General features: G+C 73.3%; 211 protein-coding genes, 1 tRNA gene and 3 rRNA genes (2 of these 215 only partly in view). 82 read left to right on the forward strand and 133 right to left on the reverse strand.

Annotated features, from left to right (window positions below):
* Positions 1–250, reverse strand: the 5' portion of a protein-coding gene (locus tag NP064_RS08705) for an APC family permease (RefSeq protein ID WP_227569257.1). It extends 1,754 nt beyond the left edge of the window; 250 of the gene's 2,004 nt are visible here — the first part of the coding sequence; its start codon is at positions 248–250; the stop codon falls past the left edge of the window.
* Positions 251–414: 164 nt separating this feature from the next.
* Between NP064_RS08705 and NP064_RS08710 the strand changes: the two genes are divergently transcribed.
* Both NP064_RS08710 and NP064_RS08715 read left to right on the forward strand, forming a co-directional pair.
* Positions 415–1,065, forward strand: coding sequence for a potassium channel family protein (locus NP064_RS08710; protein WP_255623804.1), 651 nt, complete (start codon positions 415–417; stop codon positions 1,063–1,065).
* On the forward strand, positions 1,062–1,736 hold the full coding sequence (locus NP064_RS08715) for a potassium channel family protein (RefSeq protein WP_227569259.1): 675 nt from the start codon (positions 1,062–1,064) through the stop codon (positions 1,734–1,736). The genes NP064_RS08710 and NP064_RS08715 overlap by 4 nt, the downstream gene beginning before the upstream one ends.
* On the opposite strand, the gene NP064_RS08720 is transcribed toward NP064_RS08715, so the two are convergent.
* The 4 genes from NP064_RS08720 to dut form a co-directional block, all read right to left on the reverse strand.
* Positions 1,669–2,418, reverse strand: coding sequence for a DUF3159 domain-containing protein (locus NP064_RS08720; RefSeq protein ID WP_227569260.1), 750 nt, complete (start codon positions 2,416–2,418; stop codon positions 1,669–1,671). The genes NP064_RS08715 and NP064_RS08720 overlap by 68 nt on opposite strands.
* Positions 2,411–2,779 (reverse strand): OB-fold nucleic acid binding domain-containing protein, encoded by a 369-nt coding sequence (locus tag NP064_RS08725; protein WP_227569261.1) that lies wholly within the window; start codon positions 2,777–2,779, stop codon positions 2,411–2,413. Before NP064_RS08725 ends, NP064_RS08720 begins: the two co-directional genes overlap by 8 nt.
* A complete protein-coding gene (locus tag NP064_RS08730) occupies positions 2,776–3,495 on the reverse strand; it encodes a DUF3710 domain-containing protein (RefSeq protein WP_372456365.1) in 720 nt (239 codons plus the stop codon). Before NP064_RS08730 ends, NP064_RS08725 begins: the two co-directional genes overlap by 4 nt.
* 95 nt (positions 3,496–3,590) lie before the next feature.
* The gene (gene dut, locus NP064_RS08735) at positions 3,591–4,067 is read right to left on the reverse strand and encodes a dUTP diphosphatase (RefSeq protein ID WP_227569263.1); all 477 of its coding nucleotides are present in this window, start codon (positions 4,065–4,067) and stop codon (positions 3,591–3,593) included.
* Positions 4,068–4,136: 69 nt separating this feature from the next.
* Here dut and NP064_RS08740 point away from each other — a divergent pair, with 69 nt between their 5' ends.
* A complete protein-coding gene (locus tag NP064_RS08740; RefSeq protein WP_227569264.1) occupies positions 4,137–4,604 on the forward strand; it encodes a DUF3093 domain-containing protein in 468 nt (155 codons plus the stop codon).
* Positions 4,605–4,706: 102 nt separating this feature from the next.
* On the opposite strand, the gene NP064_RS08745 is transcribed toward NP064_RS08740, so the two are convergent.
* The 3 genes from NP064_RS08745 to NP064_RS08755 form a co-directional block, all read right to left on the reverse strand.
* Entirely contained in the window at positions 4,707–5,006 is a 300-nt protein-coding gene (locus NP064_RS08745; protein ID WP_227569402.1) for a DUF4193 domain-containing protein, read from the reverse strand.
* 160 nt (positions 5,007–5,166) lie between these two features.
* On the reverse strand, positions 5,167–6,006 hold the full coding sequence (locus NP064_RS08750; protein WP_227569403.1) for an inositol monophosphatase family protein: 840 nt from the start codon (positions 6,004–6,006) through the stop codon (positions 5,167–5,169).
* A gap of 112 nt (positions 6,007–6,118) precedes the next feature.
* A complete protein-coding gene (locus NP064_RS08755; protein WP_227569265.1) occupies positions 6,119–6,757 on the reverse strand; it encodes a trimeric intracellular cation channel family protein in 639 nt (212 codons plus the stop codon).
* Positions 6,758–6,869: 112 nt separating this feature from the next.
* On the opposite strand from NP064_RS08755, the gene sepH reads away from it, so the two are divergent.
* Positions 6,870–7,979, forward strand: a complete 1,110-nt coding sequence (gene sepH / locus NP064_RS08760; RefSeq protein ID WP_227569266.1) for a septation protein SepH — start codon at positions 6,870–6,872, stop codon at positions 7,977–7,979.
* A gap of 32 nt (positions 7,980–8,011) precedes the next feature.
* On the opposite strand, the gene NP064_RS08765 is transcribed toward sepH, so the two are convergent.
* The 4 genes from NP064_RS08765 to NP064_RS08780 are packed head-to-tail and all read right to left on the reverse strand — an operon-like array spanning position 8,012 to position 13,246.
* Entirely contained in the window at positions 8,012–8,686 is a 675-nt protein-coding gene (locus NP064_RS08765; RefSeq protein ID WP_227569267.1) for a thymidine kinase, read from the reverse strand.
* Positions 8,687–8,703: 17 nt separating this feature from the next.
* Positions 8,704–9,921, reverse strand: coding sequence for an alkaline phosphatase family protein (locus NP064_RS08770; protein WP_227569268.1), 1,218 nt, complete (start codon positions 9,919–9,921; stop codon positions 8,704–8,706).
* Complete coding sequence (locus NP064_RS08775) at positions 9,918–10,493, reverse strand: DUF5998 family protein (protein WP_227569269.1); 576 nt, start codon at positions 10,491–10,493, stop codon at positions 9,918–9,920. The genes NP064_RS08770 and NP064_RS08775 overlap by 4 nt, the downstream gene beginning before the upstream one ends.
* Before the next feature lie 29 nt (positions 10,494–10,522).
* The gene (locus NP064_RS08780; protein ID WP_227569270.1) at positions 10,523–13,246 is read right to left on the reverse strand and encodes a GNAT family N-acetyltransferase; all 2,724 of its coding nucleotides are present in this window, start codon (positions 13,244–13,246) and stop codon (positions 10,523–10,525) included.
* 178 nt (positions 13,247–13,424) lie between these two features.
* Here NP064_RS08780 and NP064_RS08785 point away from each other — a divergent pair, with 178 nt between their 5' ends.
* Positions 13,425–15,890, forward strand: coding sequence for a DNA gyrase/topoisomerase IV subunit A (locus NP064_RS08785; RefSeq protein WP_227569271.1), 2,466 nt, complete (start codon positions 13,425–13,427; stop codon positions 15,888–15,890).
* Between the two features lie 93 nt (positions 15,891–15,983).
* Here the strand turns inward: NP064_RS08785 and NP064_RS08790 are convergent, their stop codons facing one another.
* The 3 genes from NP064_RS08790 to NP064_RS08800 all read right to left on the reverse strand — a co-directional run bounded on the left by NP064_RS08790 (position 15,984) and on the right by NP064_RS08800 (position 20,090).
* Positions 15,984–16,700: a lysoplasmalogenase family protein gene (locus tag NP064_RS08790; RefSeq protein WP_227569272.1), complete on the reverse strand. Its 717-nt coding sequence runs from the start codon at positions 16,698–16,700 to the stop codon at positions 15,984–15,986.
* 173 nt (positions 16,701–16,873) lie between these two features.
* Positions 16,874–17,902, reverse strand: coding sequence for a GNAT family N-acetyltransferase (locus tag NP064_RS08795; RefSeq protein ID WP_227569273.1), 1,029 nt, complete (start codon positions 17,900–17,902; stop codon positions 16,874–16,876).
* A 61-nt stretch (positions 17,903–17,963) separates the two neighbouring features.
* Positions 17,964–20,090: a DNA gyrase/topoisomerase IV subunit B gene (locus tag NP064_RS08800; protein ID WP_227569274.1), complete on the reverse strand. Its 2,127-nt coding sequence runs from the start codon at positions 20,088–20,090 to the stop codon at positions 17,964–17,966.
* A 176-nt stretch (positions 20,091–20,266) separates the two neighbouring features.
* Between NP064_RS08800 and NP064_RS08805 the strand changes: the two genes are divergently transcribed.
* Positions 20,267–20,488 (forward strand): DUF7455 domain-containing protein, encoded by a 222-nt coding sequence (locus NP064_RS08805; RefSeq protein ID WP_227569275.1) that lies wholly within the window; start codon positions 20,267–20,269, stop codon positions 20,486–20,488.
* A gap of 94 nt (positions 20,489–20,582) precedes the next feature.
* Here the strand turns inward: NP064_RS08805 and NP064_RS08810 are convergent, their stop codons facing one another.
* The 4 genes from NP064_RS08810 to NP064_RS08825 all read right to left on the reverse strand — a co-directional run bounded on the left by NP064_RS08810 (position 20,583) and on the right by NP064_RS08825 (position 24,473).
* Positions 20,583–20,930 carry a hypothetical protein gene (locus NP064_RS08810; RefSeq protein WP_227569276.1) on the reverse strand — a complete coding sequence of 116 codons (348 nt, stop codon included), beginning with the start codon at positions 20,928–20,930 and terminating at the stop codon, positions 20,583–20,585.
* Positions 20,931–21,127: 197 nt separating this feature from the next.
* Positions 21,128–22,642 (reverse strand): RNA polymerase sigma factor, encoded by a 1,515-nt coding sequence (locus NP064_RS08815; protein WP_227569277.1) that lies wholly within the window; start codon positions 22,640–22,642, stop codon positions 21,128–21,130.
* Between the two features lie 203 nt (positions 22,643–22,845).
* Positions 22,846–23,244, reverse strand: coding sequence for a universal stress protein (locus tag NP064_RS08820; protein ID WP_227569278.1), 399 nt, complete (start codon positions 23,242–23,244; stop codon positions 22,846–22,848).
* A gap of 95 nt (positions 23,245–23,339) precedes the next feature.
* Complete coding sequence (locus NP064_RS08825; RefSeq protein WP_227569279.1) at positions 23,340–24,473, reverse strand: DUF4192 domain-containing protein; 1,134 nt, start codon at positions 24,471–24,473, stop codon at positions 23,340–23,342.
* A gap of 138 nt (positions 24,474–24,611) precedes the next feature.
* Between NP064_RS08825 and NP064_RS08830 the strand changes: the two genes are divergently transcribed.
* Both NP064_RS08830 and NP064_RS08835 read left to right on the forward strand, forming a co-directional pair.
* A complete protein-coding gene (locus tag NP064_RS08830) occupies positions 24,612–25,172 on the forward strand; it encodes a hypothetical protein (RefSeq protein ID WP_227569280.1) in 561 nt (186 codons plus the stop codon).
* Between the two features lie 24 nt (positions 25,173–25,196).
* Positions 25,197–26,312, forward strand: a complete 1,116-nt coding sequence (locus tag NP064_RS08835) for a polyprenyl synthetase family protein (RefSeq protein ID WP_227569281.1) — start codon at positions 25,197–25,199, stop codon at positions 26,310–26,312.
* A 59-nt stretch (positions 26,313–26,371) separates the two neighbouring features.
* On the opposite strand, the gene NP064_RS08840 is transcribed toward NP064_RS08835, so the two are convergent.
* Positions 26,372–26,791 (reverse strand): Rv2175c family DNA-binding protein, encoded by a 420-nt coding sequence (locus NP064_RS08840; RefSeq protein WP_227569282.1) that lies wholly within the window; start codon positions 26,789–26,791, stop codon positions 26,372–26,374.
* A 164-nt stretch (positions 26,792–26,955) separates the two neighbouring features.
* On the opposite strand from NP064_RS08840, the gene NP064_RS08845 reads away from it, so the two are divergent.
* Entirely contained in the window at positions 26,956–28,173 is a 1,218-nt protein-coding gene (locus tag NP064_RS08845) for a LysM peptidoglycan-binding domain-containing protein (protein WP_227569283.1), read from the forward strand.
* A 47-nt stretch (positions 28,174–28,220) separates the two neighbouring features.
* On the forward strand, positions 28,221–30,170 hold the full coding sequence (gene pknB / locus NP064_RS08850) for a Stk1 family PASTA domain-containing Ser/Thr kinase (protein ID WP_227569284.1): 1,950 nt from the start codon (positions 28,221–28,223) through the stop codon (positions 30,168–30,170).
* Between the two features lie 91 nt (positions 30,171–30,261).
* On the opposite strand, the gene NP064_RS08855 is transcribed toward pknB, so the two are convergent.
* The 3 genes from NP064_RS08855 to NP064_RS08865 form a co-directional block, all read right to left on the reverse strand.
* A complete protein-coding gene (locus NP064_RS08855; protein ID WP_227569285.1) occupies positions 30,262–31,614 on the reverse strand; it encodes a class II 3-deoxy-7-phosphoheptulonate synthase in 1,353 nt (450 codons plus the stop codon).
* On the reverse strand, positions 31,611–32,831 hold the full coding sequence (locus NP064_RS08860) for a pyrophosphate--fructose-6-phosphate 1-phosphotransferase (RefSeq protein ID WP_227569286.1): 1,221 nt from the start codon (positions 32,829–32,831) through the stop codon (positions 31,611–31,613). The genes NP064_RS08855 and NP064_RS08860 overlap by 4 nt, the downstream gene beginning before the upstream one ends.
* Before the next feature lie 114 nt (positions 32,832–32,945).
* The gene (locus NP064_RS08865) at positions 32,946–33,746 is read right to left on the reverse strand and encodes a lysophospholipid acyltransferase family protein (RefSeq protein WP_227569287.1); all 801 of its coding nucleotides are present in this window, start codon (positions 33,744–33,746) and stop codon (positions 32,946–32,948) included.
* A gap of 77 nt (positions 33,747–33,823) precedes the next feature.
* Here NP064_RS08865 and NP064_RS08870 point away from each other — a divergent pair, with 77 nt between their 5' ends.
* Positions 33,824–34,372 (forward strand): hypothetical protein, encoded by a 549-nt coding sequence (locus NP064_RS08870; RefSeq protein WP_227569288.1) that lies wholly within the window; start codon positions 33,824–33,826, stop codon positions 34,370–34,372.
* 19 nt (positions 34,373–34,391) lie between these two features.
* Here the strand turns inward: NP064_RS08870 and NP064_RS08875 are convergent, their stop codons facing one another.
* Positions 34,392–35,336, reverse strand: coding sequence for an ROK family glucokinase (locus tag NP064_RS08875; RefSeq protein ID WP_227569289.1), 945 nt, complete (start codon positions 35,334–35,336; stop codon positions 34,392–34,394).
* 237 nt (positions 35,337–35,573) lie between these two features.
* On the opposite strand from NP064_RS08875, the gene NP064_RS08880 reads away from it, so the two are divergent.
* A complete protein-coding gene (locus NP064_RS08880; RefSeq protein WP_227569290.1) occupies positions 35,574–37,397 on the forward strand; it encodes an AMP-dependent synthetase/ligase in 1,824 nt (607 codons plus the stop codon).
* Positions 37,398–37,466: 69 nt separating this feature from the next.
* Here NP064_RS08880 and NP064_RS08885 read toward each other — a convergent pair whose 3' ends face one another.
* The gene (locus NP064_RS08885) at positions 37,467–38,849 is read right to left on the reverse strand and encodes an NYN domain-containing protein (RefSeq protein ID WP_227569291.1); all 1,383 of its coding nucleotides are present in this window, start codon (positions 38,847–38,849) and stop codon (positions 37,467–37,469) included.
* Positions 38,850–38,999: 150 nt separating this feature from the next.
* Here NP064_RS08885 and NP064_RS08890 point away from each other — a divergent pair, with 150 nt between their 5' ends.
* Together NP064_RS08890 and NP064_RS08895 are read left to right on the forward strand one after the other, a co-directional pair.
* Positions 39,000–40,919, forward strand: a complete 1,920-nt coding sequence (locus NP064_RS08890) for a DEDD exonuclease domain-containing protein (protein ID WP_227569292.1) — start codon at positions 39,000–39,002, stop codon at positions 40,917–40,919.
* 7 nt (positions 40,920–40,926) lie between these two features.
* A complete protein-coding gene (locus NP064_RS08895) occupies positions 40,927–41,208 on the forward strand; it encodes an Lrp/AsnC family transcriptional regulator (RefSeq protein ID WP_227569293.1) in 282 nt (93 codons plus the stop codon).
* A 70-nt stretch (positions 41,209–41,278) separates the two neighbouring features.
* Here NP064_RS08895 and trpD read toward each other — a convergent pair whose 3' ends face one another.
* Positions 41,279–42,328, reverse strand: a complete 1,050-nt coding sequence (gene trpD, locus NP064_RS08900) for an anthranilate phosphoribosyltransferase (protein WP_227569294.1) — start codon at positions 42,326–42,328, stop codon at positions 41,279–41,281.
* Positions 42,325–42,765: a response regulator gene (locus NP064_RS08905; protein WP_227569295.1), complete on the reverse strand. Its 441-nt coding sequence runs from the start codon at positions 42,763–42,765 to the stop codon at positions 42,325–42,327. Before NP064_RS08905 ends, trpD begins: the two co-directional genes overlap by 4 nt.
* A gap of 172 nt (positions 42,766–42,937) precedes the next feature.
* Here NP064_RS08905 and ctaE point away from each other — a divergent pair, with 172 nt between their 5' ends.
* The 5 genes from ctaE to NP064_RS08930 all read left to right on the forward strand — a co-directional run bounded on the left by ctaE (position 42,938) and on the right by NP064_RS08930 (position 47,926).
* Positions 42,938–43,585 carry an aa3-type cytochrome oxidase subunit III gene (gene ctaE, locus NP064_RS08910; protein ID WP_227569296.1) on the forward strand — a complete coding sequence of 216 codons (648 nt, stop codon included), beginning with the start codon at positions 42,938–42,940 and terminating at the stop codon, positions 43,583–43,585.
* A gap of 62 nt (positions 43,586–43,647) precedes the next feature.
* On the forward strand, positions 43,648–44,430 hold the full coding sequence (gene qcrC / locus NP064_RS08915) for a cytochrome bc1 complex diheme cytochrome c subunit (RefSeq protein ID WP_227569297.1): 783 nt from the start codon (positions 43,648–43,650) through the stop codon (positions 44,428–44,430).
* The gene (gene qcrA, locus NP064_RS08920; RefSeq protein WP_372456363.1) at positions 44,427–45,467 is read left to right on the forward strand and encodes a cytochrome bc1 complex Rieske iron-sulfur subunit; all 1,041 of its coding nucleotides are present in this window, start codon (positions 44,427–44,429) and stop codon (positions 45,465–45,467) included. The genes qcrC and qcrA overlap by 4 nt, the downstream gene beginning before the upstream one ends.
* Entirely contained in the window at positions 45,464–47,176 is a 1,713-nt protein-coding gene (qcrB, locus tag NP064_RS08925) for a cytochrome bc1 complex cytochrome b subunit (protein WP_227569298.1), read from the forward strand. Before qcrA ends, qcrB begins: the two co-directional genes overlap by 4 nt.
* Before the next feature lie 123 nt (positions 47,177–47,299).
* Positions 47,300–47,926, forward strand: coding sequence for a superoxide dismutase (locus NP064_RS08930; RefSeq protein WP_227569299.1), 627 nt, complete (start codon positions 47,300–47,302; stop codon positions 47,924–47,926).
* Between the two features lie 75 nt (positions 47,927–48,001).
* Here NP064_RS08930 and NP064_RS08935 read toward each other — a convergent pair whose 3' ends face one another.
* Positions 48,002–50,680 carry a helix-turn-helix transcriptional regulator gene (locus tag NP064_RS08935; RefSeq protein ID WP_227569300.1) on the reverse strand — a complete coding sequence of 893 codons (2,679 nt, stop codon included), beginning with the start codon at positions 50,678–50,680 and terminating at the stop codon, positions 48,002–48,004.
* Positions 50,681–50,902: 222 nt separating this feature from the next.
* Here NP064_RS08935 and NP064_RS08940 point away from each other — a divergent pair, with 222 nt between their 5' ends.
* The 12 genes from NP064_RS08940 (at position 50,903) to NP064_RS09000 (ending at position 62,784) form a co-directional block, all read left to right on the forward strand.
* Entirely contained in the window at positions 50,903–52,471 is a 1,569-nt protein-coding gene (locus NP064_RS08940) for a phage tail sheath family protein (RefSeq protein ID WP_227569301.1), read from the forward strand.
* A 62-nt stretch (positions 52,472–52,533) separates the two neighbouring features.
* Positions 52,534–53,013 (forward strand): phage tail protein, encoded by a 480-nt coding sequence (locus NP064_RS08945; RefSeq protein WP_227569302.1) that lies wholly within the window; start codon positions 52,534–52,536, stop codon positions 53,011–53,013.
* 2 nt (positions 53,014–53,015) lie between these two features.
* Positions 53,016–53,516, forward strand: coding sequence for a hypothetical protein (locus NP064_RS08950; protein ID WP_227569405.1), 501 nt, complete (start codon positions 53,016–53,018; stop codon positions 53,514–53,516).
* A gap of 3 nt (positions 53,517–53,519) precedes the next feature.
* The gene (locus tag NP064_RS08955; RefSeq protein ID WP_066589098.1) at positions 53,520–53,699 is read left to right on the forward strand and encodes a DUF6760 family protein; all 180 of its coding nucleotides are present in this window, start codon (positions 53,520–53,522) and stop codon (positions 53,697–53,699) included.
* A complete protein-coding gene (locus NP064_RS08960; RefSeq protein ID WP_227569303.1) occupies positions 53,686–54,153 on the forward strand; it encodes a phage tail protein in 468 nt (155 codons plus the stop codon). Before NP064_RS08955 ends, NP064_RS08960 begins: the two co-directional genes overlap by 14 nt.
* Complete coding sequence (locus NP064_RS08965; RefSeq protein WP_227569304.1) at positions 54,150–56,855, forward strand: hypothetical protein; 2,706 nt, start codon at positions 54,150–54,152, stop codon at positions 56,853–56,855. The genes NP064_RS08960 and NP064_RS08965 overlap by 4 nt, the downstream gene beginning before the upstream one ends.
* Entirely contained in the window at positions 56,855–57,511 is a 657-nt protein-coding gene (locus NP064_RS08970; RefSeq protein ID WP_284439662.1) for a CIS tube protein, read from the forward strand. Before NP064_RS08965 ends, NP064_RS08970 begins: the two co-directional genes overlap by 1 nt.
* Positions 57,508–59,319 (forward strand): phage baseplate assembly protein V, encoded by a 1,812-nt coding sequence (locus tag NP064_RS08980; protein ID WP_227569305.1) that lies wholly within the window; start codon positions 57,508–57,510, stop codon positions 59,317–59,319. The genes NP064_RS08970 and NP064_RS08980 overlap by 4 nt, the downstream gene beginning before the upstream one ends.
* On the forward strand, positions 59,319–59,756 hold the full coding sequence (locus tag NP064_RS08985) for a GPW/gp25 family protein (RefSeq protein ID WP_227569306.1): 438 nt from the start codon (positions 59,319–59,321) through the stop codon (positions 59,754–59,756). Before NP064_RS08980 ends, NP064_RS08985 begins: the two co-directional genes overlap by 1 nt.
* Entirely contained in the window at positions 59,756–61,702 is a 1,947-nt protein-coding gene (locus NP064_RS08990) for a putative baseplate assembly protein (protein ID WP_227569307.1), read from the forward strand. The genes NP064_RS08985 and NP064_RS08990 overlap by 1 nt, the downstream gene beginning before the upstream one ends.
* Before the next feature lie 6 nt (positions 61,703–61,708).
* Positions 61,709–62,278, forward strand: a complete 570-nt coding sequence (locus NP064_RS08995) for a phage tail protein (RefSeq protein ID WP_227569308.1) — start codon at positions 61,709–61,711, stop codon at positions 62,276–62,278.
* Positions 62,275–62,784: a hypothetical protein gene (locus NP064_RS09000; RefSeq protein ID WP_227569309.1), complete on the forward strand. Its 510-nt coding sequence runs from the start codon at positions 62,275–62,277 to the stop codon at positions 62,782–62,784. Before NP064_RS08995 ends, NP064_RS09000 begins: the two co-directional genes overlap by 4 nt.
* A gap of 18 nt (positions 62,785–62,802) precedes the next feature.
* Here the strand turns inward: NP064_RS09000 and NP064_RS09005 are convergent, their stop codons facing one another.
* From NP064_RS09005 to ctaC, 9 genes are all read right to left on the reverse strand, one after another.
* Entirely contained in the window at positions 62,803–68,763 is a 5,961-nt protein-coding gene (locus NP064_RS09005) for a carboxypeptidase regulatory-like domain-containing protein (RefSeq protein ID WP_284439663.1), read from the reverse strand.
* A 9-nt stretch (positions 68,764–68,772) separates the two neighbouring features.
* Positions 68,773–71,337: a carboxypeptidase-like regulatory domain-containing protein gene (locus NP064_RS09010; protein ID WP_227569310.1), complete on the reverse strand. Its 2,565-nt coding sequence runs from the start codon at positions 71,335–71,337 to the stop codon at positions 68,773–68,775.
* 10 nt (positions 71,338–71,347) lie between these two features.
* Positions 71,348–73,537: a carboxypeptidase regulatory-like domain-containing protein gene (locus NP064_RS09015; RefSeq protein WP_227569311.1), complete on the reverse strand. Its 2,190-nt coding sequence runs from the start codon at positions 73,535–73,537 to the stop codon at positions 71,348–71,350.
* A 7-nt stretch (positions 73,538–73,544) separates the two neighbouring features.
* Complete coding sequence (locus NP064_RS09020) at positions 73,545–74,201, reverse strand: Pvc16 family protein (protein ID WP_227569312.1); 657 nt, start codon at positions 74,199–74,201, stop codon at positions 73,545–73,547.
* 146 nt (positions 74,202–74,347) lie between these two features.
* Positions 74,348–74,734 carry a DUF4280 domain-containing protein gene (locus NP064_RS09025; RefSeq protein ID WP_227569313.1) on the reverse strand — a complete coding sequence of 129 codons (387 nt, stop codon included), beginning with the start codon at positions 74,732–74,734 and terminating at the stop codon, positions 74,348–74,350.
* A 10-nt stretch (positions 74,735–74,744) separates the two neighbouring features.
* Positions 74,745–75,257, reverse strand: coding sequence for a septum formation family protein (locus NP064_RS09030; RefSeq protein WP_227569314.1), 513 nt, complete (start codon positions 75,255–75,257; stop codon positions 74,745–74,747).
* A gap of 65 nt (positions 75,258–75,322) precedes the next feature.
* The gene (locus tag NP064_RS09035) at positions 75,323–75,721 is read right to left on the reverse strand and encodes a cytochrome c oxidase subunit 4 (protein WP_227569315.1); all 399 of its coding nucleotides are present in this window, start codon (positions 75,719–75,721) and stop codon (positions 75,323–75,325) included.
* Entirely contained in the window at positions 75,718–77,529 is a 1,812-nt protein-coding gene (gene ctaD, locus NP064_RS09040; protein ID WP_227569316.1) for an aa3-type cytochrome oxidase subunit I, read from the reverse strand. Before ctaD ends, NP064_RS09035 begins: the two co-directional genes overlap by 4 nt.
* Complete coding sequence (gene ctaC, locus NP064_RS09045; protein WP_227569317.1) at positions 77,529–78,440, reverse strand: aa3-type cytochrome oxidase subunit II; 912 nt, start codon at positions 78,438–78,440, stop codon at positions 77,529–77,531. The genes ctaD and ctaC overlap by 1 nt, the downstream gene beginning before the upstream one ends.
* A 258-nt stretch (positions 78,441–78,698) precedes the next feature.
* On the opposite strand from ctaC, the gene NP064_RS09050 reads away from it, so the two are divergent.
* Together NP064_RS09050 and NP064_RS09055 are read left to right on the forward strand one after the other, a co-directional pair.
* On the forward strand, positions 78,699–79,871 hold the full coding sequence (locus tag NP064_RS09050) for an aminotransferase class V-fold PLP-dependent enzyme (protein ID WP_227569318.1): 1,173 nt from the start codon (positions 78,699–78,701) through the stop codon (positions 79,869–79,871).
* A gap of 41 nt (positions 79,872–79,912) precedes the next feature.
* Positions 79,913–80,128 (forward strand): sulfurtransferase TusA family protein, encoded by a 216-nt coding sequence (locus tag NP064_RS09055; RefSeq protein WP_372456366.1) that lies wholly within the window; start codon positions 79,913–79,915, stop codon positions 80,126–80,128.
* Positions 80,129–80,188: 60 nt separating this feature from the next.
* On the opposite strand, the gene erpA is transcribed toward NP064_RS09055, so the two are convergent.
* The gene (erpA, locus tag NP064_RS09060; RefSeq protein ID WP_066589160.1) at positions 80,189–80,539 is read right to left on the reverse strand and encodes an iron-sulfur cluster insertion protein ErpA; all 351 of its coding nucleotides are present in this window, start codon (positions 80,537–80,539) and stop codon (positions 80,189–80,191) included.
* A 170-nt stretch (positions 80,540–80,709) separates the two neighbouring features.
* Positions 80,710–81,888 (reverse strand): glycerate kinase family protein, encoded by a 1,179-nt coding sequence (locus NP064_RS09065; protein WP_227569320.1) that lies wholly within the window; start codon positions 81,886–81,888, stop codon positions 80,710–80,712.
* A gap of 77 nt (positions 81,889–81,965) precedes the next feature.
* On the opposite strand from NP064_RS09065, the gene nadA reads away from it, so the two are divergent.
* From nadA to NP064_RS09080, 3 genes are all read left to right on the forward strand, one after another.
* The gene (gene nadA / locus NP064_RS09070; RefSeq protein ID WP_227569321.1) at positions 81,966–83,171 is read left to right on the forward strand and encodes a quinolinate synthase NadA; all 1,206 of its coding nucleotides are present in this window, start codon (positions 81,966–81,968) and stop codon (positions 83,169–83,171) included.
* Positions 83,172–83,202: 31 nt separating this feature from the next.
* Positions 83,203–83,802 carry a DJ-1/PfpI family protein gene (locus NP064_RS09075; protein ID WP_227569322.1) on the forward strand — a complete coding sequence of 200 codons (600 nt, stop codon included), beginning with the start codon at positions 83,203–83,205 and terminating at the stop codon, positions 83,800–83,802.
* 143 nt (positions 83,803–83,945) lie between these two features.
* A complete protein-coding gene (locus tag NP064_RS09080) occupies positions 83,946–84,578 on the forward strand; it encodes an acyl-CoA thioesterase (protein WP_256813525.1) in 633 nt (210 codons plus the stop codon).
* A 45-nt stretch (positions 84,579–84,623) separates the two neighbouring features.
* On the opposite strand, the gene NP064_RS09085 is transcribed toward NP064_RS09080, so the two are convergent.
* On the reverse strand, positions 84,624–86,006 hold the full coding sequence (locus NP064_RS09085; RefSeq protein ID WP_227569324.1) for a dipeptidase: 1,383 nt from the start codon (positions 86,004–86,006) through the stop codon (positions 84,624–84,626).
* A 34-nt stretch (positions 86,007–86,040) separates the two neighbouring features.
* Here NP064_RS09085 and NP064_RS09090 point away from each other — a divergent pair, with 34 nt between their 5' ends.
* Both NP064_RS09090 and NP064_RS09095 read left to right on the forward strand, forming a co-directional pair.
* Positions 86,041–86,646: a DUF3043 domain-containing protein gene (locus NP064_RS09090; protein ID WP_227569325.1), complete on the forward strand. Its 606-nt coding sequence runs from the start codon at positions 86,041–86,043 to the stop codon at positions 86,644–86,646.
* Between the two features lie 20 nt (positions 86,647–86,666).
* Positions 86,667–87,677, forward strand: coding sequence for an aldo/keto reductase family protein (locus tag NP064_RS09095; protein ID WP_227569326.1), 1,011 nt, complete (start codon positions 86,667–86,669; stop codon positions 87,675–87,677).
* Between the two features lie 54 nt (positions 87,678–87,731).
* Here NP064_RS09095 and yczE read toward each other — a convergent pair whose 3' ends face one another.
* Genes yczE through NP064_RS09110 form a run of 3 tightly spaced genes read right to left on the reverse strand, consistent with a single transcriptional unit; the run spans position 87,732 to position 89,707 of the window.
* A complete protein-coding gene (yczE, locus tag NP064_RS09100; protein WP_308015930.1) occupies positions 87,732–88,436 on the reverse strand; it encodes a membrane protein YczE in 705 nt (234 codons plus the stop codon).
* Positions 88,433–88,645, reverse strand: coding sequence for a hypothetical protein (locus NP064_RS09105; protein WP_227569327.1), 213 nt, complete (start codon positions 88,643–88,645; stop codon positions 88,433–88,435). The genes yczE and NP064_RS09105 overlap by 4 nt, the downstream gene beginning before the upstream one ends.
* 3 nt (positions 88,646–88,648) lie before the next feature.
* Positions 88,649–89,707 carry a quinone-dependent dihydroorotate dehydrogenase gene (locus tag NP064_RS09110; RefSeq protein ID WP_227569328.1) on the reverse strand — a complete coding sequence of 353 codons (1,059 nt, stop codon included), beginning with the start codon at positions 89,705–89,707 and terminating at the stop codon, positions 88,649–88,651.
* 150 nt (positions 89,708–89,857) lie between these two features.
* On the opposite strand from NP064_RS09110, the gene manD reads away from it, so the two are divergent.
* From manD to NP064_RS09125, 3 genes are all read left to right on the forward strand, one after another.
* Positions 89,858–91,093 carry a D-mannonate dehydratase ManD gene (gene manD / locus NP064_RS09115; protein WP_227569329.1) on the forward strand — a complete coding sequence of 412 codons (1,236 nt, stop codon included), beginning with the start codon at positions 89,858–89,860 and terminating at the stop codon, positions 91,091–91,093.
* Positions 91,094–91,196: 103 nt separating this feature from the next.
* Positions 91,197–92,237: a LacI family DNA-binding transcriptional regulator gene (locus NP064_RS09120; protein ID WP_227569330.1), complete on the forward strand. Its 1,041-nt coding sequence runs from the start codon at positions 91,197–91,199 to the stop codon at positions 92,235–92,237.
* A gap of 152 nt (positions 92,238–92,389) precedes the next feature.
* Positions 92,390–92,821, forward strand: a complete 432-nt coding sequence (locus NP064_RS09125) for a VOC family protein (RefSeq protein ID WP_227569331.1) — start codon at positions 92,390–92,392, stop codon at positions 92,819–92,821.
* A gap of 39 nt (positions 92,822–92,860) precedes the next feature.
* Here NP064_RS09125 and NP064_RS09130 read toward each other — a convergent pair whose 3' ends face one another.
* Positions 92,861–94,177, reverse strand: coding sequence for a hemolysin family protein (locus NP064_RS09130; protein ID WP_227569332.1), 1,317 nt, complete (start codon positions 94,175–94,177; stop codon positions 92,861–92,863).
* Between the two features lie 221 nt (positions 94,178–94,398).
* On the opposite strand from NP064_RS09130, the gene NP064_RS09135 reads away from it, so the two are divergent.
* Complete coding sequence (locus NP064_RS09135) at positions 94,399–95,301, forward strand: LLM class flavin-dependent oxidoreductase (RefSeq protein WP_227569333.1); 903 nt, start codon at positions 94,399–94,401, stop codon at positions 95,299–95,301.
* Between the two features lie 41 nt (positions 95,302–95,342).
* On the opposite strand, the gene NP064_RS09140 is transcribed toward NP064_RS09135, so the two are convergent.
* From NP064_RS09140 to NP064_RS09150, 3 genes are all read right to left on the reverse strand, one after another.
* Complete coding sequence (locus tag NP064_RS09140; RefSeq protein WP_227569334.1) at positions 95,343–95,891, reverse strand: methylated-DNA--[protein]-cysteine S-methyltransferase; 549 nt, start codon at positions 95,889–95,891, stop codon at positions 95,343–95,345.
* Complete coding sequence (locus NP064_RS09145; protein WP_227569335.1) at positions 95,888–97,540, reverse strand: AlkA N-terminal domain-containing protein; 1,653 nt, start codon at positions 97,538–97,540, stop codon at positions 95,888–95,890. Before NP064_RS09145 ends, NP064_RS09140 begins: the two co-directional genes overlap by 4 nt.
* Positions 97,541–97,625: 85 nt before the next feature.
* A complete protein-coding gene (locus NP064_RS09150; protein ID WP_256813526.1) occupies positions 97,626–98,264 on the reverse strand; it encodes a hypothetical protein in 639 nt (212 codons plus the stop codon).
* Positions 98,265–99,059: 795 nt separating this feature from the next.
* On the opposite strand from NP064_RS09150, the gene NP064_RS09155 reads away from it, so the two are divergent.
* From NP064_RS09155 to NP064_RS09165, 3 genes are read left to right on the forward strand one after another with little or no spacing between them, the layout of a single operon-like run.
* On the forward strand, positions 99,060–99,860 hold the full coding sequence (locus NP064_RS09155; protein WP_227569337.1) for a peptidoglycan-binding domain-containing protein: 801 nt from the start codon (positions 99,060–99,062) through the stop codon (positions 99,858–99,860).
* The gene (locus tag NP064_RS09160) at positions 99,851–100,507 is read left to right on the forward strand and encodes an ABC transporter ATP-binding protein (RefSeq protein WP_227569338.1); all 657 of its coding nucleotides are present in this window, start codon (positions 99,851–99,853) and stop codon (positions 100,505–100,507) included. The genes NP064_RS09155 and NP064_RS09160 overlap by 10 nt, the downstream gene beginning before the upstream one ends.
* Positions 100,504–101,595: a hypothetical protein gene (locus tag NP064_RS09165; RefSeq protein ID WP_227569339.1), complete on the forward strand. Its 1,092-nt coding sequence runs from the start codon at positions 100,504–100,506 to the stop codon at positions 101,593–101,595. The genes NP064_RS09160 and NP064_RS09165 overlap by 4 nt, the downstream gene beginning before the upstream one ends.
* 191 nt (positions 101,596–101,786) lie before the next feature.
* On the opposite strand, the gene NP064_RS09170 is transcribed toward NP064_RS09165, so the two are convergent.
* The gene (locus tag NP064_RS09170) at positions 101,787–103,340 is read right to left on the reverse strand and encodes a pectate lyase family protein (protein ID WP_227569340.1); all 1,554 of its coding nucleotides are present in this window, start codon (positions 103,338–103,340) and stop codon (positions 101,787–101,789) included.
* A 318-nt stretch (positions 103,341–103,658) separates the two neighbouring features.
* Here NP064_RS09170 and NP064_RS09175 point away from each other — a divergent pair, with 318 nt between their 5' ends.
* The gene (locus NP064_RS09175; RefSeq protein ID WP_227569341.1) at positions 103,659–103,952 is read left to right on the forward strand and encodes a DUF4287 domain-containing protein; all 294 of its coding nucleotides are present in this window, start codon (positions 103,659–103,661) and stop codon (positions 103,950–103,952) included.
* 83 nt (positions 103,953–104,035) lie between these two features.
* On the opposite strand, the gene NP064_RS09180 is transcribed toward NP064_RS09175, so the two are convergent.
* From NP064_RS09180 to NP064_RS09190, 3 genes are all read right to left on the reverse strand, one after another.
* Positions 104,036–104,170: a carboxymuconolactone decarboxylase family protein gene (locus NP064_RS09180; RefSeq protein ID WP_227569342.1), complete on the reverse strand. Its 135-nt coding sequence runs from the start codon at positions 104,168–104,170 to the stop codon at positions 104,036–104,038.
* On the reverse strand, positions 104,167–104,589 hold the full coding sequence (locus tag NP064_RS09185) for a GNAT family N-acetyltransferase (RefSeq protein WP_227569343.1): 423 nt from the start codon (positions 104,587–104,589) through the stop codon (positions 104,167–104,169). Before NP064_RS09185 ends, NP064_RS09180 begins: the two co-directional genes overlap by 4 nt.
* Positions 104,590–104,681: 92 nt before the next feature.
* Positions 104,682–105,584 carry an SDR family NAD(P)-dependent oxidoreductase gene (locus NP064_RS09190; protein ID WP_227569344.1) on the reverse strand — a complete coding sequence of 301 codons (903 nt, stop codon included), beginning with the start codon at positions 105,582–105,584 and terminating at the stop codon, positions 104,682–104,684.
* A gap of 97 nt (positions 105,585–105,681) precedes the next feature.
* On the opposite strand from NP064_RS09190, the gene NP064_RS09195 reads away from it, so the two are divergent.
* The gene (locus NP064_RS09195; protein ID WP_227569345.1) at positions 105,682–106,347 is read left to right on the forward strand and encodes a TetR/AcrR family transcriptional regulator; all 666 of its coding nucleotides are present in this window, start codon (positions 105,682–105,684) and stop codon (positions 106,345–106,347) included.
* A 125-nt stretch (positions 106,348–106,472) separates the two neighbouring features.
* On the opposite strand, the gene NP064_RS09200 is transcribed toward NP064_RS09195, so the two are convergent.
* Positions 106,473–106,555: transfer RNA gene (locus NP064_RS09200), tRNA-Leu, on the reverse strand.
* A 337-nt stretch (positions 106,556–106,892) separates the two neighbouring features.
* Between NP064_RS09200 and NP064_RS09205 the strand changes: the two genes are divergently transcribed.
* Entirely contained in the window at positions 106,893–107,957 is a 1,065-nt protein-coding gene (locus NP064_RS09205; RefSeq protein ID WP_256813528.1) for an AI-2E family transporter, read from the forward strand.
* A 53-nt stretch (positions 107,958–108,010) separates the two neighbouring features.
* On the opposite strand, the gene NP064_RS09210 is transcribed toward NP064_RS09205, so the two are convergent.
* The 5 genes from NP064_RS09210 to NP064_RS09230 all read right to left on the reverse strand — a co-directional run bounded on the left by NP064_RS09210 (position 108,011) and on the right by NP064_RS09230 (position 116,595).
* Complete coding sequence (locus NP064_RS09210; protein WP_227569347.1) at positions 108,011–108,904, reverse strand: dihydrodipicolinate synthase family protein; 894 nt, start codon at positions 108,902–108,904, stop codon at positions 108,011–108,013.
* A gap of 61 nt (positions 108,905–108,965) precedes the next feature.
* Positions 108,966–112,484: a DNA polymerase III subunit alpha gene (gene dnaE / locus NP064_RS09215; RefSeq protein WP_227569348.1), complete on the reverse strand. Its 3,519-nt coding sequence runs from the start codon at positions 112,482–112,484 to the stop codon at positions 108,966–108,968.
* Positions 112,485–112,645: 161 nt separating this feature from the next.
* The gene (locus tag NP064_RS09220) at positions 112,646–113,893 is read right to left on the reverse strand and encodes an endo-1,4-beta-xylanase (RefSeq protein ID WP_227569408.1); all 1,248 of its coding nucleotides are present in this window, start codon (positions 113,891–113,893) and stop codon (positions 112,646–112,648) included.
* 181 nt (positions 113,894–114,074) lie between these two features.
* Complete coding sequence (locus NP064_RS09225) at positions 114,075–115,679, reverse strand: DNA polymerase Y family protein (protein ID WP_227569349.1); 1,605 nt, start codon at positions 115,677–115,679, stop codon at positions 114,075–114,077.
* Between the two features lie 10 nt (positions 115,680–115,689).
* Positions 115,690–116,595, reverse strand: a complete 906-nt coding sequence (locus NP064_RS09230; protein WP_227569350.1) for a hypothetical protein — start codon at positions 116,593–116,595, stop codon at positions 115,690–115,692.
* A gap of 164 nt (positions 116,596–116,759) precedes the next feature.
* Here NP064_RS09230 and NP064_RS09235 point away from each other — a divergent pair, with 164 nt between their 5' ends.
* From NP064_RS09235 to map, 6 genes are all read left to right on the forward strand, one after another.
* On the forward strand, positions 116,760–117,119 hold the full coding sequence (locus NP064_RS09235; RefSeq protein WP_227569351.1) for an ArsR/SmtB family transcription factor: 360 nt from the start codon (positions 116,760–116,762) through the stop codon (positions 117,117–117,119).
* The gene (locus NP064_RS09240; RefSeq protein WP_227569352.1) at positions 117,116–118,861 is read left to right on the forward strand and encodes a SulP family inorganic anion transporter; all 1,746 of its coding nucleotides are present in this window, start codon (positions 117,116–117,118) and stop codon (positions 118,859–118,861) included. Before NP064_RS09235 ends, NP064_RS09240 begins: the two co-directional genes overlap by 4 nt.
* 51 nt (positions 118,862–118,912) lie before the next feature.
* On the forward strand, positions 118,913–119,452 hold the full coding sequence (locus tag NP064_RS09245; RefSeq protein WP_227569353.1) for a YbhB/YbcL family Raf kinase inhibitor-like protein: 540 nt from the start codon (positions 118,913–118,915) through the stop codon (positions 119,450–119,452).
* Between the two features lie 53 nt (positions 119,453–119,505).
* Complete coding sequence (locus tag NP064_RS09250) at positions 119,506–120,078, forward strand: YbaK/EbsC family protein (RefSeq protein ID WP_227569354.1); 573 nt, start codon at positions 119,506–119,508, stop codon at positions 120,076–120,078.
* A gap of 161 nt (positions 120,079–120,239) precedes the next feature.
* Entirely contained in the window at positions 120,240–121,271 is a 1,032-nt protein-coding gene (locus NP064_RS16655) for a hypothetical protein (protein ID WP_284439664.1), read from the forward strand.
* A gap of 13 nt (positions 121,272–121,284) precedes the next feature.
* A complete protein-coding gene (gene map, locus NP064_RS09260; RefSeq protein WP_227569355.1) occupies positions 121,285–122,055 on the forward strand; it encodes a type I methionyl aminopeptidase in 771 nt (256 codons plus the stop codon).
* 174 nt (positions 122,056–122,229) lie between these two features.
* Here the strand turns inward: map and NP064_RS09265 are convergent, their stop codons facing one another.
* From NP064_RS09265 to NP064_RS09295, 7 genes are all read right to left on the reverse strand, one after another.
* The gene (locus NP064_RS09265; RefSeq protein ID WP_372456364.1) at positions 122,230–123,087 is read right to left on the reverse strand and encodes a TrmH family RNA methyltransferase; all 858 of its coding nucleotides are present in this window, start codon (positions 123,085–123,087) and stop codon (positions 122,230–122,232) included.
* A 67-nt stretch (positions 123,088–123,154) separates the two neighbouring features.
* Positions 123,155–125,173, reverse strand: coding sequence for an ABC transporter ATP-binding protein (locus tag NP064_RS09270; RefSeq protein WP_431355865.1), 2,019 nt, complete (start codon positions 125,171–125,173; stop codon positions 123,155–123,157).
* The gene (locus NP064_RS09275; protein ID WP_227569357.1) at positions 125,170–126,909 is read right to left on the reverse strand and encodes an ABC transporter ATP-binding protein; all 1,740 of its coding nucleotides are present in this window, start codon (positions 126,907–126,909) and stop codon (positions 125,170–125,172) included. The genes NP064_RS09270 and NP064_RS09275 overlap by 4 nt, the downstream gene beginning before the upstream one ends.
* A complete protein-coding gene (locus tag NP064_RS09280; protein ID WP_227569358.1) occupies positions 126,909–127,550 on the reverse strand; it encodes a TetR/AcrR family transcriptional regulator in 642 nt (213 codons plus the stop codon). Before NP064_RS09280 ends, NP064_RS09275 begins: the two co-directional genes overlap by 1 nt.
* Before the next feature lie 104 nt (positions 127,551–127,654).
* Positions 127,655–128,899 (reverse strand): SPFH domain-containing protein, encoded by a 1,245-nt coding sequence (locus NP064_RS09285; RefSeq protein WP_227569359.1) that lies wholly within the window; start codon positions 128,897–128,899, stop codon positions 127,655–127,657.
* Between the two features lie 54 nt (positions 128,900–128,953).
* Positions 128,954–129,406 (reverse strand): NfeD family protein, encoded by a 453-nt coding sequence (locus NP064_RS09290; RefSeq protein WP_227569360.1) that lies wholly within the window; start codon positions 129,404–129,406, stop codon positions 128,954–128,956.
* 29 nt (positions 129,407–129,435) lie between these two features.
* Positions 129,436–130,107, reverse strand: a complete 672-nt coding sequence (locus NP064_RS09295; protein WP_227569361.1) for a TetR/AcrR family transcriptional regulator — start codon at positions 130,105–130,107, stop codon at positions 129,436–129,438.
* 190 nt (positions 130,108–130,297) lie between these two features.
* Here NP064_RS09295 and NP064_RS09300 point away from each other — a divergent pair, with 190 nt between their 5' ends.
* A complete protein-coding gene (locus NP064_RS09300; RefSeq protein WP_227569362.1) occupies positions 130,298–130,495 on the forward strand; it encodes a hypothetical protein in 198 nt (65 codons plus the stop codon).
* A gap of 19 nt (positions 130,496–130,514) precedes the next feature.
* Here the strand turns inward: NP064_RS09300 and NP064_RS09305 are convergent, their stop codons facing one another.
* Positions 130,515–131,297 (reverse strand): ABC transporter ATP-binding protein, encoded by a 783-nt coding sequence (locus NP064_RS09305; protein ID WP_227569363.1) that lies wholly within the window; start codon positions 131,295–131,297, stop codon positions 130,515–130,517.
* A gap of 64 nt (positions 131,298–131,361) precedes the next feature.
* On the opposite strand from NP064_RS09305, the gene NP064_RS09310 reads away from it, so the two are divergent.
* Entirely contained in the window at positions 131,362–132,150 is a 789-nt protein-coding gene (locus NP064_RS09310; RefSeq protein ID WP_227569364.1) for a hypothetical protein, read from the forward strand.
* Between the two features lie 10 nt (positions 132,151–132,160).
* On the opposite strand, the gene glgA is transcribed toward NP064_RS09310, so the two are convergent.
* Positions 132,161–133,408 carry a glycogen synthase gene (gene glgA, locus NP064_RS09315; protein ID WP_227569365.1) on the reverse strand — a complete coding sequence of 416 codons (1,248 nt, stop codon included), beginning with the start codon at positions 133,406–133,408 and terminating at the stop codon, positions 132,161–132,163.
* 111 nt (positions 133,409–133,519) lie between these two features.
* On the opposite strand from glgA, the gene NP064_RS09320 reads away from it, so the two are divergent.
* Together NP064_RS09320 and serB are read left to right on the forward strand one after the other, a co-directional pair.
* The gene (locus NP064_RS09320) at positions 133,520–134,761 is read left to right on the forward strand and encodes a glucose-1-phosphate adenylyltransferase (protein WP_227569366.1); all 1,242 of its coding nucleotides are present in this window, start codon (positions 133,520–133,522) and stop codon (positions 134,759–134,761) included.
* Positions 134,762–134,860: 99 nt separating this feature from the next.
* Positions 134,861–135,535, forward strand: coding sequence for a phosphoserine phosphatase SerB (gene serB / locus NP064_RS09325; RefSeq protein ID WP_255623831.1), 675 nt, complete (start codon positions 134,861–134,863; stop codon positions 135,533–135,535).
* Between the two features lie 15 nt (positions 135,536–135,550).
* On the opposite strand, the gene NP064_RS09330 is transcribed toward serB, so the two are convergent.
* The 3 genes from NP064_RS09330 to fabG form a co-directional block, all read right to left on the reverse strand.
* Entirely contained in the window at positions 135,551–136,069 is a 519-nt protein-coding gene (locus NP064_RS09330) for a SixA phosphatase family protein (protein ID WP_227569367.1), read from the reverse strand.
* A 4-nt stretch (positions 136,070–136,073) separates the two neighbouring features.
* Entirely contained in the window at positions 136,074–136,841 is a 768-nt protein-coding gene (gene fabI, locus NP064_RS09335; protein WP_227569368.1) for an enoyl-ACP reductase FabI, read from the reverse strand.
* Between the two features lie 64 nt (positions 136,842–136,905).
* Positions 136,906–137,637 carry a 3-oxoacyl-ACP reductase FabG gene (gene fabG / locus NP064_RS09340; protein WP_227569369.1) on the reverse strand — a complete coding sequence of 244 codons (732 nt, stop codon included), beginning with the start codon at positions 137,635–137,637 and terminating at the stop codon, positions 136,906–136,908.
* A gap of 154 nt (positions 137,638–137,791) precedes the next feature.
* Here fabG and NP064_RS09345 point away from each other — a divergent pair, with 154 nt between their 5' ends.
* The 3 genes from NP064_RS09345 to NP064_RS09355 are packed head-to-tail and all read left to right on the forward strand — an operon-like array spanning position 137,792 to position 139,229.
* A complete protein-coding gene (locus tag NP064_RS09345; RefSeq protein WP_227569370.1) occupies positions 137,792–138,127 on the forward strand; it encodes a DUF3099 domain-containing protein in 336 nt (111 codons plus the stop codon).
* Positions 138,124–138,366: a hypothetical protein gene (locus tag NP064_RS09350; protein ID WP_227569371.1), complete on the forward strand. Its 243-nt coding sequence runs from the start codon at positions 138,124–138,126 to the stop codon at positions 138,364–138,366. Before NP064_RS09345 ends, NP064_RS09350 begins: the two co-directional genes overlap by 4 nt.
* Positions 138,363–139,229, forward strand: coding sequence for an SURF1 family cytochrome oxidase biogenesis protein (locus tag NP064_RS09355; RefSeq protein WP_227569372.1), 867 nt, complete (start codon positions 138,363–138,365; stop codon positions 139,227–139,229). The genes NP064_RS09350 and NP064_RS09355 overlap by 4 nt, the downstream gene beginning before the upstream one ends.
* Positions 139,230–139,256: 27 nt before the next feature.
* On the opposite strand, the gene NP064_RS09360 is transcribed toward NP064_RS09355, so the two are convergent.
* On the reverse strand, positions 139,257–140,855 hold the full coding sequence (locus tag NP064_RS09360; protein ID WP_227569373.1) for an ABC-F family ATP-binding cassette domain-containing protein: 1,599 nt from the start codon (positions 140,853–140,855) through the stop codon (positions 139,257–139,259).
* A 173-nt stretch (positions 140,856–141,028) separates the two neighbouring features.
* On the opposite strand from NP064_RS09360, the gene NP064_RS09365 reads away from it, so the two are divergent.
* From NP064_RS09365 to ypfJ, 4 genes are all read left to right on the forward strand, one after another.
* Positions 141,029–141,739, forward strand: coding sequence for a biotin transporter BioY (locus tag NP064_RS09365; RefSeq protein ID WP_227569374.1), 711 nt, complete (start codon positions 141,029–141,031; stop codon positions 141,737–141,739).
* 14 nt (positions 141,740–141,753) lie between these two features.
* Complete coding sequence (locus tag NP064_RS09370) at positions 141,754–142,500, forward strand: energy-coupling factor ABC transporter ATP-binding protein (RefSeq protein ID WP_227569375.1); 747 nt, start codon at positions 141,754–141,756, stop codon at positions 142,498–142,500.
* Entirely contained in the window at positions 142,497–143,135 is a 639-nt protein-coding gene (locus tag NP064_RS09375) for a CbiQ family ECF transporter T component (protein WP_227569376.1), read from the forward strand. The genes NP064_RS09370 and NP064_RS09375 overlap by 4 nt, the downstream gene beginning before the upstream one ends.
* Before the next feature lie 102 nt (positions 143,136–143,237).
* Positions 143,238–144,116 (forward strand): KPN_02809 family neutral zinc metallopeptidase, encoded by an 879-nt coding sequence (gene ypfJ, locus NP064_RS09380; protein ID WP_227569377.1) that lies wholly within the window; start codon positions 143,238–143,240, stop codon positions 144,114–144,116.
* A gap of 94 nt (positions 144,117–144,210) precedes the next feature.
* Here ypfJ and NP064_RS09385 read toward each other — a convergent pair whose 3' ends face one another.
* The 8 genes from NP064_RS09385 to NP064_RS09420 form a co-directional block, all read right to left on the reverse strand.
* Positions 144,211–144,543, reverse strand: coding sequence for a metal-sulfur cluster assembly factor (locus NP064_RS09385; protein ID WP_227569378.1), 333 nt, complete (start codon positions 144,541–144,543; stop codon positions 144,211–144,213).
* Positions 144,540–145,031 (reverse strand): Fe-S cluster assembly sulfur transfer protein SufU, encoded by a 492-nt coding sequence (gene sufU, locus NP064_RS09390; protein ID WP_227569379.1) that lies wholly within the window; start codon positions 145,029–145,031, stop codon positions 144,540–144,542. The genes NP064_RS09385 and sufU overlap by 4 nt, the downstream gene beginning before the upstream one ends.
* Before the next feature lie 10 nt (positions 145,032–145,041).
* Complete coding sequence (locus NP064_RS09395; RefSeq protein ID WP_227569411.1) at positions 145,042–146,340, reverse strand: cysteine desulfurase; 1,299 nt, start codon at positions 146,338–146,340, stop codon at positions 145,042–145,044.
* A gap of 69 nt (positions 146,341–146,409) precedes the next feature.
* Positions 146,410–147,177, reverse strand: a complete 768-nt coding sequence (sufC, locus tag NP064_RS09400) for a Fe-S cluster assembly ATPase SufC (protein WP_227569380.1) — start codon at positions 147,175–147,177, stop codon at positions 146,410–146,412.
* 20 nt (positions 147,178–147,197) lie between these two features.
* Positions 147,198–147,530: a non-heme iron oxygenase ferredoxin subunit gene (locus NP064_RS09405; RefSeq protein ID WP_227569381.1), complete on the reverse strand. Its 333-nt coding sequence runs from the start codon at positions 147,528–147,530 to the stop codon at positions 147,198–147,200.
* Positions 147,527–148,819 carry a Fe-S cluster assembly protein SufD gene (gene sufD, locus NP064_RS09410; protein ID WP_227569382.1) on the reverse strand — a complete coding sequence of 431 codons (1,293 nt, stop codon included), beginning with the start codon at positions 148,817–148,819 and terminating at the stop codon, positions 147,527–147,529. Before sufD ends, NP064_RS09405 begins: the two co-directional genes overlap by 4 nt.
* Complete coding sequence (sufB, locus tag NP064_RS09415; protein ID WP_227569383.1) at positions 148,819–150,261, reverse strand: Fe-S cluster assembly protein SufB; 1,443 nt, start codon at positions 150,259–150,261, stop codon at positions 148,819–148,821. The genes sufD and sufB overlap by 1 nt, the downstream gene beginning before the upstream one ends.
* A gap of 1 nt (position 150,262) precedes the next feature.
* A complete protein-coding gene (locus NP064_RS09420; RefSeq protein WP_227569384.1) occupies positions 150,263–151,036 on the reverse strand; it encodes a helix-turn-helix transcriptional regulator in 774 nt (257 codons plus the stop codon).
* Positions 151,037–151,188: 152 nt separating this feature from the next.
* Between NP064_RS09420 and NP064_RS09425 the strand changes: the two genes are divergently transcribed.
* The 5 genes from NP064_RS09425 to NP064_RS09445 all read left to right on the forward strand — a co-directional run bounded on the left by NP064_RS09425 (position 151,189) and on the right by NP064_RS09445 (position 155,813).
* Positions 151,189–152,142 carry an ABC transporter ATP-binding protein gene (locus NP064_RS09425; RefSeq protein ID WP_227569385.1) on the forward strand — a complete coding sequence of 318 codons (954 nt, stop codon included), beginning with the start codon at positions 151,189–151,191 and terminating at the stop codon, positions 152,140–152,142.
* Positions 152,139–152,915, forward strand: coding sequence for an ABC transporter permease (locus NP064_RS09430; RefSeq protein ID WP_227569386.1), 777 nt, complete (start codon positions 152,139–152,141; stop codon positions 152,913–152,915). Before NP064_RS09425 ends, NP064_RS09430 begins: the two co-directional genes overlap by 4 nt.
* 88 nt (positions 152,916–153,003) lie before the next feature.
* Positions 153,004–153,978: an ATP-binding cassette domain-containing protein gene (locus tag NP064_RS09435; protein ID WP_227569387.1), complete on the forward strand. Its 975-nt coding sequence runs from the start codon at positions 153,004–153,006 to the stop codon at positions 153,976–153,978.
* Entirely contained in the window at positions 153,975–154,778 is an 804-nt protein-coding gene (locus tag NP064_RS09440) for an ABC transporter permease (RefSeq protein WP_227569388.1), read from the forward strand. The genes NP064_RS09435 and NP064_RS09440 overlap by 4 nt, the downstream gene beginning before the upstream one ends.
* 63 nt (positions 154,779–154,841) lie before the next feature.
* Entirely contained in the window at positions 154,842–155,813 is a 972-nt protein-coding gene (locus NP064_RS09445) for a COX15/CtaA family protein (protein WP_308015275.1), read from the forward strand.
* A gap of 86 nt (positions 155,814–155,899) precedes the next feature.
* Here the strand turns inward: NP064_RS09445 and NP064_RS09450 are convergent, their stop codons facing one another.
* The 27 genes from NP064_RS09450 to argC all read right to left on the reverse strand — a co-directional run bounded on the left by NP064_RS09450 (position 155,900) and on the right by argC (position 189,183).
* On the reverse strand, positions 155,900–156,523 hold the full coding sequence (locus NP064_RS09450; RefSeq protein ID WP_372456367.1) for an NUDIX domain-containing protein: 624 nt from the start codon (positions 156,521–156,523) through the stop codon (positions 155,900–155,902).
* Positions 156,524–156,569: 46 nt separating this feature from the next.
* Complete coding sequence (gene pyrG, locus NP064_RS09455; protein WP_227569389.1) at positions 156,570–158,255, reverse strand: CTP synthase; 1,686 nt, start codon at positions 158,253–158,255, stop codon at positions 156,570–156,572.
* A 124-nt stretch (positions 158,256–158,379) separates the two neighbouring features.
* A complete protein-coding gene (locus tag NP064_RS09460; RefSeq protein WP_227569390.1) occupies positions 158,380–159,492 on the reverse strand; it encodes a glycosyltransferase family 4 protein in 1,113 nt (370 codons plus the stop codon).
* Positions 159,489–161,141 carry a murein biosynthesis integral membrane protein MurJ gene (gene murJ / locus NP064_RS09465; protein ID WP_227569414.1) on the reverse strand — a complete coding sequence of 551 codons (1,653 nt, stop codon included), beginning with the start codon at positions 161,139–161,141 and terminating at the stop codon, positions 159,489–159,491. Before murJ ends, NP064_RS09460 begins: the two co-directional genes overlap by 4 nt.
* 2 nt (positions 161,142–161,143) lie before the next feature.
* Positions 161,144–162,058, reverse strand: coding sequence for a hypothetical protein (locus NP064_RS09470; RefSeq protein ID WP_227569391.1), 915 nt, complete (start codon positions 162,056–162,058; stop codon positions 161,144–161,146).
* Positions 162,055–163,098, reverse strand: a complete 1,044-nt coding sequence (locus NP064_RS09475; RefSeq protein WP_227569392.1) for a copper transporter — start codon at positions 163,096–163,098, stop codon at positions 162,055–162,057. Before NP064_RS09475 ends, NP064_RS09470 begins: the two co-directional genes overlap by 4 nt.
* Before the next feature lie 52 nt (positions 163,099–163,150).
* Positions 163,151–164,338, reverse strand: coding sequence for a putative cytokinetic ring protein SteA (gene steA / locus NP064_RS09480; protein ID WP_227569393.1), 1,188 nt, complete (start codon positions 164,336–164,338; stop codon positions 163,151–163,153).
* A gap of 6 nt (positions 164,339–164,344) precedes the next feature.
* On the reverse strand, positions 164,345–166,087 hold the full coding sequence (gene recN / locus NP064_RS09485; RefSeq protein WP_227569394.1) for a DNA repair protein RecN: 1,743 nt from the start codon (positions 166,085–166,087) through the stop codon (positions 164,345–164,347).
* 2 nt (positions 166,088–166,089) lie between these two features.
* A complete protein-coding gene (locus NP064_RS09490; RefSeq protein ID WP_227569395.1) occupies positions 166,090–166,983 on the reverse strand; it encodes an NAD kinase in 894 nt (297 codons plus the stop codon).
* Positions 166,980–167,807: a TlyA family RNA methyltransferase gene (locus NP064_RS09495; protein ID WP_227569396.1), complete on the reverse strand. Its 828-nt coding sequence runs from the start codon at positions 167,805–167,807 to the stop codon at positions 166,980–166,982. Before NP064_RS09495 ends, NP064_RS09490 begins: the two co-directional genes overlap by 4 nt.
* 6 nt (positions 167,808–167,813) lie before the next feature.
* Complete coding sequence (locus tag NP064_RS09500; RefSeq protein WP_227569397.1) at positions 167,814–168,014, reverse strand: hypothetical protein; 201 nt, start codon at positions 168,012–168,014, stop codon at positions 167,814–167,816.
* An 83-nt stretch (positions 168,015–168,097) separates the two neighbouring features.
* Positions 168,098–169,159 (reverse strand): HAD-IIA family hydrolase, encoded by a 1,062-nt coding sequence (locus NP064_RS09505; RefSeq protein WP_227569398.1) that lies wholly within the window; start codon positions 169,157–169,159, stop codon positions 168,098–168,100.
* Positions 169,156–170,019, reverse strand: a complete 864-nt coding sequence (locus tag NP064_RS09510) for a hypothetical protein (RefSeq protein WP_227569399.1) — start codon at positions 170,017–170,019, stop codon at positions 169,156–169,158. Before NP064_RS09510 ends, NP064_RS09505 begins: the two co-directional genes overlap by 4 nt.
* 1,820 nt (positions 170,020–171,839) lie before the next feature.
* Positions 171,840–171,956, reverse strand: a 5S ribosomal RNA gene (gene rrf, locus NP064_RS09515).
* Between the two features lie 78 nt (positions 171,957–172,034).
* Positions 172,035–175,145, reverse strand: a 23S ribosomal RNA gene (locus NP064_RS09520).
* Between the two features lie 397 nt (positions 175,146–175,542).
* Positions 175,543–177,066 (reverse strand): 16S ribosomal RNA (locus NP064_RS09525).
* The 16S, 23S and 5S rRNA genes sit together here, the layout of an rRNA operon.
* A gap of 662 nt (positions 177,067–177,728) precedes the next feature.
* Positions 177,729–178,991 (reverse strand): tyrosine--tRNA ligase, encoded by a 1,263-nt coding sequence (gene tyrS, locus NP064_RS09530; RefSeq protein ID WP_227570870.1) that lies wholly within the window; start codon positions 178,989–178,991, stop codon positions 177,729–177,731.
* Positions 178,992–179,054: 63 nt separating this feature from the next.
* Positions 179,055–179,765 (reverse strand): DNA-3-methyladenine glycosylase, encoded by a 711-nt coding sequence (locus NP064_RS09535; protein ID WP_227570918.1) that lies wholly within the window; start codon positions 179,763–179,765, stop codon positions 179,055–179,057.
* A gap of 47 nt (positions 179,766–179,812) precedes the next feature.
* Complete coding sequence (locus tag NP064_RS09540; RefSeq protein ID WP_308015951.1) at positions 179,813–180,457, reverse strand: uridine kinase family protein; 645 nt, start codon at positions 180,455–180,457, stop codon at positions 179,813–179,815.
* A 2-nt stretch (positions 180,458–180,459) separates the two neighbouring features.
* Entirely contained in the window at positions 180,460–181,884 is a 1,425-nt protein-coding gene (gene argH, locus NP064_RS09545) for an argininosuccinate lyase (RefSeq protein WP_227570871.1), read from the reverse strand.
* Entirely contained in the window at positions 181,877–183,118 is a 1,242-nt protein-coding gene (locus tag NP064_RS09550; RefSeq protein WP_227570872.1) for an argininosuccinate synthase, read from the reverse strand. Before NP064_RS09550 ends, argH begins: the two co-directional genes overlap by 8 nt.
* A gap of 71 nt (positions 183,119–183,189) precedes the next feature.
* Positions 183,190–183,735 carry an arginine repressor gene (locus NP064_RS09555; RefSeq protein ID WP_227570873.1) on the reverse strand — a complete coding sequence of 182 codons (546 nt, stop codon included), beginning with the start codon at positions 183,733–183,735 and terminating at the stop codon, positions 183,190–183,192.
* Complete coding sequence (argF, locus tag NP064_RS09560) at positions 183,732–184,664, reverse strand: ornithine carbamoyltransferase (protein WP_227570874.1); 933 nt, start codon at positions 184,662–184,664, stop codon at positions 183,732–183,734. The genes NP064_RS09555 and argF overlap by 4 nt, the downstream gene beginning before the upstream one ends.
* A 1-nt stretch (position 184,665) precedes the next feature.
* The gene (locus tag NP064_RS09565; RefSeq protein WP_372456425.1) at positions 184,666–185,928 is read right to left on the reverse strand and encodes an acetylornithine transaminase; all 1,263 of its coding nucleotides are present in this window, start codon (positions 185,926–185,928) and stop codon (positions 184,666–184,668) included.
* Positions 185,925–186,956, reverse strand: coding sequence for an acetylglutamate kinase (argB, locus tag NP064_RS09570; RefSeq protein ID WP_227570875.1), 1,032 nt, complete (start codon positions 186,954–186,956; stop codon positions 185,925–185,927). Before argB ends, NP064_RS09565 begins: the two co-directional genes overlap by 4 nt.
* On the reverse strand, positions 186,953–188,116 hold the full coding sequence (argJ, locus tag NP064_RS09575; protein WP_227570876.1) for a bifunctional glutamate N-acetyltransferase/amino-acid acetyltransferase ArgJ: 1,164 nt from the start codon (positions 188,114–188,116) through the stop codon (positions 186,953–186,955). The genes argB and argJ overlap by 4 nt, the downstream gene beginning before the upstream one ends.
* Entirely contained in the window at positions 188,113–189,183 is a 1,071-nt protein-coding gene (gene argC / locus NP064_RS09580; RefSeq protein WP_227570877.1) for an N-acetyl-gamma-glutamyl-phosphate reductase, read from the reverse strand. Before argC ends, argJ begins: the two co-directional genes overlap by 4 nt.
* Positions 189,184–189,343: 160 nt before the next feature.
* Here argC and NP064_RS09585 point away from each other — a divergent pair, with 160 nt between their 5' ends.
* Together NP064_RS09585 and NP064_RS09590 are read left to right on the forward strand one after the other, a co-directional pair.
* Positions 189,344–190,327: a quinone oxidoreductase family protein gene (locus NP064_RS09585; RefSeq protein WP_227570921.1), complete on the forward strand. Its 984-nt coding sequence runs from the start codon at positions 189,344–189,346 to the stop codon at positions 190,325–190,327.
* A gap of 88 nt (positions 190,328–190,415) precedes the next feature.
* The gene (locus NP064_RS09590; protein ID WP_227570878.1) at positions 190,416–190,640 is read left to right on the forward strand and encodes a hypothetical protein; all 225 of its coding nucleotides are present in this window, start codon (positions 190,416–190,418) and stop codon (positions 190,638–190,640) included.
* A gap of 99 nt (positions 190,641–190,739) precedes the next feature.
* On the opposite strand, the gene pheT is transcribed toward NP064_RS09590, so the two are convergent.
* The 8 genes from pheT to infC form a co-directional block, all read right to left on the reverse strand.
* A complete protein-coding gene (pheT, locus tag NP064_RS09595; protein WP_227570879.1) occupies positions 190,740–193,316 on the reverse strand; it encodes a phenylalanine--tRNA ligase subunit beta in 2,577 nt (858 codons plus the stop codon).
* Positions 193,316–194,380 (reverse strand): phenylalanine--tRNA ligase subunit alpha, encoded by a 1,065-nt coding sequence (gene pheS / locus NP064_RS09600; RefSeq protein WP_227570880.1) that lies wholly within the window; start codon positions 194,378–194,380, stop codon positions 193,316–193,318. Before pheS ends, pheT begins: the two co-directional genes overlap by 1 nt.
* A gap of 239 nt (positions 194,381–194,619) precedes the next feature.
* The gene (locus tag NP064_RS09605; protein WP_227570881.1) at positions 194,620–195,156 is read right to left on the reverse strand and encodes a GNAT family N-acetyltransferase; all 537 of its coding nucleotides are present in this window, start codon (positions 195,154–195,156) and stop codon (positions 194,620–194,622) included.
* A 128-nt stretch (positions 195,157–195,284) separates the two neighbouring features.
* Entirely contained in the window at positions 195,285–195,896 is a 612-nt protein-coding gene (thpR, locus tag NP064_RS09610; RefSeq protein WP_227570882.1) for an RNA 2',3'-cyclic phosphodiesterase, read from the reverse strand.
* A gap of 49 nt (positions 195,897–195,945) precedes the next feature.
* Positions 195,946–196,773 (reverse strand): TrmH family RNA methyltransferase, encoded by an 828-nt coding sequence (locus tag NP064_RS09615; protein ID WP_227570883.1) that lies wholly within the window; start codon positions 196,771–196,773, stop codon positions 195,946–195,948.
* Between the two features lie 34 nt (positions 196,774–196,807).
* A complete protein-coding gene (rplT, locus tag NP064_RS09620; protein ID WP_227570884.1) occupies positions 196,808–197,191 on the reverse strand; it encodes a 50S ribosomal protein L20 in 384 nt (127 codons plus the stop codon).
* Positions 197,192–197,252: 61 nt separating this feature from the next.
* Positions 197,253–197,447 carry a 50S ribosomal protein L35 gene (rpmI, locus tag NP064_RS09625; protein ID WP_227570885.1) on the reverse strand — a complete coding sequence of 65 codons (195 nt, stop codon included), beginning with the start codon at positions 197,445–197,447 and terminating at the stop codon, positions 197,253–197,255.
* 91 nt (positions 197,448–197,538) lie between these two features.
* Entirely contained in the window at positions 197,539–198,570 is a 1,032-nt protein-coding gene (gene infC, locus NP064_RS09630) for a translation initiation factor IF-3 (protein WP_227570886.1), read from the reverse strand.
* A 370-nt stretch (positions 198,571–198,940) separates the two neighbouring features.
* On the opposite strand from infC, the gene NP064_RS09635 reads away from it, so the two are divergent.
* From NP064_RS09635 to NP064_RS09660, 6 genes are all read left to right on the forward strand, one after another.
* Complete coding sequence (locus NP064_RS09635) at positions 198,941–199,357, forward strand: Fur family transcriptional regulator (protein ID WP_227570887.1); 417 nt, start codon at positions 198,941–198,943, stop codon at positions 199,355–199,357.
* Between the two features lie 83 nt (positions 199,358–199,440).
* Positions 199,441–200,946, forward strand: a complete 1,506-nt coding sequence (locus NP064_RS09640; protein WP_227570888.1) for a catalase — start codon at positions 199,441–199,443, stop codon at positions 200,944–200,946.
* Between the two features lie 76 nt (positions 200,947–201,022).
* Complete coding sequence (locus NP064_RS09645) at positions 201,023–201,442, forward strand: DUF1844 domain-containing protein (protein ID WP_227570889.1); 420 nt, start codon at positions 201,023–201,025, stop codon at positions 201,440–201,442.
* Between the two features lie 106 nt (positions 201,443–201,548).
* Entirely contained in the window at positions 201,549–202,508 is a 960-nt protein-coding gene (locus NP064_RS09650; RefSeq protein WP_227570890.1) for a hypothetical protein, read from the forward strand.
* On the forward strand, positions 202,505–203,254 hold the full coding sequence (locus NP064_RS09655; RefSeq protein WP_227570891.1) for a S1C family serine protease: 750 nt from the start codon (positions 202,505–202,507) through the stop codon (positions 203,252–203,254). The genes NP064_RS09650 and NP064_RS09655 overlap by 4 nt, the downstream gene beginning before the upstream one ends.
* Before the next feature lie 30 nt (positions 203,255–203,284).
* Positions 203,285–203,686, forward strand: a complete 402-nt coding sequence (locus NP064_RS09660) for a spore germination protein GerW family protein (RefSeq protein ID WP_227570892.1) — start codon at positions 203,285–203,287, stop codon at positions 203,684–203,686.
* Here the strand turns inward: NP064_RS09660 and NP064_RS09665 are convergent, their stop codons facing one another.
* The 6 genes from NP064_RS09665 to NP064_RS09690 all read right to left on the reverse strand — a co-directional run bounded on the left by NP064_RS09665 (position 203,687) and on the right by NP064_RS09690 (position 208,248).
* The gene (locus tag NP064_RS09665) at positions 203,687–204,430 is read right to left on the reverse strand and encodes an SseB family protein (RefSeq protein ID WP_227570922.1); all 744 of its coding nucleotides are present in this window, start codon (positions 204,428–204,430) and stop codon (positions 203,687–203,689) included.
* A 2-nt stretch (positions 204,431–204,432) separates the two neighbouring features.
* Positions 204,433–205,173 carry a bifunctional 1-(5-phosphoribosyl)-5-((5-phosphoribosylamino)methylideneamino)imidazole-4-carboxamide isomerase/phosphoribosylanthranilate isomerase PriA gene (priA, locus tag NP064_RS09670; RefSeq protein ID WP_227570893.1) on the reverse strand — a complete coding sequence of 247 codons (741 nt, stop codon included), beginning with the start codon at positions 205,171–205,173 and terminating at the stop codon, positions 204,433–204,435.
* Positions 205,174–205,254: 81 nt separating this feature from the next.
* Complete coding sequence (hisH, locus tag NP064_RS09675) at positions 205,255–205,902, reverse strand: imidazole glycerol phosphate synthase subunit HisH (RefSeq protein ID WP_227570894.1); 648 nt, start codon at positions 205,900–205,902, stop codon at positions 205,255–205,257.
* 59 nt (positions 205,903–205,961) lie between these two features.
* Entirely contained in the window at positions 205,962–206,519 is a 558-nt protein-coding gene (locus tag NP064_RS09680; protein WP_227570895.1) for a hypothetical protein, read from the reverse strand.
* The gene (hisB, locus tag NP064_RS09685; protein WP_227570896.1) at positions 206,516–207,136 is read right to left on the reverse strand and encodes an imidazoleglycerol-phosphate dehydratase HisB; all 621 of its coding nucleotides are present in this window, start codon (positions 207,134–207,136) and stop codon (positions 206,516–206,518) included. The genes NP064_RS09680 and hisB overlap by 4 nt, the downstream gene beginning before the upstream one ends.
* Complete coding sequence (locus NP064_RS09690; RefSeq protein WP_227570897.1) at positions 207,133–208,248, reverse strand: histidinol-phosphate transaminase; 1,116 nt, start codon at positions 208,246–208,248, stop codon at positions 207,133–207,135. Before NP064_RS09690 ends, hisB begins: the two co-directional genes overlap by 4 nt.
* Positions 208,249–208,566: 318 nt before the next feature.
* Here NP064_RS09690 and NP064_RS09695 point away from each other — a divergent pair, with 318 nt between their 5' ends.
* The 3 genes from NP064_RS09695 (at position 208,567) to NP064_RS09705 (ending at position 212,477) form a co-directional block, all read left to right on the forward strand.
* Positions 208,567–209,202: a DUF6318 family protein gene (locus tag NP064_RS09695; protein WP_227570898.1), complete on the forward strand. Its 636-nt coding sequence runs from the start codon at positions 208,567–208,569 to the stop codon at positions 209,200–209,202.
* Positions 209,203–209,269: 67 nt separating this feature from the next.
* A complete protein-coding gene (locus tag NP064_RS09700; RefSeq protein WP_227570899.1) occupies positions 209,270–210,130 on the forward strand; it encodes a PKD domain-containing protein in 861 nt (286 codons plus the stop codon).
* A gap of 103 nt (positions 210,131–210,233) precedes the next feature.
* Positions 210,234–212,477 carry a DEAD/DEAH box helicase gene (locus tag NP064_RS09705; RefSeq protein ID WP_227570900.1) on the forward strand — a complete coding sequence of 748 codons (2,244 nt, stop codon included), beginning with the start codon at positions 210,234–210,236 and terminating at the stop codon, positions 212,475–212,477.
* A gap of 9 nt (positions 212,478–212,486) precedes the next feature.
* Here the strand turns inward: NP064_RS09705 and hisD are convergent, their stop codons facing one another.
* Positions 212,487–213,809 (reverse strand): histidinol dehydrogenase, encoded by a 1,323-nt coding sequence (hisD, locus tag NP064_RS09710; RefSeq protein WP_227570901.1) that lies wholly within the window; start codon positions 213,807–213,809, stop codon positions 212,487–212,489.
* Positions 213,810–213,899: 90 nt separating this feature from the next.
* On the opposite strand from hisD, the gene NP064_RS09715 reads away from it, so the two are divergent.
* Positions 213,900–214,145 carry an RNA-binding S4 domain-containing protein gene (locus NP064_RS09715; RefSeq protein ID WP_227570902.1) on the forward strand — a complete coding sequence of 82 codons (246 nt, stop codon included), beginning with the start codon at positions 213,900–213,902 and terminating at the stop codon, positions 214,143–214,145.
* 6 nt (positions 214,146–214,151) lie between these two features.
* Here NP064_RS09715 and NP064_RS09720 read toward each other — a convergent pair whose 3' ends face one another.
* The 13 genes from NP064_RS09720 to ftsW all read right to left on the reverse strand — a co-directional run.
* On the reverse strand, positions 214,152–214,550 hold the full coding sequence (locus NP064_RS09720) for a pyridoxamine 5'-phosphate oxidase family protein (RefSeq protein ID WP_227570903.1): 399 nt from the start codon (positions 214,548–214,550) through the stop codon (positions 214,152–214,154).
* On the reverse strand, positions 214,547–218,077 hold the full coding sequence (dnaE, locus tag NP064_RS09725) for a DNA polymerase III subunit alpha (protein WP_227570904.1): 3,531 nt from the start codon (positions 218,075–218,077) through the stop codon (positions 214,547–214,549). The genes NP064_RS09720 and dnaE (NP064_RS09725) overlap by 4 nt, the downstream gene beginning before the upstream one ends.
* 41 nt (positions 218,078–218,118) lie before the next feature.
* Positions 218,119–219,060, reverse strand: a complete 942-nt coding sequence (locus NP064_RS09730) for an RluA family pseudouridine synthase (RefSeq protein WP_227570905.1) — start codon at positions 219,058–219,060, stop codon at positions 218,119–218,121.
* Positions 219,053–219,742, reverse strand: a complete 690-nt coding sequence (locus NP064_RS09735) for a signal peptidase II (protein ID WP_308015350.1) — start codon at positions 219,740–219,742, stop codon at positions 219,053–219,055. Before NP064_RS09735 ends, NP064_RS09730 begins: the two co-directional genes overlap by 8 nt.
* 21 nt (positions 219,743–219,763) lie before the next feature.
* Positions 219,764–220,219, reverse strand: a complete 456-nt coding sequence (locus NP064_RS09740; protein WP_372456426.1) for a TraR/DksA family transcriptional regulator — start codon at positions 220,217–220,219, stop codon at positions 219,764–219,766.
* Positions 220,220–220,335: 116 nt separating this feature from the next.
* Positions 220,336–221,004 carry a DivIVA domain-containing protein gene (locus NP064_RS09745; RefSeq protein WP_227570907.1) on the reverse strand — a complete coding sequence of 223 codons (669 nt, stop codon included), beginning with the start codon at positions 221,002–221,004 and terminating at the stop codon, positions 220,336–220,338.
* A 178-nt stretch (positions 221,005–221,182) separates the two neighbouring features.
* Entirely contained in the window at positions 221,183–221,467 is a 285-nt protein-coding gene (locus tag NP064_RS09750) for a YggT family protein (RefSeq protein ID WP_227570908.1), read from the reverse strand.
* A 3-nt stretch (positions 221,468–221,470) separates the two neighbouring features.
* On the reverse strand, positions 221,471–221,938 hold the full coding sequence (locus NP064_RS09755; protein WP_227570909.1) for a cell division protein SepF: 468 nt from the start codon (positions 221,936–221,938) through the stop codon (positions 221,471–221,473).
* A gap of 109 nt (positions 221,939–222,047) precedes the next feature.
* Positions 222,048–222,794, reverse strand: a complete 747-nt coding sequence (gene pgeF, locus NP064_RS09760; RefSeq protein WP_227570910.1) for a peptidoglycan editing factor PgeF — start codon at positions 222,792–222,794, stop codon at positions 222,048–222,050.
* A gap of 9 nt (positions 222,795–222,803) precedes the next feature.
* Positions 222,804–224,063, reverse strand: coding sequence for a cell division protein FtsZ (gene ftsZ, locus NP064_RS09765; protein WP_227570911.1), 1,260 nt, complete (start codon positions 224,061–224,063; stop codon positions 222,804–222,806).
* 211 nt (positions 224,064–224,274) lie between these two features.
* Entirely contained in the window at positions 224,275–225,240 is a 966-nt protein-coding gene (locus NP064_RS09770; RefSeq protein ID WP_227570912.1) for a cell division protein FtsQ/DivIB, read from the reverse strand.
* A 101-nt stretch (positions 225,241–225,341) separates the two neighbouring features.
* Positions 225,342–228,023, reverse strand: a complete 2,682-nt coding sequence (gene murC / locus NP064_RS16720) for a UDP-N-acetylmuramate--L-alanine ligase (RefSeq protein WP_308015952.1) — start codon at positions 228,021–228,023, stop codon at positions 225,342–225,344.
* 52 nt (positions 228,024–228,075) lie between these two features.
* On the reverse strand, positions 228,076–229,329 hold the 3' portion of the coding sequence (gene ftsW, locus NP064_RS09785) for a putative lipid II flippase FtsW (protein ID WP_227570913.1). The gene runs 9 nt beyond the window's last position; the window shows 1,254 of its 1,263 coding nt (coding positions 10–1,263); the start codon falls outside the window, past its right edge; it ends in the stop codon at positions 228,076–228,078.

A 229,329-nucleotide genomic window follows, 5' to 3' on the forward strand; every position in this document is an offset into this window, starting at 1 on the left:
AGGACGCGATGACGGTGAGCATGACCACCACGACGGCCAGGCCCACCCACGGGGAGATGACCGTGGCGGCCAGTCCAGCGGCGGCGAGGGTCAGCAGCACCTCGTCGGGGGCGTAGGCGACCGAGGAGAGGGCGTCCGAGGCGAAGACCGGCAGTGCGATCCGCTTGGGGAGGAGGGTGTGGCCGAGCCGGTCGCTGCGGACGGGACGTCCGAGGACCAGGCGTTTGGCGGCATCCGCGATGTCCGACACGAGAGCCCATGCTAGGCCTGTCGGATGCCCCCACACACCGGAAGGGCCCGGCCGCCTCGACGGCCTCCTCGCGCGGGCCTGACGGCGCCCTGGGCGGCCTGACCCGGCGCCGCGACGCCGTGCTCCCCGGGGGTATAGCGTGGCCGGTTGTGCACTTCGTGATCATGGGCTGCGGCCGGGTCGGGGCGACCCTCGCCCAGTCCCTCGAGAACCACGGCCACTCGGTGGCCGTCATCGACCAGAACCCCGACGCGTTCCGGCGCCTCGACGCGGACTTCGGCGGCAAGAAGGTGACCGGCCTGGGGTTCGACCGCGACACCCTCGCCCAGGCGGGCATCGATGACGCCTACGGCTTCGCGGCGGTCTCCGACGGAGACAACTCCAACATCCTCGCCGCGCGCGTCGTGCGCGAGACGTACGGCGTCGGGACGGTCGTGGCGCGCATCTACGACCCGCACCGCGCCGAGATCTACCAGCGCCTCGGCATCCCCACGGTCGCCACCGTGCGGTGGACGTCGGACCAGGTGCTGCGCAGGCTGCTGCCGATGGGGGCCACCAGCGAGTACCACGACGCCTCCGGGCAGATCGTGCTCGCCGAGGTCGACGTCCACCCGGGCTGGGTGGGGCGCCCGGTCCGCGCCCTGGAGCACGCCACCGGCGCCCGCGTCGCCTACCTCACCCGGTACGGAGACGGCGTCCTGCCCGTGGGCGACAGCGTGGTCCAGGAGGACGACACCGTGCACATGCTCGCCCGCACCGACGAGCTCGCCGAGGTCGAGCGCACGCTCACCTCCGCCCCCCGGGAGTCAGCATGAGGGTCGTCATCGCCGGCGCGGGGTCGGTCGGCCGCTCGATCGCCCGCGAGCTCCTGGGCCACGGCCACGAGGTGACGCTCGTCGACCGCCAGCCCTCCGCGATGCGGGTGGCGCAGGTCTCCGAGGCGGACTGGCTGCTCGCGGACGCGTGCGAGCTGTCCACGCTCACCGAGGCCAAGGTCGACGAGTGCGACGTGGTCGTGGCCGCCACCGGCGACGACAAGGCGAACCTGGTCATCTCCCTGCTCAGCAAGACCGAGTACGGGGTCCCGCGCACCGTCGCCCGGGTCAACAACCCGAAGAACGAGTGGATGTTCGACGAGGCATGGGGAGTGGACGTCGCCGTCTCGACGCCCCGCATCATGACGGCCATGGTCGAGGAGGCGGTCGCCGTCGGGGACCTGGTGAGGATCTTCACCTTCCACCAGTCGGGCGCCGGCATTCTCGGCCTCACCCTGCCGACGGACTCCCCTCTCGTGGGCAAGCGCGTCGGTCAGGTCGTCTGGCCCACTGACATCGTGCTGGCCTGCATCGTGCGCGACGACCGGCCCATCACGCCCAGTCCGGACGACACGATCGAGGGCCGCGACGAGCTGCTGTTCGTCACGAGTCGTGACGCGGACGAGCAGGCGCTCGAGCAGATCCTGAACCGCGGACCAGCAGCCAGCTGAACCACAGCACCAGCGCGGTGAGCGGAATGCCCATCGCGAGCTTCGCGGTGCCCAGCCACGCCACCTGGCCGGCGAGGTAGAGCGGGACCTGCACGGCGAGCCGCGCGGCGAACATGGCCACCCACGCCCACGTCGCCCAGCTGTAGCGGCGGCGCAGCGCGCGGTCGGAGCGCCAGGCCCCCACCTTCGACCAGGGGCCACCCCCCAGCGGCCCGTCCGAGCTGAGCATGCCCACCACGACGCCGACCACGGGCCAGCCCGCGACCACCGAGGCGAGGCAGCCGACCAGGTACGCGGCGTTGGTCAGGATCCCGTACACGAAGTAGTCCTCGGCCTGCCCCGAGCGCCATGCCCAGAACACGCCGATCGCGACGCCGAGCAGCCCGGAGAACGCCTGTGTGGCGGGAGTGCGCTGCGCCAGGCGCACGACCACGGCCACCAGGGCCGCCCCGGCGGCGGCGATCAGCGCAGGCGCCAGCTGCTGCCCGGCGACCAGGTAGACCACGACGAACAGCAGGCCGGGCGCGACGGACTCGACGAGCCCTCGCACGCCGCCCACGGCCTCGGAGAGCGAGAACTGCTCGGCGGTGATGGCCCGCAGGCCGCGGGCGCCCGCCTCCTCCGGCTGGGCCAGGCCGTCCAGCGCGGCGATCTCGTCCGCCGGCTCGCGCGCGTCACTCACCGGAGCGCGGCCGCAGCTCGTAGCGGGGGTTGTAGATCGTTGGGCGCCCCTCGAGCGAGCAGACCAGCCCTTCGGCCCGCAACCGCCGGCCGGGCTCGACCCCGCCGATGGAGCGCCGGCCGAGCCACACCAGGTCCACCGTGCCGCTGCCGTCGTACAGCTCGGCCTCCAAGGCGGGGACGCCCTCTCGCGGCCGCAGCGTCACGGACCGCAGCACCCCGGACACGCTCGCACGACGACGGTCGGCTACCGAGGACACCGGCACGCATCCGGCGGAGCGCAGCGCATGGGCGCGCTCCTCGTCCGCCTCCAGCTCGGCCTGCGAGGCCACAGCCTTGTGCAGGGTGTCCCGCAAACTCATCGGATCTCCGTGATCTCGGGGCCTCGGGCCGGCGGCTCGAACTTCGGCGCCTGCGGCGCCGGGGCGTTCGGCCCCTGGCCGGGCAGCCGCAGCGCGAGCAGGTCGCGCGGCGGGCGCGCGTCGTCGCCGCGGACGACCACGATGGCGGCGAAGACCTGCTCGAGGGCCTGGGCCGCCTCCGGGTCGACGGCGGCCTTGCCGGTCAGCACCCCGCGCAGGAACCACCGAGGGCCGTCGGCGCCGATGAACCGCGCCGGACGGTGCCCTGTGCGCCCCTCCGCGGTGCGGACGGGGAGCCGGGCGAGCAGCTCACGGCCGAACGGGCCTGGCAGGTCGTCGGCCGAGCCGCCCTGCTTCGTCACCGACTCGGCGATCTCCGCGCGGATCTCGTCCCAGATGCCCTCGGTGCGCGGCGCCGCGAACGCCTGGACCTGCAAGGACGAGCCCTCGAGGTTGACCTGGGCGGCCGAGACGACCGACGTCGCCTTGTCGATCTCCATCCGCAGCTCCATGCCGGGGACGCCGGGCAGCAGGATCGCGCCGAGGTCGACCCGCGGGGCCCCCTCGGGCGCGTCGGCGGCGTCCCAGGGCCCGTGCTCGCGCTGGGGCGCGCCCTCGGCCGACACCTCGTCGACGACGTCGGGGGTCGACGTCACGTCGTCTGCCACCGTGTCCTCGGTGTCGCTCGTGCGTGCGTCACGCCGGAAAAGGCCCACCGGAACTTCCCTTCTCATCGGAGGCCACCATGAGGCCTCCACATCGACACTAATCCGCCAGCGGCGTCCGACCTAGCGCCGCCGCGCGCCCACGGTCACGCAGGGGGGTTGGCCGCCGCGAGCCAGCCGCCGCTGGACCCGAACCCGCCCTCGCCGCGGTCGGACCCTGGCAGGGCCTCGACCTCGACGAACCGGGCGCGCTCGACGCGCTGGATGACCAGCTGCGCGATGCGGTCGCCGCGCCGCAGCGCGACGGGGGTCTCCACATCGGTGTTGAGCAGGGTGACGGCGATCTCGCCCCGGTACCCCGCGTCGACGGTGCCGGGCGCGTTGACGATCGTCAGGCCGTGCCGGGCGGCGAGCCCTGAGCGGGGGTGCACGAACGCCGCGTACCCGTCCGGGAGCGCGATCGCGACGCCGGTGGGCACGGTGACACGCCCTTGCGGGGGGATCGTCACGTCCTGCCTGGCCACGAGGTCGGCCCCCGCGTCACCAGGGTGCGCGTAGGCCGGGGCGGGCAGCGCGTCGTCGAGCCGGAGGAGCAGGACCTCGAGGGTGGTGTCAGCGGTCACGGAGGCAGACCCTACCGCCACCAGATGGGACCGTGACCCGGCGCCACGCGCGGATGGGATGCTGGTGCCATGCCCGACGACCTCGCCCGCCCTGCCACCGTCATGTACTCCGAGCGCGTGCTGCCGAGCCCTCTCGGCTGGCTCCTCGCGCCCGCGGCCGCGGGAGTGATGGCCGCCGTCTTCTACCCTGTCGACACGACCCTCGCCGTGGTGGTGGGCGCCGTGACCCTCGTCGCCGCAGTGGCCTTCGGCCTGCGGACCTCTCCCCTGGTGGAGGTCGCCGGTGGCGAGCTGCGGGTCGGCGACGCGCACATCCCGCTCGACCTGCTCACCGCGCCCCGCGCCCTGGACCGCGAGCAGACCCGACATGAGCTCGGCCAGGGCTTCGACCCCCGCGCCCACGTGGTGCTGCGCGCGTGGGCGAGGACGGCGGTGCGGGTCGAGGTGGACGACCCGCTCGACCCGACCCCGTACTGGCTCGTGTCGACCCGGCGACCGGCGGAGCTCGCCGCGGCGATCGCGACCGGGGTCCGATAAGCCGGTGCCCCCGCCCGGGGCATGGCAGAGGCCGTTGTGCCCAGGCTCTCCCTGGGCCCAGCGGCCTCCGTCAGCGCAGCGCCGTGCGGCGTTGGGCGTGGGTCAGGCGGCGCACTCCGAGCAGACCGGCTGGCCGTTCTTCTCGAACGCCAGCTGGCTGCGGTGGTGCACGAGGAAGCAGTGGGTGCACGTGAACTCGTCCGCCTGCCGCGGGAGCACGCGCACCGAGAGCTCCTCAGAGGAGAGGTCGGCGCCGGGGAGCTCGAATCCCTCCGCGGCCTCCGTCTCGTCCTCGTCCACCACGCCCGAGTTCTTGTCGGAGCGCCGAGCCTGGAGCTCCTGCAGCGAGTCTTCGCTGAGGTCCTCCTCGGTCTTGCGCGGGGCGTCGTAGTCGGTTGCCATGAGCTGGGTCACACTCCGTGTCGTCGGCGGATCATCGTATGCGGGCTCAATGCGTCAGCCTCGACGTTTGTTCCCGTAGCGCTGCGGATTCTGCACTATTTCGCTGGGCCCTGCACACACGGACAAATGACCAACATGGTGCACATGGTGGTAGACGCTTTCATTCGTCACTCGCGGCGCCGAGCCGTTCCAAGATCTCCACGAGCTCCGCCACTGTCCCCGCAGGCCCGGCCACCGTCATCTCCGTGTCCGCCTTGCGCCCGTCCAGGCCAGTCACGACTGCGCCAGCCTCCTGCGCGACCAGGCCTCCCGCGGCCAGATCCCAGGGATTCAACCCCCGCTCGTAGTAGAGGTCCAGCCCACCCGACGCGATCGAGCAGAGGTCGAGGGCGGCTGAGCCGATGCGACGAATATCACGCACTAGGGGAAGTACTTCTGCGACGATACGCGCCTGTGCGCGGCGCCGCTGGGCGACGTATCCGAATCCTGTGCCGAGCAACGACGTCGCCAGATCGGGCGCCGCATTGACGCGCAGGACCCGTCCGTCCAGCCGCGCCCCGAGCCCTCGGCCAGCGGTGTAGGTGCGCCCGTCGGCGACCGAGTGCACGCATCCAGCCACCGCTGTCCAGCGCTGCGGGTCGGGCTCCCCGGCCACCACGGCCACCGAGATCGCGTAGGCGGGGATCCCGTAGAGGTAGTTCACGGTGCCGTCGATGGGGTCCAGCACCCACGTCAGGCCCGTCGTCCCCGGGACGTACCCCTCCTCCTCCCCCAGCACCCCGTCGTCGGGCCGGTGCTCGGCGAGCATGGCCCGCAGCAGGGCCTCCGAGGCCAGGTCCATCTCCGTGACGACGTCGATGGGGCTGGACTTGGTGGCCGCGACGGCGACGCGGTCGGGGCGGCCGTCGTGCACGAGCCGGCCCGCGGCGCGCGCGAGCGTCTCGGCGAGCGCGACGAGGTCGCGGGTCAGGGCCGCGTCGGGCAGGGCCGCATCCGGCACGGTGGCATCGGGCACGGTGGCGTCGGGCACGGTGGCGTCGGGCAGGTGTTCCGGGGTCGAGTTCACCTGCCCATCGTGCCCGACCACGGCGCCGCGGCGGGGGCTGAGCCGCTCAACGCCGCTTGCGCCTGCCCTGCCACGGCCCGGGCGCACTGAGGTGGAACCGCATCGCCGCGAGTCGCAGCGCGAAGACGAGGACCACGACCAGGGCCGTCGTGGCGTTCGTGAGCAGGCCCGTCTCCCACAGGAGCGCGGTCAAGGCCGCCCCCGCCAGCGCGGGCACGGCGTACAGCTCGCGATGGTGGAGCACCGCGGGGACTTCCGCGGTCAGCAGGTCGCGCAGCACCCCGCCCCCGACCCCCGTGATCGTGCCGACGAACACCGCGGCGACAAGGCCCGAGTCGTACTGCAGCCCTTTGATCGTCCCGACCACGGCGAACAGCGCGAGCGACCCCGCGTCCAGGACCGCGATCGTGCGCCGCGCGCGGACCAGCCGCGGGTGGAAGAAGTACATCGCCAGGCCGCCCGCGAGGGCGGTGACGATGAACAGCCAGTTCGCGATCGCGACCGGCGGGATCGCGCCGATCAGGACGTCCCGCATCAGGCCGCCGCCCAGGCCCGCGGCCCACGCCAGCACCAGCACGCCGAACACGTCGAACGTCTTGCGCACGGCCGCGAGCCCGCCCGACAGCGCGCCGACGAAGATCCCCGCCAGCTCCATGGCGGGCCCGAACGGCACCTCTGGGACCATCCAGCGATCATCGCAGCGTCGCCATGGTCATCGCCTCGCGGCACACCGGGCCGCCTACCGCCGAACGGGCGATAACGGTGGGAGGCTCTTCCGAGGGCTACAGGGAGGTCTAATGGGTGAGCTCGAGCTGGTGGGCCTGCACGACGACGGCGAGCACCTGGTGCTCGCCGCGGCTGACGGGCAGCGCTTCCGCCTGCGCATCGACGAGCCGCTGCGCGCTGCCGTGCGCCGGGACCGGCCGCAGCTGGAGCAGTTGCGCTCCGCGCAAGCGGGGGTGCTGAGCCCTCGAGAGATCCAGTCGAGCATCCGCGCCGGCCGCACCGCGCAGGAGGTCGCCGACGAGGCTGACCTCCCGGTCGAGCAGGTGCGCCGCTACGAGGGCCCCGTCCTGGCCGAGCGCGCCTTCATCGCCGACCAGGCGCGGGCCACCCGGGTGGGCCGCGACGCAGGCGCCCCGGAGCTCGGGGACCTGGTCACCGACCGTCTCGCCGCCCGTGGAGTGGCCCTCGCCACGCTCGCCTGGGACGCGCACCGCGGCCAGTCCGGCCCGTGGATCGTCGTCGCCCGCTTCACGGTGGGCGACGGCCCACGAGAGGCGCGGTGGACCTTCGACCCCGCCAAGCGCGTGGTCCAGGCCGACGAGGACGAGGCGCGGTGGCTGTCGGAGACCGAGATCGCCGACGAGCCCGTGCCGCGCCGCCACCTCGCAGCCGTGCGGGACGTGGTGTTCGACGTGGAGGCCGACGGGACCTTGCGCCCGGCGTCCCCCGGGGCGACGGCCCTGGACGCCGTCGATCCCGAGCACGAGGACACGACCGCCGCCCTGCTCGACGACCTGACCTCACGCCGTGGAGTGCGCCAGCAGCTGGAGCTGGACGAGGACGACGAGTGGGAGGGGTTCGGCCCCGCGCACGCGTTCGACTTCGAGGCGAGCGTTCCTGGCGCGCACCCCGTCGACACGGACCCGGAGGCCGAGGCGAAGGTGCTCGCCCCGCCCGCGACCCCCGCCGGTGACGTGCCGGCCCTGCCTGCGCTCGCCCCCGCGCTCGCCCCTGCCTCCGCGCGGGACGGCCACCCCGCGGGCGGCAAGCGGCCCGGGCCCGAGGCAGTCGCCGCTCCCCCGGCCGACGAGGCGCCGGCCGCCGAGCGGCCCAAGGCCCGCAAGGGCCGGGCCAAGGTCCCGAGCTGGGACGAGATCGTGTTCGGCGCCAAGCCCGAGTAGGCGATGCGGCCCGGCCGGGCCGCGTCGTCATCTCAGGCGGCAGGCGCGGGGCCTGGAACCTCGGGCAGCATGCCCAGCGTCTGAGGCGACGGCGCGGCGGCCCGCATGCTGCGCGCCGTCTGACGGCGCACGTGGTGGCGCCGGCACAGCACCTCGTAGCCGACCTCGTCCGACGTCGCGTCCACGTCGCCGACCACCACCTGCTCGCCCTCGACGACCATCACCCCGCCCACGGTCCGGGCATTGTGCGTCGCGCGGGCCCCGCACCAGCACAAGGCCTGGACCTGCAGCACCTCGACGCGGTCGGCCAGCGCCAGAAGACGGGCCGACCCGGGGAACAGCCGGGTGCGGAAGTCGGTCGTGATGCCGAACGCGAAGACGTCGGCGCCGAGGTCGTCCACGACACGGCCCAGTTGGTCGACCTGCTCCGCCGTGTAGAACTGGGCCTCGTCGCAGATCAGGTAGTCCACGGCCCGGCCGTGCGTCCGCCGCTCGACGACCTCGGACCAGAAGTCTGTGGCCGGTGTGACCTCGAACGCGGGCACGCTCAGGCCGAGGCGCGAAGACAGGCGGTCCTCCCCCGAGCGGTCGTGCGAGGTGAACAGCAGCCCGTCGCGGCCGCGCGCCGCGTGGTTGTGGTGCATCTGCAGGGCCAGGGTCGACTTGCCGCAGTCCATGGTGCCCGAGAAGAAGGCCAGCTCAGCCATGAAGGTCCTCCGGTGCCTCAGGCGTGGACGGTCAAGAACGGGACGGCCATCTCGGCGGGGGTCAACGAGCCGTGCACGCCCACCAGGTCCATCGACCCCTTGCTCTGAGTGCGCGAGTCGACCACCGTCGCGCGTCCCCGCATCGCGACGACCACGTCGCCGATGAGCGGCCGGACGTGCTCGGCCACGTCGCCGAACCACCCCGCCTCGACGGCGTGGTCCCCGAGCGCGACCAGCGCCGCGTCGCCCAGGGTCTCGCGCCAGCGCAGCGCGACCTCCTCGGAGCGCTCGCGCACGTCGTCGCCCGCGGGCACGTGCACGTGGACGGCGCGCGGCTCTCCCGCCACCAGCTGCACCCCCTCCGAGAGCGCGGGAGTCCGCGCCACGTCCCACCGCTGCGAGCGGTCGACGTCCACCATCCCGTGGTCGGCGGTCACGATCAGGCTCGTGCCGGTCGGCAAGGACCGGGCCAGCCGGCCGAGCTCGCGGTCCAGCGCGGACAGCGCGTCGCCCCACTGCCGCGAGCCCCAGCCGTGGTGGTGCCCGATCTTGTCGACGTCGCCCCAGTAGAGGTAGACCAGCGCCGGTCCCATGAGCTCGAACAGGGCCACGTCGACGCGGTCCGCGAGAGGCTCCGCCGCCCGGTACGACCCTCCGCGCAGCGCGGCCTCGGTGAGGCCCGAGCCCGCGAACCGGGCCGGGCCCACGCTCGTCACCGGCACCCCGGCGGCGGTGACCCTCTCGAAGACCGTCGTCTCCCGCTGCCACTCGCGTGCGGGCCCGGCGCCGTCCCACGAGACGAGGTTCGCGAGCCCGCCCGTGCGCGGGTTGCGCGCCGTGTAGCCCACCATCCCGGTGCGGCCCGGCTCGGCGCCGGTCCCGAAGGAGCCGAGCGACGCCGCGGTCGTCGAGGGGTAGCCGGCGCTGAGCGGCGCGGAGGCCGCGAGCAGGGAGCGCAGGAACGGCGCGTGGCCCGCGCGCTCGGCGAGGTTGTGCTGGCCGAGGCCGTCGACGAGCACCACGCAGGCCCGCTGGGCGCGCGGCAGGCCGAGCCGGGCGCGCGCGGCGGCCCCGCCGGGCACGTCCGGGACGCCGAGCGCGTCGGCGACCGCGGGCAGCACCCCGCCGAGGTGCCGTCCGGCGTAGTCGGGGGCGACAAGTCCCGCCGCCGCGAGGTCGGCGCCGGTGGGCGTCGTCATGGCGGTGCGGGCGGGCGTCAGCGGGTCGGTGCTCATCGTCCGCGAGCGCTCGCGGCGGAGAGCTGGCGGGCGAACGCGGCGGCTGCGCGCACGGCGTCCTGGCCCTCGGCGACGGCGCTGACCCGCACGACGACGTCGTCGGGCGTGAGGGTGCCGGTGAGGCCGTGGTCGGCGTCGCAGTTCGGGTCGGCGCATGAGGCCGGCTCGAGGTCGACGCGGGAGACGGCGCCCCAACCGATGGCCAGGGTGAGCTCGGCGGCGAGGTCGCCGGCCCTGTGCTGCTCGGGGGTGGCCATGACGTGGGTGAGGGCCACCGAGCGGAGCTCGGCGAGCGGCACGGACTCGGTCGTCGCGGCGGCGCTGGCGGACGGGTTCTCGCTGTCCGCGGGGTGGTCGTCGACGTGTGCGACGACCAGCCGGGTCGGTGTCAGCACCAAGACGGTCACGTGGCGGCGCACCTCGGCGGCGTCGAACGTGGTCTCGGGGTGGACGAGGTGGGCGACGACCGGCTCGTCCGCGACAGCGATGTCAAGGACGTCCGCGACGAGCTCGGGGTAGTAGCCCGCCCGGTGGAGGTCCTGGCGGAGGTCGGTGAAAGCAGGGGGCACGCCTCCATCCTCCCACTTCCCGAGGGGTCTCAGGTCGGCAGGGCCCGGCGTGCCCTGTCGGCGCGGTCTGCCGTCGCGACGTGGGCCCGGGCTCCGAGCACCATGGCGCCGCGCTCGGAGACGACGATGGGATTGAGCTCGAGGCTGCGCAGCTCGGGCAGGTCGTCGGCGAGCACGGAGACGCGGGCGATGACGTCTTCGAGGGCGGGCACGTCGAGCGGCGGCAGCCCGCGGTAGCCGAACAGCCGGGGGGCGGCGCGCGCCGCACGGACGAGCTCGGCGACGTCGACGCCGGTCAGGGGCGGCACGCCGTAGCTCACATCGCCCAGGAGGTCGGAGGCGTCCCCGGAGAGCCCGAAACTGATCACCGGCCCGAAGAGCGGGTCCTCCACCGACCGCACGACGCAGGCGGCGCCGCGCGGGACCATGGCCTGCACCTCGAGCGGGGCGCGCCCAGGCTCGAGGTGGTGGTGGGCGGCGAGCTCGAGGACCTGGTCGACGTCGGCCCGCAGCTCGGCCTCGTCGTGCACGTCGAGCCGGACGCCGCCCAGGTCGGAGCGGTGCCGGAGCGTCGGCACGGTGGTCTTGAGCGCGACGGGCCACCCGATGCGGCGCGCGGCGTCGACGGCCTCCTGGGGCGTCGAGACGGGCGCCGACTCGACGACGTCGATGCCGACGCAGGCGAGCAGCGCGGTGGTGCGCTCCTGGTCGAGGACGAGGCCGGCGCCGGGGACGCTGTCGGCCAGCCAGCCGGTGACGAGCCGCCGGGCCGCGCGGGTGTCGGCGCCCACGGGGTGCACCGGCGTGCCGCGCTCAGCCGCGCGCCAGGCGGCGTACCGGGCTGCTTGCCCGAGCGCCAGGACGGCGTCCTCGGGCGTCGTGTACGCGGGGACCGTCCAGGCGCGCCCCTCGGCGTCGGGGGCGGTGAGGTCGGCGGTGGCGCCGTGCATGCCCGCGACGCAGGCGACGGTCGCGCGGCCTGATCCGGCGGCGGCGCGGGCCACGGCCCGGGCGAGGCGGGCCTCGGAGCTGCCGACGATGGGCACGTGCACGACGATCACGACGTCGGTGTCGGGGTCGGCGTACAGGTCGCCGAGGGCGCGGTCGATGGTGGCGTCGTCGGCGTCCTCCCCGAGGATGACGGCCTGTCCCCCGACGGCGAGCCCGGCGGCGGCCCCGGCCTCGGCCACCAGGGCGGCCATGGGCGCGCTGCTGGCCACGATCGCCGCGCGCCGCCCGGCGGGAAGCGGCTGCAGGGCCAGGAGCTGGGCCACCTCGAGGAGCTGGTGGGTGTTCTCGACGCGGATCACCCCGGACTGGCGCATGACCTCCTCGAGGGTGCGGCGCGGGGCGTGCGTGGCGCGCACGGCGTGCCCTGGGGGGACGACCTGGCCCGACCGCCCGGCAGTGACCACGACCACGGGCTTGACCGCGGCGAGTCGGCGCGCGACACGGGAGAACTTGCGGGGGTTGCCGATGGACTCCAGGTACAGGCACGCGACCTGGGTCGTCTCGTCGTCGTGCCAGAACTGCATGAGGTCGTTGCCGGAGACGTCGGCGCGGTGCCCGGCCGAGACGAAGCAGGACAGCCCCAGGTCACGGCGGCGCACCGACCCCAGGAGCGCGACGGCCATCGGCGCTGACTGGCAGAAGAGGCCGATCGCGCCCGCGGCGGGCGGCTCGGCGGCCAAGGTGGCGTTGAGCGTGCGCCCCTCGATGTGGGACAGGACCCCGTAGGAGCCGGGGCCGACCACGCGCATGCCCGCGGCGTGGGCGGTGCGCAGCAGGGCCCGCTGCAGCGCGAGGCCAGCCGGGCCCGTCTCGGCGTAGCCGGCGGAGAGCACCACCACGCCCCGGACGCCGAGCGGGGCGAGGGCGCGCACGGCTGCCACGGACTCGGCCGCGGGGACAGTGAGCACCGCGAGGTCGATCGGCCCGGGGACGGCCGCCAGGTCCTCCCACGCGCGGATGCCCGTGGGGAGCCCCGCGCCGAGCTGGCCCACGCCCACGGCGTGCGCCTCGACGCCCTCCGACCCGGCCAGGTCGAGGAGCACCCGCCGGGTCAGCAACTCCTCCAGCGAGCCCGAGGCCGCGTTCGGGGAGGCGACGACGATCACGGACCGCGCCGACAGCAGACCACGCACGCTCTGCGCCTCCGCGCGGTGCTCCCGGTCCGCCATGACCGCCAGGGAGCGGTCGGTCGGGTCCAGGTCGAACGCGACGGTCACCACGCCGTCCTCCATCGACTGCCGCACGGCGTAGCCCGCCTCGCGGAACACGCCGATCATCTTGCCGTTCTGGGGCAGCACGTCGGCGGTGAAGCGGCGCACCCCCCGTTCGCGGGCCGCCGCGGCCAGGTGCTCGAGCAGCACCGAGCCCAGCCCGCGGCCGTGGTGCGCGTCGGCGACGTTGAAGGCCACCTCGGCCTCGTCGGCGCCCACCCGGTCGTAACGGGCCACGCCGATGATCTGCTCGTCGGCCGTCACCGCGACCAGGGCGACGCGGTCGTCGTGGTCGACCCGGGTGAACCGCTCGAGGTCGCGGTCGGGCAGCCGTGTCAGGGTCGCGAAGAACCGCAGGTACGTCGAGCGCTCGGACTGTGCCACGTGGAAGGCCTGCAGCGCGTCGGCGTCGGACGGCTGGATCGGCCGCACGTGCGTGGTCGACCCGTCGCGCAGGACGACGTCCGCCTCCCAGCCGGCCGGATACGCGGCGGGCTGCTCCTGCGGGGCGTCGTCGATGACCTCGGGCATGTGGCCAAGGCTAGTGTGCCGCCGTCCAGACGCCGGACTGCGGCCCGGGTCGGGCGACGAGCCCGCGCGCCGTGCACAGGCAATCGGCTGGGCACGCGACAATGACCCTGCACGGAAGCCCGTGCAGCCCAGAACCCGTGCTTCGCATGGGCAGCATCACCGAGGAGCCGCATCCCCCATGGCGCGCCGCACCGCGACCCCAGACGTCCCGCCCGAGGACGTCGTCGAGCGCATCGTCGACATCGACGTCGCGACCGAGATGGAGGGCTCGTTCCTCGAGTACGCCTACTCGGTCATCTACTCGCGCGCCCTGCCGGACGCCCGTGACGGGCTCAAGCCCGTGCAGCGGCGCATCCTGTTCCAGATGTCGGAGATGGGCCTGCGCCCCGACCGCCCGCACGTGAAGTCCTCGCGCGTGGTCGGCGACGTGATGGGCAAGCTGCACCCGCACGGCGACACGGCCATCTACGACGCGATGGTGCGCATGGCCCAGCCGTTCGCGCTGCGCCTGCCCATGGTGGACGGGCACGGCAACTTCGGCTCACTGGACGACGGTCCCGCCGCCCCCCGGTACACCGAGGCCCGCCAGGCGCCGGCCGCCGCGCAGATGACCGCCGGGCTCGACGAGGACGTCGTCGACTTCGTGCCGAACTACGACAACAAGCTGACCCAGCCCGAGGTGCTGCCCGCGGCGATCCCGAACCTCCTCGTGAACGGGGCCACCGGGATCGCGGTCGGCATGGCCACCAACATGGCCCCGCACAACCTCGTCGAGGTCGTCGCCGCCGCACGCCACCTCGTGGCGCATCCCGACGCGACGCTCGAGGACCTGATGCGCTTCGTGCCCGGGCCCGACCTGCCCACCGGCGGGAAGATCGTCGGCCTCGACGGGGTGCGCGACGCCTACCGCACCGGCCGCGGCGCCTTCCGCACCCGGGCCACGACCCGCATCGAGAACGTCACCGCCCGGCGCAAGGGCATCGTCGTCACCGAGCTGCCCTACGGCGTGGGGCCGGAGAAGGTCATCGAGAAGATCAAGGAGGGCGTGCAGAACAAGAAGCTCGCCGGCATCTCCAACGCCGTCGACCTCACCGACCGGTCGCACGGCCTGCAGCTGGTCATCGAGATCAAGACGGGCTTCAACCCCGAGGCGGTGCTCGAGCAGCTCTACCGGTACACGCCGCTCGAGGACTCGTTCTCGATCAACAACGTCGCGCTCGTCGAGGGGCAGCCGCGCACACTGGGCCTGCGCGAGCTGCTCCGGGTGTGGGTCGACCACCGCATCGACGTGGTGCGGCGCCGCACCCGGCACCGGCTCGCGAAGCGCCTCGAGCGCCTGCACCTCGTCCAGGGGCTGCTCATCGCCATCCTCGACATCGACGAGGTCATCCAGGTGATCCGCACCTCGGACGACTCCGAGGCCGCCCGGGCGCGCCTGCGCACCGTCTTCGACCTGTCCGAGCCGCAGGCCGAGTACATCCTCGAGCTCCGCCTGCGCCGCCTGACGAAGTTCTCCCGGATCGAGCTCGAGAAGGAGCAGCAGCAGCTCGAGCTCGAGATCGCCGAGCTGCAGGGCATTTTGGCCGACGAGTCCCTGCTGCGCCTGGTCGTGTCCGACGAGATGGCGGAGGTCGCCGCCACCTACGGGACCCCGCGGCGCACCATCCTGCTCGAGTCGTCCGGCGGCGCGAGCGTCACCGGCGCCGCCGCCTCGGCCCGCTCCGCCACGCCGCTCGAGATCCAGGACACCCCCTGCTGGGCCCTGATGTCGGTCACCGGCCTCCTCGCGCGCACCGCCGGCGAGGAGGAGCCGCCCCGCCCGGACGAGCGCCGGGCCAAGCACGACGTGTTGCAGGGCGCCGTGTCGACCACCGCACGCGGCGAGGTGGGGGTCGTCACCTCGCACGGGCGCATGGTGCGGGTCTCGGTGCTGGATCTGCCGTCCCTGCCCCCGACCGACGGCGCCCCGGCGCTCTCCGGCGGGGTCCCGCTCAGCGAGGTCGTCGGCCTGGCGCCGGGCGAGCGGGCCGTCGGCCTCGCCTCCCTGGAGCCGGATGCGCCGCCCCTCGCCCTCGGCGCGGCGAGCGGGACGGTCAAGCGCGTCGCCCCCGGCGACGTCCCCGGCAACAAGGACGCCTGGGAGGTCATCTCCCTCAAGGCCGGCGACGAGATCGTCGGCTGCGCGCCCGCGCGGGACGGCGACGAGGTCGTCTTCGTGAGCTCCGACGCGTCGCTGCTGCACTTCTCCGCCTCAGCCGTCCGGCCGCAGGGCCGCACCGCCGGCGGCATGGCCGGCATCAAGCTCGCCGCGGGCCAGCGCGCCGTGTGGTTCGGCGTGGTCCCTGCGGGGGTGGAGGCGGCCGTCGTGACGGTGGCGGGGTCGTCCACGGCCCTCCCCGGCACCCAGGCCGGCTCGGCGAAGACCACCCCGTTCGAGCTGTACCCGGGCAAGGGCCGCGCGACCGGCGGGGTGCGCGCCCACCGGTTCCTGCGCGGCGAGGACACCCTGATCCTCGCGTGGGTGGGCGCCGCCCCGCCGCACGCCAGCGGCTCCGCCGGGCAGCCCGTCGACCTGCCGGCTCCCGACCCGCGGCGGGACGGCTCCGGGGTCGCGCTCTCCGCGCCGGTGCTCGCGATCGGCTGACCGCGCGATCGGCTGACCGGCCGACGCGCGGCGGACGCGTCGGCCGGGCGTCGGCGGCGGGTCCGCCCGTCCGTCAGGCGGGCTGGCCGCCCGTCAGGCGGGCTGGCCGCCGCCGGGCAGGCCGCGGGCCGTCGGCGGCGCGTCGGCGACCCGGGCGGCGGGGTCGTGCTGGCCGGAGCCCTCGCGGCGCGCGGCCGCGACGCCGACGACCAGGAGCACCTGCGCGGCGATGTACGTCGCCATGACCCACAGCCCCTGGCGCGGCAGCTCGAGCCCTGCCAGGTGGTCGAGCGCGATCAGCGCGTCCGAGACGAAGAAGAAGGCGCCCCCCAGGCCGGTCGCCCGGTTGACCCCGGTCGACAGCACGGCCATGGACACGAGCAGCAGCCCGTAGACGACCACCGGCGCCAGCAGCGCGCCCGCGCCCGGGGCGCAGGCGGCGACCAGGCTCACGAAGAGCACCACGTACGGGGTGAGCAGCCACGGCCTGCCCAGCAGCGGCGAGCGGCGCCAGTCGGGCGCGAACGCCGCGATGTACGCCGCCTGGGCGAGCATGAAGAACGCGACCATGACCAGGAACGCCGTGGAGCCCTCGGCCAGGTCGGGCGCGGTGTCCCCCAGCCACGAGAAGCCGAGGCCCACGAGCACGAGCCGGGCACGACGACCCCGGGGCGCCGGCACGAGGGCCAGCAGCACCGCCACGAGGCTCGGCGCCAGCAGCCACTGCGTCACGTCGGCCGCCTTCTCGGCGCCGAGCACCTGGCAGGCGAGGTGCGCCGCCACCACCACACCGCACACAAGCACGGCCACTCCGGCCCGCCCGCGCTGGCGGTCCTGCGTCGTCCTCGTCGGCGCCTGGGACACCCGTCACCCGCTCTCGCCCGGCCCGGGCTCCATCGCCCGAGGTCACAGCGATGCTAGTGGCCCCGCCACCGTCGGGCACGCCGCGGCTGCGAGGGCGCGCGCCGCCCGACCGACCGCGGTCAGATCTCGATCGTGTACATGACCGAGCCGTGGTCGACCTCGTACCCCAGCGAGCTGTACAGCCCGTGCGCCCCGGACGGGTTCGCCGTGTCGACACCCAGCCGCGCGAACTCCATGCCGTCCTGGCGGTAGGCGGCCATCGCCGACGCCAGCAACGCCACCGCGATCCCGCGCCCACGCCACGGCCGGCGGACCCCGAGGACGCTGGTGTACCCGAAGGTGTACCCGGCGACCGGCCAGTCCTGCTCATAGCGGGCGGAGAGGAGGTACCCGGCGACCTCCCCGGTCGCGTCATCCACCGCGACGCGGCTCCAGGACGGCGCGTGGGTCCTGGAGCGCAGAGCCCACGCCTCGACGGTGAGCGGCTCGCTCCCCCAGTGGTCGGCGAAGGCCTCGTTGTGCGCGCGGCGCACGGCGTCGTCGAGCTCGGGCGTCCACGGCGCCACGGTGACGCCCTCCACCGGGGTCGCCGTGGGCAGGTCGGCCAACGGCCGGCGCATGTCGGTGTAGTAACGCGCGGGCGTGAACCCGGCCGCGGCGAATAGCGCCCGGGCGCCCTCGTGCGCGTCCTCGAGATAGACGACCAGCCGGGCGGGCAGCTCCTTGCCGGAGGACGCCAGCAGCTGTCGCGCACGCCCGTCCATCCACGCGACCAGTGCGCGGCCCACCCCGCGGCCACGCGCGTCGGGACGCACACCCCCGTCGAGGAAGACCCGCACCGCGCCGGCGTCACCGGGGTTGGTCGTCACCTGGGCGTAGGCGGCCATGCGGCCCTCCGCGTCGAACCCAGCGAGGGTGTCGAGCGCAGGCTGCTTCCAGTCGCCCTCGAACCGCTCCAGCGTCTCGTCGAGCGTGGTCCGGTAGGGCGCGTCGTCTGCCGCCTCGATCGAGGCGCAGAGCTCGGCCAGGGCCGGGGCGTCAGCGGCCGTCAGGGCGCGCCAGGACAGGCCCAGCGACTCCGGCGGGAGCGGCGGGACCTGCGGCGGCGCGGCGCGCTCGGCGATGGGGCGCAGAAGCTCGTTCGTCATCTGCCCACCGTCTCCCACCCCGTCAGGCGCCGTCGAGCGGATTTCCGCGCGCCGCCCGGCGTCACGCGTCGATGCGGCTGCGGTCCAGCGCGTCCGCGCCAGCGATGATGAAGTCCTTGCGCGGCGCGACGTCCGAGCCCATGAGCAGCTCGAAGATCTCCTCGGCGCGCTGCGCCCCCTCGACCGTGACCCGGCGCAGCGTGCGGTGACGGGGGTCCATGGTCGTCTCCGCGAGCTGGTCGGCGTCCATCTCGCCGAGGCCCTTGTAGCGCTGGATGTCGTCCTTGTAGCGCTTGCCGGCCTTGTCGAGCTTCTTGAGCGTCGCGATGAGCTCCGCCTCGGAGTACGTGTACACGTACTCGTTCTTGCGGCTCCCCGCGCCGATCACCTCGATGCGGTGCAGCGGCGGCACGGCGGCGAACACACGGCCCGCCTCGACCATGGGGCGCATGTACCGGAAGAACAGCGTGAGCAGCAGCGTGCGGATGTGCGCGCCGTCCACATCGGCGTCCGTCATCAGCACGATCTTCCCGTAGCGGGCTGCCTCGAGGTCGAACGTGCGGCCCGAGCCCGCGCCGAGGACCTGGATGATCGCGGCGCACTCGACGTTCTTCAGCATGTCCGTGATGGACGCCTTCTGGACGTTGAGGATCTTGCCGCGGATCGGCAGCAGCGCCTGGAAGTCCGAGGAGCGCGCCAGCTTGGCGGTGCCGAGGGCCGAGTCGCCCTCCACGATGAACAGCTCGCTGCGGGCCACGTCGTCGCTACGGCAGTCGGCGAGCTTGGCGGGCAGCGTCGAGTTCTCCAGGGCGTTCTTGCGCCGGGAGATCTCCTTCTGCTTGCGGGCGGACAGCCGCGCGCGCATCTCGCCGACCACCTTGTCGAGCAGCAGGGCCGACTGGGCCTTGTGCTCGCGCTTGGCCGAGTTGAGGATCGCGGCCAGCTCGGTGTCGACGACCTTGGCGACGATCCCGCGGACGGGGGCCGTGCCGAGCACCTCCTTGGTCTGGCCCTCGAACTGCGGCTCGGCGAGGCGGACGGTGAGCACCGCGGTGAGCCCCGCAAGCACGTCCTCCTTCTCGATGCGCTCGCCGGAGTCCTTCGAGGAGATCTTGAGCCGCCGGGCGTTGGCCTCGACGGCCTTGCGCAGCGTGCGCAGCAGCGCCGCCTCGAAGCCGGCCAGGTGGGAGCCGCCCTTGGGCGTGGCGATGATGTTGACGAAGGTGCGGACCTCGGTGTCGTACCCGGTCCCCCAGCGCAGCGCGATGTCGACCTCGCACTCCCGCTCGACCTCCTGCGGCTCGAGGTGCCCGCGGGCGTCCAGCACCGGGACCGTCTCGGTGAACGTTCCCGTGCCCGTGAGCTTCCAGGTGTCGGTCACCGCGGGGTCGGGCGCCAGGTGGTCGACGAAGTCGAGCGTGCCGCCCTCGTGGAGGAACGTCTCCTCGTGCGGGCCGTCGGCGCCCGGGGTGCCGGGGATGCCTCGCTCGTCGCGCACCGTGATGGCCAGGCCGGGCACCAGGAAACTGGTCTGCCGGGCACGGGTCACGAGCTCGTCGTAGGAGAAGACCGCCGTCTTCGGGAAGACCTGGCGGTCGGCCCAGTACCGCACGCGCGAGCCGGTGCGGCCGCGCGCGACCTTGCCGACGACGGCGAGCTCCGAGTTGTCGATGAACGGGGTGAACGGCGAGTCCGGGCCCCGCACCGCGCTGTCGTCGAAGACGCCGGGCTCGCCGCGGTGGAACGTCATGCGGTAGGTCTTGCCACCGCGGTCCACCTCGACGTCCAGGCGCGCCGAGAGCGCGTTGACCACCGAGGCGCCCACGCCGTGCAGGCCGCCGGACGCGGCGTACGAGCCGCCGCCGAACTTGCCGCCGGCGTGCAGCTTGGTGAAGACGACTTCGACGCCCGTCAGGCCGGTCTTCGGCTCGACGTCCACCGGGATGCCGCGCCCGTTGTCGCGGACCTCGACCGAGGAGTCGGCGTGCAGGATGATCTCGATCCGGTTGCCGTGGCCGCCCAGCGCCTCGTCGACGGAGTTGTCGATGATCTCCCACATGCAGTGCATGAGCCCACGGGAGTCCGTGGAGCCGATGTACATGCCAGGGCGCTTGCGGACGGCTTCCAGGCCCTCCAGCACCGAGAGGTGCCGGGCGGTGTAGCTGGACTCTGCTGATGCTGTCGACACGAGGCCTGAGCGTAATCGCTCCCGCCGACCGCTCCGCGCAGGACGCCCCGGGCCACTGCCGGGATTCTCCCGGCCTGTCGTGCGGCGCCGGCCCTGCCGGGTGGCTTCGGTACGCGCGGAGCGAACCTCGGCCTCCTGAGGGCAGTGTTCTCAGACTCCGATGGTTTGATGACAGTGTGACTGGGACGACGACAGAACCACTGACCGCAGCCGACCGGTGCGACCGTTGCAACGCGCAGGCCTACGTGCGCGTGCTCCTGCCTGTGGGCGAGCTCCTCTTCTGCGCCCACCACGCTCGTGAGCATGGCCCGAAGTTCTCCAAGATGGCGACACACGTCCAGGACGAGACCGACCGCCTCCTCGCCGAGCACGGAGCAGGAGCGGGCGCCGCTCGCTGACCCACGACTCCCACGTGCCGATCACCTGCTGGTGGTCGGCACGTGGCGTCTCTAGGGGCGGCCGTCGCGCCCCTTCCGTCTTCCGGGGGACGACTCAGGCCCGCGGCCGGGTGCTGAACCCCAGGGCGCTCCGCAGGGCGAAGACCAGCTCCCGGGTGGCCGCTGTTGCGCTGGGGGGCGCCGTCCGGGCGTCGAACTGGGCGGTCAGCCGGGAGAAGGCCTCGGCCGCGTCCAGCTCGGAGGCCAGGCGCAGCACTGCCGACTCCGCGTCCGGCGCCTGGGCGATTGTGCGGCGCAGGTCCATGACGAGCCGCCTGACGGTGTCGGAGACGTCCCCCATGGACGAGTTGACCCGGTCCAGCACGCCGACGGCCCGAGAGGCGAAGTCGAGCTCGTCCTCCACGCGCGCGAGCGCTGCCCGCGCCGCCGCCTCGCCCATCATCGACCTCGTCCATCCTCTCGCCTCGTGGCCCGCCGCGGTGGCGCCGCCGTCGCGCGCCGAGGCTAGGGCGTCCGCCTGGGAGCCACGCGGCGCCTCACCGCACTGGAGGGCCCGGACACGACACCGCCCGGCCGTCGGATGACGACCGGGCGGTGTGGTTCGTGCGTGGCGGGCGGGCCGCCCATGGGCGGGGGTGCTCAGTCCAGGTAGTCGCGGAGCACCTGGGACCGCGACGGGTGCCGCAGCTTCGACATCGTCTTGGACTCGATCTGACGGATGCGCTCACGCGTCACGCCGTAGACCTTGCCGATCTCGTCGAGCGTCTTCGGCTGGCCGTCGGTGAGCCCGAAGCGCATGGACACGACGCCGGCCTCCCGCTCGGAGAGCGTGTCGAGCACCTGGTGGAGCTGCTCCTGCAGGAGCGTGAAGCTCACCGCGTCGGCCGGCACGACAGCCTCGGAGTCCTCGATGAGGTCGCCGAACTCGCTGTCGCCGTCCTCGCCGAGGGGGGTGTGCAGCGAGATGGGCTCGCGACCGTACTTCTGGACCTCGACGACCTTCTCGGGGGTCATGTCGAGCTCCTTGGCGAGCTCCTCGGGCGTGGGCTCACGGCCCAGGTCCTGGAGCATCTGCCGCTGGACGCGCGCGAGCTTGTTGATGACCTCGACCATGTGCACCGGGATGCGGATGGTGCGGGCCTGGTCGGCCATGGCGCGCGTGATCGCCTGGCGGATCCACCACGTGGCGTACGTCGAGAACTTGTAGCCCTTGGTGTAGTCGAACTTCTCGACCGCGCGGATCAGGCCGAGGTTGCCCTCCTGGATCAGGTCCAGGAACAGCATCCCGCGCCCCGTGTAGCGCTTGGCCAAGGAGACGACCAGGCGCAGGTTGGCCTCGAGCAGGTGGTTCTTGGCGCGCCGGCCGTCGCCGGCGATCCACTCGAGCTCGCGGCGGGCCTTCGGCTCCATCGCGACGCCGGAGTTGAGCCGCTCCTCGGCGAACAGGCCGGCCTCGATCCGCTTCGCGAGCTCGACCTCCTGCTCGGCGTTGAGGAGCGCGACCTTGCCGATCTGCTTGAGGTAGTCCTTGACCGGGTCGGCCGTGGCGCCCGCGGTGACGACCTGCTGGGCGGGGGCGTCGTCGTCGTCGGCGTCGGAGTAGACGAAGCCGACGCTCTCCTCGGCCTCCTCCTCCTTGCCTTCCTTCTTCACGGCGTCGGCGCCCTCGGCGGGCTCCACGACGGCGTCGTCGTCGACGACGATGTCCTCGATCTCGACCTCTTCGAGCTCGACGGCCTCGTCGCCCGCGGCGGCGGCCTTCGCGGCCTTCGCCTGGGCGGCCTTGGACAGCGGCTTGGCAGCAGCGGCCTTGGCGGGCGCCTTGGCCTTGGCCGCGGCGCGGGGCGCGCGTGCCGGCTTCTCGGCGGCCTCGTCCGCACCGACCACCGCCTTCGACGCGGGACGCGTCTTGGCGCGGGTCGCGGCGACGGCGCGGACCGGCGTGGCGGGCTGCTCGACCGTGATGCCGGCGGTGGCCAGGCCGCGCACGACGGCCTTCAGACGCTTGGCGTCCTGCACGTCGGCCTGCTCACAAGCGTTGCGCAGGGCAACTGCGTTGACACTGCCGTGGGTCCGGCCATGAATGACGAGCTCCTGCAGGGCAGGGTGCTCGAACTCACGCGGGAGCGCGGGGTGCGAAGACTGGGACGACACAAACGACCTTTCGGCAGCGAGAGACCCGGATGATGCACGGGTAGATCCATATTGTACCGGCCTGTTTCCCGGTTGGACCGTGATCGGCGCCCAGCGCGACGTCGACACCCTGGGCGAGCGGGCGCCCGACGGCGACGCCCACCGAGGTTGAACGACCGGGGGACGCAGAAGATTCCCGTTCCCGGCGCCCCCCGGCGCAGGCGTCAGGAGACGTTCGGCTTGACCGCCATCACGGGGCACGGCGCGTCGAGCAGGATGCGCTGGGCGTTCGCCCCGAGGATCAACTTGCCGACAGGGCTGCGTCGGCGCAACCCGATCACGATGAGGCTGGCGCCGATCTCCTCGGCGGTGCCGATGAGGTCCTCGGCGACGTCGCGCCCCCGGGTGAGCAGGCGGACCTCGTAGGGCACGCCGCGTTCATCCAAGTCCTTCCGGACCTCGTCGAGCGCCGCCTCGAGGTCGTGGCGCGTCTCCTCGGCCTCGTCGCCGCGGTCGCTGACCACCACCACCAGCCGCTCCGCGCGCGCCTGCGCCTCCGCCGCCGCCGCCTCGAGCGCGACGCGCCCCTCGGGTGTCGCGAGATAGCCCACCACTATGCCCATCGGGACTCCTTCTGCGTGCTGTCGCTGACGTCGCGCAGTGACGCTACCGGAGCAGGCTCAGGGCGGCACCCTCCGAAGGGCCTAAGGCGCGCAGGTCAGGACGCCGAAGCCCAACCGGGCGGCATGCCAGCGGTGAGGACGTCGTCGAGGAGCCGCGCCAACCGGTGGCCCGGATCGTCGCTGAGGGCGCGCTCCAACAGCACGCTGGCCCGGGCGCCGTCTCCCGACCACCACGCGAGCAGCGCGAGGAGTGTGAGCGCGGGCGCCTGTGCGCCATGCCGACCGTGCGCGACCACTCGCTCCAAGGCGTGCGCGTGCGTCGACAGAGGCCCTGGAGGCGGGCTCACCGCCCGTTCGGGGTCGATGATGGCGCCGATCGCGGCGGCCATCTCCGCCCCGGTGACGGCCGCGTCCTCGCGGAGGGACCGCTCGGGCAGGTCCTCGACCCCGGGCACCAGGGAGACGAGCACCGCGTCGCGGACCCTGCGGTCGGAGAGCCCGGCCTCGAGCCGGCCCAGAAGAGCCGATGGCGGGTCGGCCCGCGCGATCGGGTCGCGCACCGCCTCGACGCAGCGCGCCCACGCCTCGAGCGACTGGGCGCGCCACGCCGCCAAGGCCTCCAGGCCGTCGCGCTCGGCGTCGGATCCCCGCCGCAGCCACCGCTGGGCGGCCCGTGCCGCTGATCTCCGTGCGGGCGCCGCCGCCCGGTCGATGCGGGCGACCGCCTCCCGGGACGACGCCACGCACGACCCGGCCAGGACCATGTGCGCGCCCACCACCGTGGAGTCGAGGTCTCGCGAGGGACGCCCCTGGGCCGGGCAGCACGCAGGCTCGTCGCAGTCCAGGCGGAGATAGCCGGTCGAGGTGACGACCCAGACGGCGACATCGCCGAAGGGCGGCGTCGCGGCGTCCCGGAAGTGCCGTGCCGCGGCGCGGGCCACGGCGCCTGCCGGGTCGATCCCACGCGGATCGCTCGCGGTGTAGAGCACGAGCACGGCGCCACAGGCCCGGTTCGCGCCCAGGTGCGCGACGAGGCCGCGCGCCACCTGCGGCCCCGTCTCGGAGTGGCCCAGGTCCGCCAGGTCGACCCGTGCGACGAGGCCGACGCGCCCGCGGGGCGCGCGCAGGCTCACCGCGACCGCGCTCTCCCGGGGCGCGAACCCGAGCTGGTGGGGAAGGTAGGCGAGGAGCTCGCGCGGGTCGTTCACGCGCACAGTGGTGGTGTCCATGGCGACAGGCCACCCCGAAGCGCCGGTTCGCGCGTCCGGGCGCGGGCAATCTGTGGAGCCTCGACGCTCGCCCTGCCCTGTGGGCGGATGTCGCGGACGCTTCCCCAGACGGCGACGGGGTCGCGTTACCGTGGTCGCGTGCCATCCCCCGTCCTGAACCTCGCGCGCAGTGGGCCGCGCCGCCGCGGCGCCCGCCGCGGACTGATGCTGACACCTCTGGTGGCCCTGGCCGTCACCACCGCGCTGACGGGGTGCACCAGCTCGGCGCCCTCGCCGGAGCCCACCACGGCCGCCGGCTCGACGGCGACCGCCCCCCAGCCGACGGAGACCCTGCTCGAGGACACGGCAGACCAGCACTCAGCCGTCGGCGCCGTGCCCGAGGGCTTCCCGCACGATCTGCTGCCCACGCCCGAGGACGCCGAGATCCTGGTCTCGACGATGCAGCCCGTCGAGGGCGCCGACCTGACGACCATCAGCCTCAACCTCCGCTCGGCGCAGGACGCGGCGGCGCTCGTCGACGGGCTTCGGCAGCCGCTGCTGGCATCCGGCTTCGCCGAGGCGACGCCCGCCCAGGCCGAGCCCGGCCTCGCGGCGCAGACGACCTTCGTCCGCGGTGACGGCGAGATGCTCCTGGTGGGGGTCCTTGACCGAGACGGCGTCCGAACCCTCACCCTGGGCGGCAGGCTCCGCCTGGGCTAGTGATCCGCCACGTAGGCTGATCGCGTGAGCGCCACCCCACTCGTCGATGTCGAGAACGTCCGCACGAGGGTCGACGCCGTCCTGGCGGACCACGTGGAGGCCCTGCGCGCGCGCCTGGCCCAGACCAGCCCCGACGCGGCGCCGCTCGCCGACGCCGTCGAGCAGATGCTCTCCGGCGGCAAGCGGCTGCGCGCCGCGTTCTGCTACTGGGCGTGGCGGGCCCACGGCGGCGAGCCCGCCTCCCCCGCCGCCGAGACGGTCGTGCGGGTCGGCGCGGCGCTCGAGCTGTTCCAGGCCGCGGCGCTGTTCCACGACGACGTGATGGACGACTCCGACACCCGTCGCGGGCTGCCCGCCGCCCACCGGGCGTTCGCGACCCGGCACGAGGCCGAGGGCTGGGCGGGCGACCCCCGCCGCTTCGGCGACTCGGCGGCCATCCTGCTCGGCGACCTGGCCCTCGTGGTGAGCGAGGAGGCGTTTGCCGCGGCCATTGCCGGCGAGGCGCCCGGCCTGGCGGCGCGTGCCCGCGCCGTGTTCGACCTGATGCGCGCCGAGGTCACCGTCGGGCAGTACCTCGACGTCCTCGCCCAGGCGCTTCCCTGGGGCGAGGACCCCGCCGCCGACGAGGCGCGGGCGCGCGAGGTCGTCCGAGCCAAGTCGGCCCGGTACAGCGTGGAGCACCCGCTCGCCCTCGGGACCACGCTCGCCGGCGCCCGGCCGGACCAGGTCGCGGCCGTCCGCGCGATCGGGCTCCCGCTGGGCGAGGCGTTCCAGCTGCGCGACGACCTGCTCGGCGTCTTCGGCGACCCGGGCGCCACCGGCAAGCCCGCTGGAGACGATTTGCTCGAGGGCAAGCGCACCGTGCTCGTCGCGCGCGCCGTGGCGCGCGCCCGAGCGGCCGGCGACGACGCGATCGTGGCAGTGGTGCGCGATCAACTGGGGCGGCGGGACCTGCCGGCCGAGGCCGTGCAGGCGTTAGCGGACGCGATCGAGTCGACCGGCGCCCCGCAGGACGTCGAGACCCTCATCACCGCGCTCAGCGACCAGGCGTTCGCAGGCCTCGAAGCCTTGGACGTGACCGAGCAGGGACGCCAGATGCTCGTCGCGCTGGGGCACGCTGCGGTCGACCGGCGCGCCTGAAGGCGCCCCAGGCGCCCACCCGAGGGCGGGCGCCGTCCGGAGCGGTCAGCCGGGCAGGCTCAGAGCAGCGCCTGCGCGACCCGCCGGACCGCGGTCTTGCCGCCGCTGCGGAGGGCGTCGATGGGCCGCGCCGCCAACGACTCGTCCTCGGTGAAGAGCCACTGGATCATCTCCGCCTCGTCGAACCCGGCGTCGCCGAGCACCGTGAAGGTGCCCTGCAGCGACGCGAGCACCGTCCAGGCGGGCCCGTCCCCGTCACTGTCCGGACGGGTGGGCGCGGAAGGGTTGGCCAGGTGGGCCGGCACGAGGAACGCCTCGGGGACGGACAGCACGCGCGGCTCGCCGCGGCGCACCCCGGCCAGGCGGCCCTCCTGAATCATGCGCCGCACTTTGCCCACGTCGAGCCCCAGGCGCTCGGCCACGTCCGGCAGCGTGAGCCACGAGTCGACGATCTTGTCCAGGTCTGCACTGTCAGTCACGACGTCCAGCCTACGCACCGGCAGAGATCACCCGTTCGCCAGCACGGCACATCGGGCAAATACCCCCGCTGCGCTTTCGCATCGGCTAGGCCTCGGATACGTTCACATTCTGTCACTTGAGTCACTCCGGCACCATTCATCACTTCAGCATCACGAGGTATGACATGACGCAGTCCGCCACCGGTCAGCAGTGCGCACCGACCGCCGCGCCCACCCAGGCCGAGCCGGGCCGCGCCCTGCGCCGAGGAACCAGCGCCGGAGCCACCCTGGCCCTCGCGGCTGTCGCCGCCGTGTCCTCCGCGGGCGCCGCGCACGCCGACGAGGCCTACACCGTCCGCCAGGGCGACACCGTGAGCCACATCGCGACACGGGCGGGGGTCACCGTCCAGGCCATCGCGCGTGCCAACTCCCTCGCCGACGCCAGCCGGATCCGCGTCGGGCAGCAGCTCGTCATCCCGTCGTCCGCGACGACGTCCGCGCCGACCGCCGCAGCACCTGCTCCCGCGGTAGCCGCCGGGGCGACGCACACCGTCGTCGCCGGTGACACGGTGTCGGCCCTCGCCAAGCGCCACGGCACGACGGTGGCCGCGATCGTCAGCGCCAACAACCTGGACTCGCGCGCCCTGATCCGCATCGGCCAGACGCTGTCCATCCCGAACTCGGCCGCTCCAGCTGCCGCGTCTCCCACGGCGAGCACGCCCACCAGCGCGAGCGCGCCCGCGAGCACGGGGACGCACACCGTGGTCGCCGGGGACACCGTCTCGGCGATCGCCACCCGGTATGGCACCACCGTGGCGGCCATCGTGAGCGCCAACAACCTGGACGCGCGCGCCCTCATCCGCATCGGCCAGACGCTCACCGTCCCCGGCCAGGCGGCGTCGGCGCCCACCACGCAGCTCGTCGGCAACACCTTCGCCGGCCGCACCTACGCCGACACCGTGGTCGCCGCGGCGAACGCCAACAAGGCGACGCTGCTGGCCACCGGGGTCCCCTCGAAGGCCGACATGCAGGCGAAGGTCGCCGCGACCGCCCGGGAGATGGGCGTGGACCCAGCCCTCGCCCTGGCCGTGGCATTCCAGGAGTCCGGCTTCAACCACACGGCCGTCTCCCCCGCGAACGCCATCGGCACGATGCAGGTCATCCCGAGCTCCGGCGAGTGGGCGGCGCAGCTCGTGGGACGCCCGATCAACTTGCTCGACCCGAACGACAACGTCGTGGCGGGCGTCGCGATCCTCCGCTCGCTCGTCAAGAACGCGAACGACCTGCCCACGGCGATCGCCGGTTACTACCAGGGCGCGAGCTCGGTCAAGCGCAACGGCATGTTCGCGGACACCCGCCGGTACGTCGCGAACATCCAGACGCACATGGAGCGGTTCCGCTGACGTCGCGCCTGACGGGCCCAGCCCTCTCGCGACCGTAGACTGCCGCCGTGGGAGCAACCGTCACAGATCCGCTGGTGGGCCGCCTGGTCGACGGGCGGTACGAGGTCGTCTCACGTATCGCGCGCGGTGGCATGGCCACGGTCTACCTCGCGATCGACCGCCGTCTCGACCGCGACGTCGCGCTCAAGGTCATGCACGCCCACCTGGCCGAGGGCGCCAGCGGCGCGGCGTTCATCGCCCGCTTCCGCCGCGAGGCCCGTGCCGCGGCACGGCTGACCCACCCCGGGCTCGTCGCGGTCCTCGACCAGGGCGTCGACGGCGACATGAGCTACCTGACCATGGAGCACATCGACGGCTCTACCCTCCGTCGCCACCTCGAGGAGCAAGGCTCGCTCACCGTCGGTGAGTCGCTGCGCATGCTCGAGCAGGTGCTCGACGCGCTGGCCGCGGCCCACCGGGCGGACCTGGTGCACCGCGACATCAAGCCGGAGAACGTGCTCATCGCCTCCGACGACCGCGTGAAGGTCGCCGACTTCGGCCTCGCGCGAGCGGTCACCGAGGTGACGTCGGCCACCACGGGCACGGTGCTCGGCACCGTCGCCTACCTCGCGCCCGAGCTCATCTCGCGGGGCGTGAGCGACACCCGAACCGACGTGTACGCGTGCGGGATCCTGCTGTACGAGATGCTCACCGGGCGCCAGCCGTTCACCGGCGAGACGCCTATCCAGGTGGCTTTCCAGCACGTCAACACCGATGTGCCGGCCCCCTCGTCACAGGTCGCCTGGCTCCCGGCCGAGGTCGACGAGCTGGTCACCGCCCTGGCGGCCCGCGATCCCGAGGACCGGCCCGTGCACGCGGCGGCCGCCCTCGCGTTGACCCGCCGCACCCGGGAGAGCCTGGACGAGGCGACCTTGGCCCGTAGGGCCGACGTCTCCCCCGCGCCGCCTCCCGCCCAGGACGACGTCGACGAGGACGCCTCCGAGCACGCCATCGGCGCCGACGGGTCGATGACCGCCCGGATCGAGCCCGTCCCCGCGGGCGGCACCGTGGCGCTCCCCATCGGCGCGGGAGTCCGGCAGGGCTCCGCGTCGCAGCCCACGGCGCGCCCACGGTGGCTGCGCTGGGGCATCCCGGCCGCCGTCGCCGTGCTGCTCGCCACTCTGGGCACGTGGTGGTTCCTCACCATGGGCCCTGGCGCCTACACGACGGTGCCCGCCCTGCTCGGCGTGACGTCCGAGGAGGCCGCCGCCATCCTCGACGAGGCAGGCCTCGGCGCCGACCCGTCCGAGGACTTCTCCGACGACGCCGCTGTGGGGACAGTCTTCGCGAGCGACCCCGGCCCCGGTGAGAAGGTGCGCAAGGACGGCACGGTGGCCTTCACCGTCTCCCTCGGCCCCGACCTCGTGGTCGTTCCTGAAGGGCTCGTCGGCGCGATGCAGGCGGACGCCGCGGCGGCGCTGGAGGCTGCCGACCTGGTCGCCGAGTACGCCGAGGGAGACCACTACTCCGACGACGCGCCCGCCGGGATGGTGCTCGAGGCATCCGCCGAGCCCTCCACCCAGGTCAAGCGCGGATCGGCGGTGCGGCTGACGATCTCGGACGGGCCTGCGCCGGTGAGCGTCTTCTCCGTCGTCGGGCTCGCCCTCGACGCCGCGACCACCGAGCTCGAGGCGGCCGGCCTGGCCGTGGCCACCGAGCCTGCGTTCTCCGACACCGTCGCCAAGGGCCGCGTCATCTCCCAGAGCCCTGAGGGCGGGGCGGCAGGGCACCGCGGGGACACCGTGACCCTCACCGTCTCCGAGGGCCCCGAGCTCGTCGAGGTGCCCGACCTCTTCGGCGTGCAGTACGACAAGGCGAAGGAGACTCTCGAGGCGGCAGGGTTCCGCGTCGCGCGTGAGAACGTCCTCGGCGGGCTCTTCGGGACTGTCCGAGAGCAGAGCGTCGCGAAGGGGCAGAAGGCGCCGAAGGGCACCGAGATCACGCTCAAGGTGGTCTGACGCGTAGGGGGCCCGCGGCACGCCGCAGGCTCAGCACGGGCATGACAGTGGCCGGCGCCCCTCGGGTCGCCGGCCACTGTCATAACGGGTCTCAGGACTTGCGGAGCAGCTCCACGACCTGGAACGCCATCTCGAGCGACTGCTGGTGGTTCAGGCGCGGGTCGACCAGCGTCTCGTACCGCTTGGCGAGCCCTGCGTCGTCGATCTCCTCAGAGCCGCCCAGCACCTCGGTGACGTCGTCTCCGGTGAGCTCGATGTGCAGCCCGCCGGGAACGGTGCCGAGCGCGCGGTGCACCTCGAAGAACCCGGCGACCTCGTCCATCACGTCGGAGAAGCGGCGTGTCTTGTAGCCGCTCGCCGAGGTGATGCCGTTGCCGTGCATCGGGTCGCAGACCCACGTCACGGGCCGGCCGTCCGCCGCCACCTTCTCCACGATCGCGGGGAGCTTCTCGCGGATCTTGCCGGCCCCCATGCGGGTGATGAACGTGATGCGTCCGGGCTCGGCGTTCGGGTTGAGCTTGTCGATGAGCGCGAGCGCGTCGTCCCCGGTGGTCGTCGGGCCCAGCTTGACGCCCAGCGGGTTCTGCACGCGCGCGAAGTAGTCCACGTGCGCGCCGCCGAGCTGGCGGGTCCGCTCCCCGATCCACAGGAAGTGTGCCGAGCAGTCGTACGCGAGGCCGTTGCGCGAGTCGATGCGCGTCAGCGGCCGCTCGTAGTCGAGCAGGAGGCCCTCGTGGCTCGAGAAGAACTCCACCGTGCGGAGCGCGTCGAAATCGGCGCCGCACGCCGCCATGAAGCGGATCGCGCGGTCGATCTCCGAGGCGATCTCGTCGTAGCGCGAGTACGCCGGGTTCGCCATGAACCCGCGGTTCCACTCGTGCGCCCGCAGCAGCGACGCGAAGCCGCCGGTGGTGAACGCGCGGATGAGGTTCAGCGTCGACGCGGACGTGTGGTACGCCTCGAGGAGCCGCTCCGGGTCGGGCTGCCGGGCCTCGGCGGTGAACTCGAAGCCGTTGATGATGTCGCCGCGGAATGCGGGCAGCGTCACGTCGCCGCGCGTCTCGGTGTCCGAGCTGCGGGGCTTGGCGTACTGCCCGGCCATGCGGCCCATCTTGATGACCGGCAGGCTCGCGCCATACGTCAGCACGACAGCCATCTGCAGGATCGTCTTGATCTTGTTGCGGATGTTGTCCGCCGTGGCAGTCGCGAAGGTCTCCGCGCAGTCCCCGCCCTGGAGCAGGAAGGCCTCGCCCCGACCCGCCGCCGCGAGGCGGGCGCGCAACGCGTCCGCCTCGCCGGCGAAGACCAGTGGCGGCAGCCCGGCGAGCCGTCGCGTGACGCGCTCGAGCTCGGCCGGGTCAGGCCAGCTCGGCTGCTGCGCCGGGTTGAGCGAGCGCCAGTTGTCGAGGCCGTGAAGGATCGCCGGATCCGCCTCGAACGTCATGAGTGGTCTGCCGGGACGAGCTCCTGGCCGATGTCCGCGAGCATCGCCTTGAACCACGGCTGCTGGACGTCGAACGCCTTGCCGCCGGCGATGCGCGGGAACGCGATGGCCTTGAGCCGGTCGCCGTCCTCCTCGTCGTGGCCGATGACGCCGGCCTCGCCCTTGAGCGAGCACTCGACGGCCAGGTCGGTCATCGACTTGATGAGGCGCAGGTCCTCCGGGTTCGCGGCGGCGGCACGCGAGTAGTACCCGGACTTCTGCACCATGGTCTTCTCGGCGCCGAGCTTCTCGGCGAACTGCTTCGCGAACCAGGCGCCCGGGTTGATCGTGTCGAGCTTCACGTGGCCGAACGGGTCGCGCGGCACCTCGGCGCCGGACGCCTCGAGCTGCTCGACGATCTCGTGCATGCCAGCGCCCTCGGACAGGAAGATGTTGACGTTGCCGATCTCGTCCATGATTCCGCGCAGGCGGGCGGCCTCGGCGTCGATGTCGAGCGCGAGCTCGGGCACGAACACCGCGTGGATGTCCCAGCGCTCGCGCGTCTCGCCGATGCCCGGGACCCACTCGCGGCCGTCGAGCCGCTTGCGGTAGTCGGCGGCGGCGGCGGCGGTGAGCCACCCGCAGTGCCGGCCCATGACCTCGTGCACGATCAGCATGCGCGGGCCCGAGCGGTGCTCGCCGATGATGTTCTCCGCGAACTTCGCGGTCTCCTCGGCGGCGGTCCACGCGCCCAGCGACTGCCGGATCGGGATCACGTCGTTGTCGATGGTCTTGGGCAGCCCGACGACGGTCAGGTGGTAGCCGTGCTCCTCGAGGTACGCGGCCAGGTCGGCGGCCGTCGTGTTCGTGTCGTCGCCACCGATGGTGTGCAGCACGTCCACGCCGTCCTTCTGGAGCTGCTCGGCGGCGACCTGGAGCGGGTCCTGGCCCTCCTGCACGAGGCCCCGCTTGACGCAGTCGGCGGCGTTGGTGAGCTTGACCCGCGAGTTCCCGATGGGCGACCCGCCGAAGCCGTGCAGCAGGCCCGCGCGCGAGCGGGTCTCGTCGTCCACGACGATCGAGTTCCCCGTCAGCAGGCCGTGGTAGCCGTACTGGTAGGCGATGATCTCGATCTCCGGCGCGATCTCGGTGTAGCGCTCGATGAGGCCACCGACGGCGGAGGACAGGCACGGGGCGAAGCCGCCTGCGGTCAGGAGCGCGACGCGACGAACCGACATGAGACACACCTCTCGTTGTTCAACACAGCTGGCCCCCTGATGTTCGGGCCTTGCCGCGGGCCGCTATCGGGCCCTTGGTCCGTGGGACCACCACCGCCTGTGACGGTGACCAGGTCATCCTACTGACGTGTGGGAGTCGTCCTCGGGCGGTCCCGGAACCTGGACGTCGGGCGCGGGCCGTCCGCCGGGCGCGGTGGGCAGGTGCTCGGCCGGATCGGCCGCCGCCGCGGGGTGCCCGGTGGCGATGCGCGCCTTCTGGGTGGCGGCGTACACGTCGACGTACTCCTGCCCGGACAGGCTCATGATCGCGTACATGATCTCGTCGGTGACGGCCCGCAGGATGAAGCGGTCGTCCTCCATGCCGGCGTAGCGGCTGAAGTCGAGCGGCTTGCCGATCACCACGCCGATGCGCTGCGGACGGGGCAGCCGGCGGCCCAGCGGCTGCGCCTTGTCGGTGCCGACCATGATCACGGGGATCACCGGCGCGCCAGACTCGAGCGCGAGCCGCGCGACGCCCGTCTTGCCGCGGTAGAGGCGCCCATCGGGGCTGCGCGTGCCCTCGGGGTAGATCCCGAAGAGGTCGCCGTCACGGAGCACCTGCAGGCCGGTGTTGAGCGCGGCCTCGCTGGCCTTGCCGCCGCCGCGGTCCACGGGGATCGTCCCCACTCCGCGCATGAAGCCGGCGGTCAGCCTGCCTTTGATGCCCGAGCCGGTGAAGTACTCGGACTTGCCGATGAACACGATCTTGCGATCGAGCACCAAGGGCAGCACGAACGAGTCGATGACTGCCAGGTGGTTGCCGGCGAGGATCGCGCCTCCCTCGGCGGGCATGTTCTCGGCGCCGCGGACCCATGGCCGGAACACGAGGTGCAGCAGCGGGCCCACGAGCACCCGCTTCATCAACCAGTAGAACAACCTGCCACCTCTCGACAATTGGCTCCCGCGGACGGCCTGCGCCCCGTCGCCCTCGTGTCCGACTCTAGAGTGCTCACATGGGACCTGGCCCCGACGAACCTGACGACACCGCGGAAGAGCGCGGCCCCGACACCCCTGCGGGGGACGCCGGCGTCCCGACAGACGCGGAACGCTGGGCCGCGATCGTGGCCGACCTGGCGGACATCGACGAGGTGGACGACACGAGCCCCGCCGTAACGTACCCCGTCGCGCCCTGGGTCTCCGACCCGCGGGTGGTGCGCCCGGCCGCCCCCGAGGCGCCCGAGGAGCTCGCCGGCTCCGGTCGCGACTGGGACGGGACGAGCCAGATCGACGCGGCGGAGGCGGCGGTCGACGGCGACGAGCACTTCGTCCCGCCGGACCCCGGCCCGATCCTCGGCGGGGACCCCCTGCTGACCATGGCGTGGTTCGCCGCGGCCGGGATGCCGGTCTTCGTGCTCGTGGTGGTGCTGGGCTGGCCACACGCCCCGCAGGCCCTCGTCCAGGCGGCCGCGGCCGTGTTCCTGCTCGGGGTGGTCGCCCTCGTCTGGCGGATGCCGCACCGCCGGGCCGACGACGCCGACGACGACACCGGCGCCGTCGTCTGACGGCGCCGGCGCGCGTGGGTCAGAGGCGGGACAGGTCGGCGGCGCCGACGATGCCGGCGTCGTTGCCCATGGCCGCGAGCTCGATGCGCGCCTCGGGCCGGTAGCCGCGGCCGGAGAGCTGCTCGGAGAACGCGTGCCGGACCGGGCTGAGCAGCAGGTCGCCCGCCGCGCCCACGCCGCCGCCGATGACGATCAGGCCGGGGTCGATGAGCGCGGCGACCGACGCCGCGCCCTCGCCGATCCACCGGCCGAGCTCGGCGAGCAACTCGATGGCGAGCTCGTCGCCCTCTTGGGCTGCGGCGGTGACGTCCGGGCCGGTGAGATCGGCGGCAGTGCCCCCGACCATCTCGAGCAGGCGACCCGCCCGCTCCGGCTGGGTGAGGAGCGCGGCCTGCGCGTCGCGCACGAGGGCGCTCCCGGAGGCGTACTGCTCCCAGCAGCCCTCGTGGCCGCAGCCGCAGTAGTGCCCGCCGGGCACCACCCGCATGTGCCCGACCTCGGCGGCGACGCCCCACGCGCCACGGACCAGGCGCCCTCCGGTGACGAGGGCGCCGCCCAGCCCGGTGCCGACGGTGAGCATCAACATGTCCTCGACGTCGCGTCCGACGCCGAACCGGAACTCGGCCCAGCCGGCCGCGTTCGCGTCGTTCTCGACGACGATGCGCACGTCGCCCCCGATGAGGGCGCGCACCCGCTCGTCGAGGGGGTAGTTGCGCCAGGCGAGGTTCGGCGCGAACAGCACGCCGGACCGGTCTGAGGAGACGAAGCCCGCCGCGGCCAGGCCGATCGAGCCCACCTCGTACGACTCGGAGAACTCGCCGTAGATCTCGGCGATCGCCTGGTCGATCGAGCCGGCGTCGTCCGGCTCGGTCACCCGGCGCGTCTTCGCCAGGATCGTGCCGTGCTCGTCCACCACCCCTGCGGCGATCTTGGTTCCACCGATGTCCACACCAATGGCGTGCATGTCCGTCCCTGCTCTGGGGTACCCCAGGTGATGCGGCTGTGAATGGGAAGGGCTGAACCCCGCCCTGGATGTGCCTTCACGCTACCGTTCGCGCGCCGCCGGGCGCGCAGCAGGGCCACGGGCGCTCATCGCGGACAGGCGGGCGAAGACTAACGGGTGGATTATGTAACCGGGCGGTACCAAGGTCCCGGTAGTGTGCGATCCGTAGCATCGCGCCCACCTGCCACTGGAGTCAGCATGGACGAGTTCCACTCCCCTGCCCTCGTCGAGGTCAACCCCGAGGACAACATCAACAACCTGCTCGCGGCGCGTGTCGCCTCCGCCGGTGACGGCGTGATGATCGAGCGCAAGGACGACGCCGACGGGCCTGGCCCGTGGCTGCGTGTCACGGCCCGGGAGTTCGACGCCGACGTCGTCTCCGTCGCCAAGGGCCTGGTCGCCCGCGGGGTCCAGCCGGGTGACCGCGTGGGGATCATGTCCCGCACCCGCTACGAGTGGACGCTGCTGGACTGGGCGTTGTGGGCTGCTGGCGCGGTCGTCGTGCCGGTCTACGAGACGTCGTCCGCGGAGCAGGTGATGTGGATCGCCACCGACGCCGACGTCTCGCTACTCGTCGTCGAGTCCGCGCACCATGCGGCCATCGTCGAGGAGGTCCGCGCGGACCTGCCGAACCTGCGGGCGGTCGAGGTCATCGACGACGGCGCCGTGGAGGCCCTCCGCGCCGCGGGCGCTGGCGTCGACGACGCCGAGATCACGCGCCGTCGAGGCCTGGCCCGGCTGGACGACATCGCCACGATCATCTACACGTCGGGGACCACCGGCCGGCCGAAGGGCGCCCAGCTCACCCACGGCAACTTCGTGGTCCTCACACGGAACTCGGTCGAGGGCCTCGGCGAGGTCGTGCGGACGCCCGGCGCCCGGACGCTGCTCTTCATGCCGCTGGCGCACGTCTTCGCCCGCTTCGTCGAGGTGCTGTGCGTTCCCGCAGGCTGCGTGCTCGCCCACACCCCGGACACCAAGAACCTCCTCCCCGACCTCGCGTCGTTCCGGCCCACGTTCATCCTGTCCGTGCCGCGCGTGTTCGAGAAGGTCTACAACTCGACCGAGCAGAAGGCAGCCGCCGGCGGCAAGCTCAAGATCTTCCAGTGGGCGGCCGCCACCTCGATCGCGTACTCCCGGGCGCTCGACACCCCGAGCGGTCCGGGCCTCGGCCTCAAGGTGCAGCACACGATCGCGGGCAAGCTGGTGTACTCGAAGCTGCGGACCGCGCTGGGGGGCCAGGTCGAGTGGGCCATCTCCGGCGGGGCGGCGCTCGGCGAGCGGCTGGGCCACTTCTACCGGGGGATCGGCCTCAAGGTGCTCGAGGGCTACGGGCTGACCGAGACGACCGCCCCGTCCACGGTCAACCGGCCCGGGGCCACCAAGATCGGCACCGTCGGCATCCCGCTGCCCGGGTCGGGGGTGCGGATAGCTCCTGACGGCGAGATCGAGGTCAAGGGGCCGCAGGTCTTCCCCGGCTACCACCGCAACGAGGCCGCGACGGCCGAGGCGTTCAACGACGGCTGGTTCCGCACCGGCGACCTCGGCTCGCTCGACGAGGACGGGTTCCTGCGGATCACCGGGCGCAAGAAGGAGATCATCGTCACCGCGGCCGGCAAGAACGTCGCCCCTGCCGTCCTCGAGGACCGGCTCCGCAGCCATCCGCTGATCAGCCAGGTGGTCGTGGTCGGCGACGCGCGCCCGTTCATCGGCGCGCTGGTGACGCTCGACCCCGACGGCCTCCCCGGCTGGCTGCTCGCCCACGGTCGCACCGAGATGACGGTGGCGGAGGCGGCCACCGACCCGGAGGTCCTGGCCTCGATCGAGAAGGGCGTCGCGCGGGCCAACCGCGCGGTGTCACGCGCGGAGTCCATCCGCAAGTACCGGATCCTGTCGACGGACCTGACAATCGCCAACGGCTACCTCACGCCCAAGCTGAGCGTGCGACGGGCGCAGGTCGTCAAGGACTTCGCCGACGACATCGACGCGCTGTACGACGGGGCGGTGGTCGGCGGCCAGTGACCGGCGGGCCGGCCCGCCGGTGATCCGCGACGAGGGCCCCGCGTCAACCGACGCGGGGCCCTCGTCGGCTCAGAGCCGCGCGAGCCGGGCCAACAAGGTCTGGGACGGCACGGCCCATGCGCCCGACGCCTGGACGTCGGTGGCGATCTCCTGGTCGCTCGTCACCACCACGACTACGCGCCCGGGGGGCTCGGCGCGCACGATCCGGCGGATCAGGTCGTCGGCGATCTCCCCCACCGAGAACAGCGCCCGCACGTTCCGTGGCCCCGTCGCGGCGCCCGAGTGCCCCGGCTGGCCGTCGAAGCAGCACGTGACCTCGGCGCCGGTGCGGGCCGCCACGTTCGACAGCGCGTCGAGCAGCCGACGCCGCTGGTCGGTGAGCGACAGCTGCGGATACGCCGCCTTGGAGACGTTGTACCCGTCCACCACGAGATGCGCGTGGGGCAGTGCCAGCAGGTCGTCCAGCAGCGCCGGATCCTGCACCTGGCGCCCACGGGACGTGGGGCGGTTGGCCGCGGCGCCCGGCTGGGTCGCCACCGTGTCAGCGGGGCGCACGGCCACCGGCGGCAGCCCGAGCTCGTGGCGCAGCGCGGTCCCGGCGTCGACCACCGTGTCCAGCAGGAGCCGGGCCCGCGCGGTGGCGATGTCCTGGGCGAGCCGCGCCTCACCCCTGCTGGCAGCGCGCTCCGCCTCGGCGACGCGCCGGTCCGCCGCGGCGGCGGCGCTGTCGGCGGCGGCCTGGTCGAGCAACGCCCGCGCCTCGGCACGAAGGGCCTGCGCCTCGCTCCTCGCCGCGCGCGCCTCGCTGCGGGCGCGGTCGGCGTCGGACCGCAGCTTGCGCTGTTCGCGGCGCAGCGCAGCGGCCTCCTCCTGCGCCGACGACGCCTCGAGCCTGGCGGCGCCGAGTTGGGCGGTGACCCGGGCTGCCTCCAGCTCCGCGCGCTCGGCCCGGCGCTCCATCATCTCGAGCATGCGGCCGCCTGGGCTGCCGGCGCGGGCGCCGCCATCGGGGTCCGGCTCCTGGTCCGCGACCGCGGCGCGCGCCAGCTGCTGCCATCCGGCCGGGCGCAGCAGCCATGCTCCGACGGCCAGCTCGACGCCGTCCGCGGCAGGAGCCGGCGCCGGACCCTCGTCCGCCTCGAGCGGCGGCGCGTCGGGGTCCGGGACGGTGGTGAGGCCCGCTGCCACCGCGTCCGCGAGCTCCGGGCGGGCATGGCTCCACACCCGGGCCACCCGGCCGCGGAAGCCGTCGTCGTGCTGCAACGCCTGCCACAACGGCTGGGCGCCAGCGCTCGACCGCCGCCGCGGCGCGAACCGCTGGACCTGCCGCAACGCCGCCGGGACGTCCTTCGGCTCCATCTGCCCGAGCACCTCGGCTGCTGTGCGGACCAGCGAGGACCGCACCGGCTCCGGCAGCCCGACCTCGTCGCCGCCGGCCGTGTCGTCGCTCATGCCGCCCACACTAGGCGGCGCCGCTCCCACCCGGGCGCCATGGGGTCGGCGGGCAGCGTCAGCAAGCGGCGGGTGGGCAGGCAGTGCGCGTGCGGCGTCACCCGTGGCGCGCGGCGAGGCTTGTCAGCGCTGGCGGATACCGTGCGCAGCATGCCGACCAGCCCGCCCGTCGAACCGACGCGCGCCGACCTCGCGCTCCCCCGACCAGGCCAGCCGGTCCAGCTCGCCCTCGACGAGCTCGGCACCCCGCTATCGGAGGTCACCTTCGTGGTCGTGGACCTCGAGACCACCGGCGGCACCCCGCAGTCGTCGGCCATCACCGAGATCGGCGCGGTGAAGGTCCGCGGCGGGGAGGTGCTCGGCGAGTTCCAGACCCTGGTGAACCCTGGCGGCCCGATCCCCGCCTTCATCTCGGTGCTCACCGGCATCACCACCGCGATGGTGGTCCAGGCGCCGCGGATCGAGGAGGTGCTGCCCAGCTTCCTCGAGTTCGCGCGGGGAGCCGTGCTCGTCGCCCACAACGCGCCGTTCGACATCGGGTTCCTCAAGGCGGCGGCCGCGCAGACCCACCACCCCTGGCCGTCGCCGCAGGTGGTCGACACCGTGCGGCTCGCACGCGCCGTGGTCACGCGGGACGAGGCCCCGAACCACAAGCTCGGCACGCTCGCGGCCCTGTTCCATGCGACGGTCGCACCGGACCACCGCGCGCTGTCGGACGCCCGCGCCACGGTCGACGTGCTGCACGCGCTGCTCGGGCGCCTGGCGCCGCTCGGGGTGACCCACCTCGAGGACCTGGCGACCGCCACCGACCCCGTGCCCGCGGAGGTCCGCCGCAAGCGCCATCTGGCCGACGGCCTGCCCGACGCTCCCGGCGTGTACATGTTCCGGGGGCCGGGCGACGAGGTGCTGTACGTCGGCGCCTCCACCACCTCGCTGCGCACCCGGGTGCGCACGTACTTCACCGCATCCGAGAAGCGTCGGCGCATGGCCGAGATGGTGCGGATCGCCCACGCCGTCACGCCAGTGGTGTGCGCGACCCCGCTGGAGGCTCGGGTGCGCGAGCTCCGGCTCATCGCGGAGCACTCCCCGCGCTACAACCGGCGCTCCCGCTCCCCCGAGCGCATGCCGTGGGTTCGCCTGAGCGCGGAGCCGTACCCCCGGCTCGTGATCGTCAGGCAGGTCCGCGCCGACCCGCCCGACGGCCCTCCCGCGAGCCACATCGGCCCGTTCGCCTCCCGCGGCGCGGCGCAGAGCGCCATCGACGCCCTCCACGAGTCGTTCCCCATCCGCCAGTGCGCGCGGCGCCTGCCGGTGGCCCCGTCGCCAGGCGCCAGCTCCTGCGCCCTCGCGGGGATGGGAAGGTGCGGAGCCCCCTGCGTCGGCGGTCAGAGCATCGCGGACTACTTGGGCGTGGTCGCCCAGGTCGGCAGCGCGATGCGGGGAGACCCCGCGCCCGTGGTGCTGGCCCACGCGACACGGATCGCCGACCTGGTGGATCAGGAGCGTTTCGAGGAGGCGGCCGTCGCACGCGACCGGCTCACGGGCTTCCTGCGCGGCGCGAGCCGGGCGCAGCGACTGGGCCCGCTCGCCCGGTGCCCCGAGCTGGTCGCCGCCCGGCCGCGCGACGTCGGCGGGTGGGAGATCGTGCTGGTGCGCCACGGGCGGCTGGCCGGCGCCACGACCACGAGCCGCGGCGCAGACCCGTGGCCCGCGATCCGCGCCCTGCAGGTGACGGGCGAGCAGGTGCAGCCGCCCGTGGCCCCGGCGCCAGCAACCCATCCCGAGGAGACGGACCTCGTGCTGGCATGGCTTGAGTCGCCCGGCGTGCGTCTCGTGAGCGTCGCCCCGGACGCCGCTGCCACGGTGGACGAGGCCAGCACGGCTCGCGGCGGCGGGTGGGCCTCCCCTGTGCGCGGTGCGCAGGCCTTCGTGGACGATCCGGCCGCCATCGCCAGGCTCCTCGCGTCACTCGCCTCCGGGCGCGGGCCGGACGGGCGTCCCGAACCCGCAGGCGACACGGACGCCCGCCCGGGTGGCGGGATGGGCGTGGGCGCCACCGACGCGGCATGATGACGCCATGCTGACTGCGATCGTCCACATCGACACCGAGGCCGCGCGAATCCCCGAGGTCGCCGCCGCCATCGTCGACATCCCTGGCGTGAGCGAGGTCTACTCCGTGACGGGCGGCGTCGACCTCATCGCCGTGGTCCGCGTGCGCGAGCACGAGGAACTCGCCGACGTCATCGCCGACAAGGTCAGCAAGGTCGAGGGCGTCATCCGGACGCAGACGTTCATCGCGTTCCGCGCCTATTCCCAGCACGACCTGGAGCAGGCCTTCGCCCTCGGCATCGAGGACTGACACGCGCCGACGGCATCCCTGAGGGACCGGCGCCCAGCGGGCGCGGCCGCTCAGGGATGTCGTGCGCGCGCTAGCCGGCCGAGGCGGCGCGCCACCGCTCCAGCACGTCCGCGGCGGCGCCGGAGTCGACGGCCGCGGCGGCGAGTCCCAGGCCGGCGGCGAGCCGCTCGACGAGCGTCCCGTCCGCAGTGCCGGGCAGCGTGCCGTCCGCGGCGAGTGCCGCAGCGGCGTTCAGCAGCACGGTCTCCCGGGCGGGAACCCGCTCGCCGCCCAGCACCTCGCGGAAGACGCCCGCGTTGAACACGGCATCGCCGCCGCGCAGGTCCTCGGTGCGCACCGGGGCGAGGCCGAGGTCGGCGACAGCGTCGACGTCATGCTCGGCCACCGACCCGTCGCGCACCTCCCACACGTGGGACACGCCCGAGGGGACCAGCTCGTCGAGCCCGTTCGGCCCGCGGAAGACGAGGGCACTGGTCCCCCGGCTCGCGAGCACTCCCGCGACGAGCCCAGCCATCCGCGCGTCCGGCACCCCGATCGCCGTCACGGCCGTCCGCGCGGGGTTCGTGAGCGGGCCGAGGAAGTTGAACGCGGTGGCGATGCCCAGCTCGCGCCGGGCGACCGCGGCGTGCCTCATCGCGGGATGGAAGACCTGCGCGAAGCAGAACGTGATCCCCACCTCGGTCGCGAGCTCGCGTACGCGCTCCACCGGCAGGTCGAGCCGCAGGCCCAGCGCCTCGAGGACGTCCGCGGACCCTGAGGACGACGACGCGGCGCGCGCCCCGTGCTTCACCACGCGCAGTCCGGCCCCCGCGATGACGAGCGCCGCCATGGTCGACACGTTCACGGTGTGCGCACGGTCGCCACCGGTGCCGACGATGTCGACGCTGCGTCCCGGCACGTCGATCAGCTGGGCGTGCGCGAGCATCGTGTCGGCCAGCGCGGTGAGCTCGTCGACGGTCTCGCCCTTCGAGCGCAGCGCCACGAGGAACCCCGCGATCCGTCCCGGCGACGCGTCCCCGCGCATGATCTCGCCCATCACCCAGGCGGTCTGCTCGCGGGTGAGGTCCTGGCCCGCGACGAGGGACGTGAGGAGGTCGGACCAGGTCGCGGCGATGCTCATCCCGCGAGGGCCTGCGTGGCGACCAGGCTCGCCACGGCGCGCTGGACGTCCTCCGGGTCCAGCGGGCGGCTCAGCACCGCGTCGGCGTTCGACCACGACGCCAGCCACGCGTCTTGCGGGCGGCCGGTCAGCAGCAGCACCGGCGGGCAGTCGTAGACCTCGTCCTTGAGCTGCCGCGACACGCCCATGCCGCCGGTCTTGGCGGCCTCCCCGTCGAGCACGAGGAGGTCGTAGCGTCCGGTGGAGGCCTCGGCGATCACCGCGGCGGGCGAGGCGACCTCGACCCACTCGATGTCGGGGGCGCCACGGGTGAGGCGGCGGCCGACGGCCAGGAGGACCTCCTGGCGGGCGTCGACGTCGTCGCTGTAGAGGAGGATGCGAGGCGCGCGCGCCTGCCCCTCGCCAGCGTGCGGGTCCAGCGTTTCGCCCGTGCTCATGGTGCTTCCTCATTCATCTCGGCATGCCTGCAGGGGCATCTTGGCATGTTCGGCAGCGCAGACGCGCAGACCACAAGCATCCGCGCCGAACGAGCCCAGAAACTGACGGTGTGACATTTAACGCGCGCCGCGCCTAGGTCTAACGACCCATGCGGACGTGTCCTAGGCCATAATGGCGGACGTGTCGACTGCAACGGCTGCTCCCAGCACCTCAGCCCATCTGAGCGTCAACCGCCCGAACCCCGTTTCTGTCGGGACAATCGTGTGGCTCGCCAGCGAGCTCATGTTCTTCGCGGGCCTGTTCGCGATGTACTTCACCATCCGCGCGGCGGTGCCGAACGAGTGGGCGGTGCAGACCGAGCTGCTGTCGCTGCCGTTCGCCCTCGGCAACACGTTGATCCTCGTGCTGTCCTCCGTGACCTGCCAGATGGGCGTGTGGGCCGCCGAGCGGTTCCAGCCCGTGCGCACCGGCAGCCTGCTCCAGGTCAACCGCTGGGGCATGAACGAGTGGATGACGTTGACCTTCGTCATGGGCTCGATCTTCGTGGCCGGCCAGGTGTTCGAGTACGCCGAGCTGGTCGAGCACGGCCTGACGATCTCCTCGAGCCCGTATGGCTCCGTCTTCTACCTCGCGACGGGCTTCCACGGCCTGCACGTCGTCGGCGGCCTCATCGCCTTCCTCTTCCTGCTCGGACGCTCGTTCTCCGCGAAGCGGTTCGGCCACCACGAGGCGACCACCGCGATCGTCACCTCTTACTACTGGCACTTCGTCGACGTCGTGTGGATCGCGCTCTTCGCGGTCATCTACATGCTGCAGTGACCAGTGGCGCACCGCGCCGCCCGTTTGAACCCCTGACCCACCGTGCGAGACGAGGACCATCCGTGAAAGCACTTGCAGCCCGCAGGCACCACCGGCACGCGCCGGTCGTGCTGCTCCTGCTGGCGCTGCTGGCCACCGGCGTGCTGTACGCCGTGCTGGCGCCGACGTCGGCTGACGCAGCCGACTCGGCCAGCGCGAACGACATCGAGGCTGGCGACAAGCTCTTCCAGGCCAACTGCGCGACGTGCCACGGCCCCTCCGCCGAGGGGACGGGGAGCGCCCCGTCCCTGATCGGCGTCGGCGCCGCCTCGGTCGACTTCCAGGTCGGCACCGGCCGGATGCCGATGGCGATGTCCGGCCCGCAGGCCCAGGCCAAGCCGCCGCAGTTCGACGCGGAGCAGACCGCCCAGCTGGCCGCCTACGTCGCCTCGCTCGGCGCCGGCCCCGGCATCCCGGTCGCGGAGCAGGTGGACCCCAGCAAGGGCGACGCCGCCAACGGCATGGCCCTGTTCCGCACCAACTGCGCCATGTGCCACAACGCCGTCGGCGCCGGCGGAGCGCTGTCCGAGGGCAAGTACGCGCCGCCGCTGCTGGAGACCAGCAACACGCACATCTACGAGGCCATGGCGACCGGCCCGCAGTCGATGCCCGTGTTCAGCGACGCGAACCTCACCTCTGACGAGAAGCGCGACATCATCGCCTACATCGACGCGCAGCGGGAGCCCTCCCCCGGCGGGATCAACCTCGGCTCGCTCGGGCCTGTCAGCGAGGGCCTGTGGGTGTGGGTCGTGGGAATGGGACTGCTCATCGGAGCGTCCGTCTGGATCGGAGCGAAGTCCTCGTGAGCACGCAGCAGAACCCCGGCCACGGCGACGAGGTCGTGGCGCACGAGGGCTCGGCCCCGGCGACCCACTTCGAGAACCCGGGCCTCCCGCCGCATCGTCCGCGCCAGGCGGACGTCAATCCGGCAGCGGCGAAGCGCGCCGAGCGCCAGATCGTCGTCCTCTTCGCCATCTCGATCATCGGCACCATAGGCACCGTCGTCGCGTGGTCGCTCGTCCCGCCCGGCGACACCCCGAGCAGCATGCGGCTGTCGAACTTCCTCATCGGGTTCGGCTTGTTCCTGAGCCTGATGGGCATCGGCGCCGCCGCGGTCCACTGGGCCAAGACGCTCATGAACGACCACGAGAAGGTCGAGATGCGCCATCAGCAGCGCAGCTCGGACGAGACGCGCGCCGCAGCCGTCGAGGTCCTCAAGGAAGGCGCCGCCGACTCCGGCATCGGCCGACGCGGTGTCCTCAAGGGCGCCGCGGTGACCTCCCTCGCGCTGTTCCCGCTCGCCATCGCCGTGCCCCTGATCGGCGACGTGGGCGGCAGCTGGGACGTCTCCAAGCTCAAGCACACGATCTGGCGCAAGGGCGTCAAGCTGACGACCGACCCCGCCGGGCGGCCGATCAAGGCCGCTGACGTGACTATCGGATCCGTCTTCCACGTCATCCCGGAGAACCTCGAAGAGGTCGACGCGCACGACCGCCTCAACCAGAAGGCCAAGGCTGTCGTGCTGCTGGTGCGGCTCGACCCCAAGGACCTCAAGGAAGCCGAGGACCGCAAGGGCTGGTCCTACGACGGCATCGTCGCGTACTCCAAGATCTGCACCCACGTGGGGTGCCCGGTAGCGTTGTACGAGCAGCAGACGCACCACCTGCTGTGCCCGTGCCACCAGTCGACGTTCGACGTCGCCGACGGCGCCAAGGTCGTGTTCGGACCCGCGAAGCGCCCGCTTCCCCAGCTTCCCATCGAGGTCGACGACGAGGGCTACCTGGTGGCTCAGTCCGACTTCCACGAACCTGTCGGCCCAAGCTTCTGGGAGCGCCTCAAGTGAGCACCACCACTCCGTCCCGCGGAGCGCGGGCGGCGTCCGGGACCGCCGACTATCTCGACCAGCGGACCGGCATCGGCACGGCGGTCAAGGGCTTCGCGCGCAAGATCTTCCCCGACCACTGGTCGTTCCTGCTCGGTGAGATCGCGCTCTACAGCTTCGTCGTGCTGCTGATCTCCGGCGTTTTCCTCACGATGTTCTTCGTGCCGAGCATGGGCGAGACGCATTACGAGGGCCCCTGGGCCGCCATGGACGGCGTCGAGATGTCCCAGGCGTTCGCCTCGACGCTGCGGTTGTCCTTCGAGGTCCGCGGCGGGCTGCTCATGCGGCAGATCCACCACTGGGCGGCGCTGCTGTTCATGGCCTCGATCGTCACGCACATGATGCGCGTGTTCTTCACCGGCGCGTTCCGCAAGCCGCGTGAGGTCAACTGGCTCGTCGGCTTCGTGCTGCTGATCCTGGGCCTGGCCGCCGGGTTCTCCGGCTACTCGCTGCCGGATGACGTGCTCTCGGGCAACGGCCTGCGCATCACCGACGGCGTGGTCAAGGCCATCCCGATCATCGGCAGCTACATGTCGTTCTTCCTGTTCGGGGGCGAGTTCCCGGGGACCGACATCATCCCGCGCCTCTTCACGGTGCACATCCTGCTCGTGCCAGGGCTGATCCTCGCCCTCATCGGGCTGCACCTGCTGTTCGTCGTGCTGCACAAGCACACGCAGTACCCCGGCCCGGGCCGCACCGACAAGAACGTCGTCGGCTACCCGCTGTTCCCGGTGTACACCGCGAAGGCTGGCGGCTTCTTCTTCGTCGTGTTCGGCGTGATCGCGCTCATGGCGGCCACGATGACGATCAACCCGGTCTGGAACTACGGCCCTTACGACCCGTCACCGGTGTCCGCGGGAGCCCAGCCGGACTGGTACATGCTGTTCCTCGAGGGCGCCCTGCGCCTGATGCCGGGACAGACCGAGTACGTGATCGGCGGGTACACGCTCTCGCTCAACGTCCTCATCCCCGCGATGGTGGTCCCCGGCATCCTCTTCACGGCGATCGCGGCCTACCCCTTCATCGAGGCAGCGGTCACCAAGGACAAGCGCGAGCACCACGTGCTCGACCGCCCGCGCAACGCGCCGTTCCGCACCGCATTCGGCGTGTCGTTCCTGACCGCGTTCGTGGTGCTGGTGCTCGCCGGCTCGAACGACCTCATCGCGACGCAGTTCCGGATGTCGATCAACGACATCACCTGGGCGTTCCGGGTGCTGCTCTTCGTCGGACCGGCATTCGCCTTCTGGGTGACCAAGCGGATCTGCCTGAGCTTGCAGCGCAAGGACCGCGAGCTGGTGCTGCACGGCCACGAGACCGGGCGCATCGTGCGCTTCGCGCACGGGGAGTACATCGAGGTGCACAAGCCCCTCGACGAGTACGAGCAGTGGCTGCTGGTCAGCTACGACTCTCCGCGCCCACTCGAGATCGAGCCGGCCGAGGACTCGCGCGGCGTCCGCCGCAAGGGCTACCGCAAGGACCTGCTCAAGCAGCGCGTGTCGCGGATCTTCTTCGAGGACCGCGTTGAGCCGGTCACCCCGGCCGAGCTCGCGGCGGCGCACTCGCACGGCGAGCACGACACGCTGGCCCCGGCGCCAGATCACGACCAGATCACCTCCGAGGTCGGCTCCAGTCCGGCCTCTGAGACGGACACGGAGACGCGGAATCGCTGATCCTGGTCCACAGTTGTCCTGTCCGGGCGGCGCTCCCTCTGGGTGCGCCGCCCGGCGCATATGACGGACCACCCCGACGTCTCGCGGCGAACGCCGCGACCTGAGGTAGGAGAGGCATCACGCATGGCTGACTACACCCTTCCCGATCTGCCCTACGACTACGCGGATCTCGAGCCGCACATCTCCGGGCGCATCATGGAGCTGCACCACGACAAGCACCACGCCGCGTACGTGGCGGGGGCGAACACGGCGCTCGAGAAGCTGGCCGAGGCCCGCGAGTCCGGCGACCTCTCGTCGGTGAACCTGCACGAGAAGAACCTCGCCTTCAACCTGGGCGGGCACGTCAACCACTCCGCCTTCTGGTTGAACCTCTCCCCGAACGGCGGCGACCGCCCCACCGGCGACCTGGCCGCGGCGATCGACGAGTTCTTCGGCTCGTTCGACGCGTTCCAGAAGCACTTCGCGGCGAACGCCGCGGGCATCCAGGGCTCCGGCTGGTCGATCCTCGCGTGGGACTCGATCGGCGAGCGGCTGATCATCGTGCAGCTGTACGACCAGCAGAGCAACATCGCCCTCGGCCTCGTGCCGATCGTGCTGCTGGACATGTGGGAGCACGCGTTCTACCTCGACTACGTCAACGTCAAGGCCGACTACATCAAGGCGTGGTGGAACATCGTCAACTGGGAGGACGCCGCGGCTCGCTTCGAGCGCGCGCGCACCCAGACGGCCGGGCTGATCGTCCCGCGCTGACCTGCTCGCGCCACGACGGGCGCCGGGGGCCATCGATGGCCGCCGGCGCCCGTCGCCGTCTCCAGGGGCGCCGCCCTAGTGCAGGTGCTGCGCGAGCTCGGCCCTGCTGTGCAGCCCCAGCTTGGCGAAGACGCGCGCGAGGTGGCTGTCGACGGTGCGCACCGACAGGAACAGCCGCTCCGCGATGACCTTGCTGGTCAGGCCCGCGGCGGCGAGGGCCGCGATCTCACGCTCCCGGCGGGTCAGGTCGACCCGCTGGCTCATGGTCGGGAGCCACAGGCCCACCGTGCCGAGCGCGGCGCCACGGGCCTGCGCCAGGGCGTCGTCTCCCGAGGCCAACGCCTCAGCGTGGTCGAGGACGGCCCGCGCGCGAATGCTCCCGATGGCGGTGGTCAGCTCGCGCAGCCGGACGAGCGCGCGATCGGTGAGCGCGGCGTCCGCCGCCCCGCCCGCGCCGGCGAGCGCCCCCCGCTGGCTGCGGGCGCGGATCGCCCGATGCAACGCCTCGGCCTCGATCCGCCGCATCCCCCGCCCCGCGGCCCAGGAGGCCGTGGTCATGGCGAGCTGCTCCAGGTCGTCGGCGTGCGACCACGCGGCGGTGTCGAGCAGGACCAGCCGGATCTCCCCCTGCATCGAGCGCGCGCGGCGCATCGGTGTGCGGCGCAGCCGGTCGATGAGGTCACGGGCTGCGGCCGCGTCGCCGACCGCCGCGCAGGCCAGCGCCTCGTAGGCCAGCGTGAGCCCAGTCAGGCTGCCGTCGTCGCGCAGCGGCGCGCGAGAGTTCGCCACGCGCAGCTCGCTCCGGGCGACGGACCAGCGCCCGTCGGCCGCCGCGACCATCCCCTCCGCCAGGTGGTCCAGGCAGCGGTCCATGCGCTGGAGGCCCGACGCGGCCGCCTGGACCTGGGCCAGCAGCACCCGCGCGCTCGCCAGGTCCCCTGCCCACACGCTCTGCAGCAGCCGCCAGCCGAGCAGCTCGGCCCGTGCCCAGGGGTACTCGCGGGCGGCGGCGTCCACGATCCTCGAGTACCGGGCGTCGATCGAGCGGGCGACCTCGAACTCCCCGGCCTGGCCCAGGCCGAGCATCACCGGGGTGACGAGGGGGTACCTGTCGACGTCGCCGCTCGGGCCGTCGAGCAGCATGTCGGTCGCTGCTCCGAGGTGCTCCGGGAACCGCCCGCCATAGCCGAGCATCACCAGCCGCTCGGCGGCCAGGGCCTTGCGCTCGGCCACCACCGCCGGCGCCTGCTCCCGGCCCGCCAGGTCCGCGTCGGCGGCGTCGATGGCCGCCACCGCCGCGTCCACCGAGTCGGCGCTGACCAGCTCGAGGTTCGCGATGCGGCGCGCCAGGTCGACCCGGTACTCCGCCCACTCGGCGTCGTCCACGCTCGCGCGCGCCAGCTCCAGCAGCGCGGCCTCGAGGTCGAGGCGGGCGAGGTCGGCCACCCCCTGGAACGCGTAGCCGCTCGACCGGGAGCGCAGCAGGCGGACACGGGTCAGCGGATCCGTGTGGGGGGCGGCGAGATCGAGCCCGGCGGAGGTCAGCCGGACGGTCGACTCGTGGTCGCCGCGGTACTCGGAGACCTCGGCGGCGGTCCGGAGACGGTCCACCGACACCGGGCTCCCGCACTCGAGCGACCAGGTGACCCACTGGATGAGCCCCTCCCCCGCCTGCTCCGGGTCGTGGGACGTGCGCCCGAGCGCCGTGAAGTGGGATTGGCGCTGTGCCCACGGGATCAGCTCGCGCACCGCCGCGGCGGCCAGCGGCGCCGTCCAGCGCACCGTCGGGACCATGCGGGAGCCTCCCGCGGTCTCCGACTCCGGCACGAGCTCCAGGATCCCGTCGAGCAGGAGGCCCGCCACCGGCTCTCCGAGTCCGAGCTCATCGAGGGCGTCGAGCCCGACCGTCCCGGCGAGCGCTGCGACCTCGAGGAGACGGCGCGTGGTGCGGTCCAGCCGGTCCATGCTGCCGTGCGTGATGTCCAGCAGGCGTGGTCCGGGGCGGGCGCTCCCGATCCACTGCCAGGCGCCGGCCGAGCGGGTCATGCGGCCCGAGGCGACCTCGTGCGCCACCAGCTCGTGCACCAGGTACACCGCGCCGCGGGTGAGCTGCCATGCCCGCATGGCCAGGTCCGCCGAGACCGGGCCACCGAGCTCCTGCCCGAGGAAGTCGGCCAGCTCGGTGCGGTCGAACGGCTGCACGTCCACGCGCTCGACACAGCCGTCCTTCCAGAGCTCCCGCCAGGGCGAGAGCCTGGCGGTGGAGGGCCGCGCCGTGCTGACCAGCACGATCGCCCGTCGGCGTGCCAGTGACCCGAGCAGCGCGGCCGTCGCCTGGTCGAGGAGGTGCAGGTCCTCCACCCGCACCACGGGAGCGGGCTCGCCGGACGCCCCACGGGTGGCGAGCGCGTCGGCAATCTCACGGGCCGCCTGGTCCGACGCTCGTGCCAGGTCGACCCCGGCCAGCGCCCCGCGGGGGGCCAGCGACACCTCGCCGGGCGCGGGCGAGCCCTGCACCACGAACGCGTCCCGGGAGCCGTCGGCCGCCAGCGCCTGCGTGACGGCGGTCCGCGCGAGGAACGTCGTGCCCACGCCCGGGGCCCCGACCAGGAGCACGCTCTGCCCCCGCCGCACCGTGCCGGCAACCTGCTCGAGCAGCTCCGTCCGCACCGCTCTCGACTCGGCCGAGGGCATCGCGCGCTGGGTCGGGACGAAGGACGGGAGGGAGGGCGGCGGCAGGGCGCCGTGGATCATCGCTGTGCTCCTCGAGACGGTGTGATGCGGATCCTGCCCCGTCGGAAGCATCGCCGATCGAGGGCTGCGACTTGGGTCCATTGCGCGCGTGTCGCTGATCTGCGTAGCGATTACCGATGTGGCGCCACTCCCCTGGTCCTTAACGTCGGTGATCGATCCATGAGTCCCCCTGCCCGACGCCACACGCGACCGTGCAGACCACCCGATCGTGAGGGAGTGTCCGTGCCCACCTACACCGCACCTGGCGTGTACGTCGAGGAGGTGCCCTCGTCGCAGAAGGTGCTGGCCTCGGCGCCCACCGCCGTCGCCGCCTTCGTCGGCTTCACCGAGCGCGCCCCGGGTGACGACCCGAACGACCCGCAAGGGCTGGCGCCGCGCCTGGTGACGAGCTGGACGCAGTACGAGAACCTGTACGGCGGATTCGTCGACGGGGCGGTGCTGCCGTTGTCGGTGTACGGCTTCTTCCTCAACGGCGGCTCGATGGCGTACATCGTCCGGGTCCCGAACGCGGACCCCGCGGGCGAGCCGGCCCGCCGCGCGCTGCCCGCCGCGGACCGCGCGCTGGGCCTGCCGGTCGCCGTGGAGAGTGTCGAGCCCGACGCCGACCTCACTGTCATCGTGGAGTCCGTGGACGGCGGAGCCGACGCCGAGGGCCCCTCCGCCTTCACGATCTCGATCGTGCAGGGCGATGAGACCGTCGAGTCCTACCCCGAGCTGACGCTTGGCGGCCCCCGGGACGCCGCGACGGTGATCAACGCGACCTCTACCCGCGTCAAGGTGAGCGTCCAGCTGGACGCGGCTGTCGACCTGCAGAGCCAGCTCGAGCTCCTCAAGCCCGGCGCCTACGCGCTCGAGAAGGCGGCGCCGGTCCCGGTGCCTGTCTCGGGTCGCAAGTTCGCCGGCTCAGAGTCGGCGCGCACCGGCATCAACGGCCTCGCAGTCGCGGACGACGTGACCATGGTCATCGTCCCGGACCTCATCACCGCGGCCACCCGGGCCGACGGCACGATCGACCTGAGCCTGTGGAAGGCCGTGCAGACGGCCCTGATCGCGCACTGCGAGCAGCACCCCAACCGGATGGCCATCCTCGACGCGCCTCCCGGGATGGGCCCCCAGCAGATCAAGGAGTGGCGCTCCGAGGAGGCGATGTACGACTCCCAGTTCGCCACGCTGTACTACCCGTGGATCAAGGTCGAGAACCCGGCGGCGACGAGCGGCGACGCCGAGGTGCTGATCCCGCCGTCGGGCCACGTCGCCGGCGTGTGGGCCCGCACCGACGACACGCGCGGCGTGTGGAAGGCCCCGGCCAACGACACGATCCGCGGCGTTCTCGACGTCGAGCGCTCGATCACGCAGAACGAGCAGGCGCTGCTCAACCCCGTCGGCATCAACTGCATCCGGCCGTTCGGCACACGGGGCATCCGCATCTGGGGAGCGCGGACCCTCACCTCCGACACCGACTGGTCGTACATCAACGTGCGACGCCTGTTCAACATGGTCGAGTCGACCATCATGGAGGGCACCCAGTGGGCGGTCTTCGAGCCGAACGACGTCAAGCTCTGGGAGGGCATCAACCGCACCCTCAGCGGCTACCTGCACGGCCTGTGGCAGGCGGGCGCGCTGTTCGGGTCGAGCGCCAATGAGGCGTACTACGTCAAGTGCGACGCGTCGATCAACACCCCCGAGTCCATCGCCGCGGGCAAGCTCGTGGTCGAGGTGGGGCTGGCGCCGGTCAAGCCGGCCGAGTTCGTCGTCTTCCGGATCAGCCAGAACAAGCAGTCGGCCAACTGACCGACGCCCCGCGGGCCCGGACCACCGGGCCCGCGGCCCCCATCTCAACCTGAGGAGCACCAGTGGTCGACGGACTGTTCACCAATGACCCCATCGTGGCGCAGAACTTCTTCCTGGAGATCGACGGCGAGGTCATCTCAACCCTCATCAGCGTCTCCGGGCTGGACATCGAGGTGAGCGTGAGCCGCTCCAAGCAGTCCGGCTCGGGCGGCGTGCTGCAGGAGGTCAAGGGCCTCGGCAGCGCCACCCAGACCTCCGACCTGCAGCTGTCGCGCGTCGCGCCGCTCGACTCGACGTCGGACAAGCTGTGGAACTGGTTCAACGAGATCCGCGGCACCGGGCTGGTCGCCACGGACCGCGCCGGGCAGCGCAAGAACGGCTCGATCGTGCTGTACGACACGGCGCGCAACGAGGTCGCCCGCTTCAACTTCTTCAACTCGTGGCCGAGCAAGATCTCCACCGACCAGCTGAGCGTCGAGAGCACCGACGTCGTCAAGGAGAGCATCACGCTCGTCATCGAACGGCTCGAGCGCGTCAAGTGACCATGCAGACGAAGTACGACTTCACGCTCCCCCGCGGGTACGTCGACGCGCACGGGACGGTGCACCGCACCGGCACCATGCGGCTGGCCACCGCGCGGGACGAGCTGGAGCCGTTGCGCGACCCGATGATCGACGGCCCGGACGACCCGCGGCTGACGGTGGTGGTGCTGGCGCGCGTGGTCGAGCGGCTCGGCACGATGGAGCTGGTCACGGCCCGTGACATCGAAGGGCTGTTCGCGGTCGACCTGGCATTCCTGCAGGACTTCTACGGCGTCATCAACTTCGGCTCCCAGGCGGAGTACGAGGAGCTGATGGCGGCGCAGAGCGCCAGCTCGGGCCCGGTCACGGCGGCCCCGGCCCTCAACGCCCCGGCCGCCGCCGAGGAGCCGTCGCCGGCGGCGCCCTCGGCCGACGACCCGGCTTCGGGCCGGGTCAGCTCCGACGTCGCCTACGTCCGCCCTGGGCGTTCGGCGATCGAGGAGATCCCGACAGACGGCCGGTGACACATGCTGCGCTACCCGTCTGAGGCCCTGTGGCAGGAGATCGCCTATCTGGCGTACCACCTGCACTGGCCTCTCGGTGACCTGCTCGACCTCGAGCACCTCGACAGGGTCCGGATGGTCCGGGCCGTGTCATCTCTGAACGAACGAGCGTGGGAGGCGGTGCGCGACCATGCCGGCAGCTGAGGCGTTGGGGGGCGAGCCGAGCAGCAGCGCCCTCTTCCTCTTCGAGGTGGACGGCGTCGAGATCGGCACGTTCCGCAAGCTGCGAGGCCTCGAGCTGAGCGTGGGCGTCGAGGAGTACGTCGAGGGCGGCCAGAACGGGTACGCCCACAAGCTGCCGGGCGTGCTGCGCTGGCCGAACCTCGTGTTCGAGCGTGGGCTCATCGAGTCGGACGCGCTCTTCACCTGGGTGGCGAACTCCGCGGGCGAGAACTTCGCCGCGCGGGGCAACAAGCTGACCCGGAGCACGGGCGCGGTGACGGCGATCAGCTACACCGGCGAGCGGCTGCGCGCCTGGGAGCTCCAGGGCGTGTTCGCTGTGCGCTGGGAGGGGCCGGCCTTCGACGTGGACCGCGAGGACCAGCTCGTCGAGCGCCTCGAGGTCGCGCACAACGGCTTCCGGGCGAAGACGTCATGAGCAGTTCGACGACGAGCCGCGCTCCGCGTGAGCCGGCCGCCGGCGGCACGGGCGCCGGCGACCCGCGCACGGTGCTCGGGCGGCAGGTCGCGGCCCGGATGCGCCGCCCGGGGCCTCGCTCCGGACAGCGGGGCGCGACGCTGGTCGGGGCCCTCGCGGCGTCGAGCACGCGCTTCGCCGACGCCATGCAGCAGACCGCCACCGTGCGCCGCACACTGGCCGGTTCGAGCACCGTCGGGGCTCCCCACGTGGCGCAGGGCTCCGCGCCTCCGCGCTGGTGGAGCCCCCAGTGGCAGGCCTTGGTCGGCCACGCTGACGAGTCCCCGGCCCGCCGCCCTGGGGAGCCGCGAGCTGCCGAGCCCTCGCGACGCGCCCCGGGCCGCACCCCCACCACAGCGCCACCCACGACGCTGCCCGTCCGCCTTCCCGCGGAGGTCGCCGCCGCGGGGCCGATGGTGGTCGCGCAGGACACCCGTCGCCGCCGGCCTGCCCCGCCGACCCAAGCCTCCGGCCCGCCTCGGGGCGGCGAGGGGTCCGCGCCGGGGCAGCCCGCGGGGCCTGGGCACGGGCAGCCCGCGGCGCGCGCCGCCGCTGGGCCCAGGTCCCCCGTCGCGTCCCCCGCGCCCCGGCAGGCCGCTCCGCGCGACGCCGGCGTCGTGCGGCGCAGCGCGCGCCCTGCCCGTGGCTCGACCAGGCTCGCCCAGTCGAGCGCGCCCGAGCCGCGTGCCTCCACGCCCATGGGCGTCCCCCGGGCGTCGGGCGTCGTCGCGCCCGGCGTGCCGGCAGGCGCCGGGGTGCTGCGCCGGGGCGCGCTCGTGGCGCGTCGCGCGCAGGTCCGCGCGGCGCTCGGCGACGCTCCCCGGCGCCCGGCCGACGGCCCGCGTCACACCACCGACGGGACCGCGACGACTACGGCTCCGGCCAGGGCGGCGACCAACATCGCCGCGCCTGAGCTCGCTCTCGACCCATCAGCCGCCATCCGGGCCCACGGGGAGCCGGCGTCACGTGGCCTGGCGGGCGCCGCGTCCGCCGCCGCCGGCGCGGGCGGGCCGACGCCCCTGACGGGCCCTGCCCTCGCGGCCGCCCCGCGCGCCGGTGCTGGTGACGGGCCGGCGCGGCCGAGCGATCCCGCGCGCCCCGTCGTCGCGCACCAGCCGTCAGGCACGGCCGGCCGCGCGCTGCTGCTGCGCACCGCGCCCGGAGGCCGGGGGGCGCGGCGCATGCTGGCACCGGCCCCTGCCGCTGTGCACGTGCGCCGCCTGTGGTCTCCCTCTACCCGCGCGTTCACCGAACTGCGCCCCGCCGTCACTGGCGCTGTCGTCCCTGGCCACGCACTCCCCGGCACTGCGCTCCCCCGCACCGCCGTCCCTGGCACCGCCGTCCCTGGCACTGCCGTGCCTGGCCTCGGCGCCACGGTCCCTGACGCGTCCGGCGCCGCCAAGCGCCCCGCCGCGTCGGCTGTCGAGCAGCGACGCAGCGGGCAGGTCGCGCGAGCGCGTGCCTCGACGCCTCCCATCCTCGGCGGTGCGCGCCACGCCCCATCGGCCACGGTCGACGCACGCCGCGGTGACGTGATCGCCCGCGCCGTCCTGCCGTCCACCGGCCAGTCCGCGATAGGCCCGTCCGGGCCGCCCGGCCGTCGGCTGGATGGGCCAGATGCCGTCCGACCCGCCAATGGCGCCCTGGCGCCGTCCCGCCTGCTCCGTGCCGCGGGCCCGCTCGGCGTCGGCCACGCGAGCGCGTCACCCGCCGGAACTCCTGCGGACGCGCCCGCCCCCGCCCACCGACGGCCGCACCGGCTGGCCCGGGCACTGTCCCCGGCCACGGCGCCGGCCACCACCCGTTCCCGCCGGCCCGCCTCCACGGCCCGCTCCGGCGCTGCCACACCGGCCCTGCTCCGCCGACGCCTCGACACTGCGGGCCCGCTGTCCGCCGGCGTCCGCGGCGTGACCCGCTCGACGCCTGGCGACGGCGCTCGCGCGGCGCTGCCGGGTCCTCGAGCGGCGCGGGACGGCATGTCCGCGAGCGCCTTGTCGCCCGTCGCGCTCCGACGGTCCGTGGCGGGGGGCCTGCCTGCCGTCGGCGGCCGCACAGGCGCTGTTGTCGTCCGCCCGTCTGACGTCGCACCGAGCGTGGGGGTGCGGCCGGTCGGCCGCGCGGACGCCAGCGCCGGCGTGCGCGCGTCGTCGGAGGCGGGATGGCCGTCCACGCTGGCGCCGCCCGGCTCCGCGGCGGGTGGCTCATCCTGGGGCGCGGTCCCAGAGGTGCGTCGCTCCCCGCTGCTGGGGGGCCTGGCCGCCTCGTCCGCGATGGCGCCGCCCCGTGGCGCGTCCCTGCCGCCACGGCCCCCGGCCGCGGCCGCCGCGCCGGGCGCACGCCCTCCCGTCCCCGCTGTCGCGCGACCCGCCACCGGTGGCCCGTCAGGCGTCGGCGCCACCGTGCGCCGGTCCCTCGACCCCGCCGCGATGGCCTGGTTGATGGACGCACCCACCTCGACCCCAGAGAGGCAGGCCCCCATGCCGCACGCGCTGGCCGACGCACCCCCACTCCCTCGTCCGGCCGCACCGGCCCTCGCTCCGGCGACCTCGCTGGACGAGGCGACGCTGGCGCGGATCGTCGACACCGTCGTCGAGCGCGTCGAGGCCCGGCTGGTCGACGAGGTCGAGCGGCGCGGGCACCGCTCCGCGTGGGGGGTGTTCTGATGGCCGGCCCTGAGAAGGCGTTCCTGGAGATCGAGGGCGGCGACCGTCTGCCGTGCCTGTTCAACCCGTCGCAGCTGGAGATCACACGCTCCAACGACTGGCTCGCGCACCGCATGCCGGGGCGCGGAGTCCCCCGGCTGCAGTACGGGGGCGCGAACCCGGGATGGATGCGGGTCGAGCTGTTCTTCGACACCACGGACGACGGGGCCCCGGTCACGCGGCACACGGGCAAGATCCTCGAGCTCATGGACGTCGACCCGTCGCTGCCCGGCACCGACGAGACGTCGCGCAACGCCCGACCGCCGTACGTGACGTTCCACTGGGGCGAGCTGCACTCGTTCCGCGCGGTCATCGCGGACCTCGCGCTGACCTTCACGTACTTCTCATCCACGGGCACCCCGCTGCGCGCGACGCTCGACCTGACGATGCGCCAGTACGAGCCGTCGCGCGCCTTCGGACCCCAGAACCCGACCTCGGGCACCCCGCAACCGCACCGGGCGCATCGGGTGCTGGCCGGGGAGACGCTCGACCGGATCGCCGCCCGGTACTACGGCGACTCGACCCGGTGGCGCCTGCTGGCGTCGGCCAACGGCATCGCCGACCCGCTCGAGCTGCGCGCCGGGGCGTTGCTGTCCGTCCCCCGGATGGACGCATGAGCGCCGTCGACGACCTCCCCGCGGAGACGGGCACCCGCCTCGCCCCGCACGTGAAGGTCGACGGCGCTCCGCTGTCCGACGCGTGGGCGGCGGCGCTCACCGAGCTGCGGGTGCAGGTCGGCGTGCGGACGGTGGGACGCTGCACGCTGCGGTTCGCGGACCCGGGGTACGCGTTGTCCTCGAGTCCGCAGCTCACGCTCGGCGACACTGTCGAGGTGCTGGCGGCGCCAGCCAGCGGTCGCGGCGCCCTGGTCTCGGTGTTCGTCGGCACGGTGAGGGGCGTGGGCGTCGAGCACCGTGGAGCGGGGTCCTCCGAGCTCAAGGTCGTGGTCGAGGACGTCGCGGCGAGCCTGGCGTTGTCGACCACCGCGGCCACATACCTGGAGATGTCCTACGACGACATCATCACCGAGGTGGTGCGCCGCCACGCGGACGTCTCCCTGACGCGTGAGGGGGGCGCGGTCCAGCCCTACGTGCTGCAGGCCGACTCCGACCTGGCCTTCGTCGACGAGCTGACCCGCCGCGCCGGGATGGAGTGGGTGGTCGAGGGCGGCTCCTTCCACGTGTGGCCCAACTCGTCGAGCTCCGGGGCCGCACGCCCGGGCGGCGACGACGTGGAGCTGCGTCTGGGGTCGACGCTCAGCGACTTCCAGGTGCAGCTGACGGCGGGGGCGCCCTCGAGCGTGCGCGTGCGTGGGTGGGACCCGGCCGCGCAGCAGCCCATCGAATCGGTCGAGGCCTCGACCGGCGCCGCCGGCTCGAGCCCGATCGGGAAGAGGTTCGGCCTGGCGGCCGTGCAGGGCGGGGAGGTCCTCGACGCGGCGAGCGTCCCCGCCGACGGCGCGGAGGCCTCGGCTCTCGCGCGGGCACGGCTGCGGGCGTCGGGCAGCGTGCTCGCGCGCGGCCGGGGCACGGTGCAACCGGGCCTCCGACCGGGCGGGTCCGTCACCGTCCTCGACGCCGGCCCGTCCTCGGGCTCGTACCAGCTGCGCGAGGTGGTGCACACGTACGACGGCCGCGGGTTCCTGACCCAGTTCGTCGCGGGCGACCGGCCCGCGAGCCCGGTCTACGACGCCCTGGCCGGGGCCCGGGAGCCCGCCGGGGGCAGCTTCACCCATGTGGGCCTGGCCGTGGGCCGCGTCACCGACACCAAGGACCCCGAGAAGCACGGCCGGGTGCGCGTGCAGCTGCTCGGCCTCTCGGCGACGGTGGAGTCGCCCTGGGCGCGGGTGGCGGCCATCGGCGGCGGCGTCGACCGCGGGATGGTGGCGGTCCCCGAGGTCGGCGACGAGGTGCTCGTCGGGTTCGAGTCGGGCGACGTCCGCCACCCCGTCGTGCTGGGCGGCCTGTTCGGCGCCAGCGACCGTTCCCCCCAGGGCACTGTCGACGAGAACGGCGCGGTCGTCAGCCGTCGCCTCACGTCACGCCTGGGCCACGTGATCGAGCTGGGCGACGGGCAGGGCGCCGACGCGCGCCACGTGCTGCTCGAGCTCGCGGGCCGCAAGCACAGCCTCCGTCTGGGCGAGGACCGGGCCCACCTCACTGTGCCCGACGACGTCCCCCTGGCCATCAGCGCGGGATCGGCCACGATCACGCTCGACGGCAAGGGCGCGATCACGCTCGACGGCACGACCGTGACCGTCAAGGCGCGGCAGAAGCTGGCCCTGTCGGGGTCCTCGGTGGAGATCACGGCGACCTCCGACCTCAAGGCGTCGGGGACGACAGTCGACCTCAAGGGGTCGGGGACCACGACGGTGCAGGCAGGCGGCCAGGCCGTCATCAAGGGAGCGATGGTGCAGATCAACTGATGGACGCCACCACATCGCCGGAGCGCGGGCTCGACCAGGGCGCGTCCTTCATCGGGCGCGGCTTCAGCTGGCCGCTGCAGGTCGACCACGCGGGCTCGATCAAGCTGACGCACGGCCCCGAGGACATCGACCGCTCGATCCGGCTCATCCTGCTCACGGCGCCCGGCGAGCGGCTCATGCGCCCGCAGTTCGGGTGCCGCATCTGGGACCTGCTCTTCGAGCCCGTCACCGCGAACCTGCTCGGCCTGATCAGCGAGGCCGTGCGCGACGCGCTGGCCCAATGGGAGCCGCGCGCCGTCGTCGAGGACGTCGAGCCCGTGCAGGACGAGGACGTGCCGTCCCTCGTCCACATCCGCATCACGTACCGCGTGGTGTCCACGAACAGCCGACGCAACCTCGTGTACCCGTTCTACGTCATCCCGCACGAGGAGCACTGATGCCGCTTCCCCCGCCCCACCTCGACGACCGGTCCTTCCAGGACATCGTCGACGAGACCAAGCGGCTCATCCCGCGCTTCACCCCAGAGTGGACCAACCACAATGTGTCCGACCCCGGGGTCGCGCTCATCGAGCTGTTCGCGTGGATGAGCGAGATGGTGCTGTTCCGCGTCAACCAGGTGCCCGAGCGGCTGTACGTGCACTTCCTCAACCTGGTGGGCGTCGAGCCGTTCCCCGCCTCGACCGCCCGCACCGACCTGACGTTCTGGCTGTCCGCCCCGACCGACAAGCCAGTGGTCGTGCCCGCGGGGACGCAGGTGGCGACGGCCGCCGGCGGCGCGCAGGAGCCGGTGGTGTTCGCCACGGTGGGCGAGCGCGTCATCATCCCGCCGACGCTCGTCGCCGCGCACACCGCGGCCGCGCACACCGGGGACGCCGTCGAGGCGTTGGGCGACCTCCGCTACCCGGGACAGGCTGTGGTGGTGTTCCCGTCCAGCCCGCTGGCGCCGGGCGACAGCCTCCTGCTGGGGTTCGCGGACCCCCTCGCGGGCCTCGTGCTGCGCATGGACGTGGAGGCCGACGCTGAGGGCATCGGCGTCGACCCGCGCAACCCGCCGCTGGCCTGGGAGGTGTGGTCCGGCGAGGGCTGGGTCGCCGCGCAGGTCCATGAGGACACGACGGGCGGCTTGAACCGCGACGGCTCGATCGTGCTCGTCCTGCCACCGGTCCACCAGCCGCTGACCCTGGCCGGGGTGGGCGCGCACTGGCTCCGCGCCCGGCTCACGCAGCCCGCGCCGGGGCAGCCCACCTATGAGGCGTCGCCACGCCTGCACTCCCTGAGCGCGCACGCCGTGGGCGCCACGACCCCGGCCGAGCACGCCGCCGTGGCCCCCGCCGAACGCCTCGGCCGCTCCGACGGCACTCCCGAGCAGCGCTTCACGGTGTCCCGCCGCCCGGTCGCGCGGCGCCGGCCCGACGAGGTGGTGCGCGTCATCACGCACGACACCGCGACCGTCTGGCAGGAGGTCCCCGACTTCTCCGCGTCAGGCCCCGCTGACCTGCACGTGGTCTGGGACTCGTCGACCGGCGAGGTGCGGTTCGGCCCGCGGGTGCGCTACCCCGACGGCACGGTGCGCCAGCACGGCGCCATCCCACCGGACGGGGCCGAGGTCGCTGTGACGAGCTACCGCCATGGCGGGGGCGCGGCCGGCAACGTCGGATCGGGCACCCTCACCGCGTTGCGCTCGACGGTGCCGATGGTCGCCTCCGTGACGAACCTGCGCCCCGCCACGGGCGGTGTGGACGCCGAGTCGGTGGACGAGGCGAAGACCCGCGGGCCGCTCATGCTCCGCACGGGGATGCGCGCCGTGACGGCGGGCGACTACGAGCGGCTCACCCACGAGACGTCGGCCGAGGTGGCCCGCGCCCGCTGCCTGCCCTCGGCCGACGGCCGCCAGCCCGTGCGGGTGCTCGTGGTGCCCCGGCTCGCCGGCGACCCCCGCCAGCACGTCATCGACGACTTCGCGCTCTCGAGCCACCTCCTGGACGCGGTGTGCGAGGTGCTCGACGAGCGTCGGCCGGTGGGAGTCGCGGTCGAGGTCGGCACGCCCTACTACCAGGGCGTCAGCATCGCGGCGCTCGTGCGGGCCCTGCCCGGCAGGCCGCTGCCGATGGTGCGCGACCGGATCCTCGACGCCCTGCACCGCTACGTGCACCCCCTCACCGGAGGGCCCGACGGGACGGGCTGGCCCTTCGAGGCCGATCTGACAGCAGCCGTCGTCGCTCAGCTGATCGAGGCCGTGGAGGGCGTCGAGCGGGTGGACGAGGTCCAGCTGTTCGCGTTCGACCTGCGCAACGGCCGCCGGGTGGGCGTGGGCCGGGACGCCCTGCGGCTCGAGCCGCACGCGCTGTTCCTCTCGGCCGCCCACCAGGTCGTGGTCAAGTGAGGCGACGTGGCTGACGACTGGATGCTGCGCCAGCTCCCCCCGGCGATGCTCGACGACGACTTCTTCGTGCGGTTCCTGTCCATCTTCCAGACCCAGGCCAACACCCTGCTCGCGCACGCGGAGAACCTGCGGCACCTCGCCGACCCGGGCGTCGCGCCCCCGGAGATGGCACGCTGGCTCGGCACGTGGATCGGCATGGACGGGGTCGACGCCGCCCTGCCGGAGCGGCTGCAGCGCGACCTGGTCCGCAACGCCGCGCAGTCGCTGCCCTGGCGCGGGACCCGGCGCGGGCTGGTGTCCCTGCTCGAGGTGCTCAGCGGCGGGCCGGTGGAGGTCCGCGACGGTGGGGGGGTCTTCCCGGAGGGCGGCGCGGGCGACGACCCCGGCTGGGTGGCCCTGCGCGTCGCCACGACGGGGATGCTGGAGGAGGCGGACTTCGCCGCCCGCGTCGCCGAGGAGCTCCCGGCGCACGTCCGCGCCGAGCTGTGGGTCGGCGACCGGCAGGTCCCTCTCGCGGGCGCCGTTCCCCGGGACGAGCGGGCGACGGCCACGGCGCCGATCGGCGAGGGCGCATGACCACGCAGGAGCAGGCCGGCTCGCATGAGGGCGGCGCACCCGAGCTCCCGGCTCGCCCTTCCGCCGTCCCCGTCGCCCGGCAGTGCCCGCAGTGCGCGCTGCCGGGGACGGTCGTGTCCGGCAGGCGCAGCGCCGACGACTTCTGCGGGCGGTGCGACTTCCCCCTGTTCTGGGCCGGGGACCGGGTCGAGCGCGCGCTCGTGGACGAGGGCGTCGAGGACAGCCTGCGCCGCAGCCCGGGGACCGTCGGCTCCGCGGCGCTGGCGAGCACGCCCTGCCCCGGGTGCGCCGAGCTGAACGTGCCATCGGCGACCCGGTGCGTGCGGTGCGGCTCGGGGATGACCCCGCCCCCGCCGGTGGTCCACGTCCCGCCGGCGCCCGAGCCCTTCACGCTGCCGCCGCTCGCCCAGCTGGGGGCGTGGCGGCTGCTGCCCTGGAACGCGGTCGGTGCGGGATGCGGGCTCGCCCTGGTGCTCGGCGCCGTCGCGGCCTGGCCGCTGCGCTGACACCGGGCGACGCCCCGGTCAGCTGACCGTGACCGTCGTCGCGCCCGACGAGCCGGCCGTCTGGGCGTTGCCTCCCGAGGGGGAGAACGTCGCCGTGTAGGCCGCGGCCCCTGAGGCCCAGCCGGGGAGGACGCAGGTCGTGACCGCCTGCCCTCCGCTCACGGCGACCGGCGCGCCGGCGCACCCCGGCCCGGAGAAGGCCACAGCGCCCGACGCGCTGCCCGCGCTAGACACCACGGCGGTCAGCGTCACCGTGCCCCCGACCGCGGCCGTCGGCGGGTCGGCCGTGAGCGCCGTGGTGCTCGCGGCCTGCACGGTCGCCTGGACCACCGGGGCCGTCGACCCCGCGTGCGTGGCCGAGCCGCTGTAGACGGCCCCCACGGTGGCGGGCCCGAGCGGCAGTCCGGCGAGGCTCACGCCGGTGAGCTCCGCGACCCCGGTCGTGGTCGACACCGTCGCCGTGCCCACCGTGGCGCCGTTCAGGCTGAACGTCACCGTCCCGCCGCTCGGGACGGGCGCCACGGTGGCGCGGAGCACCGCGGCGGACCCGGAGACCAGCGTCGCTGGGGTGGCCGTGGTGGCCGTCGGGGTGCCCGCGCGGTCGACGGAGAACGCCGCGAGGACGTCGGTGGCGCCCCCGCCGATGACCTGGCTCGTGGGGGTCACCGACCACGGGCCGCCCGGGAGCCGGGCGGTGACCGTGCCCGGGCCCTTCCGGAAGAACACCGTCACGACGCCGCCGTTCACCGGCGCGTGCTCGGTGAGGGCGGCGCCCTGGGCTGCCGCCACGTCGAGCGTCACGGACTGCGGCGGGTTCGGGTCTGTGCTGGTGACGCGAAGCCGCACGCGCACCTCGTCGACCTGGATCGTCACAGCGCTGTCCGTCGGGCCGACCTGCTCCGTCCAGACGCCGTAGTGGCCCGACGGCCCACCGGCGCGCGCGGTCCACACGCCCTGCGGCACCTGGTTGAAGGTGGTGGTGTAGGTCGTGGCCGACCCGCTGCCGCGCACCACGGGCTGGGCGGCGAGCGCGAGCTGCCCGCTGCCCGCCTCGGGCTCGAGCCCGACGAGCGCGCCGGTCAGGTCGTATCCGTTGACGGACTCGAGGGTGACCGTCACCTGGCGGGCGTCCGCGTACAGGGTGATGTCGACCGAGACCGACTGACCGCCCTGCACGGCCAGTGCGCGGTTCGTGGCGCCGTAGCCGGCCCGCTCGATCGACAGCACATAGGAGCCGTCCGCCACCGTGAGGAAGGCGAACGCGCCGTTCGCGGTGGTGGTGGTCGCGACGAGCGCGCCATCGCGGAGCAGCCTCACCGTGGCGCCGGTGATCGGCGTCGCGGCGGACGCCCCCGACTGGCCGGACACCACGCCCTGCACCGTGTTGGCGCGGGCCGCGACGGGCACGCTGACCTGCGTGGTGGTGCCCGCTCCGACCGTCACCGCGACGGTCAGGGGCGCGAAGTTCCCCCCGGCCACGTCCAGGGTGTAGGTCCCCGGCTCGAGCTGGGCGAACCCGTAGCGGCCCGGCACCTGGGAGCACACCGACGTGCCTGTGGTCGCCGCGGCGCAGGTCGGGGTGATGATGGCGCTGTTGTGCAGCAGCCGCACCGTGAGCCCGTCGACGCCGTTGCCGGTGACGGGGTCGTACACGTCCACGAGCAGCGCGACCTTGTCGGCGTTCATCGTCATGTCGAGCGGGACGGGCGCCGGCGCCCCGCTGGGGACTGCGACCGCGACGCCGCTGCCGGAGTAGGCGGGCGTGTACCCGTTGAGCGCGGCGCTGACCCGCCACGTGCCCGCGGCCAGGCCCTGGACGATCGTGGTCCCGCTGAGCCGGTAGGCGCCGGTGGCGTCGGTCGTGGCCGTGAACACCTGGCCGGAGGCATCCGAGGTGGCCGTCACCAGCACTCCCGGCAGCGCGCGCAAGGACCCGCCGATGGACACCTGGACCCGTCCGGCGATCGCGCCGAGCAGTGCGACCGGCACGGTCTGGGGGTCGGCTGTGGTCTGTCCAGGGCTCACCGTCACTGTGCCGGTGGTGAACGCGTGCCCGGCGGCCCGGACGCTCACCGAGTACCGGCCGCTGGGCAGCTCGCCGAAGTCGACCCAGCTGGTGCCCGGCGAGGCAGTCACGGTGAGGTCGGTGGCGCCGGGCCGCGTGAGGGTGACCACGGGGTCGGCCACGGCGTGCCCGGTCCCCGTGGCCACGACCGACACACGCAGCTCGCCGTGCCGTTGCAGCGACATGGCCAGCACCGCGGGCTGCCCCGGCTCGAAGATCGCGGTGGTCGTCACCGTGTCGTAGCCCGGCAACGAGGCCTGGACCCGGTACTCCCCCGGCCGGGCGAGAGTCGCGCTGCCGCCGGCGGCCGGGTCGGCGGGCTGGTTGAGGTCTCTCCAGGTGAGCACGCCCGCGCTCGTCGACACCAGGCGCACGCTCCCCACCCCGGGCGGGGTGGAGAGCACCTCGAACGACGCCGCGCTGAGGTCGATGGACCCGCCGTCGGCGGTCAGCGTCCCGGAGAAGCGCTGCCCGCTGGGCTGCACCTCGATCGGGACCGCCAGGAGCTCGTCGATCGTGACGCTCGCCCGGGTCACGCCCTGGTACCGGCCCGAGGGGTCGACGATGTCGACCGACACGGTGTCGGCGACGAGGGCCAGGACGCCGGTGGGCACCGCGTGCGGCGTCGGGTCGGGGACGGCGGCGATCCGGAAGTCGCCGGTCGGGCTGGTGGTGATCGTCACCGAGGAGCGTTGCGGGACGAGCCCGGCGTACCCGGTGGTGCCGGTGACCTTGACCTGGACCCCGCCCACCGGGCTCGCGCTCCCGACAGCGAGCTGGGTGACCACGCGTCCGCTGAACTCCCGGCCGCTGCGGGTCAGCACCACCTGCGAGGCCAGGTCCTGGTTGTCGCCCACCGCGATCTGCACGGTGGAGCCCGAGACGGCTGCGCCCCCGGCGGAGGACCAGGTGACGTCGAAGCGGTACGAGCCGGGTTCCAGGGCCCGCACCAAGACCTGGCCCTGGGCGTCCGTGGACGAGGAGGGCAGCGGCCCGCCCGGCTGCGCCGGGGTGGGGGCGAGGTGCGGGACGACGGCGGCGCCGTCGGCCGCGGTCAAGGCGCCCGTCCCCTCGTCAGCCAGCACGGAGAGCGTGATGCGGCCGAGCCGGTCCACGGTGTGGTCGAGCCGCCGCACCTCGCCCGCGGCCAGCGACACGGGCGTGGGCGGCTGCGCCCGGTACTCGTCGTCGGCCGACTCGACCCACACCGAGTAGCCGCCGCTGACGAGCCGGGCGACCTCGTAGCTGCCGTTCAGCCCGATCGCCGAGCATCGCACCGACGCCGTGGCGACCGGCGACGTGATCGCGCAGGTGGTCGCGCCGTCCGCGGTCGTGCCGAAGACGCAGTCCGCTGCCCGCACGTCGCCCGGGCTGGCGCCGGCCGTCGCCACGATCACGCACGAGGCGTCGGGCACCGCGCCCACTCGGGCCTGCACGGAGCCGACCACGGAGGGCGACGGCAGCAGCGAGGCCTGGGCCGCGCGCACCGTCTGCCCCATCGGGACCTCGACGTCGACGCGCTGCGGCTCGTAGCCCGGCGCCGACACGACGAGCGTGTACAGCCCGGGCAGCAACCCCTCGCCGCCCGCGGGAGGGATCGTGTACTCCAGGCTGGGCGCCGTCGTGACCCGGACCGTCTCAGTGGTCCCGTCCAGGCGCTGGCGCTGCAGCTCGACGGCGACCACGCAGTCCGCCACAGGCAGGTCGGGGCACGTGATGGCGCTGCCCGTGCGGGCGTCGCTCGCCCGGCCCCGCACGAACGAGGTCGCCTCCAGCCCGTCGCCGTCCACCGCGGTCAGCACCAGGTCGGCGTCGCTGGCCTGGCCCGCGGTGACGGTCACCTGGGCGTGGCCGGTGACGTGCCCGAACAGCTCGGCGGTGACCACGTAGTCCCCTGGCTCGACGCCGTTGAGCCGGAACGAGCCGCGGGCGTCCGACGTGCTCATGGTCTTGTACGTGTGCTCGCCGTTGCCCACGGTGATTCCGGCCCCCGCGAGCCCGGACCCGGCCGTGTCCACGAGCGAGCCCTGCACGACGCCGCTGGCCAGCGTCAGCTGCGCGTCCAAGCCCACGTGCGACGAGCCCTCGCCCAGCGTGACCTGGTGGGACTGGCTCGCGTGGGCGGGGCCCTCGAACGTCACGGTGTAGACGCCCGGCGAGGGCAGGTCGGCGAGCGTGTACGCGCCCACCGGGCCGTCGGTGACGGTCGAGGCGAGCCGCACGACGTCGTCGCCGTCGGTCGCCGTCACCGTCACCCCGCCGAGCCCGCCGACGCCCCCCAAGGAGTCCGGACCGGTGACGACGCCGCTGACGGCGGCCACCCCGCTGGCCAGCGCGAGGTCGACCGCCGCGGAGCCGTCCGGCGCCAGGGTGACGAGCGCCGACTGGGCGCCGAGCCCGTCCGCCGTCGCCGTCACCAGGTACGTGCTGGGCGTGGACAGCCCGTCGACGCTCCACCGCCCGATCGCGCCGGTCGTGCTCGCGCTCGTCACGACCGTCGTGACACCGTCCGTGATGGTGATCTGCGCGCCGCCCACGGCGCCTGCCGGGCCGGTCACGACGCCCGCCATCCGGCCTGCCCCCGCCACCAGCTCGACCTCGAGTGCCCGGGCCGCGGCCTCCGCTCCCGTCATGACGAGCCGCTGTGTCTGGTAGCCGGCCTTGGCGAAGGTGATCAGGTAGTACGCGTCGGCCGAGAGGTCGGCGAACGCCCAGGTCCCGTCGTCGGCGGACCGGGTGGTGCGGGCGTCGGCGAGCGCGCTCGTCCGGGTCAGCGTCAGCGCCTGGGCGGGGGTCTTGCCAATCGGGTCGCCGACGGGGAGGGCGCCGGCCAGGCCTGAGGTGACGCGTCCGCCGGCCCCGCCGCCACCCGCCCCGGCCAGCGCGGATGACGCGGTCGCCGAGGAGGGGCCCCCGTCGGCGACCTCGTCCGCGGCGAGCACGCTGATGGGGCGGATGCCGATCTGCACGTCGGACGGCGCGTCCCCGCGGATGACGCCGCCGACCCGGATGTGGGGCACGCCGGCCGAAGTGCCGCCGGCCACCGGCGCCTCGACACCGCCCTCCGAGCCGCTGTCGTCCCCCGGCGAGTCCTGCCCGTCGGAGTCGACGTCGACCGCGGCCGTCTCCGCGGCCGTCGTGGACGTCTCGTCGCGCGAGGTCAGCCACGGCACCGCCGTCGCCATCCCGCCAGCCCACAGCGCCACCACGAGGAGCAGCGACAACGCGCGCAGTAGCCCACCCGACAGCAGCGGGTGCGAGGTGAGGGTGCCGTGGAAGCGGGCGGGCGCCTGCCGGCCCCTGCCCTCGACCGCGTAGGAGATCTGGTTGCGGTGGCCGACGATGCTGGGCCGGGCCACCCGTAGCCGCGCGGTGACACGCGCGGTGCGGTGGGCGCCCACCGTGAGGGAGGTGGCGGGCAGCGCGAACCGCATGCCCTTGCCAGTCCGGGTGCTGAGGCCCACGTCGACCGGCTGGTCTCCCGTGTTGGTCACCACGACGCTCACCCGCTGCGAGAACACCGCACGGGCAGAGGCCGGCTCCACGGACAGCACGATCTCCCCGGGGGCGTCGACCTCCATCTCCCCGTCCGTGGTGGCCTGCGCCCGGCCGGCCGCCCCGATCGCCTCGACGACCACGACGAACGGGTAGCGGCCGGGAACCGCCCCAGCCGCGGGGACGACGACCAGCTCCACGCTCACCGTCTCGTCCGGGCCCACCTGCGGAGTGGTGACAGGCTCGGGCAGCCAGCCCGAGTCGAGGCCCACGACCCGCACGACGAGGCCGAGCGGCGCCGCAGCGAGATTACGGACGTGCGCCACGACGACGGCGCGCCCGCCGCCGGGCGCGTGCGCGTCGGGCTCGACGAGCACGCTCACCGGAGCGGGGAAGGGGGTGTGGGCGGCTGGATGCATCGGGGTCCCCTAAGGGCTCGGGAGGGCGACGTCGACGACAAGGGCCTGGCTGTTCTGCACCGTGGTCACCGCGGATGTGGCCAGCGCCGCAGCGGTCGCGCTCAACCGGACCTCGACGAGGTAGTGCTGCGGCGCCTCGACCTCGGGGAACACGTAGTCGCCGGCGCCGGTCGTGACGGTGCTCGCGACGGGCCCGACGGCGGTGCCGTAGTCGCTCGCCCGGTACAGGTTGACCACGACCCCGGCGGCGCCGGCGCCCGCCTGCGTGACCTTGCCGCGGATGCTCGCGGGGCTGGCCAGCGTCGCGTCGAGCACCGCCGACTGGCCGGCGGCGAGGGTGACGATGCTCGACCTCGAGGCTGTCGAGGATCGGGAGAACGTGACCGTGTAGGTGCCGGGCGGCAACGCGTCCACCGCATACCTGCCACGCTGCGCGGCAGGGGTGGACGCCGTGCTGACCTCGTACTGCGCGGTTCCCGAGGACAGCGTCACGGTGACGTTGGGCGCCGGGCCCGTCACCACGCCCCGGTCGTCCGTCTGCGAGACGGTGCCGGTGAGCTGGGCGGTCGAGGAGCGCATCGCGGCGTTGACCCGATCGGCCCGCTGGGCGCCCGAGGTGACCGAGCCATGCGCGTCGAGGCTCACCGAGACGATCTGCGACGCCAGGTCCGCGCGGGAGAAGGTCACGGTGTAGGTGCCGGGGATCGCCAACCCGGACACCGACCACGCGCCCGGGCTCACCGCGGACTGGCTGACGGTCTGCCACGTCCGCGCCCCATCGCTGACCGACACCCCCACGCCGCCTGCTCCGAGGCTCGACGGCGTCACGCTGACCATGCCCCCGAGCCGCCCTGAGTCGACGCCGAGCGTCGCGGAGACGCCCGTGAGCGCCTGCCCGGCGGCGAGGTCGAGGCTGAGCGTGGCCGCCGAGTAGCCCTCGGCCGCGACGACGACCGTGAAGGTCGCCGGGGTTGGGAGGTTGCGCAGCGTGAACGACCCCACGTCACCGTCGGTGAGGGTGACGGTCCGCACGGTGACGTCGCCCGCGGTGGCGATCACGGTCGCGTCCCCGATCGGCCCCTGCGTCCCCACCACCGTGCCGGAGATGGTGCCGTCGCCTTCGAGCAACCGGATCTCGATGCCCGCGCGCAGCTCGCCGGCGGCGACGTCGACCCGCTGCACCTGCGTGCTGAACCCAGGCTTGGAGACGACGATGTCGTAGACGTTCGGCGAGGGGACGTCGTCCAGCCGGAACGAGCCGTCCGCGCCCACCGGGACCGAGCGGACGATCGCCCCCGAGGTGGCCGCGGGCGCGGCCCCCGCGATGTCGGGCTCCTCCATCGGAAGCTCCAGCTGCACCGTGGCGCCTGCCACGTCCGCCCCCACCACCAGGCCGGACAGCGTGGCGGGCACGCCGCCGAGCAGCACCACGAGGCCGGTGGCCGACTCCCCCACGCCGAGGTCGATGGACTGCGCCTGCTCGGCGGAGGGCGACGACGGGTACCAGACCTCGCTGAAGCCCGCGCCGCGGAACCGCAGCTTGTACTCCCCCGCGGCCAGCGTCGACAGCTCGAAGGCGCCGGCCTCGTCGGTGGCGGTCGTGGCCAGGGCCCGCGTCGGGTCCCCAGCGTCGAACGCCTCGACGGCGACGCCGGCGACGACCTCGCCCGACGAGAGCAGCCGCACGGCGCCGGCCACCGACGATGTCCCGGTGGTGGCGCCCTGGGCGCGCGCCTGCGCCACCTGCAGGGCCAGGTCCCGGTCCGCCGCCGAGCGGTTGACCACGCTGGTCAGGGCCACGGCGATGACCACAGCGAACACGCTCACGGCCACCAGCAGCCCGAGCATCGACATCAGGCCGCGGTTGAAGACCGGGCGCTGCACGAGCACCCCGATCGCCGCCGGGGGCGGCGCGTCGGAGGCGACGCTCGGCGCATGCGCGTCCGCGCCGTCAGGGACGGGCCGCCCGCCACGCCGGCCGGTCGCCACGTCGCCGCGCGGCTCGGCGATCCGCAGCTCGAACGGGCGCACCGCCGGGCTGCCGAACCAGGGCCGCCGTCCACGGGCGCGGAGCTCGGTGGTGATCTGCTCGCCGGGGGCCAGCACGAAGGTGTCGGGGACGAAGCCGAACCTGACCTTGCCCTCGGCGTCGGAGCCCACGAGCGACGACGTCTCCGTGGTGTTGCCGGTGTTCTCGACCACGACGCCGAACACCGCGCGCCGGCCAGCCGTCACGGTCGCGGGCTCGAGCCGCGCGTCCACGCGGGGAGCTCGGGGCACCTCGAGGGTGACCTCCTCGACGCTGGTCAGGCCTCCCTCGCCGAGGGCGGTGACCTGGACGGCCATCTGGCGCTCGCCCGCGGGGACGCCCTCGGGCAGCCGGACGCGCACCTCGGCCCGCTCCGTGGCGCCGGGGAACATCCGCAGCGTGGGTGTGTCCACCGTCACCCAGCTGGCGTCCGCGCCCAGGAATCGCACGGTCGCGCCGGCGATCACGTCAGAGGTGTTCGTCACCGTGACGGTCAGCACCGTCTCCTGGCCGGGGTAGGCCACCGCCCGGCGCGGCTCGGTCACCACCCGCACGTCAGGTCCCCGCCACGAGGTCGATGTCCTGGGACGCGACGCCACCAGCCGTGACCGTCACGAGTGCCGTGCCGACCACACGGGCGCCCTGCACCACCCGCACGGTGTAGCGGCGCGGCTCCAGCCCTCCCACGGTGAACGCCCCTGTGCCGCTCGCCGAGGTGGTGCGCCACGAGAGCCTCCCGTCCGTGACCTCGACGGTGGCTCCGCCCACTGCCGCGCCACCGCTCAGCACCCTGCCCGAGACGGAGCCCACAGCGGACGCCAGCGTGACCCGGACGGCGGCGGACCTCCCGTCGGGGCCCACCTCCACGGGCACGGTGGCGGGCGCGAACCCCGCGAGCTCGACCGTGATCGTGTGCGTGCTCCCGGCCGCGAGGCCCGTCAGCATGAACGAGCCGACGTCGCCCTGCGTGAGGGTGGTGACGACCGAGGCCGTCGACGACCCGCCGAGCCGCACCGTCGCCCCGCCCAGGCCGGCCCCCGAGGCGTCGGAGACCCTGCCGGTGACGGCGCCCGCCCCACCGCGCATCACCACATCGGCGCCGGCGCGCAACTCGCCCGGGCCTAGGTCCACGACCAGCGTGCGCGAGGCGTGCCCGTCCTTGGTGAAGGTCAGCACATAGGTGCCGGGCGTGGGCAGCCCCGCGAGCACGTAGGCCCCGACAGGGCCCGTCGTCGGGGTGCCCACCTCGACCGCCTGCCCGTCGACGGTGGTGCTCACCGCCACACCGCCGAGGCCTGCGGCGCCATCGGTCACCCGGCCGGTGATCTGCCCCGAGCCCGCGCCAAGTCGCACGTCGGTCACGAACCGCTCCTGGCCGCCCAGCACCCGCTCGGTCAGGGTGGTGGGCGCGTAGCCGTCCGCGCTGAACGTCAGCTCGTAGGCGCCGGGGGCGGGCAGCGCCGGCAGCGTGTACGCGCCGTCCGGGCCAGCCGTCGTCTCCCACGGCGACAGTTCCTCCGCGCCGGCCCACGCGGGCCGGGCCGTCACGGTGACGACCTCGTCCTCGTCGGCGAGCGTGACGGTCCCCCGCAGCGACCCGTCGTGTCCGGCGATCACCGCGTCGACGCCGTCAGTGACCTCGCGCGCGGTGGCCCGCACGGAGCCCGCCGCGTCCATGGCCGGCGCCTGCGGGTACCACACCTCGTCGTACCCCTCGGCGCTGAAGCGCAGGTGGTACGCGCCTGGCAGCAGGCCCGCGACGACGTAGCCGCCGTCCGCCTGGGTGGCGGCCGAGCTGACCACCACGGGCCCGTGGCGCCCCTGGCGGACCACCTCGACCGTGATCCGCCCGACCCCCTGCGAGTCGACGGCGCCGCGCACGGTCCCGCTCAACACACCGCCCACTCCCGCGGCCACGGCGCCGTCCTTCGGCACGGCGCCCGCGACACCGCCCGACCCCTCAGTGGCGGCCGCGGACGCCGCGAAGAACGATGCCGGCGCCACGCGCGTCAACGGGTCCTGGCCGAGGACTGCGCGGATGCCGAGGAGCGACACCGCCGCCCACATGCCGACGATAGCGACGAGCGTCAGGACCGTGAGGAGCCCTCGGCTGATCAGGGGCCGCTGCCGCAGCACGAGCGGCACCACCGCCTGCTGGTCGGCGGCCATGGCCTCGAGCCGCAGCGGGCGGTCCCGGTCCGACCCGACCAGGTGGCGGGGCCCGCGCGCCTCGACGGTGCAGCGGGCTCTCTCCCCGGGCGCCACCGACACCGCGGACGGGGTCACCCGGGCGCGCAGGGTCCGATCCGTGTCATCGGCCCGCAACGTGACGTCGAGCAGCACGTTGCCCTTGTTGACGACCTCGACGACGAAGTCCGCGCGGCGCCGGGCCCGGGCCACCGCCGGATCTGCCTCCACCGAGAGCTCGGCCCTGGCGCCCACCACCAGGAGCACCGTGTGCGCGCCGACCGGAACGGCCGGGTCGTTGCCGGTCACGACCAGCGTCAGCGGGTGCTCGCCGGCCGGGAAGCTGGCGGGCACGTCGACCACCGCGGTCAGCGTCCCCGAGGCGTCAGGGAACAGCGCCACCCGCTCGGGGCGCGCGTGAGTGAAGGCCTCGAGCGCCCCCTGCGCCCGCAGGCCGACGCCCTCGATCACCTGGCCGGTGTTGACGACCTCGAGCGGGATCTCGACGCTCGAGCCGGGGGCGGCCTCCACCCCGTCGACTGCGCACAGCACTCTCATGCGGCGGTCACGTGCGCCCGGGGCCGTCGGCGGGACGCACGAGTCCACCGCCCTCACGCCGAACGCCCGAGCCCACGGCGGGAGCCGTGACGGGCCCGACAGCGCCCTCGCGCGGCGTGGCCACCGCGGAGCCCGCCACCGACGTGACGGCTGGGGGCGCCGCCTCCCAGTCGAAGGCGTCACCGGCGACCGTCACCATGAGCAGGAAACTCGCCCGCAGCTGGCCGCCGAGCGCGCCCCACAGGTCGCGCGGACGGTTGCCCTGGTCCTGCACGACGGCGAGCTGCACCCCCGAGGCCAGCGGCGCGGGCAGGTGGCGGGCGGGCAGCACCTGGTGGGCGAGGACGCGGGACATCACGTCGCCGAGCAGTTGGTGCTCGTCGCGCACGACGCTCGCCCACGCGCTGACCAGGTAGTCGAGCTGGACCATGGGCAAGGGCGCGCGCTGCTGGGCGCCGGAGCCGGTGGTCCGGGCGGCAGCCGGCCGGGGCGGCTGCGCGCTCCTGCTGATGCCGTAGAGGAAGGCGTTGACGGTGATCCGGTTGACCTGCGAGGACCAGCTCGACGCGGGCGTCTCGAACGACACGTCGCCCACCTCACGCGGCAGCGGCAGGGTCTCGCGCCAGAACGCCTCGAGACCGTCCTCGACGATGGGGATCAGCAACAGAACTCTCCTCCATCGAATGTGACCGGACGTGCCCGCGCATCGGCGGCGCAGCCCGCGCACAGCGGGGCACGGGCTCGTCGAGGCTAGGCGGGGCGCGGCCAGCGGCTCTTCGGTAATCGCTACCCAAGTTGCGGGCGCGCGACCTAGCTGGTGGTCCGCACCGAGCCCGGCATGACGATCTGGACCACGCCGCCGTACGCGCAGTTGCACGTCGCCCCGGCGACGAGCGCGGGCGACCCGCCGACCCGCACCGTGGGCGACCCGCCAGCCCACGGCCCTGTCACCGGTGTGCACGGCATGGGGGTCAGCACCCCCAGCGCCGCGCTGGTGGCAGCTGCGACGGTCGGGTTCGACAGGCTCATGCACATCCCGAAGGGCGGGATGTTGACGAAGGGGGTCGCGTCGACCACGGTCGCGGCGGGCTTCCCCTCGACGGTGACGCGGGTGATCGGCAGCACCTGAATCGTCGAGGGCGCGACGCCGAACGAGCACATCAGCATCGCGGTCGAGGTGACCTGCGGCTTGCCCATGAGGCCCGCCTCAGACCTGTGAGCCGCGCACGGACGCGGTCAACTGCGCGCCCGTCGTTGTCACCAGGCAGGTGATGTCGCGGTCCTCGCCCTGCGACCAGCCACGCGCCGACGGCAGCAGGTAGGTGAAGAACAGCTTGGAGTCGCGGTAGTCCACGCCGACGTAGCGCTCGAACTCGGCGACGCACGTGCCGTCGGCATAGGTCTGCAGCTGCGCGTCGCCCGGGAACTCGGCGTCGGCCGGCTCGTAGCCGGTCACGGCGAAGACCTCGAGGGTGTGCTCGTGCTCGCAGGCCACCCGCTCGACGGCGGTCAGCTCCGCGGTGATCTCCGTCGGGGCCCGGAGGCAGTCCCCGACCTCGAGGTCGAACACGTCGACGGTGTCGCCGGTGTCCCCGCCGTCCCCGAACCAGGCGCACCCGCCCAGCACGGGCGCCACGAGCAACCCGGAGGCGACGGCGGCCGCGCGCCTGCTCCGGCGCCTGTCGATGCCCACGGCCATGCTCTCGTCAGTAATCACCACGGCCCCCACGCTAGAGGCGTGGGGGCCGTGGGTCTTGCGTAGTCATTGCTGAGAAAACGCGTGGATCAGTGCGCGTGCTGGCCGCGCGAGAACTCGAAAACCCAGCCGACGAGGCCGATCACACCGAGTGCCGCGCCGATGTACGCGATCCACCATCCGGCGGCCATGCCGAGGAAGGCGAGGGCCGCCGCGGCGGCGATGACCAGCGGCCACCAGCTCCACGGGCTGTACACGCCCTGGTCGCCGGCGCCCTGGGCGATCTCGCCCTCGGGGTCGTCCTCCGGGCGCGGGTCGATCCGGCGGGACAGCAGGCGGAAGTAGCCGCCGATCATCCCGACCAGCGCGGCCACCAGCGGGATCCCGAGGGACCCGGTGGGCTCCCAGCCGCTCCAGATGCCGTAGATGAGCCCGACGGGGAGGAAGAAGATGACCCCGTAGAGGAAGAGCTTGTACTCGATCTTCATCGCTGGTCCTCCGGCTCGTCGCCCTGGTCCTTCACCTGGGTCGCGGACTGCTCGGGCTCGCTGGTGCCCTGCGCGAGGCGCTCGTCCACCAGCGTGTTCTGCCCACGGCGGTCGGCGTCGCCGAGCAGCTCGTCGAGCACGCCAGAGTCCGGCGTGGCCCGGTCGAGGGCGGCGATCTCCGGGTGGTGCAGGTCGAACGCGGGGCGCTCGGAGCGGATGCGCGGCAGCGATGTGAAGTTGTGCCGCGGCGGCGGGCAGCTCGTGGCCCACTCGAGCGACGAGCCGTAGCCCCACGGGTCGTCGACGGTGACCTTGGGCGCCCGGCGCCAGGTGATGTAGACGTTCCAGAGGAACGGCAGCGTCGAGGCCGCGAGGAGCACCGAGCCCACGGTCGAGAGCTGGTTCATCCACGTGAACCCGTCCTGCGGCGAGTAGTCGGCGTACCGGCGGGGCATGCCCGCGACGCCCAGCCAGTGCTGCACCAGGAACGTGGCGTGGAAGCCGACGAACAGCATCCAGAAGTGGATCTTCCCGAGCCGCTCGTCGAGCATGCGGCCGGTGAACTTAGGCCACCAGAAGTACAGCCCGGCGAACATCATGAACACGACGGTGCCGAAGACCACGTAGTGGAAGTGCGCGACCACGAAGTACGAGTCGGACAGGTGGAAGTCGAGCGCCGGGCTGGACAGGATGATGCCGGTCAGGCCGCCGAAGAGGAACGTGACCATGAACCCGATCGTCCACAGCATGGGTGTCTCGAAGGTGAGCTTCCCTCGCCACATCGTGCCGATCCAGTTGAAGAACTTCACCCCGGTCGGCACCGCGATCAGCATGGTCATCAGCGCGAAGAAGGGCAGCAGCACGGCGCCGGTGACGTACATGTGGTGCGCCCACACGGTCATCGACAGCGCGGCGATCGCGATGATCGCGTAGACGAGGCCCTTGTAGCCGAACAGCGGCTTGCGGCTGAACACCGGGATGATCTCGGACGCGATGCCGAAGAAGGGCAGCGCGATGATGTAGACCTCGGGGTGCCCGAAGAACCAGAACAGGTGCTGCCAGAGCAGGGCTCCCCCGTTGTCGGGGTTGAAGACCTGCGCCCCGAGGCGTCGGTCGGCCCCGAGGGCGAACAGCGCAGAGGCCAGCGGGGGGAACGCCATGAGGATCATCAGGGCGGTGATGAGCGTGCCCCAGGTGAACACCGGCATCCGGAACATGGTCATGCCGGGCGCGCGCATCGTCACGATCGTGGTGATGAAGTTGACGGCGCCGAGGATGGTGCCGAAGCCGGTCAGCGCGAGGCCGAAGACCCAGAGGTCTCCCCCCAGCCCTGGCGAGTAGACGGCGTTGGACAACGGCGCGTAGGCGAACCAGCCGAACGACGCGGCGCCCTGCGGGGTGACGAACCCGGCGCACGCGATGATGCCGCCGAACAGGTAGAGCCAGTACGCGAACATGTTCAGCCGCGGGAACGCGACGTCCGGCGCGCCGATCTGCAGCGGCATGATCACGTTGGCGAAGCCCGCGAACAGCGGCGTCGCGAACAGCAGCAGCATGATCGTGCCGTGCATCGTGAAGAGCTGGTTGTACTGCTCCTTCGACTGCACGATCTGGATGCCGGGTTCGAAGAGCTCGGCGCGGATCAGCAGGGCGAGTACGCCGGCGAAGCAGAAGAAGAGGAACGACGTGATCAGGTACAGGTACCCGATCGTCTTGTGGTCGGTGGAGGTGATCCACTTGACCACCGTCCGTCCGAGCGTCTGGCGGTTCGGGGCGAGCCCGGGGATCGCCTCGGTTGCGGTGGCCATCAGTTGTCTTCCTCTTCGGTGCCGCTCACGTTGGTGTTGTCGCCCCGCAGGTCCTGCTGCCGGTTGTACTCGAGCCCCAGCGCGCCGGTCTGCCCGGCGGCACGCAGCTCGGCGATGTGCGCGTCGTACTCGTCGCGCTCGACGACCTTGACGTTGAACAGCATCGAGGAGTGCTCCTCGCCGCAGAGCTCGGCGCACTTGCCGACGTACTCGCCGACGCGGGTGGGCACGATCTGGAACTCGTTGGTCCGGCCGGGGAACATGTCGAGCTTGTAGAGGAACGCGGGCACCCAGAAGGAGTGGATGACGTCGCGGGAGTTGAGGACGAACTGCACGCGCTCGTCGACGGGCAGCCACAGCGTCGGCTGCTCGGTGAGCACGCCGTCGAGGCCGATCTCCTGGGCGTGCTCGCCGGTGTCGTAGACGTCGTCGGTGAGGTAGTTGAAGTCCCAGCTCCACTGCTTGCCGACGACCTGGACCGTGAGGTCGGTCGGCGCCTCGTTGGACTGGATCTCCGACTGGTCGCGCGCCGTGAAGTAGTAGAGGACGCCGACCATGATGATCGGCATGATCACGTACATGACCTCGAGCGGGACGTGGTACCGCAGCTGGACGGGCAGGCGGTCGTCGTTCTTCCGCTTCCGGTAGACCGTGATGCACCACAGGATCAGGCCCCACGTGATGACGCCCACCGCGAGGGCGGCGATCCACGAGCCGACCCACAGGTTGGTGATCCGACCGGTCTGGTTGGTCACCTCGCCGTCGGTGTAGCCGGGCAGGAAGCCGCGCTGGACCTCCGCGGAGCACCCCGCGAGGGCTAGGACAGCGACGGTGACCAGGGCGCCCCACTTCAGGGCGGGCCGCCGGTTCCGGCTGGTGTTCTGCGAGCGCACTGGGGACCTCTCACTCACGTCCCGGTTCTGAGCCACCGCCTCTTCGGGTGGCCTCCACCTGGGACCTTCGTCCTCGACGTGTGCAGCCTAGCGTCAAGATCAGCCGTCAGCGTGACCACGGCGCGCTGAAGACGACAACCTGTCAGCACGCGGACACTCGCGTGGCCATGGCCGGCCCCGCCCGCCGGGGACGTGCCGTGCGGGCAGAGCGCGCTACCGTGCCGACGTGACCCTCCCTCTCGCGCGCCGACCGCGCCCCCTGCCGCGGAGCGGCATGTGACGGACGCCACCCGCCCTACCCGCGTGTTCCTCGACGCCGGAGGCCGCGCGCCGGTGCTTCCCGCCGCTCGCGAGGCCTTCCTGCAGGCGCTCGACGAAGGCTGGGCCGACCCCCGCAGGCTGCACTCGGAAGGCCGCCGCGCCCGCCTGCTGCTCGACGGCGCACGCGAGGCCATCGCCGCCGCGGTCGGCGCGCGGGCCGAGGAGGTGGACCTCCACGGCTCGCACACCCTCGCCCTGCACGCCGGCGTGCGGGCGGTGGCGCGTGGGCGCCGCCGCGCCGGGCGCGACCTGGTGGTGTCGGCGGTCGAGCGCGCGGCGGTGCTGGAGGCCGCGGCGTTCTCCGCGGCGCAGCCCTGGGGCGGCGATCGGGGCCGGCGCGTCGACGTGCCGGTCGACCGGCTGGGCAGGGTCGACCTCAACGCGTGGGCCGCGGCGGTCGGCGCGCCCGGTGTCGCGGTCGCCGCCCTGCAGCACGCGAGCGGGGAGGTCGGCTCGACCCAGCCGGTCGAGGCCGCGCACGATCTGGCGCGCCGGTCGGGCGTGCCGCTGCTGGTGGACGCCGGCGCGAGCCTCGGGCACGTGCCGGTGGGCGGCTCATGGGACGTGCTCGCCGCCGACCCGGCCGACTGGGGAGCGCTCGGCGGCGTGGGTGTGCTGGTCACGCGCGCCGGGGTGCGCCGGGCGACCGACTGGCCCGAGGACGAGGACCGCTGGTCCCCGGGCGGGGTGAGCGTTCCCGCTGCGCTCGCCGCCGCGGTGGCCCTGCAGGACGCGCTGCGCACTGCGCCATCGGACGAAGGCCGGCGCCGGGATCTGGTGCGCCGCGTCCGGGAGCGCGTCGCCGCCGAGGCGCCGGACGTGGAGGTGGTGGGCGACCCGGAAGGGCGGCTCCCCCACGTGGTCACGTTCTCGTGCCTGTACGTCGACGGCGAGGCGCTGGTCGGCGAGCTCGACCGGCTGGGGTTCGCCGTCGGCTCCGGATCGGCGTGCACCTCCAGCGCCCTCGAGCCGAGCCACGTGCTGGCCGCCATGGGCGTGCTCACCCACGGGAACGTGCGGCTGGCCCTGCCCCGCGACGTGCGCGCCGAGGACGTCGAACGGTTCTGCGACGTCCTGCCGGGGGCCGTGGCGAAGGTCCGCGAGGCCCTCGGGGTGCAGGGCCTGTGACCGGCGAGGCGACGGTCGACGCGCGCGGGCTCCGGTGCCCGATGCCGGTGATCCGCCTGGCCAAGGCAGCCCGGGACCTGCCAGACGGCGCCGTGGTCACCGTGCTCGCCACGGACCCGGCGGCGCGCCACGACGTGCCCGCCTGGGCCCGGATGCGGGGCCACACGCTGCTCGGCGTCGAGGACGCGGCCGAGGGCGTCACCGCGATCTCGGTCCGCCTGGGCCCGCCCCCTCCACCGGCCCCCGACGCACGATGAGCCCGGCGCCGCAAGGGCGCCGGGCTCATCGTCGGGCGTCCACGCGGGACGCCGGCCGCCTCAGCCGAACGAGCCGCCGCAGGCGCAGGAGCTGCCCGCGTTCGGGTTGTCGATCGTGAAGCCCTGCTTCTCGATGGTGTCCGCGAAGTCGATCGTCGCGCCGTCCAGGTAGGGGACGCTCATGCGGTCCACGACGACCTCGACGCCGTCGTAGTCCCGCAGCGCGTCGCCGTCCAGGACCCGCTCGTCGAAGTAGAGCTGGTAGATCAGGCCCGAGCAGCCACCGGGCTGCACGGCGACCCGAAGTCGCAGGTCGTCACGGCCCTCCTGCTCGAGCAGGCTGCGGACCTTGTCCGCGGCGACGTCGGTCAGGTTGACGCCGTGCGTGGCGGTCTCGGTGGTCTCGCTCATGGTCTCTCCAGGCCTCGATGAAAGGGTCGAGTGGTGCGGGCGCTTCCGTCGATCTCGTCAACAGCGCCGTGCGACAAGTTGTTCCCACCCTACGCCGCGGCGCCTAGGACCCTCAGCACCAGCCGCCGCACGTCGCGCGCGAGCGGGGCGGGCGAGCAGGCGGACGGGGCTCAGCGGGACCAGGTCTGCGCGACCCGCGCCGCGCGGCGCCGCAGCGCCCCCGCCGGGTCGTTGAGGGACTCCGCCACCTGGGCGGGGCTCTGCGCGACGGCGTAGACGCCCGCGATGCCCGCGGCGCCCCATTCCCGGCGCCCGACGTCGACCTGCCCGGCGATGACAACGGCCGGGACGGCGGCGGCGAGGGCGCGCTCGGCGACCGCCGCGACCACCTTCCCGTGCAGGGACTGCCAGTCGAACCGGCCCTCGCCGGTGACGACCACGTCGGCCTCCCCCACCTGCCGCGCCAGGCCGACAGCGTCGGCGACCAACGCCGAGCCCGGCGCCAGCCGCGCGCCGAGCAGCGAGAGCCCGAAGCCGAGCCCGCCCGCGGCGCCGGCCCCGGGAGCCGAGGCGAGGCGCGGGGCGGGCGCCGCCGAGCGGGCGAGGAGATCGGGGCGCACCGCGTCGCCCAGGGCGGCCACGGCGAGGTGGGCGAAGTGGCCCAGCGCCCGCTCCAGGTCCTGGGCCTGCTCGGCGGAGGCGCCCTTCTGCGCCGCGAAGCCCGCGCTGGCGCCGTGCAGGCCCAGCAGCGGCACATCGACGTCGCACGCCACGAGGATCTCCACGCCGCGGAGGCCGGCCCGCACCGCGGCCAGCCCTGCCAGGTCCGCGGGGCCGACGCCGCCGAGCCCTCCACCGCCACCCGCGAGGACGGAGCCGGGCTCCCCCACGCCGAGCTCCGCGAGCATCCCGGCGCCCGCGTCGTTCGTCGCCGAGCCGCCCAGCCCCACGACGACCCGCCGCGCGCCGGAGTCGACCGCGGCCCGGAGGAGCATGCCGATCCCCGCCGACGACGTGCGGGTGGGGTCACGGCGCTCGGGCGGCACCACCTGCAGCCCGATGGCGTGCGCCGACTCGATGTACGCGGTCCGCGCCCCGTCGGGGCCGTCCACCACGAGGAGCGCGGCCGGGACCGGCTCACCGAGCGGCGACGAGACCGTCACCGAGTGCAGCTCGCCGCCCAGGTGGGCGCGCAGCGCGTCGAGGAAGCCGGGGCCGCCGTCCGCCATCGGGCAGCGCACCAGCGCGTCGCCCGGCGCTGCCTGCGCCCAGCCCTCGCTGATCGCGTCGGCAGCCTGCTGGGCCGTCAAGGTGTCGCCGAAGCCGTCCGGGGCGATGAGCACGCGCATCGGGCGATGATGGCACGCGCAGTGCGTGGGACCTGCCGCCCGGCGACCTCTCCCGGCCTTGTGGGAGGATCGGCCGCGTGAGCCTCACCGTCACCCCGCCGTCCGCCTTCAACGAGCCGGCGCCGTCTGCGCTGCTGCTGCTCGGTCGTGGCGCCGACCTGGCCTCTGAACGCGGGGTCGAGTGCCCCGGCGACCTGCCAGCGGCCAGTGACCCCGACCTCGTCGACCGGGCCCGGGCGGCCCGCGCCGCGCTCGGCGACCGGGCGTTCGTGCTCGGCCACCACTACCAGCGCGACGAGGTCATCGACTTCGCCGACGTCACGGGCGACTCGTTCAAGCTCGCGCGCGAGGCGGCCGCCCGCCCGGAGGCCGAGTTCATCCTCTTCTGCGGCGTCCACTTCATGGCGGAGTCCGCGGACATCCTGACCTCTGACGCGCAGCAGGTCGTGCTCCCGGACCTCGCCGCCGGCTGCTCGATGGCGGACATGGCCGCCATCCACCAGGTCGAGGACGCCTGGGACGTGCTGCTGGACGCCGGCGTGGCCGAGGACACCGTGCCGGTCACGTACATGAACTCCTCGGCGGCGATCAAGGCGTTCACCGGCCGGCACGGGGGGACGGTCTGCACGTCGTCCAACGCGCACGTCGCCCTGCGCTGGGCCTTCGACCGCGTCGGCGGCGTGGAGGGCTCCGGCAAGGTGCTGTTCATGCCCGACCAGCACCTCGGCCGCAACACCGCGGTGCGCCAGCTGGGACTGTCGCTGGACGACTGCGTCGTCTTCGACCCCCGCAAGCCCGGCGGCGGGCTCACTGCCCAGGAGCTGCGGGACGCCCGGATGATCCTGTGGCGGGGGCACTGCTCCGTGCACGGGCGGTTCACCGAGCGCAACGTGGTCGAGGCCCGAGCGGCCGTCCCGGGGATCAACGTGATCGTGCACCCGGAGTGCCGCCACGAGGTCGTCGCAGCGGCCGACCAGGTGGGCTCGACCGAGCACATCATCAAGGCGCTGGACGCGGCCGAGCCCGGCTCGGCGTGGGCGATCGGCACCGAGCTGAACCTGGTCCGGCGCCTCGCGAACGCCCACCCGGACAAGCAGGTGCACTACCTGGACTCGACGGTGTGCTTCTGCTCCACGATGAACCGCATCGACCTGCCGCACCTCGTGTGGGCCATGGAGTCGCTCGTGGCGGGCAGGGTCGTCAACCGCATCGTCGTCGACCCCGACGACGCCCGCTGGGCACGCGCCGCCCTGGACCAGATGCTGGCGCTGCCCGGGATCTGACCGACCGAGGCCCCACGTCGAGAGGAACGCCATGCCGACCGGACGACCGCTGCGGGTGGGCATCTTCGTGTTCGACGACTGCGAGGAGCTCGACGTCGTCGGGCCCTACGAGGTCCTGGCGGCCTGGGCCCGGCGCTCGCCGCTGCGGCCGCAGGTCGTGACCTTCTCCGCCGATGGCGGCGGAGTGCGGTGCGCGAAGGGCCTGCGCCTGGTGCCGGACCACGGGGCCGCCGATGTGGGGCCCCTGCACGTCCTGGTCCATCCGGGAGGGGGCGGCGCCCGCGCCCTCGCGCGGGACGCCGCGCACCTCGACTGGCTGCGCGGGCTCCGATCCGAGACGCCCCTGGTCGCGAGCGTCTGCACGGGCGCGCTGGTGCTCGCGGCGGCCGGCCTGCTCTCTGGGCGCCCGGCGACGACGCACTGGCGCGCGTTCGACGAGCTCGCGGCCCTCGACCCCACGGTGCTGCGCGACACCGAGTCCCGGTTCGTGGACGACGGCGACGTGGTGACCTCAGCCGGCGTCTCGGCGGGCATCGACATGGCCCTGCACCTCGTCTCCCGGCTCGACTCCCCGGAGGAGGCTCACCTGGTGCGCCTGGACCTGCAGTACGACCCCGCGCCCACCGTCTAGCCTGACCGTCCGGCCACGCGGCCCGTCCGCGCCCCGGCGCCCGCACCGCCGCCAGCCCCAGCCGCACGACCCGAGGACGTGACCATGCCGCTGCACGACGCGCCCCGCGTGCCCGCCCCATCAGCCAACGACCGGACCGCCTCATGAACCGGCTCGTGAGGCTGCTCCTCGTGTGGCTGGCCGCCCGGAGGTCACTGCGCACCACCCCGCCGCACGAGCGCCCCTCAGGGCTCGACGAGTACCGCACGCCGATGCGGGTCATGCCCAACGACCTCGACCTGCTGCGGCACATGAACAACGGCGTGTTCTTCACCCTGCTCGACATCGGGCGGGTGGACCTGCTGGTGCGCAGCGGCGCCCAGCACGCTGTGCGAAGCCAGGGCTGGTACCCGGTCGTGGTGGGCGAGTCCATCCGCTTCCGACGCTCGCTCACACTCTGGGAGCGGTTCGAGATCGTCACCCGGGTGCTCGGCTGGGACGAGCGGATCGTGTACCTCGAGCAGCGGTTCGAGCGGGCCGGGCGCGATGGCCGCCCCGAGGTGGTGGCCGAGGCGTGGATCGTCGCCCGGTTCCTGCGCCGCACGGGCGGCGCCGTCCCGGCGGGCGACGTCGCCGCCGCGTTCGGACTGGACGGGCCCTCGCCGCAGGCCCCGGAGGCCGTGCTGGCCTGGTCGCGGTCGCTCGACCTCGCGCATCGCCCGACGGACGCGTCGCCCGACGGGCACGCCGACGCGCGCGAGCCCGAAGCGCCGGGCCCCGCCTCGACGCCCGCCTGAGCCGACGTCGCGGCGCCGCCCCGCGGGGAGCGGCGCCGTCGGGCCTCAGCGCTGAGCGAGCCGGTCGAGCAGGAGCGCCTCGGCCAGCACGACCCGCTCGAGCTCGCCGAGGTCCTGCGACTCGTTCGCCCCGTGCGCCCTGCACTCCGGGTCCTCGACGCCCGTCACCAGGATCGCGGCCTCCGGGAAGACCTCGAGCAGGTCGGCGATGAAGGGGATCGACCCGCCGAGCCCGATGTCGACGGACGGCGTGCCCCAGGACTCCGCGAAGGCCCACCGGGCCACCTGCATCGCCTCGGAGTCCACCGGTGCCTGGAACGGCCGGCCCCGCTCGCCGTCCCGCACGGTCACGCGGGCCCCGAACGGGGCGTGGCCCTCGAGGTGCGCGCGGAGCGCCGCCTGGGCGGCGGCCGGGTCCTGCCCTGGCGGGATCCGCAGCGACAGGCGCGCGGTGGCCCGCGGCGCGAGGGTGTTGGAGGACTGGGCGACGCTCGTGGCGTCGAAGCCGATGACGGACAGCGCGGGCTTGGTCCACAGGCGGGCGCTGATCGACCCGGTGCCGACCAGCTCGGAGCCCGGCAGCACCGTCGCGTCGGAGCGGAAGTCCGCCTCGTCGTAGTCGACCTCGGGCGGCGCGCCCGTGACGAGCCCGTCGACGGCGACGTCGCCGTTCTCGTCGTGCAGTGTCGCGATGAGCCGCGCGAGCAGGGTCACGGCGTCCAGCACGGGCCCGCCGAACATCCCGGAGTGCACCGCGTGCTCGAGCACCGCGACCTCGACGTCGAGGTCGACCAGGCCGCGCAGCGACGTGGTCAGCGCAGGCGTGCCGACCTTCCAGTTGGAGGAGTCGGCCACGACGATCACGTCGGCCGCGAGCTCGTCGCGGTGGGCGTGCAGGAACTGGGCGAAGGTCGGGGAGCCGATCTCCTCCTCCCCCTCGATGAAGAGCGTCACCCCGACGCCGAGCTCGTCCCCCAGCACGCGCAGCGCGCCGATGTGGGCGATGATCCCGGCCTTGTCGTCGGAGGCTCCGCGGCCGTAGAGACGGCCGTCGCGCTCGACGGGCTCGAAGGGCGGGCTGACCCACGCGGCGAGGTCGCCGGGCGGCTGCACGTCGTGGTGGGCGTAGAGCAGCACAGTCGGAGCGCCGTCCGGCCCGGGTCGGCGCGCGACCACCGCGGGACGCCCGGGGGCGCCATCAGGGCCGTCGACCGACAGGATCCGCACGTCGTCCACGCCCGCGCCGCGGAGCAGCCCGGCGACCGCCTCGGCGCTCGCTTGGACCTGCGCCTGGTCGAACGCGGGACTGGACACGCTGGGAATCCGCACCAGCGCCTCGAGGTCAGACCGCAGGTCGCCGAATGCCTCGGCGACGCGTCCGCGCAGCGCGGCGACTCGGTCAGGGGCAGGAGCAGGTGGGATCGTCACAAGAGCCCACCGTACTCTCGACTACTCTGGTGGGGTGTTCGGACGCAGCAAGGACGACCAGGCCCTCACCGGCGGCATCAGCCCTGAGCCCGTGAGCCCCGCCGCATCGGCGGAGCCCGGCAAGGGGCGGCCCACCCCCAAGCGGAAGCAGGCCGAGGCCGCGAACAAGCGCCCCCTGGTGCCGAACGACCGCAAGGCCGCCGCGAAGAGCGCGAAGGCGCAGGCCCGGGCACAGCGCGAGCGCGAGTTCGCCGCGATGCAGTCCGGCGACGAGCGCTACATGCCCGCCAAGGACCGCGGGCCGGTCCGCCGGTACATCCGCGACTACGTCGACGCGCGGTGGAGCCTCGGCGAGTTCTTCCTGCCCGCAGCCCTGGGCCTCATCGTGCTCCAGATGGTGCTCGCCGGTGTCAGCGCCGAGGCGTCGGTGCTCGCGCTCGTGCTGCTCTACACGTTCGTGCTCGCGATGATCGTCGACGGGTTCATCATGTGGCGCGGGCTGAAGAAGCGCCTGGTCGCGAAGTTCGGCGAGGAGGCGATCCCCAAGGGAGCCACCATGTACGCGGTGCTGCGCGTCTTCCAGCTGCGCCCGTCCCGCCTGCCGAAGCCCCAGGTCAAGCACGGTCAGCGACCCTCCTGACCCGCGGATAAAGTGGCGGGATGGTCAACTACCGCTTCCTCGGCAACTCGGGCCTCAAGATCACCGAGATCACGTACGGCAACTGGCTCACCCACGGCTCGCAGGTCGAGAACGACACCGCGAAGGCCTGTGTGCGGGCCGCGCTCGACGCCGGCATCACGTCTTTCGACACCGCCGACGTCTACGCGAACACCAAGGCTGAGAGCGTCCTCGGCGAGGCGCTGAAGGGCGAGCGCCGTCAGTCGCTCGAGATCTTCACGAAGGTGTACTGGCCCACCGGGCCTGGCGGCGCCAACGACAGCGGCCTGTCGCGCAAGCACATCATGGAGTCCATCAACGGCTCCCTCGAGCGGCTGCAGACGGACTACGTCGACCTGTACCAGGCGCACCGCTACGACCACGACACCCCGCTCGAAGAGACGATGCAGGCGTTCGCCGACATCGTCCGGCAGGGCAAGGCGCTGTACATCGGAGTCTCCGAATGGACCGCCGACCAGATCCGCGCCGGCCACGCGCTGGCCCAGGACCTCGGCTTCCAGCTGATCTCCAACCAGCCGCAGTACTCCGCGCTGTGGCGGGTCATCGAGGAGGAGGTCGTCCCCACCTCGAAGGAGCTGGGCCTCTCGCAGATCGTCTGGTCCCCCGTGGCCCAGGGCGTGCTGACCGGCAAGTACAAGCCGGGCGCCCCCGCGCCCGCCGGGTCGCGGGCGACCGACGAGAAGGGCGGCGCGCGGATGATCCAGCGCTTCCTCGGCAACGACGAGCTGCTCGAGCGCGTGCAGCGGCTCCAGCCGATCGCCGACGAGCTGGGCCTGTCGATGGCGCAGCTCGCGGTCGCCTGGGTGCTGCAGAACGAGAACGTGGCCGCGGCGCTGATCGGGGCCAGCCGCCCCGAGCAGGTCGCTGAGAACGTCAAGGCCTCGGGCGTGGTGATCCCGCCGGAGCTGCTCGCGCGGATCGACGACGCGCTGGGCGACTCGGTGGTGCGCGACCCCGCCGAGACGGCGAAGAACTCCCCCGCCTCGCGCTGACCTGCGCCAGGCCGACGGCGGCCGCCCTCCTGCGGGAGGGCGGCCGCTGCCGTCTCAGGGCTCCGGGGCGGCGGGACGCTCGGGCACGGTCAGTCGGGGCAGCAGCACGTGCACGAGCGGCCCGATGGCCACGGCGTAGGCGAGCGTCGCGAAGCCGACTGTGCCGCCGAGCACCCACCCGGCGGCCACGACGAGCACCTCGATGCTGGTGCGGACCAGGTTCACGGGCCTGCCGGTGCGGCGCACGAGGCCTGTCATGAGCCCGTCTCGCGGCCCGGGGCCGAGCCGGGCGCCGATGTACAGGCCGCTGGCCAACGCGTTCAGCACGATCCCGCCCACCACGAGCGCCACCGCGGCGGGCAGGCCCAGATCCTCGGGGAGCAGGGCGAGGAGCGCCAGGAAGGGGTCCACCAGGACCCCGATGACCAGCACGTTGGCGACCGTCCCCATGCCGGGGCGCTGCCGCAGCGGGAACCAGCACGCGAGCACCAGCACGCTCAGCATCAAGGTCGCCGCTCCGAGCGTCCAGCCGAGCCTCAGCGCGACCCCCTGGCCGAGCACGTCCCACGGCATGTTGCCGAGCCCGGAGCGGACCAGCATCGCCAGGGAGGCCGCGAACAGCACGAGCCCGAGGAAGAGGCGCGCGTACCGCAGCGGCAGCCGCTGGTGGGCGAGCGCCGTGCCCGACGACGGCGCGGCGGGCGCCGGGGCCGGCGTCCTCTCGCCGGGCCGCGGCTGCTCGGGAGGCGCTCCCGTCACGGGACGCGCAGGGCGAGCGTGGGTGTGGCCTGGTGGCCGTCGTGCAGCAGCCGGGCGGAGTGCACCCCTTGGCCGGCCAGCACGCGCCACTGCTCGCCGATCCACTGCTCGGCGTCGAACTGCGTGGTGAACACTGGGCTGACCGGGCGGTCGAGGACGCGCCCCTCCGCGTCGTCGAGCTCCCACGCCCACCGGGGCCGCATCACCATGGCTCAGCGCCCCGCCGGGTCGTGGGGCCCGCGCGCGGCGTCCCGCGCCAACGCCTTGTTGATGCCCGCGGCCCAGAACGGGCCCTCGTAGATCAGGCCTGTGTACCCCTGCACCAGGGTCGCTCCCACTGCCAGGTACTCGCGGGCGTCTGCGGCAGTGGTGATGCCGCCCACCCCCATGATCACGGGCTCCGGGCCAAGGCGGGTGCGCAGCCGGGCCACGACGTCGAGCCCTCGCGACAGCAGCGGGGGGCCCGAGAGCCCGCCCTCGCCGAGGTCGTGGGCGATGGTCGTGTTCACCGCGACGACCCCGTCGAGGTCCAGCTCGAGGGCGAGGTCGGCGACCGCGTCGACGTCCTCGTCGGAGAGGTCCGGGGCGATCTTCACCAGCAGCGGCACCCGCGGCCGGCCAGCCGCCGCCGTGGCCTCGTCGGCGGCGGCGCGGGTCGCCTGGAGGATCGGGCGCAGCGACTCGACCGACTGCAGGTCGCGCAGGCCCGGGGTGTTGGGCGAGGACACGTTGACCACCAGGTAGTCGGCGTACGCGCCGAGCCGCCGGGCGCTGATCGCGTAGTCGTGGGCGGCGTCCTCCGCGGGCGTGACCTTCGTCTTGCCGATGTTCACGCCGATGACGAGCGAGCGCCCGCCCGGGGTGCTGCGGAGCCGCTGGAGCCGTCGGGCGACCTCGGCCGAGCCCTGGTTGTTGAAGCCCATGCGGTTGCGCAGCGCGCGCTGGTCCAGCACCCGCCACAGGCGCGGCGGCTCGTTGCCGGGCTGCGGGTGGGCTGTGACGGTGCCGATCTCCACGAAGCCGAACCCGAGCATCCGCAGGCCGGCGACGCCCAGCGCGTTCTTGTCGAACCCGGCCGCCAGGCCGAACGGCGCGGGGAACACGCGCCCGAGCGCGCGCACGGCGCCGGTTGATTGGGAGGCGCTGAGCCGGGCCACCACGACGCCGAGCACGGGGACCGCTGCGACGAGCCGGATCAGGCGGAACGCGACCTCGTGCGCCCGCTCGGGGTCCATGCGCCGGAAGACCAGGTTGAAGAGGAGGTGGTACACCACCTCAACGTACCGGTTGAGGGTTCTCGCTGGCGGCGGGGCGCCCGTCCGCGGACACGCTCAGCCGCCCGTCGACTCCGCCGTGGGCACGCCCTAGGCTCGACAGGTCGGCGCCGACGCCGACGCAGGCCGCCCGCGATCGGAGGCGTCATGGCGCTCGGCACCGCGATCCGCTCCGCCGAGGTGCTCGTCACGAGCCCGGACCGCAACTTCGTCACCCTGCGCGTCACCACCGAGGACGGCGTCATCGGGCTCGGCGACGCGACCCTGAACGGCCGTGAGCTCGCTGTCGTGTCCTACCTCCGGGACCACGTGGCTCCGTTGCTGATCGGCCGCGACGCGCACCGCGTCGAGGACACCTGGCAACTGCTGTACCGGGGCGCGTACTGGCGGCGCGGCCCGGTGACGATGTCGGCGATCGCCGCGGTGGACATGGCGCTGTGGGATGTCAAGGCGCGTCTGGCGGGGATGCCGCTGTACCAGCTGCTGGGCGGGGCGTCCCGCACGGGTGCCCTCGCGTACGGCCACGCGTCGGGCCGCGACCTGCCCGAGGTCTTCGACTCGGTGCGCCGGCACCTCGAGGAGGGCTACCGGGCCATCCGGGTCCAGACGGCGGTGCCCGGCATCACCGCGCTGTACGGGGTGCCGGCGCCGAGCGGCTCCGGGACGGTGCGCTACGAGCCCGCGCAACGGGCGCCGCTGCCCGTCGAGGAGGACTGGGACACCCGCGCCTACCTGCGCCACGTCCCGGGGGTCTTCGAGGCGGTCCGCGCGGAGTTCGGCCCCGAGCTGCCGCTGCTGCACGACGGCCACCACCGCATGACGCCGATCCAGGCGGCGCGGCTCGGCAAGGACCTCGAGCCCTACGACCTGTTCTGGCTCGAGGACTGCACCCCGGCGGAGAACCAGGAGGGCCTGCGGCTGGTGCGCCAGCACACCACCACTCCGCTGGCCATCGGCGAGGTGCTCAACAGCGTGTGGGACTACCAGACGCTGGTCCGCGAGCAGTTGATCGACTACGTGCGCTCGTCGGTGACGCACGCTGGCGGGATCACGGGGCTGCGCCGCATCCTCGACTTCGCGGCGCAGCACCAGATCAAGTCGGGCATCCACGGGCCCAGTGACGTCTCCCCCGTCGGCATGGCCGCCGCGCTGCACCTGGACCTCGCCATCCACAACTTCGGCATCCAGGAGCACATGCCCCACGGACGCCTCACCCATGAGGTCTTCCGGACGTCGGCGACGTTCTCCGGCGGCCTGCTGCACCCGGGGGACGCGCCGGGACTGGGCGTGGAGTATGACGACGCGGCCGCGGACGCCCACCCGTACCAACCGGCGTACCTGCCGTTCAGCAGGCTCCAGGACGGCACGGTCCACGACTGGTGAAGCCTGCGCGGCGTGACGCCGATCGGGCCCTCGCAGAAGCCGCCAAGTGGTACTTTTCCCGCGAAACTTGCGGCGAGCCTCTCACGAAGGAACCCGGGCGCTCATGACCAGCATCGACCACGGCGCGGGCTCTTCTCCCGTGCCGCCCACCATCGCCACGATCGCCCTCGAGGCCGGGGTGTCGGTGCCCACCGTCTCCAAGGTGCTCAACGGCCGCCCCGACGTCTCGGCAGCCACCCGCGCCCGCGTCGAGGCCGTGCTCGCGCAGCGCCGCTACCAGCGCCGGCGCAGTCGCACCCCGACGGGGCCACGACTGCTCGACCTGGTGTTCCACGAGCTGGACTCCGCCTGGGCGGTGGAGATCATCAAGGGCGTGGAGCAGGTCGCGGGGACCGCGCGGGTCGGCGTCGTCCTGTCCGAGCTGGGCGGCGCCCACCGCCCTCGGCAGGAGTGGCTCGACGACCTCCTGGCGCGTCGGCCGCTCGGGGTCATCCTCGTGCTGTCCGACGTGGACCCGGCGCAGCGCCGCCAGCTCGAGTCGCGCGCCATCCCGTTCGTCGTGGTCGACACCGCCGGGGAGCCGCCGGTCGGCATCCCGACGGTCGGCTCGCAGAACTGGAACGGCGGCCTGGCCGCGACCCGCCACCTGCTCGGACTGGGCCACCGGCGGATCGCGGTCATCGCCGGGCCCAGTGACGTGATGTGCAGCCGCGCGCGCATCGACGGCTACCGCACCGCGCTCGACGAGGCGGGCGTGCGGGTCGACCCGGCGCTGGTGCGCCACGGCGACTTCTTCGTCCAGGGCGGCTACGACCACGGCCTCGACCTGCTCAGGCGCGAGGACCGCCCCACGGCGATCTTCGCGGGCTCCGACCTGCAGGCTCTCGGGGTGATGCGCGCCGCGCGCGAGCTCGGCCTGCGGGTGCCGGAGGACCTGTCCGTCGTGGGCTACGACGACCTGCCACTCACCGAGTGGATCGGGCCGCCGCTGACCACCATCCGCCAGCCCTTGCGCGAGATGGCGGGGACGGCGACCCGCATGGTGCTGAGCCTGGCGCGTGGCGAGAGCCCGAGCAACCAGCGCATCGACCTGGCCACCGAGCTCATCGTGCGCGAGAGCACCGCCCCGCCCGGCGGGGTGTGACCGGCAGCCCTCCCGCCGCCCCGCGCCACCACCGGCCGCCCGTCCATGGGCACGGGGTGCGGCACGCCGCGCCCCGCGACACGATGGAAGCTCGACCGCGCGGCCACGCGAGGCCCACGGACCCCAAGCCCCGACGCGAGGGAGTGCCGGCCATGAGCGACACCAGCCCGTTGCGAGGACTGACCACCGTCAACTACTGGGCCCCGGACATGCCGGAGGCCATCGAGTGGTACACCCGGCTGCTCGGCGTCGAGCCGTACTTCGTCCGGCCGGAGGCCCCCGCCGACCCGCAGTACGCGGAGTTCCGGATCGGCGACTACCAGCACGAGCTCGGCCTCATCGACAGCCGTTTCGCGCCTCCGCCCGGCGCCGACGAGCCCGGCGGCGCCGTCGTGTACTGGCACGTCGACGACCTGCAGGGCGCCTATGACGACCTGCTGGCGCGCGGGGCGACGCCCTACCAGGAGCCCGTCACCCGGGAGGCCGGGTTCGTCACGGCCGCGGTGGTGGACCCGTTCGGCAACGTGCTGGGACTCATGCACAGCCCGCACTACCTCGACGTGCTGGGCTCCCCCGCCGAGTGAGGCGCCCGGCGGCGGGCTGTCGCGTCGACGGCCCCGCGATCACCCGGGCTCGGCAGGAGCCCCGCCATCGACCGGGCGCGGCACGGGCGTCACGGTGACCCGCCGGATCCTACGGTCCTCGACGGCCGCGACCGTGAGCCGGCGGCCGTCGACGTCCACCACGTCCCCCTGCCTCGCCAGGCGCCCGAGGCGCGCGAGCACGTACCCGGCGACTGTCTCGTAGGGCCCGTCCTGGAGCCTGATGCCGCTCTCATCGGCGAACGCCTCGATGGTGAGGCCCGCGTCGAAGTCGCCCCGGGCGAGCGGCTCCAGTGCCGGGTCGTACTCGTCGCGGATGTCGCCCACGAGCTCCTCGACGAGGTCCTCGAGGGTGATGATGCCGTCGGTCCCGCCGTACTCGTCGACGACGATCGCCAGGTGCACGCCGGTGCGGCGCATGACCGCGAGCGCGGGCAGCAGCTGGCTCGAGCCGGGGAGCTGGAGGACGTCGCGGGTGACCTCGCGCACGGTCCGAGGGCCGCCGTCCGCGTCGTCGTCGGCGTCCCACACCTCGAGGAGGTCGCGCACGTGCAGGAACCCGATGACGTCGTCGAAGTCCTCGCCGGTGACCGGGTACCGGGAGTACGGGTGGGCGCGCACGGTCGCGGCCGCCTCGGGCAGTGCGAGGTCGGCGGTCAGGAACACGACCTCCCCGCGTGGCCGCATCGCCTCGACCACCGACCGCCTCGACGCCGAGAAGACGTCGGTGAGGATCTGCCGCTCGTCCTCGGGCAGCGCCTCGTGCGCCACGACGAGGTCGCGGAGCTCCTCCTCGGTCATCGCCTCGCTCCGCGCCGCCGGGTTGCCGCCCAGCAGCCGCACGACGAGGTCCGTGGACCGCGAGAGCAGCCAGATCACCGGGCGCATCGCGCTCGCGAACCGGTCGAGCGGGGGGCCGACGAGCAGCGCCACCTGTGCCGAGCGCTGCAGGGCGATGCGCTTGGGCGCCAGCTCGCCGAGCACGAGGGACAGGTAGGCGATCACGAGGGTGAGCAGCACCAGCGCCGAGGTGTCGGCCAGGGCGGAGGGGAGCCCGAGCCGCTCGAGCGCCGGGGCGAAGTCGGGGGCGAGGGTCGACGCGCCGTAGGCCGCCGAGAGGAACCCGGCCACGGTGACGCCGATCTGCACGGCGGCGAGGAACCGGTTCGGGTCGCGCGCCACGCCAGCCACCCGGGCGCCGCGGGCCCCGCGCTGGGCCAGCTGGGAGATCTGCGAGTCCCGCAGGGAGACGAGGGCGAACTCCGTGCCGGCGAACACTCCCCCGACCAGCACGAACACGAGGACGAGCGCGACGTTGAGCACGGTGCCTGAGTCCACGAGGTGATGCCTCCTCGGTGCCGGGTGCGGCCGCCTGCGCCGCGTCCGCGTCGACGTGCTCCTGGGCGCCCGTCGGGTCGCGGCGGCGTGGCGTGGCTACCCAGCACAACGACGGCCCGATCCCCCGCGTTCCCCGCCCGGAGCGGCATGGGCGGCCCGACGGCCCGGGCGCTGACGGGCAGACTGTTCGACGCACCCCCACGGCACCGCAAGGAGACGCCATGCACCCTTCACCCGGCACCGCACGACCGCGCACGACTCTGGGGGCGGTGGCGCTCCCCTCGCTGCCGCCCGAGCGGTTGCGCGCCGTGGCCCGCGCCGCCGATGCCGCGGGCCTCGAAGAGCTCTGGTTGTGGGAGGACTGCTTCTTGAGCGGCGGGGTGTCCACCGCGTCCGCGTTGCTCGCGTCCACCGATCGGCTCGCGGTGGGCATCGGCGTGATGCCTGTGCCGTTGCGCAACGTCGCGCTCGCGGCGATGGAGGTCGCGACCCTGGAGCGGATGTTCCCGGGCCGGCTGCGCGTCGGCGTCGGGCACGGCGTCCAGGATTGGATGGGCCAGGTGGGCGCGCGGGTGGACTCGCCCCTGACGCTGCTGCGCGAGCACGTCACGGCCCTGCGCAGCCTGCTCGCCGGTTCGGAGGTGACCACCGACGGTAGGTACGTGCGCCTGCGGCAGGTCAGGCTCGACTGGCCGCCCGAGCGCCCGCCGCTGGTGGGCGTCGGGACCGGCGGCCCACGGTCGCTGCGGCTGTCCGGCGAGGTCGCGGACGCCACCATCCTGACGGGCGGCACCACGCCCGCGCAGGTGGCCCGCGCTCGCGAGCTCATCGACGAGGGCCGGGCCGCCGCCGGGCGCCAGGACCCGCACCCCATCACCGTCTACCTGATGGCGGCGACGGGGCCCGGCGCCACGGAGCGGCTGGAGCGGGAGCAGCGCGCCTGGGGCCATGAGCCCGGGCCTGAGGGCGGGGCGGCCGGGAGCGCCGAGGAGATCGCGGCGGCGGTGGGGCGTTGGGCCGACGCGGGCGCCGACACGGTCGTCCTCCAGCCCCTCACGGGGGAGCCGGATCCCGAGGGGTTCGTGCGCTTCGTCGCCGAGGAGGTCCGCCCGCTGACGCCGTGACGTCGGCGTTCGGGGATCGCCGACGGCGGGCGAAGGGCTCCCTAGCCCGTGAAGAGCACGGACTGTGCGCCGGTGGCCGTCTCGCGGTCCAGCAGGCGCTGCTTGAGCGGGAGGCCGTACCGGAAGCCGCCGAGCCCTCCATCCGAGCGCAGGACGCGGTGGCAGGGGACGAACAGCGCGGCCGCGTTCATCGCGCAGGCCGCGGCCGCCGCCCGCACCGCCGCCGGCCGACCGCTGCGCGTCGCGTGATCGGCGTACGTGAGGCGCTCGCCGGCGGGCACCTGCCGCAGCGCGTCCCAGGCGCGCATCCGGAACTCCCCCGAGTGCTGGCGGACGGCGATGCGGGCGGGCGCGTCCAGGTCGCCGTCGTAGTAGGCGGCGACCGCGTCCAGCACGGACCGCGTCATGGGGTCCGTGGCCCTGCGTCCGGCCACGACGTCCCATGCGCCAGGGCGCAGCGTGGGGTGCATGAGCGCCACGAGGGTCCCCGGCTCCGCGGTCCAGCCCGCGGCCAGGACGCTGTCGGCGTCGAGCACCACGGTGAACGGGCCGTCGGGCGTGTCCAGGGTCGCGACAGTGGTGCTGGTCATGGGGTTCTCCTCTCGAGGCGGCGCGCGTCTCCCGCGGACTGCCACAGGTGCATGGCGGCATAGGACCGCCAGGGCGCCCACGCGGCAGCACGGTCCGCGAGGACGCGCTGACCGGCGGCTGCCGGGACGTCGTCACCGAGGACGCCGACGGCTCGGGCGCCGGCGACGAGGGCGACGTCACCCTCGAGCCACGAGTCAGGATCGCCGAGCACCCTCATCGCGACGTACGCGGCGGTCCAGGGGCCGATTCTGGGGCGGGCGACCAGCGCGGCCCGCAACGCCTCGGGATCGGCCCCCACGTGAACGTCCAGGTCGCCGTCGGCCAGCGCCCGGGAGGTCGCCAGCACAGCCTCGACGGCCCGTCGGGGCAGCCGCAGCGGCCGGTCCGGGTCGAGGCCCTCGCCGGGCTCCGGCACCCGCTGGACGATCTGGGCAGGCGAGGGGAACAGCCGGTCGAGGCCACGGAAGCCCGACGCGTACGTCTCCCCGGCCACGGCTGCGAGGCGGCTGAGGTGCGTGCGCGCCGCCGCGACGGAGATCTGCTGACCGACGATGGCCCGCACGACGAGCTCGTGCGGGTCCACCGCTCCCGGCGCCCTGATCCCCGGCGTGCGGGCCACGAGCCCGGCCAGATGTGGGTCCGCGCCTAGCGCCTGGTCGACGGCGACGGGGTCGGCGTCCAGGTCGAGCATCCGGCGGACTCGCGCCACGGCCGGGGCGACGTCCGCCAGGGAGGCGAGCTCGAGCGCGGCCCGCAGGCGCCATCCCGCCGCCGTCGGGGTCGCGACGACCTCGACGGCGCCGGGGCCGTGCGGGAGGGTGAGCGTCCGGGCGTAGCGCAGGTGGCCGTCGTCGAGGTCGGCGGCCTCCACCCCGCTGACCGCGCGAGCGGCGAGGAAGCGGAACGCGCCGGGGGCGTCGAAGGGCTGGCGCACGGGCAGGTCCAGATCGAGCCTCACGGGAGCGGCGGGCGAGGCCGTCGCGTCCGGGAGATCGGCCCGGGGCCCATCCGGGCCGGCCGGGGCCGCGCCGGCGCGTGGGGCCGATCGCGCCCGCAGCTCGCTGGGGCGCGCGGCGAACACCGCCTGCACGGTGTCGTTGAACTGCCGGATCGAGCCGAAGCCCGCCGCGAACGCGACGCGCGCCATCGGCAGGGTGGTCCCCACCAGCAGCGAGCGCGCCGTCTGCGCGCGCCGCGCCCGCGCGAGGGCGAGCGGCCCCGCGCCGAGCTCCGCGATCAGCAACCGGTGGACGTGCCTGGCGGTGTAGCCCAGCCGCACGGCCAGGCCCTCCACCCCCTCCCTGTCGACGACGCCGTCGTTGATCAGCCGCATCGCCCGGGCGGCGAGGTCCCGTCGCAGGTCCCAGTCGGGGGTGCCGGGCGCCGCCTCGGGCAGGCAGCGCTTGCACGCCCGGTAGCCCGCCTCGTGAGCCGCGGCCGAGGTGAGGAAGAAGGTCACGTTCCGCGGCGCCGGGGTGCGGGCCGGGCACGAGGGCCGGCAGTAGATGCCGGTCGAGGAGACGGCGGTGAAGAACTGGCCGTCGAACCGGGTGTCCCGCGCGTCGATCGCGCGATAGCGCTCCGAGAACAACGGGTCGCCGAGCGCGCATCGGGCCCCGTCCGCGTGGGCGACCCCGTGGCTTCTCATGCGTCCATCCTCGCCCCACGAGGCGGGGATGGCTGGCGGTTTTCGGACCTTGCCGTGACCGGCCGCCCAGGCGACCTGGCCGAGGTCAGCGGAAGTCGTCGTAGCAGGTCGCGGGCTCGTCGGCGAAGGCGAGCTCCTCGACGTTCTGACGCACCTCGTCGAGGGCCGCGTCGTCGGGAACGTCGACGCCGTGCCCGCGCAGGCACTCGACGACGTGGGGGAAGTCGCGGCGGAGGCGGGCGTCCCGCGCCTCTCCGACGACGCGCTCGTCCTGGTAGGCCATCGACGCCCAATAGCTGTGCCGGTCGATGCACGCGTCCCCGAGCTCCTCCACCTCCGCGAGCGTCTTGCCCGGCATCTCGGCCGCCCAGGTGTAATCGGGCAGCAGATAGCCGATGCCGAACTCGTACGGCTCCTTCTCGGTGTAGTCGATGCCTGCGCCGGTGAAGCAGTCGAACGTTCTCCGGGTGAGCTCGGCAAGGTCCTCGAAAGGCATCCCGTCGTTCTCCACGGCACGCTCGAGCACGGCGATCTGCTCCGGTCCGGCAACCCCCAAGGCGACGGCCTCGTCGAGATAGGTCGTGAAGTACCGGCCGACGTCCTCAGAACCCGCCGGCGCGCTGGCCGCAGTGTCCCCGCCCTCGCCCCCGGCGCACGCGGCGCCGAGGACGAGAACAGGCGCCGCCGCGACGACGACTGATCGGAACGTGCGAGCGGTCACCATAGATCCCAAGTCGACGACCCCAGGCGGTGTTGCGACATGGCCAGTTCGGGAGCGGTCGGTGACGTGCCCTGCCTCCAGGCTGTGAAGTGCAGCCCGCCTCCGGTCACGTGCCGGTGACGAACGCTGGACGTGCAACTACCCCACACCACTGTGGTGTGCGCGTTGTCCGCTGACGTGCTGTTGGAGAAGTTGCCCCCACACGTGGATGTGTTGCCGCCCCCTGTACTTGCGCCTGCTGGCGTCGCGAAGCTCACAGCCAGGCCCGCAACGACGGCGGCGGCCAAAAAACCACTCACGAGTTGTCGCATTCCCATTCCATCTCGGAGTCCTGGCGACCGGCTCTCCCCATCGAGAGCAGTGGAACCGTATCCATCGACCGAGCATCGAAGGTAGTGGAAAACGCCATTGACTCTGCACACCCTCGGGTGGTATTGGGGATACTCCAATCTCGCGGGAGAATGTGCAGTCTGCATAGTCCTTGCGTTTTCGACGCCTGCAGAGTTGGAGAACATCGCCGCACGCAATGAATACTTGGCATTCTGCCGCAGCCGTCGCGAGGAAGGGGCACCCATGGGATGGCGTTCGAGTGGCGCAGCCGCATTCGTCGTCGTCACACTCGTGGCGCCGTTGGCCGCTGGCGTCGTCGTCGTGGTCTCTCGCGACCGGTCACCGCTGGAGTCGTCGTCGCCTCCCGCGGCAGTGGTCGGCGCCGTGGCCTCCACAGAACGGACCGGCGAGACAGAGGTGACCGTCCGCCTACGGCCCTCAGACGCGGTCGCGACGCGGACCGCGGCCATGGGCCTCGTCACGCAGGTGCGCGTCGACGCTGGTGACGAAGTCGCGAACGGCGACGTGCTGGTGGTCGTCGGCGAGGTCGACGTCGTCGCCTACACCTCCGACCGGCCGCTGCACACCGACATCGTCGAGGGCGCGTCCGGGCCGTCCGTCGAGCTGGCGCAGACGATCCTGGCGGGGCTGGGCCACTACCGCGGCGAGGTGGACGGCAGATCTCGCGCGTCGACCGTCGCGGCGATCGTCGCCTTCAACACGGCGCACGGGCTCGGCCAGTCCCGGGTGCTGTCGGTGGCCTCGCTCGCCTGGCTGGGTCCAGCGCCAGTCACCGCGCGAGACATCCTGGTCAGCGCCGGCGACTCGCTCGAGCCGGGAGCAGAGCTGTTCACGACGTCGTCCGCGTACGCCGCTGTGGAGGTCACCCCCGGGGGCGCAGCGCTGCCCGACGGCGATCTCGTCCTCGACGTGCGTGGACGCACCGCGCCACTGGACCGCGCCGCGATGGCGGTCACCGACCCCGAGTTCACGGCGGCGGTGGCGGAGGCTCTCGGCAACGGCGCCGAGGAGGGGGCGTCGGGCGTCGTCCGGCGCGCGATACCCGTCACGGTCGGCGTGCTGCCCGCGTCCGCCGTCGTCACCGACGGCCAGGGCCGCACCTGCTTCTTCACCAGCATCGACGGGGACGCCGTCCCCGTGACCCCGGCAGGCGGGGCGCTCGGCAGCGTGGACGTCGACGCGTCGCTCGTCGGGCATCCCGTGCTGGTGAACCCTCGCGAGGTCCGTCCCACTCTCGGTTGCGCCTGATCGTGCGCCTCGTCGCGCGCGACCTGCGGCACACCTACCGCGGCGCGCCCACTCCCGTCCTGGACGGGGTGTCCGTCGAAGTCCCGGCCGGCGCCTCCGCCGCGATCATCGGCCCGTCGGGCTCGGGGAAGACGACGCTGCTCTCCCTCATGGGAGGGCTGCTGCCGGTCCAGCACGGCGCAGCTGTGGCGGTCGACGCCGCGGACCGGGAATGGCCCGTGCCCGCCGTCGCGTCATGGGTCCTGCAGACGGTGTCGCTGATCCCGGCGCGGACCGCGCTCGACAACGTCGCCATCGGCGCCTTCTCGGCCACCGGCGACCGCCGGGTCGCCCGGGCACGAGCCACGTCGGCGCTCGCGTCGGTCGGCCTGGCGACGCTCGCGCACAGCCCGGCCCGACTGCTCTCGGGAGGAGAGGCCCAGCGGGTCGCGATAGCGCGGGCGTTGGCGTCGGGGCGCCCCGTGGTCCTGGCCGACGAGCCGACCGGCCAACTCGACGCCGCCACATCGGCGGTAGTCCTCGACGCGTTGCTCGGAGCCAGCGGGGACCGCACCGTCATCGTCGTCACCCACGACGCTGAGGTGGCTGCCCGGTGCGACATCACCCTCGAGCTCCGCGACGGGACGTTGCGGGAGCGGCGCCGATGAGCCGGCCGGACCGGCCGTGGCCGACCCGCCTCGTCGTGCGTGAGGGCGTCGTCACAGCCCTCGTCGGCCGGTGGACCTCCCTCCTCGTGGTCCTGGCGATCGCCTGGACCTGCGCCGCGGTCGGAGCGGCCGACGCCGTGGGCGTCTCGGAGACGGCACGGCGCGAGAGGGCGTGGATCGACGCCGGCGCGTACGTGCTCCGGGTGCAGGGGGCTGTGCGCGCCGACGTGAGACTGCCGCTGCCGCCGACGGCGTGCGAGCGGCTCGCCGCGGTCGATGGCGTGCACGGCGCCTTCTGGGCCCTGCGACGTCCCGCCGCCGGCGCCTTCGAGCACCTCCCCGGTGGCCGCTTCTCCGTCCTCGAGGTCTCCCCCGGCGCGCTGCCGTTCCTCGGGATCCCCACCCCGGAGGGACCCGTGGCACTGGTCAGCGACGGCCTCGCGCGCAGGACCGGCCTCACCGACGGCAGCCCGCTCCGCGTCGACGGGTCAGACACCATGCACGGGCGCGTCGCGCCGGTGGCCGTGCTCGGCGACGACTTCGACGGCGCCCTGCTCGTCCCCTCGGTCGCGCTCGGTCGCGCCGACATGTGCTTCATCAGGACGGATGCCGGGCACGTCGCGGCGGTGAGCGCCCTCGCGGCATCGGCGCTCGGCTGGGACGGGAGCGACGCCATCGTGTCACCGCGCTTGTTCGACAACGAGTTCACGGTCGACTTCTCGCGCGCCCACGAGCAGCGCGACCTCCGCTGGGCGTGGGCCGCAGCCGGGCTGGTCCTCGCGCTGCTGTGGGCGCTCGTCCAGTGGTTCCGGCGTTCCCACACGGCCGTCTACGCGACCTTCGGGCTGACCGCGGCGGGCCGGTGCGTGCTGCAGGTGAGCGAGTGGTGCGCGCTCGCGGCCGCCGGCCTGGCCTGGGGGTGGTCGCTCGGCGTGGTGGGCGCCCTGGCCCTGGGCGCCGAGGCCAGGTTCGCGGTCAGCCAGGTCACCGCGCAGGCGCTGCCCGCGGTCCTTCTCGCGACGGCGATGGTCGTGCTGCTCGCGGCTCGGCCGACGGGCACCCTGCTCGACCAGCTCAAGGACCGCTGACACCGGCGCCCGGACGCGCACCGGCACAGGCAGACACGGGCCGTCACTGGCCGCCTCGCCCGCCCATGCCCGCACCGGACGAAGGCCCCAGGCTCGGCGCCTGGGGCCTTCGTCCTCGCGGTCCCTGGGCCGCGGTTCGATCGTCTCGAGCATCGCTTCCGGAGAGGCGCTGGACCGCTCTGGGCTCAGGGCTACCCGGCGTAGGTCTCGAGCTCGGCGATCCTCGGCGTCCCCGTCGCGCTGGTGATCTCGAAGTTGATCTTCTTCAACGAGGTCGAGGGGAAGCTGATGACGCCCGAGCCGCTGCCCGTGGCCAGGACGGCGCCGGTGTCGTTGTTGACGAGCCGCCACGCCCCGATGGCGCCGCCGCCCGACGCCTCGCGGACGTTGACCTTCGACACCGTCGTGGCCGAGTCCCACTTGACCGAGATCCGGCCCGTCGAGCCCGACGGCGACCAGTACGTGCTCAGGGAGCCGTCCAGCACGTTGCCGTAGCTGGTCCCGCTCCCCTTGCTCGAGCCGTCCGCGCCGGCGCCGAGGCTGAGGTTGGTCCCGCCGGGCGTGGGGTTCGCCGTCGGGGTGGACGTGGGGTTGGAGGTCGGGCTGGAGGTGGGGCTCGTCGTCGGCGGCGGCGACTGCGGGGTGCACGAGCCGTTCGAGACGCGCAGCCCGGTGTTGGCGCCGGCCGTCTGGCGGACGACGTCCGGCACGCAGCTCGCCCCGTCCAGCGAGTAGGAGTACGGGATGCTGACCGTCGTGTTGGACGTCGGGTTGGGACCGGCCGGCTGGTTGTCGCCGCTGCGGCTGGACCAGGTCACGTTGTCGAAGATGTTCCCGGCGACCTGCCAGTAGCCGGCCTGGTCGGTGTAGAAGGTGCCGAGGACGTCCTTGGAGTCCTCGAAGTAGTTGTTCTCCACCTTCGCCTTGGCCCCGGCCCGCGAGTTGATGCCCGACTCCCGCAGGTTGACGTAGTGGTTGTTGTAGATGTGCGCCACGCCGCCGCGCAGCAACGGCGCCCGGGAGTCGATGTTCTCGTACCGGTTGTGGTGGAAGGTCACGAACCCGTTCGAGCGGTCGCTCTCGCTCGAGCCGATCAGGCCGCCACGGCCCGAGTTGCGCAGGATGCTGTAGGACAGCGTCACGTACTGGGTGTTGTCCTTCATGTCGAACAGGCCGTCGAAGCCCTCGGACTCCCCGCCCGACGCCTCCAGGGTCACGTGGTCGACCCACACGTTGCGGACGCCGCTCTCCATGCCGATCGCGTCGCCGCCGTTGGACGTGGGCGAGCCCGACTTCTTGACGTTCTTGACGGTCACGTTCTGGATGATGATGTTGCTGGCCTCGCGGATGTGGATGCCCACCTGGTCGAAGACGGCGCTGCCGACCCCGACGATCGTCACGTTGCTGATCTGCTTGAGCTCGATCACGCCGGCCGCGGTGTTGCAGCTCGGGCCGGAGACCTTGGCCGTGTTGCCGTGGTTGATGGTCCCCGAGACCTCGATGATGATCGGGGTGCTGCTGCTCGCCCGGTTGCACAGGGCGGTGTGGATCGCGGTGCCCGAGGTGGCCCGGACCGTCTGCCCACCTGCGCCGCCTGTGGTCCCGCCGTTGCTGCTCGCGAAGCCGTTGGCGCTGCCGGTGGCCGCCTGGGCCGCCGGCATGGCCAGGGCCGTCAGGCCCATCGTGGCCGCCAGGGCCGTCGCGGCTCCTGCCGCGAGGGTGCGCACTGCGACTGGTCGTCTCATCGTTGCCTCTCATTCGTCATTGAACTGGGGCATTGCTCTGTGCCGTGCGTGCGATGACCGGTCACCGGGTGGGCGACGAGATGGCTCGCCGAGCCTGAGGAACCGGTTTCTCACCGTAGGAGACCGCTTTCCCAGCGCGCAAGGACCCTAAACCCTTCGTATTTCGCCTCCCTCGCCCCACCCCGCCACCGCGCGGTACCGTGCGCAGACGAGGCACGAACAGGTCCGCTCCACCCTCGTCGGCGACGTGCGGCCCGGGACCGTCGTCACCGAGGGCGTCCCACCCCACCCGTGACCATCGGAGCGAGGAGCACGCGCATGTCCTTCCAGGCCTACCTCGACACGATCGAGGACCGCACCGGCCTCACCCCGCGCCAGCTCCTGGAGATCGCCCACGACAAGGGCCTCGACCAGCCCGGCGCCAAGGCGGGCGACGTCGTCGCCTGGTTCGCCGCCGACTACGGCCTCGGCCGGGGCCACGCGATGGCGTTGTGGCACGTCCTCTCCCGCGGTCCGGGGATCGCCGCGACGCATGTGGGCACGACCGGGCCGCATGCCGACGAGTCCGACACGCTGTGGCTCGACGGCAAGGCCTCCAACCCAGCCCGTTGACAGCGCACGCCCGCGCCGGTGCGCCAGCCGGGCGCGGGCATTCGTCCACCGAGCCTCCTGTGCCGCGCTGCCGGGGCCCCTCGTCAGCCCTGCGCGCCGTAGACCTCCTGGGCCAGCCCGAACGCGCTCCACGCCTTGGGCCACCCGCAATAGAAGGCCAGGTGCGTGAGGATCTCGGCGGCCTCCTCCTGCGTGATGCCGTGGGCCTTGCACGTCAAGGCCGGAGCCGCACCAGCCCGGCGCTCGTGGGCGCGAACCCGCACGCGTCGACGTAGAACTCCCGGAGGCCGTCCTCGAAGTCGACGTGCAGCCACTCGCACCCCGCCGCCGAGGCCTCGTCGCGCGCCACCGCGACCATCCGGGCGCCGATCCCCTGCCGCCTCGCCCGCGCCGCCACCGCCGTGTCGAGGACGAACGCGTGGAGGCGCCCGTCCCACACCACATTGACGAACCCCACCAGCCCCACGTCGTCACGCGCGACGACCCAGCCGAGGCTCAGCCGCGAGACCCGGGCGCCCCAGCCGTCGTCGACGACCGCGTGCCCGAACGCCTCGGCGTGCAGCCCGCCCACCTCGGCGTCGGTGAAGGGCCCGCGCCACCGGTAGGCGACAGGGGTGGGGACCGTAGGGCTGCTCATCGTGCGACTGTGCCGGTCTCCCGGCCGCGCGTCACGCGGTTTACCGGTTCCGCTCCCCCGCCCTGCCCTGAGCCACCCGCATGCCGAAGCGGTCAGCCGACGGGGAACGACACCCCGGTGAGCTCTTCGGAGACCGCCCACAGGCCCCGCTGGACGGCGTGGTCGTAGGAGGCAGGGCTGGAGGTGACCACCTTGGGGAAGCCCCGCGCCTCACCACGGTTGCCGGGACCGTAGTACTGGCCGCCGAGGGCTGCCGGATCGGTGGCGGCGCGCAGGGTGGGCAGAGCGCCCATCGCGGGCTTCTGCGTGAGCAGCGGCGCCAACCACGCGATAGGCGCCCGGACCGCGGCGGGCACGTTCCGGGTCAGCTCCGTGTTGGACGTCCCGGGATGGGCCGCCAAGGCGACCGTGGACCCATGGGGCGCCAGCCGCCGCTGCAGCTCGTACGTGAACATGAGGTTGGCGAGCTTGGCCTGGCCGTACGCGCCGACGCGGCTGTACGAGCGCTCCCACTGCAGGTCGTCGAAGTGGATGGCCGCTCGGATGCGATGGCCGGTGCTGCTGACCGTGACGACGCGGGACCCGGGGACGGGCAGGAGCAGGTCCAGGAGCAGGCCGGTGAGGGCGAAGTGCCCGAGGTGGTTCGTGCCGAACTGCAGCTCGAACCCGTCGGCGGTGGCCTGCCTCGGGGTGTGCATCACGCCGGCGTTGTTGACCAGGAGGTCGATGCGGGGGTGCTCGGCGCGCAGGTCGGCCGCCGCGGAGCGGATCGAGTCGAGCGAGGTCAGGTCGAGGGCCTGGACGGTGACCGCGCCGGTGATGCGCGCGGCCGCCTGCTTGCCCTTCTCGACGTCGCGGACGGCCAGGACCACCCGCGCGCCGCGTTCGGCGAGCATCCGGGCGGTCTCGAAGCCCAGTCCTGTGTTCGCCCCGGTGACGATCGCGACGCGGCCGTGCTGGTCGGGGATGTGCTGCTCGGTCCACCTGTCGTCCATCACGACCTCCTCAAGAGCCAACGTGCCTGTGAGGCGAACTTAACAGACCGCCGGTCTGTTCACAAGAGACCGGCGGTCTTCAGGCTACGGTGGTGGCGTGACCTTCCAGCGAGCGCGCAGCGCAGAGCAGCGGGAGAGCCGGCGCCGCGCCATCCTCGACACGGCCGCGGCGATGCTCGACGAGATGCCGGTCGCCGATCTCAGCCTCAACGAGCTCAGTCGGCGGGTGGGCCTGGCCAAGTCGAACGTCCTGCGGTACTTCGAGTCACGCGAGGCGGTGCTGCTCGAGCTGCTGGACGACTTCCTGGAACGCTGGCAGTCAGAGCTGGCAGACGAGCTGGCCGCCGGCGTCGACCCGTCGGCGTCGGCAGAGGCCCGGGCAGGCCAGCTCGCCGAGGTCCTCAGCCGGTCCCTGGCGGACCGCGTGGTGCTGTGCGACCTCTTCGGCGCGCAAGGCGGCGTCCTCGAGCACAACGTGTCCGTCGAGGTGGTCAAGCGTCACAAGCGGTCCTCCCTCGCCACCCTCGAGGCCATGTCCGACCTGGTGCGCCGCCACGTGCCCGAGCTCGGCGACGGCGCGCGGCTGTTCTGCCTCACGAGCCTCGTCTCGGCGGGAGCCCTGTCGGCGTACGTCCCACCGCCGCCCAGCCTCCTCGCCGCCTATGCGGACGAGCCCGCCCTCGGCATCCTCCAGGTGGACCTGCGCGAGGCCCTGCACTCCGTCCTCGCCTCGGCGCTGCTGGGCTCGCTGCCGCGCGACTGAGGCCCCCACCCCGCTGACGCAGCCTCGGTGCTGGCCGTCGGCGGCCGCGTGCCCCCCGGGCGAAACACGGCGAAGGCCCCGATCCTGGCGGGGATCGGGGCCTTCGCTGTCGCTGTCTCAACGAGTGTCCGGAGGGGGACTTGAACCCCCACGCCCTTTCGGGCACTAGCACCTCAAGCTAGCGCGTCTGCCATTCCGCCACCCGGACAGGTGGACCGTCAGGACCCCTCGCGGGCTCCCTCAGGTGCGGCAGAAACATAGCATGGCGAGCCGGTCGAGCATGAATCGCGGGCGAGGGGCAGACTGTCCCGAGACAGCGTTGCCGCAGCGTACGGGGCTAGATCGCCGGATTCTCGCGTGACCCCCGTCACAGGACGGGGAGGGTGATGGCGGACCAGGGAGCACCGGCGGATCGGACGGCGGGCACGCCTCGGCGGCCATCCTCCGGAGCGCCGTCCACACGACGCATCGCGGGGTCACGCCGCTCGCCCAGCGAGCCCGCGATCGAGCCGACGGCCCCACGGTGGCTGATGAACCTGGCGGGCGTGTCGTGGCGGCTCCTGGTGGTCGTCGCGGCGATCGCGCTGGTCTTCTACGCCACCTCGCGGGTGCAGCTGCTGTTCATCGCCCTCTTTTTGGCCCTGGTGTTCACGGCGGTGCTCCGCCCGGCCGTCGAGCTGTTCGCCCGGGTGATGCCGCGCCCGCTCGCGACCGCGCTCGCGCTGCTGGGCGGCGTCCTGGTGCTGCTGGGCATGCTCACGTACGTGGGTGTGTCGGTGGCCGGCCAGTGGTCGAAGCTCTCCGACCAGTTCGGCGACGGCATCGACGACATCATCGACTTCCTCGAGAACGGCGCGCCGTTCACCGTCACCACGGACCAGATCAACCAGTGGATCGAGAACGGCCGGACGTGGATCGAGGAGCACGGCGGCGAGCTCGCCTCGGAGGCGGCCGCCGGGGCGGGAAGCGTCGTCGAGATCCTGACGGCCCTCGCCCTGGCCACCTTCTGCGCGGTGTTCTTCCTCACGAGCGGCCGGCAGATGTGGGCCTGGTTCCTCAGCCAGCTGCCCCCGGCCGCCCGAGAGTCCTGGAGGGTCGCCGGTGGCGCCGGGTGGTACACGTTCTCCGGATACACCCGCGGCATCCTGATCATCGCCGTCTCCGACGGCTTGCTGGCCTTCATCCTGCTGTCGATCATCGGGGTGCCGTTGGCGGCGCCCCTGGCCGTGCTGGTGCTGATCGGCGCGTTCATCCCGCTGGTGGGCGCGCCCGCGGCGATGGTCATCGCGATGATCGTGGCGCTGGCGGCGAACGGCCCGATCCAGGCCGCCGTGGTCGGCATCGGGATCGCGCTGATCGGCCAGTTCGAGGGTCACGTCCTGCAGCCGCTGGTGATGGGCAAGCAGGTGGCCCTGCACCCGGTGGTCATCGCCGTGGTGGTGCTGGGCGGGACGTTGACCGCCGGCATCCTGGGCGCGGTCATCGCGGTGCCGCTGGTCGCCGTGGCGTGGACGGTGTTCTCCCGGCTGCGGACGCCGGAGTCGGAGGTGGACCCCGAGGATGTCGAGGACCCGTCCGAGACGTTCGACGGGGAGGGCGACCGCGCCTGAGACCGGCCCCGCTCGCCGCGTGCCGCAGGCCGCTCAGAGGCGGGAGCTCGCGCTCACGCCGGGTCGCCGAGGGCCGCGAGCGCCCGCTCGATCTCCCTCAGCGCCCCCGGTCCCGGGCGTCGCAGCGGCGCGGGCAGTGGTCCGATGGCGACGCCAAGCGCCTCCCCCACCGCGTGCACGACGCGCGCTCCGCCGGTGGCGGCGAGGTCGGCCAGCGGCTGGAGCCCGGCCATCAGGGCGAGGGCGCGCTCGGCATGCCCGTCGGTGGCAGCGTCCGCCACCTCGGCGTAGCGGGCGGGCAGCACCCCCGCGAGCCCTGAGTGCCAGGTGCGGGCGCCCCCGAGCAGCCCGTGCACGCCCAGGGCGTCGCCGCTGAAGCCGACCTCGACGTCGGCGGGGAGCTTGTGCAGCAGCTCCTTGGCCCGGCCGCGGACCACGTCCGGGCTGGTCCCCCGGTCCTTGACGCCCTGCACGCCCGGCAGACGGGACACGCGCCGCAGCTGGTCGACGCTGAAGTCGTACCGCGTCGCGATGGGGTTGTGGTACGCCCACACTGGGATCCCGACCACGTGGGTCACGCACCGGTACAGCTCGTGCACCTCGTCGTCGGTGAGCGGCAGGTAGGCCATGGTGGGCACGAGCAGCGCGTCCGCGCCGGCCTTCTCGGCGTCCCGGGCGAGGTCGAGCACCTCCCGGGTGGTCAGGGCTCCGACGCCGGCCAGCACCGGGACCCGCCCGGCCGCGGCCTCGACGGCCGCCTCGCACACCCGCCGACGCTGGGCCCGGTCCAGGTACGCGAAGCCGCCGGTGCTGCCGAGCACCGCGACGCCGCTGGCTCCGCCGGCGACGGCCCGGTCGACGAGCTGGGCGAGCACGTCCTCGGCGACCTCCTCCGTGACGGTGCGCGGGGTGGGCAGGTAGGCGACCAGCGAGCCGAAGAGGGGCATCCAGGCAGCGTATCCACGTGGCGTTTCACGGGTATGACGGGTCCGGGAGGCAGCGCCGCGCTCACCGGAAGTCGCGCGAGGTGGTCTGCACCCGCAGGGACAGCGGGGCCAGGTGCTCGGCGACGAGGTTCGTCGCGCCGTCGGCCCGCTCCAGCCGGCCACGCACCACCAGCGCGGCCGAGGCTCGGGCGACCTTGCGGAACTTCTGCCACAGGCCCGGCGAGCAGACCACGTTGAGCAGGCCCGTCTCGTCCTCGAGCGACAGGAACGTGACCCCGCCCGCGGTGCCCGGCCGCTGCCGGTGCGTGACCACACCGGCCACGGCGACCCGCCGGCCGGCCTCGTGGCGGTAGGCCTGCTCGACGCGCAGCACTCCGGCGGCGTCGAGGCCCTCGCGCACGTGCTGCGTGGGGTAGGAGTCCACCGAGACGCCGGTGGCCCACACGTCGGCCACCGCCAGCTCGACGTCCGTCATGCCGGGCAGGGTCGGTGCGCTGACCCCCACCGCGACGCCCGGCAGCGTGTCGGGCCCTTCCAGCGCGAGGGCGCCCGCGGCCCACAGCGCCTCCCGCCTCGTGGCGCCCAGCGCCCCCAGGGCGCCGCCGGTGGCGAGCGCCTCGAGCTGGGCGGTCGTCAGGCTCACCCGGCGGGCCAGGTCGCGCAGGCCCGCGAACGGCCCGTGGGCGACGCGCTCGGCGACCACGCGCTCGGCGACGTCCTCCCCCACGCCCCGCACCGAGGCGAGCCCCATCCGGACCGCGAGCGCCCGGCCCGTCGCGGCTGGCGCGCGCTCGTCCACCGGCGCCGTGCCGGAGGGTGTCGGCACGAGGCGCGGCTCGCCGTCGGGCGAGGTCGGGCCCAGCCGCTCCACCTGCGCCTGCACCCCGGAGGCCTGCACGCACGGGCGCAGCACCTGCAGGCCGTGGCGGCGGGCGTCGGCGACCAGGGACTGCGGGGAGTAGAAGCCCATCGGCTGCGCCGCGAGCAGCCCGGCGTAGAAGGCGGCCGGGTGGTGCACCTTGAGCCAGGCGCTCGCGTACACGAGGAAGGCGAACGAGTACGCGTGGGACTCGGGGAACCCGAAGTCGGCGAAGGCCTTGAGCTTGTCGAAGATCTGCTCGCCGGTCTCGGGGTCGATCCCGTTCGCGGCCATGCCCGCGAGCAGGCGGGCGTGCAGGGCCTCCATCCGCTCGGTGGACCGCTTGGAGCCCATCGCCCGGCGCAGCTGGTCGGCCTCGGCGGGGGTGAAGTCCGCGACGTCGATGGCCATCTGCATGAGCTGCTCCTGGAAGAGCGGCACCCCGAGGGTCTTCGCGAGCGACTTCTCGAGCTTGGGGTGCAGGTAGGTGACCTTCTCCCGGCCGTGGTACCGGTTGATGTACGGGTGCACCGAGCCGCCCTGGATGGGCCCGGGCCGGATGAGCGCGACCTCCACGACGATGTCGTAGAACCGCCGTGGTTGCAGGCGCGGCAGGGTGCCCATCTGCGCCCGCGACTCGACCTGGAACACCCCCACGGTGTCGGCGGCGCTGAGCAGGTCGTACACGAGCGGGTCCTCGTACGGCAGGGCGTGCAGGTCCAGCTCGACGCCCTCGTGCTCGCGCACCAGGTCGAACGCGATCCGCAGGGCCGTGAGCATGCCCAGGCCCAGCAGGTCGAACTTCACCAGCCCCGCGTCGGCGCAGTCCTCCTTGTCCCACTGCAGCACGGTGCGCCCCGGCATCCGGGCCCACTCCACCGGGCAGACCTCGATGACGGGCCGGTCGCACATCACCATGCCGCCCGAGTGGATGCCCAGGTGGCGGGGCAGGCGCAGGAACCGCTCCGCCAGGTCGATCACCTGCGCGGGGATCTCGTCGAGCTCGTCCGCGGCCGGGGGGCGTGTGCGAGGGACCACGTCGTGCCGGTCGGAGGTGGGCTCGAACGTGGTCCCCCACACCGCGTCGTGGGGGTCGCCCGTCCGGGCGGGCGCGGCATCGCGGGCGGGCGCGGCATCGCGGGCGGGCGCGGCATCGCGGGCGGGCGCGGCATCGCGGGCGGGCGGGGCGTCGCGGCCGTCGGGGGTCACCGGGTCGGCCCCGCGCAGGCTCCCCCAGCGCTCGATGGACTTGCTCCACGCGTCCTGCTGCCCGGCGTCGTAGCCGAGCGCGCGGGCCGCGTCGCGCACCGCCGAGCGAGGGCGGTAGGTGATGACGTTCGCGACCTGGGCGGCGTGCGTGCGCCCGTGCTTGGCGTAGACGTGCTGGATGACCTCCTCGCGGCGGCCCGACTCGATGTCCACGTCGATGTCCGGCGGCCCGTCCCGCTCGGGCGCGAGGAACCGCTCGAACAGCAGCCCATGCGCGACCGCGTCCACGGCGGTGACCCGCAGCACGTAGCAGACGGCCGAGTTGGCGGCCGAGCCGCGGCCCTGCGCCATGATGCCGCTGCGGCGGCAGAAGTCGACCAGGTCGTAGACGACCAGGAAGTACCCGGGGAAGCCCAGGTCCTCGATGACGCGCAGCTCGTGCTCGAGCTGCGCGTACGCCCCGGGCACCCGCTCGGCCTCGGGCGGCCCGTACAGCTCGAGGGCCCCGCGGCGCACCAGCTCGCGCAGCCAGCTGGCCTCTGTGTGGCCGGGCGGCACGGGGTAGGGCGGCAGCTGGGGCGCGACGAGGGACAGGTCGAACGCGCACTCCGCGGCCAGGCGCGCGGCGGCGCCCACGGCCTGCGGGTGGCGCCGGTGCAGGGCGAGCATCTCCGCGGCCGAGCGCAGGTGGGCGGTGGGGGCGCCTGGCAGCCACCCGTCGAGGTCGTCGAGCGAGGATCGGGCCCGCACGGCCGCGAGCGCCGCCGCGAGGTCGGCGTCCCGGGGGGTGGCGTAGTGGGCGTTGCCAGTGGCGACGAGCGGCAGGCCGGCGGCGGCCGCGAGCGCCGCGAGGGCGTCGTTGCGCTCGGCGTCGCCGGGGTCGCCGTGGTCGGTGACCTCGACGGCGACGTTCTCGCGGCCGAACAGCCCGACGAGCCGGTCGAGCTCGGCACGGCCGGCGAGGAATCCCTCCGGTGCCACGTCGCCGGCTGTGCCCCCGCCGCTCGCGAGCGCCTGGCGCACGGAGCCCTTGCGGCAGCCGGTCAGGACGAGCCACTGCCCGGCGGCCTGCTCGGCGAGCCCCTCCCAGGTGTGCTGGGCGGCGCCCTTGGCCCCGGCGGCCAGGTGCCCCGTGGCGATGGCCCGCGACAGCGCCCGGTAGCCGTCGGGCCCGCGGGCCAGGACGAGCAGGTGGGTGGCGCGGGGATCGGGGACGCCGGTGGGCGCGTCGAGCACGTCGGGGCCGGTCACGCGCTGCGCTCCCCACCCGCCCCCGGGGACGGGCAGGTGCAGCTCGGCGCCGAACACGGTGGGCAGGCCCACGGCGCGGGCTGCTTGGGCGAAGCGCACCACGCCGTAGAGGCCGTCGTGGTCGGTGAGGGCGAGGGCGTCCAGGCCCAGCCGCACCGCCTCGGCGGCGAGCTCCTCGGGCTGGCTCGCCCCGTCGAGGAAGCTGAACGCCGAGTGGGCGTGCAGCTCGGCGTAGCGGCCCTGGTCCGTCGTCCGCGGCACGACGAGCCCTCCCGTCCCTGGCTGCCCGGGCGCCCCCACAACCGGAGCGCCTATCGAACACACGTTCGATGCCACCAGTACACGTCGCCCGGCGCCGGGAGTCAAACCGCGTGCCCGCCCGCCCTCCAGCCGTCGAGCGGGCACGCGCCCCGTCGGCCGCGTCAGCCCAGCCGGACCTCCGCGTCGACCGCGCCCGCCCGGTCGAGGGTCAGCGCGGCACTGCCGTGGCCTGCGGTGATGCTGTACTCGCCCAGGAACCCCCGCACCGCCACCCGCCCATGCGCGTCGGTCCGCAACGTGCGCGGCTCATGCCACCACTCTCCCTTCACCAACCCGTGCAGCGCGTCGTAGGCCGGCTTGGGCGTGCCGTCCGCGCGCACCAGCCCGCCGGGCGCCCCGAGCCACATCCCGGCGTCGCTCAGCCCCCAGTAGGTGGCGGACTCGACCGAGGGGTGCGACAGCAGCGTCCGGTAGTGGGACGCGACCTCCTGGGCCTGCCGCTCCTCGCCCTCCGGGGTGGACGGCCAGTGGTCGACCTGGTGGTCGTTGAGGTCGTCGAGGTGGGCGGGCATCAGGTCGCCCGACAGGATCGTCGTCTCCGTCAGGTGCAGCGGCAGCCCGTAGCGCCCGAACCGGTCGAGCACCTCCAGGGTGCGCTCCTCGCCCCAGGCGCCCTGGTGCATGTGGCTCTGCAGCCCGATGGCGTCGATCTGGATCCCCGCCTCGAGGCACCCCTCGATGAGGCACTCGAAGGCGGTGGACATGTCGAAGTCGTTGAGCAGCAGGGTCGCCGCCGGGTTCGCCTGGCGGGCGGCGTCGAACGCGAGGCGGACGGTGGGGATGCGCCCGCGCTCGCGGCACAGCGGCGTCATCGCGTTCGGGACCTTGTCGAACACCGGCATGATGACGACCTCGTTGATCGCGTCCCAGGTGTCGATCACGCCGGCGAAGTCGGCGACGTCGCGGCGGATCCGCGCGTCCAGCACGTCGGCGACCTCGTCGGTGGGCAGGTCGAGCAGCCAGTCGGCGCACTCGGAGTGCCAGGCCAGCGGATGGCCCTTGACGACGCAGCCACGATCGGCGAACCAGCGGGCCGCGCGCAGCATCCGGGCGGTGTCGGGTCGGCCGCGCTCGGGCTCGAAGTGCCCCCAGTAGAACGGCAGCGTGACGGCGTTGAACAGCCCGAGCCACTGGTCCGCCAGCCGCTCCTCAGCCAGCAGCTCCTCAGCCGGTCGCTGGTCGTCCTGCGCGGCGCCGCCCTCGCGGTTGGCGAGGTCGATCAGGTCGAACCCGATGCACCCGAACAGGAAGCGGTGCGCGGTCTGGGCCACCACCACGGGCGCGTCCGCCAGCGGGGCGCCCTCGGCGTCGCGCACCGTCACCGTGGCGTCGGCGATCCGGTGCGCCATCGTCGGGTCCGGCCGTGGGCTCTGCCCGGGGGCGGGCCGCAGGGCAGGGCTGGCCTGCTCGCGGGGGGCGGTTCCCAGGTCGGTCTGCTGGGGCACGGTGATGACCTCCTCGTCACGTCTCGAACGCCCACCCTGTCAGGCGTCGGGCGTCGTCGCGGCGACCGCCACGCCCGGTCGCGGCTCAGTCGTAGGCGCCCTCGCACATCCAGCCCTCCTGCCAGGAGAGCAGCAGCGCGCTGCCGTCGTCGAGGCTGACCTGCAGGTGCGCACGACGCCGGGCTCCGGGAGCCCACCACCGCTCGACCAGGGGCCACGGGCCAGCCCATCCCACGACGGAGCGCTCGGCCGCGCCCGCCCAGGATCCCCGGACCGTCGCGGGGGCGCCGCTCATGGCGAACCGCTCGTCGAGGCGCACCGGGGCCCCCGCGGAGGTCCGCACCTCGACCGGCTCGGGCTCGACCAGCACGGTGGCGGGAGCCGGCTCGGGGAGGCGGCCGGGCCAGGGCCGGTCGGCAGGGCGCGGCGCCGCCGTCTGGTCGCCCCACGGCCGCAGGGCCACCTGGTCGCGCACGTCACGTCCGCCCTGCAGCGCGACGGTCAGCACCCCGTCGCCGCCGATGAGCCCTTGCACCCGTTCGAGCGCCCGGTGCGCGCGCAGGTCGCCGCCCGAGGCCCCGCCCCACAGCCGGCCCTGCTCGGCGCCCGCCGGGGCGACGTCCTGCGCGGTGAGCGCCAGGCGCACCAGGGCCACCGGGTGGGAGTCCTCGGGGTCGTCGGGCGCCCGGGTCAGGGCGCCGGCGGTGAGCCAGCCCTCGAGCTGCCAGCGGATCCGGTCGGTGATGCGGGCCGCGGTGAGGCCGCCGAGCCCGCCCGTGTCGGTGCGCCACACCCGGACCAGGTCCTCGCCCTCGTCGGTGCGGGCGGCCACCTGGAGCCGCCCGCAGGTGACCGAGTGCTCCATGAGCAGCGCGTGGAGCTCCTCGGCGAGCCGCCTGCCCATGAAGGTGGCGGTGTCGACCCGGTGGGCCGGCGGGTCCAGCTCGCAGGCCACCTCGAGGTCGGTCTCCGGGCGGCGGCGCGCCGGCGGTCGGGCGTCGTGGCCACGGGCGAGCAGCTGCGCCCAGGCCCCCAGGGCGCCGAACCTGGCCTGCACGTCGCCGTCGGGCAGCCGGGCCAGGTCTCCGAGGACCCGCAGCCCCAGCCTGCCGAGCAGGTCCACCAGAGCGCCGACCTGCCGGTCGAGGCCGTCCTGGACGGCGGCGTGGGCCAGCTCGCTCATGCCCCGCGGGGCGAGGTAGGCGCGCGACCCGCCGGGGGGCACGGTCGCGTCCTCCCGGGCGGCCAGGATCGCGGCGAGCAGCCCGTCGGCCGTCCCGACGTGGGCCTCGTGGCCGGTGCGCTGGGCGACGGCCGTCACGATCCGCTCCGCGAGCGCCTCCTCCGAGCCGTGGTAGCGGCTGGCTCCCCCGGCCGGCAACAGCAGCAGCCCTGCGCGGGCCACCTCGATGCCGGCGACCACCGTCTCGACGGCGGCGGCCACCGGCTCGAAGAGCCGCACGTCGCGCCCCTCGTCCGCGGCGAGCAGCACGAGCTCGGGGCAGCAGCCCTGCGCCTGCCGGCGGCGCATCCCCCGCCGCACCCCCTGGGCGCGCGCGAGGGCCGAGACGGCCACGAGCCGCCGCCCGTCGTGGACGGCGGCGGGCAGGTGGGGCTCGACCTGGTCGCCGCGCACCGCGGCCACGACCGGCCAGTCGGGCACCCAGACGACGGTGGTGCGCGTGCTCATCCGCCCGGCCTCATCCCACCAGCCGCAACGGCGCGGACGCCGCCTTCTGCGTGGGCGCGGCCTGCCTCTTGCCTGCGCCGGGGGCGGGAGGCGTCCCGCCCGCCGGCCTGCCGAGCGGGAGCGTGAGGGTGAGGCTCTGCGGCACGCCGGCCCCGCCGCGCCCGCTGCGGGTCACGCGCAGCTCGTGCGCGCGCAGCCGCCCGGCGCCGTCCTCGGCGCCGCTCCACCGCTGGCTGGCAGCGGTCAGCACGACGTTCGCCCCCGGCCACGCCGTGCTGGAGAGCAGCACGGCCCCCCGGTCACGGGCGCGGGCGCCCAGCCGTCGGCGGTCGCCGTCGGCGAGGGCCGCGCCGGGGCCGACCAGGACGACGTCGAGCCCGTCGACCAGCGCCGCGACCACGCTCGGGGCGTCCGGGCCGGGACGGGGCACCAGGGCGAGCCGCTCGAGGGCGACCCCGGCCTGCGCCGCGGCGAGCAGCCCCATGCTGGGCTGGCCCACGACGGCGGCCCAGGCGCCCTCGGCGCACGCGTGGGCGAGCAAGGCCAGCAGCAGCGAGGTGGAGCCCGTCACGGCTGTGATGCCGCCCCGGCGCAACCCGTCGGGGAGCAGTGCGGCCAGCTCGTCGGGGACGGGCAGCGAGGGACGCTCGCTCAGCAGCAGCGAGGCGTTGCGCGCCTCGCCGCCCCGCGCCTCGGAGGCGTCGGGCGCGGCGGCCGGGACGGGCTGCGCCGGCTCGGTCGCGGCGCCGGGCCCCGACGCGCTGGGCCCGGACGCGCCGAGCCCTGGCGCGCTGGACCCCGGCGGCCGCGGGACGACCGTCCCGCCGGGGAGCACGAGGGGGCGCGCGCCGGTCCGCTGCTCGGCGTGGGCCAGCGCGGCCCGCGCCCGGGCCGCGCGCTCCTCACGGCTCAGCACAGCCGCCTCCATGCCTCACCCCACCCTTCATCGAACACATGTTCGATGGTGCCAGTACACGCCGACATCGGCGCCGGTGTCAATCGAGGGCCGTGCCCAGGCGTACCCTCATTCCACGGGTTGATGAATCCATCAACCCGTGCGCAAGCCCTGATCGGAGAGTCGTGTCCCTTCCCCCGCCAGGCGCCGACCGGCCGGTCCACGAGTTCAAGGCCGAGCTGTTCAAGGCCCTCGCCCACCCCGTGCGGATCCGCACCCTCGAGCTCCTCGCCGAGCGCCCCCGCGCGGTCAGCGAGCTTCTCGCGGAGATCGGCATCGAGGCCTCGCACCTGTCCCAGCACCTCGCCGTCCTGCGCCGCGCCGGCGTCGTCACCGCCCGCAGGGATGGCAACGCCGTGCACTACACGCTGGCGCACCCCGCCGTGGCCCAGATGCTCGCCGCCGCCCGCACCGTCCTCCTCGACACCCTGGCCGGGGCCCGCACCGCGCTCGCCGACCTCGAGCGGGACGAGCAGCGCCCATGAGCGCCGCCGACCTCCTGCGACGCGTCGACTGGCGCGCCACCGGAGCCCTCCTCGCCCGCCGCGTGCTCCCCCGCCGCTCCGACTACGCCGGGCTGCGCGGCTCCTGGCGGGCTGACGCCATCGCCGGCCTCACCGTCGCCATCGTCGCGCTGCCCCTCGCCCTCGGCTTCGGCGTCTCCTCCGGCCTCGGCGCCACGGCAGGGCTGGTCACCGCCGTGGTCGCCGGCGCCGTCGCCGCCGTCTTCGGCGGGTCGCACTTGCAGGTCTCCGGGCCCACCGGCGCGATGACGGTCGTGCTCATCCCGATCGTGGCCCGCTACGGGCCCGAGTCCGTCGCGGTGGTCTCGATCATGGCGGGCGGCCTGGTGATCGTCGGCGGCCTGATCGGCCTCGGCAGGCTCGTCGCCTACATCCCCTGGCCCGTGGTCGAGGGGTTCACCCTGGGCATCGGCGTCGTCATCGCCCTGCAGCAGGTCCCGCTCGCCCTGGACACCCCGAAGGCCGACGGCGAGAACGCCGCCCTCGTGGCGATCCGCACCCTCGGGCAGGCCGACTGGCCGGCAGCGCTGCCCGCGCTCGGCATCGTCGCCCTCGTGATCGCGATCATGACGCTGCTGCCCCGCGTCAACCGCACCCTGCCCGCCTCGCTGGTGGCGGTGGTCGTGGCCACCCTGCTGGTCGAGCTCGCCGGACTGGGCGTGGACCGCATCGGCGCGCTCCCGTCCTCCCTTCCCGCGCCGACCGTGCCGATGGTGAGCGTCGAGACCACCAGCGCGCTGTTCTCGGCGGCCCTGGCCGTCGCCGCGCTCGCGGCGCTCGAGTCCCTGCTCTCGGCACGGGTCGCCGATGGGATGGCCGACGACATCCCCCGCACCCAGCCCAACCGCGAGCTCGTGGGCCAGGGCCTCGCGAACGTCGCCTCCGGCCTGTTCGGCGGCATGCCGGCCACCGGCGCCATCGCCCGCACCGCGGTCAACGTGCGCGCCGGCGCCCGCACCCGCACGTCCGCGCTGTTGCACGCCGGGGTGCTCGCCGTCATCGTCTACGCCGCGGCGCCCTGGGTCGCGCGGATCCCGCTGTCCGCGCTCGCCGGCGTCCTGCTGGTCACCGCCGCCCGCATGGTCGACCTGCCCACGGCCCGCTCGATCTGCCGGTCGGGCCGATCGGGCGCCCTGGTCTTCCTGCTCACCCTCGGCGCGACGATCGTCTTCGACCTGGTGATGGCCGTCGAGATCGGGATCGCCGTCGCCGCCGTGCTGGCGCTGCGCGCGGTGGCCCGGACCAGCGGCCTGCACCGCGAGGCGATCCCCACCCCGGACACCGAGTCCGTGGGCGCGGCGGCCGAGCACGCGCTGCTGCACGAGCACATCGCGCTCTACCGGATCGACGGCTCCCTGTTCTTCGCCGACGTGCGCCGCTTCCTCGACGAGCTGGCCCTGGTGGCCGATGTGCGCGTGGTGGTGCTGCGCCTCTCGGCGATCCGCGTCCTGGACATCAGCGGGGCGAACGCCCTGGCCGAGGTGGTCGCCGACCTGCAACGCCGTGGGATCGTCGTGCTGCTCAAGGGGTTGCGGCCCGAGCACCGGCGGGTCGTCGACTCGGTGGGGGTGCTCGCCGAGCTGCAGCACCAGGCCCACCTGTTCACCGACCTGGGCGAGGCGATCGAGCACGCCCGCTCGCACGTGCGGCGCGGCGAGGCCGGCCGGCCGCCCGCGAGCGCCGGGCGGGCCGCCCCCGCATGATGGAGGGGTCGGCTGGCGAGCCGGGCCGACCTCGACACCGCGGAGGTCTCGATGCCCGTCTCACTGACCCGCCCGCTCGCGCCGGAGCCCTACGCGATGCTGCCGCACGTCGCGTCGTTCGAGCTGGTGAGCGAGGACGTGCGCCACGGGGAGCCCTTGCCGGACGCCGTGCAGGCCCCTCCCGGGGGCGACGCCTCCCCGCAGCTGAGCTGGTCCGGCTTCCCGGCGGCGACGCGCTCGTTCCTGGTCAACGTCTTCGATCCTGACGCCCCGGGCGTCTCCGGGTTCTGGCACTGGGTGCTGGTGGACGTGCCCGTCACCACCACGTCGCTGGCGCGCGGCGCCGGGGCGCCCGACGGGACCCGTGTGCCGTCGGGGTCCTTCCACGTGCGCGGCGACCACGGCCTGGCGGGCTACGAGGGCGCCGCGCCACCGCACGGCGACCGCCCGCACCGGTACTACATCGCGGTGCACGCGCTGGACGTGGAGCGGCTCGGCGTGACCGTGGGCGCCATGCCGGGCGCCGTGTCGATCGAGGGCGTGCGGCACACGCTGGCCCGCGGCGTGCTGATGGGCACCGCGCAGCGCTGACCGGCGCCCCGGGCCGCCCTGCCCTCGCGCGGCGGGTTCGCTAGCCTCTCGCCATGACTGCCGTGACCCTCGGGACCCTGACCTGGCTGCGCGCCCTGGACCACCCTGAGCTCCTGGCCGAGAGCACGTTCGCGGTGCTCGGCGGCTGGGCTGCCGTCACGCCCGAAGTCGCGGACGCGGTGGTGGTGGCGGAGATCGACCCAGGCCTGGCGGACACCGCCGCGATGACGGAGGCGTACAGCCTGCCCCTGTCGGCGTCGGCCAACTGCGTGCTCGTCGCGGGCCGCCGCGCGGGCGAGGAGCGGGTCGCCGCGGCGGTGGTCCGCGCCACGACGCGCGCCGACGTGAACAACGCCGTCAAGCGGCTGCTGGACGTCCGCAAGGCGTCCTTCCTGCCGATGGACCGGGCCACGGAGGAGTCCGGCATGGAGTACGGGGGCATCACCCCGCTGGGCCTGCCCGACGGGTACCGCGTGCTCGTCGACGCCCGAGTCGCGGCCCCGGACCCGGCCGGCGACCTGGTGATCATCGGCAGCGGCCTGCGTCGCTCGAAGCTGGCGCTGCCCGGCGCCCTACTCGCCGCGGCGCCCGGCGCGGAGCTCGTGGACGGCCTCGCGCTGGCCTGAGCCCTGGGCTGGACCCCTCGCGGGCAGCTCGCATCTCGCTTGCATCTCTCTCGCACCCCAGCCGGGTTCCGCGTCGCAGCGCCGCCGCGCGGCAGCCGTGCCACGATGCAAGGGCGACGGCGCGACGCGTCGAGCGCATCGACGACGGTGGGAGGCGCCTCATGACCGCCCTGCTCCTGGTCCACGGTCGCGGCCAGCAGATGCCCCGCGGCATGGGCCGCGCCCCGGAGGACGTCGAGCGCCACGTCGACGCCTTGACCCGCCGCTGGCTGGGCGGGCTGGCGAAGGGCTCCGTCCTGGCGGGCGAGGGCCTCCCGCCGATCGACTCGGCCTACTTCCCCTTCTACGGCAACGACCTCGCGGCGCGGGTCGCCGAGCTGGACGCCGCGGGCGGCCCGCCGCCCGACCTGGCGGGCGGCGAGGACGTCACCGTGCTGAGCCAGCACATGCTGATCGACGCCGCCGAGGGCGCCGGGTACCGCGCGGAGGAGCGGCTCCCGCGGACGGGCGCCGACGGCATCGCCGCCGTGGCCGAGATGGAGGAGGTCCGCCGCACGGAGCAGCTCGTCCACCCCGAGGTCGAGTGGTCCGACTTCCTGCGGCTGCAGGTGGCCCGCTCGGCGCTGCAGTTCCTGGCCTCGAAGACGACGCTCGCGGAGTGGGTGATCGAGCAGTTCTACCGGGAGGTGGCGTACTACCTGGCCGACGCCGGGATCCGCACCCTGGTGCAGGGGGTGGTGCTGCGGTCGGTCGAGGCCGCGGTGCGCGACGGCCACACCGACCTGGTCGTGGTCGGCCACAGCCTGGGCAGCGTCGTGGCGTACGACGTCTGCCACAGCCTCCCCGCGGGCCTGGCCGTCCGCCTGTTCGCCACCACGGGCTCGCCGCTGGGCCTGCGCGTCGTGCGTCGTCGACTGGCCGGCCCCGGCGAGGGGTCTGAGCGGCGCCCGGTGCCCGGGGTGATCCACCCGTGGGAGCCGATGGCGCCCGCGTGGGTCAACGCGTACGACGTCCGCGACGTCGTCGCCCTGGTGCACCCGCTGGCGCCCCTGTTCACCGGCGGTGACGCGGCCATCCGCGACGAGCGGACCGACAACCCGTCGTCCCCGCACTCGGTCGAGGACTACCTGGCCGACCCGGACGTCGCCGGCCCTCTCGTCCGCGCGCTCACCGGCGCCGACCGGAGGCCATAGGAGAGGGCGAGTCATGATCGAGATCCTGGGCCCCGACGAGCTGGCCCGAGCGAAGCGGACGGGCGCCCTCGTCGGCGGCATCCTGCAGGCCCTCAGGAGCCGCGCCACAGTCGGCGCCAACCTGCTCGACATCGACCGCTGGGCCCAGCGCATGATCCTCGACGCTGGCGCGCAATCCTGCTACGTCGACTACGAGCCCTCCTTCGGGCGCGGGCCCTTCGGCCACTACATCTGCACGTCCGTCAACGACGCCGTGCTGCACGGCCTGCCGCACGACTACACGCTCGCCGACGGCGACCTGCTGAGCCTCGACCTTGCCGTGTCCCTCGACGGGATCGCCGCCGACTCGGCGATCAGCCTCGTCGTGGGCGCGTCGCAGCCCTCGGAGAGCGTCGAGATGATCCACGCCACCGAGCGGGCGCTGGCCGCCGGGATCGCCGCCGCCCGCCCAGGCGCCCGCATCGGCGACATCTCCCACGCCATCGGCACGGTGCTCAGCGAGGCCGGGTACCCCATCAACACCGAGTTCGGCGGGCACGGCATCGGATCGACCATGCACCAGGACCCGCACGTCACCAACGCCGGGCGGCCCGGCCGCGGGTACACCCTGCGCCCCGGGCTGCTGCTCGCCCTCGAGCCCTGGGTCATGGCCGACACCGACGAGCTCGTCACCGACCCCGACGGGTGGACCCTCCGCAGCGCCACAGGCTGCCGCACCGCCCACAGCGAGCACACCATCGCCATCACCGACGACGGCGCCGAGATCCTCACCCTGCCCGCGTAGGCGCCAGCGTGGTGGCGCTCTCCGGGCCCTGGCAGCGATCACGCCCTGCGGGCGCCTGTCACGCGGTGGCGTCGAGCGGCCCCGCAGGCAGGCGCCGGCGACACTGCGGGGGTCGGCCGCTGCCAGCGGCGTGTTGCCGTCGATCCCCGACTCGCGTCCCCCCGACGCGATGAGTCAGGACGTGGCGCGGGTGGCCCAGAAGGCGACCGCCGCCGCGGCGGCGACGTTGAGCGAGTCGACTCCCCCGGCCATCGGGATGCGCACGGTCAGGTCGGCCGCCGCGACGGTCGTCGGCTTCAGGCCGTGCCCCTCGGCCCCGAGGATCAGCGCGAGCCGCTCCGGGAGGTCACGCTCGAGCGCGTCGAGGCTGATCGAGTCGTCGGAGAGCGCGAGGGCCGCGGTGACGAACCCCGCGTCGCGCAGCGTCGCCATTCCGGCGGGCCACTCGTCGATGCGGGTCCACGGCACCTGGAACACCGTGCCCATCGACACCCGCACCGAGCGCCGGTACAGCGGGTCGGCGCAGCGCGGGGTGACCAGCACAGCGTCGACGCCCAGCGCCGCGGCCGAGCGGAACGCCGCGCCCACGTTCGTGTGGTCGACGATGTCCTCGAGCACGGCCACCCGGCGCGCCCCGCTGCCGTCGCGCGCCCCGCGCAGCACGTCCTCCACGGACGGCAGCACCGGCCGGTGCATCGCCGCAAGCGCACCGCGGTGCACGTGGAACCCGGTGATGGCCTCGAGCACGTCCGGCTCGGCGACGTACACGGGCACGCGCGTGCCGTCCTCGGGCAGGCCCGCGAGCATCTCCTCCAGGTCCGGCAGCCAGCGCGGGGAGACCAGCACGGACCGGGGCCGGTGACCGGCGTCGATCGCGCGGCGCAGCACCGTGGAGCTCTCCGCGATGTACAGGCCCTTGGCGGGCTCGTGCTTGGAGCGCAGCGCGACGTCGGTCAGGGAGACGTAGTCGGCGAGGCGCTCGTCGGCGGGGTCGGCGAGGGGGATGATCTCGGGCGCTGGCACGTGCTCCATCATCCCGCGCCTGACGCCCCGGCCCGGACCACCGTCCGCCCGGGGGCGTCGTCTCCCGTCGAGCGTCTCAGTCAAGCGCCGTGGCGGCGTCCGCGAACTGCGACGCGTACAGCCGCGCGTAGGCGCCCTCGGCCGCGAGCAGGTCCTCGTGCGTGCCCTGCTCGACGATCGCGCCGTGCTCCATGACGAGGATGACGTCCGCGTCGCGGATCGTGGACAGCCGGTGCGCGATGACGAAGGACGTGCGCCCGGCGCGCAGCGCGTTCATCGCCTGCTGCACCAGCACCTCGGTGCGGGTGTCCACCGAGGACGTGGCCTCGTCGAGCACCAGGATCGCGGGGTCCGCGACGAACGCCCGCGCGATGGTGAGCAGCTGCTTCTCCCCCGCGCTGACGTTCGCGCCCTCGTCGTCGATCACCGTGTCGTAACCCTCGGCGAGGGTCCGCACGAAGTGGTCGACGTGCGTGGCGCGCGCGGCCTCGACGAGGTGCTCGCGGGTGATCTCGTCGGCGGCGTAGGCGATGTTCTCCTCGATGGAGCCGCTGATCAGCCACGTGTCCTGCAGCACCATGCCGATCTGCGAGCGCAGGTCGTCCCGCGTCATCGTCGCGGTGTCGACGCCGTCGAGGGTGATGCGCCCTGAGTCGACCTCGTAGAACCGCATCAGCAGGTTCACCAGCGTGGTCTTGCCCGCGCCGGTGGGGCCGACGATCGCGACGGTCTGCCCGGGCTCGGCCACGAAGGACAGGTGCTCGATGAGCGGGTTCTCCGGGTCGTAGCTGAAGGACACGTCCTCGAAGGCGACGCGGCCAAGCACCGGGGTGGGCACCTGCGTGGCGGGGTCGGGGTCGGGGCTCTGCTCCTCGGCGTCGAGCAGGTCGAAGACCCGCTCCCCGGAGGCCACGCCGGACTGCAGCAGGTTCATCATCGAGGCGATCTGCGTGAGCGGCTGGGTGAACTGCCGCGAGTACTGGATGAACGCCTGCACGTCACCGAGCGTCATCGTCCCCGAGGCGACGCGCAGCCCGCCGATCACGGCGATGATCACGTAGTTGAGGTTGGACAGGAAGCCCAGCGCGGGCTGGATGATCCCCGAGATGAACTGGGCGCGGAACGACGCCTCGTACAGGTGGCCGTTCTCCTCCTGGAAGGTCGAGATCGCCTCGCGCTGGTGGCCGAACACCTTGACGAGCGCGTGCCCGGTGTACATCTCCTCGATGTGCGCGTTGAGCGTGCCGGTGCGCTGCCACTGCGCCACGAACTGCGGCTGCGAGCGCTTGGCGATCGCGGCGGTCACCACCACGGACAGCGGGACGGTCACGAGCGCCACCAGGGCCAGCAGCGGGGAGATCCAGAACATCATCGCCAGCACGCCGATCACGGTGAGCACCGAGGTGATCACCTGCGAGAGGGTCTGCTGCAGGGTCTGGGCGATGTTGTCGATGTCGTTGGTGACGCGGCTGAGCACCTCGCCGCGTGGCTGCCGGTCGAAGTACGACAGCGGAAGCCGCTGCAGCTTGGCCTCGACGGACTCCCGCATCCGGAACACGGTGCGCTGCACGATGCCGGCGGTCAGCCGCCCTTGCAGCCAGCCGAACACGAAGGACCCCACGTAAATCGCGAGGACGATCATCAGCACGTCCCGCAGGCGGGCGAAGTCGACGCCCTGCCCGGGGACCACGTCGGTGCCGGAGAGCAGGTCGGCGAACGTGTCCTCGCCGTTGGCCCGCAGGCCGGCGATCGCCTCGTCCTTGCTGACCCCGGGGGGCAGCCGGCGCCCGATCACGCCCTCGAAGATGATGTTCGTGGCCTCGCCCAGGATCTTCGGCCCGGTGACGACGAGCGCCACGGAGAGGACCGCGAGCACCACGGTGAGCGTCATCTGCAGCCGCTCGGGGCGCAGGTACCCGAGCAGCCGGGCCCCGGACCCGCGGAAGTCCATGGACTTCTCGGTGGGCATGCCGAGCCCTCCCATGGGGCCGTGCCCGCCGCCGTGCGGACGGCCTGCGGGCCCTCGCCCGCTCGCGTGCTGCTGGCCGTCGGGCTGGTCGCCGCCGGCCGCCGGGGCAGGTCGCTGCGCGCTCACGCCGCCGCCTCCTCTTCGCTGATCTGGGAGTAGACGATCTCGCGGTACGTCTCCGAGGTCTCGAGCAGCCCTTCGTGCGTGCCGCGCGCCACGATGGCCCCGCCCTCCATGACCACGATCTCGTCGGCGTGCCGGATGGTCGCGACGCGCTGCGCGACGATCAGCACCGTGGCGTCGCGCGTCACGGGCACGAGCGCGGCGCGCAGGGCGGCGTCGGTGGCGAAGTCGAGCGCCGAGAACGAGTCGTCGAACAGGTAGATCTGGGGGCGGCGGATGACGGCCCGGGCGATGGCCAGGCGCTGGCGCTGGCCGCCGGAGACGTTCGAGCCGCCCTGCGCCACGGGGGCGTCGAGCCCGCCGGGCATCTCCTCGACGAAGTCGCGGGCCTGCGCCACCTCGAGGGCGTGCCACACCTCCTCGTCGGTGGCGTCCGGCTTCCCGTACCGCACGTTCGAGCCAACCGTCCCGGTGAACAGGTACGGCTTCTGCGGCACCAGCCCGATGGCCGACCAGAGCTGCTCGGGGTCGAGGTCGCGCACGTCCACGCCGCCCACCGTCACCGAGCCGCCGGTGGCGTCGAACAGCCGCGGCACCAGGCCGAGCAGCGTCGTCTTCCCGGCCCCCGTGGAGCCGATGACGGCGGTGGTCTGGCCGGGCCGGGCGTCGAGGTCGATGCCGTGCAGCACCGGGTGCTCGGCGCCGGGGTACCGGAACTCGACGTCCCGCAGGCGCAACCGCCCTCGCTCGGCGGGGACCAGCGGGACCGGCCGTGCGGGCGGCTCGACGGACGTCCGCGCGTCCAGCACCTCGCCGACCCGCTCCGCGGACACCACGGCCCGCGGGACCATGATGAACATCATCGTCGACATCATCACGGCCATGAGGATGTAGGCGATGTAGCTCAGGTAGGCGACGAGCGATCCGACCTGCATCTGGCCGGTGTCGATGCGCCCGGCGCCGAACCACAGCACCGCCACGCTCGTCGCGTTCATGATCAGCATGACGAGCGGGAACATCAGCGCCATGATCTTGCCGACCCGCAGCGAGGTGTCGAACAGCGCGGTGTTGGCGTCCGCGAACCGGCGGCCCTCCTGCCGCTCGCGGACGAACGCCCGGATGACGCGGATGCCGGTGATCTGCTCGCGCAGCACGCGGTTGATGGTGTCGATGCGCTTCTGCATGACCCGGAACTGCGGGACCATGCGCGCCACGACGAACCCGATCACCACGCCGAGCACGGGCACGGCGACCAGCAGCACGGCCGAGAGCCCCACGTCCTCCTGCAGGGCCATGATCACGCCGCCCACCAGCATGATCGGGGCCATCACCATGACGGTGAACGTCAGCAGCACCACCATCTGGATCTGCTGCACGTCGTTGGTGGTGCGGGTGATGAGCGTGGGCGCCCCGAACTGGCCGACCTCCCGGGCCGAGAACGTCTGGACGTGCGTGAACAGCCCGGCGCGCAGGTCGCGGCCCAGCGCCATGGCGGCGGTGGCGCCGAAGTAGACGGCGGCGATGGCGCACACGACCTGGAGCAGGCTGACGGCGAGCATGATGCCGCCCTCGCGCAGGATGAAGGCGGTGTCGCCTGCCGCGATGCCGTCGTCGATGATGTGCGCGTTGAGACTCGGCAGGTACAGCGTCGCGATGGTCTGGACGAGCTGGAGCGCGATGGCGGCGACGACTGCCCGCCGGTACGGCCGGAGATAGGCCCGGAGCAGCCGCGCGAGCATCACGCCTCCCCGGGGATCACGAGCCCGTTGAGGGCGATGTCGACGAGGTCGTCGGCCTTCAGGCTGACGCCATCGCCCCACATCCCCGTCCGCTGCGTGGAGAGGACGAGCGCGAGCAGGACGTGCGCGCACTCCTGCGGCGGGCGGCGCAGCTCGCCGGCGTGGGCCGACAGCAGCCTGGCCATGGCCCCGACGACCGGCTCCATCGCCGGGTGCCGGTGGCGCCCGCCGCCGGGCGGCGCCCCGTGCGCGTGCGCGTTGGCGGGGTGCGGGCCGCCCGGCAGGTGGTGGGCCACCACGAGCAGGTCCACCACCTGCCGCGCGCGATCCTGCATCAGGCGCACCGCCTCGCGCAGGGCGGGCCGGAGGGGCTCGTCGTCGGGGATCGCGGCGATCTTGGCGACCACGTCCGCCGGGTCGAGCGCGTGGGCGACCGCGGCGCGCACCAGCGTCTCCTTGTCGGGGAAGACCCGGAACAGCGTGCCCTCGGCGACACAGGCGGCGGCGGCGAGCTCGCGCGTCGTCACAGCGGCGCCCCGTTCGCGGAGCAACGGGCCCACGGCTTCGAGGATCGCGGCGCGCCGGTCGTCGGGTGCCATCGCGGGCGCGCGGCCGGAGCGGGCGGAGGAGCGTACGGGCATGCCGCCCATGCTAAATGAGTGAGAACTCACTCACAACCACATTCCCGCGACGCCCCGATCGCCCCGGCCCTGCCCCGACGCCGGCAGACCGGTCGTCGACCGGGCTAGCGGTCGCCTCCCTCCCCTGGCTCGGCCGGGGGCACGATCGGGTCCACGTCCTCGAGTGGTTCCGACGGTGTGAGCGGCGCCGCCTCGGGACGCGGCTCCGGCGTCACGGAGGGCTCCTCGCGCCGCGGCACGACGGGACGCTGGCCGAGCTCGGCCGACGGGTCGAAAGGGAGCCCGCTGAGCGTGCCCGCGCTCGTGGCATCCTCCGTGGCCGCCTGCGAGTCCCGCCGAGCCTCGGCGAGCGCCTCCGCGGGGTCCTTGAGCGCCACCGACGGCAGCCCGGAGGCCATCGGCTCGGAGGACTCCTGAGTGTGCTGCCCTCCCCCGCCGGACGGCGGCGTCCCGCCCATCCCGGCGAACCCCTGCACGAACTGCCCCAGGGCGCCGGTCAGCTCCGAGGGGATCACCCACACCTTGTTGGCGGGACTGGAGGCCACCTTCGGCAGGGTCTGCAGGTACTGGTAGGCCAGCAGCTTGGGGTCGGCGTCCCCGCGGTGCACCGCGTCGAAGACCTGGAGGATCGCGCGGGCCTCGCCCTCGGCGTTGAGGATGGCGGCCTGCGCCGAGCCCTCGGCCCGAAGGATCGCCGCCTGCTTCTCGCCCTCGGCGGTGAGGATCTGGCTCTGCTTGACGCCCTCCGCCGTCAGGATCGCCGCGCGACGGTCCCGCTCGGCGCGCATCTGCTGCTCCATCGAGCCCTGCACGGAGGCGGGCGGGTCGATCGCCTTGAGCTCGACCCGGTTGACGCGGATGCCCCAGCGCCCGGTGGCCTCGTCCAGCACACCGCGCAGCTGCCCGTTGATCTGGTCGCGGCTGGTGAGCGTCTGCTCGAGGTCCATCGAGCCGATCACGTTGCGCAGTGTGGTGACGGTCAGCTGCTCGATGCCGGTGATGTAGTTGGCGATCTCGTAGACCGCGGACTTGGGGTCGGTCACCTGGAAGTAGATGACCGTGTCGATGCTCACGACCAGGTTGTCGGAGGTGATGACCGGCTGCGGGGGGAACGACACCACTTGCTCGCGCAGGTCGACGGCGGCTCGCACGCGATCGACGAAGGGGATCAGCAGGTGCAGCCCGGCGTCGAGGGTGCGCGAGTACCGCCCGAGCCGCTCGACCACCACCGCGACGGCTTGCGGCACGATCCGCACCGCCCGCGCGAGCGCCACCACCACGAAGATGACGACTAGGCCCAGCACGATCAGCCCCAGCACCTGCCCGGGGTCGAGGTTCTCGTCGAACACGATCCGACCTCCTCGTCAGGCCGCCCGCTCGTCAGACGGCTGGCTGCGCCCCGCTCACATGCGCGGTGCGTCCTGCTCCGCGATCACCACCGCGGTGGCGCCGTCGATCCGGCTGACCAGCACCTCGTCCCCCGGCCGGAAGACGGCCCCCGCCCGGTCGGCCCGCGCCGACCAGACCTCGCCCGCCAGCTTGACCCGGCCGCCCGCGTCGGTGGTCGGCGCGAGCACCACCGCGGTGCGCCCGACCAACGCGGCGGCATTCGTCTCTACCAGCGTGGTGCGCGTCCGCAGATGCCGCAAGAGCCACGGCCGTAGCGCGAAGAGGAGCACCACCGCGACCCCGGCGGCCACGATGATCTGCACCGGGATCGAGGCGCCCAGCGCGTTCGCGACCGCGCCGGCGATCGCGCCGCCGGCCAGCATGAGGAAGATCAGGTCGAGCGAGATCATCTCGGCGATGCCGAGCAGCAGTCCGCCGCCCACCCACCACAGCCATCCGCCGTTCATCGCGACCTCCGCTCTCGCCGGTCTCCCGGCTATCGCTGCCGCGCGGCTGCCCGGTGGGCCCACGGGCGCCGTTCGGGCTGGCTGGCCGCCCGGCCGAGCCGATCCTCGACCGCCACCAGCGCCCGCTCGTACACAGCGTCGTCCCCGTGCAGCAACGACAGCGTGTTGGCCATCTCGAGCAACGAGGTGAGCTCGAACTCGAGCTGGTCGACGTCTGTCCCCTCGACCATATCCCCGGAGTCCACCGCCCTGGCGGCGATGGAGCGGACGTGCCGAGACCAGGCGGCGTACGAGTCGACGACCGCGGCCCGCACGGGCCCGGTGCGCGAGTCGAACTCGGCCGTGACCGCCGAGAAGAAGCACCCGCCGGCGAACACCCGGGCGCGAGAGTAGTCGAGCCACAGGGAGCACAGCGCGTGCAGGCGGTCGAGCCCGTCGGGCGCCTCGCGCGCCGGGCCCACCACGTGCTCGACGAAGACGGCACGTGCGGCCTCGATGGTGGCGAGCTGCAGCGACTGCTTGGAGCCGAAGAGCGTGAAGATGCCGCTCTTGCTGACGCCGACCTCGCTGGCGAGCCGCCCGAGGGAGAGCTCTGCCAGCCCGTCCGTCGACGCGATTTGCACGGCACGCGACAGCACCGCCGCCCGGGTGCGGTTGCCCCGTTCGATACGTCCGTCGGGGCGGTCTCCGCTCTCGGCCATGCGGCGACGCTATCCGCCGGGCCAGCGCGCGTGCAATCATCCGAACGCACGACCGTGCGGGTTTTTCACCGCGCCACGAGGCCTCGATGAGCCCTATGGACCCGCGCCGCAGCGCACGCCGAGCCCTGCGCCTCGGCGCGGCCTCGAGCGCACGCTGCACCCGATAGACGACCCGTGGCGCTCGCTCGCGGTGGACCGCGGCCTCCGCGACCCGCAGATCCCCGTGCTCGTCGTGCACGACCACCACGTCGTGCCCGCGCACGCCCACCGCATGCTCGCCGCCCACGCGGGGTCCGGCGAGCTGCTCACCACCCGCGGCCTCGATCACCAGCGCATGCTCGCCGAGCCGCAGATCGTCCAGGCGGTCGTGGACTTCGCGGCCGCCTGACGGACGGCCTCTCTCGCCGTCAGGCGGCGCGCGCAGCCCAGCGCTCGCCGTGGCGGTCCACCACGAGGTCGATGCCGAAGGCCGACGAGAGGTTCTCCGGCGTGAGCGTCTCCTCGATCGGGCCGGCGGCGTGCACCCGGCCGTCGCGCAGCAGCATCAGGTGCGTGAAGCCCGGCGGGATCTCCTCGACGTGGTGCGTCACCAGCACCATCACCGGGGAGCGGCGGTCGCGTGCCAGCTCGGCGAGCGCGCCGACCAGCTCCTCGCGCCCACCGAGGTCGAGGCCCGCGGCAGGCTCGTCGAGCAGCAGCAGCTCGGGGTCGGTCATCAGCGAGCGCGCGATCTGCGCCCGCTTGCGCTCCCCCTCGCTCAGGGTTCCGAACCGGCGGTCCGCCAGGTGCGCCACGCCGAAAGCGGCCATCAGGTCCGTTGCCCGGCCCTCGTCGAGCTTCTCGTAGGACTCGCGCCACCGGCCCGTCACCCCGTAGGCGGCGGTGAGGACGACGTCCCGCACCAGCTCGCCCGCGGGGATCCTGTCCGCGAGCGCGGCGCTGGACAGCCCGATGCGCGGGCGCAGCTCGAACACGTCGACCCGCCCCATCCGCGAGCCCAGCAGGTCCGCCGTGCCCGAGGAGGGGTGCATCCGACCGGCCGCGATCTGCAGCAACGTCGTCTTGCCGGCGCCGTTGCGCCCCAGCACCACCCACCGCTCGCCGTCGCGCACGGTCCACGACACCCCGTCAAGGATCGTCGTGGCGCCACGCCGGATGGACACGTCCTGCAGGTCGAGCACGTCACTCATGGGCATAGACCCTAGTCGGGCCCGCTGCGGCCGGGGAGCACGCGAGGCGTCGTAGGTTGGTGCGATGGATCACTCCGGGCTGGCGTTGCCGCGATCGGTCGTCCTCGCGCTCTGGCTGCAAGAGGTGGGAGCGGGCTCGGCGCCCGTCCGCCGACTCCTCGAGGCGGTGCAGGGCGACGACGAGCCGCATGCGGTGCGGGCCTCGGGCGAGGCGGTGGAGCTCGGCTCGACGCTGTCCGAGCTGGTGGCCGCGTGGGCCTCGGGCCCGCGGGCTGTCGCCGCGGTGCTCCCCGCGCCGGGCGACCCCTCGGGCGTGCCGAGCGTCGTGTCGAGCGCGGCCACCCACTGCGGCGAGTGCGTGCTCGTCCACACCGACCAGGGCGCGTGGGCGGCCGTGCCGGAGGTCGAGGCTTTCGGCTCGGTGTACGAGCAGGGCCACCTGGTGACGTGGGACGTCCAGCCGGTGCCCGACTGGCGCACCGCCTTCGCAGGCCAGGTGGGCTCGCTCTCCGAGTCGGAGACCGAGCTGCGGATCGCGCTGACCCAGGCCACCGAGGCGCTGGCCTCGCTCGACGTCGCACGGTGGCGCCCTGACGCGGCCGACGCGATCGCGGCGCTGCGCACCGGCGTCGACCCGGGCTGGCTGCTGCCCGACGGCATCGACGGGCGCCGGGTGCGCGTGCTGGGCAGCGCAGCCCGGCTGCGGGCCATCGTCGACCTGGCCACCGCCGACGACGGCGGCGCGGTGAACCTCTGGCAGGCGGACCAGCGGTCCACGGCCCTGCGCGAGGTCGACCGGGCAGCCCGTCGGGCGATGTCGGCCGCCACCCAGCAGCAGCCGGCGCGTCCCTGACCGCGGGACGTCAGCCGGGGAGCACCGAGCGGTACACCTCCAGGGTGCGCTCGGCGACCGCGTCCCAGGAGAAGTGCTCCTCGACGCGGACCCGCGAGGCCACGCCCATCTGCGCGGCCCGCTCCGGGTCCCCCACCGCCCGCACGAGCGCGGCGCCGAGGTCGGCCACGAACTTCTCGGGGTCGACCGGGGCGCCGGTGCCGTCCTGCACCTGGTCGATGGGCACGAGCACGCCCGTCACGCCGTCGTCGACGACCTCGGGGATGCCCCCGGTGGCGGTGCCCACCACGGGCAGCCCCACCGCCATGGCCTCCAGGTTGACGATGCCGAGCGGCTCGTACACCGAGGGGCACACGAACACCGTGCCGCTCGCGAGCACCGCGACGAGGTCGGGGCGCGGGAGCATCTGCTCGATCCACACCACGCCGTCGCGCTTGGCCCGCAGGTCCGCCACGAGCCCGCTGACCTCGGCCGCGATCTCGGGGGTGTCGGGCGCGCCGGCGCACAGCACGAGCTGGACCTCGGGCGGCAGCGCCTCGGCGGCGCGCAGCAGGTAGGGCAGGCCCTTCTGCCGGGTGATGCGCCCGACGAAGACCACCGAGGGGCGATCCGGGTCGATCCCCAGCCCGCGGACCACCGCGTCCGCGCGGGCGAGATCCTCAGCGTCGGTCGGGCGCTGCCAGCCGTCGAGGTCGATGCCGTTGTGCACCACGTGCACGCGGGCCGGGTCGATCTGCGGATAGCTGCGCAGGATGTCCTCCCGCATGCCCGCGCTGACCGCGATGACCGCGTCGGCGGACTCGAACGCGGCGCGCTCGGCCCAGCTCGACAGCGCGTAGCCGCCACCGAGCTGCTCGGCCTTCCACGGCCGCAGCGGCTCGAGGCTGTGCGCGGTCACGACGTGCGGGATGCCGTACTGGAGGGCGGCCAGCCGCCCGGCGAGGTTCGCGTACCAGGTGTGCGAGTGGACGAGCTCGGCGGGGCCGTCCACGTCGTGCTCGGCGATCCGGTCGCCCGGCCGGCCCACCGCGTCGGCGATCTCGAGGTCGACGCCGAACGTCGCCAGCGCCGGGTTCGCCTCCGCCAGCTCGACCGGGACCGTGTGGCCGACCACGCCTGGCTCGGCCCGCCCCCCGTCGAAGCACTGGACCCGCACGTCGATGCTGCGCCGCAGGACGGCCGCGAGCTCGGCCACGTGCACGCCCGCCCCGCCGTACACGTGAGGCGGGTACTCCCGGGTCAACAGGTCGATCCGCACGTCCATCCCCTCCCCGTGGGCAGGGGATCCGCCCGGCCCGACTGTGCGACACGCTAGCGCGTCGGGGCGTCCACCTCGCCCTGGGCGGTCCCCTGGCCCTAGGGTCATGTCATGGCAGCGCCGCGCATCCTCGCGATCGTCCTTGCAGGTGGAGAGGGCAAGAGACTCATGCCCCTGACCGCGGCCCGGGCCAAGCCCGCCGTGCCGTTCGGTGGCATCTACCGCCTGGTCGACTTCGCCCTCTCGAACCTCGTGAACTCCCACTACCTGCACATCGTCGTGCTCACGCAGTACAAGTCCCACAGCCTCGACCGCCACGTCACCAAGACGTGGCGCATGTCCTCGCTGCTCGGCAACTACGTCGCCCCGGTGCCCGCGCAGCAGCGCGTGGGCAAGCACTGGTACCTCGGCAGCGCCGACGCGATCTACCAGTGCCTGAACATCATCGACGACGAGCGGCCGGACATCGTCGTCGTGGTCGGCGCGGACCACGTGTACCGCATGGACTTCTCCCAGATGGTCGACCAGCACATCGCCTCGGGCGCCGAGCTGACCGTCGCGGGCATCCGCCAGCCCATCGCGATGTCCGACCAGTTCGGCGTCATCGAGACCTCCGCGGACGACCCCACGCGCATCACGGCGTTCCGCGAGAAGCCGACCGACCCGGTCGGCCTGCCGGACTCGCCGCACGAGATCCTCGCCTCGATGGGCAACTACGTCGTCAACACCGACGCGCTGGTGCGCGCCGTCACGGCCGACGCGGAGAACCCGACCTCGCGGCACGACATGGGCGGCGACCTGGTGCCGGCCTTCGTCGAGCGCGGGACCGCCGGGGTCTACGACTTCATCCGCAACGACGTGCCCGGGTCGACGCCGCGCGACCGGGACTACTGGCGCGACGTCGGGACGCTCGACTCGTACTACGACGCGAACCAGGACCTCATCTCGATCGAGCCGGTGTTCAACCTCTACAACTACGAGTGGCCGCTGCACACCGGCTACACGGGCCTGCCGCCCGCCAAGTTCGTCCACGCGGGCGCCGGGCGCCTCGGCCACGCGGCCGACTCGCTCGTCTCCCCCGGCGTGCTCGTGTCCGGGGCCACGGTGTCCGGCTCGGTGCTGTCCCCCGGCGTGTACCTGCACTCATGGGCCCAGGTCACCGACTCAGTGCTGATGGACGGCGTGCAGGTCAACCGGTACGCGCAGGTGCACCGGTCGATCCTCGACAAGAACGTCGTGGTGCCGGAGCGCGCCCGGGTCGGCCTGGACCGCGAGCATGACCTAGCGCGCGGATTCACCGTGACCGAGTCGGGCATCACCGTGGTGCCGAAGGGGACGATCATCGAGGCGTGAGGGCCACCGCGGCGGCGGGCCCGGGCAGGGCGGGATCCGGGTCGTGGTCGATGGCCGCGTGGCCCGAGCATGGCGCACTACCCTGCCCGGGTGAGCACGCTGGCTGACGCCCTGAACACCCCCGCGCCCTCGAACCCGCCCCGGCTCGTGGTGATGGACGTCGACTCGACGCTCATCACGGCGGAGGTGATCGAGCTGCTCGCCGCGCGATCGGGCTCGCTCGAGGCCGTCGCGGACATCACCGACCGGGCGATGCGCGGGGAGATCGACTTCACCGCCTCCCTGCACCAGCGTGTGGCGACGTTGGCCGGGCTCACCACCGACGTCTTCGCGGAGGTGCTGGCGGAGGTCGAGCTGACCCCCGGGGCGGTCGAGCTGGTCGCCGAGCTGGACGCCCGCGGCTGGCCCGTCGCCCTCGTCTCGGGCGGCTTCGTCGAGGTCGTCGCCCCACTCGCCGCGAGCCTGGGCATCAGCCTGTTCCGGGCGAACGGCCTCGAGGCGCGTGACGGCGTGCTCACCGGGCGCGTGCGGGGCCCGGTGATCGACCGGGCCGCCAAGGCGCTGGCGCTGCGCGAGTTCGCCGCGGAGTCCGGCATCGCGCTCGACCAGACGATCGCGATCGGCGACGGCGCGAACGACCTGGACATGCTGGACCAGGCCGGTTTCGGGATCGCCTTCAACGCCAAGCCGCTCGTGTGCGGGCAGGCCGACGCCGTGGTCCGCGGGCGGCTCGACGACGTGCTGGCCCTGCCGCCGTTCACGCGAGCCGGCTGAGGCCAGCCCTCGCGCTCAGGCGGGGGTGACCAGCCGCAGGAGGCGCGCGGCGTCCGGCTCGAGCCCGGACCACGCCGCGTCCGTCTCGAGCACCGAGTAGCTCGCCGTCGGGACCCCGAGCCGCACGCGGTCCAGCACGGCCTCGTCGGATCCCGGCCCGGCCAGCGTCGCAGCAGTCTGCGACATCACGGGCTCGTGGCCCACGACCAGCACCGTCGACACGTCGTCGCGGACGCCGCGCAAGATCTCCAGCACCTGGCGCACGCCCGCCAGGTAGAGGTCGTCGTTCACGTCGACCGTCTCGGGGGCGCCCGTGAGGGCGGCGCGGGCCAGATCCCAGGTCTGGCGGGTGCGGACCGCCCCCGAGCACACGACGTGCTCGGGGACGAGACCCTCACGGCTCAGGCTGGCGCCCACGCCCCCGGCCTGCTGCCGCCCGGCCAGCGCGAGCGGCCGCATCAGGTCCTCGAGCTGTCCATGCTCCGCCTTGGCGTGTCGGAGCAGCACGAGTCGGCGGGGAGCAGGAGCGTTCACGCTCCTAGAGTCCCATCGCGTGCACGCCGCCGTCGACGTGGACGATCTCGCCGGTCGTCGCCGGGAACCAGTCGGAGAGCAGCGCCGCGACCGCGCGGGCCGTCGGCTCGGGGTCGGTGACGTCCCAGCCGAGGGGCGCGCGATCGGGCCAGCCGCCCTCCATGGCCTCGAACCCTGGGATCGACTTGGCCGCGGTGGTCCGGATCGGGCCGGCCGAGACGAGGTTCACGCGGACGCCCTCGGGGCCCAGGTCACGGGCGAGGTAGCGGGCGGTGGACTCGAAGGCGGCCTTCGCCACGCCCATCCAGTCGTACACGGGCCACGCGTACCGGGCGTCGAAGGTGAGCCCCACGATCGACGAGCCGGCGCCCAGCAAGGGCTGCGTGGCGACGGCGAGGGACTTCAGCGAGTACGCCGAGACGCGCACCGCGGTCGCCACGTCGTCCCACTCGCCGGCGAGGAAGTTGCCGCCCATCACCGACTGCGGCGCGAAGCCGATCGAGTGGACCACGCCGTCGAGGCCGTCGACGTGCTCGCGCACCCGGTCCGCGAGCGCGGCGAGGTCCTCGTCCGAGGTGACGTCGAGCTGCACCACGGGCGCGGGCCGCGGCAGGCGGCGGGCGATGGCCTGCGTCAGCCGGAACTGGCGGCCGAACGAGGTCAGGACGACCTCCGCGCCCTGCTCCTGGGCGAGCCGCGCGACGTGGAACGCGATCGAGCTGTCGGTGAGGACGCCGGTGACGAGGAGCTTCTTGCCGTCGAGCAGACCCATGGGTGCTGTTCCGTTCCGCTAGTCGTGAGGTGCTGCAGGGGTCGATCAGGTGGGGGCGGGGCGGTCAGTGCCCCATGCCGAGGCCCCCGTCGACGGGGATGACCGCCCCGGAGATGTACCCGGCGTCGGGCGAGGCCAGGAACTGCACGACACCCGCGACCTCGTCCGGCTGAGCGAACCGGCCCATCGGGATCGCGGCACGGTAGGCGTCCTGGCGCTCGGCCGGGAGGTCCGCGGTCATGGAGGTGTCGATGAAGCCCGGGGCGACCACGTTGGCCGTGATCCCGCGACCGCCCAGCTCGCGCGTGATCGACCGCGCCATGCCGACCAGCCCCGCCTTGGAGGCCGCGTAGTTCACCTGGCCCGCGCTGCCGTAGAGCCCCACCACCGAGGAGATCAGGACGATCCGGCCGCGGCGCATCCGGATCATGTTCTTCGAGGCGCGCCGCACGCAGCGGAACGTGCCGGTGAGGTTCACGTCGAGGACGGCCTCGAACTCCTCGTCGGTCATCCGCAGCAGGAGCTGGTCCCGTGTGACCCCGGCGTTGGCGACGAGCACCTCGACCGGCCCGTGGGCCTCCTCGACCGCGGCGAAGGCCGCGTCCACCGCCGCCGTGTCGCGCATGTCGCCGACCGCGCCGAAGACCCCGTCGGGCAGGTCCCCGCCGCGGTAGATCGTGGCGACCTTGTCCCCCGCCGCCACGAACCGCTCCGCGATCGCGCGGCCGATGCCGCGGTTCGCTCCGGTCACCAGGACGCTGCGAGGTGTGGGTGAGTTCACTGTGGTCTGAGGCACGGCAACCGACGTTAGCCGACGAGCGCCTGGGTCAGGGGCGATGTCCTCGCACAGGATGAGACCGGCGTGTTGTCAGGTCCGCACAACAACGCCGTGCGCGCGGACGTGGCCGCCGAGGGGTTCCGCCGGCGTCGCCCGGACTTAGGATCGGGTGATGAGCACGAAGCGGGGGGATGGCGAGGAGGTCCACCGGATCACCTCGGCGCCCGAGGCTCTGGCGGACGACCTGGCTCGCCGCACCAAGCGGTACCTGGTCCAGATGGGCGTGCGCGTCGTCTGCTTCGTCGTGGCGGTGCTGACCTGGCACCGGATCCCCGTGGCGTTCTCGATCGCGATGATCGTGGCCGCCGTCGTCCTGCCGTACATCGCCGTGCTGCTGGCCAACGCCGGGCGCGAGCGCCAGGCGTCCGACGACCCGCTCATGGACCCACGCACCCTCGGGCCAGGTCGTCGACCTGGCGCCGACCAGCTCGGAGGCAACCACCGATGAACCTGCTGTCCCCCACCCCCGACGCGGTCGACGAGCTCGTGTGCAGCGCGCGCGGGTGCCGCTCCGAGGCGGCCTGGGGCCTGCTGTGGAACAACCCGAAGCTGCACACCCCCGAGCGCCGCAAGGTGTGGCTGGCGTGCGACGGCCACCGCGAGCACCTCGAGCAGTACCTGGGGGCCCGGTCCTTCCTGCGCGACGTCGTCCCGGTCTCCGAGCTGCCGGTCGTCGACGTCTCATGAGCCCGCGGGTCCGCCGCGCGGTCGGGGTCGTCCTGCTGGGCGTCCTGATCGCGGTGGGCTGCACGCTCGCCGGGCGCTGGCAGTGGAACCGGCACGTCGCGCGCGACGCCCAGATCACGGTGGTCGAGGCCAACTACGACGCCGACCCCGTCCCGCTGTCCGCGGTGCTCGACTCCCCCGCGCAGCCGCTGGCCGCCACCCAGGAGTGGCAGCCGGTCGAGGTCGTGGGGCACTACGACCCGCAGCGCACCGTCCTCCTGCGCAACCGCCCGGTCGACGGGCAGCCCGGGTACCACGTGCTGGTCCCCCTCGTGCTGGAGGAGGGCGGCGAGCCGGGGTCGGTGCTGCTGGTCGACCGCGGGTACATCCCCTGGGGCGACGACGCGTCCTCTGCCGTCGACGTCCCGGAGCCCCCGGCCGGGAGCGTCACCGTGACGGCGCGGCTCCGGCTCGACGAGCCCTCGCTGGGCAGGGCTGCCCCCGCGGGCCAGGTCCAGTCGATCACCGTCGACGAGGTCCTCCTGGCCGGCGGCTCGGCCGACCCGGCCCAGCCCGTGTACCGGGCCTACGGGTCGCTCGTGGCCGAGGACCCGGCCGCCGGGGCGTTGGGCGCGCTGGCCTCCCCCAGCACCGACCCCGGCTCGCACCTGTCGTACTCGTTCCAGTGGTGGACGTTCGCTGTGGGCTCGCTGGTCGGGTTCTCGATGCTGGCGCGGCGCGACCTGCGCGAGTCCGCCGAGGACGACCCGCAGGCCGCGGAGCCCACGGCCCGGGAGCCGCGCCGGCGCCGCGGGCCGACCGCCGAGGACGAGGAGGACGCCCTCGTCGACGCCCGGCTCGGCGCCCACGGCCGTCCGGGCTGAGGCCTCCAGCCCGGACAGGGCCGCCGCTCAGGCGAGCGAGATGAGGTCCAGGTAGTCCGGGCCCCACAGGTCTTCCACGCCGTCCGGCAGCAGCACGATGCGCTCGGGGTCGAGCGCCTCGACGGCGCCCTCGTCGTGGCTGACCAGGACCACGGCGCCGGTGTAGGACCGCAGCGCGGCGAGGATCTCCTGGCGGCTGGCCGGGTCCAGGTTGTTGGTGGGCTCGTCGAGCAGCAGCACGTTCGCCGCCGAGACCACCAGCGCCGCGAGAGCGAGCCGGGTCTTCTCGCCGCCCGAGAGCACCCGGGCCGGCTTCTCCGCGTCGTCGCCCGAGAACAGGAACGAGCCGAGCACCGAGCGGACCTGCGTGTCGGAGAGGTCGGGCGCGGACGAGCGCAGGTTCTCCAGGACCGTCCGGTCCAGGTCGAGCGTCTCGTGCTCCTGCGCGTAGTAGCCGAGCTTGAGGCCGTGGCCTGCGCGCACCTCGCCCGTGTCGGGCTTCTCGATGCCCGCGAGCATCCGCAGCAGCGTCGTCTTCCCCGCGCCGTTGAGCCCGAGCACCACCACGCGGCTGCCCTTGTCGATGGCCAGGTCCACGTCGGTGAAGACCTCCTGCGACCCGTACGTCTTCGACAGCCCGGCCGCGGTCAGCGGCGTCTTGCCGCAGGGCGCCGGGTCCGGGAACCGCAGCTTGGCGACCTTGTCGGACGCGCGGACCTCCTCGAGGCCGGAGAGCATCCGCTCGGCGCGCCGCATCATGTTCTGCGCGGCGACGGCCTTCGTGGCCTTCGCGCGCATCTTGTCGGCCTGGGCCAGCAGCACCGTGGCCTTCTTCTCGGTGTTCGCACGCTCGCGCTTGCGGCGCTTCTCGTCGGTCTCGCGCTGGCGCAGGTAGGCGTCCCAGCCCAGGTTGTACTGGTCGAGCTCCCCGCGGTTGGCGTCCAGGTGGAACACCTTGTTGACGGTGGCGCGCAGCAGCTCGGTGTCGTGGCTGATGACCACGAACCCGCCCGGGTAGGACTTGAGGTAGTCGCGCAGCCAGATGATCGAGTCGTGGTCCAGGTGGTTCGTGGGCTCGTCGAGCAGGAGGGTGTCGACGCCGGAGAAGAGGATGCGCGCCAGCTCGACGCGGCGGCGCTGGCCGCCCGAGAGCGTGCCGATGGTCTGGCCCAGCACCCGGTCGTCGAGCCCGAGGTTCGCGGCGATGCGGTGCGCCTCGCTCTCGGCCGCGTACCCGCCCCCGGCCTGGAACCGGGCGTCGAGCTTGGAGTAGCGCTCCATCGCCGCGTCACGAGTCTCGTCGTCCGCGCTGGCCATCGCGCCCTCGGTCTCCCGCATCGACCGGACGATCTCGTCGAGGCCGCGGGCGGAGAGCACGCGGTCCAGCGCCAGCACGTGCAGGTCGCCGGTGCGCGGGTCCTGCGGCAGGTAGCCGACCTCGCCCGTCCGGGTGATCTGCCCGCCGGTGGGCAGGGTCTCCCCGGCGAGGGTCTTGGTCAACGTCGTCTTGCCGGCGCCGTTGCGCCCCACGAGACCGATCCGGTCACCTGCCGCGATACGGAAGGTGGCCTCCTCGAGCAGCACGCGGGCGCCGACGCGCAGCTCGACGGAGTGGGCAGTGATCACGGATGTCCTTCCGGCGTCGGCGCTCGGCCGACTGGGGTTTCCTCTGAACGCCCGTCATCTTCATTGGACGCGGGCACAAACGCCATCAAGTTTACGACCGACTACCGTTGCCGATGTCCGTGGAGCTCACGGCGTCCCCCGTACCGCCTCCTCACCGCGCCTCAGGGAGACCCATGTCCGACGCCCCGCTCGATCCCCTCGCCGTGCCCGCCGAACGCGGGGCCGCCCCCGTGGCGCTGCCCGTGGAGCGCGCCTCCGTGGCCGCCGACGTCGCGTTGATCGCCACATTCGCGGCCTTCATCGCCGTCTGCGCGGTCCTGCCCGCCATCCCCGTGGCCGGCATGGCCGTGCCGATCACGCTGCAGACCTTCGGCGTGATGCTCGCCGGCCTGGTCCTCGGCCCGCGCCGTGGGGCGCTCGCCGTGCTGCTGTACCTGGCCGTGGGGCTCGCCGGCCTGCCGGTCTTCGCGCAGGGCACGGGCGGATTGGCCGTCCTCGGCAAGCCGTCGGCGGGCTACCTGCTGGCCTTCCCGCTCGCGGCGCTGCTCGCGGGCCTGCTCGTGGCCCCGGCCCGCCGGCTCCTCGGCGGGTCTGCGGCGACCTGGGCGGCCACGCGGGTGCCCGGGCTCGCCGGCCGGGAGCGCCCGCTGCGCTCGACGCTGGGCTACCTGGCCGTCTTCGGCTCCGCGGCGGCGGCCAGCCTGCTGCTCGTCCACCCGATCGGCATCACGGTGATGGGCTGGCGCCTGGACATGTCCGCGGGTGAGGCCATCGCCGCCGGGGCCACGTTCCTGCCCGGCGATGTGATCAAGAACCTGCTGGCGGCGCTCGTCGCCACGGCCGTGTTCCGCGCGTTCCCCGACCTGCTGCGCCACCGGCGCTGACCCGGCCGCCGCGCATGATCGAGTTCGACGCCGCCACCGTCACCGCGTACGCCGCGCGTGACGGCGGCGGCGCGCCCGACGACGTCCGTACCCTGCTGCACCCCGTGACGTGCCGGCTCGTCGAACGGCGCGTCGCCGTGATCGGCGCGAACGGCTCGGGCAAGTCCACCCTCGCGCGGCTGGTCAACGGCCTCACGCTGCCGTCGGGCGGCGCGGTGCGGGTTGACGGCCTCGACACGGCGCGGGACGGCCGCGCGGTGCGGCAGCGCGTCGGCTTCGTGTTCTCCGACCCCGACGCCCAGCTCGTGATGCCCACCGCCGTGGAGGACGTCGCGCTGTCCTTGCGGCGGCTCCCGCTCGCCGCCGCCGAGCGGGAGGCTCGGGCGCGCGAGATTCTCGGGCGGTTCGGCCTCGCCGACCGCGCCGAGACACCGGTGCACGCGCTGTCCGGCGGGCAGAAGCAGCTCCTGGCCATCGCCGGGGTGCTCGCCACCGAGCCGACGGTGCTGGTCTGCGACGAGCCGACCACCCGCCTGGACCTGCGATGGCGCACGATCGTCGACGACCTCCTCGACGGCCTCGGCCAGCAGGTGCTGCACGTCACCCATGACCTCGACGCCGCGGCCCGCGCCGACCGGGTCCTCGTGGTCGACGAGGGCGCCGTGGTGCATGACGGCGACCCCGCCGAGGGCGTCGCCCGCTACCGCGCGCTCATGGCGGCGACCGCCGGGTGCGCGGCTCGATCGGCTGCCACCCGATGAGCGCGGCCCCTCGCCCGGCCCGGCCCGCGTGGGCCGGGCCGCTCGGGCTCCACCACCCCGGCGACACCGTCCTGCACCGTGCCTCCCCCGGCGCCAAGCTGCTCGGCCTGGCCCTCGTCGGCGTGCTGGCAGTGGCCGTGCCCGGCGTGCCCGCGGCCATCGCCACCTGCGCGCTCGCGGGCGCCCTGGCGGCTCTCGGCCGCCTCCCGCTGCGGGCGACGGCGCGGTCCGTCGCACCCATCGTGCTCACGGCGGCCCTGGTGGGGGCTTACCAGTGGTGGGCGCGCGGCTGGCAGGTCGGCGTCGAGGTCGGGCTCGACCTGGTGACGGTGGTCCTCGCCGCGACCGTCCTGACCTCCACCACGCGCGCCGACGTGATGCTCGACGTCCTGGTGCGCGTCGCGCGGCCGCTGCGTCATGTCGGCATCGCGCCCGAGACGTTCGCGCTAGCCGTGGCCCTCATGCTGCGCACCATCCCCGCGCTCGTCGAGACCTTCGCGGAGGCACGCGACGCCGCCCGCGCGCGGGGCCTCGACCGCGACCCACGGGCGCTGCTCGTGCCCGCCGCGGTCCGCACCGTGGCCCGCGCGCGGGCCACCGGCGACGCCCTCGCGGCGCGCGGCATCGGCGAGTGAAAGGGGCCACGCGCGGGCGTGACCGCCCGTGCGGAGCCAGCCCGGCGGGTGAGCTGAACGCCTGACCATGCGGGCCCCCCGGCGCCCGGCTACCTTCTGCGGATGACGTTCACCGAGGGTGGCAGTTTCGAGGGCGGCCGTGTCCGCACGCGTCGGGGCGGCCGCGGCGCGGCCGTCGGCGGTGGGATCGGCGGCCTGGGGCTCCTCGTGGTCGTCATCATCTCCCTGATGACCGGGGGCGACCCCGCGCAGATCCTGGGCGGCGGGGACGGCGGAGGCGGCGGCGCCGTCGAGGAGGGCGTGGTCGGCGACTGCACCGCGGAGCAGGCCAACTCCGATCCGTCGTGCCGGCTCTCGGCGACCATCCAGTCACTCGACGCGTACTGGGCGCGCGCCCTGCCGTCGGGCGTCGCCGAGCCGGGGGTGGAGGCGTTCACCGGCGCCACGTCCACCGCGTGCGGGGACGCGAGCGCGGCGATGGGCCCGTTCTACTGCCCTCCGGACCAGACGATCTACCTCGACCTGGGCTTCTACGACGTGCTGCAGAGCCAGTACGGCGCCACGGGCGGCCCCCTCGCGGAGATGTACGTCACCGCCCACGAGTACGGCCACCACGTGCAGAACGTCACAGGCGTGATGGAGCAGGCCGACCGCCAGGGGGGCGGCGCCGAGTCCGACTCGGTGCGGATCGAGCTCCAGGCCGACTGCTACGCCGGGCTGTGGGCGGGACACGCTTCGACCACGGTCGACCCCGACACGGGCGTGCCGTTCCTCGAGCCGATCACCGCGGAGCAGCTGGCTCAGGCGCTGTCCGCCGCGGCGGCCGTCGGCGACGACCACATCCAGTCCGGCACTGCCAGCGGCGTCGACCCGGACACCTGGACGCACGGCTCGAGCGAGCAGCGCCAGCGCTGGTTCACCACCGGGTACGAGCAGGGCTCCCTCACGGCCTGCGACACGTTCGCCGCGCCAGCCCTCTGACGGGCGCGCGGGCGCGTCGGCCCTGCCCTCAGCCCGGACAGCACGACGCCGCGCCGGGACCCAGGCCCAGGCGCGGCGTCGTGAGAGCCGTCGCTCAGATGTTGAAGCCGAGGGCCCGCATCTGCTCGCGGCCGTCAGGCGTGATCTTCTCCGGGCCCCACGGCGGCATCCAGACCCAGTTGATCCGGAAGCCGTCCACGATCCCGTCGAGCGACTGGCCGGCCTGCTCCTCGATCACGTCGGTGAGCGGGCACGCCGCGGACGTCAGCGTCATGTCGATCACCGCGTTGTTCTGCTGGTCGATCGCGACCCCGTAGACGAGGCCGAGGTCGACCACGTTGATGCCCAGCTCGGGGTCGATGACGTCGCGGAGGGCCTCCTCGACGTCGGCTGCCGTGGTCGGCTGGGCCGGGTTCGTGGCGGTCATGCGTCCTCCTGAGATGTGGTGGCGCCCGTCTTGATGAGGGCGTCCTGCAGCGCGGCCCAGCCGAGCAGCGCGCACTTGATCCGCGCCGGGTACTTCGCGACCCCGGTGAACGCGGTCGCGTCGCCCAGCGCGTCCTCGGCCTCGTCGTCCAGCCCGGCGCCCCGGGCGTGCATCAGCGCGCGGAAGGTCCCCGCCAGGTCGTCGACCTGGGCGAGGTCCGCGCCGGTGACCAGGTCGTGCAGCACCGAGATGGAGGCCTGCGAGATGCTGCAGCCCTGCCCCTCCCAGCTGATCCGCTGCACGCGCGGCGACCCCGGCGCGGAGGTGTCGAGCTCGACCCGCAGGGTCACCTCGTCACCGCAGGTGGGGTTCACCTGGTGCGACTCCCCCGCCGTGGCGACGGCGTCGAGCAGTCCCTTGCCGTGCGGCGTCCGCGCATGGTCGAGGATGACCTGCTGGTACAGCTGCTCCATCGAGCCCGTGCTCATCAGTGCCCTCCTAGCCGACCGGTACGGCCGGCGCTCCTGTCAGTCCGAAGAACGCCCGAACCCCCGCCAGGGCTTCCCGGAAGACCTCGATCTCCTCGAGCGTGGTGTACACCGCGGTGCTCGCGCGGGTGCTGGCCGTCGCCCCGAGCCGCCGGTGCAACGGCTGCGCGCAGTGGTGGCCCACCCGCACCGCCACCCCGGCGTCGTCGAGGACCTGGCCCACGTCGTGCGCGTGCACGCCGTCGACCACGAAGGAGACGTTAGCGAGCCGATCACGGGCGTCAGTGGGCCCGAGGACCCGGACGCCGGGGACCGAGGCCACCGCGTCGAGCAGCGCCCGGGTCAGGACGGCCTCGTGCTCGGCCACCGCGTCCATGCCGAGCTCGGCCAGGTAGCTCGCCGCCGCGCCCATGCCGACGGCCTGCGAGACCATCTGGGTGCCGGCCTCGAACCGCTGCGGCGGCGGCGCGTAGGTGGTGCTCTCCATGGTGACGACCTCGACCATCGACCCGCCGGTGGTGACCGGCGGCATGGCCTCGAGCAGCTCGCGGCGGCCGTACAGCGCCCCGACGCCGGTGGGCCCCAGCATCTTGTGCCCGGAGAACGCCGCGAAGTCGACGCCGAGCTCCGCCAGGTCGACCGGCAGGTGCGGGACGGACTGGCAGGCGTCCAGCACCGTCAGGGCGCCGACCTCGCGCGCCCGGGCGACGAACGGGGCCACCGGTGTGATCGCTCCCGTGACGTTCGAGGCGTGCGTGAACGCCAGCACCCGGGTCCGCTCGGTGACGACCGTCTCGAGGTCCTCGAGCCGGAGCCGGCCGTCGTCGTGCACCCCGATCCAGCGCAGCGTGGCCCCCGTCCGCTCGGCGAGCTCCTGCCACGGCACGAGGTTCGCGTGGTGCTCGGCCTCGGTGACGACGATCTCGTCGCCCTCCCGCAGTGCGAGCCCGCGCGCCTCGGCCCCGCCGCGGCCGAGCGACGCGTTGGACATCGCGTACGCCACGAGGTTGATCGCGGCGGTCGCGTTCGACGTCCACACCAGCTCGCCAGGTGACACGCCGACGAAGTCGGCGACCTGCGCCCGAGCGGACTCGAACGCGTCGGTCGCCTCCTCGGCGAGCTGGTGGGCGCCGCGGTGCACCGCCGCGTTGCGCTGGACGTAGAAGTCCTGCTCCGCGTCCAGCACCACCTCGGGCTTCTGCGAGGTCGCCCCGGAGTCGAGGTACACCAACGGCCGCCCGTCGCGCACGGTGCGCGTCAGCAGCGGGAAGTCGGCGCGCACCGCCGCGAGCTCGGCGGGGCCGAGCATCGGGCTGTCCGGGGTGGTGTTCACAGCAGGTCCGTCCTCGTGGTGGGGTGTCCGGCGCGTGGGGACGCGTCAGGCGGTGATGCTCCCCGTGGGCAGGAAGCGGTCGTAGCCCTCGTTCTCCAGGCGCTCGGCGAGCTCGGGGCCGCCCTCCTCGGCGACCCGGCCGTCGACGAACACGTGCACGAAGTCGGGCGTGATGTACCGCAGGATTCGGGTGTAGTGGGTGATGAGCAGCACGCCCACCTCGCCGCCCGAGCGCACCCTGTTGACGCCCTCGGACACCACGCGCAGCGCGTCGACGTCGAGCCCGGAGTCCGTCTCGTCGAGGATCGCGAACTTCGGCTTGAGGAGCTCCATCTGGAGGATCTCGTGGCGCTTCTTCTCGCCGCCGGAGAAGCCCTCGTTGACCGAGCGCTCGGCGAACGTCGGGTCCATGCGGAGGGCGTCCATGGCCCCGCGCACCTCCTTGACCCAGCTCCGCACCGGCGGGGCCTCGCCGTCGATGGCCGTCTTGGCCGTGCGCAGGAAGTTCGCCACGCTCACGCCGGGGACCTCGACGGGGTACTGCATGGCCAGGAACATCCCGGCGCGGGCGCGCTCGTCGACGCTCAGGGACAGCAGGTCCTCGCCGTCGAGCGTCACCGTGCCGGAGGTGATCTGGTACTTCGGGTGGCCGGCCAGCGAGTACGCCAGCGTCGACTTGCCCGAGCCGTTCGGGCCCATGATGGCGTGGGTCTCGCCGCTGGCGATCGTCAGGTCGACGCCGCGCAGGATCGGCTTGGGGCCTTCCTTGGTCTCGACGCTGACGTGCAGGTCGCGGATCTCAAGCGTGGACATTCTCAGGTTCTCCTCAAAGCTCACAGGGGCGCGTCGACATCGACGAGCACACGCTCGCCGTCGACGGTCAGGGGGTAGACGGGGACGGGGCGCACCGCGGGCGGGCTCAACGGCTTGCCGGTGCGCAGGTCGAACCGGGAGCCGTGCAGCCAGCACTCGACGGTGCAGCCCTCGACCTCGCCGTCGGACAGCGACACCGCCCCGTGGGAGCACACGTCGCTGATGGCGTGCAGCTGGCCGTCCTCGTCGCGGACGACTGCCACCTCGACCTTGCCGGAGGCGCCCTCGAGCTCGACGCGCAGGGCGCCGGCCACGGGGACGTCAGCCGTCAGGCAGGCCAACTGGGCGCTCATGCGCCCTCCGTCTGGGCGCCCGCCTCCACGCCCTCGACGCGCGGCTCGGCGGCGACGGTGTCGAGCGCGCTCATCGACGCGTTGAGCTCGTTCTCGATCGACGTGATCAGCCGCTCCTCGACCTCGGCGACGCCGATCTGCTGGATCAGCTCGGCGAAGAAGCCGCGCACCACCAGGCGGCGGGCGTCGAGCTCGGGGATGCCCCGGGCACGCAGGTAGAAGAGCTGCTCGTCGTCGAAGCGGCCGGTGGCGCTGGCGTGGCCGGCGCCCTCGATCAGGCCGGTCTCGATCTCGAGGTTCGGCACGGAGTCGGCGCGGGCGCCGTCGGTGAGCACGAGGTTGCGGTTCAGCTCGTACGTGTCGGTGCCCTCGGCCTCGGCACGGATCAGCACGTCGCCGACCCACACCGTGTGGGCGCCCTGGCCCTGCAGCGCGCCCTTGTACGTGACGCGCGAGCGGCAGCTCGGCACCGCGTGGTCGACGAACAGCCGGTGCTCCTGGTGCTGTCCCGCGTCCGCGAAGTACACGCCGAGCATCTCGACGGACCCGTTCTCGCCGACGAACTCCGCGTCGGGGGTGATCCGCACGACGTCGCCGCCGAGCGTCACGACGATGTGCTTGACCGTGGCGTCTCGGCCCAGGCGCAGACGGTGGGACGCGGTGTGCACCGAGCCCTCCGCCCAGTCCTGCACGGAGACGAGCGTCAGGTGCGCGCCGTCCTCGACGACCACCTCGACCGTCTCGGTGAGCATGGCGTGGCCCACGTGGTCGAGCACCACGACGGCCTCGCTGAGCTCCTGGGCGTGCACCAGCAGGTGCGCGCCCGTGGGCTCGAGCGGGTGCTGCCCCTCGACGCCCTCGACACGGATCGAGGTGGCGCTCGAGGCGACGGCCTGCTTGGGGATGGTCACGACCGTGGCCCGCGGGAACGAGGCCCAGGCGGCGACGGCCGCCCGGTCGCCCGGGCGCCCCGCCGCGCCGAGGCGCGCGTCGTCGCGGTCCACGATCTCGACCGTGACCTCGGGTGCCTCGACGACGGTGGTGAGCACGCCGTGGCCGGGCAGCACGCCGTCCGTGTCGGCGCCGAACAGCGGCGCGATCCGGTCGACCGGCGCGAAGCGCCACTCCTCCTCGCGGCCCGTGGGCACCGGGAAGTCGGCGACGTCGAACGACGTGAGCCGCTCGGCGCGGGAGCCCTGCGGCACGACGCCGTGGCTGTGCGCGCCGTCGGCGGTGGCCTGGCTGTGGTCGGTCGACAGCCCGGCGGTGTCCTGTGTGGTGGTCGACATCAGCCGACGGCCCCTTCCATCTGCAGCTCGATCAGGCGGTTCAGCTCGAGGGCGTACTCCATGGGCAGCTCACGGGCGATGGGCTCGACGAACCCGCGCACGATCATGGCCATGGCCTCGGTCTCGGTCATCCCGCGGGACATCAGGTAGAACAGCTGGTCCTCGCTCACCCGCGAGACCGTCGCCTCGTGGCCCATCGACACGTCGTCCTCGCGGACGTCGACGTAGGGATAGGTGTCGGAGCGGGAGATCTGGTCGACGAGCAGCGCGTCGCACAGCACGTTCGAGGCCGAGTGCTCGGCGCCCTCGAGCACCTGCACCAGCCCGCGGTAGGACGTGCGCCCACCGCCGCGCGCCACCGACTTCGACACGATCGACGACGACGTGTGCGGGGCGGCGTGCACCATCTTCGCGCCCGCGTCCTGGTGCTGGCCCTCGCCGGCGAACGCGATCGACAGCGTCTCCCCGCGGGCGTGCTCGCCCATGAGGTAGATCGCCGGGTACTTCATGGTGACCTTCGAGCCGATGTTGCCGTCGACCCACTCCATCGTCGCGCCCTCGGCCGCGGTCGCCCGCTTGGTCACGAGGTTGTACACGTTGTTCGACCAGTTCTGGATCGTCGTGTACCGGACGCGGGCGTTCTTCTTGACGATGATCTCGACGACCGCCGAGTGCAGCGAGTCGGACGAGTAGACCGGCGCGGTGCAGCCCTCGACGTAGTGCACGTACGAGCCCTCGTCCGCGATGATCAGCGTCCGCTCGAACTGGCCCATGTTCTCGGTGTTGATCCGGAAGTACGCCTGCAGCGGGATCTCCACATGCACGCCCGGCGGCACGTAGACGAACGAGCCGCCCGACCACACCGCGGTGTTGAGCGAGGCGAACTTGTTGTCGCCCGGGGGGATCACCGAGCCGAAGTACTGCTCGAAGATCTCCGGGTGCTCGCGCAGGGCCGTGTCGGTGTCGAGGAAGATGACCCCCTGCTCCTCGAGCTCCTCCTGGATCTGGTGGTAGACGACCTCGGACTCGTACTGCGCGGCGACGCCCGCGACGAGGCGCTGCTTCTCGGCCTCGGGGATGCCCAGCCGGTCGTACGTGTCCTTGATCTCGTCAGGCAGCTCGTCCCAGCTGGTGGCCTGCTTCTCGGTCGAGCGCACGAAGTACTTGATGTTGTCGAAATCGATGCCCGTGAGGTCGGAGCCCCACCACGGCATGGGCTTCTTCTCGAACAGGCGCAGCGACTTCAGGCGCGTCTTGAGCATCCACTCGGGCTCGTTCTTGAGCGCGGAGATGTTGCGGACCACGGCCTCGGAGAGCCCGCGCTGGGCGATGGCGCCCGCGTCGTCCTTGTCGTGCCACCCGTAGGTGTAGTTCCCGATGGAGGCGATCGCCTCGTCCTGGGTCAACGGGGTTCCAGCAGCACTCTCAGTGGGTGCGCTCATGTCATCGTCCTTCCGCGGGGGCAGGGGTCGTCATCGTCGGGATGTTCGTGGTGCAGACGTGGCCGCCCCCGGCCAGCGTCGCGAGGCGTTGCACGTGGACGCCCAGCATCCGCGAGAAGGCCTGGGCCTCGGCCTCGCAGATCTGGGGGAACTCCTGGGCCACCTGCTGCACCGGGCAGTGCCCCTGGCACAGCTGGACCGCGGCGGCGCCTGGCACCGGGCGCGCCGTGGCGGCGTACCCGTCGGCCGCGAGGGCGTCGGCCAGGGCCTGCACCCTGGCCACGGGGTCGTCGCCCGCGGCCTCCACGACGGCGCTGTGGCGGTCCTCGAGCTGCTTGACGCGGCGCTCGGCGAACGCCTCCACCGCCTCGGGGCCCGCGACCTCGGCGAGGTAGCGGAGCGCCTCGGCGGCGATGCCCGAGTAGGCGTGCGGCTGGGCCGCCTGCCCCTGGCTCGTCACGACGTAGCGCCGTGCGGGCCGCCCACGGCGGGCAGGGGCGGCGCCGTGCGCCTGGTGGACCGTGATCTGGCCGTTCCCCTCGAGGACCGCGAGGTGGCGGCGGATGGCCGCGGTGGTCAGATCGAGCTCGGCTGCCAGCTCGGTGGCCGAGACAGGGCCGTCGGCGGTCACGATCTGCAGCACCCGCTGCCGGGTGCCCGCCTCGTGGTCCACCCCGTCCTCGGGCACGGGAGAGCGCCACACGGCGACCGCGCGGGCGCGGGCGGTCGTGCGGTCGGACGCGTGCGTGCGGGCAACGGGCAGGGTCGCGCTCATCACACCTCCGATCGATGGCAGCCAGGAGCCGGCCATGCTGGCCCTGATATTGCCAACATCCTTGTTGTCAATATCGTTCCGTGCAAGCAAGGTGAGCCTCACCACGGCGGACTTCCCAGGTCGGCGCACCCGCTGCGCCTAGACTCGTCGCCGTGTCAGCACCCCCGGCCGCTCCGCCCGCCGTCGAGATCCGCGGGCTCGTCAAGCGGCACGGCGGCCGCGCCGTCGTCGACCGGCTCGACCTCACCGCCGAGGCAGGCCGCGTCACCGCGGTCCTGGGGCCCAACGGCGCCGGCAAGACCACCACCATCGAGTGCTGCGAGGGCCTCCGCGCGCCCGACGAGGGCTCGGTGCGCGTGCTGGGCCTCGACCCGCAGGCCCACGGCAGGGAGCTGCGCGCGCAGGTCGGGGTCATGCTGCAGGACTCCGGCCTCCCGACCGCCGTCCGCGCCCTCGACATGCTGCGGCACGTCGCCACCATGTACGCCGAGCCCCGGGACGTCGCCGAGCTCGTCGAGCGGCTGGGCCTGCGCGACTTCGCCGGCACCACCATCCGCCGGCTCTCCGGAGGGCAGCGGCAACGGCTCGCCCTCGCGATCGCGATCGTCGGGAGGCCGGCGCTCGTCTTCCTCGACGAGCCCAGCGCGGGCATGGACCCCCAGTCGCGGCTCGCCGTGTGGGAGCTGGTCCGCGAGCTGCGCGACGAGGGCGTCGCCGTGGTGCTGACCACGCACCTCATGGACGAGGCCGAGTCGCTGGCCGACCACGTCGTCGTCCTCGACCACGGCAAGGTCATCGCCGAGGGCGGCGTGCGGGACCTCGTCGCCGCCGCCGACGACCGGACGCTGCGGTTCGAGGCCCCGCCGGCGCTCGACCTGGCGTCCCTCGGCGCGGCGCTCGCCACGACCGGCCAGACCGGCCCCGCGCCGGTGGTCCAAGAGCCCTCCCCCGGCGAGTACGTGCTCAGCGGCGCCGTCACCCCCGAGACTCTCGCCGCCCTGACCGCCTGGTCAGCCGACCGCGGCGTGCTCGTGACTCGCACGAGCGTGGGCCGCCGCACCCTCGAGGACGTCTTCCTCGACCTGACCGGACGGAACCTGCGATGACCGCCGTGGCCGACCGCCGCCGCACGACGGGAGCCGCGTCCCCCGCACGACGCGTGCTGTCGCAGACGCTCTTCGAGACCCGGGCGATCTTGCGCAACGCCGAGCAGCTGATGGTCACGCTGGCGCTGCCGGCGCTCATCCTCGTCGGCCTGACCCGCAGCGACCTGGTCGAGCTGTCGACGGGAGGCGCCGCCCGCATCGACTTCGTGGCCCCCGGCGTGATCGCGCTCGCCGTCATGAGCACGTCCTTCACGTCGCAGGCCATCGCCACCGCGTTCGACCGGCGCAACGGGGTGCTGCGGCTGCTCGCCACGACCCCCCTGGGCCGCGGCGGCCTGCTGGCGGGCAAGATCCTGGCCGTGTTCGCGGTCGAGCTCGTGCAGATCGTCGTGCTGGGGGCCATCGCCGTCGCCCTCGGCTGGCGGCCGGACCTGGCGGGCGTCCCGCTGGCGCTGCTCACCGTCGTGCTGGGCACCGCCGCGTTCACCTCGCTCGCCCTGCTCGTCGCGGGGACCCTGCGGTCGGAGGCCGTGCTGGCCGTGGCCAACCTGCTGCTCGTGCTGCTGGCCGTGGGGGGCGGCGTGCTCATCCCCGCCGAGCAGCTCCCCGGGCCGCTCGCCGGGCTGGCCGCCTTCCTCCCCTCCGGAGCCCTCGGCGAAGGGCTGCGGCAGGCGCTGCTCACGGGCGGCCTGCCGGGCTGGACCGCGCCCGTGCTGCTCGGGTGGGCGGCCGTGCTCGGATGGGGCGCGTCGCGGCTCTTCCGCTGGCACTGACCCCTGGCCCACCCACGGCGCACGCCGCTAACCAGGGGCGTAGCGCCCCAGCACGCGCGTGTCCGACGGAGCGCCTAGCATCGCCCAAATGGGGGACGCGATCGTCGCGCGGGGTCTCGTCAAGCGCTACGGCGACATCGTCGCGCTCGACGGAGTGGATCTCACGGTGCCCACGGGCACCGTGCTCGGGCTGCTCGGGCCCAACGGCGCCGGGAAGACCACGGTCGTGCGCATCCTCGCGACGCTCCTGCGCCCCACCGCGGGCGCCGCGAGCGTCGCCGGCAAGGACGTGCTGGGCCAGCCCGCCGAGGTGCGCCGGCACATCGGCCTGTCCGGCCAGTACGCCGCCGTCGACGAGTACCTGACCGGCTTCGAGAACCTGGTGATGATCGGGCGGCTCTACCACCTGGGCCGCGCCGCGTCACGGTCCCGGGCACGCGAGCTCCTCGAGCGCTTCTCGCTCGTCGAGTCGGCCGACAGGCCCACCCGCACGTACTCGGGCGGCATGCGGCGGCGCCTCGACCTGGCGGGAGCACTCGTCGCCGACCCGCCCGTGATCTTCCTCGACGAGCCCACCACCGGGCTCGACCCGCGCGGCCGCACCGAGATGTGGGACGTCATCCAGACCCTCGTCGCGGGCGGCACCACCCTGCTCCTGACCACGCAGTACCTGGAGGAGGCGGACCTGCTCGCCGACGAGATCGTGGTCATCGACCACGGCCGCATCATCGCGCAGGGCACCTCGGACGACCTGAAGCGCGAGGTCGGCGGCGAGCGGCTCGAGATCACGGTGACCGACGGCGCGCAGCTCGACGAGGCCGGCCGCCTGCTGGCGCCCCTGGGCCTGGCCCCGCCGACGCTCGACGTGGGACGCCGCACGCTGGTGATGCCCGTGGCGGGCGGTGCCTCACGGCTCGCCGAGACGCTGCGGGTGCTCGACGGGACGGCCGTCACGCTCGACGACATCGGGCTGCGCCGCCCCACGCTGGACGACGTGTTCCTGTCGCTGACCGGCCGCACCACCCAAGACGGGGACGGGGAGCAGGAAGGACGGCAGCCATGAGGGTCCCGAACGTCGTCGCGGACGCGTCGGTCGTCGCGACGCGCAACGTCATCAAGATCAAGCGGGTGCCCGACCTGCTGGTCTTCACCACGCTGTCCCCGATCATGTTCGTGCTGCTGTTCGCGTACGTCTTCGGCGGGGCGATCGAGGGCGGCGACGGCGGCGAGTACCGGCAGTTCCTCATCGCGGGGATCTTCGCCCAGACCGTGATCTTCGGCGCCACCATCACGGGCGCGGGCCTCGCCGAGGACGTCAAGAAGGGGATCATCGACCGGTTCCGCTCCCTGCCGATGTCCCCGTCGGCGGTCCTCACGGGCCGGACCTTCTCCGACGTCATCAACAACGTGATCGTGCTGGTCGTCATGTCGCTGACCGGGCTGGTCGTCGGGTGGCGGATCACCGGCTCCCTTGCGGACGCCGTCGCGGGCTACCTGCTGCTGATCGTGTTCGCGTACGCGATCTCGTGGATCTTCGCGTGGGTCGGCATGCTCGTGCCCAGCCCCGAGGTGGTCAACAACGCGTCGTTCATCATCATCTTCCCGCTGACCTTCGTGGCGAACACCTTCGTGCCGCTCGACACGATGCCCGCCCCGCTGCAGGCCTTCGCCGAGTGGAACCCCGTCTCGGCCGTCACGCAGGCGGCTCGCGAGCTCTTCGGGAACATCCCGGCGGGCACGCCCGAGCCCACCGGCTGGGCGTTGCAGCACCCTGTCGTCTACACCCTCATCTGGTCGGTCGTCATCCTCGGGGTGTTCGTGCCGCTCGCGAACGCGCAGTACCGCGTCTCCACCAGCCGCTGAGCCCGCCGCATCTCACACCGGGCGTGCCGTGATCGCGCGGCGCCCGCACGTACGCTGGTCCGCGTGAGCGCTGCCCCCGTCATGACACCAGGCCTGCCAGCCACCCGCCGCGACGTGTGGCGCCGGCGCGCCATCATCGCCAACCTCGTCGCCCAGATCGGCATCGTCGTCACCGGCGGCGCCGTGCGGCTGACCGCCTCGGGCCTCGGCTGCTCCACCTGGCCGATGTGCGAGCCGGGCGCTTTCACGCCGGTGCGCCACGCCGCCGCCACCGGCCACTCGTTCATCGAGTTCGGCAACCGGACCCTCACCGGGGTGCTCGGCGTGATCGCTGTCGCGGTGGCCGTGCTCGTCTGGACCAACCGCTCACGCGGCCTCGGCTACCGACGGCTCGGTTTGGCGCCGCTGATCGGCGTGGCACTGCAGGCCGTCGTCGGCGGCATCACCGTGCTGCTCCACCTGCACCCCGCCGTGGTGGCGATGCACATGCTCATCTCGCTGGGCCTCATCGCCGCCTCGACCCTGCTGCTGCGACGCGAGGACGAGGGGGACGAGGCGCCGCGCGCGCTGGTCGGCCCCGCCGTCGTGCGCACCGGATGGGTGCTCGCCGGCGTCGCCGTCGTGCTGCTGTGCCTGGGGGTCGTCGTCACGGGCGCCGGCCCACACGGCGGGGACGAGGAGGTCGCGTACCGCTTCGCCGTCGACCCCGCGCTCATGTCGCGCGTGCACGCGGCGGCGGTGTGGGCGTTCTGCGCGGTGCTCGCCGTCATGCTGGCCGCCCTGTGGCGCACCGGCGCGCCGCGGACGGCACGCCGCTCGGGGATCATGCTCGGCGCCGTCACGCTCGCCCAGGGCCTGATCGGCTACGTGCAGTACTTCACCGGGCTCCCCGCGTTGCTCGTCGGGCTGCACATGCTCGGGGCCGGGCTGCTCACGGCCGCGCTGACGTGGTTCCTGCTGACCCTGCGCTCCCGCGGCCAGTTGCCCTCTGACGACGCGGCCCCGGCGCCCGTCGAGGCGTCGAGCGCAGTCTGAGGCGCGACGGGCGTCACAGCCCGCACGACGAAGGCCGGCCCCGGGCGGGGGCCGGCCTTCGTCGTGCGGGCAGAGGTGTCGACGGGTCAGCCTGCGACGGCCGCCTCGTCGGCGGGGCGCAGGGTGGACCAGCCACGATCCCGAGCGGCTGCCGCCGCGAGCACGCCGAGCACGGCCGTGGGGCTGTGCAGCCGGCCCCCGAGCACCGCTGCCACCGCCTCGTCGAGCGGGACCCACACCGGAACCATGTCGGCCTCCTCGTCCTCACGGACGAAGCGCTCGTCGTCCGGCACCGGTGACAGGTCGCGCGCCAGGAAGATGACGATCCGCTCGTCGGAGCCGCCGGGCGAGGAGAAGTAGTCCACCAGCAGGCTCCAGGAGCCGGCGCGCAGGTCCGCCTCCTCGCCGAGCTCGCGCGCCGCGGCGGTGGCCAAGGGCTCCCCCGGCACGTCGAGCAGGCCCGCGGGCGGCTCCCAGAGCTCGGTGCGGACCGGGTGCCGGTACTGCGAGAGCAGCAGCACCCGGTCGTGCTCGTCGAGGGCGATGACGGCGACCGCGCCGGGGTGCGCCACGTACTCGCGGAGCACCTGCGTCGCGCCGAGGTCGACCACGTCGCCCACGACATCCCACACCTTGCCGGCGTGGATCTGCGTGTGCTCGGTGACGGGCCGCGGCGCGTGCAGGTCGGTCAGCCCGGCCGGGGCGGCCACCCCGTCGACGCCGTCGACGCCGCCCCGGGCAGGGCTGTCCGCCACGTCAGTCCTCGTCCGTGCCGCGACGCTGGAGCGCGGCGCCGACCAGGCCCGCGAACAGCGGGTGCGCCCGGTTGGGCCGCGACTTGAACTCGGGGTGCGCCTGCGTCGAGACGTAGTACGGGTGCACGTCCCGGGGCAGCTCGACGAACTCGACGAGCGACGCGTCCGGGGAGGCCCCAGAGACGACCAGGCCGGCAGCCTCGAGCTTGTCGCGGTAGGCGTTGTTGACCTCGTAGCGGTGCCGGTGGCGCTCGGAGACCTTGGTGGTCCCGTACGCCTCGGCCACGACCGAGCCCTCCTTGAGCACCGCGTCGTACGCCCCGAGGCGCATGGTGCCGCCCAGGTCGCCGGCGCCGTCCACGATCGAGAGCTGCTCGGCCATCGTCGCCACGACCGGGTCCGCGGGGTTCGTGTCGAACTCGGAGGACGACGCCTCCGGGAGGCCCAGCACGTTGCGGGCGTACTCGATGACCATGCACTGCAGGCCGAGGCAGATGCCGAGCGTCGGCACCTGCTGCTCGCGGGCCCAGCGCAGCGCGCCGAGCTTGCCCTCGATGCCGCGCACCCCGAACCCTCCGGGGACGAGCACGGCGTCCACGCCCTCGAGCGCCAGGGCGGCGTCCTCCGGCGTCTGGCAGTCGTCCGACGTGACCCACCGGATGACCACCCGGGTGTCGTGGTGGAACCCACCGGCGCGCAGCGCCTCCGTCACCGACAGGTACGCGTCGGGGAGGTCGATGTACTTGCCGACGAGCGCGACCTCGACCTGGTGGGCCGGGGCGTGCACGCGCTGCAGCAGGGCGTCCCAGCTGCCCCAGTCGACGTCGCGGAACGGCAGGCCGAGCCGCTGCACCACGTAGGCGTCAAGCCCTTCCGAGTGCAGCACCTTGGGGATGTCGTAGATGCTCGGCGCGTCCTTGCACGTGACGACCGCCTCGACGTCGACGTCGCAGAACAGCGCGATCTTGCGCTTCGTCGACTCGGGGATGTCCCGGTCGGAGCGGCACACGATCGCGTCGGGCTGGATGCCGATCGACCGCAGGGCGGCCACGGAGTGCTGCGTCGGCTTGGTCTTGAGCTCGCCGCTGGGGCCGATGTACGGCACCAGGGAGACGTGCAGGAAGAAGACGTTGTCGCGCCCGAGGTCGTGCCGGACCTGCCGGGCCGCCTCGAGGAAGGGCTGCGACTCGATGTCGCCGACGGTGCCGCCGATCTCCGTGATGATCACGTCCGGCGGAGTCCCGACAGCGGGGTCGGCCTGCGCCCGCATGCGGGTCTTGATCTCGTCGGTGATGTGCGGGATGACCTGCACGGTGTCGCCGAGGTACTCGCCGCGTCGCTCCTTGGCGATCACCTGCGAGTACACCTGGCCGGTGGTCACGTTCGAGGAGCCGACCAGGTCGACGTCCAGGAAGCGCTCGTAGTGCCCCACGTCCAGGTCGGTCTCGGCGCCATCCTCGGTGACGAAGACCTCACCGTGCTGGAACGGGTTCATCGTGCCGGGGTCGACGTTCAGGTACGGGTCGAGCTTCTGCATCGTGACCCGCATGCCCCGGGAACGCAGCAAGCGCCCCAGACTGCTGGCCGTCAAGCCCTTGCCGAGAGAGGAGGCGACGCCTCCGGTGACGAAGATGTGCCGGGTCGTGTTGTCCGACCGCCCGGAGAGTCGATCTGCGCGCTCTGCCACGGGCTTCCACTCTACCCGAGAGATCCGCAGCGGTGGCCCCCAGGGAAGGTGAGTCGCAGCACTCTCCTGCCGATCCCGCGCGGGCCTTCGGCCGGACGTGCCCCGCCGCGGAGTGCGGAGGCGGTCAGCTCGACCGCTGCGGGGCGGCGCCGTAGACGTCGTGCAGCTGCTCGACGACGTCCGCCACGCGCGGCAGCGTCGCGGCCCGCGCGCGGGAAGCCGCAGCGAGGGCGGCACGCCGCGACGGGTCCGCGAGCAGCCCCGCCACGGCACTCGCCAGCGCGGCCGCGTCGCCCACCGGCGTCAGCACAGCGGCGTCGCCGGTCACCTCGCGGGTGCCGCCGGCGTCGGTCGCCACCACGGGCGCGCCCAGCTGGAGGGCCTCCTGCACGGCGATCGGCTGCCCCTCCCACACCGCGGTGCTCACCACCACGTCCGCGGCGGCGAGCAGGTCGGCGACGTCCTCCCTGCGCCCGAGCAGCCGCACGGGCAGGTCCTCCTCCTCGATCCGAGACCGCAGCTCGCCGTCGAGAGGGCCGTCTCCGGCGAGGGCCCACACGAGGCCGTCCAGGGCATCGACGGAGCGGAGCAGGGACGCCGCGTCCGCCAGCAGGCCCAAGCCCTTCTGCGGCGCCAGGCGGGCGACGCTCACGACCAGCGGGGCGCCTGGCCCCACGCCGAGCTCAGCGCGCACGGCCGCTGTCCCCCGACCGGGCTCCGGCAGCGGGGGCGCGGGCACCAAGGCCCGTCGCGCGTGCTGTGCCCCGCGCACCCTGGCGCGGGCCACGAGGTCTCCGGAGACGCCGAGGACCTCGTCGGCGCCGCGCGCCACGACCAGCTCCAGCACCGTGGACACCGCCTGGATGGCGCGTCCCCCGACGGGCAGGTTGTGCAACGTCACGACCACCCGTGGCCGCCCACGGGGCGGCAGGGACCGTGCCGCGAGCACCGCGAGCGCCCCGGCGCGCAGTCCGTGGGCGTGCACCACGTCGGCGCCCTGAGACAGGGCGCGCAGCCGCCGCACCGCGGCGGCGTCGGCGGGCCGTGGACGATCGGCGATCGGCGTGGCGTGGAAGACGGCCGCCCCGCCCGACGGCGCCACGACTTCCCGGAGCTCGGGCGGGCCGGCCACGTGCACGGTCATCCGTCCGGGGTCCTCGCCCAGGGCGCGAGTGATCTGGGCGACGTGCCGGGACACCCCGCCGGCGCTGGAGCCGAGCACCTGCAACACCCTCATGGCGCCTCCCCCTGGTGGTCGCGGACACTGAGGGGCGTCGCGCCGCGATCGAGGCCGAGGACCCCCCGCAGCGTGCCGCGGTCGAGCCCGGCGACGGCGACCGTCACCAGCACGATCGCGAGCGCCCCGCCGCCGGCGCCGGCTCCCAGCGCGGACGCCCATCCGCTGTCGAAGATCGCGAGCGCCTGGTCGGTGGTCCACCGGCCGGCGGCGGCGCCCACGAGCACGCCCCCGGTGAGGACCACCAGGGTGCGCGGAGCGCCCTGCAGCGCGCCGGCGCCCGCGACCTTCCGCAACGCGGCGAGCAGCGCGACCGCGGCGACGAGCATGCCCGCCGTGTTCGCCGCGCCCAGGGCGACGAGCATCCGCGGGCCGTCATGCGGCGGCGCCCAGAGCCATGCCAGGAGCGCGGCCGTGACCGCCACGGCGCTCCACCCCCATACCGCGGCGACGACGGCGGCGCGCCCGTGCTCGAGGGCGTACAGCGCGCGGGCGACGTGGAAGAGGAGGGCGAACCCGACCAGGCCCGGCGCCATCCAGGTCAGCGCGGGGCCCATCGCCAGCACCAGCTCGGACTCCTCCGGATGGACGATGGACGCGAACAGCTCGGCGACCGCCGGCGCCGCGGCGACCAGGGCGGCGACGCCCACACCGGCCGCCACCAGCACCGCCCGAGTGGTCAGGGCCGCCATCTCGGCGAAGCCCCGCCGTGCGGGCCGCGCCGCGCGCTCCGCGAGCCGCGGGAACGTGCTGGTCGCCAGGGGCACGGCGAGGACCGCGTACGGGAGCAGGTAGACCGCCTGGGCGTACAGGAAGACGCTCCAGACCCGGCCGCCCGCGAGCAGCAGCATCGCCACCACCGACGCCTGCTGGGCGAGCAGCGCGCCGATGCCGGCGAACGCCAGGCTCCGCACCCGTGCCGCCACCCCGGGCGGGAAGCTCAGGGTCGGCCGGAAGCGCACACCCGAGCGCAGCACCGGGATGAGCAGGGGCAGGCTCATGGCGGCGACACCCGCCGTGGTGCCCCACGCCAGCCAGGCGAGGGCGCCAGGGGGCAGCGCCGACGCGTCATTGACCTGCCCGTCCGCGAGCTGCCCGTAGACGGCGTAGGCCACGATCACGACGGCCGTCGACAGCGCCGGGGCGAGCGCCGGCCAGAAGAACCGCCGCTGCGCCTGGAGCAGGCCGGACAACACCACTCCCAGGCCGTATAACGGGATCTGCGCCGCGAACACCAGGATGAAGTAGCGGATCAGCTCGGGCTGGACTGGGTCGTCGGTGAGGCCGGCGAACAGCCGGGCGAGCGGGCCTGCAGCCAGCGCCAGGGCGCCCGCCAGGGGCACGAGCACCAGCAGGGTCCAGCCGAGCAGCGCGGACGCCGTCCTGTTGACCTCCGCCCGGTCGCCGCGCCGCAACGGCGCGGTGACCACGGGGATCAGCGCTCCGGCCAGCGCTCCACCAGCGGCCACCTCGAACAGGACGTTCGGCAATGTGTTCGCCGTGTTGTACGCCCCGCCGATCAGGCCGGGGCCCACCGCTCCCGCCTGGACGAACCAGCGTCCGAACCCCAGCAGGCGGCTGAGCACCGTGATGGCGGCGATCATCGCCGCCGCGCTGGCGAGGCCGCCGAGCGCCCGCCTGGTCGACATGCTCACGCGCCGCGGCTCTCGTCTCCAGCGCGGGCGACGGGAGCGGCTGGCGCCATGGGGCGCCGGCCCCAGCCGTCGAGCTCGCGCAGCACCGGTGTGCGGGCGATGACCTGGGTGAAGCTGACGCGCTCGCTCGCCACGGTGAGCCCCACGGCGCCCGCGAGCAGGGCGAGCCGCACGGGCCGGGGCGCGTCGAGCACCACCGCGGCGCCCAGCATCGCGCCGAGCGCGTTCGCTCCCCCGTCGCCCAGCATGTCGCGCTCGGCCAGGTCCGCCTCGATCCCTGCCGACGCGGCGCCCACCACCGCGGCTGCCGCGCCCGACCCGGCGCCTCCGGCGAGCGCCATCGGCGCCGCGGCGAGGCCGACGGCCTTCAACGCGCGTCCGGGGCGCAGGTCCAGCAGGTTGACGAGGTTCGCGGTGGCCGCGATGAGCGCCCCCGAGGCCGCCACGTCGGCGGCCCACGCCACTGGCGCCCGGCGCGAGCCGTCGGCGCCGCGCCCCGGGGTGGCGACCGCTGCCGCGACCAGTGCGCCGGCTCCGATGCCCAGCACCTTGAGCGCGCCAGTGGTCAGCCGGCCCTCGCGCAGCGCGCCGAGGTGGCCGCGCAGCCCTTTCGCACGCGTCTCCTGGTCTTCCGCCAGGTCGTCCACAAGGCCGAACGTCGCGCCCGCCAGGGTCGCCACGCTCGACGCGACCGCTGCACGCGGCGTCGGGGCGCCGAGGGCTCCGCCGACGATTAGTCCCGCCGCGGCGGCGGGACCCGAGAGCAGGCTCACCGGCTCGCCGCGGTGGTTCATCCGGGTCCACCGGCGGGAGCCGCCGGGCGGGTCCTCGTCGAGGGCGCCCCGGACCGCGAGCGTGACGCTCGACGCCGCGAGCCCGGCGACGACCCTCTGCCCCAGGCCCACCGTCATCCCGCGGCCCCGTTCGCGGCGCCATCAGGGTCGGCCACGCCGTCTGCGGCCGGGGGGACCGGTGTGCGGTCGACGGGCGGAAGGGCCACCCGCGTCGGCACGATCGTCTCGCCCTCAGCGAATCCGTAATGGCCGTTGACGCCACCGATCCGCGCGTTCAGCGCGAGCGGCACGCTCACCTGTCCGGCAATCAGGTCGGCGCCCGCGACGGTGGTGATCTTCCCGGAGAGCGCGTCATCGGCGATCACCCGGCCGGCGAGGGTCGTGCTGGACGACCCGGAGTCTGCCAGGACAGCGCCCTCCGAGCCGTCCTGCGCGGCGGTCACGACGGCGAGCTGCGCCGTGACGATGGCAGCGGCTGCGTCCTCGTCGACGTCCTCGTCCTTGTCCTCGGGCGCCCGCGGGGTGAGGACGACGATCGCATCCGCCGGGGCGCTCACCGATTCCGCGCCGGTCACGAGCGGCTTGTCGCCGACGCTCAGCAGCTGGAGCAGCACCGACGCGGGCTCGGAGAACTGGTCCGGCGCCTGGGGGTCCGCGCCCGTGAGGGCCTGCACGAGTGCCGTCGCCAGTTCGACGTCGGTGCCGGTGTTGTCGGCCGGCGCCGGGTCCAGGTACTCCACGAGAGTGCCGACCAGCGCCTGGCGGAAGCTCCGCAGCCCGGGGTCCGTCCAGGTCTCGGCCAGGGTGACCACGCCGCTGACCTGCGCGCCGGACGCGGTGAGCTGCGCCTCGATCTCGTCGACCTCGCCCTCGGTCACCTCGCCGAGCGCCACGACCGCCACGCGGCGGTCGGCCAACGCGCCGGCGAGCAGCTGCGGCGCGGCCGACTCGATGTAGTCGGTGGCGTCCTGCAGGTTCGCGGAGGCGACGTCGGCCTCCGTCCGAAGCGACTCCTTCTCCGCGCGCAGCGCCTGCACCTGGCCGGTGAGGGTGTCGCCGATGGTCTCCTTGAGCGGCCCGGCGCCCAGAGCGATCCCGACCGCGAGGGCCAGGAACACCGAGATGAGCGAGACGATGTGGTAGCGGAAGTCGATCACGATGTGGTCTCTCGGTCAGGTGCGGGCGTGGGCCGGGGCGTCTGGGGCGCGGTCATGGCGTGGAGCCGAAGATCGAGCGGGTCCACGAGAACAGGTCGTCGAACCGCGCGCCGGTGAGGCCGAGCAGCGTCTGCCCCGCCTCGGTGGACGCGAGCGCGACGCCGAGCGCGAGCAGCCCGGCCATGACGAGCAGCAGCAGCTGCACGTTGGAGATGCGCTGACGGTACAGCCGCGACACCCCCTTGGCGTCGACGAGCTTGCTGCCCACGCGCAAGCGCGTCAGGAACGTGGAGGCCATGCCCGAGCGGCCCTTGTCCAAGAACTCGACGAGCGTGGCGTGCGTGCCGACGGCGACGATGAGCTCCGCGCCCTTGTCGTCGGCCAGCAGCATCGCCACGTCCTCGCTGGTGCCGGTCGCGGGGAAGACGACGTGCTGCACGCCGAGCTGCTCGACCCGTGCGAGACCGGGCGCGCGGCCGTCGCGGTAGGCGTGCACCACGACCTCCGCGCCGCACCGCAGGGCGCGGTCGGAGACGGAGTCCATGTCGCCGACGATGAGGTCGGGGGTCCACCCGGCCTCGAGGATGGCGTCCGCGCCGCCGTCCACGCCGATGAGCACCGGCCGGTACTCGCGGATGTACGGCCGCAGCGTGACGAGGTCTTCCTTGTAGTGGTAGCCGCGCACGACGATCAGCACCTGCCGCCCGTCGATGACGGTGGACACGTCCGGCACCCCGACGCCGTCGAGCAGCAGCTCGCGCTCCCGCCGGAGGTAGTCCATCGTGTTGGCGGCGAAGGACTCGAGCTGGACGGACAGCCCTTCCCGCGCCTCCGCCATCGCCGCGGCGACGGTCTCGTCGGTCTGCTCGACGCCTTCGGCGACCAGCGTGGCGCCGTCGTGCACCGCGCCGTCGACCACGCGCAGCGTGCGGCCGTCGGGGATCGTCATGATGTCGGGCCCGAGGTCGTCGATCAGCGGGATGCCCGCCTCCACGAGGATCTCCGGGCCGAGGTTCGGGTATCTGCCCGACGTCGACCGGGCGGCGTTGAGGACAGCGGCCGGCTGGCACGCGACGAGCGCCTCGGCGGACACGCGGTCGATGTCCAGGTGGTCGATGACCGCGATGTCACCGGGACGCAGACGCTTGGTCAGCGCCTTCGTCCTCGGGTCGACACGGGCGGGGCCGGCGACTCCGGGCTCGTCGGGCAGGGGGGCGCGCTTGCGCAGCGAGACTCTCATCGGGGTTCATCGTCCCATGCCGGAGAGGCTCAGGAGCTCGGCTGCGTGCGTGCGTGCCGCATCGGAGTCCTGGTGGCCTGACAGCATCCTGGCGAGCTCGCGCACGCGCTCGTCTCCCGTGACGTCCCGCACATCGGACTCGGTCACCACATCGGCGCCTTCTCCGGTCGACTTCGTCACCACGAGGTGCTGATCGGCGAACGCCGCGACCTGCGCGAGGTGCGTCACGACGAGCACCTGGCCCCCGCGGGCCAGCGCCGCCAAGCGGCGGCCCACCTCGACCGCGGCCTTGCCTCCCACACCGGCGTCGACCTCGTCGAAGACGAACGTCGCCGGCCGGTGGGCGCCCGAGCCGGGCGAGGTGGCCAGGGCCACCTCGATCGCGAGCATGACGCGTGACAGCTCGCCGCCGGACGCCCCCTTGCCGAGCGGACGCGCCGGGGCCCCCGCGTGCGGGACGAGGAGCATCTCGACGACGTCGGCGCCGTGCGGGCCTGGCTCGTCGGCGGGCTCGACCCGGACGCGCAGTTGCGCGCCGCCCATGGCGAGGCCCGCCAGCTCCGTGGTGACCGCCTCGGCGAGGGACGACGCGGCCCGCAGCCGTCCGTCGGTGATCGACTTCCCCAGCGTCTCCAGGGTCGCGGTGAGCTCCTCCGCCTGGGCGGCGAGCGCGGCCAGGCGCCCGTCGCCGTCGTCCAGGTCGAGGAGGCGTCGCCCGGCGGCGTCCGCCCAAGCGAGCACCTCGGCGACGTCGGCCCCGTAGCTGCGGGTCAAGGAGGCCAGCTCGGCCCTCCGGCGCTGGGCCTGGTCGAGCCGCGCGGGGTCGGCCTGGAGGTCCTCGAGGTACGACGCCAGGTCGGTGGCGGCGTCGGTCAGCAGGTATCCCGCCTCGGCGACCCGGGTCGCGAGGGCGGCGAGCGTCGGGTCGTGCTCGCCGGCCAGCTCGAGGGCCCGGCGGGCATGCTCGACGAGGGCGGCTGCCGCCTGCTCCTCGCCGACCCCTGTGCCGTCCTCCCCGACCAGGACGGTGTGGGCTCCAGCAGCCGCCGCGCGGAGGTCCTCCGCGTGCGCCAGCCGGTCGATCTCGGCGCCGAGGGCCACGTCCTCGCCCGGTTGCGGGGCGATCCGCTCGACCTCGCCGAGCCCCAGGCGCAGCAGCTCGGCCTCGCGCGCCCGTTCCTGCCCGCGCTCGGTCAGCTCGTGCAACTCGGCGACGACGGCCTGGCGCCGGGACCAGCTCTCCCGGTAGGCGGACAGCACTTCCTCGTGCTCGGGGCCCGCGTAGGCGTCCAGGGCCTGGCGCTGGCGTGCCGGAGACCGGAGACGGGCCTGGTCCGCCTGCCCGTGAACGGTCACGAGCTCGTCGGCGATCTCCGCGAGGACTCCTTGCGGCACCGACCGCCCGCCCAGGAACGCGCGAGACCGTCCCGTCGAGCCGGGCGTCGTCGCGGCGACGGTGCGGACCAGCACGAGGGACCCGTCGTCGTCGAGCTCGGCGCCGGCCTCGAGCGCGCGGGCCAGCACCCGGGAGTCGGAGGGCAGCAGGACCCGTCCCTCCACCGCGGCCGAGGCGCCCCCGGTGCGCACGGTCGCCGGGTCGGCCTTGCCGCCGAGCAGCAGGTTGAGGCCGGTGAGCACCATCGTCTTGCCGGCGCCGGTCTCGCCTGTCAGGACGGTGAGCCCGGGCCGCAGCGGGACGTGCGCCCGGCCGATCACCCCGAGGTCCTGGATCCGGATCTCTTCCAGCATGGCTATCCCTCCCGTCCGATCGAGGTGCCGTACGGCCGGGGGGCCTCGGGGCCTCCGCGCCATCCCTCGACGGGCAGGCCGAACTTGCTGACCAGCCGATCGGTGAACGGCGCGGGGGTCAACCGGGCCAGCCGGACCGGTATCGGGCTCTTCCGGACCTCGACGCGCGAGCCCACCGGCACGTCGATCCGACGACGCCCGTCGCAGCTGAGGATCGCGCTGGCGGGCGATCGGTTGATCAGCTCGACGGCGAGGACGCTCGATGGCCCCACCACGAGCGGCCGCGCGAAGAGGGCATGCGCCGAGAGCGGCACGAGGATCATCCCGTCGACGTCCGGCCACACCACGGGCCCGCCGGCAGAGAACGCGTGCGCGGTCGACCCGGTCGACGTCGACATCACCACCCCGTCGCAGCCGAACGACGACAGCGGCCGTCCATCGACCTCGACGACGACCTCGATCATCCGGGCGGGGTCGCTCTTCTCCAGCGCGGCCTCGTTGAGCGCCCAGCCGCGGGCGATCTCGTCCCCGCCCGGCAGGTGCACTTCCACGTCGAGCGTCCCGCGCTCCTCGACCTCGTACGCGCCGTCGGCGAGCCGACGCACCGCCTCGGCGATGTTCTCCCGCTCGCTCTCCGCGAGGAACCCGACATGGCCCAGGTTGACGCCGAGCAACGGCAGGCCCGAACCCCGGGTGAGCTCCGCCGCTCGCAGGATGGTGCCGTCGCCGCCCAGCACGATGGCCATCTCGATGTCCCCGAGCGGCACGGGCACGCTGTCGTCGAGTGCCAGCACCGGCGTCATGCCGACGGCCTCCAGCGCGCGCAGGGTCTCCTGCGTGGCGGCGACCGCCTCCTCCCGGCCGCTATGGGTCACGACAAGCGCACGACGCCTCATGCCTCTTCACCTCCGGGCGCAGGGGCGCGGACCGCGGCCTCCACCTGCTCGACGAGCTCCATGTCCGAGAGGGGGGTCCCCGAACGGCGCAACCACAAGAAGTACTCCACGTTGCCACTCGGCCCCGGCAGAGGGCTGCGGACCACGCCGGCGACGTCCAACCCGAGGCGCACAGCGCTGCGCGCCACGCCCAGCACCGCCTCGGCTCGCAGCACCGGCGACCGCACCACCCCGCCGGAGCCCAGGCGCTCACGGCCCACCTCGAACTGCGGCTTGACCATGACGACGAGGTCGGCGTCGGGCCGCGCCACCGCCACCAGGGCGGGGAGCACGAGCGTCAACGAGATGAAGGACAGGTCGGCGACGACGAGCTCGGGCGCCGGATCGACGTCGCCGGGCTCCAAGCCCCGCACGTTCACACCCTCGCGGACCTCCACCCGCGGATCCTCCCGCAGGGCCTGCACGAGCTGATCGTGTCCGACGTCCACCGCCACGACGTGCGCGGCGCCCCGTCGCAGCAGCACGTCGGTGAAGCCTCCCGTGCTGGCCCCGGCGTCGAGGCATAGCCGCCCCTCGACGCGCAGCCCTTCGTCGGCCCACGCGTCGAGGGCGCCCACCAGCTTGTGGGCAGCGCGCGACGCCCACGCAGGCTCAGCGTCCGTGGCATCGACGTCGACCCGCTGGCCGTCCCGGACGGAGGTGGCGCTGCGACGCGCCACCGCGCCGTCGACGAGCACACGGCCGGCGGCGATCAGCTCGGCCGCGTGACGACGCGACCGAGCCACACCGCGCCGCACGAGCTCGCTGTCCAGTCGAGAGCCCATGAGCCGTCAGCCCTCAGTGTCCGCGAGCCGCGCCTGCAGACCCGTGTGGACGGCCTCGAACGCCGTGACGTGCGTGGAGAGCGGCTGGGCCGCCAGGCCCGCCAGCCCAGCCAGCACCGCGTCGACCTGCGGGTCGCCCGTGGCGCCCGCGCCCTCGTGGTCAGTGCTGGGCGCCACGCCGTCGCGCGCCTCGTCCACGTCACTCACCGATGTCACTCCCCGTCGTCGGTCCCACTGGGTGGGGCTGGGTGGCGGCGCCGGTGTCCGGACGCCGCCACGGCACGCCCACGCTACCGGGCGCCTGCCACAGAGCCGACGTCATGCACATCCAGGTCGGGGACGGATCCGGCGTCGAGCTCCCCGCCCGCGTCGACCGTCGACCACGCCGCCGCGCACGCCGCGCGCACCAGGTCCACCCCGTCCTCCGTGCCGCTCGCACCGCCCGTCGAGCGGTGCAGCTCGAGCCGTCCGTCACGCACTCGGGCGGCGGTGGACCGGCACTCCCACCAGCCCTCCGCGCCGAGCACCGGCTCCGGGTGGGGAGTCAGCAGCGAGAGCAGGTCGGCGCCGATGTACGAGGGCCGCTCCCCCGGCGTGGCCAGCACGTCGTCCCGCGCCGTGCTGACTCCCGTGAGCACGTGCAGGCCCGGGTAGTCGGCCGCGCGGGCGCCGCCCAGATCGGTGTCCAGCCGGTCGCCGATGACGAGCGGGGCCTGGGCGCCCGCTCGCTCGACGGCCAGCTGGTACATGGTGGGAGACGGCTTGCCGGCGCTCGCCGGCTCGACGCCGGTCGCCGACCGCACCGCGCCGACGAGCGCGCCGTTGCCGGGGGCGAACCCCCGCGCGGTGGGCAGGCTCAGGTCGAGGTTGCTCGCCACGTGCCACGCGCCCCGCTGCACCGCGTACGCGGCCTCGGCGAGCTGCGCCCATCCGAGCTCGGGCGCGAAGCCCTGGGCGACGGCATCGGGCTCGTCGTCAGCCGACGTCACCACGGTGAAGCCGGCGGCGCGCACCGCGGTGACGAGGCCGGCGCCACCGACCACCAGCACCTTGGCGCCACGCGGCAGGCGGGTGGTGAGGACCACCGCGGCGGCCTGTGCGGCCGTCATCACCTCGTCCGGGCTCGCGGGTATGCCCAGCCCGGACAGCTGGCCGGCCACCGACTCGGGCTCGCGCGAGGCGTTGTTGGTCACGAACACCAATCGCTGCCCGATCGCGCGCGCCCCGGCGAGCCCCTCCGCGGCGCCCGGGATCGGCTCGTGGCCTCGGTAGGCCACGCCGTCGAGGTCGACGAGGGCGAGGTCGTACCGCTCAGCCAGCGGGACGTCGCATCCCAGCAGGCCGCCCCTCATGCCTGGTCCCCCTGCTGCTCCTCGTCCACCGACCCATCGACGGCGTCCACGGGGGCGTCGGCCACAGCGGCCGGCTCTGCCGAGTCGCCGTCATCGTCGGACGAGTCGCCTCCTGCCTCGGTGGGCGCATCGGCAGCGCCTGCCTCGTCGCCGACCGAAGCGTCGGCCGTGCCCGCCTCGTCGTCCTCGACCAGGTCGTAGACGACGACGTCGTCCTCGTCATCGGCGAGGTCTCCGGACGCCTCCGCGAGCTGCCGCTGCGAGAACGGGGCGAGCTCCGCCTCGGCTTCGGAGGGCTTGCCTGCCGCTGTGAGCGCGGCGGCGCGGGCCTGGGCGACGCGCGCTGCGAGCACTCCCGTGAGCGCGCGGATCTCCGGGGTCGCCAGGACGGCGACTGCGGCCTCCGGCTCCCCGAGGTCCAGCCGGGCGCCGCTGACGACGATCGCCAGCTCGACCCGGGCGCTGGGCTCGAGCCCTTCGGCCTCCGGGCTCGCCGCCAGCGCGAGAGCGCGCTCAGGGCGCCCGAGCCCGCGTTCGCAGTCCGCCATGATGGCGAGGTGCTCGGAGGAGCCGTTCAGTCGGCGCACGGTGCGCAGCTCGCGCAGCGCCTCGGCGAACCGCCCTGTCCGGTAGGCCGCCAGGCCGGCGGCCTCCCTGACCACGTCCACGCGCCCAGCGCGGCGGACCGCGGCCTGGGCGTGCTCGTAGGAGAGCTCGGGCTGCTCATCGAGAAGGCGCCCGGCCATCACGAGGTGCAGGCCGACGTTCTCGGCGTTCTCCTTGCTCAGCGTCCGCAGCCGCGCGCGCACCGAGCGGTCCAGGTCGGAGAACTGGATGTCATCGGGCAGCTCGGGAGCCACCTCGCGCACCGTCTGCGGCGGACGCGACGACCGTGTGTCGTCGCGTGACGGCCGCTCGGACCACTGGGGCCGGTCGGTGTGGTCTCCACCGGGACGCGAGGTGCGCTCGCCGTCCCGTGGGGGTCGGCCGGCGTCACGTGCGGGACGACGGTCGTCGCGGGCGGGCCGGCGGTCGTCAGCGCGCGGCCGGTCCTCGCGACGGGCGTAGGAGCTCTCCCGTCCGGCGAACCGGTCCTCGGAGGCCGGGCGACGGTCGTCCGTGCGGGGACGATCGTCACGAGCCGGCCGGCGGTCGTCGGCGCGGGGGCGCCGGTCGTCCGTGCGAGGACGGTCGCCGAAGCGTGCCGGACGCGACTCGTCACGCGGCGGGCGGGAGTCCCGCGGGGTGAAGTCGCCGCGCTCGGGGCGATCGCCCCGCGGAGGGCGGCGGTCGTCCGAGCCGGGACGGAAGGCTCCGCTCGGCCGCTGTCCCTCGTGGCGAGGGGCCGCGCTGGACGGACGGAAGCCGCTTCCGCCACGGTCGGGGCGGGCCGACCTGTCGTCACGGCGCTCTTCGCGCGCGGGGAACCGGTCGTCGCGAGCGGGCCGGCGGTCATCGGACCACGCCGGTCGCCCCTGGTCCCGGAAGCCCTCACGGGCGGGGCGGGCGTCGCGCGACGGGTACCGGTCATCACGTGCAGGACGCGCGTCGCGTGACGGGTACCGGTCATCACGTGCGGGACGGCGGTCGTCGTCCCGAGCGGGCCGACGGTCGTCCGAGCCACCGCGGAAGCTGGTGGGGCGCTGACCCTCGTACCGGGGGCGCTCGCCTTCGAACCGAGGGCGCTGGCCCTCGTGCCTGGGCGCGCCGCCGGACGGACGGAACCCGCCAGCGCTGCGCTCGGGACGGCCGGCGCCGGGCGCCCGGTCGTCACGCGAGGGACGACGGTCGCCCGCGTCCGGGCGGGATCCGCCGGAGCGCTGCCACGGCGCGTCACCGGAGGGACGGTACGGACGGTCGCCGCGCGGGGGGCGCCCGTCGGACGGTCGGCCTCCACCGAAGCCGGAGCCCCCGGTGGGACGCGACGTGCGGTTGTCGCGGTCGAAGGACGGGCGTCCCTCGCCGCGCGAGTCGCTGCGCTCATTGCGCTGCTGGTACGGGCGGTCGCCTGCTCCGCGCCGGTCGTCGCGGAACGGGCGCGCGGACGAGTCGGGGCGCTGGCCGTCGCGTCGAGGCGCGCCACTGCTCGGACGAGCGGACCGGTCGTCGCGTGAGGAGCGCTGAGCGGAGCCGTCGCGCGGATTCGAGCGCCACTCGCCGCCGAGCGGCGGGCGGGAAGCCCTGGTCTCCCGGCCTGCGTCCCAGCTGTCACGAGCCCGGCTGGCGCCGCGGTCGTCGCGCTCGGGACGCTGCGCGCGCGCGTCGGGGCGGTCGGTGCCTCTCGCACCACCCCATGACGACGCGCCACGCGCTGAGCGTGGCTGCTGGCCGGCGACACGCGGCGGCCGGCCATCTCCTGTGGCGCGTCCCCGGTCACGGGCGCCGCCCGTGCTGCCTGCGTTCGTACGCGGCGTCCTGGGCGGACGTGCTCCGTCGTCACTGTTCATGTGTGTGAGTTCCCCTCATCGTGCTGCAACCACCATGATCTCATCCCTGCCGGGGAGTCCGGTCCGATCCGGGCCCGCAACGGGGTCGAGCACGTCACCTCGAGGCAGGTCGAATGGCTGGACGGCCGGCCGATGGCGGCAGGCGGCTGCATCGCACAGCCGTCCTGGCCAATTCGATGGCCTGGAAAACAGAAAGAGCCATCCCCATAGGGGATGGCTCTTTCTGAATGATGTTCCGGCGGCGACCTACTCTCCCACACCCTGGCGAGTGCAGTACCATCGGCGCTGAAGGGCTTAGCTTCCGGGTTCGGAATGGGACCGGGCGTTTCCCCTTCGCTATGACCGCCGTAACTCTATGGAGATATGAATCTCGGGATGATTCCCGTTCGTATCTCGGGAACCGCACAGTGGACGCGTAGCAATGTAGTGTGGTGAAGTCATCGGCTTATTAGTACCGGTCAGCTCCAGCAGTCTTTCGTCCTGCCTTCCACATCCGGCCTATCTACCCAGTGGTCTAGCTGGGAGCCTCTCGGGGCACTAGTCCCCATGGAAACCTCATCTTGAAGCAGGCTTCCCGCTTAGATGCTTTCAGCGGTTATCCCTTCCGAACGTAGCCAACCAGCCGTGCTCCTGGCGGAACAACTGGCACACCAGAGGTTCGTCCGTCCCGGTCCTCTCGTACTAGGGACAGCCCTTCTCAAGTTTCCTGCGCGCGCAGCGGATAGGGACCGAACTGTCTCACGACGTTCTAAACCCAGCTCGCGTACCGCTTTAATGGGCGAACAGCCCAACCCTTGGGACCTACTCCAGCCCCAGGATGCGACGAGCCGACATCGAGGTGCCAAACCATGCCGTCGATATGGACTCTTGGGCAAGATCAGCCTGTTATCCCCGGGGTACCTTTTATCCGTTGAGCGACGGCGCTTCCACAAGCCACCGCCGGATCACTAGTTCCGACTTTCGTCCCTGCTCGACCTGTCAGTCTCACAGTCAAGCTCCCTTGTGCACTTGCACTCGACACCTGATTGCCAACCAGGCTGAGGGAACCTTTGAGCGCCTCCGTTACATTTTAGGAGGCAACCGCCCCAGTTAAACTACCCACCAGGCACTGTCCCTGGTCCGGATGACGGACCGAGGTTAGATATCCAGAGCGACCAGAGTGGTATTTCAACGTTGACTCCACCGACACTGGCGTGCCGGCTTCACAGTCTCCCACCTATCCTACACAAGCCGCACCGAACACCAATACCAAGCTATAGTAAAGGTCCCGGGGTCTTTCCGTCCTGCTGCGCGTAACGAGCATCTTTACTCGTAGTGCAATTTCGCCGAGTTCGCGGTTGAGACAGCGGGAAAGTCGTTACGCCATTCGTGCAGGTCGGAACTTACCCGACAAGGAATTTCGCTACCTTAGGATGGTTATAGTTACCACCGCCGTTTACTGGGGCTTAAATTCTGAGCTTCGCCTTGCGGCTGACCCGTCCTCTTAACCTTCCAGCACCGGGCAGGCGTCAGTCCGTATACATCGTCTTGCGACTTCGCACGGACCTGTGTTTTTAGTAAACAGTCGCTTTCCCCTGGTCTCTGCGGCCGTCCACGCTCCCCCAGCAAGTGGGATCACGCTTCGGGCCCCCCTTCTCCCGAAGTTACGGGGGCATTTTGCCGAGTTCCTTAACCACGATTCTCTCGATCGCCTTAGTATTCTCTACCTGACCACCTGAGTCGGTTTAGGGTACGGGCGGCTAGAACCTCGCGCCGAGGCTTTTCTTGGCAGCATAGGATCACCCAATCATCCCGCATTCGCGGTCACCATCAGTTCTCAGGCTATGTGAGAGGCGGATTTGCCTACCTCTCGCCCTACAACCTTGGACGTGGACTACCATCGCCACGCTGGGCTACCTTCCTGCGTCACCCCTGTTAATGCGCTTACCTACTGCCGGCTCGGGTCGCGCGCTCCCCCGTCCGGTGTCCCCGAAGGGACGATGGACGGCTTCGGGCGCTTAGCATCACCGGGGTCGGTATGGGCGGTTCTTCGCCGGTACGGGAATATCAACCCGTTGTCCATCGACTACGCCTGTCGGCCTCGCCTTAGGTCCCGACTTACCCAGGGCGGATTAGCCTGGCCCTGGAACCCTTGGTCATTCGGCGGACGGGTTTCTCACCCGTCTTTCGCTACTCATGCCTGCATTCTCACTCGTGTGGCGTCCACCGCTGGGTCACCCCGCGACTTCACTCGCCACACGACGCTCCCCTACCCATCCACACGCCTGAACCACGAAGGCTAAGCTATTGTGTGAATGCCACAGCTTCGGCGGTATGCTTGAGCCCCGCTACATTGTCGGCGCGGAATCACTTGACCAGTGAGCTATTACGCACTCTTTCAAGGGTGGCTGCTTCTAAGCCAACCTCCTGGTTGTCTGTGCAACTCCACATCCTTTCCCACTTAGCATACGCTTGGGGGCCTTAGCTGGTGGTCTGGGCTGTTTCCCTCTCGACTACGGAGCTTATCCCCCGCAGTCTCACTGCCACGCTCTCACTTACCGGCATTCGGAGTTTGGCTAACGTCAGTAACCTTGTGGGGCCCATCGGCTATCCAGTAGCTCTACCTCCGGTAAGAAACACGTGACGCTGCACCTAAATGCATTTCGGGGAGAACCAGCTATCACGAAGTTTGATTGGCCTTTCACCCCTAACCACAGGTCATCCCCTCGGTTTTCAACCCAAGTGGGTTCGGTCCTCCACGCGGTCTTACCCGCGCTTCAACCTGCCCATGGCTAGATCACTTCGCTTCGGGTCTAGAGCACGCGACTGTATCGCCCTATTCGGACTCGCTTTCGCTACGGCTTCCCCACACGGGTTAACCTCGCCACGTACCACTAACTCGCAGGCTCATTCTTCAAAAGGCACGCTGTCACCCCTGCTAGGGAGGCTCCAACGGATTGTAGGCACACGGTTTCAGGTACTATTTCACTCCCCTCCCGGGGTACTTTTCACCTTTCCCTCACGGTACTTGTCCGCTATCGGTCACTAGGTAGTATTTAGGCTTAGCAAGTGGTCTTGCCGGATTCACACGGGATTTCTCGGGCCCCGTGCTACTTGGGATCCCCCTCGGGAGGCCACGTCATTTCGTCTACGGGGGTCACACCCTCTGTGCCGGGCCTTTCAATGCCCTTCGACTATAACGCGGCTTTCTGACTCCCTGCTGATTCGGCAGAACCAGCTGAAAGGTCCCACAACCCCGCACACGCAACGCCTGCCGGCTATCACACGCATACGGTTTGGCCTGATCCGCTTTCGCTCGCCACTACTCACGGAATATCTCTTCCTGTCGGTACTGAGATGTTTCACTTCCCGACGTTCCCTCCACACACCCTATATATTCAGGTGCGGGTCACTGGACATGACTCCAGCGGGGTTTCCCCATTCGGAGATCCTCGGATCACGGTTCGTTTGCCAACTCCCCGAGGCTTATCGCAGGCTACTACGTCCTTCATCGGCTCCTAGTGCCAAGGCATCCACCCTGTGCCCTTAAAAACTTGACCACAAAATTCTACAAAGATGCTCGCGTCCACTGTGCAGTTCTCAAGCTACGAACGATCCCCGCGCTGACACCGGCGCCTACCCAGAACTGGGCGGTTCGACCGATCACACGGACCCGTATCCAGCCACCCCACCGCAACCCATCCGAAGACGAGCCAGCGGGGCAACCCGAGACAACAACCTTCCGGCTGTTCCCTCAGGACCCAACAGCGTGCCCAGCCGACCCGATCAGACCCCCTCGTGTTCCAGACCCGGGCGAACCCGAGACGTACTAGAAGGAGGCCAGCGCGAGGCCGGCCATAGTCGATGTTCCACCCTTGAGCTCCACCCCCGGCTCGTTCGGCCGGGGACATGGGCCTGGACCCGGCCCCCGAAGAGACCTGGCCAGATGCTCCTTAGAAAGGAGGTGATCCAGCCGCACCTTCCGGTACGGCTACCTTGTTACGACTTAGTCCCAATCGCCAGTCCCACCTTCGACGGCTCCCCCTCTTGCGAGTTGGGCCACCGGCTTCGGGTGTTACCGACTTTCGTGACTTGACGGGCGGTGTGTACAAGGCCCGGGAACGTATTCACCGCAGCGTTGCTGATCTGCGATTACTAGCGACTCCGACTTCATGGGGTCGAGTTGCAGACCCCAATCCGAACTGAGACCGGCTTTTTGGGATTCGCTCCACCTCGCGGTATCGCAGCCCTTTGTACCGGCCATTGTAGCATGCGTGAAGCCCAAGACATAAGGGGCATGATGATTTGACGTCATCCCCACCTTCCTCCGAGTTGACCCCGGCAGTCTCCTATGAGTCCCCGGCATGACCCGCTGGCAACATAGGACGAGGGTTGCGCTCGTTGCGGGACTTAACCCAACATCTCACGACACGAGCTGACGACAACCATGCACCACCTGTACACCGACCTTGCGGGGAGCACATCTCTGCACTTTTCCGGTGTATGTCAAGCCTTGGTAAGGTTCTTCGCGTTGCATCGAATTAATCCGCATGCTCCGCCGCTTGTGCGGGCCCCCGTCAATTTCTTTGAGTTTTAGCCTTGCGGCCGTACTCCCCAGGCGGGGCACTTAATGCGTTTGCTGCGGCACGGAACTCGTGGAATGAGCCCCACACCTAGTGCCCAACGTTTACGGCATGGACTACCAGGGTATCTAATCCTGTTCGCTCCCCATGCTTTCGCTCCTCAGCGTCAGTTGCGGCCCAGTGACCTGCCTTCGCCATCGGTGTTCCTCCTGATATCTGCGCATTCCACCGCTACACCAGGAATTCCAGTCACCCCTACCGCACTCTAGTCTGCCCGTACCCACTGCAAGCCCGAGGTTGAGCCTCAGGTTTTCACAGCAGACGCGACAAACCGCCTACGAGCTCTTTACGCCCAATAATTCCGGACAACGCTTGCGCCCTACGTATTACCGCGGCTGCTGGCACGTAGTTAGCCGGCGCTTCTTCTGCAGGTACCGTCACTTTCGCTTCTTCCCTGCTGAAAGAGGTTTACAACCCGAAGGCCGTCATCCCTCACGCGGCGTCGCTGCATCAGGCTTGCGCCCATTGTGCAATATTCCCCACTGCTGCCTCCCGTAGGAGTCTGGGCCGTATCTCAGTCCCAGTGTGGCCGGTCGCCCTCTCAGGCCGGCTACCCGTCGTCGCCTTGGTAGGCCTTCACCCCACCAACAAGCTGATAGGCCGCGAGCCCATCCTTGACCGATAAATCTTTCCAGACGCTACAGATGCCTGTGCGTCTCGTATCCGGTATTAGCCGCCGTTTCCCGCGGTTATTCCAGAGTCAAGGGCAGGTTACTCACGTGTTACTCACCCGTTCGCCACTGATCAGACAGGGCAAGCCCTGTCGTCACCGTTCGACTTGCATGTGTTAAGCACGCCGCCAGCGTTCGTCCTGAGCCAGAATCAAACTCTCCGTAGATGTCTCATGGCACCCCACCACCGAAGCGGCAAGGAAACCGACACACGAAACAGCCCCACCCGAAAGCAGGGCCAGTTAATTCGGCTGATTCGAAGACGCCACCCACGGGGTGGACAACGCCTCCATGTCAACCAAGACTCACCAACCAGCAACCCCCCACCAAAAAGCGGGGAACCACCAGACGATGAACCATCTTGGCATCGACTACTTGGCACACTGTTGAGTTCTCAAGGAACAGACGCTCATCCCGTCAGACCCTCTCGGGCCCTCGTGAGGCGGCTATTCAATCTTACCTGAGTTCGTTTCCCTCCCTGACCACCTCGCGGCGGCCGTTCGGGGCGTTCCCTCAGGCGATGTCTCCACTCTACCGGAGTTTCGCGCCGGCTCCGACCGCTCGTCGCGGCCTGGCCGATCACCTCCGACCCGACACACAGAGCCGACGCCCGAAGGCGTTCAACTACTGCATCTGGGTTGGTCGCTCCTCCGGGGACCGGCCTCCGAGGTTCAACCCTCGGTGTCCGTTCCTCCCTGGCAGGGCGACCTCCAGAACATTACGCGCGGCCGGCGGGAGCGTCAACTTGGCGGGTGCGTGATGCCGACCACATCCCCGTGAGCCGCGCGAGGCCAGGTCAGGGGGCCTCGCGCGGCCCACGGGTGGGCTCTCAGGCCTGGGCGTCGACCACGGCCAGGGTCCGCTTGCCGCGGCGGAGCAGTGCCCACCGCCCGTGCAGCAGCTGCTCCTCGGAGAGGACCGCGGACTCGTCGGCCACCTTGACGTTGTTGACCGAGGCGCCGCCCTCCGCGATCGCCCGGCGGGCGGCCCCCTTGCTGGCCGCGATGCCGGTCGCCGCGAACAGGTCGACGAGCGGGTCTCCCACGCGGCCCGGAGCGGTCGGCAGCTCGGCCACTGCGGCGCCGAGCACCGCCGGGTCGAGGCCGTCGAGGTCGCCGCGCCCGAAGAGGGCCTGGCTGGCGGCGACCACCTGGTCGGCGGCGGCCGCCCCATGCACGAGCGACGTGACGTCGTGCGCGAGCGCACGCTGGGCCTCCCGCGCCGCGGGCCGCTCGGCGACCGCCCGCTCGAGCTCCTCGATCTCCGCACGGGTGCGGAAGGTGAAGACCTTGAGGTACCCGACCACGTCGGCGTCGTCCGCGTTGAGCCAGAACTGGTAGAAGGCGTACGGCGAGGTGAGCTCGGGGTCGAGCCACACCGTGCCGCTCTCCGTCTTGCCGAACTTGGTCCCGTCGGCCTTCGTGATCAGCGGCGTCGTGAGCGCGTGCACGGCGACGCCCTCGGCCTTGCGGATCAGCTCCACGCCCGACAAGAGGTTGCCCCACTGGTCGCTGCCGCCCGTCTCCAGGCTCACGCCGTGCCGGCGGTGCAGCTCGAGGTAGTCCATCCCCTGCAGCACCTGGTAGCTGAACTCCGTGAAGCTGATGCCCTGGTCGCTGTTGAGCCGACGCGCGACGGTGTCCTTCGCCAGCATCGTGCCGAGGCGGTAGTGCTTGCCGACGTCGCGCAGGAAGTCGATGGCGGACAACGACGCCGTCCAGTCGAGGTTGTTGACCATCGTGGCCGCGGCAGGCCCGTCGAAGTCGAGCAGCGGCTCGATCTGGCGCCGGATCCGCTCGACCCAGCCCGCCACGACCTCGGGCGCGTTGAGCGTCCGCTCCCCCGTCATCTTCGGGTCCCCGATGAGCCCGGTGGCCCCGCCGACGAGGGCGAAGGGGATGTGCCCGGCGAGCTGCAGCCGGCGCACCGTGAGGATCTGCACGAGGTTGCCAATGTGCAGGCTCGGCGCGGTCGGGTCGAAACCGCAGTAGAGGCGGACCGGCTGCTCGTCGAGCGCTGCTCGGAGCGCGTCGAGGTCGGTGCTCTGGGCGACGAGCCCACGCCAGGCGAGCTCGTCAAGGATGTGCGTCACAGCTGTTCTCCTCTGTCCGGGGGCGGTGGCCCCCGACGTCCATGGTCCTGCGGGTGGCTGGTCTCAGGCCGACGTCGCCCCGCTGCGCGGGCTGCTCTTCGACGCCGGCGGGCGATAGCCGGGACGGTAGGCGGACACGGTGCGCTCGTCGGCGAGCCACAGCCGCCACGGGAACCGGCCCACGTCGGCGCCCGGCCCGCCGACGCCCACCCGGGCGCCGGAGGCGACGTGCGACGCGGCGACGAGCGGCTCGCGCCGGTGCAGCACCACGCCGCCGCCAGGCTCGGTCACATCGGCGCCGTTGGCGGCCAGGTCCAGCCCGAGGGCGACAGCGAGCCGCGCGGGGCCGCGGGCCAGCTGGCGGTCGGAGTCCACGACCCCGGCGCGCAGGCGTCGCTCGCGGGCCAGCTCGGCGCCCTCGACGACCTCCCCGGCGCGCAGCAGCACGGCGGCGGGCTCACCGCTCGGCCGGGTCACCACGTTGACGCAGTGGTGCAGCCCGAGGTGGCGGTAGACGTACAGCCGCCCCGGCTCGGCGAACATCGCGGAGTTCCGGGCCGTCCGGCCTCGGAACGCGTGCGACGCGGGGTCGTCGGCGCCCTCGTAGGCCTCCACCTCGGTGATCCGCAGCGTGACGTCGCCAGCGGCAGACCGCGCGGTGAGGTAGGCCCCGAGGAGGTCCCTCGCCACGGAGAGGGCGTCGCGGGCGTACCAGACGCGCGCGGGAGCGGGGCCGAAGACCGCGTCGCCGGCGAGCGGCTCGCCGGACGGCATGGCAGGCGGCTGTGCGCCGTCCATGTCGTCCACCGCCGGCCCCGTGCTCATGCCGACATCTTGCCGTACGCGTCGAGGCGGACGTCGGCCCGCTCACGGGTGTGCTCCCGCGCGAAGTGATCGGCCTCGTCGGACATCCAGCGCACCCAGTGGTCGCGCATCGCCGCGCCGTCGCGCTCGAGGCCTCGTGAGAGCCGGAGCTCCTCCGGCGCCTCGACCCACACCCGCAGCGTCGCGTCCGGGTCCGCGGCGCGTCGAGCGGACCCGCAGCCCTCGAGCACCAGCACCGCGGGGACCGGCACGTCCACCCACTCCGCGAAGGCGCCGGCGTGCCAGTCGTAGCGCTGGAACCGTCCGGGCGCCCCCCTGCGCAGCGGCTCGAGGACCTGGGCGGAGAGCCGCGGCCACAGGCTCCCCTCGAGCCCCGACCAGCCGTCGTACACGTCGTCGAGCCCGAGCACGGACGCGTCGGCCCCGTGCGAGCGGAGCCCTCTCGCGAGCCGCTGGGCGAACGTCGACTTGCCCGAGCCTGCGGGGCCGTCGACGCACACCAGTCGGACAGGGCCCAGGCGAGGGCGGCCGGAGAGGACGCGGGCGACGGTCAGCCGCACCACGTCCTCCCCCGCGACGCGCGACGACGACGCGGCGTCGTCGGACCCCGCGTCGTCGGACCGCGCCGCCGTGCCGAGCACCCCTAGTCCGTCCAGGACCGAAGCTCAGCCGAGCGGGAGCGGGCCCGCTCGAGCTGCTCGCGCACGCGGACGGGCGCGGTGCCGCCGCGGGCAGAGCGGGAGGCCAGCGAGCCCTCGACCGTCAGCACCGAGCGGACCTCGGGCGTCAGGTGGGGGGACACCGCGGCGAGTTCGTCGTCGGACAGGTCCCACAGCTCGATGCCGCGGTCCTCGCACACCCGCACGCAAGCCCCCGCCACCTCGTGCGCCACACGGAACGGCACGCCCTCGCGCACCAGCCACTCGGCGATGTCGGTCGCGAGCGAGAAGCCCTGCGGCGCGAGGGCCGCCATCCGCTCGGTGTCGAACGTCAAGGTCGCCGTCATCCCCGCGAAAGCGGGCAGCAGGACGGCGAGGGTGTCGACCTGGTCGAACACCGGCTCCTTGTCCTCCTGCAGGTCCCGGTTGTACGCGAGCGGCAGGCCCTTGAGCGTGGTGAGCAGCCCGGTCAGGTCGCCCACCAGGCGTCCTGCCTTGCCGCGCGCGAGCTCGGCGACGTCCGGGTTCTTCTTCTGCGGCATGATGCTCGACCCGGTGGAGTAGGCGTCGTCCAGGCGGACGAAGCCGAACTCCTTGGTGGCCCAGATCACAACCTCCTCGGCGAACCGGGACAGGTCGATGCCCGTCATGGCCGCCACGAAGGCGAACTCCGCCACCACGTCGCGCGACGCGGTGCCGTCGATCGAGTTCTCCACGCTCGCGTCGAAGCCCAGGTCGGCGGCCACCGCCGCCGGGTCCAGGCCCAGCGAGGAGCCCGCGAGCGCCCCCGAGCCGTAGGGCGAGACCGCGGCGCGCGCGTCCCAGTCCGTCCAACGCTCCACGTCGCGCAGCAGCGGCCACGCGTGCGCCAGCAGATGGTGGCCGAGCAGCACCGGCTGGGCGTGCTGCAGGTGCGTGCGCCCCGGCATGGGCGCGTCCCCCGCCGTCGCCGCCTGGTCGATCAGCGCGTCGACGACGTCGAGCACCAGGCCGCCGAGCGTGCGGGCCTGCTCGCGCAGGTACATGCGCACCAGCGTGGCGATCTGGTCGTTGCGCGAGCGCCCGGCGCGCAGCTTGCCGCCGAGCTCGGCGCCCGCGCGCTCGATCAGCCCGCGCTCGAGGGCCGTGTGCACGTCCTCGTCGTCCTCGGCCGGCCCGAAGGCCCCGGAGGCGACGTCCGCGCGCAGGCGGCCCAGGGCGTCGACCATCCCCGCGAGCTCGGCGTCGTCGAGCAGCCCCGCGGCGTGCAGCACCCGGGCGTGGGCGACCGAGCCAGCGATGTCATGGCCCGCGAGGCGCCAGTCGAAGTGCGTCGACTTCGACAGCGCCGCGAGCGCGTCCGCGGGGCCGCCGGCGAACCGGCCGCCCCACAGGCTCACCCGCGCGCCGTCGGCCGGGCTCTCAGGCACCGGTGATCCCGCCCGCGGCGCCCAGGTCCTCGGCGTTGCCGAACCGCACGTCGCGCGCGGCGGACAGCTTGGAGGTCAGGCCGTAGATCTCGATGAACCCCTTGGCCGCCGACTGGTCGAACGTGTCGCCCGTGTCGTAGGTCGCCAGGTTGAAGTCGTACAGGCTGGCGTCGCTGCGCCGGCCGGTGACCGTGGCGCGGCCGCCGTGCAGCACCATGCGGATGTCGCCCGACACGTAGCGCTGGGTGTCCTCGACGAACACGTCGAGCGAGCGCTTGAGCGGCGAGAACCACTGGCCGTCGTACACCAGCTCGGACCAGCGCTGCTCGACGCCCTTCTTGAAGCGGGCCTGCTCGCGCTCGACGGTGACGTTCTCGAGCTCCTGGTGCGCGGCGATGAGGGCGATCGCGCCGGGGGCCTCGTAGACCTCGCGGGACTTGATGCCGACCAGGCGGTCCTCGACGATGTCGATGCGGCCCACGCCCTGCGCGCCCGCCCGGCGGTTCATCTCCTGGATGGCCTGCAGCGGGGTGACCGGCACGCCGTCGAGCGCCACGGGCACGCCCTGCTCGAAGGTGATGACGACCTCGTCGGCGACCGGCGGGAACGTCGGGTCGTCGGTGTAGGTGTAGACGTCCTTGGTGGGCGCGTTCCAGATGTCCTCGAGGAAGCCGGTCTCGACCGCGCGGCCCCACACGTTCTGGTCGATCGAGAACGGGTTGTGCTTGGTCGTCTCGATGGGCAGCGAGTGCTTCGTGGCGAAGTCGATCGCCTTGTCGCGGGTCAGCGCGAGGTCGCGCACCGGCGCGAGGCACGTGAGGTCGGGGGCCAGCGAGGTGATGCCCACCTCAAAGCGGACCTGGTCGTTGCCCTTGCCGGTGCAGCCGTGCGCCACGGTCGTCGCGCCGAACTGGCGGGCGGCCCGCACCAGGTGCTTGACGATGACCGGGCGGGAGATCGCGGAGACCAGCGGGTAGCGGTCGAGGTAGAGGCCGTTCGCCTTGAGGGCCGGCATGCAGTACTCGGTGGCGAACTCGTCGCGCGCGTCGGCGACGTACGCCTCGACGGCGCCGCAGTCGAGCGCACGGCGGCGGATGACCTCGAGGTCCTCGCCGCCCTGGCCGACGTCGACCGCCACGGCGATCACCTCGGCGCCGGTGGCCTCGGCGATCCAGCCGATGCCCACAGAGGTGTCCAGGCCGCCCGAGTAGGCGAGGACGACGCGCTCAGTCATGAATATCTCTTCTCATCGCAGGGAACTGTTCAGGTGAGCCGGCGCGGGGGCGCCGGCGAGGCGGGATCGGCTCAGCCGTCCGACGCCAAGCTCAGGAATCGCGCCGCCAGGGAGGCCCCGTCGGCGCCGTTCTCGGTCTCGCGGGCGATCACGAGGACCGTGTCGTCGCCGGCGATCGTGCCCAGCACGGCGGGAAGGAAGGAGTGGTCGATCGCGGAGGCGAGGAACTGCGCGGCTCCCGGCGGCGTGCGCAGCACCACGAGGTTGCCCGACGCCTCCGCGGTCACGAGCAGCTCGGCGCACAGCCGGGCGAGCCGTGCCGCGAGCGCCTCCGAGTCCCCGAGCGCCGGCGTCCTGTCCCCGCCCTCGGCCGGCACCGCGTACGCCAGGGCTCCGCTGGCCGTGCGGATCTTGACGGCCCGCAGCTCGACCAGGTCGCGCGAGAGCGTCGCCTGGGTGACAGAGACCCCCTCCTCCGCGAGCGCGTCGGCGAGCTCGGCCTGCGAGTGCACCGACCGGCGCGCGAGCAGCCCGGTGATGAGCGCGTGCCGCGCCGCCTTCGTCTGGGGGACGGTCTGCCGCAGGTCGGCGGCCTGCCCGGTGACTCCGGCGCTCATGAGTTCTCCAACAGCCACGTGAGCAGCGCCTTCTGGGCGTGCAGTCGGTTCTCGGCCTCGTCCCACACCGCCGACTGCGGGCCGTCGATGACCTCGGCGGTGATCTCCTTGCCGCGGTAGGCGGGCAGGCAGTGCAGCACGACGGCGTCGGCCGCGGCCAGCTTGAGGGCGGAGTCGTTGACCTGGAACGGCGCGAACGGCTCCGCCCGCGACCCGGCCGTCTGCTCGTGGCCCATCGACACCCAGGTGTCGGTGGCGATCACATCGGCCCCGGCGAGCGCGTCGTCGCGGTGGTCGGTCACGAGCACCGACCCGCCCGTCTCGGCGGCGACCTCACGGGCCTTGGCGAGCACCGCCGGGTCCGGCTGGTACTGCCGGGGGGTGCCGACGCGCACGTGCAGGCCGGCGGTGACGCCGCCCAGCACGTAGGAGTTCGCCATGTTGTTGGCGCCGTCGCCCAGGTAGGACAGCGTCATGCCGGGCAGCGCGTCCACGCCGCCGCGCAGCTGCGCGACCGTCATGAGGTCGGCGAGGACCTGGCACGGGTGGAACTCGTCGGTCAGGGCGTTGACGACCGGAACGGCCGAGGCCGACGCCATCTGCTCGACGCGCTCCTGGGCGAAGGTGCGCCACACGATGGCCGCGCACTGCCGGTCGAGCACCCGCGCCGTGTCCTCGACGGGCTCGCCGCGGCCGAGCTGGGAGCTCGCTCCGTCGATCAGCATCGGGTACCCGCCGAGTTCGGCGACCCCGACCGCGAAGGACACCCGGGTCCGGGTGGACGGCTTGTCGAACAGCAGCGCGACCGCGCGCGGCCCGGCGAGCGGGGTGCGCAGGAACCGGTCGTCGCGGAACGCCAGCCCGAGCTCGAGGACCTCCCGCTGCTCGTGGTGGTCCAGGTCGTCGTCGCGCAGGAAGTGGCGCGCCATGTCAGGCCTCCGTGCCGAGGTCGTGGGGCAGCCGGGACAGGAAGGCCGTGAACTGGCCCGCCTGCTCGGCAGTGAGGATGAGGGGCGGCGCCAGGCGCAGCACGGACGGCGCGCACGGGTTGACGATGATGCCCTCCTCGAGCGCGCGCGAGGCGGCCTCGGCCGCCACCGGGGCGGTGAGCTCGACGGCGATGAGCAGCCCCTCGCCGCGCACCTCCCGGACGAGCGGGTGGCCCAGGGCCGTCAGGTCCGCCCGCCACTGGTCGCCCAGCGCTCGCACATGAGCCAGCAGCCCGTCGCGCTCGATCACGCCGATGGTGGCCAGCCCGGCGGCGGCGGCCACCGGGTTGCCGCCGAAGGTGGTGCCGTGCTGGCCGCGCCCGAGCAGCGTCGCGGCGTGCTCGCCGTACGCGACGACGGCGCCGATCGGGAAGCCGCCGCCGAGGCCCTTGGCCAGGGTCACGACGTCGGGCCGGATGCCGCCGCCCAGGCGCGGGTGCTGGTGGGCGAGCCAGGCGCCGGTGCGGCCCATGCCGGACTGGACCTCGTCGAGCGCGAGCAGGGCGCCCGACTCGGCCGTGAGCCGCCGCGCCAGCGCGAGGTACCCCGGCGGGAGGGCCCGCACGCCTGCCTCGCCCTGCACGGGCTCGAGCACGAGCGCGGCGACGTCCTCGCCGTCCTGGGCGAAGGCCGCCTCCAACGCGTCCGTGTCCCCGAACGGCAAGAACTCCACCCCGCCGGGCAGCGGCTCGAACGGCTCGCGGTAGGCGGGCTTGTGGGTCAGCGCGAGGGCCCCCATCGTCCGCCCGTGGAACGAGCCCTCCAGGGCGAGGACTCGCCGGCGCCCGGTGCGGCGCGCCATCTTCACGACCGCCTCGTTCGCCTCGGTGCCGGAGTTCGCGAAGAACACCCGCGACCCCGCGGGGGCCTCCGCCAGGGCGAGCAGCCGCTCGGCGAGCGCCACCTGGGTGGGCGTGGCGAAGAAGTTCGACACGTGCCCGAGAGTCCCCAGCTGCGCGGAGATCGCCGCGGTGAGCGTGGGGTGCGCGTGCCCGAGCGCGTTGACTGCGATCCCCGCGAGCAGGTCGAGGTAGCGGTTGCCGTCGGCGTCCCAGACGTAGGGGCCCTCGCCGCGCACCAGCACGCGCTGCGGCGAGCCGAACGTGTCCATCACGGCAGCCGAGTACCGCTGCGACCAGTGCGCGCCGGAGTCAGGCGCCGTGAGGGTGGTGGCGTCGTCGCGCGCGTCCAGCTCCGAGCTCACAGCGGTCCTCCCATGTGCGAGACGTCGACCCCGACCACTGGCAGCTGGCCGGTGAACGGCGAGGGGACGGGCTCGTCGTCGGGCAGCACCATCGTGCCGATGCCCTCCGTGGTGAACACCTCCACCAGGATCGAGTGGGGCTCGCGCCCGTCGATGACGTGCGCTCGCCCGACACCGCCCTCGACAGCCCGCCAGCAGGCCTCCATCTTCGGACGCATGCCTGAGTCCAGGGCCGGCAGCAGGTCCGCCAGCTCGGCCGCGCGGATGCGGCGCACCAGCGACGTCCGGTCCGGCCAGCTCGTGTAGAGCCCCTCGACGTCCGTCAGCACGATGAGCTTGCGCGCGCCCAGGGCCACGGCGAGCGCGGCGGCGGCGGTGTCGGCGTTGACGTTGAGGACGTGCGTGGGGTCGTCGATGTCGGGGGCGACCGTCGAGACGACCGGGATGCGCCCGGCGTCGAGCAGGTCGATCACCGCGGACGGGTTGACCTGCACGACGTCGCCGACCAGGCCCACGTCCACCAGCTGCCCATCGACCACGGCGTGCCGGCGGCGCGCCTGCAGCAGGCCGCCGTCCTCGCCCGAGAGCCCGACCGCGTGCGGGCCGTGCGCGTTGAGCAGGCCCACGAGCTCACGCGACACCTGCCCGGTCAGCACCATCCGGACCACGTCCATCGCCTCGGGCGTGGTGACGCGGAGGCCGCCGCGGAACTCGCTCTCGATGCCCAGCCGGTCGAGCATGGTGTTGATCTGGGGACCGCCGCCGTGCACCACGACGGGGCGCAGGCCGACCTGGCGCAGGAACACCATGTCCTCGGCGAACGCGCGCTTGAGCCGCTCGTCCACCATCGCGTTGCCGCCGTACTTGACGACCACGAGCGCGCCGCTGAAGCGCTGCAGCCACGGCAGGGCCTCGATGAGCACCTCGGCCTTCTGGTCGGCGCGCAGGTCGGTGCGGGTGTTGAACACGAATTCCTCGTCGCTCTGGTTGCTCACGTCGTGCTGGCTCAGGTCCTGGCCCCCGCTCATGTCGAGTACGCGCTGTTCTCGTGGACGTAGTCGTGCGTGAGGTCGTTGGTCCACACGGTGGCGCTCGCGCCACCGGCGTGCAGGTCCAGCAGCACCTGCACCTCGCGGGCGGCGGCGAGGTCCACCAGGCTGCGGTCCTCGCCCACTCCCCCGGCACGGCAGACCTGGACGCCGTTGATGCTGACGTCCAGCCGGTCGGCGTCGAAGGGCGCGACGTCGGCGGGCACCGTGCCAGCGGCGGCGAGCACCCGGCCCCAGTTGGGGTCGTTGCCGTACACCGCGGCCTTGAACAGGTTGGAGCGGGTCACGGCGCGGGCCACGGCCACGGCCGCGTCCTCCGTGGTGGCGTTGATGACGGTGACGGCGATGTCGTGGCTCGCGCCCTCCGCGTCGGCGACGAGCGCCCGGGCCAGCTCGGCGCAGGCCTGGGTGAGCGCGTCGAGGAACGCGGCGGGCTCCGGGACGACGCCGGAGGCGCCCGAGGCGAGCAGCAGCACGGTGTCGTTCGTCGACATGCAGCCGTCGGAGTCGACCCGGTCGAACGTCGTCCGGGTCGCGGCCCGCAGGGCGTCGTCCGCCGCTGGAGCCGCGATCGCGGCGTCGGTGGTGAGGACCACGAGCATCGTCGCGAGGCCGGGCGCCAGCATGCCCGCCCCCTTGGCGATACCGCCCACGGACCACCCGTCGCCCGCCACGTGCACAGTCTTGGCGACGGTGTCGGTGGTCATGATCGCCGTGGCGGCGGCCTCGCCGCCCTGCGTGCTGAGCGCCTCGGCGGCCGCGTCGACGCCCGGGAGCAGGAGATCCATGGGCAGCCGCTCGCCGATCAGGCCGGTCGAGCACACCAGGACGTCGCCAGGCGAGGTGTCGAGCGCCTGGGCGACGTGCTCGGCGGTGCGGTGCGTGTCGCCGAACCCCTCCGGGCCCGTGCAGGCGTTGGCGCCCCCGGAGTTCAGCACCACGGCGTGCGCGACGCCGTCAGCCACGGCCTGGCGCGACCACACGACCGGCGCCGCGACGACGCGGTTGGTCGTGAAAACCCCGGCCGCGACGCGCAGCGGGCCGTCGTTGACGACGAGCGCGAGGTCCGGGCGCCCGGAGGCCTTCAGCCCTGCCGTGACGCCCGCCGCCCGGAAGCCCTTCGGGGAGGTGACGGTCACGGCGCGACCCCGTCCTGCGCGAGACCCGCGGTCTCGGGCAGCCCGAGCGCGAGGTTGAGCGACTGCACGGCGCCACCGGCGGTGCCCTTGACAAGGTTGTCGATCGCGGTGACCGTGACCACGCGGCCGGCCCGCTCGTCGACCGCGACCTGGACCAGCGCCGTGTTGGCGCCCAGGGTCGCGGCGGTGCTCGGCCACTCCCCCTCGGGGAGCAGCTGGACGAACGGCTCGTCCGCGTACGCCTCCTGCCAGGCGGCGCGGACCGTGGCCGGGTCGGTCCCCGGCACGAGGCGGGCCGTGGCGGTCGCGAGGATGCCCCGCGGCATGGGCACCAGGGTGGGCGTGAAGGAGATCGTCACGTCCGGGGCGCCCGCGACGGCGAGGTTCTGACGGATCTCGGGGATGTGCCGATGGCTGCCGCCCACCGCGTAGGGCTGGGCGCTGCCGAGCGCCTCGCTCGCGAGCAGGTGCGTCTTGAGGCTCTTGCCCGCGCCGGAGTACCCGTTGGCGAGCACAGCGACGAGGTCGGTGGGCTCGATGACCCCCGCCGCGACGCCGGGCTGGAGCCCCAGGGTGACGGCGGTGACGTTGCAGCCGGGCACCGCGATGCGCCGTGCGGACGCCAGCTCGGCGCGCTGCTGGGCGGCCGTCTTCTCCCCCGCGTGCAGCAGCTCGGGCAGCCCGTAGGGCCAGGTGCCGGCGTGCGGGCTGCCGTAGTACTCCTGCCACGCCGCGGCGTCGGTGAGCCGGTGGTCGGCGCCGAGGTCGAGCACGATCGCGTGGTCACCGCGGTCCGCGAGCGCGGCTGCGAGCTCGCCGCTGGCGCCGTGGGGCAGCGCGAGCACGACCACGTCGTGCCCGGTGAGCTCGTCGACGGCGGTGGGGGCGAGCATGCGGTCGGCCAGGCTGCGCAGGTGCGGCTGATGCGAGCCCAGGGGCGTCCCGGCGTTGCTGTGCGCGGTGAGCGCCCCGATCTTCGCCTCGGGGTGGCCGAGCAGGATCCGCAGGATCTCGCCGCCCGCGTATCCGCTCGCCCCTGCGACGGCAACCGTGAAAGTCATGTGCATGAACATACACCCGAGTGCAGTTTGATACGTCGAGGTCCCAGCATCCGAGAGCCTCGCGCCGCACCGCCACCCATCATCTCACCGCGTCCTGACCTGCGCGTGGGCCGCGCGCCCACGCCGGCGGCGGAATGTTCCCGTGGCGGCCCGCGTTGCCGAGGGCATGCGTGCCATCGACGCCACCGCACCGGGCGGCCCAGACGTCCTCCGCCTGGTCGAGCGCCCCGACCCCGAGCCCGGTCCCACCGACGTGCTGGTGCGGGTGGCCGCCGCGGGCGTCAACTTCGTCGACACCTACCGGCGGTCGGGCCTCTATCCCGCGTCCTTCCCCCACACCGTGGGATCGGAGGGCGCCGGCCGCGTCGTGGCGATCGGCGCCGAGGTGAGTGACATCGCCGTGGGCGACCGGGTCGCGTGGGCATCCGCGCCCGGCTCCTACGCCGAGCTGGTACTGGTGCCCGCGGCGATCGCCCTGCCCGTGCCCGACGCCGTCGACGACCAGGTCGCCGCCGCCATCCCCATGCAAGGGTTGACCGCCCACTACCTCGCCGCCTCGACCTTCCCTGTGACCCCCGGCCAGGACGTGCTCGTCCACGCCGGCGCCGGCGGCGTGGGCCTGCTGCTCACACAACTCGCCGCGGCCCGCGGCGCGCGAGTCATCACCACGGTGGGCGCCCCGGCCAAGGAGGCCCTCTCGCGGGAGGCCGGCGCCACCGACGTCATCCGGTACACCGAGCTCGACGACCTCACCGCCGAGCTCCCCACCCTTGTGCGCGATCTCACCGGCGGCGCGGGCGTGCACACGGTCTTCGACGGCGTCGGACGCGCCACCTTCGAGGCATCGCTCGCCTCCCTACGCCCCCGGGGCGGCCTCGCCCTCTTCGGAGCGGCCTCGGGGCCGGCGCCCCCGATCGACCCCCAGCGCCTCAACGCCGCCGGGTCGCTCTACCTGACACGCCCCACCCTCGGGCACTACACCGCGACCCGCGAGGAGCTCCTCTGGCGCGCCGGCGAGCTGTTCGCCGCCATCGCGGCCGGGCTCCTCGACGTGCGGATCGGCGCCGCCTACCCTCTGGCGGAGGCGGCCGATGCCCACCGGGCCCTCGAGGGCCGCGCCACCACCGGGAAGGTCCTCCTGCTGCCATGACACGGTCGCCGTCAGCGTCACGCCACCAGCCACGAGGCCGCGCCGCTCACGCGCCGGCAGCCTGCGCCCTGCGCGGCGGGGGCACGCCGTGATCCCGCTCGAGGGCGACGAGCCGTCGCCCCCGTGGCTCCGGCGCCTGTCCGCGGTCCTCGTGGTGCTGCTCACCGTGACCCTCGTCATCGGGTACGCGTCCTACGGGCTCCGGCGCCCGGCCTGCGCGGACGTGGACGGCGTGAGCGTCAGCGCGCGGTGGTCCTGGTCCGACGCCCAATGGACGTGCCCGCTGCCCGCGGGGTCCGGCGTCCGCGCGTGAACCGGCAAGCCTGACAGGCGCGGCGACCCCGCCCAGCACGACGCCCGCGTCCACCGAGGTGGGCGCGGGCGTCTGGGCTGAGGGCTCGGGAGGCGGCGATCAGGCCCGGAGCACCGCACCGACCCGTCGACCCGCCTCGGCCACCACGGCCTCGCGCACGCCCGCGGCCTCCTCGGCCGTGAGCGTCCGGTCCGCCGCACGCAGCCGCAGCGAGAAGGCCAGCGACTTCTTCCCCTCGCCAACCTGGGCGCCGGTGTAGACGTCGAACAGCCGCAGCTCCTCGAGCACGTCGCCCGCAGGGCTCGCCGCCGCGCCCGCGCGCACCGCGGCATCGACCTCGGCCGCCGGAACGGAGGAATCGACCACGAGCGCGATGTCCTCCTTGGCGACCGGGAACGTCGAGACCTCGTGCGCCTGCACGGGCTCGGAGCCCGCCGCGTCCAGCAGCACATCGAGGTCCACCTCGAACGCGGCCGCCCGCTCAGGCAGCCCCAGGGCAGCGACGACCTTGGGGTGCAGCTCTCCCGCGTGCCCGACGAGCCGGCCGTCAGAGGTCTCCAGCCGCGCCGTGCGGCCGGGGTGCCACGGAGCACGCGAGCCGTCCGCGACCACGGTCACGGGCGCCCCCGCCACCTCGGCCACCAGCAGGGCGCCGGCGATCGCGTCGGTGTGGTCCGCCCGCCGTCCCGCGCCCCACCAGCCGGAGCGCTCGCGCTGGCCGGCGAGCACGCCGGCCACCCGCCGCGGCTGCGCGGGCACACCCGCGTCGAGGGCCGCGAGGTCGGCATCCGACGGCCGGACGGCCCCCGGGAGGCTGGGCGGCGCCGGGGCCCCGGCGGTGGGCAGGGTGACCAGGCCGACCTCGAACACCGCCAGGTCGCCCGTGCCACGGCCCACGTTGCGACGAGCCGTCTCGAGCAGGGTCTCGAGCACAGTGGTGCGCAGCTCGGGGCGCGCGTCGGACAGCGGGTTCAGCAGCCGCAGGGCCTGGCGTCGGGCGTCGTCCGCGGGGATGGTCAGCGCGTCGTGCTGCTCGGCGCCCACGAACGGGTAGCTGAGCGTCTCGACGTACCCGGCCGCGGCGAGAGCCCGGGCCACCGCGCGCCGGGCGCGCTGCTCGTCGGTCAGGCCGCGGCCCGCGGGAGCCGCGGGAAGCACCGACGGGATCGCGTCGTAGCCGCGCAGCCGCGCGACCTCCTCGACCAGGTCGACCGGCTCGGCCAGGTCGGGGCGCCACGTCGGCGCCTGCACCTCGACCACCGCGGCGCCTGCGTCCCCGCGCACGACGCACCCGATCTCGTCGAGCGTCTCGCGCACCTGGTCCGGGGTGTACTCCACCCCCACGATCCGGCCCGGCAGGTCGAGCGGCAGGCTGATCAGCGTGGGAGCCGGCGTCCGGTCGACGTCGGTCACCGCGGGCTCGGGCGTGCCGCCGCCGTGCTCCACCAGGAGCTCCACGACGCGCGCGACCGCCACCCGCGGCAGCCGCGGGTCGACGCCGCGCTCGAAGCGCTTGGCCGCCTCGCTGGGCAGCTTGTGGCGCCGCGCCGTGCGGGCCACGGTGATCGGGTCGAAGTGCGCGGCCTCGATCAGCAAGTCGCTGGTACCCGACGCCACCTCGCTCTCGGCGCCGCCCATCACGCCGGCCAGGCCGAGGATGCGCGACGCGCGCTCCCCCGCCGGGCTGTCGGTGATGAGCAGGTCCTCCGGGTCGAGCACGCGCTCGGCGCCGTCGAGGGTGCGCAGCCGCTCCCCCGCACGAGCCCGGCGCACCACGATCGGCTCGGCCACCTGCGCCAGGTCGTAGGCGTGCAACGGCTGGCCCAGGTCGAGCATCACGTAGTTCGTGACGTCCACCGCCAACGAGATCGGGCGCATGCCCGCCTGCGTCAGGCGGCGCTGCATCCACGCCGGCGACGGGGCGGACGCGTCCACCCCGCGCACCACCTGGGCGACGAAGCGGTCCGCGCCCGGCACGCCGTGGATCGGCGCGACGTCGGTGATCTCGACGCCGAAGCCCGCGCCACCGGCAGCCCCGGAGACCGCGACGTCCGCGGCCGTCGCGAGACCGGGGTCGGTGAACGACGCGCCGGTCGAGTGCGAGTACTCGCGGGCCACGCCGCGCATCGAGAAGCAGTAGCCGCGGTCCGGCGTCACGTTGATCTCGAGGACCTCCTCGCCGAGACCGAGCAGCTCGCGCGCGTCGGCGCCGGGCTCTGCGTCGATCCCGATCCGGGACAGCACGATGATGCCGTCGTGGTCCTCGCCCAGGCCCAGCTCGCGGGCCGAGCAGATCATGCCGTCCGACACGTGCCCGTACGTCTTGCGGGAGGCGATGGGGAACGGCCCCGGCAGCACCGCGCCAGGCAGCGCGACGACCACGCGGTCGCCGACGTCGAAGTTGTGCGCGCCGCACACGATGCCCCGGGGGGTCCCGTCGGCCTCGTTGTGGGCGCCCACGTCAACGCGGCACCAGTTGATGACCTTGCCGTTCTTCTGCGCCTCGGGCGTGCGCTCCACGACCTCGCCGACCACCAGCGGGCCGGTCACGGCCGCGGGGAGGATGGCCTCCTCCTCGAGCCCGACCCGGACCAGGTCCGCGGCGAGCTGCTCGGCGGTCGTGCCGGCGGGGACGTCGACGTGCTCGGCGAGCCACGTCAGAGGGATGCGGGGCATCAGATCTCCATCCCGAACTGCTCGGAGAAGCGCACGTCGCCCTCCACCATGTCGTGCATGTCAGCGATGCCGTGCCGGAGCATCAGCGTGCGCTCGATCCCCATGCCGAACGCGAAGCCCGTGTACACGTCGGGGTCGATGCCCGCCGCGCGCAGCACGTTGGGGTTGACCATCCCGCAGCCTCCCCACTCGATCCAGCCGGCCCCGCCCTTCTTCTGCGGGAACCACAGGTCCATCTCGGCGCTGGGCTCGGTGAAGGGGAAGAACGAGGGGCGCAGCCGGGTCGTGGCGTCCGGGCCGAAGATCGACCGCGCGAAGTGGTCGAGCGTGCCCTTGAGGTGCGCCATGGTCAGGCCCTTGTCGACGGCGAGGCCCTCGACCTGGTGGAACACCGGGGTGTGCGTCGCGTCGAGCTCGTCGGTGCGGAACACCTTGCCCGGGCACGCGATGTACACCGGCAGCTCGCGGGACAGCAGCGTGCGCGCCTGCACCGGCGAGGTGTGCGTCCGCAGCACCAGGTGCGAGTCCACGCCAGGCTCGCCGGAGTCGACGAAGAACGTGTCCTGCATCTGACGCGCGGGGTGGTCGACGCCGAAGTTCAGCGCGTCGAAGTTGAACCACTCCGCCTCGACCTCGGGGCCGTCGGCGATCTCCCAGCCCATCGAGACGAAGATGTCGGCGATCCGCTCCTGGAGGGTCTCCAAGGGGTGGCGGGCGCCGCGCGGCTGCCGGTCGACGGGCAGCGTCACGTCGACGGACTCCTCGACGAGCACGCGCTCGTCGCGCTCGGCCTCGAGCTGCTCCTGACGGGCGGCCAGGGCCTTGCCGAGCCGGCCGCGGGCCGCGCCCACGAGCTTGCCGGCGACGGCCTTGTCGGCGGGCGGCAGCTGGCCGATCTCGCGGTTGGCGAGGGCGAGCGGGCTGCGCTCGCCGACGTGCTCGAGCCGCGCGGCCTTGAGCTCGTCGAGGTCCGAGGCCCGCTCGAGGGCGGCCAGGGCATCGGCGAGGGCGGCCTCGACGCCAGGGGCGTCGAGCGGGGACAGGGGGGACGCAGAGGTGGACATCCGGGCCTTCCAGGCGGGAACGGACCGGCCGGCGCACGAGCGCGCGACCAGCAGGAGAGTCTAGTGGTGCCCGCCCGGCGGCCTCGTCCGCGGCGCCGGCTCAGCCGGCTGCGGTCCTGTGCGCAGCGTCAGCCGCGCGGCCCCAGGACGGGCCACGGAAATCGACGACCACGCCCGGCCGGCGTCGTTCCAGCGCGCATGCCGCCCATGCTGCCACACGACGACGAGGACTGACCGCGTTAGCCGTCAGCGGCGGGGTTGAGCACCTGGTGCATCACGTGGTCCTGCCAGGCGCCTGCGATCCTGAGGTACCGCGGCGCGAGCCCGTACCGGACGAAGCCGTTGCGCGCGAGCACCCGCTGCGACGCGGCGTTGTGCGGCAGCGTCTCCGCTTGGACGCGGTGCAGCCCCAGCTCCGTGAACGCGACGTCCAGGAGCTCCCCCACGGAGGCCGTCGCGAGGCCGCGGCCGTTGTGCTCCGCGGCGACCCAGTAGCTCAAGGCACACGACTGCAGTGCGCCCCGGACGACGCCGGCAAGGGTGGCCCGGCCCACCACACGGCCGTCGTGGACGATGACATGCGCCCGACCCAGGCCGGCGCCCTGCGCCTCGAGGGCATGGCGCACCACTTCACGCTGACCTTCCAGCGTGAAGTACGACTCGTCGCGGACGGGCTCCCAGGGTGCGAGGAAGGCGCGGTTGGCCTGCAGGACGTCGACGAGCGCTGGCGCGTCGTCGAGGTCGATCGGGCGCGTCACATGGGCGGTGAGGGTCACGCACGTCACTGTCCCAGATCTCCCCCGCGTCTGGCCGCGGCGCCGGCGCACGTGCCCCTCAGGCCCCCTTAGGCCGCTGTCAGGCCCGGGCGGCGAGGCCGCGAAGCACAGCCGTGGGCCGTCTCGACCTAGCGCGCCAGCGCGATCGACTCGAGCGCCGTGTAGAGGGGGCCGCCCGCGCGCCCGGCCCCCGGCTGGGAGCGCAGCAGCATCACCTCGTCGACCTGCCAGGCCGGGCCGTCGTACAACGACAGGGCGTGCACGAGCGCCGCGGCGTCGGGCGCGTCAGCCGCCGGTCGCCGGCGGCCTCGCTGGCGCCCGGCGGCCGGCGCGATCCGGCCGACCGTCATGTGCGGTCGGGAGCGCACCCGGGTGTCCGCCCGCGCGCCGACCGGCTCCCCCGCCCGCCCGGCGGCGTCGATCACCGTGTGCATGCCCTCGACCTCGCCCGAGACGCCGACCCACAGCGTCCGGTGCGCGAACACCCCCGCGCCACGCAGCCGCAGCTCGAACGGGCGCACGCCCCCCAGCGCGCCCCGCAACGACTCGGCGAGCAGGTCCACGGCGCCGTCCGACACCTCGCCGTAGAAGGCTGCCGTCAGGTGCCGGTTCTCCGGCGCCGTCCAGCGCAGTCCCACAGGCGGCGGGACGTGCCCTTGCGCGTCCTGCACGACGCGCAGCGCCAGGTCGAGGTGGTGGAGCACGCGCTCCGGGGGGCGGACGGCCGCGAACAGTCGCATCGCACCACCATGGCGCACCCGCGAGCGGCGCGCCGAGCCCTACGGGAGGTCAGCGCTGCGCGCGGGAGCTGGCGTACAGGCACACGGTGGCGGCGGTCGCCAGGTTCAGCGACTCCGCGCGCCCCCGGATCGGGACCCGCACCGCCGCGTCCGCCAGCTCGCGGTCGGTCGGGAGGAGGCCCCAGGCCTCGTTGCCGAACAGCCAGGCCGTGGGGGTGCGCAGGTCGGGGACCCCGGCCGGCGCCCCGCCGGCGGCCGCGTCCTGCAGGTCGTCGAGATCGTGCTCGCCGCTGCCGTCCGCCGCCAGGACCAGCAGGCCCTCGGCGCGGAGCCGCTCGAGCGTGGGCGCGAGCGCGACGCCCGCCACGACCGGCAGATGGAACAGGGAACCGGCGGTGGACCGGACGGCCTTGGGGTTGAGCGGGTCCACGCTCTCCCCTGCGAGCACCACCGCGTCGGCCCCGGCGGCGTCGGCCGCCCGGATCACGGTGCCCGCGTTCCCGGGGTCGCGGACGTTGGCGAGGACCGCGACCAGCCGGGGTGCGCCGCGGAACAGCTCGTCGAGGGTGGTGGGGCGTCGCTCGAGGACGGCGACGACGCCCTGCGCGTCGGCGGACATGGCCTCGAGCACCTCGGGCGTGCCGAGCCGCACCGGCAGTCCAGCCGCCTGCGCGTCCCGGACGATCTCGTCGTAACGCTGCGCGGCGGCCTCGGTCAGGTACACGTCGCGGACCTGGCCGGCCGCGAACCGCACGGCCTCGCGCACCGACTGCGGTCCCTCGACGAGGAACCGGCCGGTGCGCTGACGCACGGAACGCCCGGCCAACGCTCGAACCGCCTTGACCCGCTCAGCGCGGGGGTTAGCGAGCTCGGGCATCAACCGGGCGTCCGTCGGTGCAGCAGTCAGCGTGTCACGCAGCGGAAGGCGCGTTCACGTCGGCCGGAAGAGCAGCCTTGGCTGCGGCGACCAGCGTGTTGAAGGCCTGCGCGTCGTTGACCGCGAGGTCGGCGAGCACGCGGCGGTCGACCTCGATGCCGGCGAGCTTCAGGCCCTGGATCAGGCGGTTGTACGTGAGGCCCTGCTCACGCGAGGCCGCGTTGATGCGCTGGATCCACAGCTTGCGGAAGTCTCCCTTGCGGGCCTTGCGGTCCCGGTAGGAGTAGACGAGGGAGTGGGTGACCTGCTCCTTCGCCTTGCGGTACAGGCGCGAGCGCTGGCCGCGGTAACCGCTGGCGCGCTCGAGGGTAGTGCGGCGCTTCTTCTGGGCGTTGACCGCCCGCTTCACGCGTGCCACGTGATGCTCCTTGCGTGTCGGGGCTCGCAGGTGACTCCGGGGCGCTCACGCGCCCACAGGATCACTTGCCGAGCAGCTTCTTGATCTTGGGGACGTCAGCAGCAGAGACGACGACGTCGCCGGCGATACGCCGGGTCCGACGGCTCGACTTGTGCTCGAGCAGGTGACGGCCGTTGGCCTGCTCACGCATGAGCTTGCCGCTGCCGGTGACCCGGAAACGCTTCTTGGCACCGGAGTGCGTCTTGTTCTTCGGCATGGCTGCCGCTCTCTCCTTGTCGTCGCATCGCGCGGGGTGGCGCGACTCGTTGGCGCGGGGGTCCGAAGGAGGACCCCCGTCCCTCGTTCGGTCAGGCTGTGGTTCCCGACTGTCCCGGACGAGCGGACGGCGAGGGCTTCGCCGCCGGCTTGGCCGGACCGGGCCGGGGGGCAGGGCGGGGCGCAGCAGGCTTCGCTGCGCTCGGTGCGGGTCGAGCCGCGGGCCGGGGGGCCGGAGCGGCAGCCGCCGGGGCCTCGGTGTCCGCGGCCGGAGCCTTGGGCGCCGCCGCCTTGGCGGCAGGCTTGGCGGCAGCCGGCTTGGGCTCGACGGGCGCCTCGACGTCCGCGGGTGCGGGCGTCGCGGCCTTGGCCGGGGCGGCAGCCTTCGCCGGGGCCTCGGCCTGAGCCGGGGCAGCGGCCTCGACGGGAGCCGGGGCGGCCTCGACCGATGCCGGAGCAGCCTCGACGGGAGCCGGGGCGGCCGCAGGAGCCGGAGCCGAGGACGGGGCCTCAGATTCGCCCTGCTCGTCGCGCGGCTTCGTCTGCTGCGCCGCGCGGCGCTGCTCGCTCTTCTGCTCAGCCTTCTTCTTGGTGGGCCCGAGCACCATGATCATGTTGCGGCCGTCCTGCTTCGGCGAGCTCTCGATGAAGCCGAGCTCGGCGACGTCGGCTGCGAGCCGCTGGAGCAGGCGGATGCCCATCTCCGGGCGCGACTGCTCGCGACCGCGGAACATGATCATGACCTTGACCTTGTCGCCCGCCTTGAGGAACCGCTCGACGTGGCCCTTCTTGGTGCCGTAGTCGTGCGGGTCGATCTTCAGGCGGAAACGAATCTCCTTGAGAATCGTGTTCGTCTGGTTGCGCCGGGCCTCACGGGCCTTCATGTCTGCTTCGTACTTGAACTTGCCGTAGTCCATGATCTTGCAGACCGGGGGGCGGGCGTCCGGGGCCACCTCGACGAGGTCGAGATCGGCATCCTGGGCCAGGCGCAGTGCGTCTTCCACGCGGACGATGCCGACCTGCTCGCCGTTGGGGCCGACCAGGCGGACCTCGGCGACGCGGATCCGATCGTTGATGCGGGGCTCGCTGATGTGGTGCTCCTCGGGTTTCGTCGTGGAGATCACCAGGAACGGGAAAGGCCCCCGAACCTGGGCACAGGTGGGGGCCTCGAAGTCCGGAGCCGCTAGCACGTGACGCGACGAGCGTCTCGCACGACGGCGGACAAGCACGACCGCGAGGCCGTGCTCTCCGGACCAGGACCTGGCCTCTGTCGTCGATCAAAAATCGAGCGGTCGAAACTCAGGTGGGAGGTGACTCCACTTGTGCACCCGGGCCGGCGCGCTCGTTCGAGCGACGTTCGACCCAGGTCAGTCAAGGCATGACTCTAACAGATGACCTGCGGGGGGCCGCAACGCGGCGGGACCCCACCCCGGGCAGCAACTCAGAATGAATCAAAGATTGGATTCGTTCCAGAAAACCCGCTAGGGTGTTGCCATGACGACGGCCACCTCCGAGCAGCAACTGCGGGACAACGGCCTCCGGGTCACCGCGACGCGACTCGCGGCGCTCGAGGCCCTCGCGCAGCACCCCCACGCCGACGCGGACGCCGTCCTGACTGAGGTACGCGCCTCGTTGGGCACCGTGTCCGTGCAAGCCGTCTACGACGTGCTGCACGCCCTCACCGACGCGGGCCTGGTCCGGCAGATCGAGCCCGCGGGACACCCGGCGCGCTACGAGCGGCGGACCGGGGACAACCACCACCACGTCGTGTGCCGGTCCTGCGGAGCGATCGACGACGTCGACTGCGCGGTCGGCCACGCTCCCTGCCTGATCCCGAGCTCGACGTCCGGGTTCACGGTCGAGAGCGCCGAGGTCACCTTCTGGGGCCTGTGCCCGGACTGCCAGCACTGAGCACAGCGCCCGCCCCCATCGACCCCTGCCACCGGCAGGGGGAGCACTCACCCCGGCCCGCCCGGGACAGCGAGAGGAACCGCATGTCGAACGTCCCCCCCACCACCACCAACTCGGGCGCTCCCGTCGCGTCGGACGCGCACTCGCAGACCGTCGGCGCCGACGGCCCGATCGTCCTGCACGACCACTACCTGGTGGAGAAGCTCGCGCAGTTCAACCGCGAGCGCGTTCCGGAGCGCGTCGTGCACGCCAAGGGCGGCGGGGCTTTCGGCACGTTCACCACCACTGAGGACGTCAGCCGCTACACCCGCGCGGCGCTGTTCCAGCCCGGCGTGACCACCGAGGTGCTGCAGCGGTTCTCCACGGTCGCCGGCGAGCAGGGCTCCCCCGACACGTGGCGCGACCCCCGCGGCTTCGCGCTGAAGTTCTACACGACCGAGGGCAACTACGACCTGGTCGGCAACAACACCCCCGTCTTCTTCATCCGCGACGGCATCAAGTTCCCCGACTTCATCCACTCGCAGAAGCGCCTGCCGGGCTCGCACCTGCGCGACAACGACATGCAGTGGGACTTCTGGAGCCTGTCCCCCGAGTCGGCGCACCAGGTGACGTGGCTCATGGGCGACCGCGGCATCCCGGCCTCGTGGCGGCACATGGACGGGTTCGGCTCGCACACCTACCAGTGGATCAACGCCGAGGGCGAGCGCTTCTGGGTGAAGTACCACTTCATCACCGACCAGGGCATCAAGAACTTCAGCAACGACGAGGCCGCGCAGCTCGCCGGCTCCGACGCCGACGTGCACATCCGCGACCTGTACGAGGCCATCGAGGGCGGCGACTTCCCGTCCTGGACGCTGTCCGTCCAGGTCATGCCGTACGAGGACGCGAAGTCGTACCGCTTCAACCCGTTCGACCTGACGAAGGTGTGGCCGCACGCCGACTACCCGCTGATCAAGGTCGGGACGCTCGAGCTCAACCGGAACCCGGAGAACTACTTCGCGGAGATCGAGCAGGCGACGTTCGCGCCCAGCAACTTCGTCCCCGGCATCGCGGCGAGCCCGGACAAGATGCTGCTTGCCCGCATCTTCTCCTACGCCGACGCGCACCGGTACCGCGTGGGCACCAACCACGCGCAGCTGCCGGTCAACGCCCCGCACGCCGCCCCGGTGCACTCGTACTCGCAGGACGGCGCCATGCGCACCGGCTTCAACTCGGCCAGCACCCCGGTGTACGCGCCGAACTCGGTGGGCGGCCCCGCGGCCCACGCCGACGTCGCCGCCGAGTCGCGCGGCTGGGAGTCGGACGGCGACCTGGTCCGCACCGCGGCCACGCTCCACGCCGAGGACGACGACTTCGGCCAGGCAGGCACGCTCTACCGTGACGTCTTCGACGACGCGGCCCGGGCGCGCTTCCTCGAGACGATCACCGGCCACGTCGGCGGTGTGAAGAACGAGGCGATCCGCGAGCGCGCCATCCAGTACTGGACGAACGTGGACGCGAGCCTCGGCTCCGCCCTGCGGGCGAACCTCGCCGGTGTCGCGCCGATCGAGACCGGCACCCCGGCCACTGCGACGGTCCCGGCCGTCTGACGCACGACCTGCTCCACCCGAGGGCCCCGCACCGCGCCGGTGCGGGGCCCTCGGCGCGAGATGAGAGGATCGCCGCATGTCCGAGCACGACGAGCACACGCCCGCCCCGGTGTCCGCGCAGTCCGAGCCTCAGGGCGCACGCCATGCCCACGACGACCCGGGCGCCGCGGTCCGCGACATCGCCGACGTCGCCGCGGTCGAGGTCATCACCACAGCGGCCGTCCACCTGATGAGCGCCGCGGCCGTCAAGTGCGGGCTCGCCGAGGACCTGCCCGGCTCTCCCGCGTCCGACCACCTGGACCTCGACGAGGCGCGCAAGCTCATCACCGCGCTGGCCGCCCTGGTGACCGCCTCCGCCCCGGACATCGGCAACCAGCACGCGCGCGCGCTGCGCGACGGCCTGCGATCCCTGCAGCTCGCCTTCCGGGAGGCGTCGCCCTTCCCGGACGCCCCGGGCGACGGGCCCGGCGAGAAGTTCACCGGCGCGGTGAGCTGACCGGTCCAGGAACAGCCGCCAGCACGCCCGACGGCAGGCCGGGGACGCCGGTCCGACGCGCGATTCCCGCGGCACGGCGCCCCGCCCTCCCCCTATCCTGTGCTGCGTGACGAGCCACCTAGGGACCGACGAGGGCGACCTCAGCGACTCCGATCCTGCTGAGGCACGTCTCGGCGGGACCGCGGACGCCCGCGACCGGGCCGCCGAGCCGGCCGCCGCACCGGTGGACCAGCCGGCCCCCGAGGTCGGCGACTCGGCGCAGGAACGGCTGCAACGCCTCGCCGCGCCGCTGTCCGGCCCGGTGGCGCCGGAGCCCGAGCCGCCCGGGCCTGTTCTTGCTCCCGCGGCGACGCACCGCGCGCCAGCGCCGAGCGTCACGGCGCCTGTCGTCCCTCCCTCCCCCGCCCCGACGTTGTTCATGCCTGGCCCCCTCCCTCCCGGGTACGCGCCCTCGGGCCACGGCGCCCTCGCGATGCCGGACGGCGCCCCCCGCGCGGGCTTCGCCGCCTCCGCCCCGGCGCCGCTGCCCGCCTCCCTCTCCCTCGCGGACGTCGCCCCTCGGCGCCGGCGCCAGTGGGCGATGATCGTCATCCCCCTGGTGCTCGCCCTGCTGATCGCATTGAGCACCTACCTGCTGGTGACCGCGCGCGCGCTGGAGAGTCGCAACGCCGAGTGGGAGCAGGTGGCCCGGTCGACCGGGCAGGACCTGGCGAAGGCCCGCGACGACCTGGCTGGAGCCCTCGCCGAGCTGGACGGCACCCGGGCGCAGCTGGACGCCGCCCAGACGCGCATCACCGAGCTCGCCGACGAGAAGGCCCAGCTCGGCGACGACCGGGAAGTGCAGCAGCGTCTCGTGGACTTCCAGTCGAAGGTCTCCGACGCGGCGCGCAACGTCACGTCGGCGCTGACCTCCTGCGTCGACGGGCAGAACAAGCTCATCACCTACCTGCAAGACTCCGCCTCGTACGACCCCGCGGACCTCGCGCGCTTCCGCGCGGACGTCACCCGGGTCTGCGACTCGGCGACCGACGCCAACAAGGCGCTGCAGGAGGTGCTGACCCGGTGACGACCCGCCGCGCGACTCCGCTCCGGGCCGCCGGCGCGGCGCTCGCCGTCGTCCTGGCGGCTGGATGCGGGGTGCTGCCCTCCCCGCCCGGGCCCATGCCGACCGACATCGTCCCGTCGCACGCCCCCATCGCCGCGCCCACCCAGACCGGGAACCTGTCGGTCGACGGGTTCGACGCGGCGCAGCGGATGGCGGTCCGGATCCGCAACATCGGCTGCTCGTCGTTGTCGACGGGTTCGGGCTTCGCCATCGACGAGTCGACGTTGATCACCAACCGGCACGTCGTCGCAGACTCGGACGACCTGCAGGTCAGCACGTACGACGGTCGCGACATCGCGGTGACGGCGGCGAGTATCGCCGGACTGGCCGACCTGGCGGTGGTGCGCACGGCGCAGCCGTTGCCGGCCGCCCCGGTGCTGGCGGAGTCCGATCCCGCCCCCGGCGACCCGGTGACCGTGGTGGGCTACCCGCTCGGCGGGCAGCTCACGGTCACCAGCGGCCAGGTCATCGGCACCACCACCGATCCCCTCAACGAGAACCTCGGCGAGGTGCTCATCACGGACGCCCCGGTGGAGCCGGGAAGCTCCGGGTCGGCGGCGCTCGACTCCGAGGGCCGCGTGATCGGGGTGGTCTACGCCAAGAACTCGACGGGGATGAGCTTCGTGGTGCCGGTCAGCACACTGCGCGCGATGCTTGCTGACGACACCTCGTTCGTCGAGTCGACGTCGTGCACCACCACATCCTGAGCCCAGAGCCCGAGGAACACAGGAGACGCCATGCCGCAGGACCGTGACTTCGACCCGTCGGGCGTGACCCAGGCGGTGAGCGACACCCTCAACGTGGACCGTGTCTTCGGGGAGCCCTACGAGCACGCCGGGACGACCGTCATCCCCGTGGCCCGCATCGTCGGCGGCACCGGATCGGGATTCGGCTCGGGCAACCGGGGCGAGGGGCACGGCGAGGACGGCGGCCGTCCCGACGCGGGCGGGCAGGGCGGCGGCGGCGGCTACGCCGCGCAGGTCAAGCCGCTCGGCGTCTACGTGGTCGACGGCGAGGGCGTGCACTGGCGCCCCGCCCTGGACCTCAACCGGGTGATCCTCGGCGGGCAGATCGTCGCCGCGGTGACTGTCACCGTGGTGGGCGCGTCCTGGGTCCTGGGGCGCCTGCGCCGGCGCTGATCAGCCGGCCGACCGGAGCCGCAACTCAAGCGAGTCGACCCGCTCCGTCACGACGTCGTCGCTGGCCAGGGCGGTGTTGACCTGCGCGAGCACAGCGTCCAGATGCGCCCTGTCGAGCCCGGGGACGAGTGTGAGCACGGCGGCGATCTCCGCGCGGCGGCCCGGCTCGGCGTCCGACGCCCGGACCTCCGGGATGCCGGCGAGCGCGGTCGTCACCGCCGCCCGCACGACGGGATCCACCTCGGGGCCGCCCGACGACACCCGCACCGCGGGCTCCCACCCCCGTTGCTGGGCGAGCGCCCACACGGCGGGGCGGGGCACCAGCACGGTGACCGGCCCGCCGGGGTCCAGCACCAGGAGCTCCCATCCCTCGCTCACGGCGGAGAGCGCCGCGCGCGCGATCTCGGAGGGGACAGGCCGCGCGTCGGCCCGCCACGCTGCCATGCTCGCCACGGAGGAGAACACGGGCAGCGCGGTGCGGCCGTCGGGCGCCTGCAGGGCCACGATCCCCGCGGAGGCCTCCTTGTCGACGGTGTGCTCCCGCCCGTCGTGCTCGACCACGTCTGCGGCCTCGAGCTCGGCCAGCACGGGGACCAGCACGCGCGTGCCGGCCAGCGCGTCCACGACGTCGGCGACGGGGCTCGAGCCCCGGGAGTGCGCGTCGAGGACGGCCGCCAGTCGGGCGTCGCAGGTCCCGTCGTCCCCGGCGAACGGCGACGACGGTGGCAGCTCTCGGCCGACCATGGTCACGGCCGCCCGGCGACGTCCAGGGCCTGGGGCAGCGTGAAGGCTCCCGCGTAGAGCGCCTTGCCCACGATCGCGCCCTCGACGCCCAGCGGCACGAGAGTCCGCAGCGCCTCGATGTCGGCGAGGCTCGAGACACCGCCCGAGGCCACGACCGGCGCGTTCGTGCGCTGGCAGACCTCGCGCAGCAGCTCGATGTTCGGGCCGCGCAGCGTGCCGTCCTTCGTCACGTCGGTCAGCACGTAGCGGGCGCAGCCGGCCTCGTCGAGGCGCGCCAGGACCTCCCACAGGTCACCGCCCTCCTTCGTCCAGCCACGCGCCGCGAGCGTCGTGCCGCGCACGTCGAGGCCGACGGCGATCGCCGCGCCATGGCTGGCGATGACTTTGGCGGTCCACTCCGGGTCCTCGAGCGCCGCGGTGCCGAGGTTGACCCGCGTGGCGCCGGTCGCCAGGGCGCGCTCGAGGGAGGCGTCGTCACGGATCCCGCCCGAGAGCTCGACCTTGACGCCCTTGCCGGCGAGGTCCGCGGCGACCTCCGCGAGCAGCGGCGCGTTCGAGCCGCGGCCGAACGCGGCGTCGAGGTCCACCAGGTGGATCCACTCGGCCCCACCAGCGTGCCAGTCGAGGGCGGCGGCGAGCGGGTCGCCATAACCCGTCTCCGAGCCGGCGGCGCCCTGGACCAGGCGCACGGCCTGCCCATCGGCGACGTCGACGGCGGGCAGCAGCTCCAGGCGGTCGGTCATGATGTCCTCTCTCGGCGGCGCGCGCGGCGCCGCGTTGCAGGGCCCTCGAGGGGCCGGTCGATCAGATCGTCGGCGACGCGCTCAGCGCAGCGAGGCGACCCAGTTGCGCAGCAGCCCTGCGCCCGCGTCCCCCGACTTCTCCGGGTGGAACTGCGTCGCGCACAGCGGGCCGTTCTCGACGGCCGCCACGAACCGGCCGCCGTGCTCGGACCACGTGACCAGGGGGCGGGCGAACCGCTGCGCGTCCACGGACTCGGCGAGCGGGAAGGAACGCGCCGCGTACGAGTGGACGAAGTAGAACCGCTCGTCCTCGAGCCCGGCGAAGAGGGTGGACCCGGCGGGCACGTCCACGGTCGACCAGCCCATGTGGGGCACGACCTCGGCCTCCAGGCGGTCCACGACCCCGGGCCACTCGCCGAGCCCGTCTGCCCGCACGCCGTGCTCGTCACCGGAGTCGAACATGACCTGCATGCCCACGCAGATCCCCAGCACAGGCCGTCCGCCCGCGAGGCGGCGGTCGACGATCTGGTCCCCGTGGACCTCACGCAGCCCGTTCATGCAGGCGGCGAAGGCGCCGACCCCGGGCACGACGAGGCCGTCGGCCTCGGCGGCCGCATGGGGGTCGGCAGTGAGCTCGACCTGGGCGCCGACCCGCTCCAGCGCACGCACGGCGGAGCGCACGTTGCCGAAGCCGTAGTCGAGGACGACGACGCGAGACTGGCTGGGCACCGGCCCAGGTTACCCGGCGGCGCGCGACCTCTGGCGCGGTGTCCAGCGCACGCCCGAGGTCAGCCCCGGCGGATGTCCTTGGCGGCCGCAGCGAGCAGGCGCATCGCCTTCCACCGGGACATCCCCACGCTGGTGACAGGGTTCTCGGCGTCGTCGATCGTCAGCGTGCCCAGCAGCAGCTGCTCGAGCACCGCGGGCGCGTCCGACAGCACGAGTCCGGGCGGCAGCTCGTCCCCCTGCACGCCATGGGTCCAGTGGGTGGCGCTGATCCGGCCCGCGCGCCGCACCAGGAGCACCACTGGCGCCCCCTTGAGCATTGTGGACAGCGCGCCCGCGCCGGCCGGGCCTGCGGCCGGATCGCGCAGGACCGCGACCGCGCCGACCGGCGTGAAGATCGCGTCGGCGTCGACCTTGGACAACGCGCACGCGGCGGCCAGCGCCTCGGCGCCGGCCACCTGCGTGACGACCAGCGCGACCTGCGGCCGCTCCTCCTGCGGAGCGGCGTCCGGCTGGGCCGCCTCGCCGAGGCCCTCGAGCGAGGACAGGTCGTCAGGGACCGAGAAGCCGTCCGGCAGGTCGTCGTCGCCAGTAGGCCGGGGCGTGCCGTCCACGCTCACAGCGCCCCCTTCGTGCTCGGGATGCCCTCGACGCGCGGGTCCGGCTGCACCGCGAACCGCAGGGCACGCGCCAAGGCCTTGAACTGCGCCTCGACGATGTGGTGCGGGTCCCGCCCAGCCAAGACCCGCATGTGGACGCAGATCCCGGCGTGGTGCGCGATGGACTCCAGGACGTGACGCGTGAGCGACCCGGTGAAGTGCCCGCCGATCAGGTGGTACTCCTGGCCGGCCGGCTCTCCCTCGTGCACCAGGTAGGGGCGTCCGGACACGTCGACGACCGCCTGCGCGAGCGCCTCGTCCAGCGGAACCAGGGCGTCGCCGAAGCGGGAGATCCCCTTCTTGTCGCCGAGCGCCACCCGCAGCGCCTCGCCGATCGCGATGGCGACGTCCTCGACGGTGTGGTGCGCGTCGATGTGCGTGTCGCCCGTCGCCTTGACGGTGAGGTCGATCAAGGAGTGCTTGCCGAGCGCGGTGAGCATGTGGTCGTAGAAGCCGACGGTGGTCGAGATGTCCGTCGTTCCCGTGCCGTCGAGGTCGAGCTCGACGAGCACGCTCGACTCGCTCGTGGTCCGCTCGATGCGCGCCGTCCGCGCCGAGCGGTCAGCCGTCGTGGTCACAGTCCTGCCACCTCCACCAGGGCGTCCTTGAACGCCGTCATGTCCTCCGGCGTGCCGATCGACACGCGCAGCCACCCCTCGGGTCCCGTCTCGCGGATCAGCACCCCGCGGTCGAGCAGACCCTGCCAGATCGCGTGACGGTCGTCGAACACCCCGAAGAGGACGAAGTTCGCGTCGGACTCGGCGACCCGCAGCCCGCGGTCCCGCAGCCACTCGACCAGCGCGTCGCGCTCTGCCCGCAGCGACCCGATCTGCGCCATGAGGGCGGGCGCGTGTCGCAACGCCGCCCGGGCAACCGCCTGGGTCACCGCCGACAGGTGATAGGGCAGTCGGACCACGCGGAGCGCGTCGACCAGCGCAGGCGCGGCGGCGAGGTAGCCGACCCGGGCGCCGGCCAGGCCGAAGGCCTTCGACATGGTGCGGGACACGACCAGGTGGGGACGGTCCGCGAGCAGGTGCAGCGCGGAGCGCACTCCTTCCCGGCGGAACTCCCCGTACGCCTCGTCGACCACGACCACGCAGCCGCCGGGGACGTCGGCCGCGGCGTCGAGGATGACCTCGAGCGTCCGGGCAGGCAGCGCAGTGCCGGTCGGGTTGTTGGGGCTGGCGAGCAGGACCACGGACGGGGCCTCCGCGGCGATCAGCGCCGCCGCGGCCTGCGGGTCGATCGTGAAGTCCTCGGCCCTGCGGCCGACGACCCACCGCGTGCTCGTGTCCCGCGCATATTCCGGGTACATGGAGTAGGTCGGCGCGAACGACAGCGCCGTGCGCCCGGGACCGCCGAACGCCTGCAGCAGGTGCAGCATGATCTCGTTCGAGCCGTTCGCCGCCCAGATCTGGTCCTCGGCCAGCTCGACGCCCGACTCGACGGCTAGGTAGCCGGCCAGGTCGGCCCGCAGCGCGCGGAAGTCCCGGTCGGGATACCGGTTCAGACCTGCCGCGGCCTCCGCCACGTCATGGGCGATGTCGGCGACGACGTCCACGGACGGCGCGTACGGGTTCTCGTTCACGTTGAGCAGGTGCGGCACGTCGAGCTGCGGCGCGCCGTACGGCTCGAGCCCGACGAGCTCGGCGCGCAGCGGCAGCGAGGGACGGGCTAGGTCAGAAGTCACGGAGCGAGTCTAGATTCCCGGCCGGGAAGGCCACTCCCGCGCGCCTCTGATGAGACGCGCGCCACCCCGCGCAGATCATGACCAAGGTCCCACCCGCGATCCCCCGCCCTGTGCCTAGCCTCGTAGTGCGGCCGCGCGACCACTCCCCCTTTCGCGCCTGCCGCCTGACGACGAGGTCAGCAGATGCCCGTCCGCTCTCCCCCCGCGCGGACGGGCATCCGCCTTTCTAGGGAACCCGCCGCGGTTCTGGGTTCCCCGTGTCCACAGACGGAGACCGCGGGGTGACCGAGTTGTCATGTTCTCGCTAGGTTCACGGGCATGACCCAGCCGCCGCGCCCGCACACCCACGACCGCGACGGGCGGCGACGGGCGCGCCCCGGCCCTCTGGCGAGCACAGCGATCGTCACCGCCCTCGCACTCGCCGGGTGCGCCGCCGAGGGCGCCGAACCCCCGCGCACGCCCACGGCGACCTCGGCAGTCGGCACGCCCATCCCTGAGCCCACACCGGGCCCGACCCAGTCCGCCAAGCCAGAGCGCCCGGCGGCGATGGACGCGACCACAGACGGAGCATTGGAGTTCGCCACTTACGCGCTGGCGCTGTACCCATACGTCCATAACACCGGAGACCTTGCCGATTGGCGCGCACTGAGCCATCCCGAGTGCAAGTTCTGTGCCAATGTGGTCGCGGACGTCGAGAACTTGCTCGCAAAGGGCAATCACAATGAAGGCGGAGAGGTGACCATCCTCACCGCAAGTGCGCTGGAATTGAATCCCGGGCATAGTTTCAGCGCCGAGATGGACGTGGCACAGGCCGAGTTTCGTGAAGTTGACGGATTAGGAGACCTCGTCGGCGAACCGGTGCCCGCTGACAACCTGCGGCTGGTCTTCTCGCTCTTCTATGAGGGCGGAGTATGGCTCATACGCGGTGTCGAAGCTGTGACGCCCAGTGCTTAGGTTCGCCCAGTTCGCAGTCTTCGGCCTGATCGCGCTGATTCCCCTCGCGGGCCATCACGTGTTGCCAGTGGCTAGCACCTCAGACCCGAAGGGCGGGCTCCGCGCCGACGCGATCGATGAGTCCATTAATCTCAACGCGAAGCAAGCCGCCGGAGCAGCTGCGGCGCATGCGGCGGCGCGGGCGGCGGGTGACCCGGCGGCGGCGTTGCGCGAGTACGCCCGCATGGAGCAATGCGAGGGTCCCGGATACGTCTACCCGGCGACCCTTGGCTCCTGCCCCGGCGCCGACGGCGCGGTCCCCCTGCCCGACTGCGCCGGCTTCCCGGCCCTGGCGCACCTGTGGACACGCACCCGCCCTAGCCCCGAGGCCCCGTGGGGCCCGTGGAGCAAGATCGCCGACGCGTCCTGCCCCCAAGACCTCCTGCCGCCCTTCACCGCCGAGGACTTCCGCCGCCTGCCCCTGGCTCCCACCACCACGGCACTGCACCCGAACACTCCACACCTGCTCACCGGCCTGGGCGTGGTCGCCACCGCCGACCCCGCCACCCAAGAGCTCGCCGCCACCCTGCTCGACTTCCCGATCACGGTGCGCGCCACGCCGACCCACTACACCTGGGACTTCGGCGACGGCGCCGCCCCGGTGACCACCACCCACCCCGGCAGCCCTTTCCCTCCCGACTCGCGCGTCCCCACCGGCTCCTTCCCTCCGGGCGTCATCGGCCACCCCTTCCCCCGGCCCGGCGCCTACTCGATCACCCTGACCACCACCTGGGCGGGCGAGTACCAGATCGCCGGCGCCACCACGTGGCTCCCGGTCAACGGCACCGCGACCACCACCACGACCCACACCCCCGTGACCGTCCACGAGTCCCGCTCCCACCTGGTGGCCGACACCTGCCATGACAACCCCGCCGCCCCCGGCTGCTGACCCCGCCCACCCGAACCCGCACCGCCGCCACCCCGGAGCAGCGTCGGGTGGCTCGGCTGGGGCACGGCCCACCGCGTCGAGCAGTCCCGCCTACCATCAGGGGATGTCCCCCAGCGCGTCGTCCCCCTCCGCCGGCGCGGCCCCCGGCTCCACGCACGGTCCCCGCGAGGCACTGCGCGAGCAGGCCGAGGCCGCGCTCCGCGCGCTCGTCGGGCGGGAGGACGCCCGGCTGCGAGACGACCAGTGGGTGGCGATCGAGGCACTGGTGGCGGACCGACGACGGGCTCTCGTGGTGCAGCGCACCGGCTGGGGCAAGTCGGCGGTGTACTTCGTCGCCACCGCGCTGCTGAGGTCCGGGGCGGCGGGCGCCACCCCGTCCGGGCCCACCGTGATCATCTCCCCGCTGCTGGCGCTGATGCGCAACCAGGTCGCCGCCGCGGAGCGCGCGGGGATCCGCGCGGAGACGATCAACTCCTCGAACGTGACCGAGTGGGCCGACGTGCAGGCGCGGGTGCGCGCCGGTGAGGTCGACGTCCTTCTCGTCTCCCCGGAGCGGCTGAACAACCCGGGCTTCCGCGACGAGGTGCTGCCGCGGCTCGCCGCGGACGCCGGTCTCGTCGTGGTCGACGAGGCGCACTGCATCTCGGACTGGGGCCACGACTTCCGGCCCGACTACCGCCGGATCCGCACGCTGCTGGCCGACCTCCCGTCGGGGATCCCGGTGCTCGCCACCACGGCGACCGCGAACGCGCGGGTGACCGACGACGTCGCGGAGCAGCTGGCCGTGAGCGGTGACGACAGTGGCCACACCGGAGCGGAGGCCCTCGCCGATGTGCTGGTGCTCCGCGGCCCGCTGGACCGCGAGAGCCTGCACCTCTCGGTGGCCGAGCTGCCCGACAGCTCCGCGCAGCTCGCCTGGCTGGCGCACAACCTGCCGCGGATCGACGGCTCGGGCATCGTGTACTGCCTGACGGTGGCCGCTGCGCAGCAGGTGACGGAGTACCTGCGTGGCGTCGGCCTGGACGTGCGGGCCTACACGGGGCAGACAGACACCGCCGAGCGGCAAGCGGCTGAAGCGGACCTGCTGGCGAACCGCGTCAAGGCGCTCGTCGCGACCTCGGCCCTCGGCATGGGGTTCGACAAGGGCGACCTGGCGTTCGTCGTGCACCTGGGCGCGCCGTCCTCCCCGATCGCCTACTACCAGCAGGTGGGGCGTGCGGGACGAGCCACGCAGCACGCCGAGGTCGTCCTGCTGCCTGGCCGCGAGGACCGTGCGATCTGGGACTACTTCGCGTCGATGGCCTTCCCGCCGGAGTCCGAGGTCAGGGCGGCGCTGGCTGCTCTGGAGAGCCGGGGGACGCTCTCGACTCCGGCGCTTGAGACCCATGTGACCCTCCGCCGCGCGCGCCTCGAGCTCATGCTCAAGGTGCTCGACGTCGACGGCGCCGTGCGGCGAGTGCGCGGCGGGTGGGAGGCCACGGGCCAGCCGTGGTCTTACGACGCCGAGCGGTACGAGCGGGTCAGCGCCGCCCGGCGCGCGGAGCAGCAGGCGATGGTCGACTACGTCCGCGGCGACGGGTGCAGGATGGCCTTCCTGCGGCGGGCGCTCGACGACCCCGAGCTCCCCGACGGGTGGCGGTGCGGGCGGTGCGACCGGTGCGGCGGGGCGAGCGCCGGTGTCGTCCCGGATGCCGCAGAGGTGGCTGGCGCCCGGGAGCGGCTCGCGGTGCCCGGGGTCGAGGTCGAGCCCCGCACCATGTGGCCCTCCGGCATGGCGTCGCTCGGAATCGAGCTGAGCGGGCGGATCGCCGCGGGCGACCGGGCCGAGACGGGCCGCGCGGTGGCCCGGCTGGACGGGATCGGCTGGGGCGGCCTGCTGCGCGACCTGTTCGCCCCGGCGCCTGGGGGCACGCCGCACGAGACGGCGACTGCCGACGTCCTCCCGGCCCCGTTGCGGCAGCCCGTGCTGGAGGTCCTCGCGGCGTGGACGCCCGAGCCCTCGCCCGCGGGCATCGTCGTCGTCGAGTCGACGAGCCGCCCGGGCCTGCTCCGCCACCTGGCCGACGGCGTGTCCCGTCAGCTCGGCATCCCGGTGGTCGGCTCGCTGCGGCCGGTGGGCGGGTCGCCCGCGGCGCGCCACGACGTGAACTCGGCGCAACGGCTGGCCGGGGTGGTGCGCCGCCTGGAGCTGGACCTGTCCCCCGCGGCGGCGGCCGGCCTGCCGGGACGCTCGGTGCTGCTGCTCGACGACCGCACCGACTCGGGGTGGACGCTCACCGTGGGCGCCCGCCTGCTCCGACAGGCAGGCGCCTCAGCGGTGTTCCCGTTCGTCCTCGGGATCGGTTGAACGGAGAGCTCAGAAGCGAGCGCGGATGGCCTCGCCGTGAGCCGGCAGCCGCTCGGCGTCGGCGAGGGCGACGATGCGGTCCGAGACGGCTGCCAGGGCGCCCGAGTCGTACTCGATGACCTGGATGGCCCGCACGAAGCTGTGCACTCCGAGCCCACTGGCGAAGTGCGCGCACCCGCCGGTGGGAAGCACGTGGTTGGAGCCCGCCATGTAGTCCCCGAGCGAGACCGGCGAGTAGGGGCCCACGAAGATGGCCCCCGCGCTGGTGACCTGCTCGGCGACGGCCGCGGCGTCGACGGTCTGGATCTCGAGGTGCTCCGCCCCGTAGGCGTTGACGACCTCGAGGCCGTGCTCCAGGTTGTCGACGAGCACGATGGCCGATTGGGGCCCGGCGAGCGCCCGCATCACCCGCTCGGCGTTGGCGGTCGACTCGACCCGGTCGCTCAGCTTCGACTCGACCGCTCCCGCGAGCTCCACGGAGGTGGTGACGAGCACGGCCGCCGCCAACGGGTCGTGCTCGGCCTGGGAGACGAGGTCGGCGGCGACGTGTGTGGCGTCGGCTGTGCCGTCGGCGAGGATCGCGATCTCGGTGGGCCCGGCCTCGGCGTCGATGCCGACCACGCCGCGCACCAGCCGCTTGGCGGCCGCCACGTACACGTTCCCGGGACCGGTGATGACGTCGACGGGCTCGCACAGGGTCTCGCCGTCGGCCGGGCCGGCGCCGGCCGCGCCGTAGGCGAACATCGCGATGGCTTGGGCGCCGCCCACTGCGTACACCTCGTCGATGCCGAGCAGCCCGCAGGTCGCCAGCACATCCGGCGAGGGCAGCCCTCCGTTGTCGCGCTGCGGCGGGGACGCCACAGCGAGGGAGCCAACGCCCGCCGCCTGGGCGGCGACGACGTTCATGACGACCGACGACGGGTAGACGGCGAGACCGCCGGGCACGTAGAGGCCGACGCGCCGCACCGGGACCCAGCGCTGGCGCACCTGGGCGCCGGGGGCCACCTCGACGGTGAAGTCGGCGGGGCGCTGCGCGGCGTGCACGGTCCGCACGCGGCTGATGGACTCCTCCAGGGCAGCCCGGACCAGGGGGTCGAGCCCTCGCACCGCGGCCTGGATGGCGTCCGCGGGGACGCGGAGGTGCTTGGGCCGCACGCCGTCGAAGCGCTCCGCAAGATCCCGCAGTGCCACGGCGCCATGCGCGCGCACGGATGCCACGATCGGCGCCACCTGCTCGGTGGCGGACTCGACGTCGAGCTCGGCACGGGGCAGGGTCTCGAGAAGCTCCCGCCGGGACATCGAACGACCACGCAGGTCGATTCTGGAGATCATGGCCCGAGTTTAGTGCCGGGCCGACGTCCCCGGCCGGGCAGGACCTCCTGCTGGACGACGCCGTGCCCGTCCATCAAGGATGATGGGCGCATGAGCACCTCGCGCACACCTGGTCACCGCGACGTCGTCCCGATCACCGACGAGTCGATCCGGCTGGGCCAGTTCCTCAAGCTCGCGGGCCTGGCCGACTCGGGCGCCCAGGCGCGCGAGCTCCTGGACGACGGCCTGGTTTTCGTCAACGGGGAGCCCGAGGCTCGTCGCGGGCGTCAGCTGCGCCGCGCCGACCTGGTCACCGTCGACCTTCCCGCCGGCGAGTTCCGCGCCATCGTCAGCTGATCCCGCTCAGCGCACGCTGCCCATGACGCTGTCCACGTCGAGGTGGATCACCACGCGGGCGGGGTCGAACTCCAGGGTCCGGTACCGCCCGGCGTAGGCCTCGACAGCCTGGGCGATATACGCCGGGTCGTGCACGACGGTGGCGATGCCCTCGAGGGTGAGCCAGCGCCAGCCCTCGACCTGGCACAACGCGACGCGTGCCGGCGACCCCGTCGCCGCGGCCCGCTCGATGTTGCGGGCCTTGACCGAGGTGGCCTTCGTCGTGATGCGCGCCCGACCTCGTGCGGCGTCCCACGTGAACGCGACCGGCACCACGTGCGGGCTCCCGTCCGCGCGCGACGTGGTCAACGTCGCCAGGTGGCGGTCGGTGACGAAGGCGAGCTGCTCGTCGGAGAGCGTCCTCATGACAGGCAGCCAGGGCCGAGGAGGGCCTTGAGGTCGCCGAACAGCGACGGCGAGCGCTCGACCCGAAGGCCCGCGTCGAGCCGCATGACGGTGGTCAGGCCCGGCCTGGTCAGGCGCAGGTGCACCTCGTTGATGCCGGGGTGCGTCGAGAGCACCTCGCGCAGCCGCTCCACCACCGGCTGGGTGCACCGCGACTCGGGGAGCGTCACCACCACCGGGGCGTCCGCCACGGCCGAGAGGTCCGGCAGCGTGACCTCCATGGCCTGGAGCTGCATGGTCTCGTCGCGTCGCCGCACCCGCCCGCGGACCACGATGACGGCGTCCTCGGCGAGCACCGTCGAGTAGGCGAGGTAGGTCTCGCCGAAGAACATGATCTCGACCGAGCCTTCCAGGTCCTCCAGCGTCACGGCCGCCCACGGGTTGCCCTGCTTGGACATCTTCCGCTGCAGGCTCGTGATGAGTCCCGCGACCACCACGGTCGACCCGTCGGGGCGCGCCTCGTCGGCGTTGAGCGTCGCGATCGACACGTCCGCCGCGGCGGACAGCACGTGCTCCAACCCGGACAGCGGGTGGTCCGAGACGTACAGGCCGAGCATCTCGCGCTCGAACGCGAGGCGCTGCTTCTTGTCCCAGTCGGGGAGGTCGGGGATGACGACCGAGAAGCCCATGCTGTCGTCCTCGGCGCCCAGGTCGGCGAAGAGGTCGAACTGCCCCTCGGCCTCCTTGCGCTTGACCCCGATCACCGAGTCGACTGCCTGCTCGTGGACGAGCAGCAGGGCGCGCCGGGGGTGGCCCAGGGAGTCGAAGGCTCCCGCCTTGATCAGCGACTCAATGGTCCGCTTGTTGCAGACGACGGCTGGCACCTTGTCGAGGAAGTCGATGAACGAGGAGAAGGCGCCCTTCTCCTCGCGGGTGCGGACGATCGCGTCGACAACGTTCGCGCCGACGTTGCGCACGGCCGTGAGGCCGAACCGGATGTCGCCGCCGACGGCCGTGAAGTTGGCCGCCGAGGAGTTGACGTCGGGTGGGAGCACCGTGATGCCCATGTGGCGGCACTCGCCGAGGTACAGCGCCGACTTGTCCTTGTCGTCCTTCACGGACGTCAGCAGCGCGGCCATGTACTCGACCGGGTAGTTGGCCTTGAGGTAGGCGGTCCAGTACGAGATGACGCCGTACGCGGCGGAGTGCGCCTTGTTGAACGCGTAGTCCGAGAACGGCAGCAGGATGTCCCACAGCGTCTTGACCGCGGCCATCGAGAAGCCGCGTTCCTTCATGCCGTTCGAGAATCCCTCGAACTGCTTGTCCAGCTCGGACTTCTTCTTCTTGCCCATCGCGCGCCGCAGGATGTCGGCCTGTCCCAGCGAGTACCCGGCTACGCGCTGCGCGATCGCCATGACCTGTTCCTGGTACACGATCAGGCCGTACGTCGTGCCGAGGATGTCCTCGAGGGCCTCGGCCAGCTCGGGGTGGATCGGCGTGACCTCTTGCGAGCCGTTCTTGCGCAACGCGTAGTTGGTGTGCGAGTTGGCGCCCATCGGACCGGGCCGGTAGAGGGCGCCGACGGCGGAGATGTCCTCGAAGTTGTCCGGGCGCATGAGCCGCAGCAAGGACCGCATGCCGCCGCCGTCGAGCTGGAACACGCCCAGGGTGTCGCCGCGTCCGAGCAGCTCGTACGTCTTGCGGTCCGTGAGCTCGAGCTCCTCGAGCACCACCGGGTCCTTGCCGTTCATCACGATGTTCTCGAGCGCGTCGTCGAGGATCGTCAGGTTCCGCAGCCCGAGGAAGTCCATCTTGATCAGGCCGAGGCCCTCGGACGTCGGGTAGTCGAACTGCGTGATGACGGCGCCGTCCTGCGGGCGGCGCATGATCGGGATGATGTCGATCAGCGGGTCGCTGGACATGATGACGCCGGCGGCGTGCACGCCCCACTGGCGCTTCAGGCCCTCGATGCCCTTGGCCAGCTCGACGACGCGCTGCGCGTCCGGGTCGGTGGCGTGGACCTGGCGGAACTCCTCCGCCTCGTTGTACCGCTTGTCGGAGGGGTCGAAGATGCCCGTCAGGCTGATGTCCTTGCCCATGATCGCGGGCGGCATCGCCTTGGTGAGCTTCTCCCCCATCGCGAACGGCATGCCGAGCAGGCGCGCCGAGTCCTTGAGGGCCTGCTTGGCCTTGATGGTGCCGTACGTGACGATCTGCGCGACGCGGTCCTCGCCGTACTTCTGCGTCACGTAGCGGATGACCTCGCCGCGCCTGCGCTCGTCGAAGTCGACGTCGAAGTCAGGCATCGAGACGCGGTCGGGGTTGAGGAACCGCTCGAAGATCAGGCCGTGCTGCAGCGGGTCCAGGTCGGTGATCTTCATGGCGTAGGCCGCCATCGAGCCCGCGCCCGAGCCACGGCCCGGCCCCACCCGGATGCCGTTGGCCTTGGCCCAGTTGATGAAGTCGGCGACGACGAGGAAGTACCCCGGGAAGCCCATCTGGGTGATGACCTCGGTCTCGTAGACCGCCTGCTTGCGCACCGCGTCGGGGATGCCCTCCGGGTACCGGTGGTGCAGGCCGGCCTCGACCTCCTTGATGAACCAGCTGGTCTCGTCCTCGCCCGGCGGGACGGGGTAGTTCGGCATGTAGTTCGCCGAGGTGTTGAACGAGACCTCGCACTGCTCCGCGATCAGGAGCGTGTTGTCGCACGCCTCGGGGTGCTCGGCCCAGATGCGCCGCATCTCCGCGGCCGACTTCACGTAGTAGCCGTCGCCGTCGAACTTGAAGCGGTCCGGGTCCGCGAGCGTCGAGCCGGAGTTGATCGCCAGCAGCGCCTCCTGCGACGCGCTGTCCTCCTGGCGGACGTAGTGCAGGTCGTTCGTCGCGACCAGGGGGGCGCCGATCGTCTCCGAGAGCCGCAGCAGGTCTTTGAGGACCCGGGTCTCGATGTCGATCCCGTGGTCCATCAGCTCGATGTAGAAGTAGTCCTTGCCGAAAATGTCCTGCAGCTCGCCGGCGACCCGGACCGCCTCGTCCCACTGGCCCAGGCGCAGCCGGGTCTGGATCTCCCCCGACGGGCAGCCCGACGTGGCGATCAGGCCCTTGCCGTAGGTCTGCAGCAGGTCGCGGTCCATACGGGGCCACTTGCCCATCTGGCCCTCGAGCGAGGCGAGCGAGCTGGCCCGGAACAGGTTGTGCAGGCCCTCGTTGTTGCGGGCGAGGAGGGTCATGTGGGTGTAGGCGCCACGTGCGGAGACGTCGTCCGCCTCCTGGCCCTGGACCCCGAACCGCACGCGGGTCTGGTCGAAGCGGCTCGTGCCCGGCGTCACGTACGCCTCGACGCCGATGATCGGCTTGACCCCGGCGGCGGTGCCCTTGGACCAGAAGTCGAAGGCTCCGAACAGGTAGCCGTGGTCGGTGGTCGCGATGGCCGGCTGGCCCTGGCGCACCACCTCGGCGAACAGGTCTCCGAGGCGGGCCGCGCCATCGAGCATCGAGTACTCGGTGTGTGCGTGGAGATGGACGAAGTCAGCCCCGGGTGATGCCATGCGGGCCAGTCTAGGTGCCGCCGGCGACACCCCCGGCGGGGTCAGCGGTAGCCGTCGCGCAGCGTGGCGAGCGCCGCGGAGAGGTCCTCCGGGTACTCGCTCGACACCTCGAGCCAGTCACCGCTGGTCGGGTGCGTGAACCCGAGCCGGAGGGCGTGCAGCCATTGCCGGGACAGCGAGACGCGTGCCGCCAGGGCCGGGTCGGCGCCATACGTGAGGTCTCCCACACACGGGTGCCGCAGCGCCGAGAAGTGCACTCGGATCTGGTGCGTCCGGCCAGTCTCCAGGTGCACCTCGACGAGCGAGGCGGCCGGGAGCATCTCGAGCACCTCGTAGTGCGTGATCGAGGGCTTGCCGTCGGCCACGACCGCGAACCGCCAGTCGGAGCTCGGGTGCCGGCCGATGGGCGCGTCGATGGTGCCCGTGGTGGGCTCCGGGTGGCCCTGCACGAGCGCGTGGTAGACCTTCTCGACGGTGCGCTCCTTGAACGCCCGCTTGAGCACGGTGTACGCGTGCTCGCTCTTGGCCACGACCATGAGCCCTGACGTGCCGGCGTCCAGGCGGTGCACGATGCCCTGCCGCTCGGCGGGGCCCGACGTCGAGACGCGGTAGCCGGCCGCGACGAGCGCGCCCACGACAGTCGGGCCGGTCCAGCCGGGCGACGGGTGCGCCGCCACGCCCACGGGCTTGTCGATCACGACCAGGTCGTCGTCGTCGTAGACCACGCGCATGCCGGGCACCGGCTCGTGCGTGATGTCGGCGAAGGACTCGACACGCTCCGGCTCGGGCAGCTCCACCTCGAGCCAGGCGCCGGGCAGCAGCCGGTCGGACTTGCCGACCTCCTTGCCGTCGAGGCGCACCGAGCCCGCGGCGGCCAGCTCGGCTGCGCGGGTGCGGGAGAGGCCGAGCAGCCGTGCGATCGCGGCGTCGACCCGCTCGCCGGCCAGGCCGTCGGGCACGGGCATCGCGCGGGTCTCAGCCATCGTCGCGGCCCTCCTGGGGGGTGCGCGCGCCCGATGCCCCAGAGCCGGCGCCCAGGCTGCCGGCGCCACTGCCGAGGTCCGCGCGCCGCGGCCCGTCGCCGTCCGCAGGTCCCGGATCCGTGTCGCCGTCGCCCTCCGCGCCAGGCCCGCTGTCCCGCGTCCCGTCGATCTGGATGCCCCGGATCGCGAGGATCATGATGAGCCCGGCGGCGACGACGATCGCGATGTCGGCGACGTTGCCGACGAACAGGTCCCCGTAGGCGATGAAGTCGACGACGTGGCCGCGGGCGAAGCCGGGCGCACGGAACACACGGTCGCCGAGGTTGCCCAGCGCACCGCCTAGCAGCAGCCCGAGGGCGAGCGCCCATCCCGTGGACCCCAGCCGCCGCGAGGCCCGGACGATGACGACCACCACCCCCGTCGCGACGAGGGTCAGCACCCAGGTCATGCCCGTCGCGATCGACAGGGCGGCGCCCGGGTTGAACAGCAGCCGCAGGCTCAGCAAGTCCCCCAGCACCGGCACCGGCTCGCCCTCCACGAGGGTGACCAGCACCCACGCCTTGGTGGCCTGGTCGACCACCAGGACAGCGAGCGTCAGAGCGATCAGAAGCAGAAGAAGACGACGCCGGCGCACCCCACCCGGAGGTGGAGAGGCCGGCGTCGTCTCAGAGGTCGTGAGCACCCGCAGGAGTCTACGTGTGGCTCACCGACGTTCTTCCCGCTGCTTGCACTCCACGCACAGCGTGGCGCGGGGGAAAGCCTCCACCCGCGCCTTGCCGATCGCCCTGGCGCAGGACTCGCACGTGCCGAACGTGCCCGCGGTGATGCGGGCCAGGGCATGCGCGGTCTGTGCCAGGAGGTCTCGCGTGTTGTTCACCAGGGTGAGCTCGTGCTCACGCTCGAGCGCGCTCGATCCCGAGTCAGCCTGGTCATCCCCTGCTCCGTCGCCGGAGTTCCGCAAAAGATCCGAGAGCTCGGCGTCTGCTGCCGAGAGCTCGGAGGTAAGTCGCGCGACGTCGCTCATGAGCTCGTCGGCGACAGCACGCACATCTCGGACCGACCACGGCTTCTCACCGTCACGCACGGGGAAAAGTCGGACCGCCTTCGCGAGATCCAACTCCCCCTGCGATGTCGTCCCCCTGCTGAGTGAGTCGTTGATGGCCACTGGCGCCCTCTCTGTGGAAGTCCCGCGAGACTATGCGCGTTGCCCATGACGCACAACACACCGCGGGAGGCATAGCCTCACCGCGGTGTGTTGTTCAACGAAAGCGCAGGTCAGACGGCTCGCGAGCCCCCTCCGGGCTGAGCGTTCTGTCCACTGCGGGGCGGCAGCGCGCTGCCCCGGTTGTCCAGGTCGCCAAGGAGGTTCTCGAGGTAGCTCTTGAGGCGCGTGCGGTAGTCCCGCTCGAACACCCGGAGCTCGTCGATCTTGCGCTCGAGCAGCGAGCGCTCCTGCTCGAGCTGCCCGAGCGTGCGGGACGACGTCTCCTCGGCCTCGCGGACGATGCGGCTGCTCTGCGCCTTCGCCTCGGCGATGAGCCGGTCGCTCTCCTCCTGGCCGCTCTTGACGTAGTCGTCGTGGAGCTTCTGCGCCAGCGCGAGCATCCCCGTGGCCGACTCCGGCTCGTTGGGGCGCTGCGGGCTCACCGGGGCGACGGCCACGGGAGCCGGGGCCGCAGGAGCGGGCGCCGGCTGCGGCTCGGGGGTCGGCTCGGGCTTCGGCGCCGGAGCGGCCTGCTGAGCACCTGCCCGGCTGAGCTCGGCGATGCGTCGCTCGGCTGCCGCGAGCTTCGTCTTGAGGTCCTCGTTCTCGGTCTGCAGGTCACGCAGGGTGTTGACGACCTCGTCGAGGAAGTCATCGACCTCGTCCTGGTCGTACCCCTCGCGGAACTTCGTCGCCTGGAACTTCTTGTTCAGGACGTCGTCTGCTGTCAGCAGTGCCATCGTCGTCACCTCTTCGGTCGAACTTGGTCTAGCCGGTGGGCAGTCACCGACCACCTCGGCTCACGGTAGCGGACATTGAGGCGGTCGCATGCGACCCGCCACGCACTGCTCACACCTCGGGCGCCTAGCCCGCCCGTGTCGAGGTGGCTCGCGCGCACATCGATGACGTGCTCGGCGGTCACAGCGCCGACAGCACAGACATCAGCACAGTGCAGGCGAGCATCAGGATCAAGAACGCCAGGTCGAGGCGCACCGTCCCCAACGACAGCGGCGGCACGACACGACGGATCGCCCGCAAGGGCGGGTCGGTCACCGTGTACGTCGCCTCCGCGATGACGAGCATGACGCCGCTCGGACGCCATTCCCGCGCGAAGAACTGCACCCAGTCCAGCACGAGCCGGGCGAGGAGCAGGAGGAAGAAGACGAGGACGACCAGGTACAGGACGTCGGCGATCAGCCTCACGCGTCAGCTCTGGTTGAAGAAGCCCGCGGGGGCGGGCTCGGCAGGCTGCTCGTCGCCCGTGACCTCGACGTGGGCCGGGGACAGCAGGAACACCTTGTTGGTGACACGCTCGATCGCCCCGTGCAGCCCGAAGATCAGGCCCGCGGAGAAGTCGACCAGGCGCTTCGCGTCGGCGTCGTCCATGTCGGAGAGGTTCATGATGACCGGCGTGCCCTCGCGGAACGCCTCGCCGATCTTCCGCGCGTCGTTGTAGGCGCGCGGGTGGATCGTCGTGATGCGCCGGAGCTCGCCGGTCGAGGGCGCGGGCTGCGCGACCCTCACCGCGGGCCGGTGAAGCGGCGTGACCTGAGCCTCGTACTCCTGCGGCACCGTAGCCTCCAGCTCGTCGTACTCGTCGACGTACTCCTCGTGCTCGCCTCGTTCGTCGGCGAGGCCGAGGTACAGCATCGTCTTGCGCAGCGCTCCGGCCATCGCGTTCTCCTCAATCCCCACGGGACTATCTCTTCCCTGCGTTCGACGCTAGCAAGGAGCCCGCCCCGACCTGGCGCGACACGCGGGGCCGTCCGGATTACCCAGGACCTCACCCGGCGAGCCGCACCACGCCGGCGAACCGGCCGGTGGGGCGCCCCTCCGCCGAAGCACGACGGTGCGAGTAAAGCCGCTCATCGGTGAACGTGCACGTCGAGACGCGCGACACTGCGCGCACCCCGGCACGGGCAAGCTCGCCCGCGACCCCGGCGCCCAGGTCCACGCCCGGCGTCCCCCACCGGGTCACGGCCCATGCCTCGGGGACGACGGCCGCCACGTCGGCGCGCATCTGCTCGGGCACCTCGTAAGCGTCCCCGCTGATGCAGGGGCCGATGGACGCGCGCACCCGGCCGACGTCGGCCCCCCGCGCCAGCATCGTGTCGACTGCGGCCTGGACGACCCCGGCCGCCAGGCCGGCGCGCCCGGCATGCACGGCCGCGACGAGCCCGGCCTGCGCGTCCGCGAGGAGTAGCGGCACGCAATCGGCCACGTACACCGCCACCGCGAACCGCGACGAGCCGGTGAGGAGCGCGTCCGCCTCGCCCGCCACACCGCTGTGCGCGCTGCCAGCCTCGTCGAGCACACGCACCGTGGCGCCGTGCACCTGCTCGCCGAACATGACGGGGGCGCCAGCCCACTCGGCGAGGAGTCCGCGGTTCGCCAGGACGTCGGCGGGCCGGTCCCCGACGTTGAGCCCGACGTTGAGGCTCGCCCAGGGGGCGCCCGACACCCCGCCCGCCCGGGTGGTGAACCCGGCCCGCACCCCGGGGCCGAGGTCGACCTCGAGGACGGGGATCACCGCAATCGCCTACTTCAGGAAGTCGGGGACGTCCAGCTCCTCGGCGCCGCGGCGCGAGTGGTCCTCTTCGAAGATCTGCGGCACCTCGAGCTGACCCGTGCTCGGAGCGGGCGCGGGCGCCTCGGACGCGAGGAACACCGGGACGGGAGCCGCGGCCGGGGCGACGGGGCGGATCGGCGACCCGACGCGCACGACGTCCTCGTCCGGGTCGACCGGCCGGGGCTGGGCCACGGCGTGCGTGGGCGCCGCAGCCGGCCGCGGGGCGCCAGACGCCGAGCCGCTCACCTGGCCGAGGCCCCGGCTGTCGCGCCGGACCACCGGAGCGCCGCCGTCGAAGCCGGCCGCGATGACGGTGACACGCACCTCGTCGCCGAGGGCGTCGTCGATGACCGCGCCGAAGATGATGTTCGCCTCGGGGTGCGCAGCCTCCTGCACCAGGCGTGCGGCCTCGTTGATCTCGAACAGCCCCAGGTCGGAGCCGCCCTGGATGGACAGCAGCACGCCGTGGGCGCCGTCGATGCTGGCCTCGAGCAGCGGCGAGGAGATCGCGAGCTCTGCCGCCTGCACGGCGCGGTCGTCACCGCGCGCGGAGCCGATGCCCATGAGCGCGGACCCGGCGCCCTGCATCACGGACTTGACGTCGGCGAAGTCGAGGTTGATCAGGCCAGGGGTGGTGATGAGGTCGGTGATGCCCTGGACGCCGGACAGCAGCACCTGGTCGGCGGAGTGGAAGGCGTCGAGCACCGAGACCGAACGGTCGGATATCGACAGCAGCCGGTCGTTGGGGATGACGATGAGCGTGTCGACCTCGGCGCGCAGCGCCTCGATGCCGGAGTCCGCCTGCACCGAGCGGCGGCGGCCCTCGAAGGTGAACGGCCGGGTGACGACACCGATGGTCAGCGCGCCGAGCGAGCGTGCGATGCGGGCCACGACGGGCGCGCCGCCGGTGCCAGTGCCGCCGCCCTCGCCCGCGGTCACGAACACCATGTCCGCGCCGCGCAGCACGTCCTCGATCTCCTCGGCGTGGTCCTCCGAGGCCTTCTTGCCCACCTCGGGGTCGGCGCCGGCGCCGAGCCCGCGCGTGAGCTCGCGGCCCACGTCGAGCTTCACGTCGGCGTCGGACATCAGCAGAGCCTGGGCGTCAGTGTTGATCGCGATGAACTCGACACCCTTGAGGCCGACCTCGATCATGCGGTTGACGGCGTTGACGCCCCCACCCCCGATGCCGACGACCTTGATGACGGCCAGGTAGTTCTGCGGAGCTGCCACAGTGGGTGCCTCTCGTTGTGCGCCGGGACGTGCACGGCTGGGGCGATGTGACCGCCACTGCCGAACCTTCACCCTCAAGTTGAGGGTTATAGTTATGTCATTTTCTCTCTAGTCGATGACGCTATGTGCGCCGGGCGCCGCGATCAACGACCTCGCCGCGCGTGTCGGCCACGATCCCAGTTCATCGGGCCCGTCGCCCGTCCAACCGGGCTCATTTGGTGATCGGCAGCGTCGGGGCGGACACGTCGAAGACGCTCGCGCCCGCGCTCTCTGGCGCCGCCCGCAGCGCGCTCAGCACGGCGACCTTCAACGCCGTGTCCTGCCCGCTCCCCCAGTCCACCCGCGCGCCGTCGCGCAGCGCCATGGTGACCGTGTCCTGCGACTGCGCGGAGACCTCCCCCACCTCGGCCAGGAGCTCGGGAGGCAGCCCTTCGAGCACCGTGAGCACCGCCGCGAGAGTGCGCGCCTCGCCGACGGGGACCTGCACCACGGGCAGGCCGTCCGGCGCCGCATCGACCCTGCCGACCTGCACGCCCTCCATGTCGACCAGCGCGAAGCCCGGCGCGCCCGCGTCCGGCGCCTCCTCCGGCTGCTCGGGCACGGCCGCCACCGGCTCCCGCGACACCAGCTCGATGTGCAGGCCGCGGGGCCACGCCCGGCTCACCTGCGCCTCTCGGACCCCGGGCACATCGAGGACGTCGCGCCTCAGGCCCACCGTGTCGAGCCGCGGCAGGGGGGTCGTGCCCCGCCCGGCGACGACCTCCCGCACCTGGTCCACCGCCACCACCGTCCCCGCCCCAGCGACGGTGACCTGGGCCTGGTCGAGCCGGAACACGGGCGACCAGAGCAGCAGCCAAGCCGTCACGCCCACGGCCACCACGGCGCCCGCCGCCACGAGGACGTCGCGGCGCGCCAGGCGACGGCGAGCCCTGGCACGCTCGGCGAACCGCGCGGCCGAGCTCATCGAGACGACCGAGGGCCGCACCGGGAGAGCGGTCCCGCGACGGCCCGCGGCGTAGGTCGTGACGGTCGGCTCGCCGGGGGCCGCGCCCGAGCGGGCCGACGGCGTCGCCGTCGAGTCACCGCCGGGCCTCGACCGGCCAGCGGCGCCAGGCCGCCCGACCCCTGGCTGCTGGCCTGAGCGCGGGGCGGGCTCGCCGTCGGACCGCGTGGGCACGGACGGCGCCGACGGGAGCGCCGGGAGCGGCCGCTCAGGCGCGCGGGGGGCCGCCGGACGCGCGGTGCGGCCCGGCGCCGGTGGTCTCGGGCGCTGCGGCGTCATGCGTCCCGCGGGCCTTCCGCCTCGGGCGCCTCGGATATCGGCGCTCCCGATGTCGGCGCCTCGCGCTCGGCCAAGGAGGCGAGCACGACCGCGCCCAGCTCGGTGACGTCGCCCGCGCCGACCGTCAGCAGCAGGTCGCCCGGGCGCGCCTCGGCTGCGAGCGCACGCGCGGCGTCGTGCCGGTCGGGGACGAAGCGCGCGCGACCGGCGGTCGGGACCGCGTCGGCCACGAGGGCGCCGGTGACCGTCGGGTCCACGTCCTCCCGAGCCGCGTACACGTCAGTCACCACGACAACGTCCGCGAGGTCGAGTGCTGTCCCGAACTCGGCGGCGAACGCCCGAGTGCGAGAGAACAGGTGGGGCTGGAAGACGACGAGCACGCGACCCTCCCCCGCGACTGTCCGCGCGGCGCGCAGCAATGCGGCGACCTCCGTCGGGTGGTGGGCGTAGTCGTCCACCACCCGCACGCCGGCCACCTCGCCGCGCGCCTCGAACCGGCGCCCGGTGCCACGGAACCCCGCGAGGCCCTCGGCCGCCTGCTCGGCGGAGGCGCCCGCCCGGCGGGCCGCGACGAAGGCGGCGGCGGCGTTCAGCGCGTTGTGCTCGCCCGGCGCCGTCAGGCTCAGGTCGGCGTCGCCGATCGTCGGGTCGGACGAGCGCAGCCGGACGCTCCACCGGCCGTCGCGCAGTCCGAGCGGCTCGACGACGACGTCGGAGGCCGCGCCGCGCCCGTAGGTGACGACGTCGACCCCGCGAGCCGCGAGGCCGTCACGCACGCGCTCCACCAGGCGGGAGGCCCCGGCGTCGTCCGCGCAGGCCACGAGCAGCCCGCCGTCCCGGATGCGGCGCGCGAACGCGACGAACGCGTCGTCGAAGGCCTCACGGGTGCCGTAATGGTCCAGGTGGTCCGGCTCGACATTGGTCACGACGGCGACGTCCGGCGAGTACGCCAGGAACGACCCGTCGGACTCGTCGGCCTCGGCCACGAAAGCCCGGCCGGCGCCTGCACGGCTCCCACCGAGCGAGCCCGCGGCGGACAGCACGTCCCCGCCGATGGCGAACGACGGGTCCAGGCCCGCGTGCACCAGCGCGGTGGCGATCATCGCCGACGTCGTCGTCTTGCCGTGCGCGCCCGCGACCGCGATGGCCTCGCGGCCGCGCATGAGGGCGGCCAGCGCCTCAGAGCGGTGCAGCACCCGCACGCCGCGCTCCCGCGCCCTGGCCAGCTCGGGGTTGGACTCCCGGACCGCCGTCGAGACGACGACGGTGTCGACCTCCTCCACGTGCGCGGCGTCGTGGCCGACCCACACCCGTGCCCCCGCCGACCGGAGGCCGTCGAGCGCAGGGCCATCCTTCGCGTCGGACCCGCTGACCGGCAGCCCCGCCGCGACCAGCAGCCCCGCGATCGCCGACATGCCCGCGCCCCCGATGCCGACCAAGTGCACCCGGCCGAGATCCGCGAGGCCGCCGTCGTCGGCCACCGCTCCGTCCGCCGCCGCGTTGCCCGCCACCGCATTGTCCGCCAGCCCGCCGTCGTCGACCGGCGGCAGGTGCGCCTCGACGAGGTCCGCGACCCGCGCGGCCCCGTCACGCAGACCGACCGACGCGGCGGCCTCCCCCATCTGCTCGCGTGCCGCCGCGGCCGTCTCGCCGATGAGCAGCGGGAACAGGTGCTCGGCGAGCCACGCAGGGGTCAGGTCGGCGTCGGCGACGAGCAGCCCGCCGCCCGCCGCGACCACCGGCGCGGCGTTGAGCCGCTGCTCTCCGTTGCCCACGGGCAGCGGGACGTACACGGCAGGCAGGCCCAGGGCAGCGAGCTCGCTGACCGTCCCGGCGCCCGCGCGCCCCACCACCACGTCGGCGACGGCCAACGCGTGCTGCATCTCCGAGAGGTACTCGTGGACGTGGTACCGCTCGCCGCCCGGCAGCGGCGCCACGACGTCGCGCACCTCGTCGCCCTTGCCGGCGCCGGCCAGGTGCAGCACCTGCACCCCGGCGTCCAAGAGCTCGGCCGCGACCCGGACCATCGCGCGGTTCAGGCTCAGGGCGCCCAGCGAGCCGCCGGTCACGACGAGCGTGGTCCGCCCGGGGTCGAGCCCCAGCCGCTCGGCGGCCGCCACGCGGGTGGCCTCGGCGTCGCGGGCCCGGTCGGCGACGAGGGCGGCGATCTCCGGCCGCAGGGGCAGGCCGGTGACCTGGGCGCCGGGCAGGGGGGTGCCGGGGAACGTGACGGCGACGTCCGCCGCCCACCGCGATCCCAGGCGGTTGGCGAGGCCCGGACGGGCGTTCTGCTCATGCACCACCACGGGCACGTGCCGGCTGCGGGCCGCCAGGTAGGCCGGGGTCGAGACGTAGCCGCCGAAGCCGATCACGACCTGCGCGCCCGTCTCGTCGACCACCTCTCCGGCGGTGCGCACCGCGTCGCGCAGGCGGGCGGGCAGCATGGCCCACTCGGCCGTGGGGCGGCGCGGCAGCGGCACGCGCGGCACGAAGGCCAGCGGGAGCCCGCGCTCGGGGACGAGCCGGGACTCGAGGCCCGACTCCGTTCCGAGCACCGTGATCCGGATCTGCGGGTCACGCCTGCGCAGCTCCTCCGCGACGGCGAGCAACGGGTTCACGTGCCCCGCCGTGCCACCGCCCGCCAGCAGCACCGACCGCACACCCTGACGACTGCCCACGCGTCCCTCAGCTCCCTCGTCCGTCGATTCGTCCTGCTGGCCCACCACCGTCTCACCCACGGGTCCGGCCGATCACCGCGAGCGACCGCCGCACCACCGACGGCCGCGCGGCCAGCGCCTCGGGCGCCCCCGGCTCCCCCCGCGCGAACGACATGACGACGCCGATCGCCGCCATCGTGGTGATCAGCGCCGAGCCGCCAGCCGAGACGAGCGGCAGCGGCACCCCGATGACGGGCGCGAGGCCGATCACCACCGCGATGTTCACGAGCGCCTGCCCGATCACCCAGCACACGATGGCGCCGGTGGCGATCTGCACGAACGGGTCCTGGTGCCGGCGGATCACGCGGAACATCGCCAGGGCGATGAGCGCGATCAGGCCTAGCACCAGCAGCGTGCCGACCAGGCCCAGCTCCTCGCCCAGGATCGCGAAGATGAAGTCGTTGTGCGCCTCCGGCAGGTAGGACCACTTCTCGCGGCTGGCGCCCAGCCCGATCCCGGTCCAGCCGCCGGTGGCGAGGCCCCACCCGCCGTGCAGGGTCTGGTAGCAGTCGCTCGTGGGGTCGCAGTCGTCGCTGAGCCACGCGAAGATGCGGGCGACACGGTTCTGGCTGGTGATCGCGAGCATCCCGGCGGCGAGCACCGCCATCCCCACGGCCACGCTGAACATCCGCAACGGGACGCCCGCGATGAACATGGCGCCACCGACGAGCAGCATCATCACCAGGGCGGTGCCCAGGTCGTGCCCGAGCAGGACGAGGCCGATCATCAGCCCGCCCACCGGCAGCGCGGGGATCAACGCGTGCTTCCACTCGCTCAGGAGCGGACGCTTGCGCGCCAGGACCACGCCCAGCCAGAGTGACAGCGCGAGCTTGACGGCCTCGGACGGCTGCATGGACAGCGAGCCGATCGCGATCCAGTTCCGGTTGCCGCCCACGGCGTCGGCGCCAAGAGGGCTGAACACCGCGAGCTGCAGCAGCGCGGCGAGGCCCAGCAGCGGCCAGGCCGCCTTCTTGTACAGGCTCGTGGGCAGCCGCGAGGCCACCCACAGGACTGGCAGTCCCATCAGCGCGTACTGCGCCTGGCTGAAGAACACCGCGTAGGGCGACCGGCCCGCCGCCAAGGACTCCACGCTCGAGCTGGACAGGACCATGACCAGGCCGAGCACCACAAGCAGGGCAGTGGCGCCTGTGAGCACGTAGTAGCTGGTGACAGGGCTGTTCCAGGCCAGCAGCCGAGCAGCCGACTGCTCGACGGCTCGCTGCTGGCCGGTCCAGGGCTGCGACGCGAGCGACCCGGGTGGCTTCTG

The sequence above is a fragment of the Cellulomonas chengniuliangii genome (assembly GCF_024508335.1).
GTDB lineage: Bacteria > Actinomycetota > Actinomycetes > Actinomycetales > Cellulomonadaceae > Cellulomonas_A > Cellulomonas_A chengniuliangii.

Coding starts and splice junctions, on each gene's coding strand:
- NP064_RS08710 (WP_255623804.1), top strand. CDS start 415: ATGGGCTGCGGCCGGGTCGGGGCGACCCTCGCCCAGTCCCTCGAGAAC.
- NP064_RS08715 (WP_227569259.1), top strand. CDS start 1,062: ATGAGGGTCGTCATCGCCGGCGCGGGGTCGGTCGGCCGCTCGATCGCC.
- NP064_RS08725 (WP_227569261.1), bottom strand. CDS start 2,779: ATGAGTTTGCGGGACACCCTGCACAAGGCTGTGGCCTCGCAGGCCGAG.
- NP064_RS08740 (WP_227569264.1), top strand. CDS start 4,137: ATGCCCGACGACCTCGCCCGCCCTGCCACCGTCATGTACTCCGAGCGC.
- NP064_RS08745 (WP_227569402.1), bottom strand. CDS start 5,006: ATGGCAACCGACTACGACGCCCCGCGCAAGACCGAGGAGGACCTCAGC.
- NP064_RS08755 (WP_227569265.1), bottom strand. CDS start 6,757: ATGGTCCCAGAGGTGCCGTTCGGGCCCGCCATGGAGCTGGCGGGGATC.
- sepH (WP_227569266.1), top strand. CDS start 6,870: ATGGGTGAGCTCGAGCTGGTGGGCCTGCACGACGACGGCGAGCACCTG.
- NP064_RS08765 (WP_227569267.1), bottom strand. CDS start 8,686: ATGGCTGAGCTGGCCTTCTTCTCGGGCACCATGGACTGCGGCAAGTCG.
- NP064_RS08770 (WP_227569268.1), bottom strand. CDS start 9,921: ATGAGCACCGACCCGCTGACGCCCGCCCGCACCGCCATGACGACGCCC.
- NP064_RS08780 (WP_227569270.1), bottom strand. CDS start 13,246: ATGCCCGAGGTCATCGACGACGCCCCGCAGGAGCAGCCCGCCGCGTAT.
- NP064_RS08785 (WP_227569271.1), top strand. CDS start 13,425: ATGGCGCGCCGCACCGCGACCCCAGACGTCCCGCCCGAGGACGTCGTC.
- NP064_RS08795 (WP_227569273.1), bottom strand. CDS start 17,902: ATGACGAACGAGCTTCTGCGCCCCATCGCCGAGCGCGCCGCGCCGCCG.
- NP064_RS08810 (WP_227569276.1), bottom strand. CDS start 20,930: ATGATGGGCGAGGCGGCGGCGCGGGCAGCGCTCGCGCGCGTGGAGGAC.
- NP064_RS08820 (WP_227569278.1), bottom strand. CDS start 23,244: ATGGGCATAGTGGTGGGCTATCTCGCGACACCCGAGGGGCGCGTCGCG.
- NP064_RS08825 (WP_227569279.1), bottom strand. CDS start 24,473: ATGGACACCACCACTGTGCGCGTGAACGACCCGCGCGAGCTCCTCGCC.
- NP064_RS08845 (WP_227569283.1), top strand. CDS start 26,956: ATGACGCAGTCCGCCACCGGTCAGCAGTGCGCACCGACCGCCGCGCCC.
- NP064_RS08855 (WP_227569285.1), bottom strand. CDS start 31,614: ATGACGTTCGAGGCGGATCCGGCGATCCTTCACGGCCTCGACAACTGG.
- NP064_RS08860 (WP_227569286.1), bottom strand. CDS start 32,831: ATGTCGGTTCGTCGCGTCGCGCTCCTGACCGCAGGCGGCTTCGCCCCG.
- NP064_RS08870 (WP_227569288.1), top strand. CDS start 33,824: ATGGGACCTGGCCCCGACGAACCTGACGACACCGCGGAAGAGCGCGGC.
- NP064_RS08875 (WP_227569289.1), bottom strand. CDS start 35,336: ATGCACGCCATTGGTGTGGACATCGGTGGAACCAAGATCGCCGCAGGG.
- NP064_RS08880 (WP_227569290.1), top strand. CDS start 35,574: ATGGACGAGTTCCACTCCCCTGCCCTCGTCGAGGTCAACCCCGAGGAC.
- NP064_RS08885 (WP_227569291.1), bottom strand. CDS start 38,849: ATGAGCGACGACACGGCCGGCGGCGACGAGGTCGGGCTGCCGGAGCCG.
- NP064_RS08890 (WP_227569292.1), top strand. CDS start 39,000: ATGCCGACCAGCCCGCCCGTCGAACCGACGCGCGCCGACCTCGCGCTC.
- NP064_RS08895 (WP_227569293.1), top strand. CDS start 40,927: ATGCTGACTGCGATCGTCCACATCGACACCGAGGCCGCGCGAATCCCC.
- trpD (WP_227569294.1), bottom strand. CDS start 42,328: ATGAGCATCGCCGCGACCTGGTCCGACCTCCTCACGTCCCTCGTCGCG.
- NP064_RS08905 (WP_227569295.1), bottom strand. CDS start 42,765: ATGAGCACGGGCGAAACGCTGGACCCGCACGCTGGCGAGGGGCAGGCG.
- ctaE (WP_227569296.1), top strand. CDS start 42,938: ATGGCGGACGTGTCGACTGCAACGGCTGCTCCCAGCACCTCAGCCCAT.
- NP064_RS08930 (WP_227569299.1), top strand. CDS start 47,300: ATGGCTGACTACACCCTTCCCGATCTGCCCTACGACTACGCGGATCTC.
- NP064_RS08935 (WP_227569300.1), bottom strand. CDS start 50,680: ATGATCCACGGCGCCCTGCCGCCGCCCTCCCTCCCGTCCTTCGTCCCG.
- NP064_RS08950 (WP_227569405.1), top strand. CDS start 53,016: ATGCAGACGAAGTACGACTTCACGCTCCCCCGCGGGTACGTCGACGCG.
- NP064_RS08955 (WP_066589098.1), top strand. CDS start 53,520: ATGCTGCGCTACCCGTCTGAGGCCCTGTGGCAGGAGATCGCCTATCTG.
- NP064_RS08960 (WP_227569303.1), top strand. CDS start 53,686: ATGCCGGCAGCTGAGGCGTTGGGGGGCGAGCCGAGCAGCAGCGCCCTC.
- NP064_RS08965 (WP_227569304.1), top strand. CDS start 54,150: ATGAGCAGTTCGACGACGAGCCGCGCTCCGCGTGAGCCGGCCGCCGGC.
- NP064_RS08970 (WP_284439662.1), top strand. CDS start 56,855: ATGGCCGGCCCTGAGAAGGCGTTCCTGGAGATCGAGGGCGGCGACCGT.
- NP064_RS08980 (WP_227569305.1), top strand. CDS start 57,508: ATGAGCGCCGTCGACGACCTCCCCGCGGAGACGGGCACCCGCCTCGCC.
- NP064_RS08985 (WP_227569306.1), top strand. CDS start 59,319: ATGGACGCCACCACATCGCCGGAGCGCGGGCTCGACCAGGGCGCGTCC.
- NP064_RS08990 (WP_227569307.1), top strand. CDS start 59,756: ATGCCGCTTCCCCCGCCCCACCTCGACGACCGGTCCTTCCAGGACATC.
- NP064_RS09000 (WP_227569309.1), top strand. CDS start 62,275: ATGACCACGCAGGAGCAGGCCGGCTCGCATGAGGGCGGCGCACCCGAG.
- NP064_RS09005 (WP_284439663.1), bottom strand. CDS start 68,763: ATGCATCCAGCCGCCCACACCCCCTTCCCCGCTCCGGTGAGCGTGCTC.
- NP064_RS09015 (WP_227569311.1), bottom strand. CDS start 73,537: ATGAGAGTGCTGTGCGCAGTCGACGGGGTGGAGGCCGCCCCCGGCTCG.
- NP064_RS09025 (WP_227569313.1), bottom strand. CDS start 74,734: ATGGGCAAGCCGCAGGTCACCTCGACCGCGATGCTGATGTGCTCGTTC.
- NP064_RS09035 (WP_227569315.1), bottom strand. CDS start 75,721: ATGAAGATCGAGTACAAGCTCTTCCTCTACGGGGTCATCTTCTTCCTC.
- ctaD (WP_227569316.1), bottom strand. CDS start 77,529: ATGGCCACCGCAACCGAGGCGATCCCCGGGCTCGCCCCGAACCGCCAG.
- NP064_RS09055 (WP_372456366.1), top strand. CDS start 79,913: ATGCCGGTGATCCGCCTGGCCAAGGCAGCCCGGGACCTGCCAGACGGC.
- erpA (WP_066589160.1), bottom strand. CDS start 80,539: ATGAGCGAGACCACCGAGACCGCCACGCACGGCGTCAACCTGACCGAC.
- NP064_RS09065 (WP_227569320.1), bottom strand. CDS start 81,888: ATGCGCGTGCTCATCGCCCCGGACGGCTTCGGCGACACCTTGACGGCC.
- NP064_RS09075 (WP_227569322.1), top strand. CDS start 83,203: ATGCCGACCGGACGACCGCTGCGGGTGGGCATCTTCGTGTTCGACGAC.
- NP064_RS09080 (WP_256813525.1), top strand. CDS start 83,946: ATGAACCGGCTCGTGAGGCTGCTCCTCGTGTGGCTGGCCGCCCGGAGG.
- NP064_RS09095 (WP_227569326.1), top strand. CDS start 86,667: ATGGTCAACTACCGCTTCCTCGGCAACTCGGGCCTCAAGATCACCGAG.
- NP064_RS09105 (WP_227569327.1), bottom strand. CDS start 88,645: ATGGTGATGCGGCCCCGGTGGGCGTGGGAGCTCGACGACGCGGAGGGG.
- manD (WP_227569329.1), top strand. CDS start 89,858: ATGGCGCTCGGCACCGCGATCCGCTCCGCCGAGGTGCTCGTCACGAGC.
- NP064_RS09120 (WP_227569330.1), top strand. CDS start 91,197: ATGACCAGCATCGACCACGGCGCGGGCTCTTCTCCCGTGCCGCCCACC.
- NP064_RS09125 (WP_227569331.1), top strand. CDS start 92,390: ATGAGCGACACCAGCCCGTTGCGAGGACTGACCACCGTCAACTACTGG.
- NP064_RS09135 (WP_227569333.1), top strand. CDS start 94,399: ATGCACCCTTCACCCGGCACCGCACGACCGCGCACGACTCTGGGGGCG.
- NP064_RS09140 (WP_227569334.1), bottom strand. CDS start 95,891: ATGACCAGCACCACTGTCGCGACCCTGGACACGCCCGACGGCCCGTTC.
- NP064_RS09145 (WP_227569335.1), bottom strand. CDS start 97,540: ATGAGAAGCCACGGGGTCGCCCACGCGGACGGGGCCCGATGCGCGCTC.
- NP064_RS09150 (WP_256813526.1), bottom strand. CDS start 98,264: ATGGTGACCGCTCGCACGTTCCGATCAGTCGTCGTCGCGGCGGCGCCT.
- NP064_RS09155 (WP_227569337.1), top strand. CDS start 99,060: ATGGGCCTCGTCACGCAGGTGCGCGTCGACGCTGGTGACGAAGTCGCG.
- NP064_RS09165 (WP_227569339.1), top strand. CDS start 100,504: ATGAGCCGGCCGGACCGGCCGTGGCCGACCCGCCTCGTCGTGCGTGAG.
- NP064_RS09170 (WP_227569340.1), bottom strand. CDS start 103,340: ATGAGACGACCAGTCGCAGTGCGCACCCTCGCGGCAGGAGCCGCGACG.
- NP064_RS09175 (WP_227569341.1), top strand. CDS start 103,659: ATGTCCTTCCAGGCCTACCTCGACACGATCGAGGACCGCACCGGCCTC.
- NP064_RS09185 (WP_227569343.1), bottom strand. CDS start 104,589: ATGAGCAGCCCTACGGTCCCCACCCCTGTCGCCTACCGGTGGCGCGGG.
- NP064_RS09190 (WP_227569344.1), bottom strand. CDS start 105,584: ATGGACGACAGGTGGACCGAGCAGCACATCCCCGACCAGCACGGCCGC.
- NP064_RS09210 (WP_227569347.1), bottom strand. CDS start 108,904: ATGCCCCTCTTCGGCTCGCTGGTCGCCTACCTGCCCACCCCGCGCACC.
- NP064_RS09220 (WP_227569408.1), bottom strand. CDS start 113,893: ATGGCGCACCGGATCGCCGACGCCACGGTGACGGTGCGCGACGCCGAG.
- NP064_RS09225 (WP_227569349.1), bottom strand. CDS start 115,679: ATGAGCACGCGCACCACCGTCGTCTGGGTGCCCGACTGGCCGGTCGTG.
- NP064_RS09240 (WP_227569352.1), top strand. CDS start 117,116: ATGAGCGCCGCCGACCTCCTGCGACGCGTCGACTGGCGCGCCACCGGA.
- NP064_RS09245 (WP_227569353.1), top strand. CDS start 118,913: ATGCCCGTCTCACTGACCCGCCCGCTCGCGCCGGAGCCCTACGCGATG.
- NP064_RS09250 (WP_227569354.1), top strand. CDS start 119,506: ATGACTGCCGTGACCCTCGGGACCCTGACCTGGCTGCGCGCCCTGGAC.
- NP064_RS16655 (WP_284439664.1), top strand. CDS start 120,240: ATGACCGCCCTGCTCCTGGTCCACGGTCGCGGCCAGCAGATGCCCCGC.
- map (WP_227569355.1), top strand. CDS start 121,285: ATGATCGAGATCCTGGGCCCCGACGAGCTGGCCCGAGCGAAGCGGACG.
- NP064_RS09265 (WP_372456364.1), bottom strand. CDS start 123,087: ATGGAGCACGTGCCAGCGCCCGAGATCATCCCCCTCGCCGACCCCGCC.
- NP064_RS09275 (WP_227569357.1), bottom strand. CDS start 126,909: ATGCTCGCGCGGCTGCTCCGGGCCTATCTCCGGCCGTACCGGCGGGCA.
- NP064_RS09280 (WP_227569358.1), bottom strand. CDS start 127,550: ATGCCCGTACGCTCCTCCGCCCGCTCCGGCCGCGCGCCCGCGATGGCA.
- NP064_RS09290 (WP_227569360.1), bottom strand. CDS start 129,406: ATGAACGGCGGATGGCTGTGGTGGGTGGGCGGCGGACTGCTGCTCGGC.
- NP064_RS09295 (WP_227569361.1), bottom strand. CDS start 130,107: ATGGCCGAGAGCGGAGACCGCCCCGACGGACGTATCGAACGGGGCAAC.
- NP064_RS09305 (WP_227569363.1), bottom strand. CDS start 131,297: ATGAGTGACGTGCTCGACCTGCAGGACGTGTCCATCCGGCGTGGCGCC.
- NP064_RS09310 (WP_227569364.1), top strand. CDS start 131,362: ATGGATCACTCCGGGCTGGCGTTGCCGCGATCGGTCGTCCTCGCGCTC.
- NP064_RS09320 (WP_227569366.1), top strand. CDS start 133,520: ATGGCAGCGCCGCGCATCCTCGCGATCGTCCTTGCAGGTGGAGAGGGC.
- fabI (WP_227569368.1), bottom strand. CDS start 136,841: ATGGGTCTGCTCGACGGCAAGAAGCTCCTCGTCACCGGCGTCCTCACC.
- NP064_RS09345 (WP_227569370.1), top strand. CDS start 137,792: ATGAGCACGAAGCGGGGGGATGGCGAGGAGGTCCACCGGATCACCTCG.
- NP064_RS09350 (WP_227569371.1), top strand. CDS start 138,124: ATGAACCTGCTGTCCCCCACCCCCGACGCGGTCGACGAGCTCGTGTGC.
- NP064_RS09355 (WP_227569372.1), top strand. CDS start 138,363: ATGAGCCCGCGGGTCCGCCGCGCGGTCGGGGTCGTCCTGCTGGGCGTC.
- NP064_RS09365 (WP_227569374.1), top strand. CDS start 141,029: ATGTCCGACGCCCCGCTCGATCCCCTCGCCGTGCCCGCCGAACGCGGG.
- NP064_RS09370 (WP_227569375.1), top strand. CDS start 141,754: ATGATCGAGTTCGACGCCGCCACCGTCACCGCGTACGCCGCGCGTGAC.
- NP064_RS09375 (WP_227569376.1), top strand. CDS start 142,497: ATGAGCGCGGCCCCTCGCCCGGCCCGGCCCGCGTGGGCCGGGCCGCTC.
- ypfJ (WP_227569377.1), top strand. CDS start 143,238: ATGACGTTCACCGAGGGTGGCAGTTTCGAGGGCGGCCGTGTCCGCACG.
- NP064_RS09385 (WP_227569378.1), bottom strand. CDS start 144,543: ATGACCGCCACGAACCCGGCCCAGCCGACCACGGCAGCCGACGTCGAG.
- sufU (WP_227569379.1), bottom strand. CDS start 145,031: ATGAGCACGGGCTCGATGGAGCAGCTGTACCAGCAGGTCATCCTCGAC.
- NP064_RS09395 (WP_227569411.1), bottom strand. CDS start 146,340: ATGCTCGGCCCCGCCGAGCTCGCGGCGGTGCGCGCCGACTTCCCGCTG.
- sufC (WP_227569380.1), bottom strand. CDS start 147,177: ATGTCCACGCTTGAGATCCGCGACCTGCACGTCAGCGTCGAGACCAAG.
- NP064_RS09405 (WP_227569381.1), bottom strand. CDS start 147,530: ATGAGCGCCCAGTTGGCCTGCCTGACGGCTGACGTCCCCGTGGCCGGC.
- sufD (WP_227569382.1), bottom strand. CDS start 148,819: ATGTCGACCACCACACAGGACACCGCCGGGCTGTCGACCGACCACAGC.
- sufB (WP_227569383.1), bottom strand. CDS start 150,261: ATGAGCGCACCCACTGAGAGTGCTGCTGGAACCCCGTTGACCCAGGAC.
- NP064_RS09420 (WP_227569384.1), bottom strand. CDS start 151,036: ATGAGCGCGACCCTGCCCGTTGCCCGCACGCACGCGTCCGACCGCACG.
- NP064_RS09430 (WP_227569386.1), top strand. CDS start 152,139: ATGACCGCCGTGGCCGACCGCCGCCGCACGACGGGAGCCGCGTCCCCC.
- NP064_RS09435 (WP_227569387.1), top strand. CDS start 153,004: ATGGGGGACGCGATCGTCGCGCGGGGTCTCGTCAAGCGCTACGGCGAC.
- NP064_RS09440 (WP_227569388.1), top strand. CDS start 153,975: ATGAGGGTCCCGAACGTCGTCGCGGACGCGTCGGTCGTCGCGACGCGC.
- NP064_RS09460 (WP_227569390.1), bottom strand. CDS start 159,492: ATGAGGGTGTTGCAGGTGCTCGGCTCCAGCGCCGGCGGGGTGTCCCGG.
- murJ (WP_227569414.1), bottom strand. CDS start 161,141: ATGTCGACCAGGCGGGCGCTCGGCGGCCTCGCCAGCGCGGCGGCGATG.
- NP064_RS09470 (WP_227569391.1), bottom strand. CDS start 162,058: ATGACGGTGGGCCTGGGGCAGAGGGTCGTCGCCGGGCTCGCGGCGTCG.
- steA (WP_227569393.1), bottom strand. CDS start 164,338: ATGAGAGTCTCGCTGCGCAAGCGCGCCCCCCTGCCCGACGAGCCCGGA.
- recN (WP_227569394.1), bottom strand. CDS start 166,087: ATGCTGGAAGAGATCCGGATCCAGGACCTCGGGGTGATCGGCCGGGCG.
- NP064_RS09490 (WP_227569395.1), bottom strand. CDS start 166,983: ATGAGGCGTCGTGCGCTTGTCGTGACCCATAGCGGCCGGGAGGAGGCG.
- NP064_RS09495 (WP_227569396.1), bottom strand. CDS start 167,807: ATGGGCTCTCGACTGGACAGCGAGCTCGTGCGGCGCGGTGTGGCTCGG.
- NP064_RS09505 (WP_227569398.1), bottom strand. CDS start 169,159: ATGAGGGGCGGCCTGCTGGGATGCGACGTCCCGCTGGCTGAGCGGTAC.
- NP064_RS09535 (WP_227570918.1), bottom strand. CDS start 179,765: ATGCCGTCCGGCGAGCCGCTCGCCGGCGACGCGGTCTTCGGCCCCGCT.
- NP064_RS09550 (WP_227570872.1), bottom strand. CDS start 183,118: ATGACTGAGCGCGTCGTCCTCGCCTACTCGGGCGGCCTGGACACCTCT.
- NP064_RS09555 (WP_227570873.1), bottom strand. CDS start 183,735: ATGAGCGCCGGAGTCACCGGGCAGGCCGCCGACCTGCGGCAGACCGTC.
- argF (WP_227570874.1), bottom strand. CDS start 184,664: ATGGCGCGCCACTTCCTGCGCGACGACGACCTGGACCACCACGAGCAG.
- argB (WP_227570875.1), bottom strand. CDS start 186,956: ATGAGCGGGGGCCAGGACCTGAGCCAGCACGACGTGAGCAACCAGAGC.
- argC (WP_227570877.1), bottom strand. CDS start 189,183: ATGCACATGACTTTCACGGTTGCCGTCGCAGGGGCGAGCGGATACGCG.
- NP064_RS09585 (WP_227570921.1), top strand. CDS start 189,344: ATGCGTGCCATCGACGCCACCGCACCGGGCGGCCCAGACGTCCTCCGC.
- pheT (WP_227570879.1), bottom strand. CDS start 193,316: ATGCCCCGCATCCCTCTGACGTGGCTCGCCGAGCACGTCGACGTCCCC.
- pheS (WP_227570880.1), bottom strand. CDS start 194,380: ATGTCCACCTCTGCGTCCCCCCTGTCCCCGCTCGACGCCCCTGGCGTC.
- thpR (WP_227570882.1), bottom strand. CDS start 195,896: ATGCGACTGTTCGCGGCCGTCCGCCCCCCGGAGCGCGTGCTCCACCAC.
- NP064_RS09615 (WP_227570883.1), bottom strand. CDS start 196,773: ATGCCCGAGCTCGCTAACCCCCGCGCTGAGCGGGTCAAGGCGGTTCGA.
- rpmI (WP_227570885.1), bottom strand. CDS start 197,447: ATGCCGAAGAACAAGACGCACTCCGGTGCCAAGAAGCGTTTCCGGGTC.
- NP064_RS09635 (WP_227570887.1), top strand. CDS start 198,941: ATGACGACGGCCACCTCCGAGCAGCAACTGCGGGACAACGGCCTCCGG.
- NP064_RS09640 (WP_227570888.1), top strand. CDS start 199,441: ATGTCGAACGTCCCCCCCACCACCACCAACTCGGGCGCTCCCGTCGCG.
- NP064_RS09645 (WP_227570889.1), top strand. CDS start 201,023: ATGTCCGAGCACGACGAGCACACGCCCGCCCCGGTGTCCGCGCAGTCC.
- NP064_RS09660 (WP_227570892.1), top strand. CDS start 203,285: ATGCCGCAGGACCGTGACTTCGACCCGTCGGGCGTGACCCAGGCGGTG.
- NP064_RS09665 (WP_227570922.1), bottom strand. CDS start 204,430: ATGGTCGGCCGAGAGCTGCCACCGTCGTCGCCGTTCGCCGGGGACGAC.
- priA (WP_227570893.1), bottom strand. CDS start 205,173: ATGACCGACCGCCTGGAGCTGCTGCCCGCCGTCGACGTCGCCGATGGG.
- NP064_RS09695 (WP_227570898.1), top strand. CDS start 208,567: ATGACCCAGCCGCCGCGCCCGCACACCCACGACCGCGACGGGCGGCGA.
- NP064_RS09705 (WP_227570900.1), top strand. CDS start 210,234: ATGTCCCCCAGCGCGTCGTCCCCCTCCGCCGGCGCGGCCCCCGGCTCC.
- hisD (WP_227570901.1), bottom strand. CDS start 213,809: ATGATCTCCAGAATCGACCTGCGTGGTCGTTCGATGTCCCGGCGGGAG.
- NP064_RS09715 (WP_227570902.1), top strand. CDS start 213,900: ATGAGCACCTCGCGCACACCTGGTCACCGCGACGTCGTCCCGATCACC.
- NP064_RS09720 (WP_227570903.1), bottom strand. CDS start 214,550: ATGAGGACGCTCTCCGACGAGCAGCTCGCCTTCGTCACCGACCGCCAC.
- dnaE (WP_227570904.1), bottom strand. CDS start 218,077: ATGGCATCACCCGGGGCTGACTTCGTCCATCTCCACGCACACACCGAG.
- NP064_RS09730 (WP_227570905.1), bottom strand. CDS start 219,060: ATGGCTGAGACCCGCGCGATGCCCGTGCCCGACGGCCTGGCCGGCGAG.
- NP064_RS09745 (WP_227570907.1), bottom strand. CDS start 221,004: ATGGCACTGCTGACAGCAGACGACGTCCTGAACAAGAAGTTCCAGGCG.
- NP064_RS09755 (WP_227570909.1), bottom strand. CDS start 221,938: ATGGCCGGAGCGCTGCGCAAGACGATGCTGTACCTCGGCCTCGCCGAC.